This is a genomic window from Salinilacihabitans rarus (genome assembly GCF_024296665.1).
In the GTDB taxonomy this organism is placed as follows: Archaea; Halobacteriota; Halobacteria; order Halobacteriales; family Natrialbaceae; genus Salinilacihabitans; species Salinilacihabitans rarus.
Window position 1 is genome coordinate 53,752 of the sequence record NZ_CP100762.1, and the last position, 221,256, is coordinate 275,007.

General features: G+C 69.7%; 230 protein-coding genes, 1 tRNA gene and 1 pseudogene (2 of these 232 cut by a window edge). 115 read left to right on the forward strand and 117 right to left on the reverse strand.

Annotated features, from left to right (window positions below; translation table 11 throughout):
- Positions 1-472, forward strand: the 3' portion of a protein-coding gene (locus tag NKG98_RS00310) for a DUF8054 domain-containing protein (RefSeq protein WP_254767746.1). The gene continues 413 nt to the left of window position 1, outside the view; only the last 472 of its 885 coding nucleotides appear in the window; its start codon lies beyond the left edge, outside the window; the stop codon is at positions 470-472.
- 22 nt (positions 473-494) lie between these two features.
- Here NKG98_RS00310 and NKG98_RS00315 read toward each other — a convergent pair whose 3' ends face one another.
- From NKG98_RS00315 to coaBC, 9 genes are all read right to left on the reverse strand, one after another.
- Complete coding sequence (locus NKG98_RS00315) at positions 495-1,046, reverse strand: DUF7974 family protein (protein ID WP_254767747.1); 552 nt, start codon at positions 1,044-1,046, stop codon at positions 495-497.
- 44 nt (positions 1,047-1,090) lie between these two features.
- On the reverse strand, positions 1,091-2,440 hold the full coding sequence (locus NKG98_RS00320) for an ABC transporter ATP-binding protein (protein ID WP_254767748.1): 1,350 nt from the start codon (positions 2,438-2,440) through the stop codon (positions 1,091-1,093).
- Entirely contained in the window at positions 2,433-3,512 is a 1,080-nt protein-coding gene (locus NKG98_RS00325; protein ID WP_254767749.1) for an ABC transporter ATP-binding protein, read from the reverse strand. Before NKG98_RS00325 ends, NKG98_RS00320 begins: the two co-directional genes overlap by 8 nt.
- On the reverse strand, positions 3,512-4,549 hold the full coding sequence (locus tag NKG98_RS00330) for an ABC transporter permease (RefSeq protein ID WP_254767750.1): 1,038 nt from the start codon (positions 4,547-4,549) through the stop codon (positions 3,512-3,514). Before NKG98_RS00330 ends, NKG98_RS00325 begins: the two co-directional genes overlap by 1 nt.
- Before the next feature lie 10 nt (positions 4,550-4,559).
- Entirely contained in the window at positions 4,560-5,513 is a 954-nt protein-coding gene (locus tag NKG98_RS00335; RefSeq protein WP_254767751.1) for an ABC transporter permease, read from the reverse strand.
- A 38-nt stretch (positions 5,514-5,551) separates the two neighbouring features.
- Positions 5,552-7,522, reverse strand: coding sequence for an ABC transporter substrate-binding protein (locus NKG98_RS00340; protein ID WP_254767752.1), 1,971 nt, complete (start codon positions 7,520-7,522; stop codon positions 5,552-5,554).
- Positions 7,523-7,743: 221 nt separating this feature from the next.
- Complete coding sequence (gene hpt / locus NKG98_RS00345) at positions 7,744-8,313, reverse strand: hypoxanthine/guanine phosphoribosyltransferase (protein WP_254767753.1); 570 nt, start codon at positions 8,311-8,313, stop codon at positions 7,744-7,746.
- Between the two features lie 73 nt (positions 8,314-8,386).
- Entirely contained in the window at positions 8,387-8,959 is a 573-nt protein-coding gene (locus NKG98_RS00350; RefSeq protein ID WP_254767754.1) for a DUF7344 domain-containing protein, read from the reverse strand.
- Positions 8,960-9,057: 98 nt separating this feature from the next.
- On the reverse strand, positions 9,058-10,230 hold the full coding sequence (gene coaBC, locus NKG98_RS00355; protein ID WP_254767755.1) for a bifunctional phosphopantothenoylcysteine decarboxylase/phosphopantothenate--cysteine ligase CoaBC: 1,173 nt from the start codon (positions 10,228-10,230) through the stop codon (positions 9,058-9,060).
- A gap of 93 nt (positions 10,231-10,323) precedes the next feature.
- Between coaBC and NKG98_RS00360 the strand changes: the two genes are divergently transcribed.
- Positions 10,324-11,508, forward strand: a complete 1,185-nt coding sequence (locus NKG98_RS00360) for an AGE family epimerase/isomerase (RefSeq protein WP_254767756.1) — start codon at positions 10,324-10,326, stop codon at positions 11,506-11,508.
- A gap of 6 nt (positions 11,509-11,514) precedes the next feature.
- On the opposite strand, the gene NKG98_RS00365 is transcribed toward NKG98_RS00360, so the two are convergent.
- Positions 11,515-12,252, reverse strand: a complete 738-nt coding sequence (locus tag NKG98_RS00365; RefSeq protein ID WP_254767757.1) for an FAD-dependent oxidoreductase — start codon at positions 12,250-12,252, stop codon at positions 11,515-11,517.
- A 94-nt stretch (positions 12,253-12,346) separates the two neighbouring features.
- Here NKG98_RS00365 and NKG98_RS00370 point away from each other — a divergent pair, with 94 nt between their 5' ends.
- Complete coding sequence (locus NKG98_RS00370; protein WP_254767758.1) at positions 12,347-12,868, forward strand: SRPBCC family protein; 522 nt, start codon at positions 12,347-12,349, stop codon at positions 12,866-12,868.
- 96 nt (positions 12,869-12,964) lie between these two features.
- Positions 12,965-14,302: a Trk system potassium transporter TrkA gene (gene trkA, locus NKG98_RS00375; RefSeq protein WP_254767759.1), complete on the forward strand. Its 1,338-nt coding sequence runs from the start codon at positions 12,965-12,967 to the stop codon at positions 14,300-14,302.
- 6 nt (positions 14,303-14,308) lie between these two features.
- Here the strand turns inward: trkA and NKG98_RS00380 are convergent, their stop codons facing one another.
- A complete protein-coding gene (locus NKG98_RS00380) occupies positions 14,309-14,899 on the reverse strand; it encodes a plastocyanin/azurin family copper-binding protein (RefSeq protein ID WP_254767760.1) in 591 nt (196 codons plus the stop codon).
- A gap of 106 nt (positions 14,900-15,005) precedes the next feature.
- Positions 15,006-16,073 (reverse strand): M42 family metallopeptidase, encoded by a 1,068-nt coding sequence (locus NKG98_RS00385; RefSeq protein WP_254767761.1) that lies wholly within the window; start codon positions 16,071-16,073, stop codon positions 15,006-15,008.
- 130 nt (positions 16,074-16,203) lie between these two features.
- On the opposite strand from NKG98_RS00385, the gene NKG98_RS00390 reads away from it, so the two are divergent.
- Both NKG98_RS00390 and NKG98_RS00395 read left to right on the forward strand, forming a co-directional pair.
- Positions 16,204-17,367 (forward strand): thiolase domain-containing protein, encoded by a 1,164-nt coding sequence (locus NKG98_RS00390; protein ID WP_254767762.1) that lies wholly within the window; start codon positions 16,204-16,206, stop codon positions 17,365-17,367.
- Complete coding sequence (locus tag NKG98_RS00395; RefSeq protein ID WP_254767763.1) at positions 17,364-17,762, forward strand: Zn-ribbon domain-containing OB-fold protein; 399 nt, start codon at positions 17,364-17,366, stop codon at positions 17,760-17,762. The genes NKG98_RS00390 and NKG98_RS00395 overlap by 4 nt, the downstream gene beginning before the upstream one ends.
- A gap of 1 nt (position 17,763) precedes the next feature.
- On the opposite strand, the gene NKG98_RS00400 is transcribed toward NKG98_RS00395, so the two are convergent.
- The 4 genes from NKG98_RS00400 to NKG98_RS00415 form a co-directional block, all read right to left on the reverse strand.
- Positions 17,764-18,699 (reverse strand): alpha/beta fold hydrolase, encoded by a 936-nt coding sequence (locus NKG98_RS00400; protein ID WP_254767764.1) that lies wholly within the window; start codon positions 18,697-18,699, stop codon positions 17,764-17,766.
- Positions 18,700-18,769: 70 nt separating this feature from the next.
- Complete coding sequence (meaB, locus tag NKG98_RS00405) at positions 18,770-19,861, reverse strand: methylmalonyl Co-A mutase-associated GTPase MeaB (RefSeq protein WP_254767765.1); 1,092 nt, start codon at positions 19,859-19,861, stop codon at positions 18,770-18,772.
- Positions 19,858-20,274 carry a cobalamin B12-binding domain-containing protein gene (locus tag NKG98_RS00410; protein ID WP_254767766.1) on the reverse strand — a complete coding sequence of 139 codons (417 nt, stop codon included), beginning with the start codon at positions 20,272-20,274 and terminating at the stop codon, positions 19,858-19,860. Before NKG98_RS00410 ends, meaB begins: the two co-directional genes overlap by 4 nt.
- 87 nt (positions 20,275-20,361) lie before the next feature.
- Positions 20,362-22,782 carry a methyl-accepting chemotaxis protein gene (locus tag NKG98_RS00415; RefSeq protein WP_254767767.1) on the reverse strand — a complete coding sequence of 807 codons (2,421 nt, stop codon included), beginning with the start codon at positions 22,780-22,782 and terminating at the stop codon, positions 20,362-20,364.
- 247 nt (positions 22,783-23,029) lie between these two features.
- Here NKG98_RS00415 and NKG98_RS00420 point away from each other — a divergent pair, with 247 nt between their 5' ends.
- Positions 23,030-24,196 (forward strand): hypothetical protein, encoded by a 1,167-nt coding sequence (locus tag NKG98_RS00420; RefSeq protein WP_254767768.1) that lies wholly within the window; start codon positions 23,030-23,032, stop codon positions 24,194-24,196.
- A gap of 3 nt (positions 24,197-24,199) precedes the next feature.
- Here the strand turns inward: NKG98_RS00420 and NKG98_RS00425 are convergent, their stop codons facing one another.
- Genes NKG98_RS00425 through NKG98_RS00455 form a run of 7 tightly spaced genes read right to left on the reverse strand, consistent with a single transcriptional unit; the run spans position 24,200 to position 32,705 of the window.
- A complete protein-coding gene (locus NKG98_RS00425; protein WP_254767769.1) occupies positions 24,200-24,964 on the reverse strand; it encodes a DUF7289 family protein in 765 nt (254 codons plus the stop codon).
- Complete coding sequence (locus NKG98_RS00430) at positions 24,961-25,440, reverse strand: DUF7266 family protein (RefSeq protein ID WP_254767770.1); 480 nt, start codon at positions 25,438-25,440, stop codon at positions 24,961-24,963. The genes NKG98_RS00425 and NKG98_RS00430 overlap by 4 nt, the downstream gene beginning before the upstream one ends.
- The gene (locus NKG98_RS00435) at positions 25,437-26,228 is read right to left on the reverse strand and encodes a DUF7261 family protein (protein ID WP_254767771.1); all 792 of its coding nucleotides are present in this window, start codon (positions 26,226-26,228) and stop codon (positions 25,437-25,439) included. Before NKG98_RS00435 ends, NKG98_RS00430 begins: the two co-directional genes overlap by 4 nt.
- Positions 26,222-26,821, reverse strand: a complete 600-nt coding sequence (locus NKG98_RS00440; RefSeq protein WP_254767772.1) for a DUF7288 family protein — start codon at positions 26,819-26,821, stop codon at positions 26,222-26,224. Before NKG98_RS00440 ends, NKG98_RS00435 begins: the two co-directional genes overlap by 7 nt.
- A gap of 4 nt (positions 26,822-26,825) precedes the next feature.
- Positions 26,826-27,359 carry a DUF7287 family protein gene (locus NKG98_RS00445; protein WP_254767773.1) on the reverse strand — a complete coding sequence of 178 codons (534 nt, stop codon included), beginning with the start codon at positions 27,357-27,359 and terminating at the stop codon, positions 26,826-26,828.
- 1 nt (position 27,360) lies between these two features.
- Positions 27,361-29,433: a type II secretion system F family protein gene (locus NKG98_RS00450; RefSeq protein WP_254767774.1), complete on the reverse strand. Its 2,073-nt coding sequence runs from the start codon at positions 29,431-29,433 to the stop codon at positions 27,361-27,363.
- The gene (locus tag NKG98_RS00455; RefSeq protein WP_254767775.1) at positions 29,430-32,705 is read right to left on the reverse strand and encodes an ATPase, T2SS/T4P/T4SS family; all 3,276 of its coding nucleotides are present in this window, start codon (positions 32,703-32,705) and stop codon (positions 29,430-29,432) included. The genes NKG98_RS00450 and NKG98_RS00455 overlap by 4 nt, the downstream gene beginning before the upstream one ends.
- Before the next feature lie 644 nt (positions 32,706-33,349).
- Between NKG98_RS00455 and NKG98_RS00460 the strand changes: the two genes are divergently transcribed.
- From NKG98_RS00460 to NKG98_RS00480, 5 genes are all read left to right on the forward strand, one after another.
- Positions 33,350-34,372, forward strand: a complete 1,023-nt coding sequence (locus NKG98_RS00460; RefSeq protein ID WP_254767776.1) for a tyrosine-type recombinase/integrase — start codon at positions 33,350-33,352, stop codon at positions 34,370-34,372.
- Positions 34,373-34,714: 342 nt separating this feature from the next.
- Positions 34,715-34,918 (forward strand): hypothetical protein, encoded by a 204-nt coding sequence (locus NKG98_RS00465; RefSeq protein WP_254767777.1) that lies wholly within the window; start codon positions 34,715-34,717, stop codon positions 34,916-34,918.
- Positions 34,915-37,914, forward strand: a complete 3,000-nt coding sequence (locus NKG98_RS00470) for a toprim domain-containing protein (protein ID WP_254767778.1) — start codon at positions 34,915-34,917, stop codon at positions 37,912-37,914. The genes NKG98_RS00465 and NKG98_RS00470 overlap by 4 nt, the downstream gene beginning before the upstream one ends.
- A gap of 2,006 nt (positions 37,915-39,920) precedes the next feature.
- A complete protein-coding gene (locus NKG98_RS00475; RefSeq protein WP_254767779.1) occupies positions 39,921-43,409 on the forward strand; it encodes a PAS domain S-box protein in 3,489 nt (1,162 codons plus the stop codon).
- Positions 43,410-44,296: 887 nt separating this feature from the next.
- Positions 44,297-45,283, forward strand: a complete 987-nt coding sequence (locus NKG98_RS00480; RefSeq protein WP_254767780.1) for a hypothetical protein — start codon at positions 44,297-44,299, stop codon at positions 45,281-45,283.
- Positions 45,284-45,306: 23 nt separating this feature from the next.
- Here NKG98_RS00480 and NKG98_RS00485 read toward each other — a convergent pair whose 3' ends face one another.
- Both NKG98_RS00485 and NKG98_RS00490 read right to left on the reverse strand, forming a co-directional pair.
- Positions 45,307-46,089, reverse strand: coding sequence for a hypothetical protein (locus tag NKG98_RS00485; RefSeq protein ID WP_254767781.1), 783 nt, complete (start codon positions 46,087-46,089; stop codon positions 45,307-45,309).
- Between the two features lie 128 nt (positions 46,090-46,217).
- Positions 46,218-47,210, reverse strand: a complete 993-nt coding sequence (locus NKG98_RS00490) for a DNA-methyltransferase (protein ID WP_254767782.1) — start codon at positions 47,208-47,210, stop codon at positions 46,218-46,220.
- Between the two features lie 99 nt (positions 47,211-47,309).
- Here NKG98_RS00490 and NKG98_RS00495 point away from each other — a divergent pair, with 99 nt between their 5' ends.
- Positions 47,310-48,002 carry a M48 family metallopeptidase gene (locus NKG98_RS00495; protein WP_256558490.1) on the forward strand — a complete coding sequence of 231 codons (693 nt, stop codon included), beginning with the start codon at positions 47,310-47,312 and terminating at the stop codon, positions 48,000-48,002.
- 325 nt (positions 48,003-48,327) lie between these two features.
- Here NKG98_RS00495 and NKG98_RS00500 read toward each other — a convergent pair.
- The 3 genes from NKG98_RS00500 to NKG98_RS00510 all read right to left on the reverse strand — a co-directional run bounded on the left by NKG98_RS00500 (position 48,328) and on the right by NKG98_RS00510 (position 49,129).
- Positions 48,328-48,400 (reverse strand) — tRNA-Arg (locus NKG98_RS00500).
- A 14-nt stretch (positions 48,401-48,414) separates the two neighbouring features.
- Positions 48,415-48,696 (reverse strand): twin-arginine translocase TatA/TatE family subunit, encoded by a 282-nt coding sequence (gene tatA, locus NKG98_RS00505; RefSeq protein WP_254767784.1) that lies wholly within the window; start codon positions 48,694-48,696, stop codon positions 48,415-48,417.
- A gap of 220 nt (positions 48,697-48,916) precedes the next feature.
- Positions 48,917-49,129 carry a hypothetical protein gene (locus tag NKG98_RS00510; RefSeq protein ID WP_254767785.1) on the reverse strand — a complete coding sequence of 71 codons (213 nt, stop codon included), beginning with the start codon at positions 49,127-49,129 and terminating at the stop codon, positions 48,917-48,919.
- Positions 49,130-49,243: 114 nt separating this feature from the next.
- Between NKG98_RS00510 and NKG98_RS00515 the strand changes: the two genes are divergently transcribed.
- Positions 49,244-49,723 carry a redoxin domain-containing protein gene (locus NKG98_RS00515; RefSeq protein ID WP_254767786.1) on the forward strand — a complete coding sequence of 160 codons (480 nt, stop codon included), beginning with the start codon at positions 49,244-49,246 and terminating at the stop codon, positions 49,721-49,723.
- Between the two features lie 57 nt (positions 49,724-49,780).
- Complete coding sequence (locus NKG98_RS00520) at positions 49,781-50,593, forward strand: HD domain-containing protein (RefSeq protein WP_254767787.1); 813 nt, start codon at positions 49,781-49,783, stop codon at positions 50,591-50,593.
- A gap of 103 nt (positions 50,594-50,696) precedes the next feature.
- Here the strand turns inward: NKG98_RS00520 and NKG98_RS00525 are convergent, their stop codons facing one another.
- A complete protein-coding gene (locus NKG98_RS00525; RefSeq protein ID WP_254767788.1) occupies positions 50,697-50,921 on the reverse strand; it encodes a helix-turn-helix domain-containing protein in 225 nt (74 codons plus the stop codon).
- A 235-nt stretch (positions 50,922-51,156) separates the two neighbouring features.
- Between NKG98_RS00525 and NKG98_RS00530 the strand changes: the two genes are divergently transcribed.
- Positions 51,157-51,351 (forward strand): XapX domain-containing protein, encoded by a 195-nt coding sequence (locus tag NKG98_RS00530; protein WP_254767789.1) that lies wholly within the window; start codon positions 51,157-51,159, stop codon positions 51,349-51,351.
- A gap of 4 nt (positions 51,352-51,355) precedes the next feature.
- On the opposite strand, the gene NKG98_RS00535 is transcribed toward NKG98_RS00530, so the two are convergent.
- The 6 genes from NKG98_RS00535 to NKG98_RS00560 form a co-directional block, all read right to left on the reverse strand.
- Positions 51,356-51,952 (reverse strand): class I SAM-dependent methyltransferase, encoded by a 597-nt coding sequence (locus NKG98_RS00535; RefSeq protein WP_254767790.1) that lies wholly within the window; start codon positions 51,950-51,952, stop codon positions 51,356-51,358.
- Between the two features lie 76 nt (positions 51,953-52,028).
- Positions 52,029-53,873: an FAD-binding protein gene (locus NKG98_RS00540; protein WP_254767791.1), complete on the reverse strand. Its 1,845-nt coding sequence runs from the start codon at positions 53,871-53,873 to the stop codon at positions 52,029-52,031.
- Between the two features lie 3 nt (positions 53,874-53,876).
- Positions 53,877-54,758, reverse strand: coding sequence for a succinate dehydrogenase/fumarate reductase iron-sulfur subunit (locus NKG98_RS00545; RefSeq protein ID WP_254767792.1), 882 nt, complete (start codon positions 54,756-54,758; stop codon positions 53,877-53,879).
- A 1-nt stretch (position 54,759) separates the two neighbouring features.
- Positions 54,760-55,125, reverse strand: coding sequence for a succinate dehydrogenase/fumarate reductase transmembrane subunit (locus NKG98_RS00550; protein WP_254767793.1), 366 nt, complete (start codon positions 55,123-55,125; stop codon positions 54,760-54,762).
- Entirely contained in the window at positions 55,125-55,520 is a 396-nt protein-coding gene (gene sdhC / locus NKG98_RS00555) for a succinate dehydrogenase, cytochrome b556 subunit (protein ID WP_254767794.1), read from the reverse strand. The genes NKG98_RS00550 and sdhC overlap by 1 nt, the downstream gene beginning before the upstream one ends.
- 115 nt (positions 55,521-55,635) lie before the next feature.
- Positions 55,636-56,724: a succinylglutamate desuccinylase/aspartoacylase family protein gene (locus NKG98_RS00560; protein WP_254767795.1), complete on the reverse strand. Its 1,089-nt coding sequence runs from the start codon at positions 56,722-56,724 to the stop codon at positions 55,636-55,638.
- A 106-nt stretch (positions 56,725-56,830) separates the two neighbouring features.
- On the opposite strand from NKG98_RS00560, the gene NKG98_RS00565 reads away from it, so the two are divergent.
- The 4 genes from NKG98_RS00565 to NKG98_RS00580 all read left to right on the forward strand — a co-directional run bounded on the left by NKG98_RS00565 (position 56,831) and on the right by NKG98_RS00580 (position 62,093).
- A complete protein-coding gene (locus NKG98_RS00565) occupies positions 56,831-57,604 on the forward strand; it encodes a GNAT family N-acetyltransferase (RefSeq protein WP_254767796.1) in 774 nt (257 codons plus the stop codon).
- Positions 57,605-57,699: 95 nt separating this feature from the next.
- Positions 57,700-59,043, forward strand: coding sequence for a RimK family alpha-L-glutamate ligase (locus tag NKG98_RS00570; RefSeq protein ID WP_254767797.1), 1,344 nt, complete (start codon positions 57,700-57,702; stop codon positions 59,041-59,043).
- A gap of 249 nt (positions 59,044-59,292) precedes the next feature.
- Entirely contained in the window at positions 59,293-61,434 is a 2,142-nt protein-coding gene (gene katG, locus NKG98_RS00575) for a catalase/peroxidase HPI (RefSeq protein WP_254767798.1), read from the forward strand.
- Between the two features lie 65 nt (positions 61,435-61,499).
- Positions 61,500-62,093, forward strand: coding sequence for a DNA-3-methyladenine glycosylase family protein (locus NKG98_RS00580; RefSeq protein WP_254767799.1), 594 nt, complete (start codon positions 61,500-61,502; stop codon positions 62,091-62,093).
- 13 nt (positions 62,094-62,106) lie between these two features.
- Here the strand turns inward: NKG98_RS00580 and NKG98_RS00585 are convergent, their stop codons facing one another.
- Positions 62,107-62,583, reverse strand: coding sequence for a hypothetical protein (locus tag NKG98_RS00585; protein WP_254767800.1), 477 nt, complete (start codon positions 62,581-62,583; stop codon positions 62,107-62,109).
- 101 nt (positions 62,584-62,684) lie between these two features.
- Between NKG98_RS00585 and NKG98_RS00590 the strand changes: the two genes are divergently transcribed.
- Positions 62,685-63,221 (forward strand): metal-dependent hydrolase, encoded by a 537-nt coding sequence (locus NKG98_RS00590; protein WP_254767801.1) that lies wholly within the window; start codon positions 62,685-62,687, stop codon positions 63,219-63,221.
- Position 63,222: 1 nt separating this feature from the next.
- On the opposite strand, the gene NKG98_RS00595 is transcribed toward NKG98_RS00590, so the two are convergent.
- Both NKG98_RS00595 and NKG98_RS00600 read right to left on the reverse strand, forming a co-directional pair.
- A complete protein-coding gene (locus NKG98_RS00595; RefSeq protein WP_254767802.1) occupies positions 63,223-65,733 on the reverse strand; it encodes a heavy metal translocating P-type ATPase in 2,511 nt (836 codons plus the stop codon).
- Positions 65,734-65,804: 71 nt separating this feature from the next.
- Entirely contained in the window at positions 65,805-66,551 is a 747-nt protein-coding gene (locus NKG98_RS00600) for a helix-turn-helix domain-containing protein (RefSeq protein ID WP_254767803.1), read from the reverse strand.
- A 58-nt stretch (positions 66,552-66,609) separates the two neighbouring features.
- On the opposite strand from NKG98_RS00600, the gene NKG98_RS00605 reads away from it, so the two are divergent.
- Entirely contained in the window at positions 66,610-67,062 is a 453-nt protein-coding gene (locus NKG98_RS00605) for a hypothetical protein (protein WP_254767804.1), read from the forward strand.
- A gap of 355 nt (positions 67,063-67,417) precedes the next feature.
- Positions 67,418-67,555, forward strand: a complete 138-nt coding sequence (locus NKG98_RS00610; RefSeq protein ID WP_254767805.1) for a hypothetical protein — start codon at positions 67,418-67,420, stop codon at positions 67,553-67,555.
- A gap of 271 nt (positions 67,556-67,826) precedes the next feature.
- On the opposite strand, the gene NKG98_RS00615 is transcribed toward NKG98_RS00610, so the two are convergent.
- Positions 67,827-68,978, reverse strand: a complete 1,152-nt coding sequence (locus tag NKG98_RS00615) for an acyl-CoA dehydrogenase family protein (protein ID WP_254767806.1) — start codon at positions 68,976-68,978, stop codon at positions 67,827-67,829.
- 115 nt (positions 68,979-69,093) lie between these two features.
- Between NKG98_RS00615 and NKG98_RS00620 the strand changes: the two genes are divergently transcribed.
- Entirely contained in the window at positions 69,094-71,067 is a 1,974-nt protein-coding gene (locus NKG98_RS00620) for a 3-hydroxyacyl-CoA dehydrogenase/enoyl-CoA hydratase family protein (protein ID WP_254767807.1), read from the forward strand.
- A 21-nt stretch (positions 71,068-71,088) separates the two neighbouring features.
- Here NKG98_RS00620 and NKG98_RS00625 read toward each other — a convergent pair whose 3' ends face one another.
- Positions 71,089-71,493 (reverse strand): NUDIX domain-containing protein, encoded by a 405-nt coding sequence (locus tag NKG98_RS00625; protein ID WP_254767808.1) that lies wholly within the window; start codon positions 71,491-71,493, stop codon positions 71,089-71,091.
- A 91-nt stretch (positions 71,494-71,584) separates the two neighbouring features.
- On the opposite strand from NKG98_RS00625, the gene NKG98_RS00630 reads away from it, so the two are divergent.
- Positions 71,585-71,956: a sugar phosphate isomerase/epimerase gene (locus NKG98_RS00630; RefSeq protein WP_254767809.1), complete on the forward strand. Its 372-nt coding sequence runs from the start codon at positions 71,585-71,587 to the stop codon at positions 71,954-71,956.
- Here NKG98_RS00630 and NKG98_RS00635 read toward each other — a convergent pair.
- From NKG98_RS00635 to nikR, 4 genes are all read right to left on the reverse strand, one after another.
- Positions 71,913-73,112: an acyl-CoA dehydrogenase family protein gene (locus NKG98_RS00635; protein ID WP_254767810.1), complete on the reverse strand. Its 1,200-nt coding sequence runs from the start codon at positions 73,110-73,112 to the stop codon at positions 71,913-71,915. The two genes, NKG98_RS00630 and NKG98_RS00635, sit on opposite strands and share 44 nt — an antisense overlap.
- A 46-nt stretch (positions 73,113-73,158) precedes the next feature.
- Entirely contained in the window at positions 73,159-73,533 is a 375-nt protein-coding gene (locus tag NKG98_RS00640; RefSeq protein WP_254767811.1) for a hypothetical protein, read from the reverse strand.
- A gap of 164 nt (positions 73,534-73,697) precedes the next feature.
- Positions 73,698-74,072 carry a cupin domain-containing protein gene (locus NKG98_RS00645; RefSeq protein ID WP_254767812.1) on the reverse strand — a complete coding sequence of 125 codons (375 nt, stop codon included), beginning with the start codon at positions 74,070-74,072 and terminating at the stop codon, positions 73,698-73,700.
- Positions 74,073-74,126: 54 nt separating this feature from the next.
- The gene (gene nikR, locus NKG98_RS00650; RefSeq protein ID WP_254767813.1) at positions 74,127-74,555 is read right to left on the reverse strand and encodes a nickel-responsive transcriptional regulator NikR; all 429 of its coding nucleotides are present in this window, start codon (positions 74,553-74,555) and stop codon (positions 74,127-74,129) included.
- A gap of 128 nt (positions 74,556-74,683) precedes the next feature.
- Here nikR and NKG98_RS00655 point away from each other — a divergent pair, with 128 nt between their 5' ends.
- Both NKG98_RS00655 and NKG98_RS00660 read left to right on the forward strand, forming a co-directional pair.
- On the forward strand, positions 74,684-75,478 hold the full coding sequence (locus NKG98_RS00655) for a creatininase family protein (protein ID WP_254767814.1): 795 nt from the start codon (positions 74,684-74,686) through the stop codon (positions 75,476-75,478).
- A 689-nt stretch (positions 75,479-76,167) separates the two neighbouring features.
- Complete coding sequence (locus tag NKG98_RS00660) at positions 76,168-76,926, forward strand: mechanosensitive ion channel family protein (RefSeq protein WP_254767815.1); 759 nt, start codon at positions 76,168-76,170, stop codon at positions 76,924-76,926.
- 1 nt (position 76,927) lies between these two features.
- Here the strand turns inward: NKG98_RS00660 and NKG98_RS00665 are convergent, their stop codons facing one another.
- Positions 76,928-77,347, reverse strand: coding sequence for a hypothetical protein (locus NKG98_RS00665; protein ID WP_254767816.1), 420 nt, complete (start codon positions 77,345-77,347; stop codon positions 76,928-76,930).
- Positions 77,348-77,630: 283 nt separating this feature from the next.
- Here NKG98_RS00665 and NKG98_RS00670 point away from each other — a divergent pair, with 283 nt between their 5' ends.
- The gene (locus NKG98_RS00670) at positions 77,631-78,068 is read left to right on the forward strand and encodes a hypothetical protein (protein ID WP_343230413.1); all 438 of its coding nucleotides are present in this window, start codon (positions 77,631-77,633) and stop codon (positions 78,066-78,068) included.
- A gap of 7 nt (positions 78,069-78,075) precedes the next feature.
- Here NKG98_RS00670 and NKG98_RS00675 read toward each other — a convergent pair whose 3' ends face one another.
- The 3 genes from NKG98_RS00675 to NKG98_RS00685 all read right to left on the reverse strand — a co-directional run bounded on the left by NKG98_RS00675 (position 78,076) and on the right by NKG98_RS00685 (position 81,205).
- The gene (locus NKG98_RS00675) at positions 78,076-78,744 is read right to left on the reverse strand and encodes an O-methyltransferase (protein WP_254767818.1); all 669 of its coding nucleotides are present in this window, start codon (positions 78,742-78,744) and stop codon (positions 78,076-78,078) included.
- Positions 78,745-78,848: 104 nt separating this feature from the next.
- Positions 78,849-79,886: an NAD(P)-dependent alcohol dehydrogenase gene (locus NKG98_RS00680; RefSeq protein WP_254767819.1), complete on the reverse strand. Its 1,038-nt coding sequence runs from the start codon at positions 79,884-79,886 to the stop codon at positions 78,849-78,851.
- 68 nt (positions 79,887-79,954) lie between these two features.
- A complete protein-coding gene (locus NKG98_RS00685; protein ID WP_425504420.1) occupies positions 79,955-81,205 on the reverse strand; it encodes a M20 family metallo-hydrolase in 1,251 nt (416 codons plus the stop codon).
- Between the two features lie 82 nt (positions 81,206-81,287).
- Between NKG98_RS00685 and NKG98_RS00690 the strand changes: the two genes are divergently transcribed.
- Together NKG98_RS00690 and NKG98_RS00695 are read left to right on the forward strand one after the other, a co-directional pair.
- Positions 81,288-81,731 carry a dCTP deaminase/dUTPase family protein gene (locus NKG98_RS00690; protein WP_254767821.1) on the forward strand — a complete coding sequence of 148 codons (444 nt, stop codon included), beginning with the start codon at positions 81,288-81,290 and terminating at the stop codon, positions 81,729-81,731.
- Between the two features lie 299 nt (positions 81,732-82,030).
- Complete coding sequence (locus NKG98_RS00695; RefSeq protein ID WP_254767822.1) at positions 82,031-83,119, forward strand: NADH:flavin oxidoreductase/NADH oxidase; 1,089 nt, start codon at positions 82,031-82,033, stop codon at positions 83,117-83,119.
- Positions 83,120-83,185: 66 nt separating this feature from the next.
- Here NKG98_RS00695 and NKG98_RS00700 read toward each other — a convergent pair whose 3' ends face one another.
- Positions 83,186-83,749, reverse strand: a complete 564-nt coding sequence (locus NKG98_RS00700; protein ID WP_254767823.1) for a thioredoxin family protein — start codon at positions 83,747-83,749, stop codon at positions 83,186-83,188.
- A gap of 123 nt (positions 83,750-83,872) precedes the next feature.
- On the opposite strand from NKG98_RS00700, the gene NKG98_RS00705 reads away from it, so the two are divergent.
- From NKG98_RS00705 to NKG98_RS00725, 5 genes are all read left to right on the forward strand, one after another.
- Entirely contained in the window at positions 83,873-84,538 is a 666-nt protein-coding gene (locus NKG98_RS00705; RefSeq protein ID WP_254767824.1) for a hypothetical protein, read from the forward strand.
- 75 nt (positions 84,539-84,613) lie between these two features.
- The gene (locus NKG98_RS00710) at positions 84,614-85,363 is read left to right on the forward strand and encodes an SAM-dependent methyltransferase (RefSeq protein WP_254767825.1); all 750 of its coding nucleotides are present in this window, start codon (positions 84,614-84,616) and stop codon (positions 85,361-85,363) included.
- Positions 85,364-85,436: 73 nt separating this feature from the next.
- A complete protein-coding gene (locus NKG98_RS00715; RefSeq protein ID WP_254767826.1) occupies positions 85,437-85,922 on the forward strand; it encodes an Lrp/AsnC family transcriptional regulator in 486 nt (161 codons plus the stop codon).
- Positions 85,919-87,076, forward strand: a complete 1,158-nt coding sequence (locus NKG98_RS00720) for an aminotransferase class I/II-fold pyridoxal phosphate-dependent enzyme (protein WP_254767827.1) — start codon at positions 85,919-85,921, stop codon at positions 87,074-87,076. The genes NKG98_RS00715 and NKG98_RS00720 overlap by 4 nt, the downstream gene beginning before the upstream one ends.
- An 83-nt stretch (positions 87,077-87,159) precedes the next feature.
- Positions 87,160-88,374: a GNAT family N-acetyltransferase gene (locus NKG98_RS00725; RefSeq protein WP_254767828.1), complete on the forward strand. Its 1,215-nt coding sequence runs from the start codon at positions 87,160-87,162 to the stop codon at positions 88,372-88,374.
- Here the strand turns inward: NKG98_RS00725 and NKG98_RS00730 are convergent.
- Together NKG98_RS00730 and NKG98_RS00735 are read right to left on the reverse strand one after the other, a co-directional pair.
- Complete coding sequence (locus NKG98_RS00730) at positions 88,371-89,522, reverse strand: NAD(P)/FAD-dependent oxidoreductase (RefSeq protein WP_254767829.1); 1,152 nt, start codon at positions 89,520-89,522, stop codon at positions 88,371-88,373. The two genes, NKG98_RS00725 and NKG98_RS00730, sit on opposite strands and share 4 nt — an antisense overlap.
- Before the next feature lie 50 nt (positions 89,523-89,572).
- Positions 89,573-90,682 (reverse strand): NAD(P)/FAD-dependent oxidoreductase, encoded by a 1,110-nt coding sequence (locus NKG98_RS00735; RefSeq protein WP_254767830.1) that lies wholly within the window; start codon positions 90,680-90,682, stop codon positions 89,573-89,575.
- 235 nt (positions 90,683-90,917) lie between these two features.
- Here NKG98_RS00735 and NKG98_RS00740 point away from each other — a divergent pair, with 235 nt between their 5' ends.
- A complete protein-coding gene (locus NKG98_RS00740; RefSeq protein ID WP_254767831.1) occupies positions 90,918-92,789 on the forward strand; it encodes a sensor histidine kinase in 1,872 nt (623 codons plus the stop codon).
- A gap of 3 nt (positions 92,790-92,792) precedes the next feature.
- Here the strand turns inward: NKG98_RS00740 and purL are convergent, their stop codons facing one another.
- On the reverse strand, positions 92,793-95,012 hold the full coding sequence (gene purL, locus NKG98_RS00745) for a phosphoribosylformylglycinamidine synthase subunit PurL (RefSeq protein WP_254767832.1): 2,220 nt from the start codon (positions 95,010-95,012) through the stop codon (positions 92,793-92,795).
- A gap of 152 nt (positions 95,013-95,164) precedes the next feature.
- On the reverse strand, positions 95,165-96,097 hold the full coding sequence (locus tag NKG98_RS00750) for a hypothetical protein (RefSeq protein ID WP_254767833.1): 933 nt from the start codon (positions 96,095-96,097) through the stop codon (positions 95,165-95,167).
- Between the two features lie 324 nt (positions 96,098-96,421).
- Between NKG98_RS00750 and NKG98_RS00755 the strand changes: the two genes are divergently transcribed.
- Together NKG98_RS00755 and NKG98_RS00760 are read left to right on the forward strand one after the other, a co-directional pair.
- The gene (locus NKG98_RS00755; protein ID WP_254767834.1) at positions 96,422-97,108 is read left to right on the forward strand and encodes a PHP domain-containing protein; all 687 of its coding nucleotides are present in this window, start codon (positions 96,422-96,424) and stop codon (positions 97,106-97,108) included.
- On the forward strand, positions 97,105-98,208 hold the full coding sequence (locus NKG98_RS00760) for an asparagine synthase C-terminal domain-containing protein (protein ID WP_254767835.1): 1,104 nt from the start codon (positions 97,105-97,107) through the stop codon (positions 98,206-98,208). Before NKG98_RS00755 ends, NKG98_RS00760 begins: the two co-directional genes overlap by 4 nt.
- A gap of 3 nt (positions 98,209-98,211) precedes the next feature.
- On the opposite strand, the gene NKG98_RS00765 is transcribed toward NKG98_RS00760, so the two are convergent.
- The 6 genes from NKG98_RS00765 to NKG98_RS00790 all read right to left on the reverse strand — a co-directional run bounded on the left by NKG98_RS00765 (position 98,212) and on the right by NKG98_RS00790 (position 104,294).
- Positions 98,212-99,321, reverse strand: a complete 1,110-nt coding sequence (locus NKG98_RS00765; RefSeq protein ID WP_254767836.1) for an Mrp/NBP35 family ATP-binding protein — start codon at positions 99,319-99,321, stop codon at positions 98,212-98,214.
- Between the two features lie 95 nt (positions 99,322-99,416).
- On the reverse strand, positions 99,417-99,731 hold the full coding sequence (locus NKG98_RS00770) for a hypothetical protein (RefSeq protein WP_254767837.1): 315 nt from the start codon (positions 99,729-99,731) through the stop codon (positions 99,417-99,419).
- Entirely contained in the window at positions 99,728-101,086 is a 1,359-nt protein-coding gene (gene nrfD, locus NKG98_RS00775) for an NrfD/PsrC family molybdoenzyme membrane anchor subunit (protein WP_254767838.1), read from the reverse strand. The genes NKG98_RS00770 and nrfD overlap by 4 nt, the downstream gene beginning before the upstream one ends.
- Complete coding sequence (locus NKG98_RS00780; RefSeq protein ID WP_254767839.1) at positions 101,083-102,753, reverse strand: 4Fe-4S ferredoxin N-terminal domain-containing protein; 1,671 nt, start codon at positions 102,751-102,753, stop codon at positions 101,083-101,085. Before NKG98_RS00780 ends, nrfD begins: the two co-directional genes overlap by 4 nt.
- A gap of 69 nt (positions 102,754-102,822) precedes the next feature.
- Complete coding sequence (locus NKG98_RS00785; RefSeq protein ID WP_254767840.1) at positions 102,823-103,314, reverse strand: halocyanin domain-containing protein; 492 nt, start codon at positions 103,312-103,314, stop codon at positions 102,823-102,825.
- 290 nt (positions 103,315-103,604) lie between these two features.
- Positions 103,605-104,294 carry a helix-turn-helix domain-containing protein gene (locus NKG98_RS00790; protein ID WP_254767841.1) on the reverse strand — a complete coding sequence of 230 codons (690 nt, stop codon included), beginning with the start codon at positions 104,292-104,294 and terminating at the stop codon, positions 103,605-103,607.
- A gap of 135 nt (positions 104,295-104,429) precedes the next feature.
- Here NKG98_RS00790 and NKG98_RS00795 point away from each other — a divergent pair, with 135 nt between their 5' ends.
- From NKG98_RS00795 to NKG98_RS00850, 12 genes are all read left to right on the forward strand, one after another.
- On the forward strand, positions 104,430-104,657 hold the full coding sequence (locus tag NKG98_RS00795; protein WP_254767842.1) for a DUF2249 domain-containing protein: 228 nt from the start codon (positions 104,430-104,432) through the stop codon (positions 104,655-104,657).
- Positions 104,658-104,714: 57 nt separating this feature from the next.
- Positions 104,715-104,948 carry a DUF2249 domain-containing protein gene (locus NKG98_RS00800; protein WP_254767843.1) on the forward strand — a complete coding sequence of 78 codons (234 nt, stop codon included), beginning with the start codon at positions 104,715-104,717 and terminating at the stop codon, positions 104,946-104,948.
- Positions 104,949-105,026: 78 nt separating this feature from the next.
- Positions 105,027-105,287: a DUF2249 domain-containing protein gene (locus tag NKG98_RS00805; protein ID WP_254767844.1), complete on the forward strand. Its 261-nt coding sequence runs from the start codon at positions 105,027-105,029 to the stop codon at positions 105,285-105,287.
- A gap of 103 nt (positions 105,288-105,390) precedes the next feature.
- Positions 105,391-106,824 carry a heme o synthase gene (cyoE, locus tag NKG98_RS00810; RefSeq protein ID WP_254767845.1) on the forward strand — a complete coding sequence of 478 codons (1,434 nt, stop codon included), beginning with the start codon at positions 105,391-105,393 and terminating at the stop codon, positions 106,822-106,824.
- Between the two features lie 190 nt (positions 106,825-107,014).
- The gene (gene nirK, locus NKG98_RS00815; protein WP_254767846.1) at positions 107,015-108,106 is read left to right on the forward strand and encodes a copper-containing nitrite reductase; all 1,092 of its coding nucleotides are present in this window, start codon (positions 107,015-107,017) and stop codon (positions 108,104-108,106) included.
- A 61-nt stretch (positions 108,107-108,167) separates the two neighbouring features.
- Complete coding sequence (locus NKG98_RS00820) at positions 108,168-108,743, forward strand: cupredoxin domain-containing protein (protein WP_254767847.1); 576 nt, start codon at positions 108,168-108,170, stop codon at positions 108,741-108,743.
- 186 nt (positions 108,744-108,929) lie between these two features.
- Positions 108,930-109,682, forward strand: coding sequence for an SCO family protein (locus NKG98_RS00825; protein ID WP_254767848.1), 753 nt, complete (start codon positions 108,930-108,932; stop codon positions 109,680-109,682).
- 3 nt (positions 109,683-109,685) lie between these two features.
- Positions 109,686-110,216: a TlpA family protein disulfide reductase gene (locus NKG98_RS00830; RefSeq protein WP_254767849.1), complete on the forward strand. Its 531-nt coding sequence runs from the start codon at positions 109,686-109,688 to the stop codon at positions 110,214-110,216.
- Complete coding sequence (locus NKG98_RS00835; protein WP_254767850.1) at positions 110,216-110,875, forward strand: cytochrome c biogenesis CcdA family protein; 660 nt, start codon at positions 110,216-110,218, stop codon at positions 110,873-110,875. The genes NKG98_RS00830 and NKG98_RS00835 overlap by 1 nt, the downstream gene beginning before the upstream one ends.
- Before the next feature lie 303 nt (positions 110,876-111,178).
- A complete protein-coding gene (locus NKG98_RS00840) occupies positions 111,179-111,721 on the forward strand; it encodes a cupredoxin domain-containing protein (RefSeq protein WP_254767851.1) in 543 nt (180 codons plus the stop codon).
- A gap of 2 nt (positions 111,722-111,723) precedes the next feature.
- Positions 111,724-113,469 (forward strand): cytochrome c oxidase subunit I, encoded by a 1,746-nt coding sequence (locus tag NKG98_RS00845; protein ID WP_254767852.1) that lies wholly within the window; start codon positions 111,724-111,726, stop codon positions 113,467-113,469.
- Positions 113,470-113,591: 122 nt separating this feature from the next.
- Positions 113,592-114,317 carry a hypothetical protein gene (locus NKG98_RS00850; protein WP_254767853.1) on the forward strand — a complete coding sequence of 242 codons (726 nt, stop codon included), beginning with the start codon at positions 113,592-113,594 and terminating at the stop codon, positions 114,315-114,317.
- Positions 114,318-114,385: 68 nt separating this feature from the next.
- Here the strand turns inward: NKG98_RS00850 and NKG98_RS00855 are convergent, their stop codons facing one another.
- From NKG98_RS00855 to NKG98_RS00865, 4 genes are all read right to left on the reverse strand, one after another.
- Complete coding sequence (locus tag NKG98_RS00855) at positions 114,386-116,809, reverse strand: heavy metal translocating P-type ATPase (protein WP_254767854.1); 2,424 nt, start codon at positions 116,807-116,809, stop codon at positions 114,386-114,388.
- A gap of 85 nt (positions 116,810-116,894) precedes the next feature.
- Entirely contained in the window at positions 116,895-117,335 is a 441-nt protein-coding gene (locus tag NKG98_RS00860) for a DUF3054 domain-containing protein (RefSeq protein WP_254767855.1), read from the reverse strand.
- Positions 117,336-117,401: 66 nt separating this feature from the next.
- A complete protein-coding gene (locus NKG98_RS18965; protein ID WP_256558447.1) occupies positions 117,402-117,530 on the reverse strand; it encodes a DUF7576 family protein in 129 nt (42 codons plus the stop codon).
- Positions 117,531-117,618: 88 nt separating this feature from the next.
- Positions 117,619-118,608 (reverse strand): transcription initiation factor IIB, encoded by a 990-nt coding sequence (locus NKG98_RS00865; RefSeq protein WP_254767856.1) that lies wholly within the window; start codon positions 118,606-118,608, stop codon positions 117,619-117,621.
- Positions 118,609-118,790: 182 nt separating this feature from the next.
- Between NKG98_RS00865 and gatC the strand changes: the two genes are divergently transcribed.
- Entirely contained in the window at positions 118,791-119,069 is a 279-nt protein-coding gene (gene gatC / locus NKG98_RS00870) for an Asp-tRNA(Asn)/Glu-tRNA(Gln) amidotransferase subunit GatC (RefSeq protein ID WP_254767857.1), read from the forward strand.
- Between the two features lie 2 nt (positions 119,070-119,071).
- Positions 119,072-120,340, forward strand: coding sequence for an Asp-tRNA(Asn)/Glu-tRNA(Gln) amidotransferase subunit GatA (gene gatA / locus NKG98_RS00875; protein ID WP_254767858.1), 1,269 nt, complete (start codon positions 119,072-119,074; stop codon positions 120,338-120,340).
- 4 nt (positions 120,341-120,344) lie between these two features.
- On the opposite strand, the gene NKG98_RS00880 is transcribed toward gatA, so the two are convergent.
- The 3 genes from NKG98_RS00880 to NKG98_RS00890 form a co-directional block, all read right to left on the reverse strand.
- Positions 120,345-120,518 (reverse strand): hypothetical protein, encoded by a 174-nt coding sequence (locus tag NKG98_RS00880; protein WP_254767859.1) that lies wholly within the window; start codon positions 120,516-120,518, stop codon positions 120,345-120,347.
- 259 nt (positions 120,519-120,777) lie between these two features.
- Entirely contained in the window at positions 120,778-121,128 is a 351-nt protein-coding gene (locus tag NKG98_RS00885) for a helix-turn-helix transcriptional regulator (RefSeq protein ID WP_254767860.1), read from the reverse strand.
- Between the two features lie 75 nt (positions 121,129-121,203).
- A complete protein-coding gene (locus NKG98_RS00890; protein WP_254767861.1) occupies positions 121,204-121,959 on the reverse strand; it encodes an NRDE family protein in 756 nt (251 codons plus the stop codon).
- A 109-nt stretch (positions 121,960-122,068) separates the two neighbouring features.
- On the opposite strand from NKG98_RS00890, the gene NKG98_RS00895 reads away from it, so the two are divergent.
- Positions 122,069-122,251, forward strand: a complete 183-nt coding sequence (locus NKG98_RS00895) for a hypothetical protein (RefSeq protein WP_254767862.1) — start codon at positions 122,069-122,071, stop codon at positions 122,249-122,251.
- A gap of 1 nt (position 122,252) precedes the next feature.
- On the opposite strand, the gene NKG98_RS00900 is transcribed toward NKG98_RS00895, so the two are convergent.
- The 7 genes from NKG98_RS00900 to NKG98_RS00930 all read right to left on the reverse strand — a co-directional run bounded on the left by NKG98_RS00900 (position 122,253) and on the right by NKG98_RS00930 (position 128,581).
- On the reverse strand, positions 122,253-123,776 hold the full coding sequence (locus NKG98_RS00900; protein WP_254767863.1) for a class I adenylate-forming enzyme family protein: 1,524 nt from the start codon (positions 123,774-123,776) through the stop codon (positions 122,253-122,255).
- The gene (gene menC, locus NKG98_RS00905) at positions 123,773-124,810 is read right to left on the reverse strand and encodes an o-succinylbenzoate synthase (protein ID WP_254767864.1); all 1,038 of its coding nucleotides are present in this window, start codon (positions 124,808-124,810) and stop codon (positions 123,773-123,775) included. The genes NKG98_RS00900 and menC overlap by 4 nt, the downstream gene beginning before the upstream one ends.
- Positions 124,810-125,745 carry a 1,4-dihydroxy-2-naphthoate polyprenyltransferase gene (locus NKG98_RS00910; protein WP_254767865.1) on the reverse strand — a complete coding sequence of 312 codons (936 nt, stop codon included), beginning with the start codon at positions 125,743-125,745 and terminating at the stop codon, positions 124,810-124,812. The genes menC and NKG98_RS00910 overlap by 1 nt, the downstream gene beginning before the upstream one ends.
- A gap of 95 nt (positions 125,746-125,840) precedes the next feature.
- Entirely contained in the window at positions 125,841-126,485 is a 645-nt protein-coding gene (gene thiE, locus NKG98_RS00915; RefSeq protein ID WP_254767866.1) for a thiamine phosphate synthase, read from the reverse strand.
- 47 nt (positions 126,486-126,532) lie between these two features.
- Positions 126,533-127,537 carry an ornithine cyclodeaminase family protein gene (locus tag NKG98_RS00920; protein ID WP_254767867.1) on the reverse strand — a complete coding sequence of 335 codons (1,005 nt, stop codon included), beginning with the start codon at positions 127,535-127,537 and terminating at the stop codon, positions 126,533-126,535.
- Between the two features lie 70 nt (positions 127,538-127,607).
- Positions 127,608-127,823: a DUF8015 family protein gene (locus NKG98_RS00925; protein WP_254767868.1), complete on the reverse strand. Its 216-nt coding sequence runs from the start codon at positions 127,821-127,823 to the stop codon at positions 127,608-127,610.
- 335 nt (positions 127,824-128,158) lie between these two features.
- On the reverse strand, positions 128,159-128,581 hold the full coding sequence (locus tag NKG98_RS00930) for a DUF3054 domain-containing protein (RefSeq protein WP_254767869.1): 423 nt from the start codon (positions 128,579-128,581) through the stop codon (positions 128,159-128,161).
- Positions 128,582-128,931: 350 nt separating this feature from the next.
- Here NKG98_RS00930 and NKG98_RS00935 point away from each other — a divergent pair, with 350 nt between their 5' ends.
- A complete protein-coding gene (locus tag NKG98_RS00935) occupies positions 128,932-129,582 on the forward strand; it encodes a J domain-containing protein (RefSeq protein ID WP_254767870.1) in 651 nt (216 codons plus the stop codon).
- On the opposite strand, the gene NKG98_RS00940 is transcribed toward NKG98_RS00935, so the two are convergent.
- From NKG98_RS00940 to ligA, 9 genes are all read right to left on the reverse strand, one after another.
- Positions 129,579-130,181, reverse strand: a complete 603-nt coding sequence (locus tag NKG98_RS00940; protein ID WP_254767871.1) for a toll/interleukin-1 receptor domain-containing protein — start codon at positions 130,179-130,181, stop codon at positions 129,579-129,581. The two genes, NKG98_RS00935 and NKG98_RS00940, sit on opposite strands and share 4 nt — an antisense overlap.
- 37 nt (positions 130,182-130,218) lie before the next feature.
- A complete protein-coding gene (locus tag NKG98_RS00945) occupies positions 130,219-130,593 on the reverse strand; it encodes a DUF8159 domain-containing protein (RefSeq protein WP_254767872.1) in 375 nt (124 codons plus the stop codon).
- 48 nt (positions 130,594-130,641) lie between these two features.
- Positions 130,642-131,286, reverse strand: coding sequence for a triose-phosphate isomerase (gene tpiA, locus NKG98_RS00950; protein ID WP_254767873.1), 645 nt, complete (start codon positions 131,284-131,286; stop codon positions 130,642-130,644).
- 45 nt (positions 131,287-131,331) lie between these two features.
- A complete protein-coding gene (locus NKG98_RS00955) occupies positions 131,332-131,895 on the reverse strand; it encodes a multiprotein bridging factor aMBF1 (RefSeq protein WP_254767874.1) in 564 nt (187 codons plus the stop codon).
- 61 nt (positions 131,896-131,956) lie between these two features.
- Complete coding sequence (locus NKG98_RS00960; protein WP_254767875.1) at positions 131,957-132,568, reverse strand: CDP-alcohol phosphatidyltransferase family protein; 612 nt, start codon at positions 132,566-132,568, stop codon at positions 131,957-131,959.
- Positions 132,565-133,083 carry an adenylate kinase family protein gene (locus tag NKG98_RS00965; RefSeq protein WP_254767876.1) on the reverse strand — a complete coding sequence of 173 codons (519 nt, stop codon included), beginning with the start codon at positions 133,081-133,083 and terminating at the stop codon, positions 132,565-132,567. The genes NKG98_RS00960 and NKG98_RS00965 overlap by 4 nt, the downstream gene beginning before the upstream one ends.
- The gene (hisC, locus tag NKG98_RS00970; RefSeq protein WP_254767877.1) at positions 133,080-134,210 is read right to left on the reverse strand and encodes a histidinol-phosphate transaminase; all 1,131 of its coding nucleotides are present in this window, start codon (positions 134,208-134,210) and stop codon (positions 133,080-133,082) included. Before hisC ends, NKG98_RS00965 begins: the two co-directional genes overlap by 4 nt.
- 54 nt (positions 134,211-134,264) lie before the next feature.
- Complete coding sequence (locus tag NKG98_RS00975; RefSeq protein ID WP_254767878.1) at positions 134,265-134,933, reverse strand: helix-turn-helix domain-containing protein; 669 nt, start codon at positions 134,931-134,933, stop codon at positions 134,265-134,267.
- 61 nt (positions 134,934-134,994) lie between these two features.
- Entirely contained in the window at positions 134,995-136,779 is a 1,785-nt protein-coding gene (ligA, locus tag NKG98_RS00980) for an ATP-dependent DNA ligase LigA (RefSeq protein WP_254767879.1), read from the reverse strand.
- Positions 136,780-136,922: 143 nt separating this feature from the next.
- Between ligA and NKG98_RS00985 the strand changes: the two genes are divergently transcribed.
- From NKG98_RS00985 to NKG98_RS01040, 12 genes are all read left to right on the forward strand, one after another.
- Positions 136,923-138,080 carry a permease gene (locus NKG98_RS00985; RefSeq protein WP_254767880.1) on the forward strand — a complete coding sequence of 386 codons (1,158 nt, stop codon included), beginning with the start codon at positions 136,923-136,925 and terminating at the stop codon, positions 138,078-138,080.
- Positions 138,081-138,097: 17 nt separating this feature from the next.
- Positions 138,098-138,340: a thioredoxin family protein gene (locus NKG98_RS00990; RefSeq protein WP_254767881.1), complete on the forward strand. Its 243-nt coding sequence runs from the start codon at positions 138,098-138,100 to the stop codon at positions 138,338-138,340.
- A 94-nt stretch (positions 138,341-138,434) separates the two neighbouring features.
- The gene (locus NKG98_RS00995; protein ID WP_254767882.1) at positions 138,435-138,770 is read left to right on the forward strand and encodes an ArsR/SmtB family transcription factor; all 336 of its coding nucleotides are present in this window, start codon (positions 138,435-138,437) and stop codon (positions 138,768-138,770) included.
- Positions 138,771-138,846: 76 nt separating this feature from the next.
- Positions 138,847-139,449 (forward strand): superoxide dismutase, encoded by a 603-nt coding sequence (gene sod / locus NKG98_RS01000; RefSeq protein WP_254767883.1) that lies wholly within the window; start codon positions 138,847-138,849, stop codon positions 139,447-139,449.
- A 104-nt stretch (positions 139,450-139,553) separates the two neighbouring features.
- Positions 139,554-141,101 carry a glutamate-cysteine ligase family protein gene (locus NKG98_RS01005; protein WP_254767884.1) on the forward strand — a complete coding sequence of 516 codons (1,548 nt, stop codon included), beginning with the start codon at positions 139,554-139,556 and terminating at the stop codon, positions 141,099-141,101.
- Positions 141,102-141,157: 56 nt separating this feature from the next.
- Positions 141,158-142,150, forward strand: a complete 993-nt coding sequence (cofD, locus tag NKG98_RS01010; RefSeq protein ID WP_254767885.1) for a 2-phospho-L-lactate transferase — start codon at positions 141,158-141,160, stop codon at positions 142,148-142,150.
- Between the two features lie 2 nt (positions 142,151-142,152).
- Positions 142,153-142,896: a tRNA-dihydrouridine synthase gene (locus tag NKG98_RS01015; protein ID WP_254767886.1), complete on the forward strand. Its 744-nt coding sequence runs from the start codon at positions 142,153-142,155 to the stop codon at positions 142,894-142,896.
- Between the two features lie 193 nt (positions 142,897-143,089).
- Positions 143,090-143,599, forward strand: a complete 510-nt coding sequence (cysE, locus tag NKG98_RS01020) for a serine O-acetyltransferase (protein WP_254767887.1) — start codon at positions 143,090-143,092, stop codon at positions 143,597-143,599.
- 83 nt (positions 143,600-143,682) lie between these two features.
- The gene (locus NKG98_RS01025; protein ID WP_254767888.1) at positions 143,683-144,450 is read left to right on the forward strand and encodes a hypothetical protein; all 768 of its coding nucleotides are present in this window, start codon (positions 143,683-143,685) and stop codon (positions 144,448-144,450) included.
- Positions 144,451-144,509: 59 nt separating this feature from the next.
- Positions 144,510-145,352: a triphosphoribosyl-dephospho-CoA synthase gene (locus tag NKG98_RS01030; RefSeq protein ID WP_254767889.1), complete on the forward strand. Its 843-nt coding sequence runs from the start codon at positions 144,510-144,512 to the stop codon at positions 145,350-145,352.
- Positions 145,349-145,936 (forward strand): DUF447 domain-containing protein, encoded by a 588-nt coding sequence (locus tag NKG98_RS01035; RefSeq protein WP_254767890.1) that lies wholly within the window; start codon positions 145,349-145,351, stop codon positions 145,934-145,936. Before NKG98_RS01030 ends, NKG98_RS01035 begins: the two co-directional genes overlap by 4 nt.
- 69 nt (positions 145,937-146,005) lie before the next feature.
- On the forward strand, positions 146,006-146,914 hold the full coding sequence (locus NKG98_RS01040) for an alpha/beta hydrolase (RefSeq protein WP_254767891.1): 909 nt from the start codon (positions 146,006-146,008) through the stop codon (positions 146,912-146,914).
- 21 nt (positions 146,915-146,935) lie between these two features.
- On the opposite strand, the gene NKG98_RS01045 is transcribed toward NKG98_RS01040, so the two are convergent.
- Positions 146,936-147,679 carry an MBL fold metallo-hydrolase gene (locus NKG98_RS01045; protein ID WP_254767892.1) on the reverse strand — a complete coding sequence of 248 codons (744 nt, stop codon included), beginning with the start codon at positions 147,677-147,679 and terminating at the stop codon, positions 146,936-146,938.
- Positions 147,680-147,775: 96 nt separating this feature from the next.
- Here NKG98_RS01045 and NKG98_RS01050 point away from each other — a divergent pair, with 96 nt between their 5' ends.
- Together NKG98_RS01050 and NKG98_RS01055 are read left to right on the forward strand one after the other, a co-directional pair.
- On the forward strand, positions 147,776-148,405 hold the full coding sequence (locus NKG98_RS01050) for a TetR/AcrR family transcriptional regulator (RefSeq protein WP_254767893.1): 630 nt from the start codon (positions 147,776-147,778) through the stop codon (positions 148,403-148,405).
- Positions 148,406-148,515: 110 nt separating this feature from the next.
- Positions 148,516-148,707, forward strand: a complete 192-nt coding sequence (locus tag NKG98_RS01055; protein WP_254767894.1) for a 30S ribosomal protein S17e — start codon at positions 148,516-148,518, stop codon at positions 148,705-148,707.
- Between the two features lie 90 nt (positions 148,708-148,797).
- Here NKG98_RS01055 and NKG98_RS01060 read toward each other — a convergent pair whose 3' ends face one another.
- On the reverse strand, positions 148,798-149,112 hold the full coding sequence (locus NKG98_RS01060) for a hypothetical protein (RefSeq protein ID WP_254767895.1): 315 nt from the start codon (positions 149,110-149,112) through the stop codon (positions 148,798-148,800).
- Between the two features lie 226 nt (positions 149,113-149,338).
- Here NKG98_RS01060 and NKG98_RS01065 point away from each other — a divergent pair, with 226 nt between their 5' ends.
- Positions 149,339-150,328: an aldo/keto reductase gene (locus NKG98_RS01065; RefSeq protein WP_254767896.1), complete on the forward strand. Its 990-nt coding sequence runs from the start codon at positions 149,339-149,341 to the stop codon at positions 150,326-150,328.
- 71 nt (positions 150,329-150,399) lie between these two features.
- Positions 150,400-151,434: an aspartate-semialdehyde dehydrogenase gene (asd, locus tag NKG98_RS01070; protein ID WP_254767897.1), complete on the forward strand. Its 1,035-nt coding sequence runs from the start codon at positions 150,400-150,402 to the stop codon at positions 151,432-151,434.
- Positions 151,435-151,442: 8 nt separating this feature from the next.
- Here the strand turns inward: asd and NKG98_RS01075 are convergent, their stop codons facing one another.
- From NKG98_RS01075 to NKG98_RS01085, 3 genes and pseudogenes are all read right to left on the reverse strand, one after another.
- Positions 151,443-151,889: a universal stress protein gene (locus tag NKG98_RS01075; protein ID WP_254767898.1), complete on the reverse strand. Its 447-nt coding sequence runs from the start codon at positions 151,887-151,889 to the stop codon at positions 151,443-151,445.
- Positions 151,890-152,016: 127 nt separating this feature from the next.
- Positions 152,017-152,988 (reverse strand): D-2-hydroxyacid dehydrogenase, encoded by a 972-nt coding sequence (locus NKG98_RS01080; RefSeq protein WP_254767899.1) that lies wholly within the window; start codon positions 152,986-152,988, stop codon positions 152,017-152,019.
- A gap of 49 nt (positions 152,989-153,037) precedes the next feature.
- Positions 153,038-153,304, reverse strand: a pseudogene (locus NKG98_RS01085) (enoyl-CoA hydratase/isomerase family protein); the annotation flags it as partial.
- Between the two features lie 78 nt (positions 153,305-153,382).
- On the opposite strand from NKG98_RS01085, the gene NKG98_RS01090 reads away from it, so the two are divergent.
- From NKG98_RS01090 to NKG98_RS01120, 7 genes are all read left to right on the forward strand, one after another.
- A complete protein-coding gene (locus tag NKG98_RS01090) occupies positions 153,383-154,759 on the forward strand; it encodes an NAD(P)/FAD-dependent oxidoreductase (RefSeq protein ID WP_254767901.1) in 1,377 nt (458 codons plus the stop codon).
- A gap of 72 nt (positions 154,760-154,831) precedes the next feature.
- Positions 154,832-155,503 carry a helix-turn-helix domain-containing protein gene (locus tag NKG98_RS01095; protein WP_254767902.1) on the forward strand — a complete coding sequence of 224 codons (672 nt, stop codon included), beginning with the start codon at positions 154,832-154,834 and terminating at the stop codon, positions 155,501-155,503.
- Positions 155,504-155,617: 114 nt separating this feature from the next.
- Entirely contained in the window at positions 155,618-156,079 is a 462-nt protein-coding gene (locus NKG98_RS01100) for a hypothetical protein (RefSeq protein WP_254767903.1), read from the forward strand.
- 245 nt (positions 156,080-156,324) lie between these two features.
- The gene (locus tag NKG98_RS01105) at positions 156,325-156,858 is read left to right on the forward strand and encodes a DoxX family protein (RefSeq protein WP_254767904.1); all 534 of its coding nucleotides are present in this window, start codon (positions 156,325-156,327) and stop codon (positions 156,856-156,858) included.
- Positions 156,859-156,871: 13 nt separating this feature from the next.
- On the forward strand, positions 156,872-157,165 hold the full coding sequence (locus NKG98_RS01110; RefSeq protein WP_254767905.1) for a hypothetical protein: 294 nt from the start codon (positions 156,872-156,874) through the stop codon (positions 157,163-157,165).
- Between the two features lie 122 nt (positions 157,166-157,287).
- On the forward strand, positions 157,288-158,178 hold the full coding sequence (locus NKG98_RS01115) for a cytochrome c oxidase subunit 3 (RefSeq protein WP_254767906.1): 891 nt from the start codon (positions 157,288-157,290) through the stop codon (positions 158,176-158,178).
- Positions 158,179-158,230: 52 nt separating this feature from the next.
- On the forward strand, positions 158,231-158,593 hold the full coding sequence (locus tag NKG98_RS01120) for a hypothetical protein (protein WP_254767907.1): 363 nt from the start codon (positions 158,231-158,233) through the stop codon (positions 158,591-158,593).
- A gap of 3 nt (positions 158,594-158,596) precedes the next feature.
- On the opposite strand, the gene NKG98_RS01125 is transcribed toward NKG98_RS01120, so the two are convergent.
- On the reverse strand, positions 158,597-159,136 hold the full coding sequence (locus tag NKG98_RS01125) for a DUF7979 domain-containing protein (RefSeq protein WP_254767908.1): 540 nt from the start codon (positions 159,134-159,136) through the stop codon (positions 158,597-158,599).
- The gene (locus NKG98_RS01130; protein ID WP_254767909.1) at positions 159,126-161,411 is read right to left on the reverse strand and encodes a DUF6789 family protein; all 2,286 of its coding nucleotides are present in this window, start codon (positions 161,409-161,411) and stop codon (positions 159,126-159,128) included. The genes NKG98_RS01125 and NKG98_RS01130 overlap by 11 nt, the downstream gene beginning before the upstream one ends.
- 189 nt (positions 161,412-161,600) lie before the next feature.
- On the opposite strand from NKG98_RS01130, the gene coxB reads away from it, so the two are divergent.
- Positions 161,601-162,365, forward strand: a complete 765-nt coding sequence (gene coxB / locus NKG98_RS01135; protein ID WP_254767910.1) for a cytochrome c oxidase subunit II — start codon at positions 161,601-161,603, stop codon at positions 162,363-162,365.
- A gap of 443 nt (positions 162,366-162,808) precedes the next feature.
- On the opposite strand, the gene NKG98_RS01140 is transcribed toward coxB, so the two are convergent.
- Positions 162,809-163,384 carry a TlpA family protein disulfide reductase gene (locus tag NKG98_RS01140; RefSeq protein WP_254767911.1) on the reverse strand — a complete coding sequence of 192 codons (576 nt, stop codon included), beginning with the start codon at positions 163,382-163,384 and terminating at the stop codon, positions 162,809-162,811.
- Positions 163,385-163,528: 144 nt separating this feature from the next.
- Positions 163,529-164,764, reverse strand: coding sequence for an MFS transporter (locus NKG98_RS01145; RefSeq protein ID WP_254767912.1), 1,236 nt, complete (start codon positions 164,762-164,764; stop codon positions 163,529-163,531).
- Positions 164,765-164,909: 145 nt separating this feature from the next.
- On the opposite strand from NKG98_RS01145, the gene NKG98_RS01150 reads away from it, so the two are divergent.
- Both NKG98_RS01150 and NKG98_RS01155 read left to right on the forward strand, forming a co-directional pair.
- A complete protein-coding gene (locus NKG98_RS01150; protein WP_254767913.1) occupies positions 164,910-165,764 on the forward strand; it encodes a helix-turn-helix transcriptional regulator in 855 nt (284 codons plus the stop codon).
- Positions 165,765-165,860: 96 nt separating this feature from the next.
- The gene (locus NKG98_RS01155; protein WP_254767914.1) at positions 165,861-166,682 is read left to right on the forward strand and encodes a helix-turn-helix transcriptional regulator; all 822 of its coding nucleotides are present in this window, start codon (positions 165,861-165,863) and stop codon (positions 166,680-166,682) included.
- Here the strand turns inward: NKG98_RS01155 and NKG98_RS01160 are convergent.
- Genes NKG98_RS01160 through NKG98_RS01170 form a run of 3 tightly spaced genes read right to left on the reverse strand, consistent with a single transcriptional unit; the run spans position 166,640 to position 169,021 of the window.
- Positions 166,640-167,485, reverse strand: coding sequence for a hypothetical protein (locus NKG98_RS01160; protein ID WP_254767915.1), 846 nt, complete (start codon positions 167,483-167,485; stop codon positions 166,640-166,642). The genes NKG98_RS01155 and NKG98_RS01160 overlap by 43 nt on opposite strands.
- The gene (locus NKG98_RS01165; protein ID WP_254767916.1) at positions 167,482-167,655 is read right to left on the reverse strand and encodes a hypothetical protein; all 174 of its coding nucleotides are present in this window, start codon (positions 167,653-167,655) and stop codon (positions 167,482-167,484) included. Before NKG98_RS01165 ends, NKG98_RS01160 begins: the two co-directional genes overlap by 4 nt.
- Positions 167,642-169,021: a selenium-binding protein SBP56-related protein gene (locus tag NKG98_RS01170; protein WP_254767917.1), complete on the reverse strand. Its 1,380-nt coding sequence runs from the start codon at positions 169,019-169,021 to the stop codon at positions 167,642-167,644. The genes NKG98_RS01165 and NKG98_RS01170 overlap by 14 nt, the downstream gene beginning before the upstream one ends.
- Before the next feature lie 181 nt (positions 169,022-169,202).
- On the opposite strand from NKG98_RS01170, the gene NKG98_RS01175 reads away from it, so the two are divergent.
- A complete protein-coding gene (locus NKG98_RS01175) occupies positions 169,203-169,424 on the forward strand; it encodes a hypothetical protein (RefSeq protein WP_254767918.1) in 222 nt (73 codons plus the stop codon).
- A gap of 1 nt (position 169,425) precedes the next feature.
- On the opposite strand, the gene NKG98_RS01180 is transcribed toward NKG98_RS01175, so the two are convergent.
- Positions 169,426-169,779, reverse strand: coding sequence for a helix-turn-helix domain-containing protein (locus NKG98_RS01180; RefSeq protein WP_254767919.1), 354 nt, complete (start codon positions 169,777-169,779; stop codon positions 169,426-169,428).
- A 122-nt stretch (positions 169,780-169,901) separates the two neighbouring features.
- Between NKG98_RS01180 and NKG98_RS01185 the strand changes: the two genes are divergently transcribed.
- Positions 169,902-170,561 carry a helix-turn-helix domain-containing protein gene (locus NKG98_RS01185; protein ID WP_254767920.1) on the forward strand — a complete coding sequence of 220 codons (660 nt, stop codon included), beginning with the start codon at positions 169,902-169,904 and terminating at the stop codon, positions 170,559-170,561.
- Positions 170,562-170,682: 121 nt separating this feature from the next.
- Entirely contained in the window at positions 170,683-170,817 is a 135-nt protein-coding gene (locus NKG98_RS01190) for a zinc ribbon domain-containing protein (RefSeq protein WP_254767921.1), read from the forward strand.
- 1 nt (position 170,818) lies between these two features.
- On the opposite strand, the gene NKG98_RS01195 is transcribed toward NKG98_RS01190, so the two are convergent.
- Positions 170,819-171,268 (reverse strand): pyridoxamine 5'-phosphate oxidase family protein, encoded by a 450-nt coding sequence (locus tag NKG98_RS01195; RefSeq protein WP_254767922.1) that lies wholly within the window; start codon positions 171,266-171,268, stop codon positions 170,819-170,821.
- A 126-nt stretch (positions 171,269-171,394) separates the two neighbouring features.
- Here NKG98_RS01195 and hisD point away from each other — a divergent pair, with 126 nt between their 5' ends.
- Entirely contained in the window at positions 171,395-172,681 is a 1,287-nt protein-coding gene (gene hisD, locus NKG98_RS01200) for a histidinol dehydrogenase (protein ID WP_254767923.1), read from the forward strand.
- A gap of 70 nt (positions 172,682-172,751) precedes the next feature.
- Positions 172,752-173,120 (forward strand): HesB/IscA family protein, encoded by a 369-nt coding sequence (locus tag NKG98_RS01205; protein WP_254767924.1) that lies wholly within the window; start codon positions 172,752-172,754, stop codon positions 173,118-173,120.
- Positions 173,121-173,155: 35 nt separating this feature from the next.
- Here the strand turns inward: NKG98_RS01205 and NKG98_RS01210 are convergent, their stop codons facing one another.
- Positions 173,156-173,554 (reverse strand): winged helix-turn-helix transcriptional regulator, encoded by a 399-nt coding sequence (locus tag NKG98_RS01210; protein WP_254767925.1) that lies wholly within the window; start codon positions 173,552-173,554, stop codon positions 173,156-173,158.
- Positions 173,555-173,630: 76 nt separating this feature from the next.
- On the opposite strand from NKG98_RS01210, the gene merB reads away from it, so the two are divergent.
- Complete coding sequence (merB, locus tag NKG98_RS01215) at positions 173,631-174,281, forward strand: organomercurial lyase (RefSeq protein WP_254767926.1); 651 nt, start codon at positions 173,631-173,633, stop codon at positions 174,279-174,281.
- Between the two features lie 79 nt (positions 174,282-174,360).
- On the opposite strand, the gene NKG98_RS01220 is transcribed toward merB, so the two are convergent.
- Positions 174,361-174,561, reverse strand: a complete 201-nt coding sequence (locus NKG98_RS01220) for a dodecin (protein ID WP_254767927.1) — start codon at positions 174,559-174,561, stop codon at positions 174,361-174,363.
- Positions 174,562-174,676: 115 nt separating this feature from the next.
- Here NKG98_RS01220 and NKG98_RS01225 point away from each other — a divergent pair, with 115 nt between their 5' ends.
- Positions 174,677-175,870, forward strand: a complete 1,194-nt coding sequence (locus NKG98_RS01225; protein ID WP_254767928.1) for a pyridoxal-phosphate-dependent aminotransferase family protein — start codon at positions 174,677-174,679, stop codon at positions 175,868-175,870.
- On the opposite strand, the gene NKG98_RS01230 is transcribed toward NKG98_RS01225, so the two are convergent.
- Both NKG98_RS01230 and NKG98_RS01235 read right to left on the reverse strand, forming a co-directional pair.
- Positions 175,867-176,172, reverse strand: a complete 306-nt coding sequence (locus NKG98_RS01230; RefSeq protein ID WP_254769506.1) for a DUF7116 family protein — start codon at positions 176,170-176,172, stop codon at positions 175,867-175,869. The two genes, NKG98_RS01225 and NKG98_RS01230, sit on opposite strands and share 4 nt — an antisense overlap.
- Before the next feature lie 129 nt (positions 176,173-176,301).
- Positions 176,302-176,541 (reverse strand): DUF5816 domain-containing protein, encoded by a 240-nt coding sequence (locus NKG98_RS01235; RefSeq protein WP_254767929.1) that lies wholly within the window; start codon positions 176,539-176,541, stop codon positions 176,302-176,304.
- 91 nt (positions 176,542-176,632) lie between these two features.
- Here NKG98_RS01235 and NKG98_RS01240 point away from each other — a divergent pair, with 91 nt between their 5' ends.
- Positions 176,633-177,994, forward strand: coding sequence for a bifunctional metallophosphatase/5'-nucleotidase (locus NKG98_RS01240; protein ID WP_254767930.1), 1,362 nt, complete (start codon positions 176,633-176,635; stop codon positions 177,992-177,994).
- A 35-nt stretch (positions 177,995-178,029) separates the two neighbouring features.
- Positions 178,030-178,461, forward strand: coding sequence for a universal stress protein (locus NKG98_RS01245; protein WP_254767931.1), 432 nt, complete (start codon positions 178,030-178,032; stop codon positions 178,459-178,461).
- Here the strand turns inward: NKG98_RS01245 and NKG98_RS01250 are convergent.
- Positions 178,446-179,435: a mechanosensitive ion channel family protein gene (locus tag NKG98_RS01250; protein ID WP_254767932.1), complete on the reverse strand. Its 990-nt coding sequence runs from the start codon at positions 179,433-179,435 to the stop codon at positions 178,446-178,448. The two genes, NKG98_RS01245 and NKG98_RS01250, sit on opposite strands and share 16 nt — an antisense overlap.
- 139 nt (positions 179,436-179,574) lie before the next feature.
- Here NKG98_RS01250 and trmB point away from each other — a divergent pair, with 139 nt between their 5' ends.
- The 14 genes from trmB to NKG98_RS01320 all read left to right on the forward strand — a co-directional run bounded on the left by trmB (position 179,575) and on the right by NKG98_RS01320 (position 195,606).
- The gene (gene trmB / locus NKG98_RS01255) at positions 179,575-180,636 is read left to right on the forward strand and encodes an HTH-type sugar sensing transcriptional regulator TrmB (RefSeq protein ID WP_254767933.1); all 1,062 of its coding nucleotides are present in this window, start codon (positions 179,575-179,577) and stop codon (positions 180,634-180,636) included.
- 116 nt (positions 180,637-180,752) lie between these two features.
- Positions 180,753-182,234 carry an extracellular solute-binding protein gene (locus tag NKG98_RS01260; RefSeq protein ID WP_254767934.1) on the forward strand — a complete coding sequence of 494 codons (1,482 nt, stop codon included), beginning with the start codon at positions 180,753-180,755 and terminating at the stop codon, positions 182,232-182,234.
- Positions 182,224-183,249 (forward strand): carbohydrate ABC transporter permease, encoded by a 1,026-nt coding sequence (locus NKG98_RS01265; protein ID WP_254767935.1) that lies wholly within the window; start codon positions 182,224-182,226, stop codon positions 183,247-183,249. The genes NKG98_RS01260 and NKG98_RS01265 overlap by 11 nt, the downstream gene beginning before the upstream one ends.
- Positions 183,249-184,223 (forward strand): carbohydrate ABC transporter permease, encoded by a 975-nt coding sequence (locus tag NKG98_RS01270; RefSeq protein WP_254767936.1) that lies wholly within the window; start codon positions 183,249-183,251, stop codon positions 184,221-184,223. The genes NKG98_RS01265 and NKG98_RS01270 overlap by 1 nt, the downstream gene beginning before the upstream one ends.
- An 8-nt stretch (positions 184,224-184,231) precedes the next feature.
- Complete coding sequence (locus tag NKG98_RS01275; protein ID WP_254767937.1) at positions 184,232-185,434, forward strand: ABC transporter ATP-binding protein; 1,203 nt, start codon at positions 184,232-184,234, stop codon at positions 185,432-185,434.
- A 66-nt stretch (positions 185,435-185,500) separates the two neighbouring features.
- The gene (locus NKG98_RS01280; RefSeq protein ID WP_254769507.1) at positions 185,501-186,475 is read left to right on the forward strand and encodes an aldo/keto reductase; all 975 of its coding nucleotides are present in this window, start codon (positions 185,501-185,503) and stop codon (positions 186,473-186,475) included.
- A gap of 1 nt (position 186,476) precedes the next feature.
- Positions 186,477-187,562, forward strand: coding sequence for a TrmB family transcriptional regulator (locus NKG98_RS01285; RefSeq protein WP_254767938.1), 1,086 nt, complete (start codon positions 186,477-186,479; stop codon positions 187,560-187,562).
- On the forward strand, positions 187,559-188,437 hold the full coding sequence (locus tag NKG98_RS01290; RefSeq protein WP_254767939.1) for a DUF8054 domain-containing protein: 879 nt from the start codon (positions 187,559-187,561) through the stop codon (positions 188,435-188,437). Before NKG98_RS01285 ends, NKG98_RS01290 begins: the two co-directional genes overlap by 4 nt.
- 171 nt (positions 188,438-188,608) lie before the next feature.
- Positions 188,609-190,117, forward strand: a complete 1,509-nt coding sequence (locus NKG98_RS01295) for an extracellular solute-binding protein (RefSeq protein WP_254767940.1) — start codon at positions 188,609-188,611, stop codon at positions 190,115-190,117.
- Positions 190,118-190,146: 29 nt separating this feature from the next.
- Positions 190,147-191,166 (forward strand): carbohydrate ABC transporter permease, encoded by a 1,020-nt coding sequence (locus NKG98_RS01300; protein ID WP_254767941.1) that lies wholly within the window; start codon positions 190,147-190,149, stop codon positions 191,164-191,166.
- Positions 191,163-192,149 (forward strand): carbohydrate ABC transporter permease, encoded by a 987-nt coding sequence (locus NKG98_RS01305; protein ID WP_254767942.1) that lies wholly within the window; start codon positions 191,163-191,165, stop codon positions 192,147-192,149. Before NKG98_RS01300 ends, NKG98_RS01305 begins: the two co-directional genes overlap by 4 nt.
- Before the next feature lie 6 nt (positions 192,150-192,155).
- Positions 192,156-193,343 carry an ABC transporter ATP-binding protein gene (locus tag NKG98_RS01310; protein ID WP_254767943.1) on the forward strand — a complete coding sequence of 396 codons (1,188 nt, stop codon included), beginning with the start codon at positions 192,156-192,158 and terminating at the stop codon, positions 193,341-193,343.
- A gap of 186 nt (positions 193,344-193,529) precedes the next feature.
- Complete coding sequence (locus NKG98_RS01315) at positions 193,530-194,594, forward strand: Gfo/Idh/MocA family protein (protein ID WP_254767944.1); 1,065 nt, start codon at positions 193,530-193,532, stop codon at positions 194,592-194,594.
- Between the two features lie 43 nt (positions 194,595-194,637).
- On the forward strand, positions 194,638-195,606 hold the full coding sequence (locus NKG98_RS01320) for a sugar phosphate isomerase/epimerase family protein (RefSeq protein ID WP_254767945.1): 969 nt from the start codon (positions 194,638-194,640) through the stop codon (positions 195,604-195,606).
- Here the strand turns inward: NKG98_RS01320 and NKG98_RS01325 are convergent.
- From NKG98_RS01325 to NKG98_RS01340, 4 genes are all read right to left on the reverse strand, one after another.
- Entirely contained in the window at positions 195,591-195,902 is a 312-nt protein-coding gene (locus tag NKG98_RS01325) for a HalOD1 output domain-containing protein (protein ID WP_254767946.1), read from the reverse strand. The genes NKG98_RS01320 and NKG98_RS01325 overlap by 16 nt on opposite strands.
- A 52-nt stretch (positions 195,903-195,954) precedes the next feature.
- Positions 195,955-197,358: a cryptochrome/photolyase family protein gene (locus tag NKG98_RS01330; protein WP_254767947.1), complete on the reverse strand. Its 1,404-nt coding sequence runs from the start codon at positions 197,356-197,358 to the stop codon at positions 195,955-195,957.
- A 61-nt stretch (positions 197,359-197,419) separates the two neighbouring features.
- Positions 197,420-198,292, reverse strand: coding sequence for a phosphatase PAP2 family protein (locus NKG98_RS01335; protein ID WP_254767948.1), 873 nt, complete (start codon positions 198,290-198,292; stop codon positions 197,420-197,422).
- Positions 198,293-198,350: 58 nt separating this feature from the next.
- The gene (locus NKG98_RS01340) at positions 198,351-200,084 is read right to left on the reverse strand and encodes an ABC transporter substrate-binding protein (protein WP_254767949.1); all 1,734 of its coding nucleotides are present in this window, start codon (positions 200,082-200,084) and stop codon (positions 198,351-198,353) included.
- Positions 200,085-200,348: 264 nt separating this feature from the next.
- Here NKG98_RS01340 and NKG98_RS01345 point away from each other — a divergent pair, with 264 nt between their 5' ends.
- The 3 genes from NKG98_RS01345 to NKG98_RS01355 all read left to right on the forward strand — a co-directional run bounded on the left by NKG98_RS01345 (position 200,349) and on the right by NKG98_RS01355 (position 203,410).
- Positions 200,349-201,509: a tubulin/FtsZ family protein gene (locus NKG98_RS01345; protein ID WP_254767950.1), complete on the forward strand. Its 1,161-nt coding sequence runs from the start codon at positions 200,349-200,351 to the stop codon at positions 201,507-201,509.
- Positions 201,510-201,632: 123 nt separating this feature from the next.
- The gene (locus NKG98_RS01350; protein ID WP_254767951.1) at positions 201,633-202,409 is read left to right on the forward strand and encodes an SDR family NAD(P)-dependent oxidoreductase; all 777 of its coding nucleotides are present in this window, start codon (positions 201,633-201,635) and stop codon (positions 202,407-202,409) included.
- On the forward strand, positions 202,406-203,410 hold the full coding sequence (locus NKG98_RS01355; protein ID WP_254767952.1) for a TIGR04024 family LLM class F420-dependent oxidoreductase: 1,005 nt from the start codon (positions 202,406-202,408) through the stop codon (positions 203,408-203,410). Before NKG98_RS01350 ends, NKG98_RS01355 begins: the two co-directional genes overlap by 4 nt.
- Positions 203,411-203,441: 31 nt before the next feature.
- On the opposite strand, the gene NKG98_RS01360 is transcribed toward NKG98_RS01355, so the two are convergent.
- The 3 genes from NKG98_RS01360 to folP all read right to left on the reverse strand — a co-directional run bounded on the left by NKG98_RS01360 (position 203,442) and on the right by folP (position 205,675).
- Positions 203,442-203,582 (reverse strand): hypothetical protein, encoded by a 141-nt coding sequence (locus tag NKG98_RS01360; RefSeq protein ID WP_254767953.1) that lies wholly within the window; start codon positions 203,580-203,582, stop codon positions 203,442-203,444.
- A gap of 55 nt (positions 203,583-203,637) precedes the next feature.
- On the reverse strand, positions 203,638-204,321 hold the full coding sequence (locus tag NKG98_RS01365; protein WP_254767954.1) for a 6-hydroxymethylpterin diphosphokinase MptE-like protein: 684 nt from the start codon (positions 204,319-204,321) through the stop codon (positions 203,638-203,640).
- A gap of 166 nt (positions 204,322-204,487) precedes the next feature.
- Positions 204,488-205,675, reverse strand: a complete 1,188-nt coding sequence (folP, locus tag NKG98_RS01370; RefSeq protein WP_254767955.1) for a dihydropteroate synthase — start codon at positions 205,673-205,675, stop codon at positions 204,488-204,490.
- Between the two features lie 99 nt (positions 205,676-205,774).
- Here folP and NKG98_RS01375 point away from each other — a divergent pair, with 99 nt between their 5' ends.
- From NKG98_RS01375 to NKG98_RS01385, 3 genes are read left to right on the forward strand one after another with little or no spacing between them, the layout of a single operon-like run.
- Complete coding sequence (locus NKG98_RS01375; protein ID WP_254767956.1) at positions 205,775-206,332, forward strand: DUF8114 family protein; 558 nt, start codon at positions 205,775-205,777, stop codon at positions 206,330-206,332.
- A complete protein-coding gene (locus tag NKG98_RS01380; RefSeq protein ID WP_254767957.1) occupies positions 206,329-207,081 on the forward strand; it encodes an RNA methyltransferase in 753 nt (250 codons plus the stop codon). The genes NKG98_RS01375 and NKG98_RS01380 overlap by 4 nt, the downstream gene beginning before the upstream one ends.
- Positions 207,082-207,136: 55 nt before the next feature.
- On the forward strand, positions 207,137-208,171 hold the full coding sequence (locus NKG98_RS01385; RefSeq protein ID WP_254767958.1) for a hypothetical protein: 1,035 nt from the start codon (positions 207,137-207,139) through the stop codon (positions 208,169-208,171).
- A 47-nt stretch (positions 208,172-208,218) separates the two neighbouring features.
- Here NKG98_RS01385 and gatE read toward each other — a convergent pair whose 3' ends face one another.
- The 4 genes from gatE to btuC form a co-directional block, all read right to left on the reverse strand.
- Positions 208,219-210,087 (reverse strand): Glu-tRNA(Gln) amidotransferase subunit GatE, encoded by a 1,869-nt coding sequence (gatE, locus tag NKG98_RS01390; protein WP_254767959.1) that lies wholly within the window; start codon positions 210,085-210,087, stop codon positions 208,219-208,221.
- Positions 210,088-210,195: 108 nt separating this feature from the next.
- Positions 210,196-210,735 (reverse strand): cupredoxin domain-containing protein, encoded by a 540-nt coding sequence (locus NKG98_RS01395; protein WP_254767960.1) that lies wholly within the window; start codon positions 210,733-210,735, stop codon positions 210,196-210,198.
- A 179-nt stretch (positions 210,736-210,914) separates the two neighbouring features.
- The gene (locus tag NKG98_RS01400; protein WP_254767961.1) at positions 210,915-212,234 is read right to left on the reverse strand and encodes a heme ABC transporter ATP-binding protein; all 1,320 of its coding nucleotides are present in this window, start codon (positions 212,232-212,234) and stop codon (positions 210,915-210,917) included.
- A complete protein-coding gene (btuC, locus tag NKG98_RS01405) occupies positions 212,231-213,322 on the reverse strand; it encodes a vitamin B12 ABC transporter permease BtuC (protein WP_254767962.1) in 1,092 nt (363 codons plus the stop codon). The genes NKG98_RS01400 and btuC overlap by 4 nt, the downstream gene beginning before the upstream one ends.
- Positions 213,323-213,382: 60 nt before the next feature.
- On the opposite strand from btuC, the gene NKG98_RS01410 reads away from it, so the two are divergent.
- From NKG98_RS01410 to NKG98_RS01425, 4 genes are read left to right on the forward strand one after another with little or no spacing between them, the layout of a single operon-like run.
- The gene (locus NKG98_RS01410; protein ID WP_254767963.1) at positions 213,383-214,543 is read left to right on the forward strand and encodes a PGF-CTERM-anchored ABC transporter substrate-binding protein; all 1,161 of its coding nucleotides are present in this window, start codon (positions 213,383-213,385) and stop codon (positions 214,541-214,543) included.
- 48 nt (positions 214,544-214,591) lie between these two features.
- Positions 214,592-214,873: a signal recognition particle subunit SRP19 gene (gene srp19, locus NKG98_RS01415; RefSeq protein ID WP_254767964.1), complete on the forward strand. Its 282-nt coding sequence runs from the start codon at positions 214,592-214,594 to the stop codon at positions 214,871-214,873.
- A 2-nt stretch (positions 214,874-214,875) separates the two neighbouring features.
- Positions 214,876-215,103 carry an H/ACA ribonucleoprotein complex subunit GAR1 gene (locus NKG98_RS01420; RefSeq protein WP_254769508.1) on the forward strand — a complete coding sequence of 76 codons (228 nt, stop codon included), beginning with the start codon at positions 214,876-214,878 and terminating at the stop codon, positions 215,101-215,103.
- Between the two features lie 40 nt (positions 215,104-215,143).
- Positions 215,144-216,112, forward strand: coding sequence for a presenilin family intramembrane aspartyl protease PSH (locus tag NKG98_RS01425; RefSeq protein ID WP_254767965.1), 969 nt, complete (start codon positions 215,144-215,146; stop codon positions 216,110-216,112).
- Here NKG98_RS01425 and NKG98_RS01430 read toward each other — a convergent pair.
- The 3 genes from NKG98_RS01430 to NKG98_RS01440 all read right to left on the reverse strand — a co-directional run bounded on the left by NKG98_RS01430 (position 216,109) and on the right by NKG98_RS01440 (position 218,916).
- Complete coding sequence (locus tag NKG98_RS01430; RefSeq protein ID WP_254767966.1) at positions 216,109-216,759, reverse strand: DUF6517 family protein; 651 nt, start codon at positions 216,757-216,759, stop codon at positions 216,109-216,111. The two genes, NKG98_RS01425 and NKG98_RS01430, sit on opposite strands and share 4 nt — an antisense overlap.
- 131 nt (positions 216,760-216,890) lie before the next feature.
- The gene (gene cysS / locus NKG98_RS01435) at positions 216,891-218,378 is read right to left on the reverse strand and encodes a cysteine--tRNA ligase (RefSeq protein ID WP_254767967.1); all 1,488 of its coding nucleotides are present in this window, start codon (positions 218,376-218,378) and stop codon (positions 216,891-216,893) included.
- A gap of 46 nt (positions 218,379-218,424) precedes the next feature.
- A complete protein-coding gene (locus NKG98_RS01440) occupies positions 218,425-218,916 on the reverse strand; it encodes a DUF7523 family protein (protein WP_254767968.1) in 492 nt (163 codons plus the stop codon).
- Between the two features lie 90 nt (positions 218,917-219,006).
- On the opposite strand from NKG98_RS01440, the gene NKG98_RS01445 reads away from it, so the two are divergent.
- Positions 219,007-219,261 (forward strand): BolA family protein, encoded by a 255-nt coding sequence (locus tag NKG98_RS01445; RefSeq protein ID WP_254767969.1) that lies wholly within the window; start codon positions 219,007-219,009, stop codon positions 219,259-219,261.
- Between the two features lie 16 nt (positions 219,262-219,277).
- The gene (locus tag NKG98_RS01450; RefSeq protein WP_254767970.1) at positions 219,278-219,967 is read left to right on the forward strand and encodes a hypothetical protein; all 690 of its coding nucleotides are present in this window, start codon (positions 219,278-219,280) and stop codon (positions 219,965-219,967) included.
- A gap of 24 nt (positions 219,968-219,991) precedes the next feature.
- On the opposite strand, the gene NKG98_RS01455 is transcribed toward NKG98_RS01450, so the two are convergent.
- On the reverse strand, positions 219,992-221,152 hold the full coding sequence (locus tag NKG98_RS01455; protein WP_254767971.1) for an ABC transporter ATP-binding protein: 1,161 nt from the start codon (positions 221,150-221,152) through the stop codon (positions 219,992-219,994).
- 37 nt (positions 221,153-221,189) lie between these two features.
- Positions 221,190-221,256, reverse strand: partial view of a carbohydrate ABC transporter permease gene (locus NKG98_RS01460; RefSeq protein WP_254767972.1) — the 3' end only. It continues 848 nt past the right edge of the window; only the last 67 of its 915 coding nucleotides appear in the window; its start codon lies beyond the right edge, outside the window — the gene reads right to left on this strand; its stop codon occupies positions 221,190-221,192.

Here is a 221,256-nt window from a genome sequence, read left to right on the forward strand (position 1 = left end):
CCGTCTGGCGGACGACTTCGCGGCCCTCGTCGAGCGCCGGGCCGAGCCCTACCGCGACGGGAGCGTCCCCCGCGAGGCCATCGCGGCCGTCTTCGGCGTCGCCCCCGGGGAGGTGACGGACGAGGACCGCGACTACCCCGCGGTCGAGATCGGTCGACGGATCCGAAAGTGGCCGAGCGACGCGGCGCTCGTCGCCGACGTCGCCGCCCACGAGGCCCTGCGCGAGCGGACCGATCGCTGGGCGGCCGTCCCCACGGAGCAGCGCGTCGAGATGCTCACGTCGCTGCGCTCCTACCGGGAGCGGTGTCCGCTGTGTGCCGGCGAACTGGCGTTCAGCGAGGACACGGTCGCGTCGTGCTGTCGGACCTACGAGGTCGTCTCCTACGGCTGTCCCGACTGCGACGCACCGATGCGCGAACTCGATCCGGCGACGGCCGGCCTCGGCGAGCCCCGGCGGGGCGTCCACGCCTGATCGCCGGCCGGTTCCGACGCCGCTAGTTCTCGTCGGCCGTCTCGGCGACGAGGCGAACCGTCGTCTCGTCGTACAGGCCCGCCTCGCGCGCGTCCTCGACGTTGAGTCCCGCGCCGATCACGTACTCCCCGGGCGCTGCCCGCTCCCACTCGGCGTCGTCGACGCGGAACACTCCCTGCCACCGCCGCGTGAACTGCTTGCGCTCGCCGCGGTCGAACACGAACTCCCCGGGTTCGTCCGGCGGGTCACGAAGCGGCACGTGTGACGCCTCGGGCACCCCGTCGACGTGCCACGTCCAGCCCACGGGCGAGGTCGTCCGGATCGCGACCGGAAACGGCAACGCGTTTTTCATCGTGACCGAGAACGGCACCGGGGTGTCGACCGGGTACTCCGCACGCGGCGTCGAGACCGCGACCGAGACGGCGCGACGCCGGAGCCGATCCGGCACCAGCAGCCGACTCAGCGCGGTCGCGTTCAGCGAGCGCATCGCCTGTGGGCGGTCGTCTCCGTCGTTCGGCGAGAAGGGATCGTCGTCGTCGCGGTGGAGGGCTCGCGACTCGTAGATCCGACGCATTGGTGCCCGCAGGCACCGCGGCGTCTAAAACGTTGGGATGGCGGTCAGTCGTCCGCGACGGCGTCGCCTCGCCCGCCGACGCTCGACCGGGGCCGCTTGCCGGCGTACCGGTCGTCGTAGAGGAGACAGGAGATCCGGTGGGTCTTCCCCGTCGGCACCGGATCCGGGTGGTGGCGCTCACACGGCGACTCGAACGCCTCCTCGAGGAGGTCGTACGCGGCCGTCAGGTTGTCGGCCTGGAGTTGATCGACCGCCTGCGCGAGCACCTGCTCGGCCCGCGAGTCGGAGACGCGGTCGGGCAGGCCGAACTCCTCCCGGACGAGGGCGTCGAGCGTCTCGCGGGCGGCCTCGGTCGGATCGGCCCGTCCGTCGCCCCCGGCGCCGTCGATGGCGGTGACCGACTCGACCGAGTCGGCGTCGCGGACCCGCAACTTGAAGTCCACGATCGACCGCCACTCCTCGCGGCGCAGGTTCAGCCCGTCGGGCTGGATGATCCGCGGGCACCGCGTGTGGAACCGACAGCCGGAGGGCGGGTCGATCGGCGACGGGACGTTCCCGGAGAGGAAGATGCGCTCGCCCTCCCAGAGGGGGTCTGGCTCCGGGATCGCCGAGAGCAGCGCCTCGGCGTACGGGTGGTGGGGCGGCGAGAACACCTCCTCGGTGGCTCCGACCTCCGCGATTTCGCCGAGGTACATCACCGCCACCCGGTCGGCGATGTGCTCGACGACGCTCAGGTCGTGGGCGATGAAGATGTACGACAGGCCGAACTCGTCCTGGAGGTCCTCCAGCAGGTTGAGGATCTGCGCCTGCACCGAGACGTCGAGCGCCGAGACCGGTTCGTCACAGACGATGACCTCGGGGTCGACCGCGAGCGCCCGCGCGATGCCGATGCGCTGGCGCTGGCCCCCGGAGAACTCGTGGGGGTAGCGGTGGGCGTGGCTCGGGTTCAGCCCGACGATCTCGAGGAGTTCGTAGATCCGTTCGGTCCGCTCCTCGCCCTCGGCGATGCCGTGGATGTCGAGCGGTTCGCCGATGATGTCGCCGACGGTCAGCCGCGGGTTCAGGCTCGAGAACGGGTCCTGGAAGATGTACTGGAGGTCCTTCCGGAGCTCCCGGAGGCGCCCGGTGGAGGCCTCGGTCAGGTCCTCCCCGCGGTAGTAGACCGAGCCGTCGGTCGGCTCGATCAGTTGCAGCAGCGCCCGGCCGAGGGTGGTCTTCCCACAGCCGCTCTCGCCGACGACGCCGAGGGTCTCGCCGTCGTGCAGTTCGAAGTCGACGCCGTCGACCGCCTTCACCCACTGCGACCGTCCGAGGAGGGTGTCGATGAACCCCTCGCTGGAATCGTAGTACTTCGTCAGGTTCTCCGCCTGGAGGATCGGCTCGCCGCTAGACATTGCGATCACCCTCCGCGCGGGGGGCGCCGGCACCGCGTGTCGACCCGCGGACGTCGACCTGGTAGTCGAGTCCGTCTCTCAACTGCCCGGTGTACTCGAGACACGCGGCCGCGCGGCCGGCCGACGCGTCGCCGACCTCCCGACCGGTATCGGGGTCGAGCAGCGGCGGCTCGTTCAGGGTACACGCCTCCTCGGCGAACGGACACCGGGGGTGGAAGCTACACCCCGGCGGGAGTTCGACGAGGTCGGGCATCGTGCCGGGGATCGTCTGTAGCCGGTCGCGGTCGTCGCCGACCCGCGGGATCGAACTCATCAGCCCGACGGTGTAGGGGTGTTTCGGGTCGTAGTAGAGGTCCTCGACGGACGCCTTCTCGACCGGCTTGCCGGCGTACATCACCATCACGCGCTCGCAGACCTCCGCGACGACGCCGAGGTCGTGGGTAATCAGCTGGATCGCGGTGTCGAACTCGTCGGCGAGCGCCTCCAGTTCCTCGAGGATCTGCGCCTCGATGGTCACGTCCAGTGCGGTCGTCGGCTCGTCGCAGATGAGCAGGTCCGGGTCACACGAGAGCGCCATCGCGATCACCGCCCGCTGTTGCATCCCGCCGGAGAACTGGTGGGGATAGTCGGAGTAGCGGCTCTCGGCTTCCGGAATGCCGACCTTGTCGAGCAGGCGGATCGTTCGGTCGCGGGCCTCGTCGGCGTCGTAGTCGAGGTGGTGTCTGATCGCCTCCGAGATCTGCTCGCCGACGGTGTAGACCGGGTTGAGCGCGGTCTGGGCGTCCTGGAAGATCATGGCGATCTCGTTGCCCCGGAGGTTCCGCACCTCCCTGTCGCTCATCTCCAGGACGTTCTCGCCTTTGAACAGGATCTCGCCGCTCTCGATCCGGCCGGGGGAGTCGATGAGGCGCATCAGCGAGAGGGCGGCCACGCTCTTGCCGGCGCCGCTCTCGCCGACGACGCCGAACTTCTCGCCGCGGTCGACGCGGTAAGAGAGGTCGTCGACCGCGTTGACCACGCCGTCCTGCGTGTAGAACTTCACCGTCAGGTCGTTGACCTCGAGCAGGGCCATCAGGCACCACCCCGCTCGCGGACGTTCGTCTCCTGGGCGTCGAGGGCGTCGTTGACGCCGTCGCCGATCATGTTCATCGCCATCACGAACGTGAAGATGGCGCCGCCGGGGAAGACCGTCGCCCACCAGGGGATGGAGGCGCCGGGCCCTTGGATGATCGTCTCCCGGGTCTGGTCGAGCATCGTCCCCCACTCGGGGGTGCCCGGCTCGAAGCCGACGCCGAGGAAGCCAAGCGCCGCGACGCCGATGACGACGGTCCCGATCGAGAGCGTCGCCTGCACGATCAGCGGCGCGATCGCGTTCGGGACGACGTGTCTGAAGATCACCGACCGGTCGCGTGCCCCCAGCGCCTTCGCGGCGAGTACGTACTCGTTTTGCTTGACCTTCAGTATCTCCCCGCGGATGATGCGGGCGTATGCCACCCAGCCGGGGATCACGAACGCGGCCACGAGTTGCCAGTAGCCGCCGCCGAGCATCGCGACGATGATCAACGCGAGCACGAGCCCCGGGAACGCGAACACCGTGTCGACGATCCGCATCATGATCTCGTCGACGAGGCCGCCGTAGTAGCCGGAGATGCTGCCGTAGATCAACCCGACGGTGGCGGTGATCCCCACCACGACGAACCCGATCGAGATGCTGTACCGCCCCCCGACGAGGACGCGCGAGAACATGTCGCGTCCCGACGCGTCGGTCCCCATCGGGTGGGCAAGCGACGGCGGATCGTACCGGCCGACGTTCGAACCCGGCTCCAGATACAGGATCGCCGTCGGGTCGTGCGGTGCGATCGAGAACGGCTGGACCGGGATCCCGGAGACCGTTATCGGCCGGGCGAAGATCGTGATCAGCGCCATCAGGGTGACCACCCAGACGCCGAGCACGGCCACCCGGTTGCGCCTGAATCGTCTCCACGCGCGCACCCAGCGACTCTCGGTTTCGGTGCCGGCGTCTTCGTTCCAGTCCGACAGTCGTTCTCGGTTCTCGACGCGTTCGGCGTCGAATCCCGTGATTCGTATTCGTCCTCGTTCGGTAGACATGGTAGTTCTCTCAGTCATATCTGATGCGCGGATCGAGTACCGCGTAGACGATGTCCGCGAGCAGGTTCGCCAGCACGATCGCGACCCCCGTGAACAGGGTGATCGCCATGATCAGGTCTATCTCGCGACCGATGATCGCGTCGACGAACTCCTTGCCGAGGCCGGGCCAGTTGAACACGACCTCGACGACGACCGATCCGGCGACGATGCCGGCGGTCAGGAAGGCGGCGACCGTGGTGACGGAGATCAGCGAGTTGCGCAGGACGTGCTTGAGGATGACCGTCCGCTCGGGCAGCCCCTTCGCCCTCGCGGCGGTCACGTACTCCTTGTTCATCTGTTCGGCCATCGACGAGCGCATGATCCGCATCAGCGTCGCCGCCGAGGCCGTCCCGATGGTGATCCCGGGCAGTATCAGGAACCACAGCATCCGCGGGTGGTAAAGCGGGTCCCGCGGGGGGAGGACGGGCCACAGCCCCAGCACGAGCGCGCCGATCAGGATCAGCATCAGCCCCAGCCAGAAGTTCGGGATCGAGATGCCCGAGAGGGCGACGAACCGGCTGACGTGGTCGCCGAGTTGGTCTTTCTTCACCGCCGCGTAGATCCCGGTCGGGATCGCGATGAGCAGCGCGAACGCCCAGCCGAAGAGGCCGAGTGCGATCGTCGCCGGCAGGCGGGCGGCGATGACGTTGCCGACGTCCCGGTCGGTCGCGACGACCGTCCCGAAGTCGCCGCGCAGCACGTCGCTTATCCACCGCAGGTACTGTTCCCACACCGGTTTATCGAAACCGTACTGGATGCGCAGCCGCTGGCGTTCCGCCGGCGAGATGTCGGGGTTCATCGCGACCATCAGCTCGACGGGGTCGCCGGGCGTGAGGTGGACGAGAGCGAACGTGATCACCGAGACGCCGAACAGGATCGGCACGACGGCTACCAGCCGCCTCAGTACGAAACGTCGTAGACTCATGATGTGTTATATGGGAGAGCTCGATAGGCGATACTTGCTCAGTCCCGGTCGAGGTAGGTGATCTGTTCGTCCATCGGAGTGTACAGCCCGTACCCCACCAGGTCCTGCGTGCTCGGGTACGAGTTGAACCCGACCACGTCGTCGTTGGTCACCGAGACGGTCATGCTGTGGGTCGAATAGGAGTTGGCGTTGAGTTCGAGGATCAGTTTCCAGACCTCGTCGTAGCGCTGACGCCGGAGGTCGGGGTCCTCGACGACGTCGACGCCGTAGCGGGCCTCGCGCATCGCCTCGTTGAGCTCCTCGATGTCGATGTTCTGGAAGTTACAGCACCCCATGAAGTTGTCGGGGTGGTGGATCGACTTCGCGTAGCCGTGGGGGCCGAAGCCGCCCGACAGCCCGATGTACGCCAGCCGCGGCTCGTTCTGGTACTCGCCGCTCATCAGCTGGGTGACGAACGTGATGAAGTCGATCGTCTCGACGTCGGCCTCGAAGTACTCCGACTGGCTCATCGACTCGGCGATCAGTTCGACGATCCTGACGCGGTCGTCGTTGTCGGAGTTGGTCTCGATGGTGATCTCGATGGGCGTCTCGATGCCCTTCTCCTCTATGACCTCCTCCATCAGCTCGCTGGCGCGCTCGGACGAGTACTCGTTGTACTCCCGGAGGTCCTCGACGAGCTGGTCGTAGTCGGCCGTGCCGTCAGTGGCGGCCAGCGGCGGCAGCGGGACCCACGCGGGCTTCTCCCAGCCCATGAAGATGTTCTCCGAGATCTGCTCGCGCGGGATGAGGTGGTTGACCGCGCGGCGCACCCGCGGGTCGTCCCACGGCTCGGAGTTGACCGGGAACTGGATGAATTTGTAGCCGGCACCCTGGGTCGCGGAGGTCTGGTACCCCTCGGAGGACTGGTAGTCGTCGAGGGTGCTGGACGTGAGACCGTAGGTCATGTCGATCTCGTCGTTCTGGAGCGCGGCCGACCGGTTCGAGTCGTCCTGGACGAACTGGATGTCGACCTCCTCGACGGCGGGACCGTTCGGGAAGTCCGCGTTGCCGTCGAACCAGTCTTTCAGTTCGGTGTCGAACCAGTAGTCGTCGTTTCTGGTGAAGACGACGTACTCCTCGTCCTGGTACTCGTCGAACTCGAAGGGGCCGGTCCCCAGCGGCGTGTTCCCCTCGCGCGGGTCCATCGCCTGCGGCGGGAGGTCCGTACTCTCGGTCGGGTAGACCGGGAGGCCGGTGATCTCGCGGACGAACGCCGCGTCGGGGATCTGCGCGTAGATGTGCACCGTGTAGTCGCCCTCGGCCTCGATGTGCAACAGCGAGTCGAAAATCTGACCCGCGAGGGGCGACCCTTCGACGCGCCGGAACGACGCGACGACGTTGTCGGCGGTGAGTTCCTCGCCGTTGTGGAACTCGATCCCCTCGTGGAGGTCGAACCGGTAGTGCATCCCGTAGGTGCCGTCGGCGACCGCGTCGGCGGCCCCGGACGAGGTGAGGATCAGCGCCTCGCCCTCGGACGGATCGTTGTCCGGATGGCTGACGACGATCTGGTCCTCGGTGTCGATGTACGTGTTACCCTCGTCGTCCTCCGCGTAGGGGACCGAGGTCATGTACTCCTCGTAGTCGGTCGGTCCGGCCTCCGTGACGTCGAGGCGCTCGTAGGACTCGGCGAGCCACGGGTAGATCTCCCCGCTGGCGTTCGTCGTGATCATCCCCTCGTACATGAGGTTCATCATGAGGGTCGTGTGCGCCGAGCTACTGTACGGGTAGTCGAACGAGTCGGGAGCCTCGCCGATCGCGACGCGGAAGGTCCCGCCGTCTTTGATCTCGTCGGGGTTGACCGTTTCGCGGTCCTGGACGGGGTCGAGCGACTCGCCGTCGCCGCCGTCGCCGCCGTCGCCGGTGAAGTCGCTGAGACAACCGGCGAGGCCGCCGATGCCGGCCGCGGACAGTCCTTTCAGGACGTGACGTCTGTCGAAGATTGAATTGGGCTGAGTATCTTCAGATCCCATGAAATATGCGTGTGGACCACACTCATATATAATTATTGCTCGCGTTTCGAAGACCTGTACCCATGGTGACGTACGTCGAATCCGGTCGACGCGGCGGGTGAGTGGCTCAGAGCAGGCAGAACGGTCGAATCGAGCCGAGAGTCGGGGGTCCGAGGGCGTCGGAAGAGCGTCCGCTGCGATCGGTCGTCCCGTGCCGGCCGGTCGCCGCCGGCGCGCGACGCTCAGTCGTCGCCGTCCTCGTCGACGATGACGACCTCGCCCTCGACGACGTCGACGTTGATGAGGGTCTTGACGTGGTAGCCCGCGTCCTCGACCTTGTTCTCGCCGCCGACCTTCTTGATGACGGCGACGGTGTCGATCACCTCGGCGCCGATCTCGTCGAGCGCGTCGAGGACGGCCGCGAGGGTGCCGCCGGTCGAGAGGACGTCGTCGAGCACGAGCACGCGCTCGCCCTCGCGGACGTCGTTGATGTACATCTCGTTCTCGGAGTAGCCGGTCCGCTGGGAGATGGCGACCTCGTCTTCGAGGCCGTACTCGCGCTTTCGGATCACCGTCAGGGGGATGTCGGTCATCAGCGAGACGGCCGTCGAGATGTGGATGCCCATCGCCGCGGGCGTGACGATGCGGTCGACCTCTTCGAGTTCGGCCTTGCGGATGATGCGGATGACGATCTCGCGCAGGAGCGTCGGGTCGAGTTTCGGCACGCCGTCGCTGATCGGGTGGACGAAGTAGTGGTACCCGTTCTTCTCGATGATGGGCGCCTCGAGCAGGGACTGCTTCAACTGATCCATGTCGTGGGTCGTGCCGTAGGAGAGTAAAAGTTGACGATACGCGCGGGAACGGTGTCGAGCGTTCGCGTACCGCTCAGTCGTCGGCGCCGTAACTGAGTTCGGGCGGCTTCTCGCCGTACCCCAGCCGCATGTTGCGCTCGTGGTAGATGTGAGCGGTGGCGGCCGCGGTGAACGTCGTCGAGATGAACCCCGCCCACGCCAGATCCGACAGCAGCGTCAGCGGGTAGATGCCGAGCCAGAGCGCGGCGACCAGCGCGCAACTGACCGCCCCCAGCGAGAGGTAGAGTTCGCGCCAGGCGAACTCGTGGCCCGGAACAATCTCGAGGTAGACGCTGACGTCGCGGGTCAGGTCCGTCGCCTCGATCACTCCCTCGTCGGCGTCGAACGAGAGGATCCCCGCCTCGTCCATCTTCGGGAGATGCGTCTGCTGGAGCGTGGTGTAGACGCGCTTTCGTTGCTCCGGCGTGACGCCGTCGAGCGTGGTCTCGTACTCCCACGCGGCGACCTGCTGGGCGAGGTCGCCGAGTTCGACCGGCCGGCCGTCCTGCTTGAGAAACTGGACCACGTACCGCCGGCGCTGGTTGCGCAGCACCTCGAATATCTCACCTTTCGTGAGCGTATCCCCTCCCGAGACGTCGCCTATCACGTCACGACACCCCCACCCCGGTCGAAACCGGATTACAACCCATTAATTCGTGGCAGGAACGCCACCTATATAATTCTCTTGACGGTCGCGAATTCCGATCAGTTCGGTGTCGTGTCGGCGTCGAGAACGACCGACAGCGAGGCGGCGATCTCGTCGGCCAGCCCGTCTTTCGAGCCCTCGAACCGGGCGGCGTCCGTGGCGTGGACGAGCAGCGCACGCGTCCGGTCCGACCCCATCACGCCCGCGTCGTTGGCGACGACGAACGCCGCGTCGATCCGCTCTAGGGTCTCGCGGGCGGCCTCGATCATCGCCTCGTCCTCGTCGGCGGTCTCGGTCTTGAACGCCACGATCGGCAGGTCCGGGCGGCGCTCGCGCACCTCGTCGACGAGTTTCGGCGTCGGCTCCAGTTCGAGCGTGAGCTCCTGTCCCGACCGGATCTTCTCGGGTCGGGCCTCGACGGTGTAGTCGCCGATCGCGGCCGCCGAGACCAGCGCGTCGGCGCCCTCGCTGGCCGCGAGCGTCGCATCGAGCATCTCCGCGGCGGTCTCGACCCGCCGGACGTCCGCGTACGGGACGTCGGGGCCGTCGTGGACGAGCGTCACGTCCGCCCCGCGGACGTAACAGGCCCGCGCGACCGCCCGCCCCATCTTCCCCGACGAGCGGTTCGTCAGCACGCGCACCGGGTCGATCGGCTCGCTGGTCGCCCCGCTCGTGACCACGACGCGCTCGCCGTCGAGCGGCCGGTCGCCGGCCGCGCGCGCGGCGTCGCAGACGATCGCCTCCTCGCTCGCGACCTTGGCTTTCCCCTCCTCGACCCGCGGGTCGACGAACGAGACGCCCCACGACTCGACGCGCTCGATCGCCTCGATCACGCCCGGGTGGTCGTACATCGGCTCGTGCATCGCGGGCGCGATCACCACCGGCGTCCCCGACCCAAGCGCGGTCGTCGCACAGGTGGTGACCGGCGTGTCGTCGATCGCCGCGGCGATCTTCCCGACCGTGTTGGCCGTCGCCGGCGCGATCAGGAACACGTCGGCCCAGCCGTCGTCGCCGAAGAGGTCGACGTGCTCGACCGCGCCGGTGATCTCCGTGACCACCTCGCGGCCGGTGGCGAACTCGACCGACCACGGGTGAACGATCCCGCGTGCGCTGTCGCTCATCACACCCCGTACGTTCGCCCCCCGCCGTCGAAGCTCGTGGGCGAGTTCGACCGTCTTGACCGCCGCGATCGACCCCGTCACCCCGAGTACGACGTTGACTCCGTCCAGCATTCGTGTGAGATTGCCGGCGAGCCCCCATTAACTCTAGCGCTCGCGCTCGCACCTGAACGGCTATGGTGCTGGCGACGGTCACCTGAGACAGCCGTGACCGTCTACCGAACCGAACGGGGACTCCGCCACGCGTTCAGGGACGTCCTCAACTTCTACTACCCGGACTGCATCGACGCGACCTACGGCGGCTACGTCGCGCAACTCGACGAGCGCGACGGCCACGTCTACGACGCCCGGTCGAGACACCTCGTGGCGACCGCCCGCGGGGTACACAACTTCGCCCTCGGCGTCCTCGAAGACGGGCCGACGTGGTGTCGCGCCGCGGCCGAACACGGCCTCACGTTCCTCCGGACGGCCCACTGGGACGCCGACCGCGGGGGGTACGACTGGCTGCTCGAGGGCCGCGAGACCGTCGACGCGACGCGACACGCCTACGGCCACGCGTTCGTCGTGCTGGCCTGCGCCCGCGCCCACGAGGCGGGGATCTCCGGCGCGCTGGCCGAACTCGAACGCGCCGCCGGCGTCCTCGAAGACCGGTTCTGGGAACCCGCGTACGACCGCTTCGCCGACCGGGCCGACCCCGCGTGGGACGCCCTCGTCCCCTACCGCGGGCAGAACGCCAACATGCACGCCTGCGAGGCGTACCTCGCGGCCCACGAGGCGACCGGCGAGGAGGCCCACCTCGAGCGCGCGCTCGCCGTCGCCGACACGATCACCCGCGAGGCCGCCGCAGAGACCGACGGCCGCCTCTGGGAGCACTTCACCGAGGGGTGGGAGCCGAACCTCGATCACAACCGCGACGATCCCGAACACCGGTTCCGCCCGTGGGGCTACCAGCCGGGCCACCACCTCGAGTGGGCGAAACTGCTCCTCGCGCTCGACGAGCACGCGTCGGAGCCGTGGCTCGAACCGCGCGCCCGCGAACTGTTCGACGTCGCCGTCGAGATCGGCTGGGACGACGAGCACGGCGGCTTCTACTACACCGCCGACGCCGACGGCGACCCCGTCGTCGCGGACAAGTACGGCTGGGTCCACGCGGAGGGGATCGGCGCGAGCGCGCTGCTCGCCGCCCGCGACGACGACTACCGCGAGTGGTACGACCGGCTGTGGGAGTACGCGACGACCCACCTCATCAACCCGCGCTACGGCAACTGGTACGAACGTCTCGCACGCGATCACGCGCGCGACGGGCCGAACCGCGGGGTCGAGGTCGAACCCGGCTACCACCCGCTGTCGAACTACCGGGTCGCGACGGGCGTCGTCGACGACCTCGCGTGATCGGGCTCAGCGACCCTCGACGTCGGGGTGCATCGTCGGCCCCTCGTCGAGCGGTTCCGCGAAGGCGTCGAGCATCGTCCGGCGGGCGCGCGCGTCGCGCCGCCGTCGCTCCTCCTCGTCGATCTCCTCGCAGGCCGGGGGCACCTCGCGACCGCGGCCGGTGAAGTAGCCCTCGGGGGCGACCCAGTCGTTGTAGAAGGGGACTCCGGCGTCGTGGATGGCCGCGAGGGCGACCTTCGCGCCGTGGCCCGCGGCGACGATCGCCTGGTGGGGTTCGCCCGCGAGTCGGCCGGCGGCGTAGACGCCGTCGACGGCGGTGCGACCGGCCTCGTCGACCGCGACGAAGTACTTGTGTCCGCGCTGGCTGCGCCCGACGTCGAGGGGGACGAGGTACTCGCTGTCGGGCCACGAGGCGGCGATCACGCGCCGGGCCTCGATTCGCTCGCCCGACGCCGTGACGAGTTCGAAGCCCGCTTCGAGGTCGGCCGCGTCCCGCCGCGTCGCCTCGACGACCCGACCGGATTCGAACGCGGCGCCGGCTTCGACGGCCCCGTCGCGAGCCAGTTGCAGGTAGCGCCGGGCGTCGATCCCGTGGGGGAACCCGGGGTAGTTCTCGAGGCTGGCGTTGCGCGCGAGGATCGACTCGTCGCCCGCGACGACGAGCGTGTCCAGTTCGGCGCGGGCGGCGTAGGTGGCCGCGGCGAGTCCGGCGACGCCGCCGCCGACGATGCAGACGTCTCGCATGGAGGGTCGTTGCTCGCGGACGGGCTATAACCCGTCGGCTCCGGCCGGTCGGCGAAACGGTAATCCTTACGTCGGGACCCGACATATCCGCGGTGTGGACAGAATCCTCGTCAGTACGGTCGTCTACCGTCCGCCCGAGGAGGTCTTCCCGTACGTCCGGTCGTTCACCGACTATCCGCGGTACACCGAGTACCTGAAGGAGGTGACCAGACACGGCGACGGGGGACCGGGGACGCTGTACGACCTCCGGTTCGCGTGGTGGAAACTCGGCTACACGGTCCGGTCGGAAGTGATCGACGTCACCCCGCCGGAGTCCATCGAGTGGCGACTCGCCAGGGACGTCGACGCCGAGGGCGAGTGGCGGGTCGTCCCCGAACCCGAGTCGGCGCCGGCCGACGAGGAGACCGCAAGCAGGCTCTACTTCGAGGCCGTCTACGACCCGCACTCGGCCGACGAGGACACCATCTCGCTGCCGCGGTTCGTCTCGCTGGGGTGGGTGATCGACAAGGTCAGGCCGCGAGTGCTCGAAGAGGCCCAGCGGGTCCTCTCGCGGCTTGTCGCCGACGTCGAGGGCGAACCGCGCGAGGTCGAACTCACCCTCCACGACCGGCCCTGACCGCGGTGCCGGACGCCGGATAGTAACCCACTTAGCTCTCCGCAAAAAGAAAGGGGGTATGAGACCGGCCGTGGACCGTCGTCCGGTGATCGCACCGTGCGCGTGATCGTCGTGGGCGCAGGCGAGGTCGGGACGAACATCGCCGCCAGCCTCGCCGACGAGCACGACGTCGTCGTGGTCGACCGAGACCCCGAGCGCATCGACGCGATCACCTACTCGCTGGACGTGCTGGCGATCGAAGGCGACGGCACGTCGCTCGAAGTTCTGGAGGAGGCCGGCATCGACAGCGCGGAGATGGTCATCGCGAGCACCGACGTCGACGAGACGAACATCGTCGTCTGCGGCGCGGCCAAGACGGTCGACGACCCGTTCACGATCGCCCGGGTGAAGAAGACGGACCTGCTGCGGACGTGGGAGCGCTCGGAGGGCGCCTTCGGCGTCGACTTCATGGTCGCGACCGACCTGCTCACCGCCCAGGCGATCGTCCGCATCGCCGGCCTGCCGGGGGCCCACGACGTCGACACGTTCGCGAACGGCCTCGTCCACATGGCGGAGTTCGAGGTCCGCGAGGAGAGCCCGATCGCCGGCCAGACTGTCTCGGAGGCCGACCGGTTCGAGTCGCTGACGTTCGCGGCGATCATCAGCGACGAGGAGGTGGCGATCCCGTCGGGCGACACCGCCATCCGCGACGGCGACAACGTCGTCGTCATCGGCTCGCCCGAGAGCGTCCGCGACTTCGCCAGCGACCTCACTCCCGCGCCGACGCTCGAAGACGCCGACGAGATAGTCATCGTCGGCGGGAGCGAGATCGGCTACCAGACCGCGCGGCTGTTCGAGGAAGAGGGACTCTCGCCGCGGTTGATCGAGCGCGACCACGCCCGCGCGCGGGAACTCTCCGAACGGCTCCCGAACACGCTCGTCCTCGAGAGCGACGCGACCGACATCGACTTCCTCGTCCGCGAGCACGTCGGCGAGTCCGACATCGTCGTCGGGTGCCTCGACAGCGACGAGAAGAACCTGCTGGTCTCGCTGCTGGCCAAGCGGGTCGGCGTCGACCGGACCGTCGGCGTCGTCGAGTCCGGCGAGTACGTCGACCTCTTCGAGGCCGTCGGCGTCGACGTCGCGATCAACCCCCGGATCGTCACCGCCGAGGAGATCACCCGCTTCACTCGCGAGGAGTCGACCGAGAACGTCGCCATCCTCGAATCCGACCGCGCGGAGGTCCTCGAGTTCGAGATCGACCGCGACAGCCTGCTGTTCGGCAACCGCATCGGCGAGGCGATGGGCAACCTCCCCGACGGCGTCGTCCTCGGGGCCATCTCCCGCAACGGCGACCTCATCACCCCGCGCGGGGAGACGGTCGTCGAACTCGGGGACCACGTCGTCGTCTTCGTCGACACGCGGGTCCTCGACGAAGTGACGTCGGCGCTGTGAGCCGGTCTAGGCCGCCGGCTCGCCGCCGTAACGCATGAAGAAGTAGACGAGCGCCAGCGTCGAGACCATCCCGGCGACGGTGGCGATGAGCAGCGTGTACGCGGCGTCCGGGATGGCGGAGACGGGACCGGCGGCCGCCTCGCCGCCGCCACCCTCGGCGACCTCGATCGTCCCTTCCATCCCGAGGCTGAGGTGGGGGTCGCAGTGGAACGCGTAGGTCCCCTCGACCTCGAACGTGTGCTCGACCTCGAATCCCGAGTTCTCGATCGGCATGTGCCCCTCCCAGTCGGAGTCGTCGGGTTGCTCGGTGACGTTGATGTTGTGGTTGTCGGTCTCCCAGACGAACAGCACCGTCGTTCCGGGCGCGATCGAGAGCGGACTCTCGGTGCCCGGTTCGTAGGCGTAATCGACCAGTTCGACCGTCTCGGCACCGCCACCGCCGGCGTCGCCTTCTTGGCCGCCGCCGCCGTCCTGCCCGCCGCCGTCGCCGTCTTCCTGTGCGGCGCCGGTCGCGCTCGCGGCGGCGGCCGCGGCCGCGCCGGCCGACCCGACGAGGAACCCCCGTCGGGAGAGCGCGTCGTCCTCGCGTGGGTCCATGTCCGCCCTAGCACCGTCGGAACGGAAACCTCTGTTCCCACGTTCAGGCCGCGCTACCGGTCGGATTCGGAGACAGTCGCGGTCGAGTGACGGAGTCGCCCGCCGCTCAGAGCGCGTAGTCGTGCTCGCCGTCCTCGCTCTCGAGGAACGCCGTCAGGAGGTCGATCGTCGCCGCGACGTCGTCGACGTGGGCCGTCTCGGTGACGGTGTGGAGGTACCGCGTCGGGACGGAGATGGCGCCGACCGGCTTCGCCCCCGCGGTGTGCTGGAAGCCCGCGGTGTCGGTGCCGCCGGCGGGCAGCACCTCGAACTGGTGGTCGATCCCCTCGGCCTCGGCGACCGAGCGCAGCCGTCGGTGGACCTTCGGGCTGGTGATGACGCTCGAGTCTTTGAGTTTGATCGCCGTCCCCGCGCCGAGGCTGGTGACGTACTCGCCCTCGTCGAACTCGGGGACGTCGTTGGCGACGGTCACGTCCAGCGCGACCGCGAGGTCGGGGTCGACGTCGACGCCGAGCGCCCGCGCCCCGCGCAGGCCGACCTCCTCCTGGACGGTCGCACAGAAGTGGATCGTCACGTCGGGGTCTTCGATCCGGCGGGCGGCTTCGAGCATCGCGAACAGGCAGACCCGGTCGTCGAGGGCCTTCCCCGTGACCGTCTCGCCGACGAGTTCGGTCGTCCCGGCCATCGTCACGAGGTCACCCGGCGAGACGCGCTCGCGGACCTCCTCGACGGGGAGGCCGACGTCGACGAAGACGTCCTCGACTTCGGGCGGCGTCTCGCGCTCTTCTTCGTCCAGGGTGTGCGGCGGCGGGGAGCCGATCACGCCGGGGAGGTCGCCGTCCTCGGTGTGGACCGTCACGCGCTGGGCCTTGAGGACGCGGGCGTCCCACCCGCCCAGCGCGTCGAGTTCGAGGAAGCCGAACTCGCCTTCCTTGCCGCGGACGTGCCGGACCATGAAGCCGATTTCGTCCATGTGTGCGGCGACCGCGACCGAGTACTCCGAGTCGCCGTCGAGCGTCCCGACGACGTTCCCCATCGCGTCGGTGCGGACGCGGTCGACGCTCGCCTCGAACTCCCGGCGCACGAGGTCGCGAACCCGGTCCTCGTAGCCGGGGACGCCACGTTCTTCGGTCAGTTCGGTGAGTAACTCGAGGTCGAACGGAGCGGTCGTCATGCTCTCCCGTGGGAAATCGGCGGGCATAAACCCCCTGAAACCCCGCACTCGGTGCCGGAACCCCGGCGTCGTCGTGTCGGTTTCCATACCAACCGCGGAGTATTAACGGATCGACGGGGTACGGTGTAGTATGAGCGACGTACGAGTCGCCGGCGTCGGGCTGACGCCGTTCGGGTCCACTCCCGAACGGACGGGACGGGACCTCTTCGCGGAGGCGAGCATCGAGGCGTTCGAGGACGCCGGCGTCCCCCGCGAGGACGTCGAGGCCGTTCTCTACGGCAACTTCATGGGCGAACTCGCCGAACATCAGGGTCACCAGGGCCCGCTGATGGCCGAGGCCGCCGGCGTTCAGGCGGGCGCGACCCGCTACGAGGCCGCCTGCGCCTCCAGCGCGGCCGCCGTCCGCGACGCGACGATCCGAATCCGCAGCGGCGAGGCCGACGTGTTGCTCGTCGGCGGCACCGAGCGGATGACGAACCTCGGCACCGCGGGCGCGACCGAGGCGCTCGCCATCGCCGCCGACGACCTCTGGGAGGTGCGCGCGGGGATGACCTTCCCCGGCGCCTACGGGCTGATGGCCCGGGCGTACTTCCGGGAGTTCGGGGGCGACCGCGAGGACCTCGCACACGTCGCGGTGAAAAACCACGAGCACGCGATCCCCAACGACAAGGCCCAGTACCAGCGGGCGATCACCGTCGAGGACGTCCTGGAGGCGCCGATGGTCGCCTCGCCGCTCGGACTGTACGACTCCTGTCCCATCTCCGACGGGGCGAGCGCCGCGGTGCTCGTCAGCGAGTCGTACGCCGAGGAGCACGACCTCGACGCGCCGGTCGCGATCACGGGGTCGGGCCAGGGCGGCGACCGCATGGCGCTGCACGACCGCGACCACCTCGCCCGGACGCCGGCGGCCGATCAGGCCACCGCGGCGGCCTACGACGACGCCGGCGTCGGCCCGGCGGACGTCGACGTCGTCGAGGTCCACGACTGTTTCACCATCGCGGAGGTCCTCGCCATCGAGTCGCTCGGCCTCGCCGACGTCGGCGAGGGGATCACGGCGGCCCGGGACGGCTACACGACCGCCGACGGCGAGGTGCCGGTGAACCTCTCCGGCGGGCTGAAAGCGAAAGGCCACCCCGTCGGCGCCACCGGCACCTCACAGATCGTCGAACTCACGAAGCTCCTGCGCGGCGACCACCCCCACAGCGGGGCCGTCGACGGCTCGGTCGCGGTCGCACACAACGCGGGCGGGACGGTCGCCTCCTGCATGGTGCACGTACTGGAGGTGGGACGATGAGCGACGACGAGCGCGTCCGCGACGCCGACTACGACGACTGGCTCGACGCCGTCGAAACCGACGAGGCCTTCTACATCGAGTGCCCCGAGGGCCACGGGCTGCTCCCGCCGCGGCGGATCTGTCCGGACTGTGCCTCGACGGAACTGGTCGAGCGGCCCTTGCCCGAGACCGGCGTGATCGAGACGTTCACGGTCGTCCACGTCCCGACGCCCTCCTTCGCGGACGACGCCCCGTACGCGACGGCCGTCGCGGACTTCGGGCCCGTCCGGCTGACCGGACAGGTGACGGGGGTCGATCCCGACGACGTCGAGGAGGGCCTCGCGGTCGGCCTGACCGTCGGCATCTCCGAGACGAGCGGCGACCGGCTGTTGACGTTCCCGGTCCGAGAGGAGTAGGCTACTCGCCTTCCGCCCGCGGCAACTCGGCGCGGAGGTACTCGACGAATATCTCGGGGTGTTCGGCGTGGGGCAGTTGCGTCGCGTAGTCGATCACGACGAGGTCGAGGTCGGCGGCCTCCGCGAGTTCCCGCCCCTCGTGCAGCGGGACGAGTTCGGCGTCGCGGCCCCAGACGAGCGTCGTCGGCGTCTCGAGGGCCGCGAGTTCGGTCGTGAGGTCGAACTCGGGGTCGAGCGTTCCCGAGGCGAACGAGGCCGGCGCGTAGCGCGCGCCGGGCTGGTGGGCGCTGCGCCACGCGTAGTCGATCTCCGCGGGGTCGACGCTCTCGTCGTCGTAGTAGCCCTCCCGTTCGAGGAAGTACTGGATCGACGGCTTGCTCGCGAGCAGGTCGAACAGCGCCGTGCCGACGACCGGGGCGCGAAGCAGCGTCCGCACCCACGGACGTTCGGTTCCGGTGTCGCCGGTCGGACAGATCAACACGAGGCGCTCGAAGTCGGCCTCGGCGGCGGCGTCGGCGGCGAACGCGCCGGTCAGCGAGGAGGCGACGACGATCGGTCGGTCGGCCACGTCGGTCGCGAAGTCGCGGACGAACTCCGCGTAGAGGCCGGACGAGTAGACCAGCGGCGGCCGATCCGACCGGCCGAAGCCGGGCAGGTCGACCGCGAACACGCGGTAGTGGTCGGCCAGCAGGTCGAAGATCGGCTCGAACTCGTAGCTGCTCGCTGCGGCGTTGATGCCGTGACAGAGGACGATCTCCGGGTCGTCCGGTTCGCCGGCGACCGTGTACCTGACGTCCATCCCGCGCCAGCGGTAGGTCCGCTCGATGCCCGGGAGGGGGTCGTCGAGGTCGCCCGCGCGGGCCCGGAGCAGTCGGTCGCCGACGACCGCGACGCCCGCGGCGCCGGCGACGGCACCGAGCGCTGATCGGAGCTTCATGCGCGAGACTTCGACCGCGACGACCTTATGCGTGCGGTCGCGCCGCAGCGCGTGGCGACGCCCGTCGTCGTCAGCGCGACGGCGATTCGAGCCGGTCGAACTCGACTTCGAGGTCGCCGAGACACTCCTCGACGGGCGCGAGGACGTCGTCGGCGATCGTGTACGGGTCGGTCTCGCCGCGGCGGACGGCCTCGGCGAGGCCCTCGACGCCGCCGGCGCGGGCGAGTTCGTCTTCGAGCAGCCCGTGGACGTCCTCGCGAAGCAGCGTGCGAATCTCCTCGGCGTGGCGCCGGCGGGCCCGCTCGTCGCGCTCGCCCGACGCGTCGAGGTAGCGCCCGTGGTCGGCGAGCGCGTCGGCGAACGCCTCGACGCCCTCGCCTTTCGTGGCGACGGTCTCGACGATCGGCGGCGTCCAGTCGCCGTCATCGTCGTCCGGCGTCTCCTCGTGGCCGTGGCCGGCCACTGCGTCCGCGCCGTGGTGGCCCGCTCCTGTACCGCCGCCGCCGAAGCCGTCGCGCTCGCCGAGTTCGACCATCTCCGAGAGCTCCTGGACCGTCCGGTCGGCGCCGGGGCGGTCGGCCTTGTTGACGACGAAGACGTCGGCGATTTCGAGGATACCGGCCTTGAGCGTCTGGACGGTGTCGCCCGACCCCGGGGGGACGAGGACGGCGACGGTGTCGGCGGTGCGGACGATGTCGATCTCGTTCTGGCCGGCGCCGACGGTCTCGATGATGACCCTGTCCTTCCCGAAGGCGTCCATCGCGCGGACGGCGTCGGCGGTCGCCGTCGAGAGGCCACCGAGGGTGCCGCGGGCGCTCATCGACCGGACGAAGACGTCCATGTCGCCGACCGTCGAGGCCATCCGGATGCGGTCGCCCAGCACCGCCCCGCCGGTAAAGGGCGAGGAGGGGTCGATGGCGACGATGCCGACCGTCTCGCCGCGCGCGCGGTAGGTCTCGGCCAGTTTGTCGACCAGCGTCGACTTCCCCGCGCCCGGAGAGCCGGTGACCCCGATCACGTCCGCGTCGCCGGTGTGGGCGTACAGTTCCGAGACGAGGTCGCGATAGCCCGACGAGCGGTTCTCGATCTTCGAGATCACCCGCGCCAGCGCGCGGTGCTCGCCGGCGAGTAAGTCCTCGAGCAGCGCGTCGTCGGCGCTCATCGTCGGGGCGCGTTCTCGCGGACGAACTCGATCGTCTCGTCGATCGGCGTCCCCGGGCCGAAGATGGCGGCGACGCCCTCGTCTTTCAGCTCCTCGCGGTCCTCCTCCGGGATGACGCCGCCGACGATGACGAGCGTGTCCTCCTTGGCGCCGTACTCCTCGAGGCCGTCCATCACCTTCGGGACGAGCGTGTTGTGCGCCCCCGAGAGGATCGAGATGCCGAGGACGTCGACGTCCTCCTGGACCGTCGCCTGCACGATCTCCTCGGGCGCCCGGTGGAGGCCGGAGTAGATCACCTCGAAGCCCGCGTCGCGGAACGCCCGCGCGACGACGTGCGCGCCGCGGTCGTGGCCGTCGAGGCCGACCTTCGCGACGAGACACCGGATCGACCGCTGCTCCTGTTCGCTCTCCATGCCCCGAGATTCCCCGGCCGGCTGTTTGACTTTAACGGAAGTTGTTGAGGGTCGATCGCCGGCGAAAACCCGATCGGCGGGACGCTCCTAGCGGTCCTCGCCGAAGGTGAACACGTCCTCGGCTTCCTCCGCGTCTTCGTCGTCGTCGGCCGCGTCGTCCCCCTCGAAGCTACCCTCGCGGTCGACCGGTTCGGCCTCGACGGCCTCCGCGGAGTCGACCAGTTCGTCGAGCGGGTCCTCCTCCGCCGGGTCGGACTCGACCGGTTCGGCCACGATGGGTTCGTCGGCGTCGTCCTCCTCGAACGGGTCGCGGTCGCCCGCGTCGGCGTCGGTCTCGAAGCGGTCGAGGGTCTCGGAGAGGCGGGCGGCGCGCATCGAGAGGTCGCTGGCACTGTGGGAGACCTCGGTGAGCGCGGTCGTCTGCTCCTCGGCGGCGGCCGCGACGCGCTCGCTCTCCACGGAGGTCTGCTCGCTGATGGTGGCGACCTCGTCGACCATGGCGACGACTTCCTGGGTGGAGGCGGCCTGCTGCTGGCTGGCCGCCGAAATCTCCTGAACGCCCGTGTTCGTCTCCTCGGCGTAGTCGGCGATCTCGTCCAGCGCCTCCACCGCCTCCTCGACCGAGTCGGCGTGCTCGGAGACCCGTTCGCTCGTCTTCTGGACCTCCGCCGCGGTCCGTCCGCTCTGCTCTTTGATGCGTTCGAGTCGCTCCTCGATGTCCTCGGCGGCTTCCTTGACCTCCTCGGCGAGTTCCTTGACCTCGCCCGCGACGACCGAGAACCCTTCCCCGGAGTCGCCGGAGCGTGCGGCCTCGATGTTGGCGTTCAGCGCCAGCATGTTCGTCTGCTCGGCGACCTCGGAGATGAACTCGATCAACTCGTCGATCTGCTCCATCTCGGCTTCGAGGCGCTCGATCTCCTCGACGGCGCCCTCGGACTCGACCTCGATCTCGTTCATGCCCTCGATCGCCTTCTGGGCCGCCTCGCGACCGCGTTCGCCCGTGTTCGCCGTCCGCTCGGCGATGTCGGCGACCTGGTTCGAGGAGGCGGCGATCTGTTCGATCGTCGTCGACAGGTCGTTCATCTCGTGGGTGACCGACTGGAGACTGTCGTTCTGGCGCTCGGCGCCGTCTGAGATCTCCTGGATCGACTCGGTCACCTGCTCGGAGGCCGACCTGACCTCCTCGCTGGAGGCGGTCACCTGCTCGGAGGCCGTCGCCACCTCGGTGGCGAACGCCTTGAGGTGGGACGTGGTCTCCTCGATCTCGGCGATCATCTCGTTGAACTCGAGTGCGATCGACTCCATCGCCTCGTTGTGGCTCTCCGCCTCCATCCGGGCGGTGAAGTCGCCGTCGGCACACTCCTGCATCACGGCGGCGTACTCGTCGGCTTTCGCCTCGAGGTGGTCGTTGATCCGTTCGGTCTCGGCGCGCGCCTGCTCGGCCTCCTCGCGGGCGCGCTGGGCGCTCTGGATCTGCGCTTTCAGCGAGTCGCGCATGCTGGCGAAGCCGTCGTAGAGGCGCCCGATGCTGTCGACCCGCTCGGTCTCGAACTCGACGTCGAGGTCTCCCTCCTCCATTCGCGCGGCCTTGCGGGTCAGCCGGTCGATCGACTGCGACGTGTTCCGGCCGATGACGCCGCCGATCAGGACGACCAGCAGGATGCCGGCGGCGGAGGCGTAGATCCCGTACTCGCCGACGGTGTTGACGAAGCCGTAGGCCTCGCTCTCCGGCGTGTGGATGGCGACGAGGAACTCGCTGTCCTCGTTGACTCGGGCCGCGGAGACGATGTACTCCTCGTCGTGGAACCGGTCGTCGACGGACCCCCGCAACGCGAGGCCGGGCGTGCCGACCTCGTGGATGGTCGCGTTCGTGCCGACCGTCGAGAGGTCGAACGACCGCTCGTTGCCGTAGTCGACGAAGAACGACTCGCCGGTGGGATCCATCACGACCTGCCCACTCCTCTCGTTGACGATGTACGAGAGCCGACCGTCCTCCTCGGCGCTGATCATCTCGTGGGTGAACTCGCTGATCTCCATCGAGAGCACGAGGTACTCGTTCAGTTCCCCGTCGACCCGCATGACGTAGCTCAGCACCGCGGTCCCGTCGTCGGACTCGTGGGGGACGATCGCGGGTTCGCTCGCTAGGTCGATCGGTTCGTAGCCGAAGACCGTCTCGCGCTGTTGTCCGTGAGCGCGGAACTCCTTCGCCCAGGCCTGCTCGGAACTGTCGAGGCTCGAATCGTTGAGGCTCGTATCCGTGCTGTGGAGGATCCGGTTTTCCTTGGCGTCGACGTGGTGGATGTGGTAGACGCCGTCGACGGCGATCCGCTCGCCGAGCAAGTAGCCCAGTTCCTTGTCCGCGGTCGTGATCTGATCCGACATCCGATCGACGTGGATGACGTTCAACTGGTTCCACTTCTCGACGTTCCGTGCCTCCTGTTCGGCCAACTGCTTCGAGTCGTCCTGTACCTGCTGTTCGACCTCGTCGGCGATCTGGTTGGTCCCCAAAAACCCGACTGCCCCCACCGACAGACCAATCACGAGCAAGACGATCGCGAACTTTAGCGCGTAACTCTCCCTAATATATGTTGGTGTGACTCTCCGAACCGGGTCTAACATCGGGACGAAAAGAATTCCGGCAAACGATAAATCCTCCCCTCCAATTATCACGATTGAGAACACTTTTGTCAGGAGTGGGTGATTATTTAAACGGGGGGACGCCGATACATGATCGAACGCCGGAGGACGACTGTCGATGAGTGAAGATGCGCTTCGGAGCGTTCTCGCCCGGATCCGGGCGTCGACCGACGCCGCCCCGCCCTCGTCGCGTGCCGACACGCGGCTGTTGATCGTCGAGCCGCTGCTCGCGGCTCTGGGCTGGGACGTCCGCTCGGACGCGACCGACCGCGACGTCGTCGTCGACGGCACGCGCCTCGAGTACGTCTGTTCGGTCGACGCGACGCCGGGGTTGTTCGTCGCGGTCGAACCCTACGGCGAGTCGCTCGATCGCGACCGCGCGTCCGCCCTCGAAGGGCTCATGCGCCGGACCCGCGTCGACCGCGTGATCTACACGAACGGCCGGAAACTGGCGCTCCTCGCCGGGACCGACGCCGTCGAGCGGACGGCGCTCGACCTCTCGGCGCCGCTCGACCGGTGGGCCGCGGTCGACGACTTCTCCCGGCCCGCGGTCGCGCGCCGCCTCGACGATCACGCGTACGAGCGTGCCGCGCGCAGGCTCGCGCTCGCCCGCTCCGACCTCGCCGCGGCCGTCACGGAGGAACTCGCGTCCGCCGCCGGAGCCGTCCACGAGGACGAACTGGCGACGATGACCGACCGCTTTCTCGACCGCGTCGTCGAGTCGTTCACCCTCGCGGCCGCCGCTCGGTCGGCCGACGCGTCGGCCGAGACGCCGACCGCCGACGCGGACGACGGCCCCGCCACCGCCGACGCCGACGACGCGTCGGGAACCGACGACGCCGGCGACGCCGCCGACGCCGCCGACACCGCGGACGACGCCGACGCCACCACCGCCGGCGACCCGGAGACGGCCACCCCGGACGCCGCCTCCCGATCGGACGCCGGGTACGTCGTCCGGTTCTTCGCCGAGCAGGGGTCGGTCGGTGCGATCGGCCACGCCACCTCGGACGACGCGCTCGTACACGCCGCGGAGTTCTGTCTCGACCACGGGCTCTCGCGGGTCGAGATTCCGTGGACACCCCGCGACGGCGACCGCGTCGTCCTCAACGACGAACCCGTCGGCGCCGACGGGACGCCCATGGCCGAACCGCGACAGCTGTCGAACGGGCTCTACATCGAGACGGCCGGGACGGTCGAGGAGCGAGCGACCCGGGTGGAACGAATCGTCTCCCGCGCGGGGTTGCGGGCGATGTTGACGGGCGGGTGGTCCGGCGGGGTTCGCTGAGGATCAGTAGTCGACGTCGACGACGACGATTTCGATGTGAGCGCGGTCTACGTCGCAGGTGTAGGTTCCGCCGCCGCCGTCCGACCAGCCGTTTCGCTCTGCCGTCGATTCCCAGCTGTTCTGGTGGTTCGAACTGTCGATTTCGATTTCGACCACGTCGGCGTTTTCGTACGTCTCGCTGACGCTCCGACCGTCCGCTCGGTTTTCGGTGACCGTGATCTCGGTACCGCTGCTGGTCTGGATCGTCCCCGGCCCGTCCGCGACCGCGACGAGCGTGACGATCGCGGCATCGTCGGCACACCGCATCTGCGGGTACGAGACGGCGACGTCACCGTCGGTCTGGTTCCGGAAGACGCCGCCGCCCTCGTAACTGATCGTCGTCCCCTCGTACTCGTAGACGAGCGCGCCGACGTTGCTTCCGTCGTTGCCGAGGGGGGAGTCGGTAGTTCCGGAATCATTCGTCACCGTGATCGTGACGTTCGACCCGTCCGTCGTCCTCAGGCGGCCGTCCCGCAACGCGATTTCGCCCGACCGCTGGCGGATCGCGTCGTAGCGAACGACGTCGTTGAAGTTGTCCGCCAGCGCCTCCATCCCGCGTTCGGCGTTCCGGAGCTGTTCGGTCTCCTGATAGGCGTCCATCGTCTGGAAGCCGACCGCGTACAGCAGGCCGACCGAACCGATGATGATCCCGAAGACGAGCACGAAGCCGACGACTTCGGAGACCGCACGATCCGTTTCGCCGTCTCGATTCCGTCCACCGGTTCTCATGGTTCCTCCAGAAGTTCGACGTCGTCGCCGTCGCTCCGGACGATTACCGTCCCGCCCTGTACCTTTTCGCTGTCGCTGCCCACGTCGACCGAGACGGGAACGTACGTCTCCGTCTCGTTGTCGATCGTCGCCAGCCGGAGGCAGTTCTGACCGTCCGCCACCAGCGGCGCGTCGCAATCGCTGCTGTCGCGCAACTCGACGGTGTACTGTGCGTTGCCGGCCCGTCGGGGGTGATCCGCGGTGATGGTCACCTGGTCACCGCTCTCCGCGAGGCGATCGGCGTGGGAGAGTTCGCCCGCCAGCCGCTCGCCGACGATTTCGAGCGACCGCTCGGTACTGCGTTCGCGCTCGGAGTCGAGCATGGTCCCCGCGCCGACCAGCAGGCCGGCGACGAGGATCGTCGTGATACCGATCGTCAGGACGTGCGTGACGGTGATCGACACCGCGCGCTCGTCCGCGTCGAGTCGCCGGATCACGTTCGATCACCGTAGACGTCGACTTCGATGGTTCGTTCGATGGAGACGTCGGCCGAGTCGTACGTGTACTCGACTTCAGCTGTCCAAGTACGTGATCCAGAATTTTTTGTGATTAGCTCGTATTCTCCATCAATATCTGTACTGCTGGTAACCGTAATCGTAGTAGTAGTATCCGTAGAATCAATTAGATCGAACTCACAACTACCCTGTGTCTTCGCACCGACAGCTCCCGAGGTAAAGTCAACCCACACGTCATCTTGGCCCGATGTATCAATTGTACAACTAACGTCCCCGGTTACCGCGAGCTCGGTTCCAGTGTACTCTATGTCAACCGTATCACTGTCTATCTCCAATCCTAACCTGTCGCCAGGATCGGAGTTGTCGAGGTTCATCTTGACTCTGAACTGGCCAACCTGTTCACTATTCGCTACATCTCCCGGTGAAATAGATCCACTCTCAAATGCCGCTTCTTGCACCCCATCTACCCTCTCGATGGCCACAATCGCTGGTTTTTCATCGTTAATGGAACTCCGGTAGGTCGATTCGAACTCGTCGGAATCCGGGGGGTCTCCGGCAAGATTCTGCTGTTGAACCAATCCTCGAACCCCCTGTTCGATCTCGTACTCGACCGTCTCCGCGTCCGTGACGCTCCCGCTCGTACCGCTCGAAGAGACCGTCTCCGTGTAGAGGACGCCGTTGAAGACGACGACGAGGCCGAGGATGATGAACGCGATCGAGATGGCGGCGACGAGGATCAACTGTCCCCGGTCGCGCGTCTCGCTTACCATACGATCACCCGCACCTCCACGACGTTGTACACGTGATCACTGCCTTCATTTGGGATCGGATAGCTGTCCTCGGCGTCTTCCAGCCGCTGGTGTTCGTATCCGGGCGCGGTCAGGTGCTGGTCGTCGTACAGCGTGACCGCGTAGCTCGCCGTGAACGCGGTCGAACTCTCCCGCCCTTGGTAGACCAGCCGTACCGGGTCGTCCATCCCCGGCGCGTGGAGTTCGACGTTGTAGTTCTGCCCGCGCTCTCGGAACCGTTTCTCGAGGATCGCCCCGAGGCGCGTCTCGTTGAACCCCTCGGCCGTGTAGTAGCTGGTTTCGACGTCGGTGTCGCTGCCGTAGAACTCCTCGCTGCTGTTGTTCCAGTACCGCACCGTCTCCGAGAGGTCCCCGTCGCTCGCGGCGACGACCAGCGCGTCGTTTGCCTCCTGCTGGAACTGCGCCTGTACCGTCCGGTCGATCGGCCCGCCGGTCGTCGGCGTGATGACGACCGACTGGAGCGCGAACAGCACCGCCATCAGGACCACCATCGCGCCGACGAACCCCTCGAGGGTGTACGCCTGCCCGCGGTCGGTCCGCTTCGTCCCTCTCATGCGATCACCACACCCTCACGACGAGTCGACAGGCCGAGTCCTCACACTCCGAGACCGGATCGCCGTCGTCGACGACCGTGACGAGCCGCGAGACGACGGCCGCCGACTGGTCGTCGTACGCGGGGCCCTCCCGAAGCGGTTCGTCGGTTCCGTCGCCGTCGATGTCCACCATGATCGGTTCCTGATCCGCGTCGCTGAGTTCGACGACCGTGACGTTCACGTGATCTATCGGGCCGCTCGCGGTCGACCGGAGGCCCAGTTCGTCCGCGTCGCTCGCGTCGAGGCCGTCGAACGCCGTCGCGTCGATCTGGTTCGGCGTCGATCCCGTAGCCGTCTCGTCGAGCACGTCCGCCGCGATCCGTTCCGCCTGCGGGGCGTCCCCGCCGGGCGCGCCGGAGAACGGCGTGATGACCGTCGGGACGAACGCGAAGACGAACGCGATCGCCAGCAGGAAGACGCCGATTCCGATGGCGAAGTCCTGCGTGGTCTGTCCGCGCTCGCGGGGCGAACTCGACGCGTGTCGCTGTCGGCCGGTCATGTCAGGCCACCATCACCCACGCCACGAGTGCGACGGTCGAGAGGACGAGGACGAACTTCAGCCCGCTCAGGAGGTCGGCGTCGCGGATGTAGCCTGCGATGAACCCCGAGAGGATCCCCTGGAGCGTCACCGCGTGGAAGAACAGCAGCGAGAGCTGATTCGTGTCGACGTTCTGGCTGAAGTCCGCGTTGCCGATGCCGGCCCCGGCGGCGCTCGATCCGGTGTCGGCGCCGCTGGTGTCGAGCCCCGCCATCGTGTCGATGAACTGCGTCTTGAGGATCGCGATCACCGCGAGCAGGGTCATGAACGTCATGATGATGATCACGACCTGCATCAGCGTCCGGGACTTGCGCTCGCGGACGATGTCGTCCTGGTTCTCGCTGGCCTGGGCGGCGGTTCGCAGCACGTCGGAGATCTGGTTCGACGCCTCCTGGGACTTCGCGATGAGTTTGACGGTCCGGGCCAGCCGCGGGATGTGGTACTTGTTGTTGAACTCGACGAGCGCCTCCTGGAGGCTCATCCCGTAGTTGACCTTCGTGTGCATGACCTCGAACTCGCGGGCGAGTTTCCCGCTGGTCGTGTCGGAGACGGCCTTCAGCGACTCGAGCAACGTCATTCCGGTGTCGTTCGCGCTCGAGAGCTTCCGGAGGTCCTCCGAGAGCGTCCTGACGACCGCGTTCCGCGAGCGGACGTTCCACTCCCGGAAGACCGTCAGCGGGACCATCGTCAGGTACAGCGGGACGTAGACGTAGAGGAACGTCCCCCACACCGGCCGCTCGATCATTCCGGACCACGACACCGGGGCGGAGCCGCTGACCATCGCCGTCACGACGATCACCAGCGCCGCGGGGCCGGTCAGCGCGAGCGTGTACAGCGGGTTGTCCCGGAAGAACAGGTGAGGCTTCTGGAGCACCTGAAGGGTCTCGTAGGTCCCCTCGCGGTTCTTGATGCGGTTGAAGACGTTGTACTCGCCGGTGAACTGCTCGACCAGCCCGAGGTTGAGCAGCCCCTGCTCCTCGGCGGCCTGGACTCGTCGGTCGTCGTGGGCGTGTCTGAGGTAGCCGTCGCCCGGTTCGTCGTGTTTGACCGTCGAGACGAGGACGATGAAGCCGACGCCGGTCAGCGGGATCAGTCCGTAGATGGTCAGGTAGATCATCCCGTCGGAGACGCTCGCGCTCGGGATCATCTGCATGATGACCAGAATGATGATCAAAAGCAGCGGGAACAGCGAGAGCGTCATGTACATCTCGCCGAACAACTCGAGCGTCTCGAGGGTCGTCTCCTGTTCCTGCTTTGCGGTCCGCATGTGCTTTTCCTTCTTGTCCGACAGGAAACTCTCCATGTCGCCGCCGCTGTTGATGATCGAGAGCATGTCGGTCAGGAACTGCGAGAGCTCGTCGCTCGGCGTCTCGATCGCCTGCTTGCGGATCGCCGTCCGGTAGTCGACGTCGAAGTACTCGGTCTCCTGGACGATGCTCTGGAACTCCTTGGCGACCTCGCCGTAGGTGTCGTCGGCCTGTGCCATCGCCTCGAGGATCTCGAGCTGGTTGAGGCCGCCGACCGCCAGCGCGTACATGTACGAGACCGAGTCCGTGAGCAGCATGTTGATCTCGCGTTGGCGCGCCGAGGCCCGCGAGTAGGGGATCGCGACCAGCGAGCCGAAGCCGAGCGCGAAGCCGATCGTCCCGAGGACCATCCCCGTCAGCAGGATCGCCAGCGGTAGCTTCGCCTGGTTGAGGACGGCGATCACCGCCTCGTTGCCGACCGGGAGCCCGAGACTGAGCGACTCCGCGCTGACGACGCCGGTCGCGAAGATCGCGTAGCCGAGCACCAGGCCGACGAACCAGAGCATCCCGCCCGTCAGCAGGCCGATCCCGAGCGCCCGCGAGAGGAAGAGCTCGACGGTGTCGGTCATCCGCGACTGGGCGAGTTTCAGCTCCACGTCGGAGACGAACTGGCTGTCCTCGTCGAACAGCCGCTCGTACAGCGGGTAGAACGTGTCGCCGAGCGCGTCCGAACTCCCGGCGAGCGATTCGGCGTCGGTTCCGCTACCGCTACCGGTTTCCAGACTCATCGTTCGTCCTCCTCACCGTCGAAGATCGACGTCGACTCCTCGTCGAACGGGGAGCCGTCCGGGTGCCCGAAGATCGAATCCTCGCCAGTCGACGGGTCCGTCGCCTCGTCTCTGGGCATCGCGTCGGCCGACTCCGAATCCTCGCTGAAGAGGGAGTCGGCGCCGGTCCCGAAGATCGAGTCGTCCGTCTCGGCGGCCTCCGTCGACGTGCCGGCGTCCCCGCCGGCTTCGGCCTCGGCCTCTTCGAGTTCTTCGAGTTCCTCGAAGGTTCGGTCGACGTCCTCGAACAGTTCCTCGAAGTCGTCCGTCCCGGAGGACTCGCCCGTCGACGTACCGCCGTCGACCGCCCATCCGCCGTCGTCGACCTGTCCGGTGACGTCTCCCGCCGGGGTGCTGGCGGCCTCCGCGGTCGCGCCGGCGTTCGAGGCGTCGGCGCCGACGTCGATCGTCGGTTCCTCGTCCGGGGCCGCCTCGAGCGCCGGCCGTTCGGCCGTCTCGGACTCGTCGCCCGACGCCTGCGCGTCCGGGAGTGCTTTCTCCGCTTCCGCCGACTCCGACTCCTCGTCGAGCCACGACGGGGTGTCCGCGACGGCGCCGTCTCCGCCGGAGCCGAGCGCGTTGTCGTCGGCGTCCCAGTCCCCGGCGTCGAACGCGGCGTCGCCGGCCGCGTCGGCCTCGACGGGGTTCGCCTCGTCGACGCCGCCGAGCGCGCCCGCGAGGCCGCTCGGGACCTTCCCGCGGTACTCCTCGAACAGCGACTCCTCGGCGCGTTCCAGGACGTCCATCGAGAGGTTGTACGTCTCGTTGGTCGGGTCCGGCCGCGGGACGAGTTCCTCCTTCTCGGGATCGACGTCGATCAGGACGCTCTCCATCTCCCGGAGGTCCTCGAGGCTCCCTTCGAGTTGGCCGTTCGCGATCAGCGTCAGGATCGTGTCCGGATCGTTGATGAACGCCTGGATCGTCGCCGCGACCTCCGCGTACGTGTTGAGTTCGTTCTTGATCAGGTACGCGAGGATCACCTTGCGCTTGAACAGTTCGTTCTGCAGCTTCTCGCGGTTCCAGCCGCGGTCGAACATGATCTCGTCTAAGGTGTTCGAGTCCCCCATCTTGAGGTACTCGTCCGTCTCGGCCTGCCACTGGTAGACGTCCTGGACGTTGATCTCGTCGTTTTCGGCCTCGTAGTGGTTGATCTCGGTCAGCGACTTGTTCCGGCGGACCTTCCGGCCCTGGACCCGCGTCTGGGTCTGGATCGAGACCAGGTCCAGCGCCGTGAACATCGTCTTCGAGACGTTGATCGGGTCGGTCGTGAACCGCTTGAGGACCTCGTCGACGGAGTCGGCGTGGAACGTGGTGTAGGTGGTGTGGCCGGTCGACATGACCTGGAACAGCGTCCGGCCCTCCTCGCCGCGGATCTCACCCATCACGATGTAGTCGGGCCGTTGCCGGAGTGCGGCCTCCAGCAGGTCGAACTCGTCGACGTCGCCCTGGGCGTCGTCGGAGAACGACGGCCGGGTGACGGAGGCGATCCAGTTGCGCTGTGGGAGTTCGACCTCGCGGGTGTCCTCGATCGAGACGATCTTGGTGTTCGACGGGATGAAAAGCGACACCGCGTTCAGCGAGGTCGTCTTCCCGGACGCGGTCCCACCCGCGAAGATCAGGCTCTTGTGGTTCTCGATGGCGAGCCAGAGGAACGCCATCTCGTCGAGGCTGAAGGTGTTCCAGTTGATGAGGTCGATCGGCGTGAACGGGACGTCCTTGAACTGTCGGATCGTGTAGTTGGTCCCGTGATCCGAGACCTCGTTGCCGAGGGTCAACTGGGCGCGCGAGCCGTCCGGCAGGGTCGCGTCGACCTGCGGCAGCCGCTTGCTGATCCCCTTGCCCGATCGCTGGGCGAGTTTCACGACGAAGTCGTCGAGTTCGTCCTCGCCGTGGTGGATGTTCGTGATGATCTGCTCGTACTCGGAGTGGTAGACGAAGACGGGCGAGTTGTACCCGTCACAGGAGATGTCCTCGACGTTGATGTCGTGTTTGATGCCGTCGATGCGCTCGTAGCCGATGAAGTTCCGCTTGAGCAGGTACAGGAGCTTCTCGACCTGGTACTCGTTGAGCGTGTCCGAGTCCTCCTCGAGGAGGAGCGGTTCGGGACGGACCTTGATGCCTTCGAGTTGCCGGTCGCGCTCGCCGATATCGAGGTCCACGCCCTCCTCGTCTTCCTCCTCGTCGTCCAGCATGGATCTGACGGCGTCGAAGAAGCTCTCGTCGTCGCCGCCGATCCGCTCGAAGAGGTCGTAGCGTTTCAGCAGCCGTCGAGTCTCCTCTTCGATGACCTCGCGTCGGCCGTCTTCGCTCTCGGTCTGTTTGATCCCATCGTCGGAGTACTTGATCGCCGTCCTGAGCTTCCCGGAGAGGAACTCCTGAAGTTCCTCTTCGATCTCGTTCAGGTACGGCTCGATCATGTAGTACTTCCTCTCGTTTTCCTTCTGGGAGTGGAAGATGACGACGAACGCGTAGGGTTTGTTCACCCAGTAGCGCTCCTCCTCGCGGAAGTGGCCTTTCTTCTCCGGCGGGACGGCCTTCTCGAGGTCGTACCGGTTCACGACGGTCGTGTTCCCCTCGGCCGTCGAGAAGAACTCGTCCTCGTCGAGTTCCTCCCGGACTTTCACCGTCCGCGCGTCGACGACGTCGTCGAGTTCCATCGCGACGTTGCCGGCCTCGTGGAGCTTTTGCTCGATGTCGTCCGGGTCGAACCCGAGCGTTTCCTCGCAGTCGAACGGTTCGATCTCGCCGTTTCGCTTTCGGGGGCGATTCCCCTCGTCGTCGTAGTAGTACTCCCACTTGTAGTGTTCCAGCGAGTAGACGTCCTTGACGACCGGCGTCGTCTCGGGGTCGAGGTACTCGAGGAAAGCGTTCCGGAAGTACTTCGCGTTCGGGGCGAACGTCTCCGTGATCAGGTCCGACAACTCGTCGGGGTGGTAGCCGAGGTGCGCCTCGGGATCGAACTCGACGCTGTCCCAGTCGTCGCCGCTCGGAACCGCACTCGACGTCCCGAGACCGAGTTGATCGCCGGACGACCCGGTCCCGTGGGGATACACCGCCGACACCTCGTCGCCGTACCCGTACTCCTCCATGAAGTCGGCCCAGGTGTACTCGCCGACGCGAACGTCCGAGTTTCGCGTCGGGCCGTCGAACGTCCGCTCGTCCGACGCAGGCGTCGACGCCTCCGCGTCAGAAAACTCCCCGGCGTCGGACTGGTCGGCCTCGTCAATAGCCATTGACTTCCCTCAAACCCTCTCCCTTCAAAAAATTCATCCACGGATTACCACATCTGATAATTATACGTGTCATGCGATCTGTCAGTGGGGACAAAACCCGCGACGGTTCGGCGTTCGTCTCAATCATTTGACCACCCTTCACGAGGTTCGACCCATCGTTTTTGGCCACAGGCTTTTTATTTTACGGAATAATATATCCATAGCGACATTATTGGCTCGAAGACGTATCCCCGGTCACGACGCCGGTTCGAACCGGCGACTCGCGGGCGGTCGGCGCCCGGGCGGGACGTGCGGCTGACGGGATTCGAACCGCGGCCACGGCGGCGCTCCCTTTCGAACCTCGCACGATCCGTCGTCGGCTTCGCTGTCGCGCGCGCGAGAACGGGCGTGGCGGGATTCGAACCACCGGAAGAGAATCTGCAACAAAGTTGCAGAACCTCTTCCGTACCTCGCGCTCGCGTCGCTCGCGCTCACCCGCGATCAGACCCAGTTCCGGGCTGCTCGGCGCGGCGCGCCTGCGCTGCCGGGCTCCTGCCGCGGTGGGAACCTCCGGCGACCACCGCCACGTGGACACGCCGGCCCGGCCACTGTACCGCCGCCTGTGCGGACGTGGCCCGCGTGCGTCTCCCTCGAGACCAGAGCCTATGCCACCGAACCCAGACCTTGACCCGATCGATCCCAACTCGGCCGTCGACATGTATCTCGCCGATCGCGAACCGACCGTCGCCCAAAGCACCCTCTATGCCCATCGCTCCCGGCTCGGCCACTTCCTGCGGTGGTGCGAGGCCGAGGCGATCGAGACGATCGCCGACCTCACCGGGCGCGAGCTCCACGCCTATCGGCTGTGGCGCCGCGAGGACGGCGACCTGAATCGCGTCTCCGAGAAGACGCAGATGGACACGCTGCGCGTGTTCATCCGCTGGTGCGAGCAACTCGGGTTCGCCAGTCCTGACCTCCACCTCGCCGTCCAGAGCCCGACGCTCGACCCCGGCGATAACACACGCGAGGTGCTGCTCGACGCTGAGCGCGCGACGGCGATCCTCGACTATCTCGCGACGTACCACTACGCCTCGCTCGACCACGTCGTCCTCGTGCTGTTCTGGCGGTGCGGCCTCCGGCTTGGCGCGCTCCACGCGCTCGACGTCGACGACTACGACCCGATCGAGCAGTCGCTCGCAGTCGTGCATCGGCCGGAGACGGCGACGCCGCTGAAAAACAAGCACGAAGGCGAGCGGTACGTCGCGTTGAGCGACGCCACACGCCGCGTTCTCGACGACTGGGTCGGCGACCGCCGGCCGGACGTGACCGACGAGCACGGCCGGGAGCCGCTGTGTGCGACGACTCGTGGCCGCGCCTACAAGTCGTACCTCCGCAAGTTCGTCTATCGCTGGACGCGCCCCTGCGTCGTCACCGGCGAGTGTCCCCACGGGCGGACGATCGACGACTGCGACGCCGTCAGTGACGAGGCGGCGTTCCGCTGTCCGTCGTCGGTCTCACCGCACGCGATCCGCCGCGGGGCGATCACGCACTGGCTCAAAGCCGACTGGCCGACGCGAGCGGTCGGTGACCGGGCGAACGTCTCGCCGGACGTCCTCGAGGCGCACTACGACCAGCGCTCGGCGCAGGAGAAGATGGAGCAACGCCGCCGGTACCTCGATAACATCTAAGTGGCATACCCGGAACTTTCCAAATGAATGTACAATATAGAGGGCGAAAAAGTCGCGTAACACGAGCAATCCTAACAGTTATAGTGGCCAATCTGCTTTCCTGAGGCAATCATGTAGGAAACGAGTAGACAGCCCGCCCACCGGGCTGCCAACAACACTGAGTAGTGGTACAGTGCAGGAACTCGTGACGGAGTTCCGCTTCGAGATTGGAGGTCGAGCCTCTTTAGCATTGAGGAAATCGAACTCCATCTCGGGCGGACTCGAACGTCGGGTTCCTCGGACGGCACCGCCGTGCCGGAGCAACGGCTACTGATTCCACCGAATCATCAACAGACCAATACAATGACGAACAACGAGATAGATCTACAAAAGTACCAGCCAACCGACGCCCGATGTCGGACCGTCACACTCACCCGTGTGGCACAGTCCAGAGGAGAGAGCAACGACCGCGCCAAGGACGGCGTGGCGGACACGCCGCCCGCTTTCAAGGAGGCGCCAGCTACCGAGCGCCCACCCATCGGCCAGCGGCCGGGCGATAAGAAATGAGCGGTCAGGACGACGACGCGGCATCACCCCCTTCGATCGACGAGCTCGTCGAAGCGCTTCCGGATCTGCAGGCGTATATCGAGAATCCTGCTCACGGCCAGCACACGACCGATCTCGTCGCCGTCGGGGACGAGTATCGCGGCGCCCATCCCGTCCACGGCTCGACGAACGCCGACGAGAGCGGGCCGGCGGCGGGCAACTTCGCGGTTAACCCGGCCAAAGGCGTCTGGTACTGTCACCGCTGTGGTGCCGGTGGCGACCTCCTCAACTACATCGCAGTCGACGAGGGGCTCGTCGACTGCGCGCATGCCGACGACCTCGCCGACGTCTTCCCGCTCGTGCTCGATCTCGCCACCGAAGCAGCGGGAATCGCGGATCGGATGTCGGGCGCGGATCGGCGCGAACTGGCCGCCAGACGCCACGAACGAGCGGCGATCACCGAGGTGCACACGGCGGCCTGTACGTTCTACCGTCAGCACCTCGATGAGCCCCGCCCGGACGAGCCCACCGAGACGTGGGCGGCGTACGTCCGCAACCGGTGGGGACTCAGCGCGGCGATCCTCGACGAGGCGGGCATCGGCTACGCCCCCCGCGAGCCGCGCGCACTGGTCGACTACCTCCGCGCGGAGGGCTTCGAGGACCACCTGCTCCGTCAGTCGGGGCTGGTCAGCGAGAACGACGAGGGCGAGCTCGTCGACTACTTCGACGGGCGGCTCATCTTCCCCTACCGGGTGCGCGGCGCACCGCGCTACTTCATCGGGCGGCGGACCCCACAGACGCCCGGCCGGACCCCCTCGAAGTATCGAAAGCTCCGGAATCCGGACCCGGACGGCACCGGGCCGACCGCGTGCGTCACCGAACCGGTCTTCGGCCTCGATACCGCACGGTCCGCGGAGCACGTCGTCGTCACCGAAGGCGTCACAGACGCCCTCGCGCTCCACGACGCCGGTTTCGCCGCGATCGCGCCTGTTGGGACGGCCTTCGGCGAGGACCGCCTCAAGACGGCCGCACGGGCGCTCAGCGGCAAACGGGTGACGGTCGTCATGGACGAAGACGAAGTGTCCGGGGCCGGCCTCCGCGCCGCACTGACGACCGCCACGGACCTCGCCGAGACGGGCCACCCGCGCGAGGTGCGGGTCGGCCGACTCACGGCCGCCGACGGGGTGACCCAGCAGACGATCGACGTGGCCGAGTTCTACCGCGACTACGATGCAGCCGCGTTCGCGCAGGTGCTCGACGCCGCCCTGCCTGTCAACCACGCCCGCTACTGCTGGGGCGAGACCGCGGGCGATCCGAGCTACCTGTTCGCGGCCGCCGTCGAGGCCGCCGATCACGACCCGACGGCGGTCGCGAGCCGGACGGACGACGAGGGGACGGAGAGCCTACTCGGGGTCGATGACATCATCGACGGCGACGAACTCCCGACGGCCCAGCGTGAGTTCCATCGCCGAAGCGACCTCTCGGGAAAGGACGTGCGCGACATCTTCGAGCACGCGATCCGGATCGACCTCGAGGCGAACGGGTCGTTCATCCGGTCGGACGACGGCCGACTCTGGTACTTCTTCGATCCGGAACACCGGCTCTATCCGATCGACGCGTCGGGCCAGCAGGAGATCCACGACGAGTTCCACGGGCTGATCAAAGCGCGGTTCGGCCTCTCGATGGACCAGTGGTCGCGGGGGCTCTTCAAGGACATCCGGATTCACGGCCGCCGGATCGCCGCGCGCCGCGCCGTCCACCAGTTCGCCTGCTACAACGCAGAGGCGGGCGAACTGTACGTCAGCGACTTCGACGACGGCTACTACGTGGTCGACGGGAGCGACGAGGCGCCCGAGCATCGGCCGAACGGGACGGACGTCCTCTTCCGCGACGAGCGCGGGGAGCCGTGGACGTACGTCCCACCCGCGGCGCGCCCGGAGCCCGACGGGGACATTCCGGGCGAGCGCTCGCCGTGGGCGGGCGAGGGCGATCTCCTCCACCGCTACGTGACGAACCGCGTGAACTTCGGCGACGCCGTCCTGACGCCGGCCCAGCAACGGCTACAGCTCTACCTGCACCTGCACATCATCCCGCTGACGTCGCTCCTCTCGGCGCGGCCGATCCTCGCGTGGGTCGGCCCGAAGGGCAGCGGCAAGACGGTCACCCAGCGGATGATCGGCCGGCTGTTCTACGGGCCGTCGTTCAAAGAGACGGTGATGCCCGACGAGAAGAAGGACTTCTACGCCGTCCTCGCGAACCGGCCGCTGACGTTCATCGACAACTACGACGACGGCCGTCGGTGGGCGAACGACGTGCTGGCCGCGGTGGCGACCGGCGCGAAGCTGGAACTGCGCAAGCTCTACTCGACGGTCGACCTCGCCTCGTACGATCCGCAGTGCTGGCTGTCGCTCACCTCGCGCGACCCGCCGTTCCGGCGCGACGACGTCGCCGAGCGGATGCTCGTGTTCAACCTCGAGCGGATCGCGACCGGCACGGCCGACTTCGTCGGTACGACGCCGTTCCTCGAGGTGGTCGACGAGGCCCGCGAGCCACTGCTCTCCGCGCTCCTCGACAACGTCAACGCCGTCCTCCGGGTCTACCACGACACGGAGCGCGCGGCGTTACGGTCGCAGCACCGGATGGCCGACTGGGCGGCCTGCGCACACCTCTGTGCGGAGGCACTCGACCTCGACGGCGTCGACGCCCTCCTCGAGGCGATGGGGGGCGAGCGCGCGGCGTTCGTCCTCGAAGACGATCCGCTCCGGCCTGCACTCGACCACTACCTCGAGACGCAGCCCAAGTGCGCCACTCGCTTCCACTCGACGACTAAGCTGTACGATGTGCTAGCAGAAGCGGCGGCCAGCACGGACCATACGTTCGACTACGCGGACGCGCGCCATCTCGGGCGGCGACTCAAAAAGATCCGCGAGGAGTTACACCAACTCTACGGCATGGAGGTCGACACCTCGGGGCGCGCACCCCAGTATCGCTTCCCGACGGCACGCGACGACGAGTAACCCGTCCCGTCGACGCCGGCTGCTCGCTTTCGTAATGGTGAGGCCGTGTCGGAGTGGCGAGGCCGTGTCGTCGTTAGCCGCACACCACCTCGACGCAAAAAGTGGCAGCCGGGACCGAGGGACACGAACCGGGGCATCAATACTGGTTCTCCCGAGCGCACGCACGCGCACGCGGGGAATCGGCCACCACCCCGTGAGAGCATGTTGCTCGTCCACGGCTGTCGATTTTTGGGTCGACCGACCTCATTGAGTTCGTCGAATGAGCGCCGTCCGAGACGCATCGGACTCGCACCCGGGCTAACACACCATCGGGCGCCACCAGCAAGAGCGCAGCAGCCCTTCGCCGAGATGAAGGGTCCGTCGAGCGAGATCGGGAGCTGCGGACAGAGACCCCGTTCGTCCGCGAGTCGCACCGGGAGAAGCTCTCACAACCGACCCCACTCTCGGAGCACGCTCCAGAGGTGAGTCGGCGCCAGTCGAGTCGTCGACCTGTCGAAGTGGGTCGGAAGTTGCTTGTACTATTATCCAATCGCCTTGATCAGCGCCCATACGACGAGCGGACGCACGCGTTTGGGACCTCGTCCACCCCGAAACTCCAGTTGCTGGCCCGGACACGATACGGGCTGACCCCATCCGGCCGTGGCACTACGATGCGGGAGCGCGATCGGCGCGCGTGGGCGGCTGCGACGACCCTCTCCGATCACGCCGTCGTCGCCTCCTTTTATCCCTTGGAGCCGCGACTCGAAGCGCGGCTGCCCATACAGGCTCGTTCACGCCCTCACAGCGGTCACGGCCGCACGCCGGGCCGGCGACCCACCGACGGCTGGGGCTGACGCCGATGCGGATGGCCCGCCCGCGACGCGACGCCGCCCACGACGCGATACCGCTCGTGAACCGGCGGCACGCCGCTCTCTACTGGGCGACTGCCCCGTCGGTACGGTCACCCCGGCGGTGATGCCGCCCGCTACCACCCCGGACCGCGCCTGCGCGGCTGCTAACTGGCTTGCTACGCCCTGCACCACGCCCCGTTGCTGCCCCGCCGCGGTGGCAGTCCGTCGGACCCGGCCGCGACGACGAGTGGTCGGGGGACACCCTCGCGGTGCGGAATAACGTCGGCGAACCGATAGCCATGCCCGCAACATCGGCGAGCCGCCAGCGACGATCACCGCGACGACCCCCGAGGCGTGCCGCCCAGCGGCGCTCACCCCCGCCCGCGGCTGCTTCCGACGCCGAGTGCGGCCCGACGCGTTCAACGCCCTCTCGGCCGTGGCTGCGCCGGTGGTGGTCCCACACCGACGACCACCCTCCGGCGCCCGCTCGACGCCGCGAGAAGAGTAGTCAGGCCGGCGACCCGCATCCGGTGTAGCGACGCGCGTCCGCCGAGTCGGTCGCTCTCCCCGTACCGGCACGTGGCGCTGTCCGTCCGTCTCCGCCGCTGTGCGGCCCGTGATGCGGTCGGGCCCGCCGCGAGGGTAGTGTGACGGCGCGCCGCCCGACCCGCGTGCGACATGGATGACGGCCCGCATAGCGGGGCCGCGAGCGGAGGTGAGGTCGACGGCACAGCGCCTCGGCGATCGCCGCCGCCCTCGACAGCGCGGACAGCACCGCGTACGAGTACACCGAGCAGGAGATCCACGACGAGTTCCACGGCTACAGTCGCGTGCCCACCGACCACGGCGGGTGGCGGGCGAAAGCGTACCGCTATCTTGCCCAGAAACGGACGCTCGAACGGCAGTGGGCCGAGCGTGACGGGGCCGTGGAGGCCACCACACCGGCGTAGCGCCGCCTCACCGAGTTGTAGCCGGCGGTCGCAGATGCGACTGGAAGCCGGTGACGCCCGCCCTGTTGGCCCGAGAGCCGCGTCAGTGTTGCCACGACCATCCAGTCGGGTTCGGCCGGTGGGCCACGGTCGCAGGTCGCCATCGATCGAAGGGTGGTCGCCCATCGACGGCCGGCCACACCGATAGGCGTGGGATTTATCCGGCTAAACGGCCACTACGCGGTAAATGAGTGAGCGACCAGCGCCGCCCGGCGCAACCTTCTGGGCGGAGACGAGCGACGACGTCGCGCGCCAGCGGTACGAGACGCTCGTGAACGTGGTCGACGACGGCATCTACCAGCTCGACGCCGCCGGCCGGTTCGAAGCCGTCAACGACGTCATCCTCGAGCAGACGGGCTACGACCGCGAGGCCCTCCTCGGCGAACACGTCTCGCTCGTCCTCGCCGCCGCCGACATCGAGCAGATCCAGCGCGAGATCCGCCGGCGACTCACGACCGGCGAGCGGCAGGTCGAGACGTTCGAGTTTCCCGTACGGACGGCCGAAGGGGCGACGATCGACTGCGAGTTGCGCTTCAGCCTGCTCGTCGAAGCCGGCACGTTCCGGGGGACCGTCGGCATCGCCCGCGATATCACCGACCGCAAGCGTACCGAGCGGACGCTCGCCGCGCGCGAGCAACAACTCCAACGCGAACGCGACCTGACCGAGCGCATTCTCGACACCGCGCCGATCGGCATCCAAGTACTTGATGCCGACGGCGAGATCACGCGGCTGAACGAGCGCGCGCGGGAGCTCCTCGACATCGCAGAGCCGCAAGCGTACGCCCCGTCCGATCGGACCGTCTACGACGAGGACGGCCGCGAACTCGCGGTCGACGAGCACCCGTTCGCGCAGGTGCTCGCGACGGGCGAGCCAGTGGCCGACCGGATACTCGAGATCGACCGCCCGGACGGTGACTCGCGGTGGCTGTCGGTCAACGCCGCGCCCATCCTGACCGCCGATGGCGCGGTCGACCGCGTGGTCACCACCGGCGAGGACGTCACCGCCCTCAAAGAGCACGCGCGCGACCTCGAGCGCCGAACGGACGCGTTGGCGGCGGAACTCGCGGAGGTCTACGGCCGGATCACCGACGGCGTCATCGCCGTCAACGAGGCGTGGGAGTTCACCTACGCCAACGAGCGCGCCGCGACGGCTCTTGGCCTCGACACCGCGGAGTTCCTCGGCGAGACGCTCTGGGAGGCCGTTCCCGACGTGGTCGACACGGTGTTCGAAGAGCGCTTCCGCGAGGCGATGGCCACCCAAGAGCCGGTCGGCGTCGACGCGTACTACGCGCCGGCCGACAAATGGTTCGACGCGCAAGCGTACCCGTCGGCGACGGGGCTGTCGATCTACGTCCGCGACGTCACCGAGCGCGCGGCGGCCAAACGCGAGATCGAGGCAACCAACCGCACGCTCCAGCAGTTGTACGCGATCAGCGCCGACCGCGAGCAGTCGTTCGACGAGAAGGTCACCCGGATGCTCGCCCTCGGCCGGGAGCGCCTCGGCGTCGAAACCGGCTATCTGGCGACCGTCGACGAAGCCGAGGATTCTTTCGAGGTCACCCACGCCAGCAGCGACGACCCGCGCGTCCAGCCCGGCTTGGTCGCGCCGCTGTCGGAGACCTACTGCCGGACGACCGTCGAGACCGAGGGGTTGCTCGCGTTCACCGACGCCCCGACTGACGCGGGGATCGACGACGAGAGCTACGAGACCTTGGGCCTCGAGTGTTATATCGGCGGGTCGGTGATCGTCGACGGCGAGCTATACGGCACGCTCTGTTTCGAAGACGCGTCCCCGCGGGCAGCGTCGTTCACGCCGGCCGAGCGGACGTTCGTCGAACTCGTCACGCAGTGGGTCAGCTACGAACTCGAGCGGACCCAGCGCCGGCGCACCCTCGAACAGTACACCGAGTACACTGACGCGATTCTGGACGCCGTCGACGACCTCTTCTACGTCCTCGATACGGACGGACGGCTCCGGCGGTGGAACGAGAGTCTCGCCGCGGTGACGGGCTACACACACGCTGCCATCGAGTCGATGCACGCGCTCGACTTCTTCGACGAGTCCGCACACGAGGCGATCACGACCGCGATCGCCGACGGGCTCGAGACCGGTCGGACGCGCGTCGAAGCCGCGTTGCAGACCGCGGACGGCGCCACGATCCCCTACGAGTTCGTCGCGACCACGCTCACCGCTCCCGACGGCGAGCCCCGGCTGGCCGGGATCGGCCGCGACATCACCGAGCGCAAGCGCCGCGACCGCGAACTGGCGAAGTACGAAGCGATCGTCGAAACGAGTAACGACGGCATCTACGTCGCGGACGATGCGCTGGAGTACACGATGGTCAACGACGCCTACGCCGCGTTGACCGGCTACGACCGCGACGAGTTGCTGGGCACGCACGCCTCGCGCGTCGTCGCGGACGAGACGCTCGAGCGCGCGGCCGAGTTGCGGGAGGCGATGGCCACCGAGGCGGTGGCGAAGCCGACCATCGAGGGGACGATCGAGACGGCCGACGGCGAGCGCGTCCCCGTCGAGGTGACGTTCTCGACCGTTTCGAGCGACGGCACCGCCGAACGCGTCGGTATCGTTCGCGACATCACCGTGCGCAAAGAACAACGCCGACAGCTCGAGGCGAGCGAGCGCCGGTACCGGACGCTCGTCGAGCACTTCCCGAACGGCGCGGTCGCCCTCTTCGACGACGACTTCCGCTATACGGCCGTCGGCGGGCAACTACTGGACGCCATGGGCGTCGCCCCTGACGACCGCGTCGGCACCAGCGTCTACGACATCTACCCGGACGACATTGTCGACGAGGTCGAACCGTACTTCACCGCCGCCCTCGCGGGCGAGGCCACCTCGTTCGACGTCGAGTATCGCGACCGCCACCTCTTGGCGTACACGCTCCCCATCCGCGACGCCGGCGACGAAATCTACGCCGGGATGCTCGTCGTCCAGAACATCACCGACCTCAAGGAGACCCAGCGCCGCCTCGAGGAATCCAACGAACGACTGCAGCAGTTCGCCTACGCGGCCAGCCACGACCTGCAGGAGCCGCTGCGGATGGTCTCGAGCTACCTCCAGTTGATCGAGCAACGGTATGGCGACGCCCTCGACGCGGATGGCCACGAATTCCTCGCGTTCGCCGTCGACGGCGCCGAGCGGATGCGCGCGATGATCGACGGCCTGCTCGAGTACTCCCGGGTCGAAACGCAGGGCGAGCCGTTCGAACCGGTCGCTCTCGAGGATGTCGTCGAGGAGGCCCGCGCGAATCTCCACGTGCGGATCGCCGAGACCGACGCTCGGATCGAGGTGGCGGACCTGCCCGTCGTCGAGGGTGACCCGCGGCAACTTCGCCAACTGTTCCAAAACTTGTTGAGTAACGCGATCGAGTACAGCGGCGACGAGCCCCCACAGGTACACGTCGCGGCCGAGCGCGACGGTGACGAGTGGACCGTCTCGGTGCGCGACGAGGGGATCGGGATCGATCCGGACGAGCACGACCGCATCTTCGAGGTCTTCCAGCGGTTGCACAGTCGCGACGAGCATCCGGGGACGGGCATCGGGCTCGCGCTCTGCCAACGAATTGTCGAGCGCCACGGGGGCGAGATCCGCGTCGACTCCGAGCCCGGCGAGGGCACCACGTTCGCGGTGACGCTCCCGGCAGCGAGCGAGTAGCGGGGGAGACTCGCTGGCGCAGGACGCTGCCCAGACGCGGTTTCGTGAGCGAGCGCGGTCGCCGGCGAAAACTACCCCCTCCGCGAACTCGGGGGTGGGTCGCGCTGAGCACTATTGGGGCCCCGCGCCCTCGACTTTCCCCGAATTTTTCGCGCTCGGCTGGCTGCCTACTGGACAGCCGTCTGATACTTTGTGAGTGTGGATGGGCGACGGGTAAGAGTTTTAGCAAGCGCGGCGGTCACACCCGCAACTCGGCCGGGTTCCACAACCGACGATGGTGGGTCGACGCAATTCCCGGTACGAGCGGCGAGTAGTGTCGCGACGGCGGCGAACGGCGTGTGCGACCGGCCGATAGTACCCGTTGTAGTGGGGGCTATCCGCCGATTCTACGCGAGATAGCCGCTCTACCGGTCATCGCTGCCCCGCCCGTCGAGCCGGCGTGAGTGCGCGAGCGGCCGCCCGAGTGCCGCCGGGCGACCGGCCACTCGCCTCGGTCACCGGCCACATACCCCCGGACGCGCCCGACTCCGAACCGCGCGCAGCGAGTCGCCCAGAGGGCCGTGCATTCGCCCGGCCCCTGACCGGCCCTCGAACCGGTCTCGCGTCGAACCGATCCGACCGGAGCGTGGCCACGACTACCCAGTGGCCGATGGGGAACCGTCGCGCAGTCGCCCGTGCGAGTCGTCGGGGACTGCCATCGACGCCAAGACGCCCACCGTCGCCGAGACGACGCCGATGCCTCGCGTACGAGACCGCTCTGCCCCGGTCCGCACGGTTGTGGCGATGTGGCGCCGTCATATTCCGTCGGCTGAGACTCATTCGTGCCAGCTATATTTTGGACCGAATTATCCAGTAATATATTGTGGCATGGTAGCATCGGACAGCGTATGCAGCGCCGTCACTATCTCCGGAGGGTTGGCGCGAGCGTCGGGGGTGGCGTCGCGGTCGGCGGGGTAGAACGGGTCGCAGCCCAGTCGGCCGGGTTCGTCGTCGCGATCGAGGAGGTGTTCGATCCCGTCCGCGCTGGCGACGTCCTCGTAGTGCGCACCGGCGTCGAGAACACCGCTATGGGGATGGACGAGCAGGTGATCCGCCTCGTCGTGAGCGACGAAGTCGTCGACACCGAGTCGGTGCCGGTCCCGGGAGGCGAACCCTATCCCGTCCCGGTCGAACTCGCGTACGAGACGTATCCGGTCGAGGAGGACGTCGAGTTCCCCGTGCGCGTCGAGTGCGACGACGACGCGGACGAGCAGCGCGTCGCGGTCGTCACCGAAGCCGACGGCGAGCTCGTCCCCGTGATCGATCAGACGAACGCGCCGGTCAAGGCTGGCGACGTCCTGCGTATGCGGGGCCACATCGGGAATACCGGCCGGGTCACGCAGACGCAGGACGTACGCCTCGTCGTCGGCGACGAGACGGTCGACAGCGAGCCGATGACCGTCCCACGACCGCACGAATACGGCGTCACTCTCTCGTACGAGACGTATCCGGTCGAGCAGGACGTCGAGTTTCCCGTTCGGGTGGAGACCGAGGACGACGCCGCCCAGACCGCCGTGCGGGTGTTGGCCGACGTCGATCTCACGTTCGACGTGCGGATCGACCGCACGAACGCACCGGTAAACGCGGGCGACGTCCTCGAGGTGGAGGCGACCGTCACCAACACGGGCGGCGTCGCGGGGGCGCAGGAGGTCCGCCTCGTCGTCGGTGGCGAGACCGTCGACCGCGAGACCGTCGAGATCCCTGCGGGGTTCAGCAACGTCGTCTGGCTCGGCTACGAGACGTACCCGGTCGAGCAGACCGTCGAGTTCCCCGTCCGCGTGGAGACGGCCGGCGGGGCCGACGAGCGCGTCGTCACCGTCTACGGCGTCGGTTGACGGGGCTGACCAACTCGTCTGGGCTACAGCAAGAACCGCGTCTCGAAGTGGTCAGCCATCTCTTGGACGAACGTCCGATAGTGGACGCGTTCGCCGGGCTGGGGTGCGGGCTCGCGAGTGACCAGCTCGGTCTCGCCAATGTCCTCGGGCAGGTTCGTGTGGTCGACGACGATAAGGCCAGCACCGTCGAGATTGGCCGAGATTTCGCCCTCGCTTCTGTCGATGGAGTCGAACAAGTCGACGATCTCCTCGATGATACGCTCGATGTTAGCGTGTTCGGTAATATCGTCTGGATCTCGCGTCGGCGAGTCGAACCGTTCGGCGATGTTCAATAATAGAATGCCGCAGGTGAGTGCCTGCTCGTGATGAGTATGCATGATATCGGCGAAGCTGTTGATGTCGCGCTGGCGGTTCCGCCGGGCTTTCTGGTGTTCTGTGACGATGCTTTTGGCATCGCAGGCGAGCCAGACCTCGCCCGGGGTATCCTTCGCCATTCCGCCGCCCAAGGGCGGCTGTACGTCGCCCGCAGGCGGGCCGAGCACGAGGTCGACGTTCCACCCTAACCCTCTCGGGTCACCGACGTCGTAGTCCTCGGCGTAGACGATCTCGCCGTTTTGCGCCGCCGCCTCGATGGCCTTGCTCTCGTGGATGAGGTCATCGACGAAGTATCGGCACTGCGCGCCGCCATGCTTGTCCGATCGGGGATGATACGGGGCGTCCTTCGGGTAGTTCCACTCACGCGGCTGGTTCAGCCACTCGACAATCCGTTCATCGCCAAATGTATGACCAGTCTCGGCTTTCGACATATACCGCGAGTTCCTCGCGGGTGAATCTTAATACTACGCGAATAAGCAATCTACAGTAGATTCCAAAACAATTATGAATCTCCGTTGACGGTCGATGGCACCTACAGCGCCCGGTCTGCGCGACCAGCCTACCGCTCAACCGACACCGACAAGTTCTGGATGTTCGTCAGCGTCCCACGTTCGTTCTGAATCCGCGCCTCTGCGATGTCTACGTATTCGGGTTCAAGTTCGACCCCTACGCTGTTACGTCCGCAGCGACTGGCGGCGACCGCCGTCGAGCCCGTCCCCGCGAACGGGTCGAGGATAGTGTCGCCGACGAAACTGAACATCCGAATGAGCCGCTCGGCGAGGTCCGCCGGGTACGGCGCAGGGTGGTCGCGCTGACGTTCGCCCGTAATATCGTCCCAGAGCTGCCGAAACATCCGCTGGTGTTCGTCCGCCTCGATGGTCGACAAAATGCGTTCGGCCGTGTTCGGCGAGCGGTAGCCGCCGTTCTGCTTGCGGAACAGGAGAATATACTCGATATCGTTTTTGACGACCGCCCCGGGCTCGTAGGGCTTACCGAGGAACCGAGCGTTTCCGCCGGCCTCGAGGGACGCATTTCCGATCTTGTACCAGATGATCGGCGCGAGGTTGTCGAAACCGAGGTTGGTCGCGTGCTCTTGAATCGTGGCGTGAAGGGGGATGACGCGGTGACGGCCGTGTTCGCTCCGCGAGCGGAGGACGTCGCCGACGACGACGCACAGTCGGCCCCCCGGCCGGAGAACCCGTTCACACTCCGCCCACACCTCGTCGAGGAGCGTAATGAATCGCTCGTAGTCGTCGATGTCGCCGAGCTGGCCGTCCTCGGGCGTCTCGTAGTCTTTGAGGTTGAAGTAGGGAGGAGAAGTAACGGCGAGGTCGACGGACTCGTCGTCGAGCCGTGTGAGGACGTCCCGACTGTCACCCTCGTACAGGTCATGATGGCTGGGAAGTTGCTGGACGGCCTGTTCGACGTCGCCCATCCGCCCCTCGTCTCGGGCGAGTGCCGGGATTTCGGACTTCAGTTCGTTGTCGCTCATCTCCAGTAGGTCTCGGCAAGACTCGGGGACGTATGCTTCGAGATCCACGTGGTCAGGCATTGGTCTGACGATGACACCGTCGACTTATAGACCTTCAGTATTGGTTGTACTACACTACGATGGCGGTTACACGTCGGCCAGACGGTCATCCCCTACGAGATCGACTGGGTCGAGGACCGCGAGACGATCGGCCTCGCGCTGGATCAGTCGCTCGAGCTGACGGTCCGCGCGCCCATGTCGGCTACGCTCGCCGACGTCGAGGACGTTCTCGAGAGCCGGCGTGAGTGGCTCCTCGAGAAGCTCTACGGACTCGCCGAGCAAGCGGAGCCGCCGTACCCGAAAGAGTTCTTGAGCGGCGAGAAACTCCCGTATCGTGGCCGTGAGTACCACCTCGACGTCGTTGAGGCCGACGTCCCGGAGCCCCACCTATCGTTCGACGGCACCGAGTTCACGCTATGCGTCCACGGGCGCGACGCGGCCGCCGATCACGTGAGCGTCCGTCGGAAGCGGCAGGCGGTCGTCGACTGGTACGTCCGCCGCGCCGCCGCCGAACTCCCCGCCCGCAGTCCGCGGTTCGAATCGCAGTTGGGCCTCGCGGACGTGTCGATCGAGATTGAGGTCGGCACGCTCGACGGCCGCTGGGGCGAGTACGACGACGGCATCGTCCGCCTCCATTGGCGGCTGCTACTCGCGCCGGTCCGAATACACGCCTACGTGCTCGTCCACGAGCTGGCCCACGCCGTCCACGACGACCACTCCGACGCCTTCTGGAACACGGTGGGGACGGTGATCCCCGACTATGAGGATAGTCGCGAGTGGCTGCGACTGAACGGGAATACGCTGAGGATTTAGCCTTCGACATCGTGTCTACCCGCCGCCATCGGTCCGAACGGACGGTCGCGCTGCTACCCCGCTTCGAAGCCGCCGCCTGTCGGCGCGAGCGATGAGCGGGTGCGGCCTCGTCGACGTGGTGCGTCGCGGGTACTCGGGGGGCGACGATAGGTTGCTGTGCGTGAGAAGCAGTTATGACGGTGCTCGTGGTCGTTGACTCTCGAGGGATTCGCACGACGGGCCCGACCCGCGGTCGGCCGCGGGTCGAACTGTTGGCGCCCGCGGTGGCGGACTGGTAAAAGGGACGCGGCGCCGCCCCTTGGATTCCAACCGCTCGAAGAACGAACGGGCGTGGCGGGATTCGAACCCGCGATCAGAAGGTTAGGAACCTCCTGCCCTATCCGCTAGGCCACACGCCCACGGCCCGAAAAAATCAGTTCGATTCGGTTTCGGTGTCCTCTTCCGAGGTGACCGGTTCGGTGTCGACGAACTCCTCGTCCTCGTCCTCGTCGTAGTCGCCGGTCTGACGCATCTCCTCGAGTTCGGTTTCGACCTTCTCGCGGCCCTTCTGGAACTCCCCCATCGCCTCGCCCGTCGAGCGCGCCAACTTCGGGATCTTGTTCGCCCCGAACAGCAAGATGGCGATGAAGAGGATGATCAGGAGTTCCGGACCCCCGGGCATGGGGGCGAACAGCGGTGCGATTTCGAGTACCATCTCTATGCGTGGCTTACCCGCTGGCAATTATAACCTTTTTGCCTCGAACAGCCACACAGGAATGTCCGAATATCGGCATCGAGGGCAGGTGTGGCGGACGAATCGACGGGCGAATTCGTCGAGGCGAGGCCGAACCGACGAAAATGGGGGCACGAGCGCCCACATCGGCGAATTCCGTCCGTTCCGCGGGGGCCTCCTCGGCGGGCGTCGTCGAGGGCGGTCACTCGGCGGCCCCCTCGCGGCCGGCGGCGTCCCGCAGCGCGTCGCGTTCCCGGCGCGTCTGGCGCAGGAAGTAGACGCAGGCGAACAGGGCCGCGGAGACGAGCGTGAGGGGAATGTCGCCGTCGGCCCCGCCGAACATGAGCCCACCCACCGCGACGAAGCCGAGGGCCGCTTCGATCACTTCCGGAGACTGTCGCCAGCGTTCGTTCATGCGCGAGTGGTCGCACCGCCGGCCCATCAACCTTCGGCACGCCGTGCGTTCGCCCTCCGGCGATCCTGTTCGAGAACGAAACAGTCTTTCCCTCGTGAACGAAAGGGCGGGCCGATGCCATCCGCTGGTGACACCGCGCCCGACTTCACCGTACCGCTCGCGAACGGCGACGTCGACTCCTTTACGCTCTCGGAGCGACTCGCCGACGAAGCGCCGATCGTCCTCGCCTTTTTCCCCGGCGCGTTCACGAGCGTCTGCACGGCCGAGATGTGCACCTTCGAGGACCGCCTGTCGGCGTTCGAGGACGTCGACGCCACCGTCTACGGCGTCAGCGTCGACTCCCCGTTCGCGCTCAACGAGTTCCGCGAGCAAAACGGCCTCTCCTTTGGCCTGCTCAGCGACTTCGAGAAGGAGGTCGTCGACGCGTACGACGTCCGCATGGACTTCGCCGACCTCGGCGTCCACGACGTCGCCAAGCGCTCGGTGTTCGTGATCGACGCCGACGGCGAGGTCACCTACGCGTGGGTCAGCGACGACCCCGGCGTCGAACCCGAGTACGCCGAAGTCGAGGACGCCGTCGCCGACATCGCCTGATCCGTCGCCGACCTGCCCCCGGAGGGCTTTTTTAGCCTCGAATCGACCATCGAGTGTATGAGCGATTCTGCCGGCGACCAGAGCGGTCGCGTCTACGCCCCCGAGGACGAACACCACTTCCCCGACGGGAAACTGAACGACGTCCTCGAGTTCGTCGAGGCCGACGACGAGATCGCCGCCTACCTCGAAGCCCAGAACGTCAACGCCGTCGATCGCAAGCGGTACAACGACCACGGCACCAAACACATCTCCATCGTGCGCAACCGCGCGCTCTGTCTCTACGACCTCCTGAAAGCCGGCGACGTCGACTTCAACGGCGCCCGCCAGCAGGGCCTCGAAGAGGCGGACGAGTCGGTGATCATCGCGCTGGCGGCGACGCTGCACGACGTCGGTCACATCGTCCACCGCGACCGCCACGCCTACTACTCCATCCCGCTCGCGGCGGACGTCCTCGATCGCGTGCTGCCGGAGTTCTACGACGCGGTCGAGGCCGTCCGGATGAAAGGCGAGATCCTCCACGCGATCCTCTGTCACCACACCGCCGAGACGCCGCTGACGACCGAGGCAGGCGTCATCCGCGTCGCCGACGCGCTCGACATGGAGCGGGGCCGCTCGCGCATTCCCTACGAGCAGGGCGGCCGCGGCATCAACACCCTCTCCAGTCAGGCGATCAGCCGCGTCTCGCTGCACGCGGGCGACTCCCGGCCCGTGATGGTCGAGATCGCGATGACCAACGCCGCCGGCGTCTACCAGGTCGACAACCTCCTCAAGTCCAAGCTCCGCGGCTCCGGCCTCGAGGACCTCATCCGCATCGTCGCGGTCAACACCAACGAGAACCGCGACCAGCTCGTCGAGCGGATCGAACTCTAGTACCCGCCGTCTGCCCTGCGCCGTTCTCGCACCGACGCCGGAAACGCTGGCGGAGAGCGCCGCCGCTGTGGGAGCGTTCGTCGCGGACCGATCGGTCGAGAAATCAGTCGAGTTCGTACCGGCCGTTCGCCCGCCGGACGTGGCCGCGCTCGCGGAGGGTGCCGGTGATCGAGAGGACCGAACTCTTGTCGACGTCGAGCGTGTCACAGAGTTCGTCCGCCGTGGCGGTCCCCCGGACGGCGAGGCAGAAGTACACGAGTTTCGCTCGCGCGGATCGGATGTCTTCCGGCATCGACACGTCGATGTGGTCCGTCGCTGTCGCGCTCATACTCGCACTCTCTGTGTTTCGACGATAATAAAATTGAGCTACGACGATCGTCGAAAATCGGGCGCCCGACGACGCCGTCGAGCGCCGTACATCGACGGGAACCGCCGTCTCGCGGCCGTTCGCGCCCGTCGCCGTCGTCCGGCGGTGAGACGATCGTCGTGTGTGACGAACGATCGTGTGGGTTCGACGCGCGTGACGCATCGTTTTAGTACTTCGACCGGCCAACTGGTAGCTCATGAATACCCAGCTCACCGTCCTCGCGCTCGCGACCGGGCTGCTCACCGGGGCCCTCTTCAGGTTCCTCAACGTCCCGATCCCGGCTCCGCCGGAGCTTCCGGGCGTGATGGGGATCGTCGGCATCTACGTCGGCTACAAGCTGATCGACCACTTCGACGTCGGCGTCGACGTCCTCGAAGCCCTCGGGAGCTGAGCGCTCACGCCACCCGTTCTACCGTCGCCAGTATCCCCGGCATCGGACCGTTCGTCGTCTCGAACGGCGCGTCCGTCGTCGTCAGCACCCGCCACCCGTCGTCGAACGCGGCCGCGACGTCGTCGGGACCGATCCGTTCCGGGGGGTACGCCGCCGGCGCGTCCGCGCCGAACGCGAGGACGGCCGCGCGGCCGCCGGGTTCGAGGACCGCGCGCAGACGGTCCGCGTACCGCGCCCGCGCGTCGGCCTCGAACGCGTGGAACGTCCCGCAGTCGAGCGCGGCGTCGAACGGGCCCAGAGCCGGGTCGAGGGCGAGCGCGTCGCCGACGCGGTAGGCGACCGGCAGGTCGTCGTCGGTCGCCGCCCGCGCCCGCTCGATCGCGACTGCGGAGACGTCGAGCCCCGTCACCCGGCGCCCGCGAGCGGCGAGGTACCGCGCGTGGGTGCCGGTCCCGCAGCCGACGTCGAGGACGCAGCCGGCGAGGGCACCGCTCTCGACGAGGTCGACGACCGCCGACTGGGGCTCGCCGACGTCCCACGGGGTGTCGCCGGCCGCGTACGCCTCGTCCCACCAGTTTTCCGTCTCGTCGGCGTCGGGCACGGCTCCCCACTGCGCGCCGTCGCGACAAAAGACCGTCGACTGCCGCCGAAAACGAGAGACGGAACTCGGACCGCGATCAGTAACTGCGGACCTTCGGCTCGTACGTCTCGCCCTCGCCCTCGAGGATCACGGGCCGGTACCAGACCGAGGGCTTGCCGCCGTTCCAGGAGATCATGGTGTGTTTGAGCCACTCGTCGTCCTTGCGCTCCTGGTGTTCCTTGCGCCAGTGGGCGCCGCGGAACTCCTCGCGGACGAGCGCGCCGAGCGCGATCGTCTCGGCGACGTCGATCAGGTTGCGCGTCTCGACGGTCATCTGCAGGTCGGTGTTGAACGTCCGCGAGGGGTCGTCGACGTAGACGTCCTGGTACTCCTCGCGGCACTCGCGGATGACCTTCAGCGCGCGCTTGATGCCCTCCTCGGTGCGGAAGACGTTGACGTCGCGGGTCATCGCCTTCTGGAGCTTCGAGCGGATCTCGGCGTGCTGGACGCCGTCGTCTTTGTCCATCAGGTAGTCGACGCGCTCGCGTTCGGCCTCGACGGCGCGCTCCAAGACGGCGTCGGCGTCGGTGACCTGCCCGGCGCCGTCGGCGACGGGTTCGCCGACCGCGGGTTCGATGCCGGCCTCGCCCGGTTCGACCGGGAAGTCGACGTCCGTCTCCTCTTCGACGTCGGGACTGTAGCCCGTCTCGATCCTGGCCTCGCCGAGGTCCTCGCCGGCGGCGTGGCGGCCGGCGCGCTTGCCGAAGACGATCAGTTCGGGCAGGGCGTTCCCGCCGAGTCGGTTGCCGCCGTGGACGGAGACGCAGGCGCACTCGCCGGCCGCGTAGAGGCCGTCGATGTTGGTCTGGCCGTTCTCGTCGGTCTCGATGCCGCCCATCGCGTAGTGCTGGCCGGGCTTGACCGGCATCGGCTCGACGAGGCCGTCGACGCCCTCGAAGTCCTCCGCGAGGTGGAGGATGTTTTCGAGGCGGTCCATGATGCGCTCCTCGCCGAGGTGGCGCATGTCGAGGTGGACGTACTCGTCGTTGACGCCGCGGCCCTCGTTGACCTCCGTCAACTCGGCCCGGGAGACGACGTCGCGGGAGGCGAGTTCGCCGTCGTTGTTCGCGTAGCCGTACTCGAACATGAACCGCTCGCCCTCGTTGTTGTAGAGGATGCCGCCCTCGCCGCGGACGCCCTCGGAGATGAGCACGCCCGTCGACGGCAGCGACGTCGGGTGGAACTGGATGAACTCCATGTCCTCGAGCGGGACGCCGGCGCGGTAGGCCATCGCCTGGCCGTCGCCGGTACAGGAGACGGCGTTGGTGGTGTGGTCGAACGCCTGCCCGAGGGGGCCGGTCGCCAGAACGACGCCGTCACGGGCCTTGAACCCCTCGATCTTGCCGGTCTGGACGTCGTAGCCGACGACGCCGTGACAGCTCCGGTCGTTCGGATCCGGCTCGTCGGTGACGGCGAGGTTCATCACGAACCACTCGTCGTACACCTGGATGCCGCGCTTGACGGCCTGCTCGTACATCGTGTGCAGCAGGTGGTGACCGGTCTCCGCGCCCGCGTAGGTCGTCCGCGGGAACGAGAGGCCGCCGAACGGCCGCTGGGAGACGCGGCCGTCGTCCTCGCGGGAGAACGGCATCCCCCAGTGTTCGAGGGTGATCACGTCCTCGGGGGCGTCCTGCGCGAGGGTCTCGATCGCGGGGGCGTCGCCGAGGTAGTCCGACCCCTTCATGGTGTCGTAGGCGTGCAGTTCCCAGTCGTCGCCCTCGCGCAGCGCGGCGTTGATGCCGCCCTCCGCCGCGCCCGTGTGGCTCCGCACGGGGTGGAGTTTGGTGACGATCGCCGTGTCAGCTCCCGCTTCGTGCGCTCCGATCGCAGCCCGGAGGCCGGCGCCGCCGCCGCCGACCACGATGACGTCGTGTTCGTACATTGTTTACCAGAATTTCAGGTTCTTCTTCACGGCCTCACGCTTGAGCTCCTGAATGTGCTCGGTGAGGGGGATGTCTTTCGGACACACCTCCGTACAGGAGAACTGCGTCTGGCACCGCCAGACGCCGTGTTCCTGCTCGACGATGCGGAGTCGATGCTCCTTGATCTCCTCTTCCTCGCGCTCGTCCATCGCGAACCGGTAGGCCTTGTTGATCGCCGCCGGGCCCAGATACTGGTTGTCGCCGGCCGCGATGTTACAGGAGGACATACACGCGCCACACCAGATGCAGCGCGTGCTCATCTTCACCTTCTCGCGGTTCTCCCGCGACTGGCGTTGCTCTTCGCCCTCCGGGAGGTCCTCGCTCTGGAAGTACGGCTCGACCGCGTGCATCTGGTCGTAGAAGTGGTCCATGTCCACGACGAGGTCCTTGACGACCTCCTGGTGGGGGAGCGGTTCGACGCGCACCGGCTGGTCGAGTTCGGAGATCTGGGTCTTACAGCCCAGCCGTTGCCGGCCGTTGACGAAGAACGCGTCCGAGCCGCAGATGGCCTGCCGGCAGGAGTGCCGGAAGGTGAGCGAGGAGTCGAACTCGTCGCGCGCGTAGATGAGCGCGTCGAGGACGGTCATCCCGCGCTCGAACGGGACGTGGAAGTCGTCGAAGCGCGGTTCCTGCTTGTCCGCGACCTCGGGGTCGTAGCGGAACACCTTCAGGTGGACCGCGTCCCCGTCGAGGTCGCCCTCGTCGGCGGCCCGCTCGCGCTGGGCCTTGCTCTCCTGCTTGCGCTGGAGGCGCTCCTGCTGGGGCGAGGCCAGGCCGCTCATCTCCTGGTCTTCCGGCACCTCCTGGGTCTCGGGTTCTTCGGGTTCTTGCTGTTGTGCGCTCATGTTAGATCCACCCCGCCATGACGAGGGCCACCCACGTGCCCTGGGCGACCAGCGCGACGCTCGCGACCACGAGCACCGCCAGCACGACCTTCTTCTGGGTACCCTCGAGTCCCTGGTTGATCAACGCGTTGTAGACGCCGTTGACGCCGTGGAACGCCGCCGCGATTAGAAATAGCACCATCGTCAGGAAGTACCCAACGTTTTCCATGCGCGCCTGCGTCCCGGCGAAGTCGACCTCCGCCGCGTGGGTGACGAAGTGCAACTGGAAGAAGTGGAACGCGAGCACGACGATCAGGAACGCGGCGGTGATCCGCTGGAGCAGCCACGTCGTCCCGCCCGGCGCGAACGAGGAGTAGCGCTCGGCCATCAGAGGCCCACCCCCTGGAGGAACGTCGGGACGCTCGCGACGGTGATGAGTCCCGTCAGCACGAGCGACGCGTAGAAGCTCTTGTCCTGGGCTTCGAGGCCGACGCCGAGGTCGACGAGCAGCAGCCGAACCCCGTTGAGGATGTGAAAGACCGCCACCGCGAGCAGTCCGACCTCGAGCACCCGGATGATAAACAGGCCCTCTAGCCCCTGGATCGTCCCCGTGTACGCTTCGGGCCCGGACAGCGCGCTGCTCAGCACGGCGATGTGGGTGAACAGGTAGCCGATCAGCATCCACCCGGTGAACTTGTGGAAGATCCACGCCCACATCCCGGCCGAGAACTCGCGCCACCGGCCGAAGTCCTCGACGAGACCGCGATTGTAAGACTGACTCATGCGCTCTAGTCGGAGGGTTAGAGCGCGGGCGTATAGAAGTTACTTTTGTTCCGTGAAGGATTCCGTTCGACCGGTCGACGGCGGCCGAATCGCCGACCGAGCCGAAGTCCTCGGCTCACTCCAACGTGTCGAGGAACGGGTCCTGCGTGGTAAGTTCTCGTTCGAGCGCCGAGAGCGTCGTGTCGCTCAGCCCCACGAGGTGACACAGCGGGTTGCCCGGGTAGACGACCGGGTTCTCGAGGACGCCGACGAGCAGGCCGGTAAACGGCGCCTCGACGACCTCGACCTCGTCGTCCTCCTTGAACGGGTTGGTGATCGAGCAGATCACCTCGCCCTCGCGGACGAGGTCGCCGCTACCGTGTTTCATGTCGACGATGCCGCCCGCGTCGGCTCTGAGCCACGTCTTCTCGTCGGCGTCGTCGATGACGACGCGCCACCCGGGCCAGAGTACCGAGGACTCGGGGTGGAGGCCGAACTCCGCGAGGACGCTCGCGACGCCGGTCAGCGAGCGCTCGATGAGCCGTCGCTGGAAGCGGTGGGCCTCGCCCATCTCGACGGTGATCGTCGGGATGCCCGCCTCGGTCGCCTCGTGCCTGAGCGTCCCCGACGGCCCCTCGCCGGCGATGATGACGTTCGAACTGAACGCCTTCGCGAGGCGCGCGACCTCGGGCCGTTCCATGTTCGCACGGACGTGGAGCATGTTCGTCCGCCCGCGCGTCGACGTGTGGAAGTCGATGCCGACGTCACAGGGTTCGATGAAGTTCGTGAAGATGCGGTGGGCCATCCGCCGCGCGCTCGTCGACCCCTCGCTGCCGGGGAACGAGCGGTTCAGGTCGCGGTCGTAGATCGGGAGGTACCGCTCCTGGGCGAGGAAGCCGGGGACGTTCATCACGGGCAGGCAGACCAGCGTCCCGTGGAGGTTGGCGTGGTCCCAGTCGTGGGCCACTTCGCGGACCACCTCGATGCCGTTGAGTTCGTCGCCGTGGGCGGCCGCAGAGAGGAAGACCGTCGGGCCGGGGTGGTCGCCGTTGATGACGGTGACGGGGATGCGGACCGGGTCGCCGAGGTAGGTCTCGCTGATGCCGTAACGGATGTTCGCGGACTCGCCGGGGTCGACGCGCCCGCCGTTGTAGGTGAACACGTCCTGTTCGGCGAGTGTCGCCGAGTCGCCGGACGGTCCCGCGTCCGACGCGTCGTCGCTCATACGTCCCCTCCGGCGGCGACGGTATAAAAGCGTGCGGCACGGGCGGCTTTCGCACCGTCCGTCGATCGGGGCATAGCCTTTGTAGGCGGCCGTCGTACCGCCGTCCATGGACATCCGCGAGGCGACCACGGCCGACGCCGACCGCATCCGGTCGATCGCGCGCGACTCGCTGTCGGCCTCGTACACGGAGTTCCTCGACGCGGAGCGGATCGAGACGGCCGTCGAGCAGTGGTACGGCGAGGACCTGACCGAGGACCTCGAACGGGAGACCTCGCTCTACCTCGTCGCCGAGACCGACGACGGCGACCTCGCGGGTTTCTCCCACAGCGAACTGCTCGGCGAGGGCCCCGAGACGGGGCGGATCCACTGGATCCACGTCGACCCCGACCACCGCGGCCGCGGCACCGGCGTCCGCCTGCTCGTGCGGACCCGGGAGGAACTGCTCGACGTCGGCGCCGACCGCATCGTGAGCGTCGTCCTCGAGGACAACGAGGTCGGAAACGAGTTCTACGAGGCCCAGGGGTTCGAGCGGGTCGGCGAGCGCGAGATCGGGATCGGCGACGCGACCTACACCGAGAACGTCTACCTCGAACGCGAGTTCGAGGCCGCCACCGACGACGGGTCGCTCGACGACTGGCGCGCCATGGAGGCGGTCTCGATCGACGACGAGACGCTGTACGTCAGCTACGGCGAACCCGTCCGCGGCTCGGAGGCCCCGTTCTACACCGCCTACCGGGATTCGGAGGGCGGCAAGCGCTACGGCTGGTTCTGTGGCAACTGCGACACGGTCGACAACGCGATGGACTCGATGGGCCGGATCGAGTGCAACGTCTGTGGCAACCGCCGGAAGGCGACCCGGTGGGACGCCTCGTACCTCTGAACGGGTCGCCCGCTCGCGCGAAACCGGAGACGCGTCGACGCCCGCGCCCGAATCGACCGACAATGCTTTTCCGGGGGGCAGGAGTGTACCGATACATGAGCGCCGAGGAGCCCGTGACGGTCGGGGTACTGAGTTTGCACACGAGCAAGGAGACGAAGGCGATTCTCAACGCGGTCGAGGACCTCGGCCACGAGGGCGAGTGGCTCCGCGAGGAGACGACGAGCGTCAGCGTCCGCGACGGGAGCGTCGCCCTCGAACCCGAGGTGGACGTGATCGCGAACCGGATGCTGCTGTCGAACACCGAACAGCCCTGCGAGGAACTCGGGCTGGCGAACACCTTCTCGCAACTCGTCCCCACGCTGAACGAGCCGAAGGCGGTGCTCACGGCGATCCACAAGCTCTCGACGGCGACGACGCTCGCGGCACACGACGTCCGCGTCCCCGACGTGTTGCTCGCGCTCAGCAGCGACCGGCTCAACGCCGCCCGCGGCGAGTTCGGCGAGGAGGCGGTGTACAAGACGGCGATCGGCACCCACGGCGGCGGCACCTGGAAGGTCGGCCCCGAGGATCCGGTCAACGCGCAGGTCGGCAACCGGTACGCGTTCCTGCAGGAACTCATCGAGCGCGACGACGCCCGCCACCACGACGTCCGCGTCTACGTCGTCGACGGCGAAATCGTCGGCGCGATGTACCGCTACGCCCCGGACAACGACTGGCGGACGAACGTCGCCCTCGGCGGCTCCGTCGAGGACGCCACCGACGACCTCCCCGAGGAGGCCCGCGAGATGGCGACGCGCGCGGCCGACGTCGTCGGCCTCGACTACGCCGGCGTCGACCTCGTCGAGGGCGACGAGGGCTGGTTCGTCCTCGAAGTCAACCCCACCGCGGGCTTCAAGGGGCTGTACGAGGCGACCCGCGTCAGCCCTGCCCCTCACATCGCCGCGCTCGCGATCGAGCGCGCCGGCGGCGAGGTCGACCGCGAGCGCGTCCGGGAACTCGCCGCGACGCTCGACGACTCCACGCCGGCGGCCCAGCCGCGCGAACTGACCGCGACGGACGGCGAACCCGCGATCATCGGCTACACCGAGGAGGTCGTCCTCTCGGGGACCAGCGGCTCGACGACCGTCTACGCGAAGTCAGACACCGGCGCGAACCGGACGAGCATCGACACCCAACTGGCCGCCGAGATCGGCGCGGGGCCGATCAAGTCGATCACGCGCGTCAAGTCCGGCAGCAGCAAGACCACCCGGCGCCGCCCCGTCGTCGACGTCGTCGTCGGCGTCGGCGGCAAACAACACACCGTCACCGCCAGCATCGAGGACCGCAGCCACATGGACTACCCCGTCATCCTCGGACGGGACATCCTGGAGAACTATCAGGTCGACGTCGGCCGGCGCGTCGACCGCGACGCCCCCGAGAGCCCCGAGGAAGAGGAGTGACCGGGTGGAGCGACGGCCGAGGGGAGAGCAGACCGTTCGAGTCGGCCGCTCGCCACCGGATACGGACGACCGACACGATACGTTCGTGAACCGATCCGTTTCGAACGGGGAACGGAATCCCGCATCGCTGCGCCCGATATCCTCTCTCATCGACAGAAATTAGTAATTCCGAAAGATATTTTTGATTGCGAGTAAATAGACGTTGCTGATTTAGAAAATCTTAATAGGCAAAAACACGATCGTCCGATAATGTTAGGCACCGATCAAGACTGGTGGCCGAACCAGCTGGATCTGGAGATTCTCGATCAGAACGCCGAGCGGGTCGATCCGAGAGGCGAGGCGTTCGACTACGCCGAGGAGTTCGAGCAACTCGACCTCGACGAAGTGAAGGCGGACGTCGAAGAGGTGCTGACGACGTCCCAGGAGTGGTGGCCGGCGGACTACGGCCACTACGGCCCGCTGATGATCCGGATGGCCTGGCACAGCGCCGGCACGTACCGGACCAGCGACGGCCGCGGGGGCGCCGACGGCGGTCGACAGCGCCTCCCGCCGCTCAACAGCTGGCCCGACAACGCGAACCTCGACAAGGCGCGTCGGCTGCTCTGGCCCGTCAAGCAGAAGTACGGCCGCAAACTCTCGTGGGCCGACCTGATGATCCTTGCCGGGAACGTCGCGCTGGAGTCGATGGGCTTCGAGACGTTCGGCTTCGGCGGCGGACGCGAGGACGACTTCAAGCCCGACAAGTCGGTTTACTGGGGGCCCGAGAACGAGATGGAGGAATCCGATCGGTTCGGCGACGACGGGGAACTCGAGGAGCCGCTGGGCGCCACCGTGATGGGGCTCATCTACGTCAACCCCGAGGGCCCGGACGGCCAGCCGGACCCTGAGGCGGCCGCGGAACGAATTCGAGAGTCGTTCGGTCGCATGGCGATGAACGACGAGGAGACGGTCGCGCTGATCGCCGGCGGGCACACGTTCGGGAAGGTCCACGGCGCAGACGACCCCGACGAACACGTCGGTGCCGAGCCCGAAGCGGCCCCCATCGAGCAGCAGGGCCTGGGCTGGGAGAACGAGTACGGCTCCGGCAACGGTCCCGACACGATCACTAGCGGAATCGAAGGGCCGTGGACCGCCGCGCCGACCCGGTGGGACACCGGCTTCGTCGACAACCTGCTGAACTACAAGTGGTGGCCCGAGAAGGGACCCGGCGGCGCGTGGCAGTGGACCACGCAGGACGGTGAACTCGACGAGGCCGCACCGGGCGTCGCGGATCCCGCGGAGACCGAGGACGTGATGATGCTGACGACGGACGTCGCCCTGAAGCGGGATCCGGACTACCGGGAGATCCTAGAGCGCTTCCAGGAGAACCCCGACGAGTTCCAGGACGCCTTCGCGAAGGCGTGGTACAAGCTGGTCCACCGCGACATGGGCCCGCCGGAACGGCTCCTCGGTCCGGAAGTGCCCGACGAGGAGATGCTCTGGCAGGACCCGGTGCCCGACGCCGACTACGACCTCATCGGGGACGAGGAGGTCGCCGAACTCAAAGAGGAGATCCTCGCGTCGGAGCTCTCGGTCTCCCAGCTAGTCAAGACCGCCTGGGCGGCGGCGTCGACCTACCGCGACAGCGACAAGCGCGGCGGCGCCAACGGCGCCCGCATCCGCCTCGAACCCCAGAAGAGCTGGGAGGTCAACGAGCCGGACCAGTTGAAGGCGGTGCTCTCGACCTACGAAGCGATTCGGGCGGAGTTCAACGGCTCGCGATCGGACGACGTGCGGGTCTCGCTGGCCGACCTGATCGTGCTGGGTGGCAACGCCGCCGTCGAGCAGGCCGCGGCTGACGCCGGCTACGACGTCGAGGTGCCGTTCGAACCGGGCCGGACCGACGCCACGCAGGAACAGACCGACGTCGAGTCCTTCGAGGCGCTCGAACCCGACGCGGACGGGTTCCGTAACTACCTCCCGGACGACCACGACCGTCCGGCCGAGGAGTCGCTGGTGAACAGGGCCGACCTCCTCGATCTGACGGCCGACGAGATGACGGTGCTGGTCGGCGGCATGCGCACGCTGGGCGCGACCTATCAGGACACGGATCTGGGCGTTTTCACCCACGAGCCGGAGACGCTGACCAACGACTTCTTCGTGACCGTCCTCGACATGGGCTACGAGTGGGAACGGGTTTCCGAGGACGAAGCGGTCTACGCGCTGTACGACCGCGAAACGGGCGACGTCGAGTGGGAAGCGACCCGCGTCGACCTCGTCTTCGGGTCGCACTCCCGGCTCCGCGCCATCGCGGAGGTCTACGCGGCCGACGACGGCGAGGAGCAGTTCGTGCGTGACTTCGTGGAGACGTGGCACAAGGTGATGGGACTCGATCGCTTCGACCTCGAGTAATCCGCCCCCGCCCGCTCCCACGGGGCAACGCGCTTTTGTCCGCACGGTCCCTGCTTTCGCCGACGATGGCCGACCCCGAATCCGTCCTGCGGGAGGATCCCGTTCTCGCGCCCGTGATCGACCGGCGCGATCCGCACCCGCTCGACCCCGTCGAGAACGAGTTCGAGCGCCTCTGCGTGTCGATCGTCAACCAGCAACTGTCGACGGCGAGCGCGGCCGCGGTCCGCGAGCGGGTGTTCGACGTCCTCGGCGGTACCGTCACCCCCGACGCCGTCCTCGACGCGCCGCGGGACCCCCTCCTCGAGGCGGGCCTCTCGCGGACGAAAGTCGACTACGTGAAAAACGCCGCGCGGGCCTTCCGGGAGCGGGACCTCACCCGGGAGGGCCTCGCCGGGCGGACGAACGAGGAGGTGATCGCGGAGTTGACCCGCATCACGGGCGTCGGGGAGTGGACCGCGAACATGTACCTCATCTTCGTCCTCCAGCGGCCCGACGTCCTCCCGCTGGGTGACCTGGGGATTCGGCGGGGGATCGAGCAGCTATACAACGACGGCGAGGAACTGTCGCGGGCGGAGATGCGCGAGGTCGCCGCCCCCTGGCGCCCGTTCCGGAGCACCGCGACGCGGTACATCTGGGCGGAGTACGAGGCGGAGGGCTGAGCGACCCCCGAGGTCAGTCCTCGGTGACCGTCGTCCGCCCGGCCGCGGGCCGGTCGATCCGGAAGACGTGGCCCGCGCCGACGCCGGCCAGCCCCGCGACCGCGATCCGGAGGCCGGTGGCGACCGCGCGTTCGAGGTACGCGAGGGCGGACTGTCCGACGGACGCGCTCTGTATCTCCAGGAGACGGCCGAACGCGAACTGCCCGGCGACGGCGCCGGCCGCCGCGCCGAGGAAGAACGCCGCGGCGACGACGGCGTAGGCCCGCGGCGCGTCGACCGCGCGGGCGAGGCGGTAGCCGACGGCGAAGACCGCGACGGGTTCGACGAGCAGCAAGCCGAGGGTGGCCGCCAGTGCGAAGGTCGTGACGGTTTCCGCGCCGAGGTCGAGAAACTGGATGCCGACGACCCCCGCGTACTGTGAGCCGACGTGGACCGGTGCGGCGACGACGGCGACCGCGGCGGCGACGAGCGAGGCCGTTCGGAGGGACATGCCACCGAATCGACTCGTCAGTCACTAAAACGTATCGGGACGCGAACCAGCGGAACGAGCCGAGTCGGAACTTTTGGGGTCGGCGCCGTACTGCCGGACGAATGCAGCCACCCGTCCACCTCGCCGTCGGCTACCTCTGTTACGCCGCCTACGCGCGGTGGCGGTGGGATCGGCCGCCCGTGAGCGGGCCCGCCGTCGCCGCCGTCGTCGGCGCGGCCCTCCCCGATCTGGTGGACAAGCCCCTCTGGCTGCTCGGCGCGGCGCCGGTCGGCCGGACCGTCGCCCACTCGCTGCCGGTCGCCGTCCCGCTGGCCGCGGCGGGGTGGCTGCTCGCGCGCCGCGCCGGGCGCCCCGCGGTCGGCGTCGCGTTCGCCGTCGGCGTGCTCTCGCACCTCGCGGCGGACGTCCCGTGGCACCTCCTCGCCGGTGCGTCCGCCGAACTCGGCTTCCTGCTGTGGCCCGTCACCTCGACGCCCGCGTACACCGGCACGAAACCCCTCGGGAGCGTCGCCAGCGTCGCGGTGACGACGCTGTGGCTCGAAGCCGTGATCCTCGTCGCCGGCCTCGCCGTCTGGTGGCGCGACGGGGCGCCGGGGCTCCGAGGCGGGGCGTCGGAATCGGAAGAACGAGTCCGGTGACCTACTCCGGATCCTCGGGCGTCTCCGGTTCGACCCGCGAGAGGCGCATCGCGTTGCCCGTGACGCCGAGGCTCATCCCCATGTCGCCGATGACGACCGCGTGGATCACCGTCACGAGGCCGATCGGCGCGCCCGCGGCGAGTACGGCCTTCACGGCGAGGCTCGACCAGATGTTCTGGCGGATGACGCCGTTGGCCCGCCGCGAGAGGTCGTAGAGGTACGGCAGCCGCGTGAGGTCGTCGCTCATCAGCGCGACGTCGGCGGTTTCGAGGGCCGTGTCGGTCCCCGCCGCGCCCATCGCGACGCCGACGGTGGCGGTCGCGAGCGCGGGCGCGTCGTTGATGCCGTCGCCGACCATCGTGACGCCGCCGTCCTCTTCGTCGGCTTCGAGCCGGCTGATCCACTCGAGTTTCTCCTCGGGGAGCAGTTCGGCGTGGTACTCCTCGATCCCGACGCGCTCGGCGATGGCGCGGGCGGTCCCCTCGTTGTCGCCGGTGAGCATCACGACGCGGACGCCCGCCTCGTGGAGCCGCGAGACGGCCCACTCGGCCTCCGGGCGGACCCGGTCGGCCACGCCGACGACGCCGATGGGGCCGTCCTCGGTGCCGACGACCACGACGGTCTTCCCCTCGGCTTCGAGGTCGGGGACGACCTCGGAGAGGACGTCCACACAGCCCTCGCGGTCGCACTGCGAGCGCGTGCCGTACCCCATCTCCTCGAGGGCCACGCCGCCGTCGGTCGTCGCGTGGACGTGTTCGAGGTCCGCAAGCCCCTCGAACAGGTCCGGCTTCCCGACGTAGTGGGCGAGGCCGTCGACGTCGGCGCGCACGCCCTCGCCGGTCAGCGCCTCGAACTCCGCCACCTCGCGGGCGTCGACGTCGATCCCGCGCTCCTCGGCGTGGCCGACGATCGACCGGGCGACGGGGTGCTCGCTCCGCCGTTCGACGGCCGCGGCCCGCCGGAGGACGGTCTCCTCGTCGGCCCCCTCGAGCGGGATGACGTCGGTCACCGAGAGGTCGCCCTCGGTGAGCGTCCCGGTCTTGTCGACGGCGAGCACGTCGCTCTCGCCGACCGCTTCGAGGTGCCGGCCGCCCTTGATCAACACGCCGTTGCGCGCGGCGCTCGTGACCCCCGAGACGACGCTGACGGGCGTGCTGATGACGAACGCGCAGGGGCAGGCGATCACCAGCAGGGTCAGCCCGCGGAGGAACCACGTGTTCCACGACGCGCCGACGACAAGCGGCGGCCCGACGGCGACCGCGACTGCCAGCACGACGACGATGGGCGTGTAGACGTCGGCGAACCGGTCGACGAACTGCTCGCGCTTGGTCCGCTCGCGTTCCGCGTCCTCGACCAGTCGGACGATGCGAGCGATCGTCGACTCCCCGGCCTCGCTGGTCGCCTCGACCTCGAGGTAGCCCGACTCTGCGATCGTGCCGGCGTAGACCTCGTCGCCGGTCGAGCGGTCGACCGGGACGCTCTCGCCGGTGATCGGCGCCTGATTGACGGCGCTCTCGCCGGCGCGGACCACGCCGTCGGTCGGGATCCGCTCGCCGGGCCGGACGATCACCACGTCGCCGACCTCGACCGCCTCCGCCGGCACCGTCTCCTCGGTGCCGTCCTCGCGACGGATCGTCGCCGTCTCCGGCGAGAGGTCCATCAACTCGCGCAGCGAGTCCCGCGCGCGGTCCATCGAGAACTGTTCGAGCAACTCGGCGACGCTGTAGAGCACCGCGAGCGTCGCCCCCTCGAAGGGGTGGCCCGCGGCCACGCTCGCGAGGATACCGACGCTCATCAGGAAGTCGATGTCGAGGCTGCGGTTGCGCGCCGAGTAGTAGCCGTTGCGCAGGATCGCCGTGCCCGCGACCGCGGCGGCCGCGACGAACAGCAGATCGGAGAGCGCGACCGCGCGCCCGGGTAGGTCGAACGCCGTCGCGTTCGCCTCGGGCAGCAGCGACGCCAGCGCGCCGCCGAGCGCGAGCAGGACCGCGCCGACTCCAGTCGTCGCCGCGCGGCGACTGCGCCAGACGGCCATCGGCGCGCCGACGCCGTCGCTTCCCGCCTCGATCCGCTCGGCGCCGTAGCCCGCGGACTCGATCGCTCCGGCGACCGCGTCCGGGTCGGTCCCGTCTTCGACCGTCGCGACCACCCGTCCCGAGGTGGGGCGGGTCTCGGCCGCGAGGACGCCGTCGACGTCGTCGAGCGCCTTCTCGACCTTCGAGGCACAGGAGGGGCAGTCCATCTCCGGGACCGCGAACGACTGTTCCCGGCCCGCGGACTCGATGGCGTAGCCGGCGGCCTCGACGCGCTCGCGGACGGCCTCGTCGCTCGTCGCGTCCGGGTCGTAGGTCACGAGCAGGCGACCGCTCGTCACGTGCGCGTCGACGTCCTCGATGCCGTCGAGGCGGTCGACGCTCGATCGTACTTTCCCGGCACAGGAGGGACAGTCCATCTCCGGCACCCGGAGTTCGAGGGTCCGTCTCGACTCCGGGGACTCGGCGGCATCACTCATCGTTCCTTCGTACGGACTCCGGACTGATACGGCTTATTCGTCGTGTGCCAACTTCGGCTCCGCCCGCGCGGTCAGCCCCCGGGTGCGACCCGGTCGAGCGGATCGTCGCCGCGGACGAACGCCCGCGCGAGTTCGGCCTCGGCCCGCCGAAGCCGGTAGGAGAGCGTCGACCGCGGCACTTCCAGTTCCTCGGCGAGTTCCGAGAGGTGGATCCGTCGCGGCGTCTCGTAGTAGCCGCGCTCGACCGCGGCCCGGAGCGCGGCCCGCTGCTCGCCCGGGAGCGGGTCGTCGGCGGCGGTCGCCTCGCGGTCCGGGTCGAGGTCGGTCAACCGCAGTATCTCCATCCCCGCGCACTCGCCGACCTCCTCGCCGAGGGCGTCGAAGAACGCGTGGACCGGCGCGTCGTCGGCGAGGACGATCCGCCAGCGGTAGCGTCGCCCCTCGCGGTAGGTCTCGAACAGCAACCCCTCGCCGAGGTGCTCCAGCGCGAGGTGGGGGACCGACGTGCAGACGTCCGTGCGCGCCCAGTAGGTGTAGACGACGAGTTCCTCGCCGGAGCGGTCGAGCACCTGCGCCTCGCAGTCGGCGCCGCAGTCGTCGCGGACGAGACAGTCCGCGCAGTAGGTCGCGTCGCGGTACGCCTCTTCGAGGGCTTCGAGGGCCGCCCGCGACCCGGTCGCGTGGTCGACCCGCCAGAGGCTCTCGGGCGTGACGTGACACGACAGCGAGCGCACCGTCGTGTCGGGGTGGGCCTCGAGCACGTCCGCGACCGGGTTCGTCCCGGGGTCGTACTCCAGGGCGAAGACGAACTCCCTCATACACGAGGGGACGTGCCCGCACGAAAAAGGGTTCCCGGTCGCGCCCGTACCGGGTCGCGTGACCGCGGGAGCGATCGAGTGGTGTCGCGGCTGCTGGCGGTACTACCTCGCGTACACGCACACGAGTGCTCACGCGGCGGCAGCGGCGGCGCTGGCGATCTTCGGCATCCTCGCGGCCGTCGACGCCCGGTTCGCGGCGCTGGCGATCGCCGCGTACGTGCTCCCCCCGGTGGTGCTGTACGCGCTCACGGACGAACCGCCGGACGACGAGCGGCCGCGGCCCGCCGGGACGCGCGACCGGCCGACTCGATCCGGGGCGGGCAACGCGGGCCCGGACGGGGCCGGGAGCGGCGACGGGGACGGCGATACGGACACGGACTCCGACGACGGCGACACCGACTCGGACCGGGACGACGGCGACACCGACTCGGACCGGGACGACGGCGACACCGACTCGGACCGGGACGACGGCGACACCGACTCGGACCGCTCGGCCGACGCCGCGCAGTGAGCGCCCGCCGGGAGGCGCGACGGCCGGATTCCCGCGGTCCCGCGTCGGGGGACTGGGGAAACACGTGGTTTCTCGGCGTCTGACGCGGATGTCACTCGGTTAGAAACCCGACCGACAGCGTGTAAGGATTGGTAATACGGCGGCGGGACGGGCGGCGGCCGCCGGCGCGGACGCGGGCGCGACGCCCGGCGCGCCGCGGAATCTAGTGATCCTAAAACGGACGCTCTCGTCATTAAATTAGTATTGTGCGAAAAGTACGATGGTGTGTGATTAGTTATGGTCGCCGGCCGGCTAGCTAGGCCAGCGCCTGAGAGACGTGGGCGCGAGTCGGGGCCGACCCGGCGAGAGGAAAGGTATGATATCGGTACAGGTTCCGCCCGACGACGGGCTCTCGGTCACTGCCGTCCTCTGTGGCACCGTGCTCGCCCTCAGCGGCGCGCCGCTGCTCGCCGCCGCCGTGTTCGTCATGGCGGTCTGGTTCAGCACCCTCTGAGGGCGTGGAACCGTCGTCACGATTTTTTAAGAAAGGGATGATACCGGTAGGCGTCGCCCGAGTCAGGGTCGACACGCCGTCCACGGCGGTGGACGTGCGGCGCTCCGTGGCGTTTCGGGTCCCTGACCGTCGGGACGCCACGTCGGCCTACGACGGAGGGGGCATTAACTATTTCCGACGCTATCTCGCAGAGTGAACGTCGGCGAGACGCGCCGAGTCGGGACGAGGGGTGGGCGAAAACGGGGCGAAAACGGGTCGCGGGCGCGGGCGGTTAGAAGCCCTTGCCGAGCAGTTCGCGGGCGATGACGTTCTTCTGGATCTCGCTGGTACCCTCGTAGATCTGGGTGATCTTGGCGTCGCGGTAGAGCCGCTCGACGGGGAAGTCGTTGACGTAGCCGGAGCCGCCGTGGATCTGGACGGCTTCGTTGGCGACGTCGACGGCGACCCGGGAGGCGTACTCCTTGGCCATCGAGGCGAGTTTGGTGATGTCGTTGCCCTGATCGACGTTCCAGGCGGCCTTGTAGGTCAGGTTACGCGCGGCCTCGGTCCTCGTCGCCATGTCGGCGAGTTTGTGCTGGATGGCCTGGAACTCCGAGATCGGCTTGCCGAACTGCTCGCGCTCCTGGGCGTAGTCGAGGGCGGCCTCGGTCGCGCCCTTCGCGATGCCGACGCCCTGGGCGGCGACTGCGGTACGGGTCTCGTCGAAGAACTGCATCTGCTGCATGAACGCGGCGTCCCGCGTGCCGATGAGGTTCTCCTCGGGGACCCGCACGTCGTCGAAGATGACCTCGGCGGTGTCGGACGCGCGGATGCCGAGTTTGCCTGTGATCTTGTCGGTCTTGACGCCGTCGCGGTCGGTCTCGACGACGATCTGGCTGAAGCCGTTGTACCGGCCCTCGGCGTCGGGGTTGGTCTTCGCGAGGACGACGAGGAAGTCGGCGACGGTGCCGTTGGTGATCCACATCTTGTTGCCGTTGATCACCCACTCGTCGCCGTCCTTCTCCGCGCGCGTCGAGACCGACGAGACGTCCGACCCCGTGTCTGGCTCGGAGATGGCGGCCCCGGAGATGGCCTCGCCCAGCGCGATCGGTTCGAGGTACCGCTCTTTCTGTTCGTCGGTGCCGAAGTTCATGATCGCCTCGCAGCCGAACGACGTCGAGACGATCGAGAGGGCGATGCCGGGGTCGACGGCGAACAGTTCCTCGGTGATGATCGCGGTGTCGAGGATCGAGTAGCCCGCGCCGCCGTACTCGATCGGGATGTAGGCGCCGGTCAGCCCCATCTCGGCTGCCTTCTCGATGATCTCGTGGGGGTACTTCTCTCCGGTGTCGTACTCCTCGGCGACGGGCCGAATCTCGTTCTCCGCGAACCGGCGAACCTCCTCGCGAATCTGCTCCTGTTCGTCGGTCAGTCCGAATTCCATAGTCGGGTGTTCCTGCCTTAACGATAAAGAACTTTGTAACCCGAAGTAAACCCGAAAAGAGTTTTCTTCACCGGGGAGGGAAACGTTGAAAGCGGTGCCGGTTGCATATTCGTCCATGGAGCTGGAGGATATCAACACCGTCGCAGTTCTCGGCGCGGGGAATATGGGCCACGGAATCGCGGAAGTCGCGGCCATGGCAGGCTACGACGTGGCGATGCGGGACATCAAAGAGGAGTTCGTCCAGAACGGCTACGAGCAGATCGAGTGGTCGCTTGACAAGCTCGCCGAGAAGGACCAGCTCACCGAGGAGGAGGCCGACGCCGCCCTCGAACGCGTCACGCCGCTGGTCGACATGGAGGAGGCGGTCGCCGACGCCGACGTCGTCATCGAGGCGGTGCCGGAGAAGATGGACATCAAGAAGGACGTCTACGAGGAAGTCGAGGAGTTCGCCCCCGAGGAAGCGATCTTCGCGACGAACACCTCCTCGCTGTCGATCACCGAGCTCTCGGAGGTGACCGAGCGTCCCGAGCGCTTCTGCGGGATGCACTTCTTCAACCCGCCCGTGCGTATGCAACTCGTCGAGGTCATCTCCGGCGAGCACACCGCCGACGAGACCCTCGACGCGATCGAGGACCTCGCGGCGGACTTCGGGAAGACGCCCGTCCGGGTCCACAAGGACAGCCCCGGCTTCATCGTGAACCGCGTTCTCGTTCCCCTGATGAACGAGGCGGCGTGGATGGTACACGAGGACGAGGCCACCGTCGCCGAGGTCGACTCGACGGCGAAGTTCGACATGGGGCTCCCGATGGGCCTGTTCGAACTCACCGATCAGGTCGGGCTCGACGTCGGCCTGCACGTCCAGGAGTATATGCACGAGACCCTCGGCGAGGCCTACGCGCCGTGCCCGATGACCGAGGAGAAAGTCGAGGCGGGCGAACTCGGGAAGAAGGCCGGCAAGGGCGTCTACGACTACGAGGACGGCGAGGGCGTACAGATCCCGACCGACGAGGGCCAGGAGTGGATCGCCGACCGCCTGCTCGCCGTGATGGCCGACGAGGTCGCCCAGCTGATCGCGAACGACGTGGCCGATTCCGACGCCATCGACGAGGCGATGATGCTCGGCGCGGGCTTCCCCGACGGCCCCGCGAAGCTGGCCGACGAGCGCGGCCTCCCGGAGCTGCTCGAGGCGCTCGAGGAGACCTACGAGGAGACCGAGGCGGCGCGCCACGAGCCCTCGGACGCGTTCCGCGAGTTCGCCGACGAGGACGGCTTCTACGACCACGACGAGGACGAGGGGGGCGTCGAGTTCGACACCATCCGCGTCGAGTATCCCGGCGACATGGTCGGACACGTCGTCATCGACCGGCCCCACCGGATGAACACCATCAGCTCGGAGCTGCTCGGCGAGCTCTCGACCGCGATCGACCTGCTCGAAGACGACGACGAGGTGCGCGCGATCCTCATCACCGGCGAGGGCGAGAAAGCGTTCTCCGCGGGCGCGGACGTCCAGAGCATGGCCGCCGGCGGCGCCGACTCGCTGGGCGCGGTCGAACTCTCGAAGAAGGGTCAGGGGACGTTCGGCAAGCTCGAATCCTGTGACATGCCCGTCGTGGCCGGCATCGACGGCTACTGTCTCGGCGGCGGGATGGAACTCGCGACCTGCGCAGACATCCGCATCGCCTCCGAGCGCTCCGAACTCGGCCAGCCCGAACTCGACCTCGGGCTGATCCCCGGCTGGGGCGGCACCCAGCGGCTCAAGCACATCGTCGGCGAGGGCCGCGCCAAGGAGATCATCCTCACCGCCGACCGCTACGACGCCGAGACGATGGAGTCGTACGGCTTCGTCAACGAGGTCGTCGGCAACGACGAACTCGAGGAGCGCGCGTTCGAACTCGCGACACAGCTCGCCGGCGGCCCGCCGATCGCCCAGAAGTTCACCAAGCGCGCGATGCTCGCCGGCCGCGACGACACCGAGGCCGGCCTCGAGTACGAGGCCTCGTCGTTCGGCCACCTGATGGCCACCGACGACCTGATGACGGGCATCACCGCGTTCATGAGCGGCGACGACCCCGAGTTCGAAGGGAAGTAGAGCCGCCCGACGCTCGTTTTTTCAGCGCCGCCGGAGCAGCGCCCGCAGTCGCTCGTTCATCGGCAGTTCCGCGGCCGCGGCCGGTTCGACCCACGCGTAGTCGTCGATCGGTTCCTCGGGGTGGGGGTTCGACTCGACGTCGACCGTCCCGCCGAGCAGGTCGCAGTCGAAGACGACGGAGACGGTCCCCTCCTCGCCGCCGGCCCACGTGACCGGGTACGCTTCGAGCGGGTCGCCGACGGCGACTTCGAGGCTCGTCTCCTCGCGCACCTCGCGGGCGACCGCGTCGCGGGGCCGCTCGCCGACCTCGGCGCGGCCGCCGGGGGCGCCCCAGATCGGCCCCGATGGCATGTCGTGTCGCAGGAGGAGGTACGCGCCGTCGTCTTCGATCAGCCCGCGAACGGAGGCGTGTGCGAACTCGGACATGGGGGAACCGTCGACGCACGGACGAAAGCGGTTACGGTTTACGGGTTCGCGACCGTCCGACCGGAACGACTTTGGGTCGGGGGCTCGCGACGTGGCGTCCACGAACGACAGCGATTCCGGGGCGGAGGCGGGGATCGATCTCGACCTCGACCTCGGGGTCACCGTCGGTCCGGGGATGTCGTTCGACGAGGCCGTCGGGTGGGCCGCGGACGAGGCGTTCGCGTTCGTCGAACTCCTGCTCGACGGCCCCTACGCACGCGAGCGGATCGCCGACCGGCGCGATTCGATGCGGGCGACCCTCGCCGACGCCGGGGTCGGGATCGTCGTTCACCTGCCGTTCGCCGCCGACCCCGGATCGCCGTTCGTGCCCGTCAGGGAGGGCGTCGTCGGCGCCGCGCCGGGACCGCCGGACGGGAGCCTCAGCGCGCCTGCCGGTAGATCAGGTTGCGCTGGACCTCGTTGACCCCCTCGTAGATGACCGGAACGCGGGCGTCCCGGTAGACGCGGGCGATCCGGCGGTCGTCGAGGACCGACCGGCCGCCGTGGAGGCTCATCGCCCGCTCGGCGACGTCGACGGCCGTCTCGGTCGCCTTCGTCTTCGCCAGCGCGGCCCAGTACCCCGCGTTCTCGCGGCGCTGGACCTTCTCGCAGGCCCGCCACGTGAGCGCCCGCGCGCTCTCGAACGCGGCGAGCATGTCGGCCAGGTCGTGCTGGACCGACTGGAACTCGTTTACCGTCCGGCCGAACTCCTCGCGGTCGTGGACGAACGCCCACGCCTCCTCGATGGCCGCCGCCGCGAGCCCGAGGCCGTGGCCGGCGACGACGACGCGGCCGTGATTGAAGAAGTCCGCGAGCAGCATGAAGCCGGCCCCCTCGCTCCCGATCAGGTTCTCCTCGGGGATCCGGCAGCCGTCGAAGGTGATGTGGGCCTGTTTCGAGGCGCGCATCGCCATCTTCTCCGGGATGTGCTCGGCCTCGTAGCCGTCGGCGTCGGTGGGGACGATGAACGTCGAGTGGTTGCCGTATCGATCGTCCTCGTCGTCGCCCGTGCGGGCGTAGACGGTCACCCAGTCGGCCTCGACGCCGTTGCCGATCCAGTACTTCTCGCCGTCGATGACCCACTCGTCGCCGTCTTTCTCCGCGGTCGCGCCGCTCCGTTCCGAGGCGTCTCGCGCCTCGCTCTTCTCGGCGCGGGTCTCCATCCCCGCGAGGTCGCTGCCCGTCTCGGGTTCCGAGACCGCGAGCCCCGAAATCGCCTCGCCCTCGGCGACCGGCCGGACGTACTCCTCGCACTGCTCGTCGGTGCCGTACTCGTAGGTGATCTCGCAGCCGAAACTCGCGAGTTGCAGGGTGAGGGCGATACCGGCGTCGGCGCGGTAGAACTCCTCGGCGAGCGCCAGCGTCTCGGCGAGGTCGAGACCGCGCCCGCCCCACTCCTCCGGGATATCCTGGGCGACGAGGCCGGCCTCCTGGCCCGCTTCCAGCACCTCCCACGGGTACTCCCCCGACCGGAAGTGGTCGGCGGCGTTGGGTGCGACGTGCTCGCGGGCGAACTCGCGGGCCTCGGCTTTCACGCCGCGGGCGCGCTCCGGGACGATGTCGTCGTCCAGTAGATCCATGTCCCGGTAGTCGGGAGCCGGCGGCAAATAACGACGGCCTGACGGCTCACCTGATCTCCCGCAGGCGCTCCTCGGCCGGCAGTTCGGCCCCGCGGTCGAACTGCCGGATGTCCCAGCCGACGTCGGTCAGCACGTGGACGTACAGGACGGCCCCGGTCACGACCGCGAGCGGGACGCTCGCGAGCGCGAGCGCCGGGACCGCGACGCCGCCCACGAGGAGGTGGCTGAGCAGTCGCGGGAGCACCCCCACCTCACCGCGGTCGAAGATCCGCCCCTGATCGGCGACGGCCGCCGCGGGGTTGTGCAGACAGAAGCGAACCGCGTCCCACCGGCCGGTCTTGAGCCGCGCGATGACGAAGTGATCGAGGTCGATCAGCACGCCGACGGCGGTCGCGTACGCGACGACGACCGCCGCGGGCACCGCGACGTCGAGGAGGACGACCGGCCCGACGGCGTAGACCGCGAGCGCGCCGACGACCAGCGAGACGGCGGCGTGGTGTTTCGAGTAGATCCGTGCTCACCCGTCCCGGAGGTCGACGCGGACCCACTAAACCGTCCCGGCGTCGTGCGGCGTTCGCGGCGCTGTCAGCCGGCGAAACCGGTGACGAGCCACTCGCCGTCCTCGTCGTCGTCGCCCAGCCCCGGCGCGCTGACGAGGACGAACGCGCTCTCCTCGTCCCCGTTGCGGATCTGGCGGGTCGACTCCGGCGGGATCCAGAGGGCGTCCCCGGCCTCCATCTCGACGGGGTCGTCGTCGACGACGACGGTCGCCGATCCCTCGATGAGGACGTACACCTCCTCGTGATCGTTGTCCGCGTGGTCGTGCGGTCGGCTCTTCCAGCCCGGGTCACAGCGGGCGACGGTGACGCCGACCTGCTCGGTCTCGAGCGGTTCGCTGAGAAAGTGCATCGCGCTGGAGACCTGCTCTACGTCCTCGTAGTTGACCTTCCTGTACGCCATGACCGATCGTTCGACGCGGCCGTAGTAAAACTCCCCGCTCGGCGTACGACGCGGTCACTCGCCCCGCGAGAGCGGGTCGAAGTCGTCGACCGGGTTCACCGAGTAGTCGACCGACAGCACGTCCCTGGTCGCGCGAATCTTCCCGACGAACGTCGAGATGTCCGCCAGTTCCCCCTCGAGGACGAACAGTTCCATACAGTAGTGGTCGCCGACGTGGCTGTGGAAGTTCGAGGCGACGAGGTCCTCGTGTTCGTGGCGCAGGTGCATCATCCGCTCTTCGACGCTCGTGGTCTCGTAGTCGAACAGCACCGTGACGATCCCCATGAGTTCGCGCTCCTCGAGGCGGGTGTCCTCGAACTCCCCGAGGAGGTTGCGCGAGGCCTCGCGGACGACCTCGCTGCGCCCGGTGTAGCCGTTCTCGTCGGCGAACTGGTCGAGGCGCTCGAGGAGTTCGTCCGGCATCGAGACGCTGACGACTGCCATGTATTAATCCGGCCCCGATCGACTATTAAGCCTTATCATTCGGGGGCCACGGCCGGACGTCGGCGGTCGCGATCGCGGGCGGCGAATCGCGGACACAACGTTATGGGGGTTCGGACGGACCTGCGGGTATGTACCTGCCCCACGAGACGTGGCCGGACCTCGACGAGTACGTCGCAAACGAGTCGCTCGCGGTCGTCCCGCTGGGGTCGACCGAACAGCACGGCCCCCACCTGCCCGAGGGGACCGACTACCTGATCGCCCGGGCGCTCGCGCGGGCCGCGACCGACCGGACGGGCCACCTCTGTACGCCGCCGGTGACGGTCGGCGTCAGCCCCCATCACCGCCAGTTTCACGGGACGACGTGGGTCGACCCGCCGGTCTTTCGCGACTACGTCGAGAACCTCTCGCGGAACCTCACCTACCACGGGATCGACCGCATCGTCTACGTCAACGCCCACGGCGGCAACGTCGTCCACCTCAGGGAGGTGGGCCGGCGGCTTCGCGACGACGGGACCGCGTTCGCCGTCGAGTGGATGTGGGACGAGTCCATCCCCGACCTGATCGACGAGCACTTCGAGCGGCCCGGTCCCCACGGCGGCCCCAAGGAGACGGCGATGATCATGCACGTCGCCCGCGACCTCGTCCGCGAGGGCCGCCTCGACGCCGCGCGCGACGGCGGCCGGCCCGAGTTCGAGTACGGCGAGATGGACGTCCACGGCGCCCGCGTCGTCTACGACGCGATCGAGAACAGCGACAACGGCGTCTTCGGCGACCAGACCGACGCGACGCCCGCGGTCGGCGAGCGACTGTTCGAGGCCGCGACCGACCAGCTGGTCGCGCTGCTGGAGTGGCTCGACGACCAGCCGTTCGACGCGCTGCTCCCGGAGCCACACGTCGACCCCCAGCCCGGTAGCGGCCGGTAGCGCCGCGCTCCGTGCCGGGTGCGCTCCCGGCGGCTAAACGCCCTCGCCGGCAGTCGCAGGTCGGTCCGGAGGCCGGTTCGACCCCCGTCGCTCAATCACTGATTACTTCGGCCGGAGGGTTCGGCGGCGTATCCGCCGGTACCGGCCGCCTCGGGCGCTCTCGACTCGATATAACGTCGGTTCGGATCCCCCGAACGAATCGCCGATCGAAATCCGGAGATCGCCTGATTCGGGCCCTAAGGAACCCGATATCGGCAACTTCCCCGCCCCTCCGACGCCGCGAGTCGATCGGACCGCGAACCTGGCCCGCCGCGCGCGACCGGCGCGTCGAACCCGCTCTCGGACGCGACCTGTCCCGATTCGGAGAGTGCCCGAAACTCGAAAGGTTCGGCGCCGCGGCGTCGCGCCGCGTCGACGCCGCCCGCTCGCCCGTCGACGACCGGGTCGAGCGGCGTCTCGCCAATTCCCGTTTATCCGCACCCGGCGGCGCTCTCGGTCGGTCGCTCGCGAGCGAGTCGCTCGACGCGGCACCTCGCGTCCGGCGTCGATCCGTCACGGTCCGTTCGTCCCGCAATTCGCCGTAACGGACAGTTCAGTCGACCGGTCAGCCGGGGCCAACAATAGAAAAGTTTCTGATATATTAATAGCCACTGAATTACAAAGGCCGGTCCGGCGCGACGGTCGGTCGCATGGTACGATTGCAACTCGCTCAACAGGTACAGGTACCAGACTGGCTGCAGGACCCAATCGCGAATTTGATCACGTTCGCACCGCGACTGATCGGCGCGCTGGTGATCCTCCTCGTCGGCTGGGTCGTCGGCCGAGTCGCCGGCGGCGTCGTCCGGCGGATCGCCGACGGCGTCGAACTCGACCGACTGGTGCTCGAGACGCCGCTCGGGCGGATACTCGGCGGGACGGAACGCGCGGCGTCGAGCGCGTTCGGCAAACTGGCGAAGTGGTTCGTCTACGCCCTCGCCATCCTCGCGGCGGCGAACGCGCTCGCGATTCCGACGCTGTCGGAGTGGATCTCGACGGCGGTCTCGTACCTGCCGGCGTTCATCGCCGGCCTGCTCGTGATCGTCCTCGGGTTCATCGTCGCCGACTTCATCGGTGACATCATCGAGCGCACGCGAGCGGCGACCGAGACGGTGTACACGAGCTGGTTCGCCAACGGCGCGCGGGTCTTCCTCTACTTCACCGCGCTCGTCATCGGCCTCGACACGATGGGGATCGACGTCGGCATCCTCTACGTCTTCGCGCGGGCTCTCTCGTGGGGCATCGCCGCCGCCATCGCCATCGGTGCCGGCCTCTCCATCGGCCTCGGCGCCCGCGACTACGTCTCGGAGAACATCGGCCGGTGGGCCGGCCGCGCGGGAACCGTCTCGCCGTCCGGCCAGACCGGCTCGGAGCCCGGCGGCGGGCCGAGCCCCGGCGACGACGACGACTGACTCACTTCGGCTCCGAGACCGGCGCCGCCCGCGTCCGTTTTTCGTCCGTCGACGGGAACAGCGGCCGCACCGGGACGACCACGGTCGAGCGCACGAGGCCGTCGTCGCCGTGGCGCCACGCGTGGTGGCGCGCGACCTCGTGGCTCCCCGCGTACCACGCTTCGAGGCGGCCGAGGAAGGCGTCGAACGCCGCCGCGTCGAACGTCTCGGCGGGGACGTCGTCGGTGACGGCGATCATCGCGTCGGCCGTGGCCCGGACGTCGAGGCGCCCCTCGAAGACGCGTTCGAGGTCGTCGATCAGGTCGCGGGCCTCGCCGACGTCGACCGCGGCCGCCGCCGTCACCGGGAGGTTGACGTACGCCCGGTAGCGGTCCGGGTCGCGCGCGACGCGGCGCTGCCAGAGGCGGCGGAGTAATCCCACGTTGTCACCCCCCTCCGCCGTCGATCCGGGAGGCGTCTGCGACTCGGAGCGGGCGGGCGGCGGGGGTCCGAACGGGACGCATCGGTTGGGTTCCAGTCGGTGCCGGACGGTAATACGTGCTTCGTACTCGTTCGCGCGGATCAAACGGCTGTTACTGGCGGGCCGACGGCCCGCGTCGGGCGGCGTGTGGCCGGTTATCGTACGATAGCACCGTCCGGGGGTCTCCGGAGCCAGTATGTATTTACGTGCCAGCGCTCTGGACCCACCAACAGCGGTGCACGACGTGATTCCGACACTGGGCCGATCGGATCGACTGGCGCTCTCCGTATCGCTCGCTTCCTTCGCCGTCGCCGGCGTGGCGAACACGTCCGTCGAGCCGACGGGCCGGGGGCTGCTCGCCGTCGCGCTCGCCGTCGCCGGCGTCTACGCGCTCGCGCGGTGTGCCCGGGGCGTCGACCGTCGGACGCTCGCGACGCTCTCGCTGGGGCTCTGGCTGGCGTTTCTCGCCGTCGCCGCCGTCCACGCGGTCGGCCTCGGGGCCGCCGCCGCGGCCGTCCCGGCGCCGACGGCGGCGGCCGTCCTCGCGCTCCACGGGGCCACCTGGGCGACCCTGCTCGGCGCGGCCGTCTCGAGTTCGTTCCTCGCCTTCCGCGAGTACGGCGCCCGCTCGGGCGTCGACGACCCGGAAGACCGGATCCTCGAAGGCGGCTTCGACCTCTGAACCGTTCTCACTCGACCCGGTAGCTCACCGCGATGCCCTCCCCGAGGGGCAACACGACCGTCTCGAACGCCGGGTCTGTCCGCACGGCGTCGAGGTAGTCGGCGATCCCGCGGGTGTGCTCGTTTACCGCGTCCGGGTCGCCGCCCTCGGCGATCGCCAGCAGTTTCTCGAACTCGATGATCCCGGCTTTCATCGCGTTGTCGGCGACGAGCGCGCCGCCGACCGGCACCTTCGGCCGGACGGCCTCGAACGCCTCCCGGTAGCGGTGTTTCTGGTGGTCGATCAGGACGACGTCGAACGGGCCGTCGTAACGCTCGACGGTTTCGAGGGCGTCGCCGAGTTCGTAGCGGGCGCGGTCGTCGTACCCGCCCTCGCGCAGGTACTCGCGGGCCAGTTCGAGTTCGTCCGCGTCGACCTCCGTGAGGACGATCTCGCCGTCGTCGGGCAGAGCCTCGGCGAACCAGTACGCGGAGTAGCCGTAGCCGGAGCCGAACTCGAAGATCCGCTCGGCGTCGACCATCCGGGCGACGAGCCGACAGACGGAGCCGACCGCCGGCCCCACGTGCGGGAACCCCTCGGCGGCGGCGTACTCGTCCATCTCGACCAGCGTCTCGTCCGGCTCCGGCGCGGTCGCCGCCACGAATCTGGCGACCTCGTCGGTCAGTACGCTCGACATCGCGCGTACCCACCCGCCGCGAGCACAAAAAGCTCCGTCACGCGGGCGCGGTCGACGCCGCCCTCGGCGGCACCCGGTCCGTCGAGCGGGCGTGAACGCGGCCGTCAGGGCGTGATGACCGCCCGTCCCTCGATCTCGCCGTGTTCGAGTTTCGTCGCCACCTCGTTGATCTCGTCGAGCGCGTACTTCGAGGTGTGCAGGTCGACGTAGCCGCCGTCGACGAGCGAGACGAGTTCCTGCAGTTCGGGGTAGGTGCCGACGAGCGTCCCGCGGAAGCTCATCTCGCCGTTTACGAGCGTCTGGGACGGTTCGTGGACGTGGCCGCCGTAGCCGATCACGTGGTGGTCGCCGCCCTGGGCGACGACGTCGGGGCCGAGGGCGGTCGTCTCGTCGCGGCCGACGAAGTCGAGCACCTGGGTCGCCCCGTCGCCGTCGGTGAGGTCGTCGACGACCGACGCCACGTCCTCCTCGCTGGAGTCGATCGTGTGGTCGGCGCCACACTCCTCCGCGAGGTCGAGGGCCTCCCGCTTGACGTCGACGGCGATCAGGTCGGCCGCGGAGGTCGCGTCGAGCACCTGCAGGCCGATGTGGCCGAGGCCGCCGATGCCGACGACGAGGCAGGCGTCCCCCGGGACGAGGTCGTCGGTGGCCTTCTTCGCGGCGTGGTAGGCCGTGATCCCGGCGTCGGCGTGGGGTGCGATCTCGACGGGATCGAGGTCTTCGAGCGGGATCACCGACCGCTCGCTGGTCAGGAGGTACTCCGCGAAACCGCCGTCGGTCGTCAGCCCCGGGAACGTGAGGTTCTCGCAGTACATGTCCTCGCCGAGCCGACAGGGCCGACAGACCCCGCAGGTGGTCACGGGGTGGCAGATGACGCTGTCGCCCGCCTCGACGGTCCGGACCTCGTCGCCGACGTCGACGACGGTGCCGGCGTTCTCGTGGCCCAGCGTCATCGGCAGTTCCTGATCGACGTAGTCGGTCCACATCCCCTCGATGACGTGGTTGTCGGTCTGGCACCAGCCCGCGCCCTCGACCTCGATCACGACGTCCATCGGCCCGTCGGCGCTCGGGCGGTCGATCTCGTCGATCTCGAGGGCGGTCTCCATCTCGTCCGTGTACTCGTGGAGGCGTGCGGCTTCCATGACGAGCGCTCTACCACGAATCCGGTCAAATAGCTTGTCCCCGGGCGAGACGCCTCGACGACCGCGGGCTACCGACCCGCCAGCCGCGCCAGCGCCTCGGCGAGCGTCCGCGTCGCCGTCGCGCAGTCGTCCCAGTCGGTCCACTCGCGAGGGGTGTGCGAGACGCCGTCCCGCGAGGGCGCAAAGAGCATCCCGGCGTCGGTCACCCGCGAGACGTGCATCGCGTCGTGGGCCGCCCCCGAGTGCAACGCGAGCGACTCGACGCCCGCGGTCTCCGCGCCGGCCGCGAGCGCCTCCCGGCAGCGCCCGCTCATCGGCGCCGGTTCGACGTCCAGGTCCCGGGCGAACGACGTCTCGACGCCGCGCTCGTCGGCGAGTCGGTCGAGCGACCGCTCGGCGCGGTCGAGCAGCGCCTCCATCGTCGCGTACTCGACGTCGCGAACGTCGACGCCGAGTTCGACCGCTCCGGGGACGACGTTCGTCGCGTTCGGCCGGACGTCACAGCCCCCGACGGTCGCCACGGCGGTGTTCTCGCCCGCAAGCGCGCGCTCGCGGCCCGCCCGCTCGACGTCGAGGACGAACTCGCTCGCCGCCGCCAGCGCGTCCGTCCGCTCGTCCATCGGCGTCGCGCCCGCGTGGTCGGCCTCGCCGTCGATCCGGGCCGTCGCCTGCGCGATCCCGGTGATCGTCGTCACGATCCCGACGGGGACGCCCGCCGCCTCCAGTCGCGTGTCCTGCTCGACGTGCAGTTCGAGGAAGGCGTCCCACGCGCTCGCGTCGAGACGCCCCGACCCGCGGTAGCCGATCGAGTCGAGGGCGTCCCCGAGGCGGACGCCGTCGCCGTCGGTCAGGGCGAGCGCCTCCTCGACGGACGTCCGGCCGGTCGCCACCGACGAGCCGAGCATCCCGCCGCCGAAGCGCGCGCCCTCCTCCTCGGTGAAACAGACGACGGCGATCGGTCGGGTCGGCTCGAACCCGTCCGCACGGAGCGCGCGGACGGCCTCCAGCGCGCCGTAGACGCCCAGCGGCCCGTCGAAGATGCCCCCCTCCGGAACGGAGTCGAGGTGGCTCCCCGCGGCGACCGGCGCCGCGTCGGGGTCGGCGCTCGCCGGCGCCCACGTCCCCGCGACGTTCCCGACCGCGTCCACGGAGACGTCGAGGCCGGCGTCCGCGAACCGCTCGACGAGGCGGTCCCGCGCCCGCCCGTTCGCCTCGGTCCCCGCGAGGACGGTTCGGCCGCGTCCCTCGGGGGCGTCGATCTCGCCGAAGGCGGCGTTCGCCTCGACGTCCGCGCGCAACCGGTCCCGGTCGACGTGCATGGGACGACCGTCGGCGTTGCGTCCCATGGTCGTTTCGGGGTCGGGTGGATTTTTGGCCGTTCGGACCGTCGTCGAAACCGAGATGTCCGCCGAGACAGAGCCCGACCTCACCGACGTCGTCGACAACCTGGTGTACGAACCCGTACAGGTACACGACCGCGGGGTCGACCTCACGGTGGGTGCGATCTACGAGGTCGCCGCCCCCGGCCGGATCGACTTCGGCGGCGACGAACTCGAGGACGCCGACCTCGAACCGATCCCGACCGAGCCCCGGAACCCGGACGACGAGTACGAGTGGTGGAACCTCGACGGCGGCCGCTACGTGTTCCAGCACAACGAGTTCCTGACGGAGCCTGACGAGCCGCTGGTGCTCCAGCCGTCGAACGAACTGCTCGCCCGCGGCGGCTCGCACCCGACGGTGCGCGTGGGCTCGCACCTGCCGCTGCTGGCGCTGTCGGTCGCCGACGGCGGCCTCCGGATCAAGGAGAACGCGCGCATCTCGACGCTGCTGCCGGCCGACCGCTGATCAGCCCTCGCCGGCCGCGGCTTCGAGGTCGAGCAACCGTCGCTTGAACCCGAGCGGGTCGTCGCCGCCCGCGGAGAAGCCGCCGAGGGAGTCGCGAGCCACGACGCGAGACGCGCTTCGTCCACGTCCACGCGCGTCCCCAGCAGGTCGATTCGCATCGTCCGCGACGACGGCCCCCGAGGACGTATACCTGCCCCGCGGGGCGAAACTGGACGCGACGGGCGACGACGCCCCTCCGTCCGCGGCAAACCCGTCGCCCATCGGGGCGGTTTTCACGCCGGCGCGGAAACACTCGGACGATGACCGACCTGTTCTCCTCGCTGCGACTGCGCGACTGCGAGGTCCCCAACCGGATCGCCGTCTCGCCGATGTGCCAGTACTCCTGTGACGACCGCGACGGGATGCCCACGGAGTGGCACCGCGTCCACCTCGGCAGCCGCGCCGTCGGCGGCGCCGGCCTCGTCCTGACCGAGGCGACGGCCGTCGAGCCCCGCGGGCGCATCTCGACGCACGACCTCGGCATCTGGAGCGACGAGCACGCCGCCGCGCTCGAACCGACCGTCGCGTTCCTCCGCGAGCAGGGCGCCGTGCCGGGGGTCCAGCTCGCCCACGCGGGCCACAAGGCGAGCAAGAACCGCCCGTGGGACGGCAACGAGCCGCTCTCGCCGGACGAGGGCGGCTGGGAGGCCCTCTCGCCCTCCCCCGGGGCCTACCCGTTCGACGCCGCGCCGGCGATGCGGAAGGCCGACCTCGAAGACGTCCAGACCGTGATCGAGGCGTTCCGCGACGCCGCGCGGCGGTCGCTCGACGCCGGCTTCGAGGTCGCCGAGGTCCACGCCGCCCACGGCTACCTCCTCCACGAGTTCCTCTCGCCGGCCACGAACCGCCGCGAGGACGAGTACGGCGGCAGCTTCGAGAACCGCACCCGGCTGGTCCGCGAGGTGACCGCGGCCGTCCGCGAGGTCTGGCCCGACGACAAACCGGTGTTCGTCCGCATCTCGGGGACCGACTGGCTCCCCGACCGCGAGTCGTGGGACATAGAGCAGTCGATCCGGCTCGCGGGCGACCTCGCCGACCTCGGCGTCGACCTGATCGACGTCAGTTCCGGCGGGATCCACCCCGACCAGCGGGCGCCGACCGGGCCGAACTACCAGGTGCCGCTGGCGGAGGCGGTCCGCGAGCGCGTCGGCGACGAGGTCGCCGTCGGCGCGGTCGGCGGCGTCACCGAGCCCGAGCAGGCCGACGCGCTCGTGCGCAACGGCCGGGCCGACCTCGTCCTCGTGGGCCGGGAGTTCCTCCGGGACCCGTACTTCCCGCTGCGGGCGGCAGACCGACTCGATTCCGAGGACCCCGAGTGGCCGGTCCAGTACCGGCGGGCCGTCCGCTGACGCGACCGCCCGTCGCCGGGGTCGGCTCGACGGCCGCTTCGTCGTCGCCGTCGTCGTCGGCGCGGGTCAGTCCTCCCGCCACTTGATCGAACAGCCCTGCGAGGGCTTCCACTCGAGGTCGACCGCCTCGCCCGCGAGGACGGCCTCGATGGCCTCCCGGACGTGGAACCGCGTCGGCTCGTCGTCGGGGTTGAGCGCGTCGTCCAGCCGCCCCTGATAGACCAGCCGGAACTCGCCGTCCTCCGCCGCGAAGAGGAACGGATCCGGCGTACAGACGGCGCCGTAGGCCGCCGCCACCTCCTGAGAATCGTCGCGGAGGTAGGCGTCGTAGGCGACCGTGCCGTCGGCGACGAGTTCGCGCATCCGTTCGAGGGAGTCCTCGGGGTACTCCTCGGCGTCGTTCGGGTTGATCCCGACCACGGCGACGTCGTCGTACTCGGCCGCCAGTTCGTTCAGGAGGTCGACTTTCGCCTTCGCGTACGGGCAGTGGTTGCAGGTGAACACGACCAGCAGCGCCTCGTGGTCGGCGAACGAGTCGAGACCGTACGTCTCGCCGTCGGCTCCTTCGAGTTCGAAGTCGGGCGCGGGGTCGCCCGCATCGAGCGCGGATTCGGATTCTTTCAACACCATAGGCGACGGTTCCGTCCGTCCCCGTATAAACGTCGTGCTCGCAGATCCGGCCGCCACGGTCCGTCGCGCGGCCGACCGGTCGGCCGTCGAACTATTATATGTTCGCCCGCACATCGGTGAGGTATGCAGACGCTCGAAGTCACGGACGACCAGTACGCGTTCATCCAGCAACTTCGCGAGGAGATTTCCGAGCGGGTCGTCGGCAGGTACGGCTACGTCCGCGAGCGGGACGCCGTCCAGTTCCTCATCGACAACCTCGACGGCGACCTGGACGTCGAGGTCGATCTCGACGTCGACCCGACGGCCGTCGAGGAGGTCGCCGCGTCGGCGGCCGAGGCCCGCGGCGACGCCGTGAGCTTCGAGGAGGAGGAGGCCGACGCCGTCGTCGAGGGAGAGTCGTCGGCGGACGCGGGCACGGCCGTCGAGGACGTGGCCGAGGGAGACGGCGAAGGCGACGCCGAACCCGAACCCGAACCCGGGCCCGAACCCGGACCCGGGCCCGGACCGGACGGACCGGACGCCGCCGGCGCGAGCGTGGACCGGGTCGAGAGCGCTGGCGACGGCGACGACGGCGACGACGGCGACGACGGCGGCGACGGCGGCGACGGCGGCGACGCGGACGACGACGACATGCTCGACCGGATGATGAACCTCCTCGAAACCCACGAGGACAAGTGGGAGGAGTCGCCGTCGGCGGACCACCGCTACCGGGTCACCCTCCCCGACGGGACGACCGAGGACGTCCAGACGAAAGACGACGTGCGCGCGCTGCTGTTCAAGAACTATTGATCCGGATTCCCGGCGCCCGGGGCCCGCCGAAACGCGGAAACGGGGGGTCGCCGTTCGATCCGTACGGACACCGAAATGAGTTTGCGACTGTTCGAAATCGCCGAAGCCGACCGCCGGATCCAGAACCCGTTCACCGAGGAGAAACTGCTGCTTCTGGGGGAGATCTGTGACGCCTCCGCGGACACCGAGGTACTCGACCTCGCCTGTGGCAAGGGGGAACTGCTCTGTCGGTGGGCCGTACGGTACGGCGCCGCCGGGACCGGCGTGGACCTCCACGACGCGTTCGTGGCGGACGCGCGGGCGCGGGCCGCGGAACTCGACGTCGCCGACCGGGTCGCGTTCGTGCAGGGGGACGCGAGCGAGTACGACGTCGCGGCCCACGACGTCGACGTGGCGAGTTGCATCGGCGCGAGCTGGATCGGGGGCGGGCTCGTCGGCACGCTGCGACTCCTCGAAGCGGCCGCCGCGGACGACGAGAGCCTCCTCCTCGTCGGGGAGCCGTACTGGACCGAGGAGCCGCCGTCGGAGGCCGTCGAGGCGCTCGCGGACGGCGACCGGGACCGGTACGGAACCCTGATCGAGACCCTCGACCGGGCCGAGGCGGGCGGCTACGAACTCGTCGAGATGGTCATCGCGGACCGGGACGCGTGGGACCGGTACGAGGCGACCCAGTGGAAGACCGTCGACGACTGGCTCCGGGCACACCCCGACGACCCCGACGCCGACGCCCTCCGGCGACACCGCGACGAGAACCGCCGGACGTACCTGCGCTACGGCCGGCGGTACTTCGGCTGGGGCGTCTTCGTCTTCCGCAGCGCGCGGTGACGCCCTCGCCGCTCGCGCCGGAACGTTTGCATCGAAGTAAACGTTTTTACACGCCGTCGCGCTTTCGGGAGGTATGAGCCAGCGCGAGGTGCTCGAGTTGCTCCGGGAGAACGCGCGATACGCCGCGGCGGACGTCGCGCGAATGACCGATCTCGACGAGTCCGAGGTCGAAGCAGCGATCGAGGACCTCGAAGCCGCGGGGGTCGTCCGGGGTTATCAGGCGGTCGTCGACTGGGACCGCCTCCCCGACGAGCGCGTGCGCGCGGAGGTCGAACTCAACGTTACCCTCGACCGCGAGACGAGCTACGACGACATCGCCGAGCGCCTCGCGCGGTTCCCGCAGGTGAAGGCGTTGCGGCTGGTCAGCGGCGACTACGACTTCGACATGGAGGTCGAGGGCGACTCGATCCGCGAGGTGTCGCGGTTCATCAGCGAGAAGGTCGCGCCCGTCCCCGAGATCACCCAGACGGTCACCCACTACGTGATGACCTCCTACAAGGAGAACGGGATCGAACTCGGCGACGGCGACGACGACGACCGGCTCTCGTACACGCCATGACGCTCGAACCGTCCGAACGGGTCCGGGCGGTGCCGCCGTCGGGCATCCGCCGGTTCTTCGAGATCGCCGAGGAGCGCGACGACGTGATCTCGCTGGGCGTCGGCGAACCCGACTTCTCGACGCCGTGGGCCGCCCGCGACGCCGCGATCCACTCGCTTGAGCGCGGGCGGACCTCCTACACCGCCAACCGCGGGATGGCCGACCTCCGCGAGTCGATCGCGGCCTACGTCGACGACCGCTTCGACCTCGCGTACGATCCCGGCGAGGAGATCATCGTCACCGCGGGCGCGAGCGAGGCCGTCGACCTCGCGTTCCGGGCGTTCGTCGATCCCGGCGACGTCGTGGCGATTTCCCAGCCGTCGTACATCTCCTACGAGCCGGGGGTCACCTTCGCGGGCGGCGAGGTCCTGCCCGTGCCCACCCGCGAGGAAGACGAGTTCCGGCTAACCGTCGACGCGCTGGAGGCCGCGGGCGCGGCCGACGCCGACGCCCTCGTGCTCTGTTACCCGAACAACCCGACCGGCGCGGTGATGGACCGCGGGGACCTCGCCTCGGTCGCCGAGTTCGCCCGCGAGCACGACCTCGCGGTGTTCTCCGACGAGATCTACGCCGAACTCACCTACGAGGGCGAGCACGCCTCGATCGCGACGTTCGAGGGGCTACGCGAGCGGACGGTCGTCTTCAACGGCTTCTCGAAGGCGTACGCGATGACGGGCCTGCGGCTTGGCTACGCCCTCGCGCCCGCCGAGGCGGTGACGGCGATGAACCGCGTCCACCAGTACGGGATGCTCTCGGCGCCGACGACCGCCCAGCACGCGGCCCTGGAGGCGCTCGACTCCTGCGACGGCGACGTCCGGGAGATGGTCGACGCCTACGACCGGCGCCGGCGGTTCGTCATCTCGCGGTTCCGCGAGATCGGCATGCCCTGTTTCGAGGCCCGCGGCGCCTTCTACGTCTTCCCCGAGGTGCCCGACGGCTGGACCGCCGAGGCGTTCGCCGAGGAACTGCTGCGCGAGGAGGGCGTCGCCGTCGTGCCGGGCGACGTCTTCGGCACCGGCGGCGAGGGCCACCTCCGGGTCTCGTACGCGACCGGCCTCGAAGAGTTGCGCGAGGCGCTCGCCCGGATCGAGTCGTTCCTCGACGAGCGCGTCTGAGGCGGGGCGGACAGCGGCCCGTCGGGTGTGGTCTGTGAACGTCCGTCAGGAATCTACTTGTCCCTCGGCGCTCCCCTCCCCCCATGGTCGAGTACCGTCCCGTTCCCGAGGCGGAGCGGGAGACCTTCCACGAGTACGCGAGCTACGCGTTCAGCCCGGAGGACGGCCCGCCGGAGTACGACCCCGAGGAGCTACCGGAACTGGCGAAACTCGGCGCCATGCGGGGGCTGTACGAGGACGGCGCGCCGGACGACGACCCGCTGTGTGTCTGCAAACACTACTGGTTCGACGCCCGCGTCCGCGGCGACGTCCACCCGTCGCCCGGGCTCTCGGCGGTCGCCTCCCCGCCGGAGAACCGCCGCGACGGCCACGTCCGGCGGATGCTCGCCGCCTCGCTGGAGGAGTACCGCGAGCGCGGCGCCCGCTTTTCGGTCCTCTGGCCGTTTCGCTACCGCTTCTACCGGCGGCTGGGCTGGGACACCTGCAACAAGCGCACGACCTACGAGTGCGAACCGGAGGCACTGTCGTTCGCCGCCGACGAGGCCGGCGACGCCGGCCGGTACCTGAAAGTCGGGGCCGACGACTACGAGCGACTCGTCCCCGCCTACGAGGCCCACGCGGCCGACTACGAACTCTCGCTCGTCCGCGACGACGAGTGGTGGCGCCACCGCGTCTTCACCGGCTGGGAGAAAGACCCGTTCGTCTACGCCTGGGAGCGCGACGGCGAGGTCCGTGGCTACCTCGTCTACACCATCGACGGCGACTGGGGCGACCGGACGATGCGCGTGCGCGAACTCGGGTTCGTCGACCGCGAGGCGTACCTCGCGCTGCTCGCGTTCTGTCACGACCACGACTCGCAGGTGTCGACGGTCAAACTCGGCGCGCCGGCGGAGTCGACCCTGCTCGACCTCGCGCCCGACCCCGAGGAGATCGACTGCGAGGTCGAGACCGGGCCGATGGCCCGACTCGTCGACGTCGCCGAGACGCTGGCGGCGCTCTCGTACCCCGCGGTCGACGCGCGCGTCACGCTCGCCGTCGAGGACCCGCTGGTCGACTGGAACGACGGCGCCTTCGCGCTCGCGGTGACCGACGGCGCGGCGACCTGCCGCCGGGCGGACGACGCCGATCCGGACCCGGACGCGCGGGTCGACGTCGGCGCGCTCTCGCAACTCGCCGTCGGCTACCGCTCCGCCCGCGCTCTCGAACGGAGCGGTCGACTCGACGCCGACGCGGAGACGACGGCGACGCTCGACCGACTGCTCCCCGGGCGGCCGGTCTACCTCCGGGAGGGCTTCTAGACGACGTTCCGCTCGGTTCGCTTCTCGCCGGCCTCGAACCGGGCACTCGAGAGCCGCGAGGCGTCGACGAGCGACGCCTCGCCGTCGAGGGCGAGTTCCGCGACGAGTTTCCCGGTCGCGGGGGCGTGCTGGAAGCCGTGGCCCGAGAAGCCCGCGGCGGTGACGAGGCCCGGAACGGTCTCCTCGAGGATCGCGTGGTGGTCGGGCGTGACGGCGTACAGCCCCGCCCAGCCGCGCTTGATCCGCGCGTCCGGCCCGAAGTAGGTCGTCCAGTCGGCCGCCGCCTCGACGGCGTCGGCGGCCCAGTCGAAGTCGATCGATCCGTCGTAGGCGTCGGGGTCGCGGTCCGGGTCCGCGTCCGCGAAGTGCCCGCCGACCAGCGCCTCGCCCCCGCGCTCGGGCCGGAAGTACGACCCCGTGTCGAGGTCGATCGCCAGCGGGTCCGTCTCCGGCACCGGCTCCTCGGGGTCGACGACGGCGATCTGGCGCCGTTTGGGCGCGATCGGGAGCGAGACGCCCGCCAGTTCGCCCACCCGACGGGCCCACGGCCCCGCGGCGTTCACGACGTAGTCGGCGTCGATCCGGCCGTCGTCGGTCTCGACGCCGACGACGCGGCCCGTCGAGTCGGTCGGGACGTCCGTCACGGCGGTCTTCGTCCGGATCTCGGCGCCCTCCGCCGTGGCGGCCCGGGCGTACGCCTGCAGCGCCGAGTGGGGGTCGGCGAAGCCGTCGAGGGGGCAGTACGTCGCCGCGACGAACCGGTCGGCCCGGAGGCCGGGACAGCGCTCGCGCGCCGCCTCCGGGTCGAGCAGTTCGCTCGGCGCGCCCCGCTCGTTCTGCATCGCCACGTTCGCCTCGAACGCGGCCGCGGTCTCCGCCTCGCGGGCGAGAAAGAGGTAGCCGTTGGGCCGGTAGTCGATCTCGGCGCCGAAGCGCTCCTCGAAGGACTCCCAGACGCGCACGCTCGCGAGCGAGAGGTCGACGTTGACCGGCGTCGAGAACTGCGCGCGGATGCCGCCCGCGGCGCGCTCGGTGCTGCCGCCGCCGATCGATCCCTTCTCGCAGACGACGACGTCCGCGCCGCGGCGCGCCAGTTCGTAGGCGCTCGCACAGCCGACGATGCCGCCGCCGACGATCGCCACGTCCATGCGGGTGACGAACACGTGACACGGGTTAAGCGTTCGCCGCCGGCCCCTGCTCAGAACCGGTCGGGCGCGAGTCGCCGTCCCGCCTCGGCGACGATTTCCGGGGGCTCCCTCGCTTCGATCGTCGCCGCGACGACGTCCGCGAGCACCGGCGCGAGCGTGATCCCGAGTCCGGTCGGTCCGCAGGCGACGAGGTAGCCGGGGGTCGCCGTCTCGCCGACGATGGGCCAGCCGTCCGGCGTCACCGTCCGGAGGCCGGCCCACTCGTCGACCGGCGTGGCGCCCGCGAGCGCCGGCACGATTCCGTCCACCTCGTCGACCGCCTGCCGGAACGCCGGCGGGAGTCGGAGGTCCGGCGGGTCGTACCGCTGGCCCTCGACGTACTCGGTCAGGAACTCCCCGACGTAGGCGCCCCGCTCGCCGACCGGGCGGACGTACCGCCGGGACTCGAGGATCGTGAACGGCGCCTCGACCGGCCGGTCGGCCTCGAGTTCGACCATCGGGCCGAGGGTGTGACACAGCGGCAGCGAGACGCCGACGCGCTCGTTCAGGTCGGGCGCCCACGGTCCGGCGGCGTTCACGACGTAGTCGGCGTCGATCCGGCCGTCGTCGGTCTCGACGCCGACGACGCGCCCGTCGCGAACGCGGACGTCGGTCACCTCGACGCCGGTCCGCAGGTCGGCGCCCCGGGCCCGCGCGCGGGCCGCGAGGACGTCGACGATTTCGGTCGGCTCGAACGCGAGGTCGTCGGGCACGTACAGGCCGCCGCGGCCGACGCCGGCCGCGACCCCGAGGTCGGTCAGCCCGTCGGCCGAGCGGTACGACGCCCGCACCCCGCGCTCGCGCAGCGACGCGGCGGCGGCTTCGAGTTTCTCGGCGTAGGCGTCGCCCTCGGCGACGTACAGCGCCCCGACCGGGTCGGCGTCGAGGTCGCCCGCCTCGCGGAGCGCGTCGTAACGCTTCCGGGCGTGCCCGCGGAGGCCGGCGTCGAGCGGCGTCGGGTCCGTCGAGGCCCGCAGGACCATCCCCGCGGAGGCGGCGGTCGTCTCCGCGCCGAGTGCCGAGCGTTCGAGCAGGGTGACCGCGTGGTCGCGGCCCTCCCCGGCGAGTCGCGCCGCGACGGCCGTCCCGACGATTCCCCCGCCCACGATGACGACGTGCATACCCCGGGATCGGACTCGAACACGATAAAGCGTCCCACGCCTCGCGCCCGGCGCGAGGCGCTTGCGATCCGGACCCGGACCCGGACCCGGACCCGGGACCGGGGCGGGGTCGATCGGACCGCGGGACTGAAATACCGGGTTTCCGAACTAGGCGTCCAGCGACTCGCCCGATGACGACGACGACGACGCCGCGGCGGGGGGACGGGCGAACAGCCGCGCGCGGGGGTGTGCGGCGGTGATCCGCCGCTCGATCCCGGTCGTCGACCGGGTGGGCGACCCCTTCTTCGCGCTCGACACCGACTTCCGGTTCACCTACCTCAACGGCCGCGCGGAGGCACTGCTCGACCGCCCCCGGGGGGAACTGATCGGCCGCGTCATGTGGGACGAGTTCCCCGAGACGGTCGAGACGCAGTTCCCCGACGGCTTCTACCGCGCAATGGACGAACAGGTTCCCGTCTCCTTCGAGGTGTACCACACACCTCTGGAGACGTGGTTCGAGGCCCGCGCGTTCCCCGCCGAGAACGGCCTCTCGGTCTACATGCGCGACGTCACCGAGCGCAAGCAGCGCCGGATCGAACTCGCCCGCCACGCCGCGGTCGTCGAGGCGGTCAACGACGGCGTCGTCACGCTCGACCGCAACAGCCGCATCGTCTCGCTCAACGACGCCATCCGGAGCGTCCTCGAACTCGACGGCGAGGACGTCGTCGGCGAACACGTCGAGACGCTCATCGACCGGGCGTCGATCGGCGCCGCCGACGCCGTCGAGATCGGCCGGGCGATCAACGAGGTCGAGATCGGCAACGCCACCTACCGCAAACTCGAGATCCCGTTCGTCGACGCCGAGGGAACCGAACGCGTCGGCGAACTCCGGGTCGTCCCGATCGACTACGGGAAGGCGACCGTCGCCGGCGTCGCCCGCGACGTCACCGAACGCCACGAGTACGAGCGCGTGGTCACCTCCCTGCACGAGATCACCCGCTGGCTGCTCGGCTCGGACGACCCCGAGGAGATCTGCGCCATCGCCGTCCACGCGGGCAGCGACCTCCTCGGATTGCCGATCAGCGGCGTCTGGCTGCTCGACGACGAGCGCGGCGCGCTCGAACCCGTCGCCGGCACCGCCGGCGCCTACGAGGAGTTCGGCGGCCTCCCCCGCTTTACCTCCGGCGACAGCCTCGTCTGGAACGTCTTCGAGGCCGGCGAGATCGAGCGCTACGACGACCTCCACGCCGTCGACGGCGCCTACAACCCCGGGACGCCGATCCGCTCGGAGATCATCGCCCCGATCGGCACCCACGGCGTGCTCATGACGGGGTCGCTCGAACCCCACGAGTTCGACGAGACCGACGTCGACCTCGTCTCGACGCTCGTCGAGAACACGCGCGCGGCCCTCGACCGCGCCGCCCGCGAGCGGGTCCTCCGGGAGCGCACGCGCGAACTCGAGCGCCAGACCGACCGCCTCGAGGTCGTCGCGGAGATCCTCTCGACGGACCTCGCCGAGCAACTCGACGCCGTCGCCGCCGCGCTGGAGGACGACGGCTCCGACGACGAGTGGGAGTTCCCGTTCGCCGAGGACGACGTCGAGTCGACGCTCGACCGCACCGAGCGCCTCCTCGACGACGTCCGCGAGTTCGCCCGGAACGCGACCGCCGTCGGCCTCCGGTCCCGGATCGACCTCGAGTCGGCGATCGAGGAGGCCGTCGCGGCCTCCCGGCTCGAGAACCCCCGGATCGTCGTCGAGGAGTCCGCGACCCTCCGGGCCGACCCCGACCGGTTCGCCCGCCTGCTGGAGTCGATCCTCGACGACGCGGCGGCCCGCGCCGACGGGACGGTCACGATTCAGGTCGGCCTCCTCGGCTTCGAGGAACCCGTCGACGGCTCGCGCGGCTTCTTCCTGCTCGACGACGCCGCCGAGATTCCCCCCACCGACCGCGAACGCGTCCTCGACCCCGCGGCCGCGACCGACGACGCCGCCGACGGCTTCGGGCTCGGACTCGGCCTCGCGCGGGCCATCGCCGACGCTCACGACTGGACGCTCTCGGTGGCCGGCGGCGACCGCGGCGGGACGAGAATAGAGATCAGGGACGTGACGACGCTCGAACGCCGCTGACGCTTACGAGTCGAGTTCGCGCTCCAGCACCGACCGCAGGTCCCGGATCGTCGCCGCGTCCGCCTCGACCGTCTCCTCGCCGGCCGCGATCGAGAGCATCCCGTCCTCGGTCGCCGTCCCCAGCGTCCGGACCGGCGCGACGCCGTCGAACGCCCCGCGCACTTCCCCGGGGTCGGTCGTCTGGATCAGCACCCGGCCGGGCGCCTCGTGGAACAGCGCGCCCGCGGGGTCGTCGGCGGGCAGCGAGACGGACAGCCCCGCCTCGGGGGTGACCATCTCGGCCAGCGCGACGGCCAGGCCGCCGTGGCTGACGTCGTGGGTCGCGAGCGTCCCATCTGCGTCTGCGACCGCGGCGACCGCCTCGACGAACGCTTTCGGCTCGGCGGGCGGCCGCGGGAACCGGTCGCTCCCGCCGACCCGCGCGAGGTACTCGGAACCGCCGAGGCGGAACGCGCCGTCGGCGAGCGCGCGGTCCCCGACCAGCAGGAGGTCGGCCTCGGGTTCGGGCGCGGCCGCCAGCGGCGGCGCGTCGTACCCGGCTTTCGTGCCGACCATCGCGACCGTCGGCGTCGGCGGGATCGGCCCCGCCGCGGAGTCGTTGTACAGCGAGACGTTGCCGCCGACGACCGGCACCGACAGCGCGGCACAGGCCTCGGCGAGACCGTCGACGATCGCCTCGAACCCCCCGTACACGTCGGGTTTCTCGGGGTTGCCGCCGTTGAGGCAGTCGACCGCGGCCAGCGGCGTCGCCCCCTTCGCCGCGAGGTTCGTCGCGTTCTCGACCACGACCGCCTTCGCGCCCGCGTAGGGGGCCGCGTCGGTCCAGTTCGGCGCGGCGCCGGCGGAGATGGCGAGTCCCCGTTCGGCCTCCCGGATCGCCACCAGCGCCGCGTCGTCGCCCGGCCGCACGCTCGTGCGGACGCCCACCTCGTGGTCGTACTGGCGGTAGACCCACTCCTTCGAGGCGGTGTTCGGGCTCGAAACCACGGTCTCGAAGGCGGCCGCGAGGGCGGGGGCCGGATCGGGGCGGTCGACGTCCGGTTCGGCGGGTTCCGCGGCCGGGAGGTCGTTCATCGGCGCGCCCTCGCCGAGGAACTCGGCGTCGACGTCGACGACGACCTCGGGCTCTCGCGGCTCGCTCCGCTCGCCGCTCGCGTCGTCCGAGGTGCGCTGTGTCTCGCCTCCCTCGAAAGTACAGACGTAGTTGCCCTCCGTGACCTCGCCGATGACCGAACAGCCGAGGTCGAACGTCTCGGCGATCTCGCGGACGCGCTCGACGTTCTCCGGGCGGACCTCGTAACACATCCGCTCCTGGGACTCCGCGAGCAGGATCTCCAGCGCGCTCATGTTCGGCTCGCGCTGGTGGACCCGGTCGAGTTCGATGCGCGCGCCGAGGCCCCCCTTCGCGACCAGTTCGCTCGACGCGCCGCCGAGACCGGCGGCGCCGAGGTCGCGCGCGGACTCGACGAGCCCCTCGTCGAGCAGCGCCTCGTTGGCCTCGATCAGCAGTTTCTCGGCGTACGGGTCGCCGACCTGCACCGCGGGCCGGTCTTCGGTCTCGGCGTCCTCCGCTAGGTCCTCGCTGGCGAAACTCGCACCGCCGAGGCCGTCCCGGCCCGTCGCGTTCCCGACGAGGACGAGTTTGTTCCCCGGCTCCTGGGCCTCCGCCGTCACGAGACGCTCCTCGGTCGTCAGGCCGACGCAGGCGACGTTCACGAGCGGGTTCCCCTCGTAGCCGGGGTGGAAGTCGACGCTGCCGGCGACCGTCGGGACGCCGATGCAGTTACCGTAGTGGCTGATCCCCTCGACGACGCCCTCAAGCAGGTACCGCGAGTGCTCGCGGTCGAACGGGCCGAAGTGGAGGCTGTCGGCCAGCGCGATGGGGTAGGCGCCCATCGAGAGCGTGTCGCGGACGATGCCGCCGACGCCCGTCGCCGCGCCGTCGAACGGGTCGACGTATGAGGGGTGGTTGTGGCTCTCGATGCCGAGGGTGACGTAGACGGCCTCGTCCCCGTCGGTCGGCAGCGCCACCACGGCGGCGTCGTCGCCCGGCCCGACGACGACCTGCTCGCCCTCGCTCTCGAACGCCGAGAGCAGGGGTCTGGAGGAGCGGTACGCGCAGTGCTCGCTCCAGAGGTTCTCGAACAGCGCCGCCTCCGCCGGGGTAGGCTCGCGTCCGAGTTCGTCAGTGACGAGTTCGCGGTCCGATTCGGCGAGGCTCATTGTCTTTCGCTTGCCACACGTCGGGTAAAGGGTTTCCATCGGCCCCGCGCCGGGACGTGCGGCGGGTTGGCGAACGATCCGACGCTCGGGCCGGGACGCGGGACGGAACGGCTGGCGCGGCGGTCACGCTCGGCCATCGCCCGCGAGCGCGCTCACGGGAACTTTGTGTCGAGGATCTCGTCTTGGGTAATCACGAGGTCGTTACCGTCCGGGTTGGTGTTGATGATCGCTTCATCAACGTCGATATAGGGACTGAACGTCAGGCTCCACCCACCCGTACTCCAATTCGGCGTAACGCTAAGCCTGATGTCTGACCAGGAGTGGGTGTAGCTCCCCCAGACCCTGCGGTCGGAGTAGCTATGATCGCCCGTCGGCGTCAACATGACGCCGACGGTGCCGGCTCGCACGTACTCTTCCTCAGTGATAGAGTCAAGGTACCCGCAGTCGGGGAGAGTATCTTTCCATTCATCGTAGACGCCACTGTCGTCGAACTTGAAGCCAGTCCGGCCGATGCCCGGCTCGTGGACGTCCTCGTCCCAAGAAGAGTGTGTGGAAGAGAACGTGGCGCTCTCTCCGCCGCCGTCGGCGAGTCTCCAGTACTCGGCCCACGGTGGATTCCACCGGAGCGCAGCGGCGTCTTTCGGGGGCGACCCGTGGGACTTATTGAAGTAGCCGACGTTTGTGTACGTACACGTGGCCTTGAACCAGTAATCAGTGGACAGGGACGCCGAATAGTAGTTCTCGTACGTGTCGTAGTAGCCGCCCATCGTCGCCTTGATGCCGCCGTCCTGCGGATCCTGAATTTTCTCAACGTCAACCGTGTCCTCGTCGTCCTCCCCGCCGAGCACGAGGGGAACCTCAATCGTTCTGCTGGCGTGTTTGTAGCCCCGCTCGTCGAGGAACCGGGCCTTCGCCTTCTCGCCGCTCTGCCACCCGATTCGCTCGGCCACTAGAATATCGCGCTTCATCTGTTCGAATCTGTCCGGGCCCGATGCGAGCGTCGTTCCAGACAGCCCCGCGATCGCCGCGCCGCCTGCGAGGGTTCGTTTCAGGATGGTTCGCCTGTCACACGAATTGTCAGGCATACACATTGTGTTCATAACCAACTATTTATCCGTTTCTATTTTGCCTAGATGTCGTTCATTGCTCGGACGCGTGCGCGTTCCATCCGTCGTCCCGGCGTCCGTTCGGGGTCGATCGAAGTGCGTTCTGGGAGACAAACACCGACGAATCGATCGTATAGCCCCCAGATCGAGACGTCGCGGGTGTCGTCACCGACTTACTTCGACCGTGATTGCGACGCCGTGGCTACCGGTCCGGACGACGCCGGACGTGTCGGGAGAACGTGACAACCTTGCGAGCGCAACGGTATCGAGATACTTTTGACGACCCTCCCGACACGTACGCCCGTGCTGTCGGTCGAACTCCACGTCCACTCGTCGCTGTCGTACGACGGTCGCGACCCCGTCGACCTCATCCTCGAACAGGCCGCCGCCGTCGGCCTCGACGCCGTCGCGATCACCGATCACGACGAGATCGACGCCAGCCTCGAGGCCGTCGACCGCGCTCCGGAGTACGACCTCGTCGCCATCCCGGGGATGGAGATTTCGAGCAAGGCGGGCCACGTCCTCGGACTGGGCGTCGAGGAGGCGGTGCCGCCGGGGTTGTCCTACCGCGAGACGCTCGATCGGATCCGCGAGCAGGGCGGGCTGGCGGTCGTCCCGCACCCGTTCCAGGAGTCGCGCCACGGCGTGATGGCCCGCGTGACGCGCGAGGACCTCGCGGCGGCCGACGCGATCGAGGTCTACAACTCGCGGCTGCTCACCGGCCGGGCGAACCGGCAGGCCGAGCGGTTCGCCCGCGCGCGGAACCTGCCGATGACGGCGGGCAGCGACGCTCACATCAGCGAGATGGTCGGGCAGGCCGTGACCCGCGTCGGCGCGAGCGACCCCGACGTCGACGCCATCCTCGACGCGATCGCCGCCGGCGAGACCACCGTCGAGGGCAAGCGGACGCCGTGGCACATCAGCTTCCGGCAGGCCGCCGGCGGCGCGAAACGCCGCGTGAAGAGCCGCGTCGCGGAGCTGTTCGAATGACCGTCCGCGGCGCCGACCCCGCGACGGTCCGCGCGGCCCTCGACGCCGGCGACCCCCTCCCGGGGACCGCGGGCTTCGCGGGCGACCTCGACGGCCGCCTCGTCCGGGACGTCCTCGGGCGCGTCCCGCTGTACGTCGAGCGCGGGGCCGCCGACCCGGCCAGCGAGGGGGCGTGGGCGTTCCGGCCGACCGACCTCGACGATCCCGCGCTCGTGCCGGGCGGCTCGGTCGTCGACGCCGCGGGGACGCACTCGGTCTGGGAACTCCCCGACCCCGACCCGGACGGCGACCGGGAGCGGGCGCTCGGTCGGGTCGAACGCGCGATCCTCGGGGCCGTCGAACGGGAACGCGAGCGCGCCGACGACCGCGACGTCGCGGTCGCGTTCTCCGGCGGCGTCGACTCGGCGCTGCTCGCCGCCCTGCTGGACGCGCCGGCGTACGTCGTCGGCTTTCCCGACAGCGGGGACGTCGAGGCCGCCCGGGAGAGCGCCGCGGCGATGGGGATCGACCTCTCGGTCGTCGAACTCGACCACGACGACGTCGAGCGCGCCGTCCCGACGGTCGCGCGGGCGATCGGACGGACGAACGCCATGGACGTGGGGATTGCGCTCCCGCTGTACCTCGTCGCAGAGCGGGTCGCCGCCGACGGCTTCGACGCGCTGGCGGTCGGCCAGGGCGCCGACGAACTGTTCGGCGGCTACGAGAAGGTCGTCCACCTCGACCACCGGGTCGAGGCGGAGACGGTCCGCGGCGCCGTCAGGGAGACGATCCTGACGCTCCCCGACCAGCTTCCCCGGGACGTCCTCGCGGTCGAGGCCGCGGGCGTCGACCCGGTCGCGCCCCTCGTCGACGACGGCGTCGTCGACGCGGCGCTGCGCCTGCCGGCGAGTCTGCTGGCCGACGAGTCGGAGCGAAAGAAGGCGCTGCGCGCTGTCGCGTCCGACTACCTGCCGTCGTCGGTCGCGCGACGGCCGAAGAAGGCGGTCCAGTACGGCAGCCTCGTCGCGCGGGAACTCGACCGGCTCGCACGCCGGGCGGGGTACAAGCGCCGGATGGACGACCACGTCACCCGGTACGTCGAGTCGCTGCTAGAGGGCTGAGCCTCAGTCCTCGGTCTCGGTCGGGATGCTCTCGTCGACCTCCTCTTCCTCGTCGTCGGGGACTTCCACGTTCTCGGAGACGATCCGGTGGTTGACCGCGGCGATGCGGTCGGCGGTTTCCTCGACGAGGTCCGTCATGGCCTCCCGAACCGGGCTCTCGTCGTCCTTGACGACCACGCCGTCGCTGCCGTCGGCGCCGAAGTCCGGGTGGACCGGGATCCGCCGCAGCAGCGAGACGTCGTAGTTGTCGACGATGGTGTCCGCCCCCTCGCGGCCGAACACGTCGTGTTCGTCGCCGCAGCTGGGGCAGACGAACGAACTCATGTTCTCGACGATGCCGAGGACGGGCGTGTCGTGCTTCTGGAACATCCGCAGCCCCTTGCGGGTGTCGTCGAGCGCCATGTCCTGGGGCGTCGTGACGATCACCGCGCCGGTGACCGGCATCGACTGCAGGAGGTTCAGCGTCGCGTCGCCGGTCCCCGGCGGCAGGTCGACGATGAGGTAGTCGAGCCGCCCCCACTCGACGCCCTCCAGGAACTTCATCATGAACTTGTTGACCATGGGCCCGCGAAGGATGGCGGGGTCGTCCTCGTTCTCCAGCATGAACCCCATGCTCATGACGCGGACGCCGTCCGAGCGCGGCGGGACGATTTCCTCGTTGGGCGTCACGCCCGGTTCGCCCTCGACCGGCAGCAGCCGCGGGACGTTCGGGCCGTGGATGTCGGCGTCGAGGATGCCGACCATGGCACCCCGGGCCTCGAGGCCGGCCGCGAGGTTGGCCGCGACGGTGGTCTTGCCGACGCCGCCCTTGCCGGAGGCGACGGCGATCACGTTGCGCACCCGCGGGAGGACGTCGACGTCGATGCCGTGTTCCTCGCCGATCTGTGCGCGCAGGTCCGGCTCGAAGCCGGCCTCCGAGACGGCGTCGCGGATCCGGTTGCCGAGTTCCATCTCTGCCGGGGCGTACGGCGCGTTGAACGCCAGCGAGATGGTCGCGGTGTCGCCGTCTACCGAGACGTCGTTGACGAGGCCCAGCGAGACGATGTCCTCGCCGAGCAGCGGGTCCTCGATCTCTGCGAGCGTCTGCCGGAGTTCGCGTTCAGTGGTACTCATAGGCGGTCTTCTAGCTGAAGAAGGGAGCCGACTCTGATACGTGTGATGGTTCGGGCTCGCGCCCGTCGGACGGCTGAGGAAGGTGATCGCGGTCGTTACGGGCCGGGTGCGCCGATCGGTTCGGGCAACCCGCCGTAGAAGACGACCCCGATGATCATCGTCAGGATCAGCATCCCGACCCACATCGACGTCGTCAGCCCGACGAGGTAGGTGACCCCGAGCAGTCCGGACTTCGTGTCGCGGGGTTTGCCGGTGAACCACGCGATCAACATGATGTAGATCGGCACCAGGACGACCGCGAAGATGATCCAGGTACCCTCGTTGGCGAAGCCCGTGAAGCCGTCGGTGCCGTCGTAGCCGTGGTAGAGCAGCTTCGACGGCGCGGTCGCGAGCAGTCCGGTCAGGCTCATGCTTTCACCTCCGTCTCGGCGGGTTCACCGCCGTGTTCGTGCTCGCCGCGCATGTGTTCGACCGCGTGGAGTTCGACGACCGGAACCATCTTCGACAGGCTGAGGAACAGCAACACCACCATGCCGATCGTTCCGGCCAGCGACAGCCACTCGATCGCACTCGGGAAGTACGCCCCGGGCGTGGCCGCGTAGATGTCGAAGTGCGGGTCCATGAACCCTTCCACGACGAACAGCAGCTTCTCGAGGAAGGTCGCGGTGAGGACGACGACGCCGGCGAGGATGGCGCGGGCCCGGCTGAACAGCGCGGGACGGATGCCCTGCAGGAAGATGAACGTGAGCGTCCCGAGCACCATCAGCATCGAGAGGATGTAGATCGGGTGTCCGAGCTTGTGCTCGGTGGCCCGGGCCGAATCGAGCGGCCCGAGGAACGAGCCGTTGATGAGCTGCTGGAGCTGGAACCACAGGAACAGCAGGCAGAAGAACCCGAGCCACAGGAGCAGCCCGCGGAAGATGTCGTCGGTGAAGATGTGATCCCAGTCGTACGCGCGCCGGAAGGCGGCCGCGATGAGGATCACGCCGCTGATCGCCGACGTCAGCGCGATCGAGAGGAACTGCGGCCCCTGAATCGCGCCGGTCCAGGCGGGCATCGCCGGCAGCAGCGCGAACAGCCACGGGATCACGCCGCCGTGGAGCAGCAGCGGGGCCATGATGATGACCGCCGCGGCGAGCCACCAGACCATGCGCTCGACGACCTCGTCTTCCTCCTCGGTGTAGCCGATCGTCAGCAGCTTGTAGATCGGTTCGAACCGGTCGGGGAGGTCGTCGCGCAGGCGGCTGACGTCGTAGCGCAGCGTCAGACCGAGGTACGTCGCGGTCATCACGAAGTAGGCCGTGATGACGGTCACGTCCCACACCAGCGGCGAGTTGTTGACCGTGATGTGGTAGTGGCCGATGACGCTCGTGACCATCCGGTCGGGCCGACCCATGTGGACGAGGATGTAGAACCCGGCCGCGGAGAGGCCGGCGATGGTCAGCATCTCGGCGAGCCGGGCGACCGGCATGTACCGGTCCATGCCCAGCAGGCGGACCGCGGCGGAGAGGATGATCCCGCCGTGGGCGATGCCGACCCACCAGATGAACGCGCCGATGTACAGCCCCCAGGTCGAGCCGCCGCCGGAGCCCCAGTCGCCGAGACCGGTGACGATCAGCCCCTGCTGGAGCTGGTAGGCCCAGGCGACGAGGAAGGCGACGAGGGCAAGCGTCGAGATCCCGTAGAGGGCGACGTACGTCTTCGTGAAGGTGTTGATCGGCCGGAGGATGTCCTCCTCCGTCGGCAGCCTGGTCTCGGTGCTCATAGCGAGACCCCCGCGTCACCGACGGTTCCGTTGTCGAGGACCTCCTCCTTGCGGTTGTCCCCGAGGCCGATGCGCTCGTACTGGGTGGGCCCTTCGACCTGCTCGGCCTCCGGCCCGGGCTCCTGTCCGAGGTACGTGACGTTCGGGTGGGTGCCGACGTCCTCGAGCAGCTTGAACTTCGAGCTGGGGTTGCCGGCGAACTGGCGCAGACGGGCGTTGGCGTCGTCCTCGCTACCGTCGCCGAGCCCCAGTTCGAGGAGGGCGTCCTCGCTTTCGAGGTCGACGTACTGTTCGAGCGCGTCGACGGAGGCGAGGACCGTCTGCTCTTTCTCGAGGACGCTGTTGTTCTCCCCCTCGCCGGGTTCGAGGCGCTCGCTGACGATCCCGACCGCCTTCATGACGCCGACGAGTTCGCGGTCGAGCCCGTCGATCGCCTCGATCGCGGCGTCGAGGTCGTCGCCCTGGCCGAGGTTCTCGTCGATCGTCTCCGGCGAGGGCACGTCGTTGTGGATGTCGATGACCGTCCGGCTCTTGGTCGGGTGCTCGCGGTGCTGGTAGGGGTCGCTCCGCTCGTCTTTGACGTTGCCGAACTGGATCGCGTTGGGCGGGCAGGCCGTCTCGCAGGCGGTCGTCCCGACCATCTCCTCGCCGCGGGAGCCGTCCTGGTGGGACGGGCACATCGTACACTTGCTCATCACGCCGCGGGGCGCGCGGCTGTCGACCCAGCGCTCCTCGCCGTGTTCGTACTCGGAGTGGGTGACGTCCCGCGGCTCCTCGGCGTTCTGCTGCCCCTCGTGGAGCTGTTCGTACGGCGTGTCGGGCTCGTCCCACTGGAAGTAGTTGACGCCGTACGGACAGGCCACCTGACAGTACCGGCAGCCGATGCAGACGTCGTAGTCGGTCAGGACGAGGCCGTCCGAGTCCCGCGTGTGGCGGGCGGTCGTCGGGCAGACCTTCTCACAGGGGGCGTCCGTGCAGTGCTGGCACGGGCGGACGAGCATGTTGTAGTCGCTCGTCCCGCCGATCACGTCGGGTGCCGGGGACGGCGAGGAGGTGAGCTCGTCCTCGAAGGCCATCACGTACATCCAGTTGACGCCCTGATCGAGCTGGTTCTCCTGGCTACAGGCGACCATACAGGAGAGACAGCCGTCACAGCGCTCGAGGTCGATCGTCATCCCCCACTGGACGTCGGAGTCCATCTGGGCCTCCGTATTCGACTCCGACTCGGCCGCGGCGAGGGCTCCCTCGGGCTTACCGTCGTCGACGGTGCCCCACGCACCGAGGCCGACCGCGGCGGCGCCGACGCCCATCTTCTTCATCACTTCGCGGCGGCTCTCGTCGTCCTCGCCGTCGAGCCTCGCGAGGGCGTCCGTGAGCCGGTCGCGGCCCTCGTCGACGCGCTCTTCGAGTTCCTCGAAGGCCTCGGCGGTCGGTCGGTCGTCGACGCCGAACTCGTCGAGGACCGACTCGTGGTACTTCGCGTGGAACTCCGCCTCGGAGAGCTCGCCTTTGGTGACCCGCATGGCGTCGCGGGCCATGTCGATCCCGAGATCCGTGTCGTACTCGGTGTCGTCGAGCATCTCCTCGAGTTCCGACTCCCACTCGGCGCCGAGGGGGTGGAACGATTCGTCTTCGTCGTCCGGGAATGTCGTATCGTCAGCACTCATTGAGTGTGATCACCTCCGGAACGGTGGTGACCGGGTCGGTCCGCGAGCGGAGCCCGGCGTCGGTCGTCCTCATTCGACGACCACGGCGCCTTTCATCCCCACGCTCTGGTGGGGCTCGCACACGTAGAGGAACTCGCCGGCCTCCTCGAACGTGTGTTCGAACGTGAACCCTTCCTCGGCGGTCTGCTCGGACTCGAACGCGCCGTCCTGGTCGACGACGTTGTGCTCGCCGCCCGTGCCGGTCCACTCCCAGACGACGGTCGTGCCGGTGTCGACCCGGATCGCCGGGGGTGCGAACGTCAGGCCGCTGCCGCCGGCACCGACGTCGACGGTGACCTCGCTCTCGCCCGTGTGGTCCTCGACGCCCTCGTAGTTGGGGACGTTGTCGAAGTGGCCGCCGAAGTCTTCGGCGCCGTCGTCGCCGTCCTCACCGTCGCCGCCGTCGCCGCCGTCGCCGCCGTCGCCGCCGTCGTCGCTGCTGCAACCAGCGACGAGGGTCAGTGACAGTGCAGCGCCCGATGCCTTCAGGAACGTCCGTCGATCACGGTTGAATGCCGTCATGGTATGGACTCTACACCCGGCTTTTGAATAGGTTGCGATTGAAGGCTCGTGACGATTCCCAGATGGTGGTAACCTAGCCGAATACGTTCGAACGTATATACGCGATCGAACTCCCGTCGGCGGCTGCGACTGTCGGTTCGGGTTGCAAAACGGGAGTCGACGACGGCCGAGTGGCCCAGTCGCGGCAGTTTGCCGTCAGTTTCGGCCCGTCGGGTGGTGTACGCGCGGTGATACGTCGCCGGCTGGAGCCGTCGACGCGCCGGAAGTTTCGGGGAGCGGACGTCACGGGCTCACTCGCTCGTCGCGGGCTCGTTCGCGAGTCCATCTTCGAGCGCGTCGGGCTCGTCGGCGGTCGGGAGTTCGCGGACGAACCGCTTGATGATGGCTTCCTCGGCGCGGTGGAGCGTCTCGCTGCACGTCGACTTGGCGATGCCGAGGCGGCCGGCCAGTTCGGTCAGCGAGCAACACCGCGGGGTGTCGTAGTACCCCTCCTCGACCGCCGCCATCACGACCTCGCGCTGGCGCTCGGAGAGCAACTGGCTGTCGTGGACCCGCTCGCGGACGTGCTCGATCCGGTACTGGAGGCCGAACCGTTCGAGTTGGCCGGCGAGTTCCGAGAGCCGCTCGCGCGAGCCGGTCACCTCGACGATGGCCTCGCCGTCCTGGATCTCGACGGGGAGTTCGATCGGCATCCCCGAGTCGCGCGAGGAGAACATGAGCAGCGGTGCGGTCGTCTCGAAGTGGATCGTCGCCTCGTTTTCGCTCCACTGCGCGAGGGTGAGTTCGGTGATCTGTGGGTGCTCGTCCATGTCCTCGAGGACGCTTGGCACGTCGGGGCCGGCGATCCGGACGAGCGCGAAGCCCGACTCGGAGCCCGGAACCGCCGCCAGCACCCGGAGCGTCGCCTCCGGGTGTGCCGTCGACACCTGTTGCACCCACACCTCTTCCGGCATCGTCACCGCGAGTGTAGCCTGGGCCATACGAACACGTTCCCGATAAGGGTACATACGCCCACCTCCGAATATGTTCGGGTTCCCGTCCGCGGCCCGCGCGACGACGTCACCCGAACATATTCGTCTTAATAGCCAACCGCGGCCGCGTCGAACGCTCGCACGATGGCAACCGACTCCGCCGAACGACTGCTCGACGTCCGAGAGATAGACGGCCCGCCGTTCGACGACATCGTGGCCGCGCTGGACGACCTCGGCGCCGACGAGCGCCTCCGCCTCGTCGCGCCCTTCGAGCCAGCCCCGCTCTACGAGGTCCTCGAGGAGCGTGGCTTCGACTACGAGAGCGAGCGGCGCTCGGGGGACCTCTGGCACGTCCTCGTCCGGGAGGCCTGAGTTGCCGAACGTGTTCGGACGAACGCCGATGGTCGCGGGGGGTCGACGTTCGTCCGCATGACGCGACTCGACGTCAGGGACGTTCCGCCGGTGAACAGACACCCCCGGATCCACGACGCGTTCGACGAACTCGACCCGGGCGAGACGCTCACCATCGTCAACGACCACGAGCCCAAGCCGCTGTTCTACGAGTTCCAGGCCGAGGTGGAGAGCTTCGACGCCGACGGCTACGAGGTCGAGCGGGTCGCCGACGACGAGTTCGTCGCCCGGTTCCCCAAACGCGAGGACTGACCACGCGCGGCGACGGCCGCGACGATGGCGAACACGTTCGGGAGTACGGATAGGGGGCGGCGGGGACGACCCTCCTCCATGGAACAGGCCGCCGTCGTCGACGCGACAGGGGCACCGTCGGGCCGGCCGCGGGAGTCGATCGACGTCCGCTCTTGCGGGCCGCCGGAGCCGCTCAGGCGGACCCTCGAACTGCTCGCCGACCTCCCGGACGAGACGGTCCTCGTCCAGCGCAACGACCGCGTCCCGCAGTTTCTCTTCCCGAAACTCGACGACCGCGGGTACGCCTACGAGACGGTCGAACGCGACGACGACGTCGTGACCGTCATCTGGCGCGAGTGAGCTCCCGACGCGACGGACCGGCCGACGGACCGACGACGAACCGGTCGCCCGCGGGGCCCTCGCGGGCTCGATTCCCGCGACGAACCACCGACGTTACCGACCGATGATCGACGCACTCGACCGACGGCGGTTCGCCGACCTGCTCGCGGCGACGACGATCGCCGCGTACGTCCTCGTCGCGTTCGGCACCGCCGTCTCGACGACCGACGGCGCGACCGCCTGCACGACCTGGCCGACCTGCTCGACGGCGCCGGCGCTCGGCCCGGCCGCCGGCGACTCGCTCCTCTTCTGGGGCCACCGCGCGGCGGCGCTCGTGGCCGGCCTCCTGCTCGCGGCCGCCGCCCTCGCGGTTCGCCGCGTCGCCGTCGGCCGCCGCGTCGCCGTCCTCGTCGGCTGTGCGGCCGCCCTCTACCCGGTTCAGGTCGTCCTCGGCGCCGCGCTCGTCGTCGGCGGCCCCGGCGCGGCCTCCGGCCTCCACCTCGCGCTCGCGACGGGCATCTTCGCCTGCCTGCTCGCCGCGCTCGTGTGGACCCTCGAGGACGCCGTCGATGCCGACGTCGCGGAACCGGCACGTTCGGCGATCGCCGACCCGGAGGCCGTCGAACCGGCGCCGAGTGCGTCCGCGGTCGGGACCGACCGCCCGGACGGCCGACTCGCCCGCCTGCGCCGACTGGCCGGCGGCTACCTGACGCTCACCAAACCGCGGTTGATGTGGCTGCTCTGTCTCGTCGCGGTCGCGGGGATGGGGCTGGCGACGCTGACCGGCGAACCCCTGGAGGCGTCGACCGCGGTCGCGACGCTCGCCGGCGGCGTCCTCGCGATCGGCGCGAGCGGCACCTTCAACCACGTCTACGAGCGCGACCGCGACCGGCGGATGAACCGCACGGCCGACCGGCCGCTGGTCCACGACCTCGTGCCGGCCCGGAACGCCCTGGCGTTCGGCCTCGCGCTCGCGGCCGCGTCCGCGGTCGTCCTCTGGACGTGGGTGAACGCGCTGGCGGCCGCGCTCACCCTCGTCGCCGTCGCCTACTACGCCGTCGTCTACACGGTGGTGTTGAAGCCGCACACGGCCTGGAACACGGTCCTCGGCGGCGGCGCGGGGGCGCTCCCCGCGATCATCGGCTGGGCGGCCGTCACCGGGGACGTCGGCCTCCCCGCGGTCGCCCTCGCGGCGGTGATCTTCCTGTGGACGCCCGCGCACTTCTACAGCCTCGCGATCGCCTACCGCGAGGACTACGCGCGCGGGGGGTTCCCGATGTTCCCCGTCGTCGAGGGGACCCTCGCCGCGCGGCGCCACGTCGCCTTCTACCTCGGCGCGACCCTCCTGGCCGCGAGCCTGCTGGGCTGGCTGGCCGGCCTCGGCTGGCTGTACGCGACGACGTCGGTCGCCCTCGGCGCCGTCTTCCTCCGGTCGGTGGTCCGCCAGTACCGCGTCCGGACCGACGAGGTCGCGCTGCGCTCGTTCTACGTCTCGAACTACTACCTCGGGGCGATCCTGCTGGCCATCGTCGTCGAAACGCTGGTCGTCGCCGCGTGACGTCCTCGACCCTCCCGATCGAACCGCTCCGCGTCGCGGGGCCGCGGGGAGCGTGACTTAAAAGACCGCCGTATCACGGGGGTCGCTTATGAGTTAAACTATGGTTCGAACACGTACGTAGGGGTTTCCGATCGTCGGGAATCGTCGGTACTGTTGAACGTATGTCCATACCTAGACGGAGGAGAGGACCATGACCCAGTATCGATCCAACCGACGGCGATTCGTGCAAGCGATGGGGGCGGCCGGCGCAGTCGCGGTCGCCGGCTGCCTCGGCGGCGATGAAACGGACGACGCCGACCAGGGCGCCGACGACGAGTCCGAAGACGACGGGCTGCCGGCGGCCGAGGACGTCGATGTCGACCGCATCGCCCGCGACCCGACCGACATCCCCGACCCCGTCGACTGGGACGAGCCCCGCGAACACGACATCACGATCCGGACTCAGGACGTGACCGCCGAGATCGAACCCGGCGTCACGTTCGACTACATGACCTTCGAGGGGCAGGTCCCCGGTCCGATGGTCCGCGTCCGCCAGGGCGACCGGGTCAACCTCCGGTTCGAGGTGCCGGAGGACTCGAACATGAACATCCACAACATGGACTTCCACGCGGTCTACGGTCCGGGCGGCGGCGCCGACGCCACGACCATCGGCCCGGGCGACAACGCCGCGGAGATCGCCTTCACCGCCGAGTACGCGGGGGCGTTCATCTACCACTGCGCGGTCCCGAACATGGACCAGCACATCAGCGCCGGCATGTTCGGTTCGATCCTCGTCGAACCCGAGGACGGCCTCCCCGAGGTCGACCACGAGTACTACCTCGGCCAGCACGAGATCTACACCGACGGGCAGGTCGGTCAGGAGGGTCACCACACCTTCGACTTCGACGCCATGGCGATGGAGCACCCGACCTACGTGGTGTTCAACGGTCAGGCCTACGGGTTCACCGAGGACGGCGTCGGTCCGATGAAAGCCGAGGTCGGCGACACGGCCCGGGTCTACTTCGCCAACGGCGGCCCGAACCTGCTGAGTTCGCTGCACCCGATCGGGAACGTCTGGAGCAACTACTACCGCGACGGCGACCTGCTCACCGAACCCGACCGGAACATCGAGACGGCGCCGGTCGCGCCCGGCACGACCACCGTCGGGGAGATGGAGTTCCCCGTCCCCGGCCCGGTCAAGATCGTCGACCACGCGCTCAGCCGCGTCGTCCGCAAGGGCGCGCTGGCCGTCGTCGACGTCGAGGGCGAGGAGAACCCCGAGGTCTACGAGGAGGACCCCTGATCCGATCGGGCCGCCTCGCCCGCCCGCCTGCCTCGCCCGTCGATCGCACACCCGAACCACCATGACACCCACGTCACGTCGTAGCGTCCTCCGGTCGTCCGGTTGCGCGGCCGTCGTCGCCCTCGCCGGCTGTCTCGGCGACCTCGCCGACCGCGCGAGCGGCGAGGCCGACGGGACCGGCGAGATGGGCTCGCCCACCGAGCGGATCACCGTCACGGCGACCTCGCAGCCGTACCCGGAGTTCGACCCGCAGGTCGTCCACCTCGCCGTCGGCGGGACCGTCGAGTGGCTCGTCGAGACGGGCCGTCACGACGTCACCGCCTACCACGGGGACGTCCACGGCCCCCACCGGTCGCCCGCGGGCGTCGAACCCTGGGGGAGCGGCCGTCTCACGGGCGTCGGCTCGTCCTACGAGCACGCGTTCGACCGGGAGGGCGTCTACGACTACGTCGACACCCAGCAGGTCTGTACCTCCCACGAGATCGCCGGGAACATCGGCCGGATCGTCGTCGGCTGGCCCGACCCCGACGAGGAGCCGGGAATGACCGACCCCCAGCCCGAACTGCCGTCGCAGGCCGCTCGGGCGATCGAGACGTTCAACGAGGAGACCCGCCCCGTCCTCGAAGCGGGGCCGTAGCGGTCGGCCCTCCCGCCATCGATGGAACGGGCATGGGTCGTTTTCGCGTCGGCGGCCGATCCCGTCGACCGGGCCGACTGTCGCTGATTCGAACATCAACGACGACCCGAACGCATTCGGCGCGTTCCCGGTCGTCGGGAATCCTGACGGCGTTTTAGCGGTCGGAATGCCGAGAAAGAGACGACCATGACCCACACACCATCCGGCCCCGACAGGCGAACGGTCCTGCGCGCGGCGGGCGCGGCCGCGATCGGGGCGTCCCTCGCTGGCTGTTCACAGGCCAACGTGTTCGGGTCGGAGGACGACGGCGTCGTCCTGCCGCCGCCGGAGAACTACGAGAAGGTCGCCGACGTGGACCTCCCACACCCCGCCTACGGCGAGTCGCTGCCGGAGGCGACGGTCCCGGCGCCGCTGCACGACCGGACGGTCACGACGACGGAGTTCGTCGGCGAGCGCCACGCGATGTTCACGTTCATCTTCACCAGTTGTACGACCGTCTGCCCGGGGCTGACCGCGACCCTGCGACGCGTCCAGGCCGACGCGACCGAGGAGGGCTACGCCGACGAGGTCGCGTTCCTCCCGGTCACGTTCGACCCCGAGTACGACACGGCCGCGGTCCTCGAGGAGTACGGCGAGGACCACGGCGTCGACTTCGAGGCGGGCAACTGGTACTTCCTGCGCCCGGAGACCCCCGCGGACGCCCGCGACGTCGTCGAGGACACGTTCGGCGTCGCCTTCGAGCGGGCCGACGACGCGGACGACGAGATGGACGACGGCGAGATGGACCACGACGAGATGGGCCACGACCGCCACTTCGTCCACTCGTCGCTGATCCTGCTGGTCAACGAGGACGGCCTCGTCGAGCGGGCCTACACCGGCGGTCCACCGGGCGCGAACACCGTGATCGAGGACGCCCGCGCCGTCGTCGAGGGGTGGTAAACGATGCGCCGTCGCGAGGTCGTCGCGGGCGCCGCCGCCCTCGCGGTCCTCGGCGGCGGCGCGGCCGCGGTCGGCGAGTGGGACCTCCTCGACGGCGACGCGGTCGTCGACCCGGTCGAACTGGAGACGATCGACGCCCCCGGCAGCGAGGCCGGCACCGCGACGGTGCCCGAGCGCGGCCGGGTGACGTTCGTCGAACTGTTCGCCACGTGGTGTTCAGTCTGCGAGGCGATGATGGGCCCCCTCTCCCGGGTCCACGCCGACGTCGGTGACGACGTGCAGTTCGTCTCCGTGACCAACGAACCGATCGGCAACACCGTCACCCGCGCGGACGTCGCCGACTGGTGGCGCGAGCACGGCGGGAACTGGCCCGTCGCGCTCGACGCCGACCTCGAACTGAGCGAGGCACTCGACGCCTCGGGGGTCCCCTACGCGTTCGTCCTCGACGAGTCGAACGCCGTGACGTGGTCCGGACGCGGCGAGAAGTCGGCCGACGAGATCCGCACGGCCCTCGACGCGGCCGGTGGTGGCTGATGGCCGGCGGCGACCTCCTCGGGGCGATGCTGTTCGCCCTCGGCACGGGCGTCGCGACGTTCTTCTCCCCGTGTGCGTACGCGCTGTTGCCCGGCTACGTCGGCTACTACGTCGCCGCGACCGGCGAGGAGACGCCGCCGCTGTCCGGCACGCTGGCGCGCGGCCTCGCGGCGGCGGGCGGCGCGATGGCCGTCCTCGGCGCGCTGTCGCTCGCCTCGATCGTCGCCGGCGAGGCGCTCGGTCGGGCGCTGCCGTACATCGAGTACGGCGTCGGCGTCGCGCTGATCGCCCTCGGGGCGTGGGTGCTGTACGGCGGGAGCGGCGCCGTCCACGTCCTCCTGCCCGAGCGCCGGTCGACCGTCGCCGGCTTCGGCGTCTTCGGCGCGATGTACGCCCTCGCCGCCACGGGCTGTGTCCTCCCGCTGTTTCTGGCGCTGGCGTTCCGGTCGATGACGATGCCGCCGGTCGAGGCGGCGCTCGTCCTCGGCACGTACGCCGTCGGCTTCGGCGCGCTCACCGTCGCGATCACGGTGGCGACGGCGTTCGGCTACGCCCTCGGCGCCGGCCGCGTCGCCGGCTACGTCGACCGGGTGATCCGCATCGCCGGGGCCGTCCTCGTGGCCGCCGGCGTCGGCCAGCTGTACGTCGCCGTCCCCTGACGCGGCTCGTCCCTTCTCCGCCCTGCGGGCCGCTCCCCTCCCCGTCCCGGACCCTCCCGACGCCCCGCGATCCTCCGGCGCGCGCCGGGGGAATATGTGCGGGACAATGAATAGGGGGGTAACGCGACGACTGCCGGCCGAACGGAGTCATGACTACGTCACATTCGAGCGAATCGGCACCGATGATGCAACGGCTGTACGACCGCATCTGGTTGCTCGCGGCGGCAGCGCTGACGTTCTTCCTGCTCTCGTACGTCGTGTGGGGCTGGATGGACGTCTTCTCGATTCCAGCGGGGTGAACGGATGACGTCACCGATCAAACCCCCGAGCGGAAACTGGTGGAACCAGCCGGTCAACCGTCGCGAGTCGATCTGGCTCGGCCTCGGCGTCGGGTGGTCGCTGATCCTCTTTGGCTGGATGAGCGCGTGGACGCGCATCGGCGATCAGAACCCGATCGGCGAGACGTTCCGCGTCGACGCCGACGAGTACCGCGAGAAGATGGACGCCTACAAGGAGGCGGCGACCGAAACCGACGACGGTCTCGTCCCGGACGGGACCGACGTCTACATCGCCGCCATGCGCTTCCAGTGGGACGGCGCGCCGGTCGTCCTCGAAGCCGGAACCGAGTACGACATCCACCTCAGTTCCCTCGACGTCCAGCACGGCTTCTCGGTGCGGCCGGAGGAGACGCTGAGCAAACAGATCAACCTGCAGGTCCTGCCGGGCTACGAGTGGGTCGTCCCGATGACCTTCGACGAACCCGGGACGTACCACATCATCTGTAACGAGTTCTGCGGCGAGGGCCACCGCACGATGCACGGCACGTTCGTCGTGACGGAGGGATGACGATGGCACACAGATTCGACGTTCTCGGCCTGTTCGACAACGAGTACCGCGACGACGGCTACCGGACCTGCTCGGTGACGGGTCTGGAGGTCCACCGCTCCGTCGAGAACCACGTCAAACTGTTCGGCCTCACGGCGGTCGTCGCGTTGCTGTTCGGCGGCGTCTTCGCGCTCACCGTCGCGACGACTCGCTGGGAGCTGATCGGCCTCCTCGAACCCGGCGACTTCTACACGCACCTGAGCATGCACGCCTGGAACCTGCTTATCTTCTGGATGGTGTTCATGGAGGTCGCCATCCTCTACGTCGGCGGGCCGATGGTGCTCGGCCGGCGCCTGCCGCTGACGGCGGTGGCGAAAGCCGGGTGGGTGACGATGGTCGCGGGCGCGGTCTCGATCAACTACGCCATCTGGACGACCTCGGGGGTCAACGAGGCGCCGCTTCTGACCTCGTACGTCCCGTTGCCGTCCGAACCGCTGTTCTACGCGGGCGCGGTCGTCTTCATCCTCGGCACCGTCGTCGCCGCCCTGCCCTTCTTCGTCGCGATGTGGCGCGAGAAACGCGAGAATCCCGGCGAGACGCTCCCGCTCGTCAGCTTCGGCGCCTTCGTCACCTCGATCATCGCCGTCGAGGCGCTGCTGGGCGGTCTCGCCGCGTTCGTCCCGACGCTGCTGTGGCGCATCGAGTACATCGCGTGGTGGGACGCCGCCTGGTACCGCCAGATGTACTGGATCATCGGCCACGGCTCCCAGCAGATCAACCTCGTCGCGATGATCACGGTCTGGTACTTCCTGACCCACGTCGTCGCCGGCGCCGAGGTCGTAAGCGAGAAGGTCTCGCGGACGGCCTTCATCCTCTATCTCTTCTTCATCAACCTCGGGGCGGCCCACCACCTGCTCTCGGACCCGGCCGTCTCGACCGGCTGGCGCATCTGGAACACCTCCTACGCGTTCTACGGCGCGACGTTCGCGAGCCTCATCCACGCGTTCGCCATCCCCGCCGGCCTCGAAGCCGGCCGCCGCAAGCGCGGGAAGGGCCGCGGGCTGTTCGGCTGGCTGACGTCGGCACCGTGGAAGAACCCGGTGTTCTCCGCGACGATCTTCTCGATCATCCTGTTCGGCTTCCTCGGCGGCACCACGGGCGTGATGATGGGCCAGCTCCAGCTCAACATGACCTGGCACAACACGTTCGCGACGGTGGGCCACTTCCACGGGACGGTCGTCCTCGGGACGACGGTCGCGTTCATGGGGCTGGTCTTCTTCGTGATCCGGACGATGTTCATGCGCCAGTACGTCTCCGAGCGGCTGGCGTCGGTCCAGCCGTTCTTCTACTCGGCCGCGATGGGCGTCGCGGTGCTGATGATGATGTACGTCGGCATCCTCTACGGCGTCCCCCGGCGGACGGCCGAGGTCGTCGAGAACATCCCCGGCACCGAGTTCAGCCTCGCGGCCGCCTCGCCGCTGTTCGCCATCTTCGGCGTCTTCGCGCTGCTGGCGATCACCGGCGGGATCCTCTTCGGGGTCGTCGCGGTCGGCTCGCTCCTGTTTGGCGACCGCGTCGAGGGGCGCGAGGACAACGCGGATCTGGTCGCCGACGGCGGGCTGGCGATGGCGGATGACCCCGACGACCCGGTCCACGCCTACGAGATGCGCGGGACGTTCGTCCTCTGTCTGGTCTTCCTCGCCGCGTTCGCGACCACGTACGCGCTGAACTGGTACCTGCTGACCCAGCTCTGGTCGATCGGCGCCTGACCGCCGACTCCCGGCACCGACCGCCCCTGCGGGCGAACCGACGCTTCCCGTCAACGCACGACCGCACGACTCGCGCACGAACGCGAATCCGAATCCGAATACGAATCCGAATACGAATACGAATGGCTTCCCACTCCGACGCAGACGCGACCGCATCGCCCCTCGAGTTCGTCAGGCGGGTCATCGGCCGGGCCTGGCGGGACCTCCTGAGCGTCTTCTACACGAACACGCCGATCTGGCGGCTGCTCAAGAGCGTCGGGTTGCTCTTTTTCGGCTTCTTTTGCTGGTCGGCGAGCAACCTGCTTTTCTCCTACGGCGTCGACTGGACGATCCTCCAGTACGTCCGCGCCTACGGGTTCGTCCTCATCTTCTGGGGGCCGCTGACCCACGCCGTGATCGTCCCGTACGTGATCCGCCTCCGCCGGAACGCCCGGCGACCGCTCGCCCGGACGCTCGCCCGGCAGGGTTCGAAGCTCACCATCGCGGTCTTCCTCGTGCTCGTGCTGGTGCTCGGGACGTATCCGATCGGAGCGATGACCCTCGACTTCGGCTCGTCGCTGCAAGGCGGCGACGGCGGGTCGGACGTCGACCCCGACCTGCTGTGTACGCAGACGGACGGAACCGTCGACTGTCGACTCTCGGAGTCGGACGGGATCGACCACGTCGTCGTGCTCAGCGGCGACCGCGAGGTCGACCGCGCCGACGAACCCCCGTTCGAGGTCGCGTTCCACGAGGACGACCTCGAGGAGGTGGTCGGCCAGAAGGAGTTCGTCGTCGAGTTGCGAGACGAGGACGGCGACACCCTGCGGCGCTACCGTCGGTCGGTGGCGACGATCCCGGAGGGGTAGCCGACCCGTTCAGTTCTCGCCGCCCTCGCCCGTCGAGCGGAGCGACGGGCCCCGAAGTAACACTTCGATCACTCGTCGAGCACCGACCGCGAGGAGTTGGCGACGACGAGCACGCTGCTGGTCGCCATCGCGACCGCGGCGAAAAGCGGGTTGATCGCGCCGGCCGCCGCGAGCGGGATCGCGACGGCGTTGTACAGCAGCGCCCAGCCGACGTTCTCGCGGATGCGACGGCGCGTGGCGGTCGCGAGGTCGAACACCGACCGGACGTCCCGGAGGTCGCTCGACGCGACGACCGCGTCGGCGGCGTCGGTCGCGCGGGCCGTCCCGCTGCCGAGCGCGATTCCCACGTCGGCCGCGGCCAGCGCCGGGGCGTCGTTCGTCCCGTCGCCGACCATCGCCGTCACGCCCTCGCGGGAGAGCCGACGGACGGTCTCGACTTTCCCGTCCGGCGGGACGCCCGCGAACACCCGGTCGACCGCGGGGTGCTCGCGGACGGTCGCCGTCGCGGCCTCGTCGTCGCCGGTCAGCACCACCACCTCGCGGTCGGCGACCGCGTCGAGGACGTCCCGCCACTCCGCCCGCGTCCGGTCGCCGACGACGGCGACGGCCCGCGCCCGCCCGCCGTAGCCGACCACGGCGGGGAGGCGGCCCCGCTCGCGGGCGTCCGCGACGGCCGCCGCGAGGGCTTCGGGCAGCGGGCCGACCAGCCGTTCGACGAGCGCGGGCGTGCCGACGACGACGCGCTCGCCGTCGACCGTCGCGCTCACGCCCTCGCCGGGGTGGCGCTCGAAGTCGGTCGCCTCGGGGCCGGACCCCGTCTCGCCGTCGCCGCCCGCTTCGAGGCGGCCGCCGTCGGCCGCGACGCTCCCGTCGACCCCCTCGCGCTCGCCCGTCGCGGACGCCACGATGGCGTCGGCGACGGGGTGTTCGGAGAGTCGCTCGACGGCCGCGGCGCGCTCGACCGCGCCCTCGTCCCCGCGGACGTCGAGGACGGTCATCTCGCCGGCGGTGAGCGTGCCGGTCTTGTCGAAGACGACCGTCTCGACGGCCGGGGCCGCCTCGAACAGGGTGGCGTTCGCGACGACGATCCCGCGTCGCAGGGCGTCGCGCAGGCCGGAGGCGACCGCCAGCGGCGTCGCAAGCCCCATCGCGCACGGGCAGGAGACGACGAGCACCGTCAGCCCGGTCAGCGCGGCGTCGGCGACCGGGGTCCCCGTCGCCAGCCGCCAGCCGGTGACGGCGACGGCGACCGTCAGCACGAGCGGGACGAAGATCGTCGCCAGCCGGTCCGCGAGGCGCTGGACGCCCGGAGTGGCACTCTGGATCTCCCACATGAGCGAGGCGATCCGGTCGAGCGTGCTCTCGGCGTCCTCGCTCACTTCGACGACGAGCGCGCCGTCGGTCGCGACCGCGCCGCCGACGACCCGGTCGCCCGGCCGCTTCGTCACGGGCAGGGACTCGCCGGTGAGCACCGACTCGTCGACGGCCGCCGTCCCGTCGAGGACCGTGCCGTCGACGGGGACCCGCTCGCCGGGTCTGACGAGCACCTCGTCGCCCGGCGCGAGCCGATCGATCGGGACCGTCTCGGTCCCGTCGGCCGTCCGGCGGGTCGCCTCCCGGACCCGCGCGGCGGTCACGTCCGCGAGCAAATCGGTCGCCCGGCGCTTGATCCGGCGCTCGTAATAGGTGCCGAGGGAGACGACCACGATCACGGCGACGGTGACGTCGTAGTAGAGGTGCGTGCTCCCGGTCGCGAGCGCGACGGTGCTGTAGGCGTACGCCGAGACGGCCGCGATGGCGATCAGCAGGTCCATGTTCGGCTGGCCGACCCGCAGGCTGACGTACGCCCCCCGCAGGACGGGGTAGCCGGTGTAGAGGAGGACGCCGCCGGCCAGCAGGCCGATCATCGCCAGCGGGAGGTAGACGCCGACCGGCGTCGTCGCGTCGACGTCGAGGATGCCCGTCTCGATGCCGACGTAGCTCGGGTAGAGGTAGAACAGGTACCACGGCATGACGAGCATCGCGAGGAAGCCCCCGACGAGCAGCCGCTGGACCAGTTCTTCGTCGGCGCGGGGGTCGCGCCCCTCGCCGTCGCGGAACCGCGCCCCGTAGCCGTAGCCCGACACCGCCTCGGGGAGGTCCGTTTCGTCCAGCCGGTCGGGGTCGTAGACGACGCGGGCGGTGTCGGTGGCGTAGCTCGCTTCGACCGCCAGAACCCCGTCCTCGCGCTCGCCGAGCAGGGAGACGAATCCCTCGCAGGTCGCACAGTGCATCCCGTCGACCGCGAGGAACGCCTCCGCGGCGCCGTCGGGGACCTCCCGCGTGCCCCCCTCGGCCGCCCGTTCGACGACGTCGTCGGCCCGGACGTCGTCGACCGCGTCGAGGGTCGCGCTCACCTCGAGACAGCCCCGACAGCAGAAGGTCCCGTCGACGCCCTCCGCGGTCACCGGCTGCTCGGGCGTCGGGAGGTCACAGAGCGAGCAGGAACTCATCCCACGGCCGAGGTTCGGCCACGGGGCGGGTAGCCGTGGCGCCGAACACCTTCGGGGCGGGCCCGCGGCCGTCGGTGCGGGGCGGTCACCGCCGGCGGCGTCGGCGGAGTCCGACGGTCACGGCCAGCCGCCACGGGAGGACGAACCCGAGGCCGAAGACGGCGTTGACGAGCAGGAACTCGGGGGGTGCCCCGCCGGGGAACAGCGACGAGGCGCGGATGGCCCCGCCGACGACCGAGGCGGCGATCCACGCGAGGCCGACGACGGCGACCGTCCGCCGGGCCGACGCGAACGCCCGGTCGCCGTACGCGCCGACGAGCGGAGCGACGAGCGCCCACGCGATCACGAACGGCGTCGCCGTCCGGAGGGTGTGTGCCGGGAACGCCCACGGCTCGATGGCGTGCGTGTAGAGGCCGTACCCGATAAACGCCGTGACGACGAGCGCGTCGGCGACGAGGAGGGCGAGGACGGACGGTTCGCGGACGACGCGGCCGACCGACTCCGGGCGCGAGCGGGATTCGAACATGGCTCTCGGGGCTCGGGCGAACGCACGCGTGCCGGTCACGCGGCTCCTCTCCCGAACACGTTCGCATCAGGTCCAGACCTGGAGGCAGTCGGCCGAGCAGAAGTGCAGGCTCACGCGCTCGTCGGCCGTATCGCGGACGTAGGTGGTCAGCGTGTACGCGATCTCGGCCTCGGCGCCGCAGTTGTCACAGCGCATACCGCCGTCGGCGACGGAGAGCCCCTTGAGTATGACGTCGTTAGCGTCGCGAGCCGCGACGTGGAGCCGGGTAATACGGGATTGAGTCTCAGGCCGCGGCGCCGCGCTCGGCGTCGAGCAGTTCGTGGTAGCGGTTGCGGATGGTGACTTCGGAGATGTTGGCGACGTCGCTGACGTCGTTCTGGGTGACCTTCTCGTTGGTCAGCAAGGCGGCGGCGTAGACGGCCGCGGCCGCCAGCCCCACCGGCGACTTCCCCGAGTGGACGCCTTTCTCCTTGGCGGTCCGGAGGAGGTCCCGCGCCCGGCGCTCGGTCTCCTCGGAGAGGTCGAGCCCCGAGGCGAAGCGGGGGACGTAGCTCTCGGGGTCGGCGGGCTGGACTTCCAGACCTAGCTCTCGTACCACGTACCGGTAGGTGCGCGCGATTTCGTCCTTCTCGACGCGGCTGACGGCGGCGATTTCGTCGAGGCTGCGGGGGGTGCCGGCCTGGCGGGCGGCGGCGTAGAGCGCGGCCGTGGCGACGCCCTCGATCGACCGGCCGGGCAGGAGGTCCTCGTTGAGCGCCCGGCGGTAGATGACGCTGGCGGTCTCGCGGACGTTCTCGGGGAGGCCGAGCGCGGAGGCCATGCGGTCGATCTCGCCGAGCGCCTGTTTGAGGTTGCGCTCCTTGCTGTCGCGGGTGCGGAAGCGCTCGTTCCAGGTGCGAAGCCGCTGCATCTTCTGGCGCTGGCGCGAGCTGAGCGCCTTCCCGTAGGCGTCTTTGTCCTGCCAGCCGATGTTCGTCGACAGCCCTTGGTCGTGCATCATGTTGGTGGTCGGGGCGCCGACGCGGCTCTTCTCGTCTTTCTCGCTGGCGTCGAACGCGCGCCACTCCGGCCCGCGGTCGATCTCGCCTTCCTCGACGACGAGACCACACTCCTCGCAGACGGTCTCGGCGTGCTCGGCGTCCGACACCAGCCGGCCGCCACACTCCGGACAGCGCTCTCGCTCGCGTTCTTGCTCGTCTCGTTCGCTCGCGGCTTCGTCCGCGTCGGTTCGGCGTCGCTGTTCGCCTCGCGTTCGGATCGGGGAATCTGTCATCGTGCTGTGGGCGGGGATGCGGCTCTGGGAAAACGCTCCGGGCGTGAAAGTACGGACGGGCGAAGTCGTCTTAAAACCTGTGCCTGACCCGTTATAAGACGGTCGTGTTGTCGGCGTCCGGGGGTCGAGCGTGGGTATCGGGTATCGAAACCCTTACTCCCTGCAGGCCGGTCCGTTCGGGTATGAGCGACGACGTCGTCAGTCCCGAGGACGTCCGCCACGTGGCGGCGCTGGCGCGAGTCGATCTCGACGACGAGGAGATCGACCGCTTCACCGGCCAGTTCGCGGACATCCTCGAGTACTTCGAGACGCTCGACGAGGTGCCGGCGGTCGACCGCGAGGCCGACCTCGCGAACGTGATGCGCCCCGACGAGGAGCGGGCGCGTCTCGACGCCGAGGAGGCGCTCCGGAACGCCCCCGAGACCGAGGACGGCTACTTCAAAGGTCCCAACGTCTCCTGACCATGTCGGGGAACGTCTTCATCACCGAGGAGAGGATCGAGGGCGCCGACGACGGCCCCCTCGCCGGGCGGACCGTCGCCGTCAAGGACAACATCTCGACGGCGGGCGTCAGGACGACCTGTGGCTCCGCGATGCTCGAGGAGTACGTGCCGCCGTACGACGCGACGGTCGTCTCCCGGCTGAAGGAGGCCGGCGCGACGATCGTCGGCAAGGCCAACATGGACGAGTTCGGGATGGGGACGACCAACGAGACCTCCCACTTCGGCCCCGTCGACAACCCGGCCGCGCCGGGTCGCGTTCCGGGCGGCTCCTCCGGTGGCTCCGCCGCGGCGGTCGCCGCCGGCGAGGCCGACCTCGCGCTCGGCTCCGATACGGGCGGCTCGATCCGCTGTCCCGCCGCGTTCTGCGGCGTCGTCGGCATCAAACCCACCTACGGGCTGGTCTCCCGGTACGGCCTCGTCGCGTACGCCAACAGCCTCGAACAGATCGGCCCGCTCGCCCCCTCGGTCGAGGAGGCCGCCGAACTGCTCGACGCCATCGCCGGCAGCGACGAGCGAGACGCCACCACGCGCGCGGCGGGCGAGGACTCGAACTACGCCGCCGCGGCCGACGGCGACGTCGACGGCCTGCGGGTCGGCGTCCCCACCGAACTGCTCGACGGCGCCGACGAGGGCGTCGTCGAGACGTTCTGGGACGCCATCGCCGACCTCGAAGACCGGGGTGCCGAGTACCACGAGGTGAGCCTCCCCTCCGTCGAACACGCCGTCGAGGCCTACTACGTGATCGCCATGTCGGAGGCCTCCTCGAACCTCGCGCGGTTCGACGGCGTCCGCTACGGCCGCTCGGGTGGCTACGAGGGCAACTGGAACGAGGCGTTCGCCCGCGCCCGCGAGGAGGGCTTCGGCGACGAGGTCAAGCGGCGCATCCTCCTCGGAACGTACGCCCTCTCGGCGGGCTACCACGACAAGTACTACAAGAAAGCACAGGACGCCCGCGCGTGGGTCAAACAGGACTTCGACGAGGCGCTCGCCGAGGCCGACGTGCTCGCCTCTCCCACGATGCCCGTCCCGCCGTTCGAACTCGGCGAGAGCCTCGACGACCCGCTGCAGATGTACCTCGCCGACGCCAACACCGTGCCGGTGAACCTCGCGGACCTCCCCGCCATCTCCGTACCGGCCGGCGAGACCGACGGTCTCCCGGTCGGCCTGCAACTCGTCGGTCCCGCCTTCGACGAGGAAGAGATTATTCGGGCGGGCAGCGCGCTCGCCTGATCGGTCAGGCCTTCGCGCCCGCGACGCCCCCGCCGACGGCGGCGCCGCACTCGGCGCAGGCGACCACGTAGAACCGCTTCGACGCCGCGAAGAGCCCTCCGGCCGCGGCGTCCATCTCGACGAATTCGACGTCCGATTCGTCCACGAGGTCCGACTCGCACTCGGGGCAGTGAACCATGCCGGGCGATCGGTCCCCCGGCGTATATGTCTTGAGGCCCTGACATCCTCCCCGATCGAAGTTACGAGAGCAAGTACGACGGTTGCCCGGCTCCCGGCCCCGTCTTCGGCCGATGAGCGACACAGCATCGCCGCTCGATGGCGCGACGGCCGCCGCCTTCGCCGCGCCGGCGGGCACGGAGGAGGTCGAGTTCACCGAACCGAGGCGTGCCGTCTCGGAGGCCGGACGTCGAGGTCCTCGGCACCGAAGCGAACGCGGCCTACTCCTGGTAGGCCAGGTTCATGATCCACTGCGAGAAGGCGTCGCTGTTGGGGTCGACCTCCTCCTCGCCGATAAACGGCGAGAGCATGTCGCCGGCCATGAGCAGCGTGAAGTCGAGGTCGCGGGCGGTCGGCGTGATGTAGTAGGTGTTGTGGCCCGCGTAGACCGTCTCCTCGCGGTCGACCAGCCCCTGCTCGACGAGCGACTCGACGATGCGACTCCCCTTGCGCGAGGAGACGTCGAGTTCCTTCCAGAAGTCGCTCTGGTGGATGCCGCCCGTCTCGCGTACGAGTTCGAGGCCGGCGCGCTCGTCCTCCGTGAGGTCCGCCTCGGCCGCGGTCGCGCTCACGAGTACCACCTCGGGGCCGTGCTCGACGCTGCTGAGAGGGGTCCGTCCATGTCACACAGACGGAGCGCGAACCGCTTAAATGTGGCTTTCGAGGTCGACGGGGTCGTACGGCGTGTGACACGGCGGCCCGTCGGCGAAGGCGTACCCGACCTCGTCGCCGAGTTCGATCAGCGACGACGAACGCGTCCCGAAGCCGTCGCCGTGGACGCAGACGCCGTAGTCGTGGTCGCCGAGTGCCTCCCCCGCGCGGTCGAGCCACGCGCTCGCGTCCTCGTCGCGGTCGGGTTCGAGGTCCCGCCGGAGGCAACCGGCGTTCTCCCGCTGGCGCTCGCCGAACGCCTCGCGGGCCGCGGGAACCGCGAAGCGCGACCCGCTCTCGGCGGCGACGCCGACGTTGACGACGACGTGGACGCCGGGGTCGAAGGCGGTCCGTTCGAGGCCGCCGTCCCACGCGAGGTGGACCGCGTCGTCGGCGTCGGCGACGACGAGGTTGAAGCCGTCGTACTCGCGCTCGGCCGTCTCGCGTTCGACGAGCGCGGCGGCCTCGCGCGCCGACTCACACGCGAGGACGTCGGCGACGAGCAGGCCCCGCGAGCGTTCGCCCGCGAGGTCGGCGTCGAGCCAGCGGTTGGTGATCCCGGCGAAGACGCCGTGTTCGTTGACGCCGATCCACGTCCCCCCGACCTCCCCGTCGCGGGGCGCGACCGTCAGCGGCTCCTCGCGGTAGATTCCCGGCGGCTCGGAGGGGCGTCCGAGCGCCTCGTCCCGGTTCGCGGCGACGGCCACCGGCGCCTCCTCGAAGACCCGCCAGGCGAGCGTGAGCGTGCACACGGCTCGACGGAGGGGTGCCAGGGGCTTGGGCGTAACGCCCTCCGCCGCTCGGGCGCGGCCCGCCCGCGACCGGGACAGCGCTTTATCCGGGGGCCGCCTACGAGCGTCGATGACCGACGAGTTGACCTGTCCGGGCTGTGGTAACACCGCGGAGTCGAAAGCGCACCTGGAGGAGGCCCACGAGGTGGCGGAACTGGAATTCGACGGCGAGGAGATCGCCCTCTACGGGAACCGGAACCTGTTCCTCTGCCGAAGCTGCAAGCGGCCGCTGGGGGTCGGCGAACGGAAGTAGGCTATCTGCCGGACGCAACGTCCGTGCCGTCCTCGCGCAGCCGTTCCCGGACCGCCTCGCGGTCGACCGTCCCCGAGGGGGTCCGCGGGAGGGCGTCGGCGAACCCGACGGTCTTCGGCCGTTTGAACCCCGCGAGGCGCTCGTCGCAGTGGGCGAGCAGCGATTCGAGCGACGGTCGCCGCTCGGTCGCCGGCACGACGAGCGCGGCGACCCGCTCGCCCCACTCCTCGTCGGCGAGACCGACGACCGCGGCGCCCTCGACCCCGGGGTGGGTCGCGAGGACGTCGACAACCTCGTCGGGGTCGACGTTCTCGCCGCCGGTGACGATCCGGTCGGCCCGCCGGCCGACCACCCAGAGCCGACCCACCTCGTCGCGGTAGCCGACGTCGCCGGTGTGCAGGCCCCGCTCGCCGAACGCCGCCTCCGTGTGTTCGTCGTCGAGGTAGCCCGGCGTCACCGTCGGCCCCGACACCACGAGTTCGCCGCGCTCGCCCGGGCCGACCGGCTCGCCGGTTCCGTCGACGACCGACACCTCGGTGAACTGGAGCGGGTGGCCGACGGTGCCGCGGTGGGCCAACGCCTCCTCGGGGGTCGCCGTCGCGACCTGCGAGGCCGTCTCGGTCATCCCGTAGGTCGGGTAGACGGGCACCCCCGCGGCCTCACAGCGGTCGAGCAACTCGTCGGAGGCGGGCGCGCCGCCCAGCAGGACGAACCGCAGCGACGCGGGCGGCCGCCAGCCCTCGTCGAGCAGTCGGCCGAGCATCGTCGGGACGAGCGAGACCCCCGTGACGTCGTGCTCGTCGACGACGCGGGCCGTCTCGGCGGGGTCGAACTCGCGCTGGATCACGACGGCCGTCCCGTACAGCGTCGAGCGGATCACGGGCGCCAGCCCGCCCATGTGGTACATCGGGAGACAGCAGAGCCACCGATCGTCGGGGAGAACGCCGAGGCGGAACGCCGAGGCGGTTGCGCTTGCGACGAGGTTGTCGACGGTCAGGCGGACGCCCTTCGGCTCGCCGGCGGTACCCGAGGTGAACATGACCAGCTGGGTCGTCCCCCGTCGAATCCGCTTGGGGAAGATCGTGAACTCGGAGACCGGCTCGAACAGCGGTTCCGCGGCGTCGGTCGTCGGCTCCCCGACCGAGCGGACCGGCGCGTCGACGAGGTCGACGGCCCGGTCTTCCGTCTCCGGCCCGCAGACGAGCGCGTCGACGTCGAGGCGATCGAGCTTCCGATCGAGTTCGGCGTCCGTCTCGCGGACGTTCAGCGGGGCGACGGTCGCGCCGCGGCGCATCGCGCCGAAGAACGCGGTCGCGAACGCCCGCCCGCCGTCCAGCAGGAACGCGACCCGGCCGTGCGAGAACGGGTCGAACCCCAGCGCCGCGTGATCGGCCTGCCGGTGGAACTCGCGGTAGGTCCACGCCTCGCCCGCGTCGGCGTCGATCACCGCGGTCTTCTCGGGCGTCGCCCGGGCCCGGTGGGTCAGCAGGTCGTACCTCGGCGCGTCGACCGGCCCGTCCGTCATCCGTCCCACACCTCCGGGACGCCGAGCCCCTTCGCCTGCGGGACGAGGGCGTTCCCGCGCTCGAACCGCACCGGATCGCGCCCGACGTCCTCGGCGAGCAGATCGGCCGTCGCGAGGCCGCAGGCGGGCACGTCGGGGATCGCGGCCGCGAGGTGGACGGCGGCCGTCCGGGCGACGACCGCGTCGATGGTCGTCGTCACGACCGGGAGGAGGTCGGCCTCCTGTGCCCACGCGGCGACCTTTCGCGCGACGTCGACGCCACCAAGCGCCATCGGCTTGAGGACCACGGCGTCGGCGGCGTCGGCGTCGACGATGGCGTCGACGCCGTGTTCGAGCAACCCCTCGTCGAGTGCGATCGGGACGTCCCGACCCCGCAACGCGGCGTGACCTTCGAGCGCGCCGGCCGGGAGCGGCTGTTCGAGCAGGTCGACGCCGAGGTCGGCGAACGCCTCGACCGCCCGCGTCGCCTCGTCGAACGTCCACGCGCCGTTGGCGTCCGCGCGGAGTTCGACCGACGGGCCGACCGCCTCGCGGACCCGTCGGAGGCGTTCGACGTCCTCGTCGACGGGGCCGACGCCGACCTTGAGCTTGCAACAGGAGAAGCCGCGGTCGACGGCCCGGCGGGCGGCCGCGGCCGCCGCGGCCGGGGAGCCGCCGCCGACGGTGGCGTTGACCGGGACGCGCCCGACCCGCGCTGGCTCGCCGAGGTGGTGGTACAGCGGCGTCGACGCCCGCCGGGCGACGAGGTCCGCGAGGGCGAGCGCGACGCCGTGTCGGGCCGCGGCGGTCCGGTCGACCGCGTCGAGGGCGGCGGGCGTGCCGTCGCCGGCCATCGCCTCGCGGGCCCGTTCGAGGGCGGCCTCGCACTCGTCGAGCGACTCCGTCCAGCCGGGCAGCGGGGTGGCCTCGCCGACGCCGACGTCGTCGCCGTCGATCACCCGGACGAGGAACCCCTCGCGGCGCTCGATCGTCCCCCCGGCCGTTTCGAGCGGTTCGACGAGGTCGAGGGCGAAGGGTCGGTACGACAGCTCCATCAGATCACCAGCCCGGCGGCGAGCAGGACCGCGTACAGCACCAGCAGCTTGCCGGTCCCCTCCAGGGCGGGGTTGAGCGCCTCACCGTCGGTCCGGGTGCAGACCGTCCGCGCGACGGTCGCGGCGTACGGCAGGGACACGAGCGGCAGGAGGACGGTGGGCCCGAATTCCCACGCGAGCCAGAACCACGGCGGGACGACGTACGCCAGCGCGAGGAGGCCGACGTACTCGAAGCGGCTGAAGCGGTAGCCAAGCCGGACCGCGAGCGTCCGCTTGCCCGTCTCGGCGTCGGTTTCGAGGTCGCGGACGTTGTTGACGACGAGGATGGCCGTCGAGACGCCGGCGACGGGGAGGCTCGCGACGACCGACTCGGGGGTGATCGTCCCCGGCGGGATCGACGTCGGGAACGGGTCGACGAGGACCGCGGCCGCCTGCACGTAGAAGGTACCCGTCACGGCGACGAGGCCGAAGAAGACGAACACGAAGAGGTCGCCGAGGCCGTGGTAGCCGAGCGGGTACGGGCCGCCGGTGTAGGCCCACCCACAGAGGACGCTCACGAGGCCGATCACGAGGATGGGGAGCCCGCCCTCGTAGACGAGGTAGGTCCCCGAGAGGATCGCCAGCCCGAAGGTGACGATCGTGGCGAGTTTCACCCGCTCGGGCGGGATGAGCCCGGACTGGGTAACCCGGGTGAACCCCTCGCGGTCGTCGGTGTCGGCGCCCTTGATCGCGTCGTAGTAGTCGTTCGCGAAGTTGGTCCCGATCTGGATCAGCGCCGCGCCCACGAACGCGAAAAGCGCCGGGAGCGGCGCGAACACTCCCTCGTGGACGGCGAGTCCCGTCCCCACGATCACGGGCGCCGCCGCCGCCGGCAGCGTCTGGGGACGGGCCGCCATCAGCCAGGCCCGTGTCCGGGAGACCTCGGACGTACTCATCGATCGAGAGTCCGGTTCGAAGAAGTGTCAACGTTGGCATTGCGGTCGGCCCGTCGCGGTCCGGCGAACGCACCCGGCGACGGCCGCGTTCGTCCTCAATCCTCCGACGCCGCCGCCGCGAGCGCCGCCGTCGCCGCCGTCGGGTCCGCGGCCGCGGTGATCTCGCTGATGACCGCGACGCCCGTCGCGCCCGCCTCGACGACGGCGCCCGCGTTCTCGGCCGTGATGCCGCCGATCCCGACGACGGGGACCGGGACCGCCTCGGCGATCGCCGCGACGCGCTCGGTGCCGATGCCGTCCGTGCCCTCCTCGACGTCCTTCGAGTCGGTGCCGTAGACCGCGCCGACGCCGAGGTAGTCGGCGCCGTCGGCGACCGCCCGCTCGGCCGCCGCGACCGTCGCGGCCGAGCAGCCGACGACGGCGTCGGGGCCGAGCAGGTCGCGGGCGACGTGCACGGGGAGGTCCGACTGGCCGAGGTGGACGCCGTCGGCGTCGACCGCCTCGGCGAGGTCGACCCGGTCGTTGACGATCAGGTCGACGCCCGCCGCCGCGGTGCGCTCGCGGAGTTCGCGGCCGAGTTCGTACCGCCGGCGCGCGTCGGTACCCTTCTCGCGCAACTGGACGACGTCGATCCCGCCCTCGATCGCGGCGCGGACGACCTCCGGCGTCGACCGCCCCGCCGAGAGCGATGCCTGCGTCACGAGGTAGGTTCGCCACGTCGCGGGGTCCGCCGTATTCATGCCCGATACCATCCGGTGGCGGCACAAAGCCGCTTCGGTCCCGCCGGTCAGGGGTCCCGGCCCGTCAGCGCCTCGCTCGCCGGCGCGAACGAGATGTCGGTGCCGCGGCCCGCCTCGCGGGCGCGCTCGTAGAGCATGTAGGCGGCGGCGACGGTCTCGATGCCGGTGCCGCCGCTGTCGAAGACCGTGACCTCGTCGTCGCTCGTCCGCCCCGGTTCGACGCCCGCGACGACCTCGCCGAGTTCGGCGTGGACGTGGTCCTCGTCGACGACGCCGGCGTCGAGGGCCGCGAGGAACGACCCCGCGTCGTAGGTCGCCCGCTCGCGGAGGTCGGGGACGTACGTCGCGCGCTCGATCGTCGTCGCGTCGAGTTCGCGCTTCTCGGGGTGGTACTGGCCCATCGCGGTGACGTGGGCACCGGGGTCGAGCAGGTCGCCGTCGAACACCGGGTCGCTCGCGGTCGTCGCCGTGATCACGACGTCCGCGCCGGCGACGGCGTCCGAACTCGCGTCGACCGCCCGTACGTCGGCCGCGAGCAGGTCGTCGAACTCGGCGGCGAACGCCGCGCGGTGCTCGCGGGTGGGCGAGAAGACCCGGACCTCGTCGAACTCGCGGACGGTCGCCGTCGTCCGCACCTGGCCGCGGGCCTGCGGGCCGGTGCCGATCACCCCGAGGACGCTCGCGTCCTCGCGGGCGAGTTCGTCGACGGCGACCGCGCCGGCGGCGCCGGTCTTGAACGGGTTCATGCTCGCGCCGTCGATCACGGCGAGCGGTTCGCCGCTCCCGGCGTCGAAAAGCGGCGTCATAAACCAGGCGTCGCCGGCGCCGAAGCCGGCGTCGTACGTGTAGCCCCCCATCGCGCCCGTCTCCGGGAGGACCGCGGTGTAGGTCGTCAGCAGGCCGCCGGGATCGGCGTCGAACAGCTTCGTCCGGGGTTTTGCGGGCGCACCCTCGCCGCGCTGGCGGTAGCCCTCGCGGACGGCGTCGACGTAGTCGGCTGGCGAGGCGAGACCGGTGACCTCGTCGCTCGTGAGGAACAGGGCGTCGGTCATGCACGACGCGTTCGAACCGGACGGGGAAAAAGGAGGGAGATCGAAGACGGGCGGGGACCGGTGGCCGGACTCAGTCGGCGTTGATCGGCGGGCGGCTGGTAGCGGACTCCTCGGTTGCATCGATGGGGCCGTTGACGAACATCGCGTGACCGATGAGGCCGGCCGCGAGCAGCGAACCGATCGGTACCGCGGTCGTCAGCGAGACGCCGACGACGGTGAGGGCGGCGGTGACTCCGAGCAACGCGACCGGGATGAGCCCGAGAACAATGTCGTAATATCCAGCCATAATCTATCTCATAGTATGGGATATAGGGATATAAGCGTTTCCCATAATTGGCAGATACCAGATTCGTCCCTGATCCGTATTTTGGAGGAACGATTCTCGTAACTTATGACGCTGTTATTCTTGGGTGTAGAGCAATGTAATATGTGGCAGATTCGATGAAACATTCGCGGTCGAGATTCCCGTGCGAGCGACGCGAATCGAAAACCACCGGACTGCGGCGGGACGAAACTGTCGTACGTAATAACCTAACTATTTGCATACATAACGTTCTATCGTACACTATATTTCGAGGCGGACTGGCTCGTATCCGAACTGTGATAGCTCCGGGAAACCTATCAGGAACCCGTATAGGTGGCGTACCCCACGCGCCACACGACCAGCACGACGAGGCCGGTGCCGGACAGGACGAGGGTGAACGGCCAGGTCACCCCGCCGTCGAACGCGTTCGAGGAGCGAAGGATGAACCCCACGTTCGCCGCCGCCAGCCACGTCACCGCGGTCACCCGCGCCGCGGTCGCCGGCGACCGGACGACGCGCTCGGCGTAGACCCCCGCCAGTCCGGCGGCGATCAGCCAGCCGACCAGAAACGGAATCGCCGTTTCGAGTGCCGCCAGCGGCTGGACGAGCGGATTCGTTCCGTGCGACCCGACGCCGACGGCGATCAGGCCGACGAGCAGTCCCACGTCGGCGGCGCCGACGACTCCGGTCTCCCGGTCGACGACGACTCGATCCCGTCGGTTCCGCGTGACTTCGTCCATACCCCACACTGGGGGGACGGATAACCATCGTTCTCCCGGTTCGTGGGAGGGAGGAGGAACCGCGGCGACTGGCGTCGCCGCGTCGTCCAACGGACGGAGCGTCGTGCGAGGTCGACCCTCGCACGGCAGGCCGTACGGCCACCGGGGACTTTGTTATCGACGTCTTTCGACGGCGCGGGTCGTCGCGGCCGGTCGCCCGCCGCGAAGTAATTCGCTGTTGGTCGCGGCCGCGGCCGCGGTCGCGGCGCGCCTGCCGGGAGCGATCCGCCGGCGTCCCGCGGCGCGGTCGCGCCGGCACCGATCACGAGTACGACAGGACTAATATAGGAAGAAATCCAACTCCTAACCCGATGGCTGTCGCCGACGAACGGCGCGAAGGCTGTGACGGCTGCGGACGCGTCGTCTCCCTCGAGGAGTTGACGACGGTGACGATGCCCGACGGCGACTCGGTCGCCTGCTGTCCGTCCTGCGCCCCACACGCCCGCGAGGCCGCGCGCAAACTCTCCTCGCTCGACCAGCGGCGCGGCGACTGCGACGGCTGCACCCGGACGGTGCCGCGGACCGACCTCGAGGACGTGGTGCTCCCCGACGGCACCGTCGTGACCGTCTGCCCGCGCTGTCTCTCCGAGGTCCCCGGGCGCTCCTCGGAGGCGAAGGCGGGCACGGGCGCCGGGTCGGACTCGCCGGCCGAAGCCGAGGCCCGCTGCAGTCAGTGTCGAGAGCCCGTCGCCGGGGAGCCGTTTCGCGTCCGGACGATCGACGACCGCACCGAGGAACTGTGTCGGTCCTGCAAGGAGGCCGCCGAGGAGCGCGGCGTCGTCGCCGACGTGGCGATGCAGGCGGCCGAGGCCCGCGAGATCCTCGGCGTCGACGCCGACGCCACCGACCGCGAGATCAGGGAGGCGTTCCTCACGCAGATCAAACACGCCCACCCCGACAGGAAAAGCGGGAGCCGGTCGGCGTTCAAACTCGTCAAGGACGCCTACGACCGGCTGTCCTAGCGCTCGCGGCGGACGAACCCGATCGTCGCCGGCTCGAAGTAGTACGTCGCCCGGCAGACGTCGCAACTCGTCTCGAGGAGCTTCCCGTGCTGGTGGAGCCGCCACAGTTTCGGCTGGTCCTGTTCGATGGCCAGCGTCACCGGGTGGCCGCAGTCGGGGACCGTACACGGGAAGCGGACGTACCAGTTCGGCACCGACAGCGCCCCCAGCGGTTCGAGTTCCGCGCGCAGCCGACAGAGCAACTCGAAGATGGTGCGCGTGAGGTCGTTCCGGTCGATCGTCACCCCCTCGACGCCCTCGACGAAACCGGCGGTGAGCCCCGGCCGGTCGTACAGCGGGACGACCGAGATGTCCCGTGCGAGGGCGTAACCGATCTCCTGGTTGATCCACGTGTCGTCGGCCGATCCCTCGGTGAGGACCGCGACGACGACGTCGCTGTTGGCGAGACGCCCCTCGAGTCGCCCCCTCGACCCCGCCGACTCGACGTCCTCCAGTGCGATGTGGACCCCGAACGGGAAGTTCTTCACCGTCGAGAACAGCTCCCCGACCAGCGTCAGGTCCCCCTCCGCGTGCGAGACGAACACCTGCTCTCCGGTCATCTGCAGGTACGCGGGCGGCGAACCGTAATCAATGTGCCTATATCTCGCCGTCAGGAACGCTAATTGTATCGAGAACTCGCTGGGAGAATTCCACCTGCGAGAGGTCGTCGCCGAGACGCCGGAACCACTCGCCCTCGACGCGCCAGGTCCCGCGGCGGTCGCCGTCGGTCGTCGTCGACGTCGCTTCGAGCGTCCCCGGCGACCAGTCGCGCTCCTCGGCGAGCGCGAGCAGGGTCCGGACGACGACGCCGACCTCGCGGCTGGTGATCGTCCGCGCCTCGCTGACGACTTCGTACTCGAGGGTGACGTCCTCGCCGTCGCCGTCGTCCGCCCGCTCGAACTCGGTGAGGTAGATGCCGTCGCCCATGAGTCGGTTCTCGAGTGCGACCGGGAGGGGACGCTCCTCGCTCATACCTTCGCATTCGCTCCCGGGTAGAAAAGCGGTGCGGCGCGCGCCGTCTCAGAGCGGGTCGACCAGGTCCGCGAGCGCGGCCTCGGGGTCGTCGGCCTTCGCGACGCCGCTGGCGAGCAACACGCCCTCGGCGCCGAGGTCGGCCGCCGCGACGACGTCGTCGCCGGTGCTGATGCCCGCGCCACAGAGGACCGAGACGTCCTCGTCGACCGCCCGGGCGGCGGCGACGGCGTCCTCGACGACGTCGGGGTCGGCCTGACTGACCGGCGTGCCGGTGCCGATCAGTTCCGGCGGTTCGACGGCGACGGCGTCGGGGCCGAGCGCCGCGGCCGCACCGATCTGTGCGGGGTTGTTCGCGCAGACGACCGTCTCGAGGCCCGCGCGCTCGGCCGCCCGGAGCGAGCCGTCGACGTCCGCGAGTTTGAGCCGGTTCTCCGAGTGGTTGACCAGCGTCCCGACCGCGCCCGCGTCGGCGGCCGCCTCCGCCAGCGCGTGGCCGGTGTTGCTCCCGTACTCGATGGGATCTACGTGCTGGGCCCAGGTCTCGACGCCCGTCTCGGCGACGCGTTCGAGGTGGGCCGCCTGCGGCGCGACGGCGACGCGGGCGTCGGTGGTCTCGTTTACGTCCCGCGCGGCCTCCGCGACGGCGACGGGGTCACACGGGTACGTCTTCAGGTTGACGAGGACGAACATATCGGAGAAGGGGCCCGCAGGGGGGAAATAGGTTTCGTGTGTCGGTCAGTCCTTGCGCTTGACGACGTCGCCGAGCGTGTAGCTACCCGTCGAGGAGCCGCCCTCCCACTCGGCGTCCTCGGGGGCCTCGGCCTCGCCGGTGAGGCTCACGTCGAGGAAGCGTTCGAGCTTCGACTGGACCTGATCGCTCGGCAGGGTGTCGCCGCGTTCGAGTTTGCGGATGAGGCTTGCCTTCTCGTTGAGTTCGTTCGCGAGGTCGGACTGGCTGAGGCCTTTCCCCTCGCGGGCCCGCCGGATGCGCTCGTCGTAGTCCGTCGCGATGTCGTCCATGTCGTCGAACATGTCCCGGCGCCGGCGCGAGCCGCCGGAACTCGAACTCGACGACGACCCGCTCGCGCCGCCGGACCCGGAGCCGGAGCCGGAGCGGCCGCCCGAGGAGGCGCCGCTCGACCCCGTCGAGTACTTCGTGGAGGTACTGGAACCGGAGTCTTGCGTGCGGACCTCCGTTCCGAAATCGGTGCAGTTCGAACAGACGTCCAACTTCGCACCCTCGACCTTGATGGTCTTCGGGGACGACGTCTCGGCGCCACACATCTCGCACTGGACCATGCAACCGAGTAGATTCCCGCGAGGTATAAAGGATACGCCGGAACCGTGCGGGATTTTTCCGTCACTCCAGCGCGCTCCACGCGTGGACGAACCGCTGGAGCGCGGTGACGTGGCCGACGACCGCGAGGAAGACGAGCAGCCAGCCGACGAGCGTGAGTCCGGCGTACGCCCCCGACAGCGGGTACGCGAGGAAGCCGACGACGCCGATGATCGCCAGACGGTCGGCCCGGCCGACGAGGCCGCCGTAGACCCGGTCGAGGCCGACCGCCTGCGCCTGCGTACCGAGGTAGGAGGTCATCACGACGCCGGTCACCGCGAGAAAGCCCAGCAGGTAGTCCTCGACGCCCGCGGCCAGTCCGCCGACGATCACGATGTCGGCGTACCGGTCGAGGACGTGGTCGAGCAGGTCGCCACCCTCGGAGGCGACCCCCTGCTCGCGCGCGAGCGCCCCGTCGACGATGTCCAGCCAGCCGTTGACGAACACGAGCGCCGCGGCGCCCGCGTACCAGACGGGGTGGGCCCGTCCGCCGAGCAGGAACGCCGCCGCGGCGGCGACCGCCACCCCGAACGCGAGCGCGCTCACGCCGTCCGGCGACATCCCGATGCGGTCGAACCCCTTCACGAACGGGACGAGAAACCGCGACGCGTAGGGGCGGAGTCTGTCGAGGGTCACGCCAGATACCCCACGAAGTCGACCTCGCCCGCGCTCGGTTCGCGCTCGCCGCGGACCACCGCCTCGAGTTCGTCGGCGACCGCCTCGGGGTCGCGGTCGGTGGTGTCGACCTCGTAGACCGAGTCGAGGCCGTGGCGTTCGACCGCCTCGGCGAGGATCACGTCGAGCGCCTCGCTCTCCGAATTTTCGGCGGCTTTCGCCTCGCTCTCGCCGCGCTCGCGCAGGCGCGTTTCGAGGTCGGCGGGCGCACAGCGCAGCACCGCCACCCGGTCGGCGTCGAGGTGGTGGGCGAGGTGGGACTCGATCACGACGTCGTCCCGGTCCTCGAAGCGGGCCGCGAGCGCGTCGAGGTCCGCGACCAGACTGTCGCGCTCCGCGTCGACCTCGGTGTAGAGCCCCTCGCGTTCGAGGACGGCGTTGAGGTGGACCACCTCGAACTCCTCGATGCGGGCGGCGAGCAGGTCGGTCGCGGTCGTCTTCCCCGTACCGGGGGTGCCGGTGACGGCGACCCTCACGCGTCGGTCACCCCCCGGCGGTCGGCCTGGCGGTCGCGGTCGGCGAGCACTTCGTTGAGCGTCTCGACGGCGCGCTCGGTCTCGGCCTCGGTGCCGCAGGTGATCCGGATACAGCCCGGCAGGCCGAAACTCGTGCAGTCGCGGACGATGACGCCACGCTCTTGCATCGCCTCGGCGACGGCCGTCGCCTCGCCGACGTCGACGAGGACGAAGTTACCCTCGCTCGGCCAGACGTCCGCGTCGATCCCCTCGCGCATGTACTCGCGGGCCTCGCGGGCGGTCTCGACGGTCCGCTCGACGTGCTCGTCGTCGCCGAGCGCCGCCAGCCCGGCCCGGCAGGCGATCTCGCTGGCCGCGAACGGGGTGTTCACGCGCGCGTAGGCGTCGGCCCACGCGTCGGGGACGATCGCGTATCCCAGCCGAATCCCCGCCAGCCCGTAGACCTTCGAGAACGTCCGGAGGACGGCCACGTCCTCGCGGGCGTCGAAGCCGTCGCGGCCCTCGATCAGGGCGACGGCGCTCTCGCGGTCGGCGAACTCGCCGTAGGCCTCGTCGACGACGACCAGCGCGTCGTCGCCCGTCCCGTCGGCGACTTCCGCGACGTCCGCGAGGGGGATCGTCGACCCGGAGGGGTTGTGCGGGCTCGTGAGGTAGACGACTCGCTCGCCGTCGTAGGCGTCGAGGACCGTTTCGGCGGTCTGGACGAAGTCGTCCTCGCGGGAGAGGCGGTACTCCTCGACCCCGCCGTGGTGGAAGCGGGCGCTCATCCCGTAGTAGGCAAAGCCCGGCGTGGGGACGAGGACGCCGTCCCCGGGTTCGAGCGTCGCCCGCGAGAGGTAGTCGATGGCGCCGTCGCCGCCGTTGGCGAGCCACACCTGTTCGCTCGCGACGTCCCACCGCTCGGCGACGGCGTCGGTGAGGTCGGCGTGGGCGGCCGTCGGGTAGGAGCTAGCGCCGTCGGCGGCCTCGCGGATCGCCACCGCGGCCGCCGGCGAGGGGCCGTGGGGGTTCTCGTTGGAGGCGAGTTTGACGAACTCGTCGGGGTCGCGCCCGAGTTCGCGGGCGACCTCCTCGATCCCCCGGCCGGCCTCGTAGGCGACGTGCTCCGACAGGTCGCGCGGTTGCATATCAGGACCGTTCGCCTCGCGGCTCTTAAGAATGCTCTCCTGTACCGGCGGCGGTCAGTCGAACTGCGGGACCCGGTCGGTGCGAAGGGACGCCCTGAGCGCGGCGTCGGTGCCGCGTCTGAGCCGTTCGGAGGCCGCCTGCGTCGAGATGCCGAGTTCGGCCGCCAGTTCCGAGAGGGTGATCTCCCGCGGCACGTCGAAGTAGCCGCGCTCGATCGCCAGCGAGAGCGCCTCGTGCTGGGAATCGGTCAGGTCGACGCCGCCGCCCGGGCCGGGCGGGTGCGCGCGGACGCGGGCGAGCGTGAGGTCGACGCCGCAGTCGCGACAGGCGTCGTGGAACGCCGAGAGGTCCGCCCGGGAGGCAAACCGGGCGCGGACGTCCCAGCGGTCGGCGCCGCGGGCTTCGAGGAGCGTGATCCGCGTCCCGGCGAGGGCCGCGAGGCGGCCCTCGGCCTCGTCGGACCACTCCACGCGGAACAGCCGCCAGCCGTCGGCGACGTCGCACAACTCGAGGGCCGCGACGTCGGGGCAGTTCGCCGCCCGGTCAGCGAACCGGCCGGCGTCGGCCCCGCCGACCCAGAGGTACGGCACGACCGCGTCGTCGGCCGGCACCAGTCGCTCGACCGCCACCTCGACGTCCAGCGGGCCGGCGAGCACGTCGCCGAGGACGAACTCCGAGGCGTCGATCTCGAACTCGGAGACGATCGCAGTCCGGTCGCTCACGGTGTCAGTGAGACGGACCGTCAGCACATAAAACCAATCGCCATTGCCGCGCGCGCCCGACTCACGCCTCCGTCAGCGAGCGGACGCGGGCGAGCGAGTCGGCGTCCGCGGGGTCTTTGTCGTCGCGGACACCGAGAAAGCGCGGGAACCGGAGCGCGTAGCCCGAGGAGTACGTCGGCGAGGCCTGGATCTCCTCGTAGCCGACCTCGAAGACGACCGCCGGTTCGACCTCGACGCGCTGGCCTTCGCTGGCCAGCACGTGTGGTTCGAGCAGGTCGGTCAGTTCCGCGAGCGTCTCGTCGTCGATGCCCGTCGCGACCTTGCCGATGGTCTCGAACCCCTCGTCGGCGCGCACCGAGAGTTCGAACGTCCCGAGGAACGTCGCCCGCCTCCCCTCGCCCCACTCCGCGCCCGTGACGACGCAGTCGAGCGTCTCGACGTCCGGCTTGCGCTTCAGCCAGTGCTTACCGCGCCGGCCCGGCGTGTACGCCGAGTCGGGGTTCTTCAGCATGATCCCCTCGTGGCCGCCCGCGAGCGCCTCGGCGTCGATCCCCTCGATCTCCTCGGGGTCGTCGGTGTGCCACACGAGCGACAGCCCCCCGACGTCGCGCTCGTCGACCGCGTCGGCGTCGTCGGCGTCGGCGAGGACGGCCGTCAGGCAGTCGTGACGCGCCGTCAACGGCTCGTCGAGCAGGTCCTCCCCGCCGGCGTGCAGGCAGTCGAAGAAGACGGGCCGGACGGTGACGTCCTCGCGGGCCTTCTCGACGTCGTGCTTGCGGCGGAACCGCCGCAACACTTCCTGAAACGGCAGCGGGTCGCCCGCCTCGTCGATGGCGACCACTTCGCCGTCGAGGATCACGGCCTCGTCGAGGCGCTCGTCGGCGAACTCGACGACCTCCGGGAGCGCCTCCGTGACGTCTTCCATGTTCCGCGAGAAGACGCGCGTCTCCCCGTCGGCGCCGCGGTGTAACTGGACGCGGGCGCCGTCGTACTTCCACTCGACGGCCGCCCCGTCCCACGCGTCGAGGGCTTCGGCCACCGTCCCCGCCTGCGCGAGCATCGCTCCGACGGGTCGGCCGACTTCGAGACCCATCGCGTCGATCCCTGCGGCGCCCGCATCGCGGGCGACGCGGGCGACCTCGCCGTAGTCGTTCGACACCTGGAGGGCGCGCTCGACCGACGCCCCGGGGACCTCGAACGCCGCGGCGATCGCGTCCCGAACCGTCCCCTCGCCGACGCCGATGCGCATCTCCGAGAGGACCAGTCGCGCGAGGTAGCGCGCCTCCTCGCTCGAACAGCGGTTGAAAAGCGAGAACAGCAGGTCCTCCTTGCGGTCCTGACTGCCCGACCCCTCCGCCGCCGCGACCTCGGCGAGGGTGTCGAACACCTCGCGGACGGTGAGGGCGTCCGACCCGTCGTCGGCGCCCGCGCCGAACGCCGCGAGCCCCCGCTGGCCGCCGAAGTCGTAACTGGCGGCCACCTCGCCGATCTCGCCGACCGCCGCCAGCCGTTCCTCGACGTCGGCCGGCCCCACGTTCGTCCCGGCCGCGCGCGCGATCGCCGCGTAGCAGGTGTTCGGACCCACGTCCAGCTTTCGCGGGTCCCACGCCGGGAACACCCGCCCCTGGACGAACCGGGCGACGACTTCGAGGTCGTCGGTCGTCTCGCGCCCGCGGTTCGTCGCGTCGCCTCCCGCCGCTCGCCGCTCCGCGGCGGACGCCGTCTCGTCGGCCTCGCTCGCCGCGCTCGCCTCGCGCAGTAACTCGGTCACGAGGTCGACGATCTCCAGATCGGCTGGCTCGGCTTCGATCGCGGCGGCCCGGTCGGCGAACGTGGCGAACTCCATCGGCGTGGTGTAGGCGACGGACCCCGCTTAAGCGTTGTCGGTGCGTGTTCGTGGGGCCGCGACGCCGCCGACCTTCGCAATTGGTTTCAACATATTTTGAAACCGATGCGCTTATGCCGCCGTCCATTTTAGATTAATTTGGAATGGCGTCGCTACTCGGCGTACTCGAAGCGGTGGTCCGTGCAGGCATCGACGAAACGCTGTCGTACCTGACGCTTCACGTCATCACGTGTCTTGTGCCGGCGTTTTTCATCGCGGGGGGCATCTCCGCGCTGCTGTCCGACCGGTTCGTCACGAAGTACCTCGGCGGGGACGCGCCGAAACTCCACGCGTACAGTATCGCGTCGGTCTCCGGCGTGGCCCTCGCGGTGTGTAGCTGTACGATCCTGCCGATGTTCGCCGGACTGTACCGGAAAGGCGCCGGCATCGGACCGGCGACGGCATTCCTCTTCTCGGGGCCGGCGATCAACGTCCTCGCGATCGTCTTCACCGCCCGCGTGCTCGGACTGCCGCTGGGCGGCGCCCGGGCGGTCTTCGCCGTCGCGATGGCCGGCGCGATCGGCCTCGCGATGGCGTTCGCGTTCCGGGACGCCGAGGAGGGCGAGGGCGCGGTCGTCGCGACCGACGGCGGCTACGAGCAGGTCGTCGGCGGCGAGCGCCCGGCGTGGGTGACCGCCGCCTTCTTCGGCAGCATGGTCGCGATCCTGCTGATCGCGGCGTCCGGTCTGCTCTCGGTCGCGGTGAAGGTGGCCGCGCTCGCGCCGCTGTTCGCCCTGCTGGGCTACCTCCTGTGGGTCGAGTTCGACCGCGGCGAGATCGACGAGTGGCTCCAGGAGACGTGGTTCTTCACGCGGACGATCTTTCCGCTGCTGATCGTCGGGACGTTCGTCATCGGGATCATCGGCGCGGTCGCCGCGCTGGCACAGGGGATGGACCCCCTCGAACCGGTGGCCGTCGGCGAGCAGACCTTCGCGGCCCACCAGGTCGCACCCGGCCTGTTGACCCGCGAGGTCTTCGGCCAGACGACGCTGCTGTCGACGGGGCTGGCGTCGGTCATCGGCGCGGTCCTGTACATGCCGACGCTGCTGGAGGTACCGATCGTCGGTTCCCTGTTCGGCTACACGCAGGGGCTGATGGACGGCGGACCCGCGCTGACGCTGCTGCTGGCCGGACCGTCGCTCTCGCTGCCGAACATGATCGTCATCTGGAAGACGATCGGGACGAAGCGGACGGCGCTGTACCTCGTGCTCGTCGCCGTCGCCGCGACGGCCGCCGGCCTCCTGTGGGGGACGCTGCTGTAACACCACGACTACCAACCATGAAAATCGAAGTGATCGGACCCGGCTGTCCACGGTGCAAGAAGACCGAACGGCGCGTCGAGGACGCGCTCGAAGCGCTCGACGGTCGCGTCGACGCGACCGTCGAGAAAGTCAGCGACCAGATGGAGATCATCGACCGCGGCGTCATGCACACGCCAGCCGTCGCCGTCGACGGCGACGTGAAGACGGAGGGCGATATTCCCGAGGTCGACCGACTGGTGGAGATCTTCCGGGCCGCCTGAGGCCCGCGAGTCTCGGCCCGTCGCGTCTCGGGGCGGCCGAGCGGGTCGATGCATACACTAATTTGTCCTGGCGACCTAGTCCATCTGGAAAGGGATGTCCGCGCAATCCAACGAGTTTCGGGTGTCGGAGGAGGAGATGGACCGCCTCGAGGCCGTCGCCGAGGCGGCCGACGTCGAGCGTGCGCTCGCCATCTTCAAGGCGCTGGCCGACGACCGCCGCCTGCTCATCATGCGACTGCTCGCCGAGTCCGAACTCTGCGTCTGCGACCTCGTCGAGGTGTTCGACATCGAGTACTCGAAGCTCTCCTACCACCTCAAACAGTTGAAGGAGGCCGACCTCGTCACCGCCGACCGCGACGGCAACTACGTGACCTACCGCCCGACCGAGCGCGGCGACGAAGTCGTCGAAATCGTTCGGGACATCTCCTGAGCCGAACCCGATACTCGGTCTACAAAAACGAATTTCAGGAAACCGTTACGGTCGGCCGGTCCCTCCCTCCGGTCGCATGACGAACTACGACCTTCCCGACCTGCCGTACGACTACGACGCCCTGGAACCGCACATCAGCGAGCAGGTGCTGACGTGGCACCACGACACCCACCACCAGGGCTACGTCGACGGCTGGAACGGCGCCGAGGAGACGCTGGCGGAGAACCGCGAGGCCGGCGACTTCGACGCCTCGCCCGCCGCGTTGCGAAGCGTCACCCACAACGGCTCCGGCCACGTCCTCCACGACCTGTTCTGGAAGAACATGAGCCCGGAGGGCGGCGACGAGCCCTCGGGCGACCTCGCCGACCGCATCGAGGCAGACTTCGGCTCCTACGAGGCCTGGAAAGGCGAGTTCGAGGCCGCCGCGGGCGCCGCCGGCGGCTGGGCCCTGCTGGTGTACGACTCGTTCTCGAACCAGCTACGCAACGTGGTCGTCGACAAGCACGACCAGGGCGCGCTGTGGGGTAGCCACCCGATTCTCGCGTGTGACGTCTGGGAGCACTCCTACTACCACGACTACGGCCCCGCCCGCGGCGAGTTCGTCGACGCCTTCTTCGAGGTCGTCGACTGGGAGGAGCCCGAACGCCGCTACGAGGCGGCCGTCGAACGGTTCGAGTAGGCACCGTTCTCTCCTCGCGTTCCCCCTCACCGCCCCGGGCCCGTCTCGCCGACCCACGCCCGGAGTAGCGTGCATTCAAGGGCGTCCGTCGCACACGGGCGAGCATGGCAGGTGAGGACCTCGCGGCGCGGATCGGCGACGTGCTCGCGGTCGACCCCGACGAGTTTCGCGAGGGAGCCGCGGCCGACGCCGAGGTGTTGCTCGAGGAACTCGAGGACGGCGCGTTCGACAACCCGCAGGCGATCGTCGGCTTCGAGTACGAGTTCTACGCGACCGACGCCGAGACGACGGCGCTCCGGCGGGTCCCCCGGCGGCTGCTCGAGTTGATCGGCTTCGAGAAGGAACTCGGGTTGCACAACGCCGAGATGACGACCAGCCCCCAGCCGCTGAACGCCGACGGCCTGCGCGCCCAGGAGGCCGAGGTGAAAGCCCGCCTCCGGACCGCCCTCGACGTGACCGGCAGCGAGCGGATGCGCCTCGTCAGCGACGGCATGTGGACGATTCCGCCGGAGGGCGAGCGCGCCCGCGACTACCTCACCGACAGCGTCGAGCGGACCGTCGAGACCCCCGACGGCGAGCGCCACGTCCGGGTCGCGACGAACATGAGCGACTCGGCGCGCTACCACGCGATGGCCAACACCGATCGCGCGCAGGCGGCCGGGATGCGGATCGACGCCCCCCACGTCACCCTCGAAGCGGACACCGTGATGCCCGAGAGCCTCATCACGTCGATCCAGCCCCACTACCAGGTGCCCCACGCGGCGGACCTGCCGGCGTACTTCACCTACGCCCTGCGGATCGCCGGCCCGCTGCTCGCGCTCGGGGCCAACTCGCCGTTTTTCCCGCCGGACTGTTACGACGAGGCCGCCCCCGAGGCGATCCTGCGGGACGGCTGGATGGAGAACCGGATCAGCGTCTTCGAGACCGTGCTCAACCACCCCGCGGCGGGCGCGGGGAAGGTGCGCTTCCCCCGCGACCTCGAGACGGTCGAGGAGGCCGTCCGCCGGATCGCCGAGGACGACGTCCTCGTCCCGATGCCCGTCGACGGCGGCGAGCGCTTCGACGACCGGTTCCCCCACTTCCGGCGCAAGCACGGCACCTTCTGGCGGTGGGTCCGCCCGGTGTTCGACGGCGCGACCCGCTCGGCGGCCAACGCCCGCATCGAGTTCCGCCCGATCCCGGCCCAGCCGACCGTGCGCGACTCGATCGCCTTTCAGGCGGCCTTCGCCGGCCTGCTGGAGAGCCTCACCCGGCTCGAACACCCCGTCCGCGAACTCGACTGGGAACGCGCCCGCGAGAACTTCTACGCCGCGATGCGCGAGGGCCTCGACGCCGACCTCACCTGGATCACCAACGACGGCGAGGAGACGACCGACCGCGAGCGCATCTACGAGGACCTGCTCGCCCACGCGGAGGGCGGACTGGCAAACCGCGGCCTCTCGGACGAGGAGGTCGCGACCTACCTCTACCCGCTCCGGCGGCGGGCCCGCCGGGGCGTCTCGCCCGCCGCCTGGAAGCGCGCGGCGGTCCGCCGGCGCCTCGACGAGGGCGCCGACTTCGAGGCGGCGATCTACGGCATGCAGCGCCGGTACGTCGAGCGCCAGCGCGAGACGCTGCTCGACGGGAGTTTCGCCGACTGGATCGGGGAGTGAACGCCCCACGAAGGCGGGACGCAAGTGATTAAGGGGCTTCGGGGAAAGTGGCCGACATGGTTACGTTCCTCTCCGGAGGCACCGGAACGCCGAAACTGCTGGACGGAGCCGGGACCGCGTTCTCGCCGGCGGAGACGACGGTGATCGCGAACACCGGTGACGACATCGAACTCGGCGGGCTGTTCGTCTCCCCCGACGTCGACACCCTCCTCTTTCAGGGCGGCGGCGTCCTCGACCGCGAGCACTGGTGGGGGATCGAGGGCGACACCCACCGCACCCACTCCGCGCTCCGGGACATCGCTACCGCGGCGGACCTCCCCGAGGGGCCCCAGTACCTCCCCGACGAGCGCCAGACCGAGGGCCGGGAGATCGCCCGCTGGCGGCGCTTCTCGGGCGTCGGCGAGTTCATGACGATCGGCGACCGCGACCGGGCGGTCCACCTCACCCGGACCAGCCTGCTCGATCAGGGCCACTCGCTGAGCGAGGTCACGGCGCGGCTGGCCGACGCGTTCGGCCTCTCGGCCGACCTCCTGCCGATGAGCGACGACCCCGTCGCCAGCATCGTCCACACCGACGAGGGGCCGATGCACTTCCAGGAGTTCTGGGTCGGCCGCGAGGGCGAACCCGCCGTCGAGAACGTCGAGTTCCGCGGCTCCTCGCGGGCCGAACCGGCGCCGGGCGTGATCGAGGCGCTCGACGACGTCGTCGTGATCGGGCCCTCGAATCCCGTCACGAGCATCGGGCCGATGCTCGCGCTGCCCGGCGTCGGCGACGCGCTCCACGAGACGACCGTCGTCGCCGTCTCGCCGTTCCTCGGCGACGAGGCGTTCTCCGGCCCCGCGGGCGAACTCATGGAGGCCGTCGGCGCGACGGCCAGCACCCGCGGGCTGGCGACGGCGTACCCGTTCGCCGACGCGTTCGTCGTCGACGAGCGCGACGACGTCGCCTTCGACCGGCCGACCGTCCGGACCGACATCGGGATCGACTCGCCCGCGGACGCGAAACGCGTGATCGAGGCGGTCACCGACGCGGTCGATCTGGTCGCCTGACGATGTTCGACCCGCGCCTCGCGCTCGCGAGCCTCAGCGGGCGCTCGGACGCCGCGTGGGCCGCCGCCGGCGCCCCGTACGCGGGCGCGGCCTTCCTCGGCGGCGTCGCCCTCGACGACCCCGCCCGCGAGGCGGCCCGCGAACTCGTCGCCCGCGACCGCGAGGAGTTCCTCCCCCCGGACCCGGTCGCGTTCGTCGACGACCAGCTCGCCGCCCTCGCGGACGTCCCCCTCAGAGCGGGGTTCAACGTCCGCAGCGCGACCCGCGAGCCGATCCGGCGGGTCGCACGCGTCTGTCGCGACCGCGACGCGCTCCTCGAGATCAACGCCCACTGCCGACAGGACGAACTGTGCGCCGTCGGCTGTGGCGAGACGCTCCTGCGCGACGCCGACCGGCTCTGCGAGTACGTCGCGACCGCGGCCGAGGCGGGCGCGACCGTCGGCGTCAAGGTCCGCGCGGAGGTCCCGGCGGTCGACCTCCCGGCGCTCGCCGCCGACCTCGAGGCCGCCGGCGCGTCGTTCGTCCACGTCGACGCGATGGACTCGGAGGCGGTGGTCGCAGACGTCGCCGACGCCTGTGACCTGTTCGTGATCGCCAACAACGGCGTCCGCGACGCGGCGACGGTCCGGGAGTACCTCGACTACGGCGCCGACGCGGTCAGCGTGGGCCGGCCCAGCACCGACCCGGTCGTCCTCGAACGGGTGCGCGCGGCCGTCGACGACCGCGTCGCCGTCGCCGACCGGTAGCGTCGGACGGCCCGGGGCCGAGCTTTCATGTGCGTCTGCCCGATACTACCGCGTATGTTCCGCGCCGACCGCGCCGGAGGGACCGACGACGAACACCGCCGTTCCCCCGCCGGTCGGTGTCGTCCGCCCGACGCGACCCCGTCGAGCCGTGCGAGCGAGCCGCGACCCGGCGACCGCGGGACCCCGAGGGAGGATGTTCGAACGGATTCGTGAGGACGTCCGGGCGATCCTCGAGCGCGACCCCGCGGCGACGAGCGCGCTCGAAGTGTTGCTGTGTTACCCCGGCATGCACGCGCTCTGGGCGCACCGACTCGCCCACCGCCTGTGGAACCGCGACCGGTGGCTCGCCGCGCGCGTCCTCTCGCAAGTCGTTCGCCTCGCCACCGGCGTCGAGATCCACCCGGCCGCCTCGATCGGGCGGCGCGTGACGATCGACCACGGGATGGGCGTCGTCATCGGCGAGACGGCCGTCGTCGGCGACGACGTGCACATGTTCCACGGCGTCACCCTCGGGGGCGCGGCCGCCCGGCGGGTCAAGCGCCACCCGACCGTCGAGAATGGCGTCCGGATCGGCGCGAACGCGACGCTCCTCGGCGACATCACGGTCGGCGAGGGCGCGACCGTCGGCGCCGGGGCGGTCGTCACCGACTCCGTCGACCCGGGCGCGACCGTGATCGGCGTTCCCGCGCGTCCGGTCGACTGACCGGTGGACCCGGGGCGCCCGCGGGACGGGCGACGTGTGAGAAGACCGAAACGTTTTCGTACGGACGCGAGTCACCTCGCGGTATGCCCTCCACCGCCCGCCGCGTCGCGCTCCTCGCAGTCGTCGCGCTCGTCGTCCTCGCCGGCTGTTCGGCCCTCGGCCAGGATCCCACCCGGGAGGACCGCGCCGTCGAGGCGCTCGAACGCTCCCAGGAACGGCTCGACGAGGTCGACTCGTACCGAACCGACGGCGAACTACGCGTCGACGCCGAGAGCGACGGCCGCACCGAGCGGATCCGCGTCGAGGTCGACGGCGCCGTCGACCTCGACGCCGAACGGATGCGGACGAACGCGACCGTCGACGGGGAGACGACGGCGACCTACCTCGTCGGCCGGACGACCTACCGGCAGTGTCCGGACCCCTGGGGTGGCTGGGCCGTCGAGGAGGTCGAGGACGCGGAGGACTGGGCCGACCTGACTCCCGCCGCCGGACCGCTCTCGGTGCTCGAATCCGGCTCGCTGTACTGGAACGGGACCGAGACGGTCGACGGCCGCGAGGCGGTCCTGCTCGTCGGCCACCCGCCGGCGAGCGCGCTCGACGAGACCCAGAGCGGGTTCGGCTCGGCCCTCGGCGGCGGCCCGAACGTCGAGGATCCGACGGTCGAACTGTGGATCGACGCGGAGACCGGCCTGCCGATCGAGTCCCGGATCGAATTCGATGTCTCCGGGCGCGACGGTTCGGCCGACGCCTCGGCGACGATGCGGTACTCGGCGTACGACGAACCGGTCTCGATCGAGGTCCCGGGCGAGGCGTACGACGACCCGTACGAACTGGGCTGTCCCGGCAGTTGAACCGCCGGACGGGCCGGCGGAACCGACGGTATAAGTCCCCGCGGCACGCATCGGCCCGTATGCGAACCGCCGCGGGGAACGCCGAACTCGCCCTCCTGCTGGAGGTCGCGGGCACGCCGAAGCCGGGCAACGTCGACCGCCACCGCGACCTCGACGACCTGCGGTTCGAGCACTTCCTCGCCGGCGCGGTCGGCGCCCGGGACGGCCTCGAGATGGCGGCCGAGGGCGCCGCCGTCGGCCCGGCGTTCGAGCGCGCGGTCGAGGGGATGGCCGCTCAGGGCGGCGGCAACACCCAGTTCGGCGCGCTCCTGTTGCTCGTCCCGCTCGTCCGCGCCGCGCGCGAGGACCTCTCCCAGCCGGTCGCCGAGTCGGTCGTCGAGCGCACGACGGTCGCCGACGCGGCGGCTTTCTACCGCGCGTTCGACCACGTCGACGTCTTCGTCTCCGAGCCGCCGGCCGACCTCGAACCGCTCGACGTCCGCCGCGGGAGCGACGCCGTCCCGGCGCTGGAACAGCGGGGGCTGACGCTGCTCGACGTGATGGACCGGAGCGTCCCCGGCGACGACGTCGCCCGCGAGTGGCTGACCGGCTTCGAGCGGTCGTTCGCCGCCGCCGAGCGGATCGCCGCGGCCGACGGCCCGGTCGCGGATCGGGCGGCGGCGACGTTCCTCTCGCTGCTCGCCGAGCGCCCCGACACGCTCGTCGCGAAGCGCAGCGGCGAGGGCGTCGCCCGCGAGGTGACCGAGCGTGCGGCCGAACTGCGCGAGTCGGCGGCCGACCGCGAGCGGGTCGAGGCGTTCGCCGACGACCTCGTCGCCCGCGGGATCAACCCCGGGACGACGGCGGATCTCACCGCGGCCGGACTGTTCATCGCCCTCGAGCGCGAAGCAGTCGACGTATGACCGGGGACGCGGAGTGGCCCGTCGACCTCGCCGGAGTCACCGAGTCGGTCGTGACGACCCTCGGGCCGAACGGCCTGTGGAACGCCGCGGCGCTCGGGCTGTTCGCCGGCGACGGCGACGACGCGGTCACCGCCCGGACGTGGGGCGACACCCGCACGCGGCGCAACTTCCATCGACAGGGGGAGGGCTACGTCCAGTTCACGCGCGACCCGGTCGACTTCGTCGACGCCGCGCTGTCGATCCACGAACTCGACGCGCCGGTGCTCGACTCCGCCGACGCGTGGGCGCGCGTCGCGGTCGAGCGGGTCGACGAGGGAACGGAGGGCGAGACGCGCTGGGAGGAGTGGCGCCTCGACCCGGTCGAGGCGGCCGCCGAGTGCGAGACGGTGGCGACGATCGACCGCGGCTTCGCGGCCGTGATCGAGGCCACGGTCGCGGCCTCGCGGCTCGGCGTCGCGGGCTACGACGACGACGAACTCCGGTGTCGGCTCGACTACTGTGCCTCGGTCGTCGAGCGCGCGGGCGACGCACGCGAGCGCGAGGCGTTCGCCCGACTGATCCGGCACTCGGACTGGACCCCGTGAGCCGCGGCGAGTCGTCGCGCGGGAATCGGCGGGGGACGTTATATCCTCGCCGACCGAACGGTCGGTCCGATGAGCGACTCCGGCGACTCAAAACCGGTCCGGTTCCGAAGCGACGGCGAGACGTGTCGCGGTGACCTCTTTCTCCCCGACGACGCCGCCGACCCGCCCGTCGTGGTGCTTGCCCACGGGTTCGGCGGCGAGCGGACGTGGCGACTGCCCGCGTACGCGCGCCGGTTCGCCGAGCGGGGGGTGGCCGCGTTCGTCTTCGACTACCGCACCTTCGGCGACAGCGGGGGGCGGCCGCGGAATCTGGTCAGCCCTCGCCGGCAACTCGCGGACTGGCGTGCGGCCGTCGCGCACGTCCGCGGGCGCGACGACGTCGACGGGGACCGACTCGCGCTCTGGGGGACGTCCCTCAGCGGCGGCCACGTGATCACGACCGCCGCACGCGACGGGGACGTCGCGGCGGTCGTCGCGCAGGTGCCGTTCGGCGACGGCCTCGCGACCGTCGCCGGCGCGCTCCGGCGCGGGGGCGCGTCGTACGCGCGCGAGGCCGTCGCGGGGGCGCTCCGGGACCTCCCGCGGGCGCTGCTCGGGCGCGACCCCCACTACGTTCCGATCGTCGACGAGGGGGAGGGCTTCGGGGTGTTGAACGCGCCCGACGCGAGGGCCGCGATAGAGGCGCTCGTCCCGGCGGGCGAGGAGTTCCGGAACGAGGTCCCCGGCCGGGTCGCCGCGACCGTCCCCTTCTACCGACCCGTCTCGGAGGCGGGGGACGTCGACTGCCCGACGTTCGTCGCCGAGGCGGCGCGGGACCGGATCGTTCCGCCGTGGACCGTCCGGCGACTCGTCGCGAGACTCGACGACGTCGAACGCCTCCGGTTACCGGGCGGTCACTTCGACGTCTACACGCCCCCGGCGTTCGACCGCCTCGTCGACCGGCAGGCGGCGTTCCTCTCCCGGCACCTCCGGGGGTGACGGCCCGCCCCGCGCCCGACGTCACTCCCGTTCGAGGGCGAGTTCGACGGCCGTCTCGGTCCGTCCCCGCCACGGGTCGCCGTGGCCGGGCAACAGCGTGACCTCGCCGAGCGGTTCGAGCCGTGCGATCGACTCGCGGGCCCGGTCGTGGTTCCGGTTGATCCACGCCGGCAGCAGTTGGGGGCGGTGGCCGCGGCCGGCGACGAAGTCGACCGTGGCGAGCGCGTCGCCACAGAAGAGCACCTCGCGGTCGGGGACGGAGAGCGCGACGTGGTCCTCGCTGTGGCCCGGGGCGTGGATCGCCCGCGGCCGCCCGGGAACGTCGAGGGTCTCCCCGTCGCCGAACGTCCGGACCGTCCGGACGGGCGGCACCGACGTCCCGCCGGACCGGACGAACTCGACGCCGTACCGGAGCATCTCCGGCCGCCAGAGGTTCTTCACGGTTCCCGCGACCGGAAGCTCCCACTCGCCCCGTGCGGCCTCGACGCCCGCCTCGTGTACCCACACCGGGACGTCGGCCGCCTCGCGGAGTCGGGCGGCGAACCCCGCGTGATCGGGGTGGGCGTGGGTCAGCACGCAGGCGGCGACGTCCGTCAGGTCGGAGCCGAGCGCGTCGAGCAGCGCGGGTAGCTGGGGCCAGTGGCCGGGGAAGCCGGCGTCGACCACCGTGAGTTCGCCGTCCGCCGCGACGACGTACCAGTTGACGCGCTCGCTCCCGCACCGGTAGACGCCGTCCGCGACGGCCGCGGTCCTCGGTTCGGTCATACCGACCGAACGTTCGGTTGGGAGAAAAGCACTTCGGTCCGGACGGGTTCCGGCGGTGTGCCAGTTAAGTGCCCGCCGACCAAACGGTCGGTCGACATGGACCGCCTCGCGGAGCCCTTCGCGAACCCCGAGACGAGTCGCGAGGAGATCTTTCGCGCGACCTACCGCGCGCTCGCCGACCACGGGTACGCCGACCTCTCCATCCAGCACATCGCGGACCGCACGTCGCTGAGCAAGTCGACCATCTACCACCACTTCGACGGCAAGGACGACCTCCTGATGGCGTTCACCGAGCGGATGCTCGAACGGTACGTCGAGGCGTTCCTCGCCGGACCGGAGGGCGATCCGCTCGGGACCCTCGACCGGTCGCTGGACCTCGTCCTCGTCGGCGAGACCGCCGACGGAGTGCCCATCGAGGAGGTACAGACGGCGGAACTGGCGCGCGTCGTCCTCGAACTGCGGGCGCAGGCGGTGCGGGACCCCCGGGTGCAGGACTACTTCGACGCGACCGACCGGATGATCCGCGACCACATCGAGGCGCTGCTCTCGGCCGCCGTCGAAGAGGGGTCGCTCCGTGACGTCGACGCCGAGCGGGTGGCCGCGGTCCTGTACGTGATCCTCGAAGGCGCGCTCGTGCTCCGCACCACCGGACGGGACGCGGAGTGGCTCCGCCACGTCCGGGCGATGGTCGACGACTACCTCGCGGGACTGAAACGCGAGTCGTAGCCCCGACCCGCGGCGAGGACGGCCCTGCGCCGACCGGTCCGCGGCCGTCCTCGGCGTCCACCATCGCCCAAAATGGTGTGTTATAAGAGTCTCAAGACGGAAGCGCCTGTATGGCAATCAAACCGGCCTACGTCAAGAAGACCGGGAACCTGCTCCTCGAGCGGTACCCGGACGCGTTCACGACCGACTTCGAGCAGAACAAAGACAGCGTCGAGAAGCTGACCAACATCGAGTCCAAGGGCGTCCGCAACCGCATCGCGGGCTACGTGACGCGCAAGAAGGGCGCGGAAGTTCCGGCCTAGAGCTGTTCTCTCGTCTCGCACGCGAACCGGCGAGCGACGGCTCTGTCCTCGAAGGGGTCGGAGACGTCGTCGGGTTCGGGATTCTCGTCGTCAGTCCTCGGCGGCCTCGGCGGCGACCGGCTCCTCGGCCCCGTCACCGGCTTCGTGGCCGTGGTCGTCGCCGAAACCGGGCTCCATGTAGAAGGCGATCCACAGCGCGAGGACGCCGACGCCGGCGCCGAACGTGAGCGCGACCGCGCCCTCCAGGATCGTCAGTTCGCGGCCGACGACGAGCAGTTCGCCCCCCTGGTAGCCGGTCCAGCCGGCGACGACGCCGAGCAGAATCGCGAGCGCGCCGACGACGGCCGCCGACAGGTTGAACGTGCTCTCGAACGGGCCGACGCCGCGTTCGGTCGCGGCCGTCATCGGTCCCACCCCGCGGTCGGTCGGGGCGTCGGTTCGCGGGCGCCGGCCGACGCGGCGCCGAGCGGTCCGGAGTCGGGCGAGTGCGGGTGCATCGTTCGATGGGTTCCGCTACGCGTTCTTAATTGCTTCTGTGTTCGGCCGCGATATCGCGGGTCCACGCCGTCGCGCCGAGGCAATCGGCACGGGGTTCCTGAACGTTCAGGTGGGCGGATCCGGAAGACGGGGTATGGACCGACGCGCGCTCGGCACGACCGGCTGGGAGGTCACGGAAGTCGGACTCGGCACCTGGAACGTGGGCTCGGACTGGGGCGACGTCCCCGAGGCGGAGGGTCGCGCGGCCATCGACGCCGCACTGGAAGCCGGCGTCGACTTCGTCGACACGGCCGACGTCTACGGCGACGGTCGCAGCGAGCGGCTGATCGCCGAGACGCTCGCGGCCCGCGAGGACGAGGACGACCCCGTCGTCGCGACGAAGGCGGGCCGCCGACTCGACCCCCACGAGGCCGACGGCTACGACCGCGACCACCTCGAACGGTTCGTCGACCGGAGCCGGGAGAACCTCGACGTCGAGACGGTCGACCTCCTGCAGTTGCACTGCCCGCCGACGGACGTCTACTACCGACCCGAGACGTTCGAGGCCCTCGAAGCGCTCGTCGACGCGGGGAAAATCGCCCACTACGGCGTCAGCGTCGAGCGCGTCGAGGAGGGGCTGAAGGCGATCGAGTACCCGGGCGTCGAGACCGTCCAGATCATCTGCAACCCGTTCCGCCAGCGCCCGGCCGAGCGGTTCCTCCCCGCGGCCGCCGACCGCGACGTGGGCGTGATCGTCCGCGTCCCGCTCGCCTCGGGGCTTCTCACCGGCGCGCTCGACGCCGACACCACCTTCCCGGAGAACGACCACCGCAACTTCAACCGCGACGGCGAGGCGTTCGACGTCGGCGAGACGTTCGCCGGCGTCCCCTTCGAGGTCGGCCTCGACGCCGTCGACGCCCTCCGGCCGGTCGTCCCCGACGGCTGGACGATGGCGCAGTTCGCGCTCCGGTGGATCCTCGACCACGAGGCGGTGACGACGGTGATCCCCGGCTCGACGAACCCGACGCACGTCCGCGAGAACGTCGAGGCGGCCGACCGCCGGTCGCTGACCGACGAGGAGCGCGCGGCGGTCCGCGAAGTGTACGACGAGTACGTCCGCGAGCACGTCCACCACCGGTGGTGAGCCGTTCGAGGCGCCAGCAAACGGTGACTCGATCCAAACGGTTTTGCGCGCCCGGTTCCCAGCCCCCGACAATGGCAGTACGAGTTGGCGTCCTCGGCGCGACGGGCGCCGTCGGACAACGACTGATTCAGCTTCTGGACCCACACCCCGACTTCGCGGTCGCGGCGCTGACCGCCAGCGACGCGAGCGCCGGGAAGACCTACCGCGAGGCCGCCAAGTGGCGCGTCGACACCCCCATCCCCGAGGACGTCGCCGGGATGACCGTCGGCGCGACCGAACCCGACTCGGTCCCGGACGACGTCGACCTGCTGTTCTCCTCGCTGCCGTCGAGCGTCGGCGCCGCCGTCGAACCCGACTTCTGTGAAGCCGGCTACGTCGTCTCCTCGAACTCCTCGAACGCGCGGATGGCCGCGGACGTCCCGCTCGTGATCCCCGAGGTGAACGCCGACCACCTCGACCTGCTCGAAGTCCAGCGCGACGAGCGCGGCTGGGACGGCGCGCTCGTGAAGAACCCGAACTGCTCGACGATCACGTTCGTCCCGACCCTCGCCGCCCTCGCCGAGTTCGGCCTCGAACGGGTCCACGTCGCGACCCTGCAGGCCGTCTCCGGCGCGGGCTACGACGGCGTCACCTCGATGGAGATCATCGACAACGCCGTCCCCCACATCGGGAGCGAGGAGGAGAAACTCGAAACGGAGTCACGCAAGCTACTCGGCGGGTTCGACGGCGCCGAACTCGACCGCCACGACGTCGAGGTCGCCGCCTCCTGCAACCGCATCCCCACGATCGACGGCCACCTCGAGAACGTCTTCGTCGAGACCGACGAGGACCTCTCGCCCGCGGCGGCCGCCGAGGCGATGCGCGAGTACCCCTCGCTCGACCTGCCGTCCTCGCCCGACCCCCTGATCCACGTCTTCGACGAGCCCGACCGCCCCCAGCCCCGGCTGGACCGCACGCTCGGCGACGGCATGGCCATCGCCGCCGGCGGCCTGCGCGAGTCGACGTTCGGCCTGCAGTACAACTGCCTCGCGCACAACACGATCCGCGGCGCCGCCGGCGCCAGCGTCCTCAACGGCGAACTGCTGCTGGAGAACGGCTACCTGTAGGTTCCCTTTCAGTCCTCGTCCTCGCTCGCGTCCGCCCGCGGGAGCGACACGACCGGCACCGACGCCGTCTCGACAAGCCGCCGGGTCACGTCCCCGGTGAGCAGTTTCGTCAGTCGGCCGCCCGTCCGCGGGACGAAGACGACGCCGTCGACCCCGTGGTCGGTCGCGGCGTCGAGGATCGTCTCGACCACGTCCGTCCCGTAGAGAATCTCCGTCTCGACGGTCAGACCGGCCGCTTCGAGCGGCCCGCGCGCCCGCCCGAAGGACTCGGCCGCGTACTCCCGCCGGGCTTCGAGGGGAGCCTTGTCCGGCGCGCCGCCGCCTTTCTCGATGACGTGGACGACGAACGCCGTCACCGGGGGTTCGAGGCGGGCGGCGACGGCCCGAGCAGTCCGCTCGGCGTCGTTCGGGTCGGCGACGGGGACGAGCACCGGTCCGTCGAACGTTATCGCCATCGGGCCACCTCGCGGGGCGTGTACACGGTCATCTCGTCCGGACCTACCGGCTCGGGTGCCATAAATGTAGACGAGAGCCGCCGCCGACGGGGCGGTGTGACCGACCGCGCTCGTCGCCGCGACCGGCCTACGTCCGCGGCAGGACCTGGTTGTCGAGCCCCTCGAACGAGTCGCTCTCCTCGATCCGGCGGACGTTGCCGGCGACGACGTCCGCCAGCCGCTCGTAGTACTCCGGGGTGTGGCCGGCGTTGTGCGGGGTTAGCTGGACGTTCTCGAACGTCCACAGCGGGTGTTCCTCGGGCAGCGGCTCGGGGTCGGTGACGTCCAGCGAGGCGCCGCGGAGGCGGTTCCGGCGCAGCGCGTCGACCAGCGCGTCGGTGTCGACGACCGGCCCGCGGGCGACGTTGACCAGCACCGCCTCCGGCGGCAGGGTCACGAGCGCCTCGGCGTCGACCAGCCCGCGGGTCTCGTCGGTCAGCGGGCAGGTCAACACGAGGTAGTCCGTGCGCGCGAACGCCTCGTGGAGGTCGTCGTCGTAGCCGAACACCTCGTCGGCGGGGCCGCCCTTCTCCGGGGAGTGGCGCACGCCGATCGTCTCGACGCCGAAGGGGTCGAGACGCTCGCAGACCGACCGGCCGATCGCCCCCAGTCCGACGACGGTCACGGTCGAGTCCTGCAACTCGTGGGCCCGATAGTGGCGCCACTCCCGGCGGCGCTGGCGGCGCGCGCCGACGTGGAACCGGCGGGTGAACGCGAGGATGGCACCGAGGACGTGTTCGCCCATGTTCGGGCCGTGGACGCCGGAGGCGTTCGTGACGGTCACGCCCCGCTCGTCGAGGGCGTCCAGCGGCAGGTGGCCCGTGCCCGCGTACGCGCACGCGAACACTTCGAGGTTCTCGGCGACCGCGAGCAGCGACTCGTCGAGGTCCATCCCGGTCACGAACCAGGCCTCGCGGATGGCCTCGCGCTCCTCGGCCGGCGTCCGGGCCAGCCGAACCGGCGTGTCTGGCAGTCGGTCGCGGATGGCGGCCGCGTACTCCTCGACGGGCGTCCCGTGTGTCCCCGTCCGGAGGACGAGTACATCGAGGTCCTCTGGCATACCCCCACGCTCGAACCGGAGGGGCAAAGAACCGTGTGCTCCGGGGGGCCTACCGGCCCTCGAACTCGGGGTCCTCGTCGCCGAGGAAGCCGGCCAGCCCCGCCGCGTAGTCGTCGGTCTCGGCCAGCGCGGCGATCCGGTCTCTCTCGCGGTCGAGGTGCGTCGCGAGGTCGGTTTCGTACGCGCTCCGGAACAGCCCCTTGAGTTCGGCGTAGGCGCGCGTCGGCCCCGCGGCGAGTCGCGCGGTCACCTCCTCGAACCGCGCGTCGAACGCCTCCGCCGGGACCGCCACGGTCGCCAGTCCCGCGTCGACGGCCTCCTCGGGGCGGCTGAACTGTCACGATCGGCGGGAGTTTCAGGCAGTTTAATAGGCAGCCTTGAGTCCCCACCCAGTATGGAACGCGTTGACGTCGCGATCGTCGGCGGCGGGCCCGCGGGGGCCTCGGCGGCCGAACAGGCCGCCGCCCACGGCGCCGAGACGGTCCTCTTCGAGCAGGGCGTACCCCGGGAAGACCGCGAGGACGTCGGTCCCGACTCGACCGACGCCGCCGGGATGCTCGACTACTGGGTCGACATCATGGGGTTCGACTACGAGGAGATCCCCGACGAGATCGTTCTCCGCGAACTCGAGGGGGCGGACTTCGTCGGCCCGACGACGGCGGTCGAGTTGAACACGACGGGCATCGACGCCTCGTACCCGACGTTCGGCTACACCTTCCACCGCGCCCGGATGGACGACTGGCTCCACGAACGCGCCGCCGACGCCGGCGCCGACCTGCGCGTCGGCGTGGGCGTCAAGGACCTCGAAACCGACCTCTCGGGGGCCGCGCCGAGCCACACCGTGACGCTGTCCGACGGCGAGGCGGTCGAAGCCGACTACGTCGTCCTCGCCGACGGCCCCCAGCGGCGGATCACCCTCGGCGCGCTCGACCAGTTCACGCCCGCCGGGCGGAGCATCTCGGAGGTCCTCTCGCCGCCGGAGGCGAACCACATCGCCTACCAGGAGTACCGCCGGTTCCCCGAGGAGGTCTTCGAGGAGGACCGCCTGAAGTTCTGGTGGGGGTACATGCCCGGCGAGACGGCCTACCCGTGGGTGTTCCCCAACGACGACACGGTCGCCCGCGTCGGGTTGACGATGCCGATCGGGATGACCCTCGACGACGTCGCCCACCCCGAGTCGTACAAACTGCTGGCGCCGACCGACGAGCGGATCCCCGCCGGGGCGGAGTACATCCGCCGCCTGCTCGAACTGGAGTACGGCGACGAGTACGACGTCGAGTCGGCGTTCCCGCGCGTCGAGGACCGCGGGAAGTCGAAGGGGACCGAGACCTACCCCATCTCCTCGACGCGGCCGATCGAGTCGCCCGTCGGCGCGAACCTCGCGGTCGCCGGCGGCGCGATGGGCACCACCTCGGCGTTCCACGAGGGCGGCTACCACGTCGCCGTCCGCACCGGCAAGATCGCGGGACGGCTCGCGGCGACCGACGCCCTCGGCGAGTACAACGAGGTCTGGAAGCGGGCCATCGGCGACGAGATCCTGCGCAACGTCTCCTTCGCCGACATCGTCGAGGACTACGAACCCGACGACTGGGACCGGGCGTTCGGGATCGTCTCCGACATGCAGGACGCGAACGGCGACGGCGCGCTGATCGCGAAGAAGTACTCGGCGGGCATCGGCGCGACGAAGATCGTCGCCGCCTACAAGAAGCGCAAGTTCGGGTACCGCGACGGCAAGTACGTCCAGTTCCGCGAGGACGAGTACGTCTACTGACGGCGGTGGATTCCCGGGGAGTGGGAATTAGGAGTCGAAAGTAGGCCGATGACCGTCATACGTCCGGTAGAGATGAGCCGCGACGCGACGACAACGAGCGGATCGAACGCCGGGTCGTCACTGCGGGCGCTCCTGCGGATCGAGCCGGAGTCGTCCGCCGGCTGTTCGGTACTCGCGGCGGGCACCGAGGGCGAGGACGTCCGGCAGAACTTCGTCTACACCGACGGCTCGGCCGCCGAGGGCGGCTGCGAGTGCCGCGCCGAGGTCACCGTGATCGACGGCGACGAGCGCAAGCGCCGCCTCGTCGGAAGCGAGGTCGACGGCGGCTGCGTCTGCATGGCGCTGCGGCGAACCGACTGTGTCACCGAGATCGAGGGGTTCCGCGACGGCGCGTTGCTCGTGTCGGTGACCGTCCCCGGCCGCGACGCGCTCCGGTCGGTCGTACAGGCCGTCCGCGAGACGGGCGCGACCGTCCAGCTTCGCCGGATCCGCGACCTCGGCGAGGCCGACGAGGACGCCGCCGACGAGCGCTTCGTCGAGGTCGACGCCCGCGAGATCACCGACAAGCAACGCGAGGCGATCCGGGCGGCCTACGACGCCGGCTACTTCGAGCGCCCGCGGCGGGCCGACCTCGACGACCTCGCGGAGGAACTCGGGGTCTCGCCCTCGGCGGTCTCCCAGCGCATCTCCGCCGTCGAGTCGCGCCTCGTACTCGAACTGCTGCGCGCCGAGGACGGCTACTGATCTCGCCGACGCGACGCCGACCGACCCGCCGCGAGCCGCGCCGCTCGATCGATTAAAATACCTGTAGTATGAAGCGACGAGTCGACTGGTTGGTATGTCGTACCGTCGACCATGATGGATTCAGACCGAGAGGGCCACGATCCGGACGCCCACGATCTCCACACGGTCGACCGCGACCGCATCCGCTACGAGTTGACGTTCGAACTCGACGATCCGGCCACCGTTCCGATCGAGCGTGAACGGCTCACGGACGCCATCCTCGGCTGTCTGACCGTCGATGGCGTACAGGGGTTCTGGGCAGAACGGCGCGTCGGCGGCCGCCACGGCCGGCTCACGTTCGAGTTCGACGACGAGTCGGCCTGGGAACGGTTTCGCGACAGCGACGGCCACGCCGCGCTCGTGACGACGCTCGAGGACGGCATCGCCGCCGTCGAACGGGAACTGTGGGGTCCGGGTGCGGTCTCGCTGGGCGAGGACGGCCCCCTCGTCGTTCCGCTCGAGAGGGTCCTCCCCGGTTCGCTCGACCCGCCGGCGGACGACGACGCCGAACCGATCCCCACCGGCGACCGCCCCTGACCCCCCTTCTGGAATCCGTTTAACAGGTGCGTTCGGCGAACGGACCACAACGTACATGTCCGATGCGCGAACTCGACTTAAATGGCTGTAGTATCAAGCGGGAATGCCATCGTTTTTGCCTCCTTTCGTTCGCCTGTAGCGGCGAGTGAATAGTACGGTGCGCGGCCGGGAGGTCCCGGCCGCGAAACGCCGGGGCGCCGACGTCACCCGCGTCGACGCCCCTCGAAACGAGACGGGGACGAACAATGAGCTACGACGTACAACGGATCCGGACGGACCTATTCGGACGTGACGTATCGCTCGCGCTGAGCGCGCCGTGGACCAGCTACTGGCTCGTATTCCTGCGCGTGATCACCGGCTGGTGGCTCCTGCACGCCGGCCTCGGGAAGGTACTCGAAAGCGGACTGTTCTACGACACCACCGGCTGGGTGATGGCACAACAGGACGCCATCACCTACCCGCTCATGTCCTGGTTCGCGACGAACGCGGCCTGGCTCCCGAACCTCATGGTGCCGTGGGGCCAGATTGCGATCGGCCTGGGGCTCATCCTCGGCTGCCTGACTCGGCTGGCGGCGGCCAACGGCGCGATCCTGATGTTCTTCTTCTACTTCGGGAACGCCGGCTGGGCCCACGGGTTCGTCAACGGCGACCTGCTCGGGCTGTTGATGTTCCTCACGATCCTCCTGTTCGGCGCCGGACGGGTCTGGGGCGTCGACGCCTACCTCGAGCGCACCGACACGGTACGGAACAACAAGTGGATGCGGCTCCTGCTCGGTTGAGAGGTGACACGACATGACAACTGACACGACCACGACCGCGGATCGGATCGCGATGGCGCTGGGTGGCGGGCTGATCACCCTCGGCGTCGTCGTACTGGGCCTGATCAACACGCTCGCGAACGCGCCGACGGTGCCCGCCGTCGAAGAGGGCGAGATCGTCGCGACGCCGATGATCTCGCCGGAGATACGGGCGTACCTCGTCGCGCTGGGGCTGCTCGTCTGGCTGGTCTACGCGCTGTACAAGCTGACCAGCGTCCCGCCGGGAACGACCGACGAACGCGAGCACCCGGGCGCCGTCGAGGGCTGACTCCCCGTCGACCGCCCCGCGAGTAACCGACCGACCGACCGCTTTTTGCCGACCGCTTCGACGCCGTGAGCCGTGACCGGCGAGCGACGGGCATTTTTGGGCGTCGGCGTGGTATCGCGCCCATGACGTCCGCCGACTCGCCCGCGGACGACGGCGCCGCCGGCACGACGGACGCGACGCACCGGCGGCCGGGAGGCGCCCCGCACGGCCCGACGGCCGCGGGGGACCACGACGAACACGAACACCGGAGCCGGTGGCCGCTCGTGGCGGCCCTCGGCGCCGGCGGCCTCTACGCCGGGGTCGCGATCGCTTTGCTCGCGAACGCGGCCGGGTTCGCCAGCCCCGCCGTCGGGGTCGTCCTCGGTGCCGGGGGCGCGCTCGTCCTCCTCGTCGGCGTCTTCGGCTGGCTCGACGAGGCGTTCTTCGGCCGCCTCGACGCCGCCGGGATCGGCAAGCCCCGCGAGTCCTACGTCGGCACCACGCTGCTGTTCCTCGCGACCGACGTCGCCACGTTCGGCGCGGTGTTCGTCTACTACTTCTTCGTCCGCGTCGGCGCGTGGCCGCCCGGGGAGTTGCCGCCGCTGCTCAGTTCGCTCGTGCTGGCGAACACCGCCGTGCTGGTCGCGAGCAGTTTCACGCTCCACTTCGCCCACGAGGGCCTGCAGGAGGGCCGGCGACGGCGCTCCCTCGCGTTGCTCGCGACGACGCTGGCGCTCGGGGTCGTCTTCCTCGCCGGACAGGCCTACGAGTACTACGAGTTCGTCGTCGCGGAGGGCTTTACGCTCTCGGACGGCGTGTTCGCAAGCGCCTTCTTCGGGCTGACGGGGCTGCACGGCCTGCACGTCACGCTCGGCGTCGGCGGCCTCGCGATCCTCTGCTGGCGGGCGCTGCGCGGCCACTACGGCCCCGACCGGGACACCTCCGTCTCGACGGTCTCGCTGTACTGGCACTTCGTCGACGTCGTCTGGCTCTTCCTCGTGGTCGTCCTCTACGTCGGCGCGGCCGCGACCTGAGCCCGCGGCCGAACGGTCGGGCTTTTGTACGGCCGCGGGCAACCCCCTCGAAATGGACACCGCTCGACGGTTCGTCGCGGACCTCGCGGCGACGACCGACCGCTGGTGGTACCTGCCGGCGGTCGTCGCCGCGACGGCCGTCGTCGTCGAGGCGCTGGTCGTCTCCGAGGCCGCCTCGCCCCGGCTTCTGGAGGCGCTGGTCGCCTTCGTGCTGGTTCCCGGCGGCTTCCTCGCGGCCGGGGCGATGGCCCTCGACCTCGTCGCCAAAGCCGAGGGGCGTCCGCCTCCGGGACTGGTGGGCTACCCCGCCGCGGTGCTCGTCACGCTGGCGCTCGGGACGTTCTGGCTCTACCTCGTCGTCGCCGTCTACCTGCTGGTCTGGGTGCGGCCGGGGTGGGCGCTGTCCGACGCGTGACGATCACTCCTCCGGCCGTCGCCGCATCCGCTCCTCGAAGCCGGCCATCCGCCGGTAGATCGGCGGCGTCAGCACGCCCGCGACCCCCACGAGGATCGCCACGCCCCCGATCGGGAACAGCAGGGGTTCGGCCTCCAGACAGGAGTTCAGCGACGCGATCCGGACGTAGTAGCGCTCGCCGTCGACCGCGACGATCGCACCCTCGCGCAGCACGGCCCCGTTTTCGGCCCCGCCCTCGACGACCGCCTCCTCCAGCGGGCTGTCGATCGCCTCCCTGATCGCCTCGCGCTCGGCCGCCGAGAGGTTCTCGAACGGGACCTCCTCGGCGGTACCCGCCGGCCGCTCGTCGGGTCCGAGCGCCCGGACCTCGACGTCGGGCTCGCCACAGAGGCCCAGCGCGTCCTGCATCACGACGTAGCCGCCGAGGATGGCCGCCGGAATCCCGAGGGCGATCAGGAGGACGCCGACGAACGGGACGACGTAGGTGAGCAGGAACGACTCGCCGGGTGCCCGCGGCGACGACGCGGTGTCGTCAGCGGCCATACTCCTCGGGCGCGGCCGGGCGTCTGCTTCCGAGGTACTCGACCGTGCCGGCGAGGCCGAGGCCGTACAGCCAGTGGCCGACGAGGACGAACGCGAGGTAGCCGACGAGTTCGAGCCCGCTCTGGCCGGTGTAGAAGGCGATGGCGAACCCCGAGGCGATGATCGTCGCGAACCAGAAGCCGGTGACGAGGCTCAACTGGCCGGGCAGGAACTCCCCGAACGTGAGAAACAGCAACACCCAGGTCACCATCCCGCCGACGAGGAAGACGGTGTAGCCGAAGACGGGGGTGGCCGGGAGGCCGACCAGCGTCGCGAGGTCGGCGAACGACGCGACCTCGAAGACACCGATGATGTAGGCGACGGTCAACACGCCGGTCAGCAGCATCGTCCCGACGAAGCCGCCGACCGCGCCCGCGAGCGCGTCGGCGAGGACCCGCTCGGCGATCGGTCGCAGTCGGCCGTACAGCGAGGGTGCCTCGCCTTTCGGCGTCGGCTCGTAGGACTCGCGGACCGCCTCGGGTTCGGCCGGCGGGATCCCCCGCTCGCGTTCGAGTTTCTCCTCGAACCACTGCCACTCGCGGGTGAACTGGTCGGTCTCTTTCAGGTTCCACGGGTCGGCGTCCGCGACGGGGTCGCCCTGGAAGTACGACCACACCATGTTGTACAGCCACAGCAGGACGCTCAACCCGACGACGTACGCGCCGACGGTGGCGACGATCTGCAGCGAGTGGAACTCGGCGGGGTAGGTCGCGTACCGGCGCGGGAGTTCGAGGAAGCCGATCGCCATCAGCGTCCCGAACGTCAGCACGGAGCCGCCGACGAGCAGCACCGACTGGAACAGCGCGAGCCGCCGGTCGTACATCCGGCCCGTCAACAGGGGGTACCAGTAGTAACTCGCCGCGAACATCATCAGCGGGATGATGCCCATGACGATGAAGTGGAAGTGGCCGACGACGTAGTAGGTGTCGTGGTAGACGACGTCGATGGGGATGACCGCGAGGAAGACGCCGGTGATCCCGCCGTAGATGAACGTGCCGATGCTGCCGACACACAGCAGCGTCGGCGCGGCGAGTTTGACGTCGCCGTTCCAGATGGTCGTCATCCAGTTGAACACCTTGATCGCGCTCGGGACGGCGATGGCGACGGAGGTGGCCATGAAACTCGCCCGGATGCGGGGGTCGAGGCCCGCCGCGAACATGTGGTGGGCCCACACCCCGAAGCTGAGGACGCCGATGGCCAGCGTCGAGTAGACGATGAACTTGAAGCCGAACAGCTTCCGGCCGACCATCTTCGGCAGGATGAGGCTCAGCAGCCCCGCCGCCGGGAGGAAGATGATGTACACCTCGGGGTGGCCCCAGAACCAGAACAGGTGTTGCCAGAGGATCGGGCCGCCGCCCTCGGTCGCGAAGAACGTCGTCCCGAAGTTGCGGTCGAACAGCAACATCAGGAGGGCACTACCCAGCAGGGGGAACGCGAAGATGACGATGCCGCTCGTGACGAGGAGGTTCCACGAGAAGATGTCGAGGTTGCCCCAGCCGATCGACTCGTCGCGCTCGTAGACGATCGTCGCGATGAAGTTGATCCCGGCGATGGTCGTCGCGACCCCGCTGAGGTGCAAGCCGAGCAGGAGGAAGTTGATCTGCGGGTCCGGGGTCACGCTCGACAGCGGCGTGTACAGCGTCCAGCCCAGCGCCGGTTCGCGAAGCGCGAACAGGGGGGTGAGCCACTCCTCGGGGACGGCGAGCGCGAGCGTCTTCCCGGAGACCTCCGCGATGATCCCCAACCGCGCGAGCAGTAGCGCGGGCGGCAGCATCCAGAAGCCGACCGCGTTCAGCCGCGGGAACGCCATGTCGTCGGCGCCGATCAAAAGCGGCAGGAAGTAGTTGCCGATGCCGAAGAAGACGGGCGCGACGAAGAAGATGAGCATCGTCACCCCGTGCATCGTGAACAGTTCGTTGTACGTCTGCTCGGTCCAGAGGTCCGCCGCGGGCGTCAGCAGGTGCGTGCGCATCATCATCGCGTCCACGCCGCCCCACAGCGCCGCGACGGTCCCGAGCGCGATGTAGAGCAGGCCGATCTCCCGGTGGTTCGTCGACGTCGTCCAGCGAATCGCCGCCGCCTTCGCCTCCGCGAGCGTCGGCCGGCGCTCGCCGACGGCCGCGTACCCGCCGTCGGGCGACGGGTCGGTCCGCCGCCACCGGGCGAGGCCGGCCACCAGCAGGCAGCCGACGACCACCGCGAGGAAGAGGCCAGCCTGAACGACCGCCCGGCTCATCGTACCACCCCCGGTCGACGACCGGACGCGTGGCGACTGCTGGCGAACATAGCCGCACCGTCACCGTCGTCAGCAATAAAGCTGAACTGACACGTTCGGGAAAGTCGTCGCCGCCGACCCGTCGCGCGCCGTGACTCTCACGCGTCGCGTGAAGGCCGTATTTCCGGGCGGCCGTGGAAGCCGGCACCGATGCCCAGCCGCCGGCTCGTCGCCCTCGCCCTCGCCGGACTCGGACTGCTCGCGTCGACCGGGACGGCGACCGCCCAGTCGGTCAACCGCGACCTCATCGAGGGTCTGGAGTTCCAGTTGCTGTACGTCGCGCTCCCGCTCTCGCTGTTCGTCCTCACCGTCCTCCTCTACGCCACCGTCAGGTTCTACGACAACGACGACCCCCAGCCGACCCCGGAGGACCCCGCCCTCGAGATCACGTGGACGGCCGCGACCGCGATCATCCTCGTGTTCGTCGGCCTCGCCGGCTACTCCGTGCTCGTCAGCCCCTACGTCTCCCCGTCCCAGCCGGCGGACCTCGCCGGCGGCGAGGAGGGCGGCGTCGAGAGCGTCGAGGACCTCCCCGAGACCGACGACGAGGTCGTCCACGTCCGGGGCTACCAGTGGGGGTGGGAGGTGACCTACCCGGACGCGAACGTGACGACGAGCGACGAAATCGTGCTCCCCGCCGACGAGGACGTGACGTTCTGGCTCACCACCGACGACGTCATGCACTCGCTGTTCGTCTCGGACCTCGGGGTCAAGCAGGACGCCTACCCCGGGGAGTACACCCGCGCGCGGACGCACGTCTACGAAACCGGAGCGTACGACGCCCGCTGTACGGAGTTCTGCGGCGCCGGCCACTCCCGGATGGAGGCGACGGTCGTCGTCGTTCCACAGGAGGAGTACGACGCGTGGCTCGAGGAGAACGCGGATTCGGAGAACGCCAGCGCGCCGGGCGTCTGACACCGGAAAGCGTTAAACGACGCGATCACCTATATAAACTGCGTGCCTCTGTCCCCGTCCGAGCAGACCCACACGGGTGCGATGACGGCACGGCGAACCCGGGCGCGCGACACTCACGAGTCGTGATTCCTCGCGAATCACGCGCCGCGAGACGGCGTCAGCCGTCTCGCCAGTCGGTGGTTCCTGTGGAACCACCAGTTCGGCGGCTCGCGCCGCCTCACAAGCCGCGACTCCCCAAGAGTCGCGCAACGCCCGGCACGAGGGTTAGCCAGCCGACGCGGCACGCCGCCACGGGATGAGGCTGGACGTTAGTGTTCCGGGCGACACTTCTTTCGAGACGCGGAGACGGCGAGTGCCCGCTCCGTCCCGGTCACGCGAGCGCGGGACGGTTACGCCTCCGGCCCGTGTCGTCCCCGTGAGCGACGGGGAGGGGTTCGATCCAGTCAGCCCCGGACCGCCGCCTCGATCGCTTCGACGACGACGTGGTCCGCAAGCCGGCCGCTGCGGCGCCAGCGGATCGTCCCCTCGCCGTCGAGCAGCATCGTCGTCGGGAAGCCGCCGACGCCGTAGTGGTCGTTGACGACGCCGCCGTCGTCGACCCCGAGGGGCCAGCCGCCGTCGGTCTCGGTCCACCACTCGGCGAACCGCTCGTCCGAATCGGCGGGGTCCCGGGTCGGGTCGGTGATCGTCAGGAACGCCGCGTCGGCGTCGTCGACCGCCGCCCGCGCCCCGGCGAGCGCCGACAGCGTCGCCCGACTCGTGGGACAGCGCGTCCGCGCGAAGTTGACGAGGCGGAACCGTCCCGGCTCCGGCAGGGAGACCGTGCCGGACTCGCTGCCCGGCGCGTCGATCGTCCGCACCTCGAACGGGGGTCCGGTTCGACGGTCGTCTTCGTTCTCGCCGTCCTCGTCGGCGTCGGCTCCGTCGCCGGCCCCCGGCGGTCCGCGGGTCGCGAGGGCGGCCACACCGACGACAGCGGTGAGGCCGCCGACGCCGACGAGGAGGTCGCGCCGCCTCACGCCCGCCTCCCGTCGGCCGGTCGCGGGCGCTCGCGGGCGCTCGCGGGCGCGGGCCCCGCGCAAGCCGCCGGCGCGTGGTGTGTCATAGCAGCCCCGTCGTATCGCGGGGGCAAAGGCCCGTCGGTCGGGCCGAGGGTCGTGTCCTCACGCCCGCCCGGGGACGGCGGAAGCGCGGGCGAGGCGCTGGCTCCCCGCCGCGACGGCGACGAGCGTCGCGACGGCGGCCACCGCGCTGGCGGCCAGCAGGAGCGGCTCGTAGCCGTAGCCGACCGTGACCGCGAGCCCCGCGAACGCGACCGGGCCGCCGGTGCGCCCGAGGAAAGTGGTGCTGTTGCGCAGGCTCATCGCGCCCGCGAGGTGTTCGACGGGGATGCGGTCGCTCACGGCGGCGTCGACGGCGGGCATCGAGAGCCCGATGCCGACGCCGACGACCACGAGTCCGCCGGTCACCGCGAGCGCGCCGTCGGCGAGCCAGAGGCCGGCGAAGCCGACCGCGTAGCAGGCGAAGCCGGCGGTGATCAGCCGATCGTTCGCGAAGCGGCGGGCCAGCCGACCGCTGGAGGCCGCCGCGGCGGTCGAGGCGCCCTCCGAGAGCAGGATCACGAGGCCGATCGCGACCGGCGCGAGCGTCCCCGCGAGCAGGAAGGGGACGGCGGTGAACACGACGCCGAACAGCAGGAACTCCGTCAGGAACGCGACGCCGAACAGCGCCAGCGTCGGGCCCGTCGCGATCGTCCGCGAGGCGTCGACGAGGTAGGCCGTCCCGCGCGCGCCGCCGGACCGCGACGGCTCGTCGAGGGCGACGTGTGCGAACGCCGCCACCGGCAGCGCCGCGAGGTAGACGACGAACGGCGCGTTCCACGAGATCGCGGCCAGCGCCCCGCCGAGGACGGGAAAGAGCGCGGCGGTCGCCGACAGGACGGCGACGTTGACCCCGAGGACGGCGTTGCGCCGGACGCCGTCGTAGGCGTCGCCGACGATCGTCACCGTCGTGATGAAGATCGCCGCGGCCGCGGCCCCCTGGGCGAGTCGGAGCGCGAGCAGGACCTCGAACGACGGCGCGACGACCATCGCCCCGCCGAGCAAGCCGAACGCGACCAGCCCGCCGACGAGCACGCGTTTGCGGCCGATCCGATCGGCGAGCATCCCGATGAACGGCGAGAGGACGATCCCGACGACGAAGTAGCTGCTCACGAGCAGGCTCGCCTGCACGTCGGTGATCCCGAACGCGTCCCGGAACGTCGGGAGGACGGGGCTGATAAGCGGGACGCCCAGCGGTGCGAGCGCGGTACTCGCGAGCACGACCTGGACGGTCCGCGAGCCCCACGGGACGGCGGCGTCCGAGTCGGCGTTCGACGATGGTTCGACTGCTGGTTCCATACTCGTCCGGAGGCGCCCGCGGGCCCTATAGGCATTCACTGACACTGATATCTTCGGGCGAGTCGGCGTCTCGGGGGGTGAGACACAGCTAAGCGGGTGAGAGGCGTACGCATACCAACGGTCGCGGGAACGACCGGGAGACACCATGACGGGTTCCGTACTCGACGAGGTTCTGGAGGCGACGATCGAGGCCGACACCAGTCGGCTCTCGGCCCACGAGCTGGGGCCACGGCTCGACACCGACGAACTCGTCGACGTCGTCCGCCACCGCGCGCTCCTCGAAGTGCTGTTCGAGGCGCCGCTGGACCGGCGCGACCTCGAAGACCGGCTGGGGGTCTCCCGGGCGACGAGCCACCGGTTCACGCGCTGGCTGGACGAGCGGGACCTCGCCGAGCGCGCCGACGGCCGGTTCGCGCTGACGGGCAAGGGGCAGGCCTACGCCGACGCCATCTTGCACTTCGAGCGCGACCTTCGCGCGGCGACGACGCTGGCGCCGCTGCTCGAGTCGATCTGCGAGGCCCACCGCGAGTTCGTCGTCGCCCCGTTCGCCGACGGGACGGTGACCACGGCGACGCCGGGTGACCCGTACGCGCCGGTCACGCGGTTCGCGGAACTGCTGGAGGGGAGCGACGCGTTCCGCGGGTTCAACACGACGCACGTGATCCCGCCGGCGCTCGACGACGCGTTCGGCCGGCCGTTCGAGGGGGTCGACGCGGAACTCGTCTCGCCGCCGGAGGTCGTCGAGTCTCTGGTCCGGACGGACCCGGAGCGCCTGCGGGGGGAGTCCGGATCGGGCCACCTGACGCTGCGGACCCGCGAGGCGCTACCGTACGGCCTCGCCGTCTTCGACGACCGTGTCGGCGTCGCGGGCTACGACGAGGACACCGGCGCGATGCGCGTCTTCGTCGACTCCGACTCGGCGATCGCTCGCGGGTGGGCCGAGCGCGTCTTCGAGTCCTACCGGGCTCGTTCGGAGCCGGTTCGACCGCCGGAGGACTGATCGTCGTGTGCCGGCGGGCCGTCGGCGCGGTTGACCCGTCCCCCACGGGGTACAGTACTTGACGACCGGCGGCGTAGCTCACCCAAAGGGGAGACAATGACACACACGAACGTCCTGCCGCAGTCCGAGGTGGAGCCCCTGCTAGAGACCGTCGAGTTCCTCTCGCGGTCCGCGAACCGCGTCCGGGTGCTCGACGCCCTGACGGCGGGGCCGGCCGACCGCCGCGGGATCGAGGCCGCGACCGGCGTCTCCCGGGCGACGCTCAGCCGGACGCTGGCGGCGTTCGAGCGACGGGGGTGGGTCGACCGCGACCGCGACCGGTACGAACTGACGGAACTCGGCGCGTTCGTCGCCCGCGAGTTCCGGGGACTGCTCGACCGACTGCGCGTCGTCGACGACCTCCGCGAGGTGGTCCGGTGGTTCCCCGAGGAGGAGTACGGCTTCGACCTCGCCGGGCTGGCGGGGGCCGACGTCGTCCGCTCGCGCAAGGCGGACGCGTTCGCGCCGACGACCCACCTCGTCGAGTCGCTCGAATCCGCCGAACGGGCGCGGATCGCCTCGTACACCCTCCTCCCGGACTGCATCGAGACGTGCCGGCGACGTGTCGCCGCCGGCCGGTTGACGCTAGATCTGATCCTCGGGAACCGCGCGGTCGCCGCCGTCGAGGCTCACCCGACGACGGCCGCCCACATCGACGAACTGGCGGCGTCGCCGGCGGCGCGGCTCTCCCGGTACGACGGGGACCTGCCGTTCGTCGTCGTCGTGGCCGACGACGCGGTGAACCTCTGTCTCTCCGACGAGGACGGCGCGCTCCACGCGACGATCGAGACGACCGATCCGGGGATCCACGCGTGGGCGACGACCCGCCTCGACGTCTACCGGCGCGAGGCGGTCCCGATCGACGCGCCGTCGCCGTGATCGGCGTGCTCGCCCAGCGTCTCGTTCCGCCCCGCGCGGATCGTGCGCAGCGACCGCGCCGTTCCGCCGCCGCCGACGACGAACAGGACGCCGGCGACCAGCGCGAGCGACGGCGCCTGGACGGCCGGCGACGCCGCGGCCCCGGCGAGCACGCCGACGACCGCGCCCGTCGCGTACCCCACCTGGACGACGCCGATCGCTCCCAGCGCCCGCGGCGCAGAGCCCGCGTCCGCGTACAGCCCGCCGACCGCGGCGGTCTCCAGCGTCGCGTGGCCCGCGATGATCGCGGCGCCGAGGAGGGCGAGGCCGCCGCCGGCGGCGTAGAGCGCCCCGATGGCGGCCCCTTCGAGCAGCCGGTGGGCCACGAGGCCGCCGAGCGTCAGGTCGGCGTGGCCCCGGCAGCGACCCGCGCGGGCGCCGGTCCGCCTCCCGACCCACAGCGCGGCCGCGGCGCCGACGGCGCCGGCGGCGACCGCCGGGCCGACCGCCAGCCGCGCGGCCGCGAGCGCGAACGCGAGCCCCAGCGCGAGGAGGAAGCCGCCGAACGCGAGCGTCGAGGTCGACGCCGCGCCCGCGCGGACACGAGCCGACGATCCGAACCGGAGCGCGAGCAGGCCGCCCGCGACGCCGCCGACGATCGGCAGGCCGAGGGCGACGGCGAACGCGACGCCCGCGGCCGGCGCCCCACCGTCGGTGCCGTGGGCGCTCGCGGCGGCGGGAACGAGGGCGAGAGCGAGCGCTACCCACGCGACGAGCGCACTGTGCCTCGACCGCGGCTCGGCCCGACGCAGTCGGGTGGTCACGGCTCCTCCGTCGTCTTCCACGGCGTCGGGGCCGAGGCGGCCCGGACGCCCGCGCCGACCTCGATCCGGCAGTCGGCCCGCGGCCGCGCGACGCAACACACCGTCTCCCGGCGGCCGTCGCGCCACGTCAGGGCGAGGTCGTAGCCCGGGGCGGGGCTACTGCCAGACATCGCTGGTGCAGTCGCCGCCGGGCCAGCGCATCTCGTGGGCCCGCGCCGGCCCCTCGGGCAGGTCGCCGAAGTCGACGAGGAACTCCTCGTCGAGGGTCATCGTCCCCCGCCGCGGGTCGACGTCAGCCTTCAGCATCACGGAGCCTTGCTCGCCCTCGGCGGGGAAAAACTGGTCGTCCCACGTCGAGTACAGCGAGGTGGTCCAGTAGAGCCGTTCGCCGTCGAGGCTCAACTGGAGCATCTGCGGGCCGGCGTTGATCGCCCGCCCCCGGACCTCCCGGACGTCGCCGAAGAGGCCGCCGACGGAGATGGTGTCGGTGGGCCGCGGGTTCGACGGGTCGGAGACGTCGTACATGCGGACCTCGCCGTGGAGCCAGTTCGTGAAGAACAGGTACCGGTCGTCCATCGAGACCAGGAGGTCGGTGATGAGGCCGGGGACCGGCATGTCCCAGTCCTCGTGTTCGCGTGGCTCCACGTCGATGACCTTCGTCGCGCGCCACTCGCCGTCCTCGCTGTGGAGGTGGAACATGTTCGAGGAGAGCGCCGCGCCGACGTAGGCGTGGTCCGACTCGGGCGAGTGGAGGAAGCGGACTTCGAGCGGGACCAGCCCCTCCTCGCCGAGGTCGATGGTCTGTTCGACCGTCCGGTCCGCCCAGTTCCAGACGTTGAGCCGCTGGCCGTACTTGCCCGCCTCGACGTCCGCGAGGTCGAACCCCGGCTGGTAGGTCGACGGGGCGGCCCACTCGGAGGAGACCATCACGTTGCGACGCGGCTGGTACCAGTAGTCGTAGTTCATCCCGATGTCTCCCGGCGTGTCGAAGCGGCCGGCGATCTCGAACTCCTCGTCGAGCAGGAGGAAGCCACCCGGGAGGTCGCCGTCGGCGTTCCCGAGCATGCTGATCATGATCTCCCCGCCCGGGATGCAGTGGACGGTGTGTGGGGCCGAGAGGTCGTGTTCGAAGACCTCCTCGGGTTCGATGACCTTGACGAGTTCGGGGTTCTCGCGGTCCGCGGTGTCGACGACGTGGATGCGCGAGGAGCGGTTCCCCGGCACGACGAGGTACTGGCGTTCGAGCCCCTCGGCGTGACACGACGACGAACAGGCGTTCCAGCCGAAGTGGTGCAGTTCGTCGCCGCGGGTCGGCATCTCGATCCGGTCGATTATCTCGCGGTACGTCGCCGACTCGGGGTCGACGTCGACGACCGCGAGGAAGTCGGGCGCGTCGACGTCGGTGCCGGTGTGAAGCGAGACGACGTACGCGACTTTCTCCCGTTCCGCTTCTTCGATGGCGGCCTGGGGAGTCGTGTACCCCGGCCCGCCGACGTCGTGGTCGTGTTCGTGGTGGTGGGTGTGATCTACTGCCATGGGGGCGTCACGGTACGAGTACGCCGCGAAGTATCGAATAGACGCCCGCTGCACCCGTTCCGCCGGCCGGAACGGTTGCACGCGGCGGAACGGGTACACGGCGTGCAACGGCCGCCGACGGTCCGCGACGGCCCCGGCGGTTTCCGACACGCCTTAGCCGGCCCGTCACGGAGCCGACGACATGGATCAGGGAGGGTTCGTCAGACTCGCCGTCGTCGCGATCGGGATCGTCGTCCTGAGCTTCTTCGTCCTCGGGTTCAGCAGGCTCGTCCTCCCGTACCGGACCGCCCAGACGGTCGCGGCGCCGGTCGGCCTCCTCGGCTTCGCGTTGCTGGTCTATCTCTCGGCGCGGGCGACGCTGTCGGCGGTCGGAATCTGGGAGATCGAGGAGTCGGAGCCCTGAGTCAGGGCTGGGAGAGGGCGACTTGGAGGCCCTCGTCCCCGGAGACGGTGACGGTGACGTCGTCGAAGCCGCGGCGGTACTCGCTCGCGTGCTTGCCCGACGTGCGGATGCGGATCCCCTCTTCGAGCAGCGACGCGTCGGTCAGCAGTTCGAGTTTGCGGTACAGCGTCGACCGCGGAATCTCACACCGGTCGGCGATCTCCGACGCCGTAAGCGCCGTCTCGGCGGTCGCCGCGAGGATCTCGCGGCAGTCGCGGTCCTCCAGAGCGGTCAGGACCGCCTCGGCGTCTAACGCCGGTTCGCTGGCCCACTTGAGTCGTGCATCCCTCGCGTCGCGGTCGATCGTCACGGACATGTTCGAGTCGATTCTTACTTTCTACCGGACGCCAACGTAGCCGCGCCCACAATATACGGGGGCCTTTATAACGGGCGGCGGAATCGGTGGACTTAGGGCCCACACGCCCGAGGTACGACTGAATGAGTTCGGGCATCCGCGCCGAGGTGCGGGTCGAGTCGCCGGCCGACTGCCCGGTCGCGCGCGTCTCCGGCGAGGCGGACGCGGCGAGTTACTCGATCACCAAGAGCGTCGACCCGACCGACCCCGACGTCGTCACCGAGGAGTTCGTCCTCGGCGCGCGGGCCGACCCCGACGACCTCGACGTCGACCCCTCCCTCGACGACGTCTTCTCGTACGGTTCGAAGGCCGTCTACCGCTTCGAGCGCGACCTCGGGCGGGGCTGTGCCTGCGAGTGCATCGAGCGCTTCGACTGCCCGGTGATCGACCTCCACGCCGAGGACGGCGCGTTACACCTCGTCTTCCACGCCCCCGACATGGAGACCCTGCAGGGAGCGATGGGGGCGCTCCGCGAGCGGTACCCCGACCTCGACGTCCAGCGACTGTTGCGCTCGCGCGAGGGTGAGACCGACGAGGAGAAACTCGTCTTCGTCGACCGGAGCCGGCTCACCGACCGCCAGCGGGAGGTCCTGGAGACCGCCCACGGGATGGGCTACTTCGACCACCCCAAGCGGGCCAACGCCGGCGAGGTGGCCGACGAACTCGACATTACGACCTCGACGCTGACCGAACACCTCTCGGCGGCCCAGCGAAAGCTCCTCGGGGCCATCCTCGACGGGTAATCCTCGTACCGACTGCGTCCACGTGGACTGCTACCCACTCCCGTACCCATCAAATAGAGGATGAATAGCTATTACCTTCTCCGGTGACGTTCCGTACACGAACGGTGATCGATCGGACGATATGAGTTACGAGTTCACGTGCTCCGAGTGCGGCCAGGAGATAGAGGTCGACGAGTCGATGCGCGAGGCCACCCTCTCACACGGCTGTCCCGTCTGCGGTGCACCGGTCGCCGCGTCGAACTTCGCCAGCCACTAGCCTACTCGCGGTCGACGACGGTCCGTCGTCCCGTCAGCGTTTCCGGTGAGAGCGTGTAGAGTTCGATGTCGAGGTCGCGTTTCGTCTCCGCCCAGATCTCGAACAGCGGTCGCCTCGCCTCGCCGTACTGGACGATCTGGTCGGCGGTGAGCTCCGCGGGCGGAATCCCTTCGAGGTCGCCGGTGGCGACGACGCTGCGGTAGACCTCCTCGCCGGTCTCGTAGACGACGAGGCGGACGGCCGGCGACGAGGCGAGGAACCGACGCTTCTCGCTCTCCGGCGTCGAGACGAGCCGCATGTAGAACGTCCGGTCGTCCGGATCGTACCCGTACGAGATCGGAATGGCGTACGGTTCGTCGGAGCGTGCGAGCGCGAGTACCCCCGTCTCGTGGCGGCTCAACAGCGCGTCGATCTCCGAGTCGGTCATCTCGGTCTCCTGCTCGATGGACATCGGGTCGTCCGGCAAGAGGCGTGATACCCTCTTTATAGTTCCCATCGATTGCGGTCGCGACCGGCGAAACCGGCCGCGATCGCCCGGAGGGAAACCGTTTTTCGCGGGCCGGCCCAACCGGCCGCCATGACAGTACCCGTGACCGAGGTGGCCGAACTCGGCCCGGACGCTCGCGCCGCGTTCTTCGAGCGGGACGCCGGCGTCGACGAGGTCCGCGCGGACGTCCGAGAGATCGTCTCGCGCGTCCGCGAGGAGGGCGACGTCGCCGTCCGCGAGTTCGCCCGCGAGTTCGACGGCGTCGAGGTCGGCAACCTCGATATCACAGACGAGTGCGAGCGCGCCTACGACGGGATCGACGACGACCTCCGCGAGGCGATCGAGACCGCCGCCGCGAACGTCCGCGAGTTCCACGAGGCCCAACTCCCCGAGGACTGGCGCCGGGAGTTCGACGACGGCCGCGAACTCGGGCGACGGTTCCGGCCGCTCGATCGCGTCGGCGTCTACGTCCCCGGCGGGACCGCCGCCTACCCGTCGAGTGCGATCATGGGCGTCGTTCCGGCGGTCGTCGCCGGCGTCGACCACGTCTCGGTCGTCACCCCGCCGGCCGACGAGCCGAACCCCGCGACGCTGGCGGCGATCCACGCCGCGGGCGCCGACGCGGTCTACGCCGTCGGCGGGGCGCAGGCGGTCGCCGCGCTCGCCTACGGCACAGAGACGGTCACGCGCGTCCGGAAGATCGTCGGCCCCGGCAACCGGTGGGTGACCGCCGCGAAGGCCGAGGTCCGCGGCGACGTCGAGATCGACCTCCTCGCGGGGCCGAGCGAGGTGGTGGTCGTCGCCGACGCGAGTGCGGACCCCGAGTTCGTCGCCGCCGAACTGCTCGCACAGGCCGAACACGACCCGAACGCCTCCGTCGTCGCCGTCACCGACGACGAGGAGACGGCGGCGGCGGTCGCCGGGGCGGTCGACCGCGGCGCGAGCGAACGCGACCGCGAGGACGTGATCCGCGAGGCACTGGCCAACGACGCCAGCGGCGTCCTGCTCGCCCGGTCGCTGAGCGAGGCGATCCTCTTCACCGAGGAGTACGCCCCCGAGCACCTCGCGATCGTCGCCGACGACGAGGAGTCGGTCCTCGACCGGATCGACAGCGCGGGCAGCGTCTTCCTCGGCCCGCACACCCCGGTCGCCGCGGGCGACTACGCCAGCGGGACGAACCACGTGCTGCCGACCAACGGGACCGCCCACGTCACCGGCGGGCTCTCGGTCGACACCTTCCTCCGGGCGACGACCGTCCAGCGGCTCTCCGCGGACGGCCTCGCGGACCTCGCGCCGACGATCACGACCCTCGCCGAGGCCGAGGGTCTGGAGGCCCACGCCGAGAGCGTCCGGGTCCGTCTCGACGACGACTCCTGAACGGCCCGGGCCCGCCATATCGCGGGTGCGTGGCGTCACAGTTAACACCGTCGCGTCGGTAGTAGGGGGTATGAGTACGGACGCCGCGGACGGGGGCGAGACCCGCCCCCGGATCGAAGTCACCGAGGACGCCGCGGAGCAGGCCCTCTCGCTGCTCGACGGCGAGAACATGGATACCGAGGAGGCCGGCCTCCGGCTGTTCGTCCAGCAGGGCGGCTGCGCGGGCCTCTCCTACGGGATGCGCTTCGACACCGAACCCGAGGAGGACGACGAGGTGTACGAGCAACACGGCCTGCGGGTCTTCGTCGACCCCGCGAGCCTGAAGTACATCGAGGGCAGCGTCGTCGACTACGAACACGGCCTCCAGGCGGCCGGCTTCGAGGTCCAGAACCCCAACGTCGTCAGCGAGTGTGGCTGCGGCGAGTCGTTCCGGACCTGAGCGTCGCTCGCGACCGCTTTTCGGACCGACCCGCGTCACTCGCCGGCCGCCGCGTCGCTCGCGACCGGCCGCTCGCGGTTCTCCTCCTCGACGACCCACTCGACGAGCGGTTCCAGTCGTCGGCACAGTTCCTCGCCCGTCGGCGTGAGGTCGTACTCGACCCGCGGCGGAATCTCGGCGTACTGCTCGCGCGCGAGCAGGTCGGCCTCGGCGAGTTCGTCGAGCCGTCTCGAGAGCGTCGAACTGCTCACGGACTCGAATGCCGCCTCGATCTCGCCGTACCTCGCCGGGCCGACGGCGCCGACGACGCAGATCACCTGCACGGCGTACCGCTTGCTCAACAGGTCCATCACGCCGCCGACGGGACAGTAGCAGGTCGCGTCGGTCTCGGGCGAATCCGGAGCGTCGGCCGTCGAATCGGGTGATCCCGTCATAGCTGTCGGTGGGCGAACCCCGTTTCACGCTTCGGAGTTGACAGTATAAACGCTTCGGGATCGAAAGCGTAGTCGCATGGTCGACGAACCCTGCGATTGCTGTGGTATCGATCCCGAATCGGGGCGGAACCGCGGCCCGTCTCCCGGAACGAACGAGGGGCACTGGATCGACGACGCGCCGATCACCGAAGCGACGCTCCCCGCGGACGTTCGGGCGGCGATGGAACGGTTCCTCGACGGTGGCCCGATCGAGACGCTCGGAGACGTCGTCTCGACGATCCGCCGGCGGGCCGGCGGCGGTCCCCTCGACGTGGCCGACCTCTGCCACGCCGACGGGCCGACTGGACACCGCGGGACGGTCGACGGGCGGACGTACCACTTCGAGTGTTTCTTCGACGCGATCGTCCTCGCCGAGCGGGTCGAATCGCCGGTCGACGTCCGGACCGAGAGTCCGGGCGGCGCGGTCGTCGAGGTCCGCGCGACGGGCACGGGCGACCTCGCGGCGACGCCCGCCGACGCGGCGCTGTCGTTCGGGGTCGCCGCCGATCCCGATTCGTTCTCGTCCGGCGACTGGACGTTCGAGGAGGCGTACGCGGCGTTCTGTCCGTACGTCCGGGCGTTCCCCGACCGGGCGGCCTACGAGGCGTGGGCGCCGACGGTTCCGGCGGCGACCGTCGGGGCGCCGCTGTCGGACGCGATTCCCCTCGCCGCGCGCTTCGCGGAGTGACTCGGCCGCCGAAGCGGAGTCGGCGATTCTCGCGGCGGAATCGGACCCGTACCGGCCGCGTCGTCGACCTCTCGGAGCGTCAGTCCTCCAGTTCGAACGCCACCGTCACCTCCGCCTGGTACTCCCGCCCCTCGACGGAGGCGATCTCGACGCCCAGTTCGTCTACCTCGACCCAGTAGACGTTCTGGAGCGTCTCCTCGGCGCGGTCGATGGCGTCGTCGGCGGCGTCGTCGAAGCTCTCCGTGCTCGTGCCGATCAGCGTGATCTTCTTGAAGACCATTGCGCGCCACGCTACCACGGGGGTCGGTATAAAACGTCGCCGCGACGACGGTCAGCGAGACCGAGGGTTCGCCGGCGAGTGAACGTTTTTGGTGGTGCCTGTACCACGTGCGCGCATGGCACCCGACGACGCGCCACAGGTCGACGAGCTAACGCCGCCGAGTCGCACGCTGATGGGGCCCGGCCCGAGCGACGTCCACCCGCGCGTGCTGCGCGCGATGAGCACGCCGCTGGTGGGCCACCTCGACCCCTCGTTCATCGAGATCATGGACGAGGTCCAGGAGCTGTTGCGGTACACGTTCCGGACGGACAACCGGTGGACCATTCCGGTCTCGGGGACGGGGTCGGCCTCGATGGAGGCCGCCATCGGCAACGTCGTCGAACCCGGCGACACGATGCTCGTGCCGACGAACGGCTACTTCGGCGGCCGGATGGCCTCGATGGCTCGCCGCGCCGGCGGCGAGGTCGTCACCGTCGACGCCCCGTGGGGCGAACCCCTCGACCCCGCGGCCGTCTCCGACGCGCTCGCCGAGTACGACCCCGACGTCTTCGGCTTCGTCCACGCCGAGACGAGCACGGGCGTCCTCCAGCCGAACGTGCCCGAACTCACGGCGGCGGCCCACGACCACGACGCGCTCGTGATCGCCGACACCGTGACCTCGCTGGGCGGGGTCGAGTTCCGCGTCGACGAGTGGGACGTCGACGTCGCCTACTCGGGCCCGCAGAAGTGTCTCTCCTGTCCGCCGGGTGCGAGTCCGCTGACCCTCTCCGACGAGGCGATGGAGAAGGTCCTCTCCCGGGAGGAAGACCCCCGGTCGTGGTACCTCGACCTCTCCCTGCTGGAGGGGTACTGGGGCGACGAGCGTTCGTACCACCACACCGCGCCGATCACGAACGTCTACGCCATGCGCGAGGCGCTGCGGCTGGTCGCCGAGGAGGGCATCGAGGAACGCTGGGCCCGCCACCGCCGCCTCGCGGGCGCGCTGAAAGCCGGCGTCGAGGGGATGGGACTGGAGATGAACGCCCCCGAGGAGTACTGGCTGCCCAGCCTCAACGCCGTCCGCGTCCCCGAGGGCGTCGACGACGGCGAGGTCTGCGCCGAGTTGCTCGACCGCTACGACCTCGAGATAGCCGGCGGGCTGGGCGACCTCGCCGGCGAGATATTCCGGATCGGTTGCATGGGCCACTCCGCGCGGCCGGAGAACGTCCTGCTGGTGGTGACGGCGCTCGGCGACGTGCTAGAATCGATGGGCGCCGACGTCGACCCCGACGCGGGGGTCGCGGCGGCGCGGCGAACGTTACGGTCCTAGGCGGACATCGTGGGTCCGGGCGGGACGCGCTCGACCTCGTACTCCTCGCCGTCGACGACCATGATCGCCCACTCGTAGTCGGGGTCGACGCTGCGCAGTCGGCGTTCGAGGTCGTCGGCGTCCCCGGGCTGGGCGACGAAACAGCGGAACTGGCCGGAGCCGTCCGGAATGTCGAGGTGCTCGTATACCGTGTTGACGTGGACGACCTTCCACGCGCGTTCCGCTCTGAACTCCGGGCCGCTGCCCTCGACCGTGTAGCCGAGTTCCGCGAAAATCGACCTGGCCTGTTCGACGAGCCGAATGTTAACAGGACCCATTCAGTCCAAGGATACACCGGCGGTCATCATAAATCTAGGTACGTGACGGATTCGTGGCCGGTTTTTCTGGACGAACGTCTCACGAGATGAGAACGTGGTGCCCGGGCAGGCGCCTCACTCGTGGGCGGCGTCCCACTCCGTCGGCTTGCGGAAGTTGCTACATCGGTTACACTGGATCCGGCCCATCGCGTCCATCGCGTTGTCGAAACTCTCGCAGTTCGCGCAGAACCAGCCGTAGCGGTCCGTGCCGTCGGCGCTCTCGTAGGCGACCAGAAACGGGGCCTTCGACCCCCTGTCGCCGTCCGACGTCGAGACGTAGACCGTCTCCCCGTCTTCGGTCGACATCGCTTCCATGCCCGGCCGTAGGCCACCTCGGCCTAAAGGCGTGTCTCTCCGCGCCGGAAACCGACGGAGCCAAGGGAAGCGCCTCTGAACGCACGACGGAATGTCCCTCCGGCTGATACAGTACTCGGACGTCGAGAACGCCTGCGACGACCCGGACCGGATCGGACGGCTGGCGAGGACGATCCGGCGGTACCGCGACGACGGGACGGTCGTCGTCGGCACCGGGGACAACACCTCGCCGGGCGTGCTCCCGCTGGTCACCGAGGGACGGCAGGCGATCCGGTTCTACGAGGCCGTCGACCCCGACGTCGAGACGTTCGGCAACCACGACTTCGACTACGGCCCCGGGGCGACCCTGAAAGTCGTCCGGGACTCCCCGCAGACGTGGGTCAGCGCGAACGTCCGCCGCGACGGCGACCGGTTCGGGGCCGACGCGGGCGTCGAACCCTGGACGGTCGTCGAGCGCGACGGCGTCCGCGTCGGCTTCACCGGCGTCACGACGCCGCGGACGGCCTCGCTGAACCCGATGGCGACCGACCTCACCTTTGCCGACCCGGTCGCTGCGGCCCGCGAGGCGACCGCGCGGCTTCGCGAGGCCGGCGCCGACCACGTCGTGGTCTGCTCGCACCTCGGGACCGGCGACGACGACCTCGCGCGGGCCGTCGACGCGGACGTCGTCCTCGGGGGGCACGTCCCCAGCCCGCGGGTCGAGCGCGTCGACGGCACGCTCCTGACGAGACCCGGCGACGGCGGCGCGGCGGTCGTCGAGGTGCGCCTCGACGAGGGGCCGACGGCGCGGCTCCGGCCGACCTCCGCGGTCGACCCCGCGACGGACGTCGTCGCCGAGTTCGAGCGCCTCCGGGCCGAGGCCGGCCTCGACGAGGTCGTCGGGCGGGTCGACGACCCCATCGCGCGCACCGAGGAGGCGCTGTTCGGCGGCGAGTGTCGCGCGGGCAACTTCGTCGCCGACGCCTACCGGTGGAAGACCGGCGCCGACCTCGCCTTGCAAAACAGCGGCGGCGTCCGGTCGGGACCGGCGCTGTCGGGCGAGGTGACCGCGGCCGACGTGATCGGGCTGGTGCCGTTCGACGAACCCGTCGCGGTCGCCGAGGTCCCCGGCGAGCGTCTGGCGCGCGTCCTCGCCGGCGGCGCCGGCGTCGACCTCGGCTTCGCCGAACCCGACTGGTGGCACGCCCAGGTCAGCGGCGCGACCGTCGAGTGGGACCCCGACGGCCACGCGGTGCGGCCGCTGACCGTCGGCGGGGAGCCGTTCGACCCCGACGCGACCTACCGCCTCGCGACCTCCGACTACCTGTTTCACACCGACGACGAGTTCCCCGCGTTGCGCCCCGCCGACCGGGTCGATCGGACCGCGGGCACGCAGTACGACGTCCTCCTCGAGTACGCCCGCGAGGTCGGGATCGAGGCGCGCGTCGAGGGGCGCGTCCGGCGCGTCGACTGAAAAGTTTACCACCGGGGGTACCGTTCCCCTCCGTGATGACGCTGGTCGTTGTCCCCGTCCGGTATCCGCTGACGAAGCACTCGCGACGCACCCTCGAGACGGCCGTCGAGGTGGCACGCGAGCGGGACGCGGCGCTCACCGTCTTGCACGTCAATCTCTACCAGAACGGCCGGTCGGTGACGCGGACGGACCTGAAAGCGGCCGTCGAGCGGGAGTTCGGGCGCCTGGGGAACGCCCGCTACGTCGTCCGGACGGGGTTTCTCGTCGAGGAGAGCATCCTCGACGAGGTCGCCGCCGAGGAGGCAGACGTCGTCGTCATCGGCACCGCACAGGCGAGTCGGTGGCGGCGCATCCTCCAGCGGTTCACGGACAACCCGAACATCGACCGGTACCTGCGCACGCACCTCGACTGCGAGGTGATCACCGTCGAGCGCGCGGCCGCCCGCTCCGGTCAGGAGTCGTCCTGATCCGGGGGGGCCGGCCGTCGCGGCGAGTCGGCGAACGCGTCCGGTTCGGCGTCGGCGTCGCCGAGGGCCACGCGTGCGGCACCGCTCGTCTCGTCGAAGACGTGGTGCGTGTGGGGGTAGGCGAACTGGACCCCCTCCTCCAGGAATCGCTCGCGGATGTGCGCCTGGACCGCCGAGCGGGTCACCGTCAGTTTGTACGGGTGTTTGACCCAGAACAGCACCCCGAGGCGGACGCCGCTGTCGGCGTACTCGAGGACGTTGCAGGTCGGCGCCGCGGCGTAGCGGGCGCTCCCGATGCGGATGTCGGGACCGCCGGCGATGACGCCGTCGACGTTGCGCGTCGCGCGCTCGGCGATCCGACGGGCCTCGTCGAGGTCGCTCTCGTAGGTGATCTCGAACTCGACGGAGACGCGCGTGCGCTCGTCCTCGGCGGAGTAGTTGATCACGTCGCGCGTGTGGATCTCCGAGTTCGGGATGACGATGAACGTGTTTTCGAGCGTGAATATCTTGGTGTACCGGATCGTGATGTCCTCGACGAAGCCGCGGTGGCCCGCGTCGGCCACCTCGATCATGTCGCCGATCTCGTACGGACGGTCCGCGAGGACGAAGATGCCGTTGACGAAACTCCCGATCAGCGGCGCGAGGACGACCGCGGTCACGGCCGAGAGGACACCGGCGGTCAGCAGCAGGTCGCCGCCGCCGACGCCGAGGATGGTCGACGCCACGGCCGCGGTGAAAAGCAGGACGGTGAGACGGACGCCGCGCAGGACCGTCCGGGTCACGCTCGGCCGTTCGATCCGGCGGGCGACGGTCCGGCCGGTCAGACGGACGACGATCTTCGAGAGGTACCAGCCGAGCGCGAGCACGAGGATCGCGAGCGCGAGTTCGACCTGCCACTCGTCGACGTCCCAGGGGGCGGCGCTCTTGATGTACTCCGCCGTCCATTCGACGACCAGCGGCGTGACCGCGCGCATAAACGGAGCCTCAGGCGCACAGCGGTTAAGCGTTCTGACTGGAGCGTGCGGGCCCCGAACCGGGAGGACTCCGTTTCGAAAACTCCTCTTACTCGAAACGGAATAAATCATTTACCCGTCGGTCGCGTACGGGGGGCACATGACCTCAGACGAGCTTCGCTCGACCGTCGAGCGGGTCGGAGACCGGTTCAGCCTCGGCGAGTACGAGATCGACGCCTACCTCGCGGTGCTCTCGCACGGCCAGTTGACGGCGAGCGAGATCGCCGACCGCACCGACATCCCACAGCCCCGCGTCTACGACACCGTCCGGAGCCTCAGCGACCGCGGCCTCGTCGAACTCCGGGAGTCGCGTCCGATGAAGATCGTCGCCATCGACCCCGCGGAGGCGTTCGACGACGTCCAGTCGGCGTTCGAGCAGATGATCGACGAACTCGAGGCGCGCTACACCGCCCCCGCGCGGGACACGGAGGCCGTCTCGCTGGTGAAGTCCCGGTCGACGATCCTCCGGTATCTGGAGGAGGTGATCGAGTCCGCCGAGTACGAACTGGCGCTGTCGCTGACCCCCGAACTGCTGACCCGCTTCGAGGACGAACTCCGGGCGGCAGTCGACGCCGACGTCAGCGTCGACCTGATCGTCACGCCGGCGGCCGACGCCCCCGACCCGGACGAGTTCGACTACCTCTCGGTGGCGACGACCGCCCGCGCCCGCCGCGGGATCACGACGCCCGTGATCGCGGTCGCCGACGGCACCTACTCCATCTACGCGACTCAGGACGCTCTCCGGGACGACAAGGACCGCTACGGCGTCATCTTCAACCGCTCGGCGCTTGGCTTTCTGGTCTCGGGCTTTTTCGGTACCGTCCTCTGGACGACCGCCGAGCGCTCGCTGGCCGAGGACGGCGAGGGGCGGCCGTTCCCCCGACGGTACGCCTCGATCCGCCGGTGCGTGAAGGACCTGCTCGACGAGGGCGGCGAGTTCTACGCGGCCATCGAGGGTCGCGACGTCGCCACCGGCGACTCCCGGATCGTCCACGGGCGGGTCGTCGACGTCTCCTTCGAGTTGACCGAGGAGGTCGCCTCGCTCACCCTCGAAACCGACGACGGCGAGGTCTCCGTCGGAGGCCGCGTCGCCGCCCTCGAAGACGTCGAGGCACACACGATCAACATCGACCGCGACCGCCCGCCCGCGATCGACGACTGACCGCCCGCCGACGGGATTCCGTCGTTCACGGTGCGACGAAAGTCACATTATTTTACCTTGATCATGGCCCATAATTAAGGCTCGCGAGGTAGTCCGTCCGCCATCGATGGTGATCGATGGTGCGTGATAGCACGGGACGACGCGACCGCAGCCGCGTCTCCCGGCGGACGTTCGTCGCGGCGGCGTCGGCCGCGGCCGGGGGGACGCTGGCGGCCGCCGGCTGTCTCGGCCGGGCGGCCGACGAGAACACCGTCGTCCTCTCCGGTGACACCGACTTCGAGGATATCATGCACTCGGAGGGCGACGCCCCGTCGGTTCAGCAGGCGCTGTGGAACGCCGGCCTCGACGAGAACATCCGCGTCGAGGTGCGTCCCGGCCCCGACGACACGGTCCAGCGGCGCTCGACCTACGAGATGGCCCTCGAGGCCGACCGGTCGCCGCCGGACGTGTTCATGATGGACAGCGGCTGGACGATTCCGTTTATCCTGCGAGATCACACGCTGAACCTCGAGGAACACCTCTCGGGCGACGCCCTCGGCCGGGTCGAAGAGGAGTACGTCGACATGGCCGTCGAGACCGCACGCCACCCCGGAACCGACGCGTTGCACGCCGTCCCGCTGTTCCCGGACTTCCCGACGATACAGTACCGCAAGGACCTCGTCGAGGACGCGGGCTACGACACCGCCGACTGGGGGACGAACCCGCTCTCGTGGGGGAAGTTCGCCGACGTCGTCGCCGACACCTATTCACAGAGTAACGTCGACTACGGGTTCACGACGCAGGCGGCCGCCTACGAGGGGCTGTCGTGCTGTACGTTCAACGAGACGATGACGAGTTTTGGCGGTGCTTACTTCGGCGGCGCCGACAACCTGTTTACGGCCGGCGACCGGCCGATCACCGTCGACGAGGAACCGGTGCTCGACGCGATCCGGATGATGCGCTCGTTCATCGGCGGCGGCGGCGACTTCCCCTCGATCTGTCCGTCCGCGATCGTCCAGTGGACCGAGGAGGAAGCCCGCGGGCCGTTCACCGGCGGCAACGCGATCGCCCACCGCAACTGGCCGTACTCGATCGCGATCAACGGCGCGGAAGACGAGTTCGGCGAGGACCTCGGCGTGATGCCGGTCCCCTACGGCGTCCCCGAGGGGGAAGCCGAGTACGAGGGTACCGGCGGGACCGCCGCCGCCCTCGGCGGCTGGCACCTCACGGTGAACCCCCACACGGAGAAACTCGACCGGTCGTTGCAGGTCGTCGAGGCGTTCACCCACGACGAGGTGATGCTCACGCTGTTCCAACTGATCGGGTGGCTCCCGCCGAAACTCGGCCTGCTCGACGAGGTCACCCCGGAGGAAGCCGGCCCGGTCGCCCGCTACGTCGAACCGATCCGGGTCGCCGGCGAGAACGCGATCCCCCGGCCGGTCACCGACGTCTGGCCGGAGCAGTCGGCGGTCATCTTTCAGGAGGTCCACTCGGCCTACCGCGGGGTGAAGTCACCGGAGCAAGCCATGTCAGACCTACAGACGCGACTCGAAGAGAGCGAACGGGACGTCCGGGAGGCCGCCGGCGGCGGCGACGGAGGTGATTCCGGTGGGAGCTGAGACGGAGACGCCGACGCGGCGCGAACGCGACCGCGAGCGGACCGGCAACGCCGTCGTCAACCGGATGGAGAACCTGAGCGAGGCGGCCTACGGCTACCTGCTGTTACTGCCGGCGTTTGCCCTGCTGGCGTTCGTCGCCTTCTATCCGCTTATCATGACGTTCGTCATGTCGCTGCGGGCCGACCGCACGCGCGGCGCCGAATCCCTCGGCGGCTTCGTCGGCTTCGAGAACTACGTGAACATCCTGACCGGCGACGCCCGCCTCGCCCGGCAGTTCGTCGACCTCTCGCTGTCGGGGTCGTTCCCGTTCGTCGAGTTCGGCGTCCCGATGCTGCAACAGGCGCTGTTCGTGACCCTCGGGTTCGCCATCCTGAGCGTGGTCTTCGAGACGCTGCTTGGCTTCGGTCAGGCGCTCGTGCTCGATCAGGAGTTCTACGGGCGCCGGTGGGTCCGCGTCGCGATCATCCTCCCGTGGGCGGTGCCCATCGTCATTCAGGGGATGATCTTCTTCCTGCTGTTCCAGCCCACCGTCGGCTTCGCGAGCGACCTCATGCAGTGGGTCGGGTTGTTCGGGGCGAACCCACTGGCCGACAGCCGCGACTCGTTTATCATCGTGCTGGTCGCGGACATCTGGAAGACGTCGGCGTTCATGGCGTTGCTGATCCTCGCGGGCCTGCAGAGCGTCGACCGCAGCCTCTACGACGTCGCGCGCGTCGCGGGTGCCTCCCCGTGGCAGCGGTTCAAGATGATCACGCTGCCGCTGGTGCTGCCGGCGCTGCTCGTCGCGATGCTGTTCCGGACGATGGACGCCATGCGGATCTACGGACTGATCGAGTCGACCGCGGGCTGTACGACGCTGCCGTCGCTGACCTGCATGATGGTCGAGGCGATGTTCGGCGGCACCCGCATCTGGGGGACCGCTGCCGCCGTCGCGTTCACGACCGCGGTCGTGATCGGCCTGTTCATCCTCGTGTACGTGATCAAGTTCCGCGACACGGAGGCGGGGTTCTACTGATGACCCGACCAGACACCACCCGAACGGACGGCGGCACCGAGGCGGTCGGCAGGAGCGACGACACCGAGATCAAACGCGGACCCGTGGAGGCGTGGGCCGCGCGGATGGTCAAGAACCCCAAGCGTGCCTACCGCTCGATGTTCTACGTGGCGACGATCTTCTTCCTCGTCACGACGCTGTTCCCGTTCTACTGGCTACTGATGGTCGCGCTGACGCCACAGGGGCGGCTACAGGACGTCCACCTCACGCCGAACGGGTTCAACCCCGAGGTGTTCGTCGAGGTGTTCACCATCATCCCGTTCCACTGGTACATGTTCAACAGCTTCGTCATCGCGACGGCTTCGACGATCATCGTGCTGGTGGTCGCGAGCCTCGCGGGGTACGTCTTCGGCCGCCTCGAGATCCCGTACAAGGGGCCGCTGATGCTGCTCGTGTTGATCGTGTCGTTCTTCCCGCCGGCGGCCTTCTTCATCCCGCTGAACGACCTGTTCAACACGCAGTTCGCGGTCATGGAGCCGGTGTTGACCAACGGCAGCCTCTACAACACGCCGTACGCGCTCGTCACGCCGCTGTCGGGGATCTTCATGCCGCTGTCGATTTTCATCCTCACGACGTTCTACGGCCAGATTCCGGACGGGCTGGAAGACGCCGCGCGGGTCGAGGGGACGACGCGGCTGGGCGCGCTGTTCCGCGTGATCATCCCGCTGTCGGCCCCCGGCGTCGCGACCGCCGGCGTGTTGACGTTCATCGCGGTCTACAACGAGTTCTTCTTCTCGTTCCTCATGACCGACGGCCAGCCCCAGAACTGGGCGCCGATCGTCGAGGGACTGATGGGCTACCAGGGACAGTACGAGATCCTGTTCAACGTCATGGCGGCGGCGAGCATCGTCGGCGTGTTGCCGGTAGCGATCCTCGTCGTCGTCGCACAGGAACGAATCGTCAGCGGCCTGACCGCCGGTGCACTCAAGGAGTAAGATAGACAATGGCACGAGTTACGCTCGAACACGTCACGAAACGCTACGAAGAGGTCGTCGCGGTCGAAGACATGAACCTGGAGATCGAGGACGGCGAGTTCGTCTGTCTCGTCGGCCCCTCGGGCTGTGGGAAGTCGACCACCATGGAGACGATCGCGGGGCTCACCCCGCCGTCGGAGGGTACCATCTACATCGGCGACCGGGAGGTGACGAACCTGCCGCCGAAAGACAGGGGCGTGGCGATGGTGTTCCAGAACATCGCGCTGTTCCCCCACATGGACGTCTACGACAACATCAGCTTCGGCCTCCGTCTGCGCGACTACGACAAGGAGGAGATCGACCGCCGCGTCGAGGACGCCGCCGACATCGTCCAACTGGAGGGGATGCTCGACCGGATGCCCGACGAGATGTCCGGCGGACAGCGCCAGCGGGTCGCCATCGCCCGCGCGATCGTTCGCAACCCCGACGTCTTCCTGATGGACGAACCGCTGGCGAATCTGGACGCCAAACTCCGCGTCCACATGCGCACCGAACTCCAGCGCCTCCACAGGGAACTCGACACCACCATCGTCTACGTCACCCACGATCAGGCGGAGGCGATGACGATGTCCGACCGCATCGCCGTCCTCGACGGGGGCGAACTCCAGCAGGTCGACCCCCCGCTCGTCTGTTACAACGAGCCGGCGAACCTGTTCGTCGCGGGCTTTATCGGCTCGCCCTCGATGAACTTCGTCGAGGGGGAGATCACGGCCGGCGGCTTCGAGTCCGACTACTTCACCGTCGCGTTCGACCCCGATCGGTTCGCGGGCACCTCGGTCGGCGACCCGGTAATCCTCGGCGTCCGGCCCGAGGACGTCTACCTCGTCGACCGCGCCGAGGACCTCGACAGCCCGACGAACCAGATCCCGACGACGACGGACGTCCAGGAGCCGATGGGCGACGAGATATTCGTCTACCTGCTGCTCGACGAGGAGGAGGGGCGCACGATGGCCGAGGAGGAAGGCGGGCTGGGTTCGAACCAGTTGCTGATGAGCGTCAGCCCCGACACGGACGTCGCCGAGGGGGAGTCGGTCGAGGTCGTCCTCGACCGCTCGCGGCTCAACCTCTTCGACGTCGAGACCGGCGAGGCGATCGCCCACGGCATCGTCGAGGGCGCCCCGGAGGACCTCCAGTACGAGGGGTCCGGCGCCGAGGCCGAGTCGGATACGTGACCGATCGGAGCCGACGAACGTTTTTACCGTGGGGGCGGTAACCGTCGGGCGATGACGCCGGACGCGATGGAGTACACGCGGCTCGGATCGACCGGCCTGGAGGTATCGCGGCTCTGTCTGGGCTGTATGAACTTCGGGAGCGGGCAGTCGTGGATGCTCGACGACGAGGAGGCGAGCGTCGAGATCATCGACCGCGCGCTCGAACTGGGGATCAACTTCCTCGACACGGCGAACGTCTACTCGAACGGCGAGAGCGAGGAGATCGTCGGCCGCGCGATCGCCGAGTACGACCGCGACGAACTGGTGATCGCGACGAAGGTCTTCGGCCGGATGGGCGAGGGGCCGAACAAGCAGGGGCTGTCGCGCAAGCACGTCATCGACCAGTGCGAGGCGAGTCTGGAGCGGCTGGGACTGGACTACCTCGATCTCTACCAGATCCACCGCTTCGACGACGCGACGCCGACCGAGGAGACGCTGTCGGCGCTCGACCACCTCGTCGACGAGGGACTCGTCCGGTACGTCGGCGCGAGCACGATGCCGGCCTGGAAGTTCGCGCAACTGCTCTACACCGCCGACGTGGAGAACTACGAGCGGTTCGTCTCCATGCAGCCGGAGTACAACGCCGTCGACCGCCACGAGGAGGCGAACGTCCTCCCGCTGTGTGCCGACGAGGGGGTCGGCGTGATCCCGTGGTCGCCGCTGGCCGGCGGTTTCCTCACGGGCAAGTACGAGCGCGACGCCGACCCCGAGGAGGGCCGCGCCGCGCTCGACGAGTACACCCGAAAGCGGTTCACCGAGGCGAACTGGGAGGTGCTCGCGGCGATCGAGGCGGTCGCCGAGGAGGTCGACGCGACGCCGGCGCAGGTCAGCCTCGCGTGGCTGTTGCACAAGGACGTCGTCGACGCACCGATCGTCGGCCCGAAGTCGATCGATCACCTGGAGGAGAACGTCGGGGCGATCGACGTGTCACTGACCGACGAGCAGATCGAGCGAATCGAGGCGCCGAAGACCCCGCGGTGGCCCGCGGCGGGCAAGGACTGACATGGACGGCGAGGAACTCGTCACGGTCCTCGAGGAGGCGGGGCTCTCCCCCTATCAGGCCGACGCCTACGTCACGCTGCTGGAACTCGGCTCGGCCTCCGCGACGGACGTCGCCGACGCGAGCGACGTGCCCGACCCGCGGATCTACGACGTGCTGCGGAACCTCGAATCGAAGGGGTTCGTCGAGATCTACGAGCAGGAGCACCTCCACGCCCGGGCGCGCCCGCCGACGGCCGTCACCTCGGACCTGCAGTCGCGGGCGGACCGGTTCGAGCGCGCCGCGAGCGAGATCGAGGAGCGCTGGACCCGGCCGCCGGTCGAGCGCAGCAAGGTGAGCATCGTCTCGCGGCTGGAGACGATCGTCGACGAGGTGGCCGCGGCCGTCCGGACCGCCGAGAACCAGGTCCAACTGTGTACCACGCCGGACCGGTTCCGGACGCTGCGGCCCGCGCTCGCGGCCGCGGTCGACAACGGCGTACACGTGAAGCTGACGCTGTCCGCGCCGGACCGGAACGCGGTCGAGTCCATCGGCCTCGAAGGCGCCTGCACCGAGGCGAGGTACCGCGAACTCCCCGCGCCGTTCGTCGCCATCGCCGACCGCACCCGGGCGTACTTCGTCCCCCACCGGGACTCGATCAACCGGTACGGCGTCCTCGTCGACGACCGCAGCCACGCGTACGTGTTCCACTGGTTCTTCCTCACCACCCTCTGGGACGTCTGGGACGTCCTCTACCGGGACGACGAGGAGTCCCCCCGGGTGTACGTCAACATCCGGTACTGCATCCGCGACATCGCGCCGCACGTCGAGGCCGGCGACCCCGTCGCCGTCCGGGTCATGGGGACCGACACGGAGACCGGCGACCGCCGGACGATCGAGGGGACCGTCGTCGACGTCACCACGACGAACGAACTCGGCTCCGTCAACGACGCGCGGCGGGGGACCCTCTCGGTCGCCGAGTTCGCCGGGGTCGCGTCGATCGCCGTCGACACCGGCGACGACGTGGTGACCGTCGGCGGGTGGGGCGCGACGCTCGAACGGATGGAGGCCGAGCGGATCACCGTCACCGATCCGGGGGGCCAGCCGTGACGTCCGCACGCGGGTCGGACGACGACGCCGCGGACGCCGGGGTCCGCAGTTCCCTCCGCCGGGCGGTCGACGCCGTCCGGCGCCCGGCGTACACGGGCGAGCGCCGGTGCTGGCCCTGCACGGCCCTCAACGTCGCGTTGCTGGCGGTCGCCTGCGCGGCGGTGGCGCCGTGGTCTCCGCCGGCCGCGCTCGCGCTCGCCGTCGTCGGCGCCGCCGGGATCTGGCTCCGGGGGTACCTGGTGCCGTACACGCCGCGGTTCGCACCCCGGATCGCCGCCGCGCTCCCGGGTGACGTCTTCGCGGGCGAGAAGACCCCCGCCGCGACGGGGTCGCTCTCCGGGTCCGGCCCCGACGGCGACGACGAGGACGTCGGCCGGCGGCTGTTCGCCGAACTCCGGCGGGCCGGCGTCCTCGAAGGCGACGACGAGGCCGTCGCCCTGTCCGACGAGTTCCGCCGCCGGTGGGCGGCCGCGACGGCCGACCTCCGGGAAGCGTCGCTCGACGAACTGGAGCGGACGGTCGCCGAGATAGCCGGCACCGACGGCGTCGACGCCTTCGCCGGGGAGACGAGAACGTACGTCGCCGTTCCCACCCCGTCGGGGACGGCGTACCTCTCGCAGCACGTCGCGATCGCCGAGGCGGCGGCGGTGCTCGCGCTGCGGGACGTCGCGCCCGGGATGGACGCGGACCTCCGCGTCGCGGCGGCGGACCCGCTCCGGATGTTCCTCGAACGGTGTCCCGTCTGCGACGCCGCCGTCGTCGAGACCGACCCGAAGGCCTGTTGCGGTTCCGTCCGCGACCCGCGGACGCTCCCCGAGGCGGTGCTCGCCTGTCCGGAGTGTGACGTCCGCCTGTACGCCTTCGACGACGGCTGATCGGCGGACGCCGGCGGCCGGTTTTTTCCTCCTCGTCGCGCCGTCTGGCGCCGCGACGTTACTCGTCAGTGAACCGTCACCAGCTTTTGATAGTTCGCGCGCCTAATTAACAACAGCCGTTGTTAATACGCCGCAACTATTATGTAGGACGGATTCGAGGATCAGAACGGAATGTCTGACAAGCTAACGAATGTGTCACGCGGTCGGCGGAACGTCTCGCGCCGGCGCTTCGTTCAGGCGGCGAGCGCCGCCGGTATCGTCGGCGTTGCAGGGTGTACGGGCGACGAGGGGGACGACGACCAGCTCGTCGACGACCCCGACGCGGAGTTCGAGTTCGACGAGGAGGTCACCGTCGAGCTCTACGCCGACTCCGACATGAAGGAGCTTCAGGACCTCATCAACGACGCGCTCCACGAGGGGGGACTCCACGAGAACGTCTCGATCGAGGTCACCGCCGGTCCCGACAACACGGACGAACGCCGCGACTTCATCGCGAACGCGTTCGAGGCCGAGCGGTCCTCGCCGGACCTGATGCTGACCGACAGCGGCTGGACGATCCCGTTCATCGCGCGCGATCAGGTGCTGAACCTCGAGCAGAACCTCTCGAGCGACGTCCTCGATCACGTCCACGAGGACTACTTCGACATGGTCGTCTCGACGGCGTCGGACATCGACGGCAACCTCCACGCGCTGCCGCTGTTCCCCGACTTCCCGACGATGCAGTACCGCAAGGACCTCGTCGAGGAGACGGGCTACGATCCGGAGGGGGAAAACTGGGCGACGGAGTCGCTGTCGTGGGAAGAGTTCTCGCACATGGTCGAGGACGTGAAAGACGACCACGGCCTCGAGTACGGCTTCACCTTCCAGTCGGCCGCCTACGAGGGGCTTGCGTGCTGTAACTTCAACGAGTGGCTCACCAGCTTCGGCGGGGCGTTCTTCGGCGACCACGACAACCTCTTCGGCCCGATCGGCGATCGGCCGATCACGATCAACGAGGAGCCGGTCCACGACTCGCTGCGGATGATCCGGACGTTCGTCCACGGCCACGACGACGGGGAGGCCCTCGACGACTTCGCCGGCGGGATCTCGCCGGAGGCCGTCCTCCAGTGGGACGAGGAGGACTCCCGCGGGCCGTTCACCGACGGCGACGCCGTCGCCCACCGCAACTGGCCGTACTCGATCGCGATCAACGGTGCGGAGCCCGAAGAGGAGGACGACCCGGGCTTCGGCGAGGACCTCGGCGTGATGCCGATCCCCTACGGCGTCACCGCCGACGAGGCCGAGTACGAGGGCGCCGGCGGCCCCGTCGCCGCCCTCGGCGGCTGGCACATCACGCCGAACCCGAACACCGAGCACATCGAGGCGACCCTCGCGGTCATCGAGGCGTTCACCAGCGAGCCGGTCAAACTCACGCTCTGGGAGGAGCAGGGCTGGGTGCCACCGGAACCCGAGCTGTTCGGCTCGGACGAACTGCGCGACATCGAACCGGTCGGCCGGTACCTCGACGCCCTCGCGGTCGCCGGGGAGAACGCCGTCGCCCGCCCGGTCACCGAGATCTGGCCGACGCAGGCGACCAACGTCTACCAGGAGGCCCACGACGCGCTCAGCCAGACGAAGAGCCCGGAGGAGGCGATGGCCCAACTCGAGAGCGACCTCGAGGAGCAGGAGCAGGCCTACTGACCCGGGCGATTCGAGCACGGTAATTTATCATGGGTACTGAAACTCAACGGACGGCCCCGACCGAACGTAGCGGCGTCGTCTCCAGGGCGTCGACGTGGATGGAGAACCTCTCCGAGCAGGCGTACGCCTACCTGCTGCTGGCGCCGGCGTTCCTCCTGCTCACGCTCATCGCCTTCTGGCCGCTGTTCGAGACGTTCCGGATGTCGCTGTACGCCGACGGCCGCGGCGGCGAGACGCTCGGCGAGTTCGTCGCGATCGACAACTACGTCCAGGTGCTCACCGGGGGCAACCCGTTCCTGCCGCGTGAGGTGATCGACCTCTCGCTTACCTCGTCGTTCCCGTTCGTCGAACTCGGCGAGCCGTTCTTCCGACAGGCGCTGCTGGTCACGCTCTCGTTTGCCATCCTGAGCGTGATCTTCGAGACGCTGCTTGGCTTCGGTCAGGCGTTCGTAATGGCGAAAGACTACCGCGGCCGACGCTGGTTCCGCGTCGCGATCATCCTCCCGTGGGCGATTCCGATCGTCATCCAGGGGATGATCTTCTACCTGATGTTCCAGCCGACGGTCGGCTTCATGACGGAACCGCTTCAGGCGATCGGCGTCTTCGGCGGTTCGCCGCTGTCGACCAGCCGCGACTCGTTTTTCATCATCCTGGTCGCGGACATCTGGAAGACGTCGGCGTTCATGGCGTTGCTGATCCTCGCGGGGATGCAGAGCATCGACCGGAGCCTCTACGACGTCGCGAAGGTCTCCGGCGCCTCACGGTGGCAGCAGTTCCGGATGATCACGCTGCCGCTGGTACTGCCGGCGCTGCTGGTCGCGATGCTGTTCCGGACGCTCGACGCGATGCGCGTCTTCGGCATCATCGAGACCGTCTCCTCGTGTAGCACGGTGCCGTCGATGACCTGTCTGGTCGTCGAGACGATGTTCAGCGCGCGCCTGTACGCCTCCGCGGCGACGGTCGCGTTCATCACGGCCGGACTCATCGGGGTGGTGGTCAGCGTCTACCTGATCAAGTTCCGCGACACGGAGCGGGGTGCGTACGCGTGAGCGTCGAAGACCGCCCCGACCCGACCCCGGCGGACGGGGACGACGAGGCCGCGGGACCGTTCGAGCGGTGGGTCCGGGACACGATCAGGAACCCCGAGAAGGCCTACAAGGCCATGTTCTACACGGCGCTGATCTTCTTCCTGATCACGACGCTGTTCCCCCTCTACTGGCTGTTGATGGTCGCCCTCTCCGGGGAGACCACCCAGGACGTCGGTCTCCTGCCACGCGGGTTCGACCCGGGACTGCTGCTCGAAGGCGACCTGACGATGGGAGCCGAACCCGGCGTGTTCGTCAACGTCTTCACCGTCGTGCCGTTCCACCGGTACATGCTCAACAGCTTCGTCCTCGCGCTCGTGACGACGGCCATCGTGCTGCTGGTCGCGAGCCTCGCGGGGTACGTCTTCGGCCGTCTCCAGTTCAAGGGGAAGACGCCGCTGCTGCTGTTGATCCTCGTCATCTCGTTTTTCCCGCCGGCGGCCTTCTTCATTCCGCTCTACCAGCTTTTCAACCAGAACATCACCCCGTTCGGGCTGACGCCCCCGGAGCTGTTCAACACCCCGGCGGCGATGTTCCTGCCGTTCAGCGCGCTGTTCCTACCGCTGTCGATTTTCATCCTCACGACGTTCTACAGCCAGATTCCGGACGGGCTGGAGGACGCCGCGCGGGTCGAGGGGACGACGCGGCTGGGCGCGCTGTTCCGCGTGATCATCCCGCTGTCGGCCCCCGGCGTCGCGACCGCGGGCATCCTCACGTTCATCGCGGTCTACAACGAGTTCTTCTTCTCGTTCCTCATGACCGACGGCGGCCCCGAGAACTGGGCGCCGCTCGTCGAGGGGCTGATCGCCTACCAGGGACAGTACCGGATCAGATACGACCTCATGGCGGCGGCGAGCATCGTCGGCGTGTTGCCGGTGGCGATCCTCGTCGTCGTCGCACAGGAGAAGATCGTCAGCGGCCTCACCGCTGGCGCACTCAAGGAGTGACCACACATGGGAGACGTCATACTCGACGGAGTCACGAAACGCTACGAAGACGTAACGGCGGTCGACGACATGAGCCTGAAGATCGAGGACGGCGAGTTCGTCTGCTTCGTCGGCCCCTCGGGCTGTGGGAAGTCGACGACGCTCGAAACGGTCGCGGGGCTGACGAAACCCACCGAGGGCGAGGTCCACATCGCCGACCGGGAGGTGACGAACCTGCCGCCGAAAGATCGGGGGGTGGCGATGGTGTTCCAGAACATCGCGCTGTTCCCCCACATGGACGTCTACGACAACATCAGCTTCGGGTTGCGGTTGCGCGACTACGACAAGGAGGAGATCGACCGCCGCGTCGAGGACGCCGCCGACACCGTCCAGCTCGAAGGAATGTTGGATCGGATGCCCGACGAGATGTCCGGCGGACAGCGCCAGCGGGTCGCCATCGCCCGCGCGATCGTTCGCGACCCCGACGTCTTCCTGATGGACGAACCGCTGGCGAATCTGGACGCCAAACTCCGCGTCCACATGCGCACCGAACTCCAGCGCCTCCAGAAGGAACTGGACGTGACGACGATCTACGTCACGCACGATCAGGCGGAGGCGATGACGATGTCCGACCGCATCGCGGTCATCGACGGGGGCGAACTCCAGCAGATCGCGCCGCCCCTGGAGTGTTACAACGAGCCGGCGAACCTGTTCGTCGCGGGCTTTATCGGCTCGCCCTCGATGAACTTCGTCGAGGGCGAACTCGTCGCAAACGGCCTCGAAACGCCGAACTTCCGCGTCGAGTTCGACCCCGACCGGATCGAGGGCGCCTCGGTCGGCGACGAACTCACGCTGGGCATCCGGCCCGAGGACATCTACCTCGCGGACGACGAGCGCGCCGCGTCCGCGTCGACCGACCGGATCCGGACGACGACGGACGTTCTGGAGCCGATGGGCGACGAGATATTCGTCTACCTGTTGTTTGAAGATGGTGGAAACCGTAGCATGGGACAGCAGGACTCGCGCGGAACCCACGAACTGCTGATGAGCGTCGCCCCGGACGCCGACCTCGAGGAGGACGACCCGGTCGAGGTCGTCCTCGACCGCTCGCGGATCCACCTCTTCGACACGCGAACGGGCGACGCGCTCGCCCACGGCATCGACGACCTCGCGGACGCCCGCGCGGACGTCCAGGAAGCCGAGCCCGACAGCTGACCCGACCACCACGCCCACTCACAGATGGTCGAACCGCTCCCGATCGCTGCCGTCGCCGTGCCCGTCCCCGCCGCCTTCTGGGTCCACGGCGCCGTCCCGTTCGTCCTCTCGCCGTGATCCCGACCCCGACGCCGACGGCTGACGACGCCGCCCGTCGCGAACCGCCCTCCCCGACACCGACCCACCATGGCCACAGATCGAACCACCGTCCGAACCGGAATCATCGGCCTCGGTAACATCGGCCAGTTCCACGCCGAGCGCCTCCGCGAGCTGGGCGTCCCGCTCGTCGGCGGCATGGACGTCGCCGCCGAGGCGCGAACCCAGTTCGCCCGCCGGTACGACGTCGACGTCTACGAGGAGTACGAGCGCCTCTACGACGAGGTCGACGCCGTCGTCGTCACGACGCCGAACAAGTTCCACGAGGAGTACGCCGTCGCCGCCCTCGAACGCGACCTGCACGTCCTCATCGAGAAGCCGCTGGCACACACCCTAGAGAGCGCCGAGCGGATCGCCGCGGCCGCCAGCGAGAGCGACGCCGTCTGCGCGGTCGGGTTCAACAACCGGTTTGCCAACACCGTCCGGGTCGTCAAGAACCGGATCGACCGGGGCGACCTCGGCGAGGTCACCCACCTCGAGGCGAACTACGTCCGCCGGCGCGGCGTCCCGGGGCGGGGCTCGTGGTTCACCCGGCGGGCGGTCGCCGGCGGCGGCGCGCTGATCGACCTCGGGGTCCACGCCATCGACCTCGCGCTGTACCTGCTCGACTACCCGACGGTCGCGGAGGTCACCGGCGTCACCCGCACCGAGTTCGGCACGCGCGAGGACTACGCCTACCTCGAGATGTGGGGCGAGGACGCCGGCCCGGGCGGGTTCGACGTCGACGACTCCGCGAGCGCGTTCGTGCGCACGGCCGACGACCGGACGATCACGCTGGAGGTCGCCTGGGCGACCAATCGCCCCGCGAACCACGAGTTCGTCGTCCGGGGCACCGAGGCCGCCGCCCGGTTCGACCTGCTCGAGAACGAACTCTCGTTTCACTCGGCGAGTACGATCGGCCCGGACCACCTCGAAGACACGACGGTCGAGACCCGCCAGAACGACACGCACACGGACGAACAGCGCGCGTTCTTCGACGCCATCGTCACCGACCACGTCGACGACCGGAGCGTCGAGCAGGCGCTGGCCGTCCAGCGGGTCGTCGACGCCATCTACCGGTCGAACGAGGAAGGCAGCACCGTCGCCGTCCGGTAGGAGCCGCCCCCTTTATTTCGCCCGCGTCCGTTGGTCCGCGTGTATGGATATCGGCGTTCACACCCCGCCACTGTACGGTGAATCGCTCGAAGACGCGGTCGCGTACCTCGCCGGTATCGGCGTGAGCGCGATCGAACCCGGCGTCGGCGGCTATCCGGGCGACACCCACCTGCCCCGGGACGAGTACCTCGGCGACGAGGACGCACAGGCCGACCTGCACGACCTGCTCGACGAGCACGGGATGCACATTAGCGCGCTCGCGACGCACAACAATCCGCTACACCCCGACGACGAGCGGGCCGCCGAGGCCGACGAGGAACTGCGCGAGGCGATCGAACTCGCCGACCAGCTCGGCGTCGACGCGGTTACCTGCTTCTCCGGGCTGCCCGGCGGCGGCCCGAACGACGAGGTGCCAAACTGGATCACCGCGCCGTGGCCGACCGAACACGCCGAGGCCCACGAGTACCAGTGGGAGGTCGCCGTCGACTACTGGGCCGACCTCGCGGCGTTCGCGGACGACCACGGCGTCGACGTGGCGATCGAGATGCACCCGAACATGCTGGTCTACGAACCCCACGGCATGGCGCGGCTGCGCGAGGCGACCAACGAGCGCGTCGGCGCGAACTTCGACCCCTCGCACCTCTACTGGCAGGGCATCTCGATCACCGACGCGATCCGCTTCCTCGGCGAGCGCGACGCGATTCACCACTTCCACGCCAAGGACACGAGGGTCTACGAGGAGCAGGCCCGCGAGAAGGGCGTCCTCGACACGACGGCCTACGACGACGAGCCGAACCGCTCGTGGCTCTTTCGGTCCGTGGGCTACGGCCACGGCGAGTCCCACTGGAAGGATGTCGTCTCGACGCTGCGGATGGTCGGCTACGACGGCACGCTGAGCATCGAACACGAGGACTCGCTGACGAGTTCGCGCGAGGGCCTCGAGAAGGCGGTCGAACTCCTCCAGCGGGCGGTCTTCGAGGAACAGCCCGGCGAGGCCTACTGGGCCGAGTGATCGCCCGACGAGCCGTCGAGACGGAACTCGTTTCCGGACCCCGTTTCCGAGAGGTCGACCCGACCGTCGCCGCGGACGACGACCTCGTAGCCCTCGTAGACGAATTCGAGGGTGACGTCGGCGCGGCCCGCGAGCAGGCGGTCGAGCGCCTCCGGGTTCACCACGGCGTACAGCGGGTCGTACGTCGGCGGCTCGACGTCGGTGACGTCGACCCCCTCGCGCTCGGCGACGGCCTCGACGACCGCTCGACTGGGCGACCGTTCGCCGGCCGCCGGCGCGTCTCCGGATACACCCATGCGCGCGGCTACCACAAGTCCGCTCATAAGCGTGGCGACGATCCTCAGCCGCTCAATCGCTCTTTCCGCGTGCGCGCTCGAACGCCTCGATCGCCGCCTCGCGGCGCCGCGCGTGGTCGACGATCGGCGCCGGGTAGTCGGGGGCGACCGCCTCGCGCTCGGCCGGGTCGAGGTCGGCCCAGCCGTGGATCTGCTCGGCGGTCGCGTCGGCCAGTTCCGGCACGTACCGCCTGACGTACGCGGCGTCCGGATCGTAGTCGCGGCCCTGTTTCGTCGGGTTGAACACCCGGAAGTACGGCTGGGCGTCGGTCCCGGTCGAGGCGGCCCACTGCCAGCCGCCGACGTCGCTTGCGGTGTCGTGGTCGGCCAGCTTCCGGCGGTACCAGTCGTAGCCCTCGCGCCAGTCGATCAGCAGGTCCTTCGTGAGGAAGGCGGCGACGATCATCCGCACCCGGTTGTGCACCCACCCCTCCTCGCGGAGCTGTCGCATCCCCGCGTCGACGATGGGCACGCCCGTCTCGCCGGCCTTCCACGCCGCGAGTTCCTCGGGGTCGTTTCGCCACTCGATCTCGTTCTCGTAGCCGCGGAAGTCCTCCCGGACGGTCTCGGGGTTGTACGCGAGGACGTGCGCGTAGAACTCCCGCCAGGCGAGTTGGCGGCGGAACGCCTCGACCGAGGCGCGCGCGTCCTCGCCGTCGGCCCGCTCCAGTGCGTCGGCCGTCGCGGCGTACGTCTCGCGGATCCCGACCGTCCCCCACTTGAGGTGGACCGAGAGCCGCGAGGTGGCGTCGGCCGCCGGGTAGTCGCGCTCGTCGGCGTAGCGGTAGATGTCGTCCGCACAGAACGTCGACAGGCGCTCGCGGGCGGCTTCCCGGGTGACCGCCGGGGGCGTCGCCTCCGGGTCGTCGAAGTCGAGGTCGGCGGGCGACGGGAGTCGATCACCCGAGACGTCGGCCAGCGCATCCGCCGCGGGCGGATCGAGCGGGTCGCGCTTCTCGCGGTCGCGCCACTTCGTCCAGAAGTACGAGAACACTGCGTAGTGTTCGCCCTCGTTCGGCGCGATCGAACCGGGTTCGTGGAGCAGTTCGTCCCGACACTCGCGGGCCGCGACTCCGGCGGCTTCGAGCGCCGCGGACACGGCCCGGTCCCGTTCGGCCGCGAGGCCGCTGTAGTCGGCGTTCCAGCGAACCTCGTCGGCGCCGTACCGCTCGGCGACGTCGACGAGGACGGCCGCCGGGTCGCCACGCTCGACGAGCAGGTCGCTCCCGCGCTCGCGGTACCACGCCCGGAGGTCCGCGAGCGCGTCGCACAGACACGCCACTCGGATCGGCGAGGCGTGGTCGAGGATCGCCGGATCGAGGACGAAGACGGGGACGACGTCGCCGCGCTCGGCCGCGACGGCCAGCGCCACGTTGTCCGCCCCGCGGAGGTCCCGGCGGTGCCAGTGGACGATCACGGTCTCACTCCGGCGTGCAGGACCGAAAACGTCGGGGGGTCCGGCGATCCCGGGCGGCCGGTCAGTCCCGGCCCACGCGCCCGGTCCGGCCGAGGTGGCCGTCGAGGAAGAGTCGAACCGAGCGGATCGTCCCCTCGACGGTGTAGTTGACGCCGGCGTAGACGCTGATCGCCGCCAGAACCACCCCGCCGACGACGTCGCCGAACCAGTGAATGCCGAGGTACATCGTCGAGACGACGACCCCGAGCGCGAGGACGCCGGCGACCGGCGTCCACAGCGGGTACTCCTCGCGAGTGAGCCACGCGAGCAGGAACGACGACGTCGCGAGCGACGTGTGCAGCGACGGGAAGACGTTCTCGGGCACGTTGATCGTGTGGGTCAGGTAGCCCGTCTGCGGGAACGTCTCGTAGAGGATCGGGTCGAACTCCAGCGCGAGGGTGTTCCGGGGACCGTAGGCGATGAACAGGACGTAACAGAGCAGTCCGAGCGCGTAGTTCGCCGTGTACGTGCGGATGAGCGTCGAGAGGTCGTCCATCTCGTCGAGCGCGAAGTAGGCGACGAACGGGAAGATCAGCAGGAACGCGTAGCCATAGAGGTAGACGAAGGCGGACAGCGCCGTCACCGTCGGGCTCCGGTACGACTGCAGGAGGACCACGGGGTGGCCGAACAGCGTCCGGTCGAACGACTCGAGGTAGGGCGTGATGTTGGTCCCGAAGATCGCCCACGAGAGTTCGGGAAGCACGTCGCCGGTGGCCCATCGGGTGAACAGCACCGTCAGCAGGACCGCCGCCGGCAGCGCACAGACCTCGAGGCGCCAGCGGAAGTCCCGGAGGGCGGCGGCGAACCGTCGCGGCCCGACGATGACGAACGTCGCGGACGCGAGCATCGCCGTCACGATGGCCGCGAGTTCGAGTGCGACCCCTACGAGTGCCATGTCTGCTACCTATACTGCGCCGGACGTTAATACGGATCGGTTGCCAGAGTGGGGACGGTCAGACGAGCAGCGAGCCGTCGTCGTCGTACCGGTAGCCGGCCTCCTCGAACAGCGACCGGACCAGATCGACGTCGACGCGCCCGTCAGAGCCGGGAAACGTCGCGACGCCGGCCGACTGGGGAAACTCCCAGGTGTCGGGTTCGACGCCGACGACGGCGCTGTGGGTCGCCGCCGGCCGGGCGTGGCCCAGCGAGAACTCCTCGGCCACGTACTCCCGGTCGACCAGCCGCGAGACGATGCGCCGGAACCGGTGGTTGCTCAGTTCGGGGTGGCGGAGGTTGTAGCCGATGACGTAGAACGTCCGCGTGGGTGCCGAAAGCGGGGTGACGTCGTCGCCGAGGCGCTCGAACTCGCCGGGCGGGAGCGGGCTACCCACGAGGTCGAGGTCGCCGTTTTCGAGGCTCTCGACTGCCGTCCCCGCACTCGGTTCGACGACGAACTCGAGACCGTCGTAGGCCGGAAACTCCGCGAGAAGCTCCGACCGTCCGTCGAGCAGGGCGTGATCGTCGAACGGTTCGAGGGCGATCCCGTCGTCCGTCCGGCTCTCGAACGCGAACAGTCCCGAGCCGACGGGGTTCTCGTTCGCCCGCGCGAGCGCCGCCGTCCGGTAGTCGGCGACGAGTTCCGACTCCGGCTCCCAGACGTGCCGGGGCAAGAGCGGGATCGTCAGCGCGCGCCGGGCGACGGTCGGCGAGGTAGTCTCGAAGCGGTACCGGACCGTCCGGGGGTCCTCGACGGTCACCTCGTCGATCAGCGTCCCGCGGCCGCGAAACCGCGGTGCGGGGACGCCGCCCTCGTGGTTGCCAAGCGACGTGTCCGCGAGAAACCGGACGGTAAACGCGACGTCGTCGGCGTCGATCGGCTCCCCGTCGTGCCAGCGGGCGTCCTCGCGGAGCGTCATCGTCGCCCGCAGGGAACTCTCGCGACGGCTCCAGTCGACCGTCTCCGCGAGCCACGGGACGAGGTCGCCGTCGACGATCCGGGCGAGGGGGTCGTACAGCAACCCGAGGGCGATCCTGACGTCGTTTCGGGTGACGACGATCGGGTTCAGCCGGTCGAACGCCCCGTCGCCGGACACGCCGACGCGGAGGGGCTCGTCGCGGTCCTCGTCCGCCGGCGGGGTCGACAGGAGTTCGATGTACTCGAGGGGCCGTCGCGGGGCGGTCGAAAGCGTGTCGAGGCCGTTTGCCGCACAGAGGTGGTCGGGGAACGTGACGGCGGTGTACGGCGCGGTATCCTGCAGGTGCTCGAAGAGGTCCGAGAAGGCGGCCAGTCGGTCGTAGCCCCGCTCGGTCAACTGCTCTTCGAGGTGCTCGTCGACGGTCGGGTTCGAGAAGCTGAAGGGGTTTTGCCACCCCCGCTCGCTCACGAACTTCGAGTGCAACAGCGGCCGCAGGGCGTCGAACTCGTCGAACCCCGGGTGGCGGGCGACGAAGAGGTCGTACTCGTGGTCGACGAGGACCTCGCGGTAGAGTTCGTCCTCGGCCATCGGCTCGGGGTTCGCCTCGATGCCCGCCGCGCGGAGGTTCTCGATCAACTGGTTCGAGATCTTCGCGGCGACGACGTCCTCGTCGGTGGGGACCGTCTTGATGCTCAGGGAGACGCGCTCGGGCGGCGAGGTCTCCGCTCGCGACCAGAGGCGCTCCGAACAGCCGGCGACGGCCGCCGACGCCGTCGCTCCGAGGCCGGCGAGCAGGCGACGTCGCGTCGTCGGTGGAGGGCCGTCGGCCATGGCGAGGGGATTGGCTATCACTCCGTATAGGAGTTACTTTCCGTTCGATAGCTCCCGCGGCGGCGTCGGTCCGTCGAATCGCCCGCCGGAGTCGGTATAAGCGGACGGTAAAGACGTCGTGACAGTCGTTTTCCCAGTCGTAAGCCGGCCATAACAATACCTCGATTCGGGATGTGACCGGAATGGACCCTCGTCCCCGACGGCGACATCGGCGGGAGAGACGACGGGCGCTCGAAGCGGGGCGGCGGTCCGAGGTGGTAAGACATGAAACTCGCACTCATCGGTTTCGGACAGGCGGGCGGGAAGGTCGTCGACGAGTTCCTGAAGTACGACGCGGAGGTCGACGGCGGCTTCGTCGGCGCCGCCATCGCGGTCAACTCGGCGACGGCGGACCTCCACGGACTCGACCGCGTGCCGGAGGAGAATCGCGTGCTGATCGGCCAGTCGCGAGTGAAAGGACACGGCGTCGGCGCGGACAACGAACTCGGCGCACAGATCGCCGAGGCGGACATCGACGAGATCCAGGCGGCGATCGACCGGGTGCCGGTCCACGACCTCGACGCGTTCCTGATCGTCGCCGGGATGGGCGGCGGCACCGGATCGGGCGGCGCGCCCGTCCTCGCGACGCACCTCAAGCGCATCTACACCGAACCCGTCTACGGGCTCGGGGTGCTTCCGGGGACGGACGAGGGCGGCATCTACACGCTCAACGCCGCGCGGTCGTTCCAGACGTTCGTCCGCGAGGTCGACAACCTGCTCGTCTTCGACAACGACTCGTGGCGGCGGACCGGCGAGTCGGTCGGCAGCGGCTACGACCGCATCAACCGCGAGATCGTCGAGCGGTTCGGCCTGCTGTTCGCCGCCGGCGAGGTCGGCGCGGACGACGAGGTCGCCGAGAGCGTCGTCGACTCCTCGGAGGTGATCAACACGCTCTCCGGCGGCGGCATCTCGACGGTCGGCTACGCGACGGAGACGATCGAGGACGACCGCGGCGGCTTCCTCTCGCGGTTCGCCGAACCGGACGTCGACGACGTCTCCTCGACGAACCGGATGACCAGCCTCATCCGCAAGGCGGCGCTCGGACGGCTCACCCTCCCCTGCGAGGTCGACAGCGCCGACCGCGCGCTGACGGTCGCGACGGGGCCGCCGGCGTACCTCAACCGCAAGGGGATCGAACGCGGGCGCAAGTGGCTCGAAGAGGAGACCGGTTCGATGGAGGTCCGCGGCGGCGACTACCCCCGCCGCCGGCGCGACGACGTCGGCGCGGTCGTCCTCCTCTCGGGGGTCACGGACGTCCCGCGCGTCGAACGCCTCCAGCAGGTCGCTATCGAGGCGAAAGAGACGACCGCGAACGTGCGCGCGGCCAGCGAAGACGAGTTCTCCTCGCTGATGGACACCGGCGGCGAGATCGACGCGCTGTTCTAGGTCGACGCTCACGGTCGATCACCATACAACGTTAAGAGCGTTGACTGTGTTTTTCGGACCGGGAATGGTTCGCACGACCACGAGCGAACGCGGAGCGGATCGAACGCCCCGGAGGTACCGAACGTGACGACGGAACGGTTTCGCGTCGACGGCGAGGTCGCCATCGTCACCGGATCGTCGAGCGGGATCGGCCGGGCCATCGCCGAACGGTTCGCGGCCGACGGCGTCGACGTCGTCGTCTGCTCGCGCGAGCAGGGGAACGTCGACCCGGTCGCCGAGGGAATCGAGGAGAGCGACGCGCCCGGCGACGCCCTGGCCGTCGAGTGTGACGTCACCGACCGCGAGGCGGTCGACGCGCTCGTCGAGGCCACCGTCGAGGAGTTCGGCGGCCTCGACGTGCTCGTCAACAACGCGGGGGCGTCGTTCATGGCGAACTTCGACGACATCAGCCCGAACGGCTGGGAGACCATCGTCGACATCAACCTCACCGGCACCTACCACTGCACCAACGCCGCCGGCGAGCACCTCAAGGAGGGCGGCGGGATCGTCGTCAACCTCTCGAGCGTCGCCGGCGTCCAGGGCGCGCCGTACATGAGCCACTACGCCGCGGCGAAGTCGGGGGTCAACGCCCTCACGTCGTCGCTGGCGTTCGAGTGGGCGCCCGAGGGCGTCCGGGTCAACTGCATCGCGCCCGGTTTCGTCGCCACGGAGGGCGTCGAGGACCAGATGGGCGTCTCCGCCGAGGAGGTCGACCGCGAGACGGTCGACCGCCGGATGGGCACCGTCGAGGAGATCGCCGACCTCGCGCAGTTCCTCGCGAGTCCGGCCTCGTCGTACCTCGTCGGCGAGACGATCGAAGCCGCGGGCAAGCCCGCGATCATGGAGGAGCCGACGGCATGACGGACCGAACGCTTCACCTGCCGGTCGCCGCCCAGCCGTCGGTCGAGTCGCTCGTCGACCTCGCCCGCCTCGGCGAGGACTGTGGCTACGAGCGCGCGTGGCTCCCCGAGACGTGGGGCCGCGACGCCGTCACCGTCCTCACGCGGATCGCCGCCGAGACCGACGAGATCGGGATCGGCCCGAGCATCGCCAACGTCTACTCGCGGTCGCCGGCGCTGCTGGCCCAGACCGCCGTCACCCTCCAGGAGGTGGCCGACGGCCGCCTCCGGATGGGGATCGGCCCCAGCGGCCCCGCGGTGGTCGAGGGCTGGCACGGCATCGATTTCGACCGGCCGCTCCGGCGGACCCGCGAGTACCTCGACGTCATGCGGGCGGCGATGTCGGGCGAGACGCTCAACTACGACGGCCAGATCTTCTCGCTTGCGGGCTTTCGCCTGCGCTGTGACCCGCCCGAGGAACCCGTCCCGATCGACGCCGCGGGGATGGGGCCGAAGTCGGTCGAACTCGCCGGGCGCTTCGCCGACGGCTGGCACGCCACCGTCTTCACCCCCGAGGGACTGGAGGAGCGCCTCGATGACCTGCGCCGCGGGATCGACCTCGGCGACCGCGACCCCGACGAGGTCCGGACGACGCTCTCGCTGACCGCCTGCGCGCTGGAGGACGGCGAGCGCGCCCGCGAACTCTGTCGCCAGCACCTCGCGTTCTACGTCGGCGCGATGGGCACCTACTACCGCGAGTCCCTCGCCAGACAGGGCTACGAGGAGGAAGCCAACGCCATCGCCGCGGCGTGGGCCAGCGGCGACCAGGAGAAGGCACTGGACCTGATCCCGGAGGCGTTGCTCGACGACCTCGGCGCCGCGGGGACGCCCGAGCGCGCCCGCGAGGAACTGCGGAAGTTCGAGGAGATCGACGGCCTCGACGCGATCGCCGTCGGCTTCCCCCGCGGGGCCTCGCCCGCGGAGGTCGAGGAGACGATCGAGGCGCTCGCGCCCGACCGCTGACCGGCCGCTGAACGGCCGGTCGCGGCGACTTCTACAGCCCGAAGAGCCGAAGGAAGAGCCCGAGGACCACGAGACCGATCCCGACCGCCGTCCCGACCAGCGGCGGCAGGACCGGGATCGGGACGACGATCAACAGGGCTCCGAGGCCGACGAGGATCGTGGAGGCTCGCATACGGGTTCCGATCGACGGCCGGGCGGAAAAGACGACGGGGGCGAGCGGCGGGCCGTCACGGCGGTTCGATCCCGTCGCGGCGGCCGTCGAGGACGGCGAACCGCTCGCCGCGGCGGCGTTCGAGCCAGTACAGCAGTCGCTCGGCCCACGCCAGTTTTCGCGCCTTCACCGGGTCGACCGACGGGTCGTCGAGGTCCCAGCCGACGAAGACCAGTTCGGCGGCGCCGAGGTGGTCGGCCAGAAACGCCGCCCGGTCGCCGTCGGTGAACCCGCCGAAGTTGCAGACCGGGCCGCGGGGGGCGGCCTGCGTCGTCGGCAGGAGAGACTGGAGGTCGCAGTCGGGGACGACCTCGCGGACCGCGGGGACGTTGTCGCCGTGGGCGTGGACCGCGACGGGCGTGTTGCGGGCCGTGAACGCCCGGACCGTGTCGGGGTTCTTGTCGAGGTCGGTCACCATGCAGTCGACGCCGACGTCGCGGGCTTCGAGGACGTCGGCCGCCGTCGACGCCGCGAGGACGACGTCCGCCTCGCGGGCGCGAGCGAGCGCGTCCGCGGATTCGAGCGACGGTCCCGCGCCGGCGACCGCGACCGTCGCGTCGCGGACGCCGGCGAGGCGGTCGAGGTCGAACGGCTCCGCGAGGGCGGCGAGGACGTCCCGCGCGCGCTCGTCTGCCCGCCTGTCGAACCCGAAGTCGTCGAGGATGGCCTCGTAGACCGGCTCCCACTCGTCGAACTCCATCGTCGTCACTACGGGACTGACGCCACAATAATTCCGTGTTGTGGGCCGGGGGACGCCTCCGAAGTACCCCTACCCGGGAGGCCGCCCGGCTTCCACCCCCCTGTTTCGAACACTCCGGTATAAGCTTTCTCTTACTGTACAATCCGTTCCGACTGACCGTCGGTTATTACGTAATACGCGCGATCTCGTCGCCGACGACGGCGAGATCGTCGGTCTCGCCCGCCAGTCGGTCGGCCAGTCGGGCGAGCGAGGCGGTCGACCCGATCAGCAGCGCCCGCCCGTCGTCGGCGACGACGGCCGCCCCGCGCTCGGGGGCCAGCCGCGAGAGTTCCGCCCGCGCGTCCGCGCTCAGGCCGTCGATTTCGAGGGCGTGGTGGACCCAGTCGGCCGCGAGGTCGGAGTCGACCCCGCGCTCGCGGAGGTGCGCGCGCAGTTCGCGGCTCGACCCGGCTTCGAGCCGCGAGACGGCGACCCCGTCGCGGCCCCCGGGAGCGCGCTCGGCGAAGGCGGCGCCGATCAGGGCGGCGTCGCGGGTCTCGGCGACGTCGTGGGTCCGGATCACGTGCGCGCCGCGCTCGACGGCCAGCGACGTCGCCGCGAGGCTCACGGGGAGGCGCTCGTCGGTCTCCCGGCCGGCGACCTCGCCGAGGAAGTTCTTCCGGTTGATCGAGACCAGCATCGGCCGGCCGAGCGCGCGGAACTCCCGCAGGCGGCGGAGCGTCTCGCGGTCGTGGTCGAGCGTCTTCGCCTCGCTCCAGCCGCCGAACGCGGGGTCGACGATCGTCTTCTCCGTGAGGCCGTTTTGCTTGAGCGCCTCGTAGACCATGTCGACGTAGTCGGCCCCGGAGGCCCAGTCGGGCGACTTCCGGGCGGCCCAGTCGGTCTCCTCGACGGCGCCCGGTCGCTGCAGGTCCGGCGGACTCGCCATCTTGACGACCGCGGCGTCGTGGTCGGCACAGACGGTCGGCATCTTCGGGTCGGCGAAGCCACAGACGTCGTTGACGATGTCGAACCCCCGCGAGAGCGCCTCGTCGGCGACCGCCGCGTAGCGGGTCTCGATGGAGAAGACGGCGTCGCCGGAGACGCTCTCGATCGTCTCGACGGCGACGTCGAGGCGGTCGAGTTCCTCCTCGGCCGAGAGGACCTCGAAGCGCTTGTTCGCCGACTCGATGCCGACGTCGACGACGTCCGCGCCCTCGCCGATCAGTTCCTCGTCGACGTAGCGGGCCGCCTCGCCCGGGTCGTCGTAGACGCTCGGGTCGTAGGGGGACTCCTCGCTGACGTTCAACACGCCCATGATCCGGGGCGGGTACTCGTCACCGATGCCGAGTCCGGCCGCGTCGACGCTGTCCATACCCCGAGTGGGCACGGGAGACAAAAAGGGGCCGCGGTTGCGGCGAACCGCGTCGGGCCGAGAGCGGGCCTTTTTGTCCGCCGGCGCGAACCCACGGACATGGGAAAGGTGAGCATCGGGATGCTCGGCTGGCGCTTCGACGAGGCGCACGTCCTCGACGAGGACGGCGAGTTCCGCCCGCTGGAGGAGATGCCCCCCGACGTCCGCGAACGGCTGATCCGGCTGGGGGTGCTCTACAACGCACCCTGTAACGCCTGCTGGCTGATCCACGGCGACGCCGGCCTCGACGACTGCAACACCGCCCGGTACGTCTACGGCGAACCGCTCTCGGAGGTCGTCCTCTGTGAGGCCCACGAACCCGACTTCGTCTACTGGTTCCGCGAAGAAGGCGGCGAGGCCCACCGCGGCGACGACGCGTTCGAGGACGCCTTCTACGAGTGGTTCCTCGACGGGAACCGCGCGCCCGAGGGGTACGAGGGCATGGAGTACGTGACGACCGACCCCGACGACCTCCCCGAACCGCCCGACCCCGACCCCGAGGCACACGCCGACCTGATGGGCGACGACGTCGCCGACCGGGTCGGCCTGACCGACGAGGAGATCGCCGAGAGCGGCGTCGACTTCGGCTCCGAGTACCCCGGGTCGGAGGACCGATGAGCGAGGACGCGCCCTCCCGCCGGGCCCCGCCGGCGGTCGCCGTCGTCGACGCGAAGACGCCGGGCAACGTCGGGACCATCGCCCGCGCGATGAAGAACTTCGGCTTCGAGGACCTGCTGCTCGTCGACCCGCCGGAACTCGATCCCGACGGCGAGGCCTACGGCTTCGCCGGCCACGCCCGCGAGGACGTCCTCCCGAACGCGACCGAGGTGACGTTCGACCAGTTGGTCGAGAGCTACCACACGATCGGCTGTACGGCCGTCACGAACGAGGACGACCGCAACCACGTCCGCTTTCCCTACTCGACGCCGGCCGACCTCGCCGAGCGCCTGCCGACCGTCGAGGCGCCCACCGCGCTCGTCTTCGGCCGCGAGCGCGTCGGCCTCACCAACGAGGAACTCGCCCGCATCGACGAGATCTGCTCGATCCCCGCCAGCGCCGAGTACCCCGTGCTCAACCTCGGGCAGGCCGCGACCGTCACCCTCTACGAACTCCGGACGCTCACCCTCGACCCGGACGAGACCCAGTTGCCCGACGTCGAGCGCGTCCGCGCGCCCGAACCGCTCGTCGACCGCCTGTACGAGGAGTGGGAGCGCCTCCTCGACGAACTGAACCATCCCGAGGAGAAACGCGAGAAGACGATGCGGATGATCCGGCGGGTCTACGGCCGGGCGGACCCCACCGAGCGCGAGGTGAACACGTTCCTCGGACTGCTCCGGCGCGCGATCGAGCGACCGGACCGGAAGTGAGTCCTGCGGTGGCGGTCCGGTATCGTAATGTGGGGTGAGTGTCTAGATTTACTGGATGACCGAGATCCATCGACGGGCGGCGCTGGGACTGGTCGGCGCCGGACTGGCGCTCGCCGCCGGCTGTTCGGATACCGTCGGCGACGACGGCAGCGACGGCGGATCGACGGCCGACGAGCCGGCGATCGAGACCGGCGACCTCCCACCGTACGCCGCCGTTCTCCCCGAGACGGACGCCGAGGAGTACGTCTTCGGCGCGATCGACGTGCAGACGCTGACCGAACTGTTCTCCGACAGTCAGACCACGGAGGGTGCCGAACCGACCGACCCCCTCGTGGTGAACCCGGTCGCGACGGCCGCGATCGGCTACTTCGGACTGGTCGCCCTCGGCTTCTCGCCGTCGTTCGACGCCCACGAGGCGAACGACGAGACCGCCGACGGGGAGGGCACCCTGCTCTACGTCGACGGCACGATCGGTCTCTACGGCGCGTACGACGTCGACGGCCTCGCCGCCGACCTCGAAGACGCCGGCTACGACGTCTCGACCGAGGGCGGGTACGTCCTCGCCGTCGACGACGCCTCGGGCGAGGCGGTCGGGGCGAGCGACGACCTCTTCGCGTTCGCGTCCCCGAACGAGGAGGACGACACGTTCGACCCGGCCGAGAGCGTCGAGCGGGTCGTCGCGACCGCGGCGGGCGAACGCGCGCCGAAACACGAGGGCGACGAGGCGTTCGAGTGGCTGCTCCGGGCGGGCGACGGCGACGGCATCGTGTTCTGTCTCCACGCGAGCGACGCGCTCGCGGCCGACGAACTCGAGGCGAAGACGTCGGGGAACGAGACGGACGGCGAGGAGACGACCGAGTACGCCCTCGCCGCGTTCGACGGCGCGCGCGGGGTCCACCAGCACCTCTCGGTCGAGGGCGACGAGGCGTTCGCGAGGGCCGTCGTCTCCTACCCCGACGCCGACGCCGTCGACGCCGACCGTCTGGAGGGAGCGCTCGGGACGGACGCCGACGCCGTCGACGTCGTCGAGGGCGAGACGGCCGTCCGGCTGGATGCGGAGTACGGATCGAACGTCGTCGAGGAGCAGTGAGCGACGCGACGGTGAGAGAGTGAGCGAACGGCCGGCGGGCCGCCGACTCAGGCGCGCTTCTGGATCTCCTCGCGAAGCAACCGGCTCACGAGGTCGCCCTCCGCCTTCCCGCGGAGCGCGCCCATGCACTCGCCCATGAGCCCGGAGAACGCCTGCATCCCTTCGTCTTCGACCTGCGCCTCGTTGCGCTCGACGACCTCGACGACGGTCTCGCGGACCTCGTCCTCGGAGACGCCGCCGAGGTCCTCGCGTTCGACCGCCTCCGCGGGGGCGAGCGCTGGCTCCTCGGCCAGCGCCGAGAGCAGGTCGCCGACGGCCTCCTTCGGAACCTCGCCGTCGTCGACGAGGTGCAGGCTCGCCGCGAGGTGGTCGTCGGTGAGGTTCTCCACCGGGACGTCGTCGCGGCGCAGTTCCGTGAGCGTCGATTCGAGGGTCGTCGCCGCGAGCGTCGGGTCGATCCCGTCGGCGACGACGTCCTCGAAGACCGGCATGTATTCCCCGTAGGCGACCTGCTCGGCCAGCCCCTCGTCGAGGTCGTACTCGGCCGCGTAGCGGTCGACCTTCTCGGTCAGGAGTTCGGGTTCGGGGACGTCGCTCGGGTCGGGTTCGACCGGCGGGACGTCCGTCTCGGGGTACATCCGCGCGGCGCCCGGCAGCGGCCGCAGGTAGCGGGTCGTCCCGTCGTCGTTCGCGCCGCGGGTCTCCTCGGGGACGCCCTCGACGGCGACCGCGGCGCGCTCGGCGACGGCCTCGATAGCGCGTTCGGCGACCTCCGTCCCGGCGGCGACGATGGCGACGGCGTCCTCGGGGCCGGCGTCGACGGCCTCCCGGAGCGCCTCGACTTCCCCCGCGGTGACGCCGTAGGCCGGCAGTTCGTCGGTGTGGAAGATGCCGCCCGCTCCGTGGCGCTTGGCGTGGTCGGAGAGTTCGGTTCCGAGGCGGCGGTCGGGAGCGATCTCGCGGCCGACGAGGCCGTCGAAGCCGGAGAGGAGGACCGCGGTCACGGCCCCGCCCGAGTCCAGCGCGCCGCGGATGACGCCGCTGTCGGTGTCCGCGAAGACCTCGGTGACGTCCCGGGGTTCGCCGACCGACGCCTCGCGGTCGCGCAACTCGCCGGCGATATCGACGAGTTCGACCTGCCGGCCGACCTCGGTGCGGACGATGTCGTCGATGTCGTCGAGTGCCTGGACGCCCTTGATCTCGACGCGGGCGCCGTCGGCGATCGAGACGTTGACGTCCTGGCGGATCGTCCCGAGGCCGCGCCTGACCTTCCCCGTCGAGCGCAGCAGCATCCCGATCCGTTCGGCCGCCTCGCGGGCCTGTTCGGGCGAGCGGATGTCGGGACTGGTACCGATCTCGACCAGCGGGACGCCGAGTCGGTCCAGACCGTACCGCACCCCGTCGTCGGTCTCCTCGACGCGCTTTGCGCTTTCCTCTTCGAGCAGCAGGTCCTCGACGCCGACCTCGCCGTCGCTCGTCTCGATCGCGCCGTCGGTCGCGATCAGCGTCGACCGCTGGAACCCCGAGGTGTTCGAGCCGTCGACGACGATCTTGCGCATGACGTGGGCCTGATCGACGACCGCCATGTCGAGCAACTGGGCGATCTCGAGGGTGGTTTCGATGGCCTCCTCGTCGAGTCGGTGGGGCGGTTCGTCGTCCGCCTCGACGAGACACGTCGTGTCGTACGCGAGGTACTCGAACTCGCGGTCGACCCGGCTCTCCTCCAGGGCGGCCTCGTCGATCTCGCCGAGTTCGCTGCGCGTCGGGTGGAGGTAACGGGTGAACCGACGCGACGCCGCCTCCGGTTCGCGCAACTCGGTCGGACAGCCACAGAACAGCTTCGTCGCCGTGTCGAGTTGCTGGTGGATCTCCAGCCCGGCGACGAGTCCGAGTTCGTCGTAGTCGTACCCGGTCATTGCGGGCCACTCGGTCCCGAGGGGGTAAAAAACCGTCCAGTCCGCCTCGCCGGCCGAGCGGCGGTCGTTTCGGTCCGCCGCGGCGGTCACGGCGTCGCGGTCGGCCGCTCAGTAGTCGATGTCGCCGTCGTCTCCGTCACCACCGTCGCCGCCGTCGCCACCGTCGCCGCCGTCGCCGCCGTCGCCGCCGTCCCGCGAGAGATCGAAGCCGCCGTTCACCTCGACCTCGCCGCGCATCGACTCGGGGTGGAACCCACAGAAGTACTCGACCACGTCGTCCGGCACCTCGACGGTGGTCGACACCGCCTCGCCCGGCGTCTCCGACTCCTCGGTGATCGTGGTTTCCTCGCCGTCTTCGGTCTCGATTACCGCCACGTGCGGGAGTCCGTCGAGGTTGATCCAGACGACGTCGTACTCCTCGCCGGCTTCGAGTTCGAGCGTCGGGTTCTCCTCGCCCTCGATCTCCTCGGGGGCGATGCCGAACCAGTACTCCCGCCTGCCCCCGAGTACGATGGGGAGGCGGTCGTCTTCGTCGTCCGCCTCGTCCTCGTCGTCCTGTGCCGTCGCGACGCCGGAGACGCCCGCGAGGGCGGCCCACGCGCCGAGGAATTCGAGCACGCGCCGCCGGGATCGATCGTCGGTGCGCATGGGCCGAGGGCGGGTCGACAGCGACAAAAATCCGTTACCCCGTTTCCCGCCGCAGGGCGCCGTTGCGGGGGTGCCGGGCCGACCGTAGCGACCGATTGCGGACCCGGCGCGGACGCGGATCGCTCCGATTCCGACGGTTCGACCCGCGTAATTACGTCTTGGGCGGCCGCGACGTCCGGTCAGTCGTCGGTCGACTCGACCGCCGCCGACGACCGACGCGGCCGCGGACGGTTTGCCGCCTCGGCGACCGCGTCGACCACGCGCTCCGGCGACGCCTCGACCGCCCGCCGGCGGCACCGCTCGTACAGGTCCCGCGCGCGCTCGCCCGCGTGATTCCGCTCGGCGAACGGGCGCGTCTCGACGACGACCGGCGACGGCGCGTCGACGAGCGTTTCGAGGACGAGCTGGTTGCCGGCGCCGACCGCGACGTCGGCGAGGACGACGGCGCCGGCCGCCTCGATCCGCCGCGCGACGCGGGCGCGGGCCGCCTCGGACAGCGGGGCGAACGGCTCGACTTCGACGGCGGGGACGCCGAGTTGCCGGGCGGTCTCGGCGGCCGCGTCGTCGCTCGCGACCGGGCCGAGGCTCGTCTCGACCCCCGCGGCGTCGAGGCGCGCGAGCGCGGCCGCGGCGGTCGCGCCGGCGCCGACGACGTGGACCCGGTCGGGGAGCGAGCGCTCCGACGCCCCGCCCGCGAGCGCGGTCACCGTCGGCGTCCCCGTGACGGGGTTCGACGTGACCGCGGCCGTCGCGTCGAACGCCGCGGCGAGGGTCTCGCTCGTCAGTACCGACGCGGGAGCCCCCGCGTCCAGGACCGCACCGTCGGCGAGGGCGACCAGCCGGTCGCAGTAGCGCGCCGCGAGTTCGAGGTCGTGGATGGCGGCGACGACCGTCCGGCCCTCGTCGACGAGGTCGCGGACGAGTTCGAGCGTCTCGACCTGGTGGTTGACGTCCAGACTGGCGGTCGGTTCGTCCAGCAGCATGATCGGCGCGTCCTGAGCGAGCGCGCGGGCGAGGAGGACCCGCTGGCGCTCGCCGCCGCTGACCGCGTCGATCGGCCGGTCGGCGAGGTCGACCGTCCCGGTCCGTTCGAGGGCGCGGTCGACCCGTTCGCGGTCCGTCGGCGTCGGCCCCGAGAACCGCGAGCGGTGGGGGTACCGGCCCATCTCGACGACCGATCGGACGTCGAAGGAAAAGGAGAGCGTGGTGTCCTGCGGGACGACGCTCACGAGCCTGCTCGACGCCCGCGAGGAGCGGTCGTGGAGGTCGACCCCGTCGACGGCGACGCGCCCCGCCGCCGGCGAGACGGCGCCGCTGAGCGTCCGGAGCAGGGTCGTCTTGCCCGCGCCGTTCGGGCCGATCAGGCCGACGAACTCGCCGGGTTCGACCGCCAGCGAGACCCCGTCGAGGACCGGAACGTCGCCGAAGGAGACGACGACGTCCTCGACGTCGATCCGGGCGCCGAGCGCATCGTCACCGGCGTCAGTTTCGCCCGTCACAGCGAGTGCACCTCCCGTCGCGTGAGCAAGAAGAGGAAAAACGGCGCGCCGAGTGCCGCCGTCACGATGCCGACGGGCACCTCGGCGGGGCCGGCCCGGGCGACCGTGTCGGCCGCGACGAGAAACGACGCCCCGGCGAGCGCGCTCGTCGGCAGCAGGATGCGGTGGTCGGGACCGACCAGCAGGCGCATCACGTGCGGGACGACGAGGCCGACGAAGCCGATGACGCCCGCGACGGCGACGCCGGCGGCGGTGACGACGCTCGCGAGCGCGAGCAAGAGGAGTTTGGTCCGCTCGACCTCGACGCCGAGGTGGTGGGCGTCCTCCTCGCCGAGCAGGAGGACGTTCATCTCGCGGACGTGCGCGCCGAGGACCAGCGCGCCGACGAGGGTAAACGGCAGCGCGAAGCCGACGTCGCCCCAGCTCGTGTTGTTCAGCCGGCCCATCGTCCAGAGGACGGCCTCCCGGAGGTTCTCGCCGCTGTGGACGAGCATGTACGAGATCGCCGCCCCGAGAAAGGCCTGAATCGCGACCCCCGCGAGCAACAGCGTCGCGACCGGCGTTCGGCCGCCCTCGGTGGCGATGGCGTAGACGAGGAAGGCGGCGGCGATAGCGCCGACGAACGCCGAGAGGTGGAGGCTCGAAAACGGGACGAGCGCGGGGAAGGCGATGGCGGCGACCGCGCCCGCGGCGGCGCCCGAGGAGACCCCGATGATCGACGGGTCCGCCAGCGGGTTCCGGAAGAACCCCTGCATGACCGTCCCCGCGGTCGCGAGCGCGAACCCGACGGTCGCCGCCAGCGCGATCCGCGGGAGGCGGACCTCGGCGACGATGATCTGGTGGGGCTCGTGGACCGCGAACCCGAAGGGGGAACCGTACTCGAAGCCGGGCACCGGGACCGACGCCGGACCGAGCGACGCCGTCCCCGTCGTGAGCCCCGTCGGGACGACCACCGCGTTGAGGATGGCCTTCGCGACCGCGACCGGGGCGATTCGCACCGGGCCGAGCGCGGCGCTCGCGACCACGACCGCCGCGAGCAGGGCCGCGAGGCCCGCCGACCACGACGCGATTCGAGTCGGTCGCTCCATGGTCGACAACCTCACTTGCTTTAGCTAAATATTTATTGGAGTGTCCCGCATCGTCGATCGATGCGACGTTCACTGATCCTGACGATCACGACGCTCGCGGTCCTGGCGGCGGTCGCACCGGCGCCCGCGGCAGCGAGCGCGGCGACGACGAACGAGAACGGATTCGCGACCGCCGCACAGGCCGACGCCGACTGCGAGTACCCGATCGAACTCACGGACGCCACCGGCGAACGGGTACCGATCGAGGAGCGACCGGAGTCGGTCGTCGCGCTACAACCCAGCAACGCCCAGACGGTCTTCGCCATCGGCGCCGAGGACCGCCTCGACGGCGCACCCCACAACCCCGCGACGGCCGACCTCGACCTCGGCGACCGCGCGGACGTCTCCGACGAGTACGACGTCGTCGCCGAGCGGGTCATCGACCTCGAGCCCGACGTGGTGCTCGCGGCGAACGTCACCCCCGAGGACGACGTCGAGACGCTGCGCGAGGCCGGCCTCACGGTCTACCACTTCCGCGCGGCCGAGTCGCTCGACGACGTGCGCGAGGACGTCCTCGTGACGGGGCGACTCACCGGCACCTGCGACGGCGCCGCGGAGACCGTCGACTGGATGGATCGCCGCCTCGCGGTCGTCGAGACCGCCGTCGAGGGCGAGGAGCGGCCGCTGGCTTACTACGAGATGGGCGAGGGCTACACCGCCGGCGAGGGCACGTTCCAGCACGAGGTGCTGACGACCGCGGGCCTCGAGAACCTGGCCGTCGAGGCCGACATCCGGGGCTGGGGACAGCTCAACGAGGAGACGATCGTCGACGCGAACCCCGAGTGGATCGTCTACCCCGACCGGACCGACGAGCCGGTCGTCGCCGAGGGCGTCCGGGCGACGACGGCCTTCCAGGAGGGCAACGCCGTCGCCGTCGACGACAACAACATGAGCCAGCCGACGCCGAACGTCGTCTACGCCCTCGAAGAGATCGTCGCCGCGGTCCACCCCGAGGCCTACGCGGAAGCCGAGGCCGAACTCGAAGCGCAGGCCGGGAGCGACGTCGAGAACGGCTCGACGGACGAGAGCGACGGCGAATCGGACGACGCGACCGCCGGCGGAGACGACGGCGAAACGGGGACGGAAGCCGCGAGCGAGGACGACACCCTCCCCGGCTTCGGCGCCCCCGTCGCGGTCGCGGCGCTGCTCGCGGTCCTCGGCGCGCTGGCGCGCCGTCGGTAGCGTCGCGTTTTGAAAAGCGTTTACTCGCCGGCCCGCCGACTCCACCGCATGGTCGAGAACGTCATCTGGCCCGCCTACCTCGACGCCGAGCGCTCGCGGGGCGATGGCCGGCGCGTCCCGGAGGAACTGGCGGTCGACGAGCCGACGGTCGACGAGATCGCGAAGGCGGTCCAGCAGATCGGCTACGACGCGATCGTCGAGCGCGACAAGGCCTATCCGCGTGAACCCTGGACCGACCGCGGCCGGGTCGTCGTCCGCGGGGCCGAGGACTCGACGAAAAACGACCTCGTGCAGGCCGTCGCGGCGTACGTCGTCGCGATGCGCGAGTGACGATGCGCCGGGTCGGCCGGGTGGTCCGGACCGCCCAGGGACTCGCCGTCCTGCGTGCGCCCGACGACGACCACGCCGACATCGGGACGATGGTCCTCGACGACTCGCTCGACGAGGTCGGCCGCGTCGTCGACGTCTTCGGTCCCGTCGACCGCCCCTACCTCGCGGTGACGCCGGCCGAGGGGGTCCACCTCCCGTCGCTCGTGGGCTCGCCGCTGTACGCCCGCTGAGAGCGCAACACCGATACGACAGGCCCCCAAATCCGGCCGCATGAACGATCGCGCGCGGATCTTCGGCGCCGTCCTCGCGACGGTGTTGCTCTTTCTCGGCGTCCAACTCGGCGCGCTGGCGCTGGTCGAGCCGTTCACCGAGTCGGGGATGCAGGCCGTCGAGGACCCACAGGACCCGACCAACAGCCTCCTCTACTTCGCCGTCGTCCTCGTGATGACCGGCTTCATGCTCGCGGCGTTCAGGTACGGCGCCCGCCGGCTCGTCCGCGCGGTCGTCGTCGTCGTCAGCGTCATGCTCGCGTGGTTCGTCTTCGCCGAGGTCCTCCCGCCGGTCGTCGTCGTCGGCGCCGTCGGCCTGCTCCCGCTGGCCGCGGCCGCCGCCGTCGGGGTCGGCCTGTTCGTCTACCCCGAGTGGTACGTGATCGACGCCGCCGGGGTGGTGATGGGCGCCGGCGCCGCCGGCCTGTTCGGCATCAGCTTCGGCCTCCTGCCGGCGATCGTGTTGCTTTCGGTGCTCGCGATCTACGACGCGATCAGCGTCTACCGGACCGGACACATGCTCAGCCTCGCCGAGGGCGTGATGGACCTGCGGATCCCCGTCGTCCTCGTGATCCCGACGACGCTCTCGTACTCCTTCCTCGCCGACGAGGGGCCCGAGGCGCTCGGCGGGGACGGTGACGGGGACGCCGCCGACCCCGACCGCGAGGACGCGGCTGGCCGCGAGGCCATCTTCGTCGGCCTCGGCGACGCCGTCATCCCGACGATCCTCGTCGCGAGCGCGGCGTCGTTCCTCGACGCCCCCGCGCTCGGCGTGCCGGGGATCGCGCTCAACGTCCCCGCGCTGGGCGCGCTCTGCGGGACGATCGCCGGCCTGCTCGCGCTCATGTACGCGGTGATGCAGGGGCGGCCCCACGCCGGCCTGCCGCTGCTCAACGGCGGCGCGATCGGCGGCTACCTGCTGGCGGCGGTCGCCAGCGGCCTCCCTGTCGCGACGGCGCTCGGCCTCTAATCCCCGTGTTCGAGCCCCTCGATCAGCGTCGTCACCCGCGCTTGCTCGCCGGGCAGCATCTCGGGGTAGACGCCGCCGACGACGAGGTGGTCGCCGCCGTGTTCGAACCGGGCGACGTCGAGGCGGACGTCCAGCGTCTCCAGGTTCTCGACCGGGGCGTCCTCGTCGAACGTCGCCTCGCCGGCGAACGTCTCGACCTCGACCGACGTCCCGAGGGTCTCGACGGTCCGCCCGCCGATCGAGTCGCCGATCGACAGGTCGGCGTAGCGCTTCCGGACGAAGCCGGTGAGTTCCCGGGTGTCCATCTCGCCGACCGGGTTGAACTCCTCGCCGGCGATCGACACCTGCGGCGAGGCGATCGCGGCGAAGCCGCCGGCGACGACCTCGGTGCCGCCGGCGAGGTCGACGGGGCGGACGTACTCGGCGACGTGGCTGGTCAGTTCGACGGTCTCGCCGCCGACCTCCTCCTCGTCGACCTCCGTTCTCGTCTCGTCGTGGACGTAGCCGGTCTCGGCGGCGGCCGCCGCCGAGACGGTCGCCGGCGTCGCTTCGCGGCTGGTCGCGCCGGCGAGCAAGGGGTCCAGACAGCCGGCCGTCGCGCCGACGCCGGCGGCGACGAGCCCCGCGACGAACCGTCGTCGATCCATACCCGAGACGATTCCGTTCGCGCGTAAAAGCGATGGGACGCGTAGACGTGCGTGAGAACTTCGTGTCACCGGAATCGACTGCCACGAGCCTCGATACGTACGTCGAGCCGGGTCCGAGTCGCCGGTCGCGGCTACGGCAACCGGTAGGTCGGCCCCTCGTCGGTGTCCTGTACTTCGATCCCGAGGGCGGCGAGTTCCTCGCGCAGTTGGTCGGCCCGGTCGTAGTTGCCCGCCGCGCGCTCCTCCTCGCGGATCGAGAGGACGAGGTCGACGACGTCGCCGGCGAGCGAGACGTCGCCGTCTGCCCGTCCGTCGAACGAGAGACCGAGCACCGCGCCGAGGTCCTCGAGGGCCTCGACCCCGCGGCGGAGGCCGCGGTAGTCGTACTCGTCGGTGTCGCTTACGTGACGGTTGCACGCGCTCGCGACTTCGAGCAGCGCCGACTGGGCCTCGCGGGTGTTGAAGTCGTCGTTCATCGCCGCGGCGAACGCCTCGCTGGCGTCCTCGACGGCCGCGCGGAGGGCCGGATCCTCGACTTTCGCGCTCGCGTCCGGCGAGTCGAGCGCCTCGACGGCGGTCTCGTGGGCGCGTTCGAGTCGCTCCCAGCGCTCCTCGGCCTCGGCGATCGCCTCGTCGCCGTAGAGTTGCTTGCTGTTGTACGCCCCCGCGGTGAGGAACGTCCGCAGGACGTTCGTCCCCCAGCGGTCGACGGCGTCGGCGACGGTGACGAAGTTGCCGAGGCTCGACGACATCTTCTCCTCGTCCATCTCGAACAGTTCGCAGTGGAGCCAGTAGCGGGCGAACCGCTGGCCCGTCGCCGCCTCGCTCTGGGCGATCTCGTTCTCGTGGTGGGGGAAGACGAGGTCGCGGCCGCCGACGTGGACGTCGATCGTCTCGTCGAGGTGGGTCATGCTCATCGCCGAGCACTCGACGTGCCAGCCGGGCCGGCCCTCGCTCCACGGCGAGTCCCACGTCCGGGCCGTCTCGCAGGCCGCTTCCGCCGGCGCCGCCCCGTCGTGGCGGTGCTCCTCGATCGCCGACGGGGCGACGCCGTCGGCCTTCCAGAGCGCGAAGTCCGCCGGGTGGCGCTTCTCCGAGCGCTCGTCGGGGTCGCCCTGGGACTCGATCTCGTCGAGTTCCTGGTTCGAGAGCGTACCGTAGTCGTCGAAGGTCGTCACGTCGAAGTAGACCGAGCCGTTGGACTCGTAGGCGTAGCCCTTCTCGACCAGCGTCTCGATCAGGTCGACGATCTCGGGGACGTGTTCGGACACCCGCGGGTAGACCTCCGCGCGCAGGAGGTTCAGCGAGCGCATATCGTCGATCGTCCGCGCGACGTAGCTCTCGGCGACCTCGGCCTCGCTGTCGCCGAGGCCGGCCTCGCCGACGCGCGCGACGATCTTCTCGTTGACGTCGGTGAAGTTCTCGACGTGGCGGACCCCGTAGCCGAGGTGTTCGAGCCAGCGGTGCATCACGTCGACGTGCACCCACGAGCGCGCGTGGCCGAGGTGGGGCGGGTCCGAGACCGTCAGGCCGCAGTAGTAGAGGAGGACGTTCTCGGGGTCCTGCGGCTCGAACGGCTCTTTTTCGCCCGTCAACGTGTTCGTCACGTGCAGGGTCATTACCACTCCGTACCCACGGGCCGAAGTTAAAGCGTTTGACCCTCGGTCAGGCCCTCGGAACGTCCGCCAGCGCGCGTTCGACCGCGCGGACGGCGTCTGCCCCCGCCAGTCGCTCGACGACGACCGCCATCGTCCCGTCGGCGACGCCCGCGGCCGTCACCTCGATCTCCGCCAGCGCGAGCGCGTCGAGCGCCGCGGCCAGCGCCCGCGCGTCGATCTCGCCGGTCGCCAGAACGGCGGTCAGGTCCCCGCCGGTCTCGCCCAGCGCGGTCCCGCCGACGGCGAACAGGACCTCGTCCGCCCCGGCCTCGACGGGGCCGACCCCGCTTCGCATCGTCACGCGCGCGCCGCGCGGATCGGTTTCGTACTCCGGCAGGTCCTCGGCGTACCGCCGGAGGGCGGTCGCGACGGCCTCCGTCTCGCCGTCGACGTCGAGAAACCGGGCCGCGGCGGTGTAGTTGACGACCTCCGCCCGCAGCGCCGCGACGAGAAACGGGTGTTCGTCGACGGTGCGGCGCGTCTCGGCTGCCAGTGACATTATCGGCGTGCGCGCGGCCGCGGGGCATAAAGTCCGCGACGTCCGTGCGCGACCGCGGCGCTTTTGCCCCGACCGCCCCACACCCCGCATATGAATCCCGAAGCGGTCGAGCGACTGATCGAGGCGAACCTCGAGGACGCGGAGGCGACCGTCCGCCGCGCGCGCGGCGACCACGACGACGACCACCTCGCGGCGACCGTCGTCTCGCCGGCGTTCGAGGGGCTCCCGCTGGTCCAGCAGCACCAGCGGGTGTACGACGCCCTCGGCGATCACATGACGACCGACATCCACGCCCTCGAACTGTCGACGTACACCCCCGAGGAGTTCGCGGAGCGGGGCGAGTGAGGGCGACCAGCCCCCGATGATCGCCGACGTCCTCCGGTACCCCGTCGTCGACCCCGGCGGGCGAACGGCGCTGCTGTGGAGCGCGGGCGCCGTCCTCGCGCTCGCGGTCGGCCGTCGCTACGCCGGCGCGCTCGCCCCGGACGCGCTCGCGGTCGTCCCCGCGGCGTTCGCCGTCGTCGCCGTCGTCGCGCTGCTCGGGACGCTGTCGGCCGTGCTCGTCGCCGCCCCGTCGACGCCGCGGTCGTCGGTGCGCGACGGCGCCGCGGCGCTCGCGCTCTCGGTCGCCCTGCTCGCGCCGCCGGCGGCGCTGCTGGCGGTCACGGTCTCGACCGCGGGCGGCGGCGACCCCCGCACGGCGGCGCTCCCGTTTCTCGTCGGCTCCACCGCCGCGACCCTCCTGTTCGGCGCGTGCGCGTACGCCCTGCCGGCGGCGCTCGCCGCGGCCACGCGAGCGGGACGACTCCGCGCCGCCCTCGACGGCGCCGTCGTCGCGACGCTCGCCGACGCGCGGTACTTCCTGCGGTGGGTGGTCGGCTTCGCGCTGGCGGTCGCCGGGGCGGGGCTCGCCGGGGTGACGGCCCGGTCCGGCGACGCGACCGGCCTCCTCGCGGCCGCCGGGGCCGGCTACCTCCTCGTCGCCGGGGCGCGTTCGGCCGGCGTGGGCTACGCGCGGGCGACGGGGACGAAAACGAGCGATCGGCCGTGAACTGACGAAACGGGGAACCGGCGCTCAGAGCGGCACCTGCGACTCGGCGCTCTCGATCCGGCGGGTGTGCAACGTCTCGCCGGTCGCGGCGTCGAAGACGTGAATCGCGTCCTCGGGGAGGTGGGCGACCACGGGTTCGCCGGACTCGACCCGCCGCATCCCGTCGACGGTCGCGACGAACGTCTCGTCGGGGTCCGGGTCGGTGTCGCCGAACGCGAGGTAGACGATGTTCTCGTCGCCGGTCGGTTCGACGACGTCGACCGTCGCGGGGACGTCGTGGTCGCCGGACGGCTCCCCGTCGCGGAGTTCGACGTCCTCCGGGCGGACCCCGAGGACGAGGTCCTCGCTGCCGGCGAGCGCGTCGGCGATGTCGGCGGCGACGGGGTACTCGAAGTGATCGCAGACGAGCACGGCGCCGTCGCCCTCCTCGCGACGCGTGACGTCGAGGAAGTTCATCGCCGGTTCGCCGACGAAGTCCGCGACGAACAGGTTCGCCGGCTCGTGGTAACACTCCAGGGGCGTGCCGACCTGCTGGAGTTCGCCGTCGTCGAGGATGGCGATGCGATCGCCCATCGTCATCGCCTCCGTCTGGTCGTGGGTGACGTACACCGTCGTCGTCCCCAGTTCCTCCTGGAGGCGCTGGAGTTCGGTGCGCATCTCCGCGCGCAACTTCGCGTCGAGGTTCGACAGCGGTTCGTCCATCAGGAACACCGACGGCTCGCGGACGATGGCGCGGCCGAGCGCCACTCGCTGCTGCTGGCCGCCCGACAGCTCACCGGGTTTGCGGTCCAGCAACTCGCCGATGCCCATCATCTCGGCGGTCTCCTCGACGCGGGCCGCGACCTCGTCGTTCGGGAGGTCGGTGGACTCCTCCAGCCCGAAGGCCATGTTCCCCCGGACGGTCATGTGCGGGTACAGCGCGTACGACTGGAACACCATCGCGATGTCGCGGTTCTTCGCGGGCACGTCGTTGATCACCCGCTCGTCGAGGCGGATCTCGCCCGCGGTGACGCTCTCGAGGCCGGCGATCATCCGCAGGGTCGTCGACTTGCCACAGCCGGAGGGGCCGACGAGCACGAGGAACTCGCCGTCCTCGATGTCAATCGACACCTCGTCGACGGCGACGACGACGTCCCCGTCGTCCTCGAAGTGCTTCGATACTCGGTCTAGGGTGAGTTCGGTCATGCGTATTCGATCCGTGATACCGCCGCGTTCGGTCCCGTCACGCGCCACCTCCGGCGACCCCCTCGGCGAACTGCTTGCCGAAGAGGACGTAGACGAGCAGCGTC

Bases quoted from the DNA above. Each gene is read 5' to 3' on its own strand.
- NKG98_RS01455 (WP_254767971.1), bottom strand. From the start codon at position 221,152: ATGACCGAACTCACCCTAGACCGAGTATCGAAGCACTTCGAGGACGAC.
- NKG98_RS01320 (WP_254767945.1), top strand. From the start codon at position 194,638: ATGGATATCGGCGTTCACACCCCGCCACTGTACGGTGAATCGCTCGAA.
- NKG98_RS00895 (WP_254767862.1), top strand. From the start codon at position 122,069: ATGACCGACGAGTTGACCTGTCCGGGCTGTGGTAACACCGCGGAGTCG.
- NKG98_RS00490 (WP_254767782.1), bottom strand. From the start codon at position 47,210: ATGCCTGACCACGTGGATCTCGAAGCATACGTCCCCGAGTCTTGCCGA.
- NKG98_RS01005 (WP_254767884.1), top strand. From the start codon at position 139,554: ATGGCAGGTGAGGACCTCGCGGCGCGGATCGGCGACGTGCTCGCGGTC.
- NKG98_RS00685 (WP_425504420.1), bottom strand. From the start codon at position 81,205: ATGCACGTCGACCGGGACCGGTTGCGCGCGGACGTCGAGGCGAACGCC.
- NKG98_RS00700 (WP_254767823.1), bottom strand. From the start codon at position 83,749: ATGGTGTTGAAAGAATCCGAATCCGCGCTCGATGCGGGCGACCCCGCG.
- NKG98_RS00520 (WP_254767787.1), top strand. From the start codon at position 49,781: ATGAGCGATTCTGCCGGCGACCAGAGCGGTCGCGTCTACGCCCCCGAG.
- NKG98_RS01420 (WP_254769508.1), top strand. From the start codon at position 214,876: ATGCGCCGGGTCGGCCGGGTGGTCCGGACCGCCCAGGGACTCGCCGTC.
- asd (WP_254767897.1), top strand. From the start codon at position 150,400: ATGGCAGTACGAGTTGGCGTCCTCGGCGCGACGGGCGCCGTCGGACAA.
- NKG98_RS00395 (WP_254767763.1), top strand. From the start codon at position 17,364: ATGAGCGACGACGAGCGCGTCCGCGACGCCGACTACGACGACTGGCTC.
- NKG98_RS01095 (WP_254767902.1), top strand. From the start codon at position 154,832: ATGAGCCGCGACGCGACGACAACGAGCGGATCGAACGCCGGGTCGTCA.
- NKG98_RS00580 (WP_254767799.1), top strand. From the start codon at position 61,500: ATGGCCGACCCCGAATCCGTCCTGCGGGAGGATCCCGTTCTCGCGCCC.
- NKG98_RS00420 (WP_254767768.1), top strand. From the start codon at position 23,030: ATGAGTGAAGATGCGCTTCGGAGCGTTCTCGCCCGGATCCGGGCGTCG.
- NKG98_RS01060 (WP_254767895.1), bottom strand. From the start codon at position 149,112: ATGACGGCCGCGACCGAACGCGGCGTCGGCCCGTTCGAGAGCACGTTC.
- NKG98_RS01335 (WP_254767948.1), bottom strand. From the start codon at position 198,292: ATGGCACTCGTAGGGGTCGCACTCGAACTCGCGGCCATCGTGACGGCG.
- NKG98_RS01080 (WP_254767899.1), bottom strand. From the start codon at position 152,988: ATGCCAGAGGACCTCGATGTACTCGTCCTCCGGACGGGGACACACGGG.
- meaB (WP_254767765.1), bottom strand. From the start codon at position 19,861: ATGAGCGCCGACGACGCGCTGCTCGAGGACTTACTCGCCGGCGAGCAC.
- NKG98_RS00590 (WP_254767801.1), top strand. From the start codon at position 62,685: ATGCAGCCACCCGTCCACCTCGCCGTCGGCTACCTCTGTTACGCCGCC.
- NKG98_RS00690 (WP_254767821.1), top strand. From the start codon at position 81,288: ATGTCCGCCGAGACAGAGCCCGACCTCACCGACGTCGTCGACAACCTG.
- NKG98_RS01280 (WP_254769507.1), top strand. From the start codon at position 185,501: ATGGAGTACACGCGGCTCGGATCGACCGGCCTGGAGGTATCGCGGCTC.
- NKG98_RS01410 (WP_254767963.1), top strand. From the start codon at position 213,383: ATGCGACGTTCACTGATCCTGACGATCACGACGCTCGCGGTCCTGGCG.
- NKG98_RS00460 (WP_254767776.1), top strand. From the start codon at position 33,350: ATGCCACCGAACCCAGACCTTGACCCGATCGATCCCAACTCGGCCGTC.
- trmB (WP_254767933.1), top strand. From the start codon at position 179,575: ATGACCTCAGACGAGCTTCGCTCGACCGTCGAGCGGGTCGGAGACCGG.
- NKG98_RS00780 (WP_254767839.1), bottom strand. From the start codon at position 102,753: ATGAGTGCTGACGATACGACATTCCCGGACGACGAAGACGAATCGTTC.
- NKG98_RS01170 (WP_254767917.1), bottom strand. From the start codon at position 169,021: ATGGCAGTAGATCACACCCACCACCACGAACACGACCACGACGTCGGC.
- gatC (WP_254767857.1), top strand. From the start codon at position 118,791: ATGAGCGACGACGTCGTCAGTCCCGAGGACGTCCGCCACGTGGCGGCG.
- NKG98_RS00830 (WP_254767849.1), top strand. From the start codon at position 109,686: ATGCGCCGTCGCGAGGTCGTCGCGGGCGCCGCCGCCCTCGCGGTCCTC.
- NKG98_RS01055 (WP_254767894.1), top strand. From the start codon at position 148,516: ATGGCAATCAAACCGGCCTACGTCAAGAAGACCGGGAACCTGCTCCTC.
- NKG98_RS00625 (WP_254767808.1), bottom strand. From the start codon at position 71,493: ATGTCCGAGTTCGCACACGCCTCCGTTCGCGGGCTGATCGAAGACGAC.
- NKG98_RS00595 (WP_254767802.1), bottom strand. From the start codon at position 65,733: ATGAGTGATGCCGCCGAGTCCCCGGAGTCGAGACGGACCCTCGAACTC.
- NKG98_RS00425 (WP_254767769.1), bottom strand. From the start codon at position 24,964: ATGAGAACCGGTGGACGGAATCGAGACGGCGAAACGGATCGTGCGGTC.
- NKG98_RS01375 (WP_254767956.1), top strand. From the start codon at position 205,775: ATGGGAAAGGTGAGCATCGGGATGCTCGGCTGGCGCTTCGACGAGGCG.
- NKG98_RS00380 (WP_254767760.1), bottom strand. From the start codon at position 14,899: ATGGACCCACGCGAGGACGACGCGCTCTCCCGACGGGGGTTCCTCGTC.
- NKG98_RS01245 (WP_254767931.1), top strand. From the start codon at position 178,030: ATGACGCTGGTCGTTGTCCCCGTCCGGTATCCGCTGACGAAGCACTCG.
- hisD (WP_254767923.1), top strand. From the start codon at position 171,395: ATGACAGTACCCGTGACCGAGGTGGCCGAACTCGGCCCGGACGCTCGC.
- NKG98_RS00655 (WP_254767814.1), top strand. From the start codon at position 74,684: ATGTACCTGCCCCACGAGACGTGGCCGGACCTCGACGAGTACGTCGCA.
- NKG98_RS01190 (WP_254767921.1), top strand. From the start codon at position 170,683: ATGAGTTACGAGTTCACGTGCTCCGAGTGCGGCCAGGAGATAGAGGTC.
- NKG98_RS01150 (WP_254767913.1), top strand. From the start codon at position 164,910: ATGACGGGTTCCGTACTCGACGAGGTTCTGGAGGCGACGATCGAGGCC.
- NKG98_RS01275 (WP_254767937.1), top strand. From the start codon at position 184,232: ATGGCACGAGTTACGCTCGAACACGTCACGAAACGCTACGAAGAGGTC.
- NKG98_RS00465 (WP_254767777.1), top strand. From the start codon at position 34,715: ATGACGAACAACGAGATAGATCTACAAAAGTACCAGCCAACCGACGCC.
- NKG98_RS00615 (WP_254767806.1), bottom strand. From the start codon at position 68,978: ATGGAATTCGGACTGACCGACGAACAGGAGCAGATTCGCGAGGAGGTT.
- NKG98_RS00560 (WP_254767795.1), bottom strand. From the start codon at position 56,724: ATGAGCGACGACGCGTCGGACGCGGGACCGTCCGGCGACTCGGCGACA.
- NKG98_RS00845 (WP_254767852.1), top strand. From the start codon at position 111,724: ATGGCACACAGATTCGACGTTCTCGGCCTGTTCGACAACGAGTACCGC.
- NKG98_RS01040 (WP_254767891.1), top strand. From the start codon at position 146,006: ATGAGCGACTCCGGCGACTCAAAACCGGTCCGGTTCCGAAGCGACGGC.
- NKG98_RS00765 (WP_254767836.1), bottom strand. From the start codon at position 99,321: ATGAGTACCACTGAACGCGAACTCCGGCAGACGCTCGCAGAGATCGAG.
- hpt (WP_254767753.1), bottom strand. From the start codon at position 8,313: ATGGATCAGTTGAAGCAGTCCCTGCTCGAGGCGCCCATCATCGAGAAG.
- NKG98_RS01310 (WP_254767943.1), top strand. From the start codon at position 192,156: ATGGGAGACGTCATACTCGACGGAGTCACGAAACGCTACGAAGACGTA.
- NKG98_RS01145 (WP_254767912.1), bottom strand. From the start codon at position 164,764: ATGGAACCAGCAGTCGAACCATCGTCGAACGCCGACTCGGACGCCGCC.
- NKG98_RS00635 (WP_254767810.1), bottom strand. From the start codon at position 73,112: ATGGATCTACTGGACGACGACATCGTCCCGGAGCGCGCCCGCGGCGTG.
- NKG98_RS01025 (WP_254767888.1), top strand. From the start codon at position 143,683: ATGCCCTCCACCGCCCGCCGCGTCGCGCTCCTCGCAGTCGTCGCGCTC.
- NKG98_RS01030 (WP_254767889.1), top strand. From the start codon at position 144,510: ATGCGAACCGCCGCGGGGAACGCCGAACTCGCCCTCCTGCTGGAGGTC.
- NKG98_RS00570 (WP_254767797.1), top strand. From the start codon at position 57,700: ATGAGCGCCGAGGAGCCCGTGACGGTCGGGGTACTGAGTTTGCACACG.
- NKG98_RS01165 (WP_254767916.1), bottom strand. From the start codon at position 167,655: ATGTCTGGCAGTAGCCCCGCCCCGGGCTACGACCTCGCCCTGACGTGG.
- NKG98_RS01315 (WP_254767944.1), top strand. From the start codon at position 193,530: ATGGCCACAGATCGAACCACCGTCCGAACCGGAATCATCGGCCTCGGT.
- NKG98_RS01345 (WP_254767950.1), top strand. From the start codon at position 200,349: ATGAAACTCGCACTCATCGGTTTCGGACAGGCGGGCGGGAAGGTCGTC.
- NKG98_RS00785 (WP_254767840.1), bottom strand. From the start codon at position 103,314: ATGACGGCATTCAACCGTGATCGACGGACGTTCCTGAAGGCATCGGGC.
- NKG98_RS00450 (WP_254767774.1), bottom strand. From the start codon at position 29,433: ATGAGTCTGGAAACCGGTAGCGGTAGCGGAACCGACGCCGAATCGCTC.
- btuC (WP_254767962.1), bottom strand. From the start codon at position 213,322: ATGGAGCGACCGACTCGAATCGCGTCGTGGTCGGCGGGCCTCGCGGCC.
- NKG98_RS00390 (WP_254767762.1), top strand. From the start codon at position 16,204: ATGAGCGACGTACGAGTCGCCGGCGTCGGGCTGACGCCGTTCGGGTCC.
- NKG98_RS00825 (WP_254767848.1), top strand. From the start codon at position 108,930: ATGACCCACACACCATCCGGCCCCGACAGGCGAACGGTCCTGCGCGCG.
- NKG98_RS01155 (WP_254767914.1), top strand. From the start codon at position 165,861: ATGACACACACGAACGTCCTGCCGCAGTCCGAGGTGGAGCCCCTGCTA.
- NKG98_RS01045 (WP_254767892.1), bottom strand. From the start codon at position 147,679: ATGACCGAACCGAGGACCGCGGCCGTCGCGGACGGCGTCTACCGGTGC.
- sdhC (WP_254767794.1), bottom strand. From the start codon at position 55,520: ATGAGTCAGTCTTACAATCGCGGTCTCGTCGAGGACTTCGGCCGGTGG.
- NKG98_RS01365 (WP_254767954.1), bottom strand. From the start codon at position 204,321: ATGGAGTTCGACGAGTGGGAGCCGGTCTACGAGGCCATCCTCGACGAC.
- NKG98_RS00725 (WP_254767828.1), top strand. From the start codon at position 87,160: ATGGTCGAGTACCGTCCCGTTCCCGAGGCGGAGCGGGAGACCTTCCAC.
- ligA (WP_254767879.1), bottom strand. From the start codon at position 136,779: ATGGAGTTCGCCACGTTCGCCGACCGGGCCGCCGCGATCGAAGCCGAG.
- NKG98_RS01285 (WP_254767938.1), top strand. From the start codon at position 186,477: ATGGACGGCGAGGAACTCGTCACGGTCCTCGAGGAGGCGGGGCTCTCC.
- NKG98_RS00985 (WP_254767880.1), top strand. From the start codon at position 136,923: ATGGCGTCGCTACTCGGCGTACTCGAAGCGGTGGTCCGTGCAGGCATC.
- NKG98_RS01425 (WP_254767965.1), top strand. From the start codon at position 215,144: ATGAACGATCGCGCGCGGATCTTCGGCGCCGTCCTCGCGACGGTGTTG.
- NKG98_RS01240 (WP_254767930.1), top strand. From the start codon at position 176,633: ATGTCCCTCCGGCTGATACAGTACTCGGACGTCGAGAACGCCTGCGAC.
- NKG98_RS00850 (WP_254767853.1), top strand. From the start codon at position 113,592: ATGGCTTCCCACTCCGACGCAGACGCGACCGCATCGCCCCTCGAGTTC.
- NKG98_RS00620 (WP_254767807.1), top strand. From the start codon at position 69,094: ATGGAGCTGGAGGATATCAACACCGTCGCAGTTCTCGGCGCGGGGAAT.
- cysE (WP_254767887.1), top strand. From the start codon at position 143,090: ATGTTCGAACGGATTCGTGAGGACGTCCGGGCGATCCTCGAGCGCGAC.
- NKG98_RS00920 (WP_254767867.1), bottom strand. From the start codon at position 127,537: ATGACCGACGCCCTGTTCCTCACGAGCGACGAGGTCACCGGTCTCGCC.
- NKG98_RS00335 (WP_254767751.1), bottom strand. From the start codon at position 5,513: ATGAGTCTACGACGTTTCGTACTGAGGCGGCTGGTAGCCGTCGTGCCG.
- NKG98_RS00730 (WP_254767829.1), bottom strand. From the start codon at position 89,522: ATGGACGTGGCGATCGTCGGCGGCGGCATCGTCGGCTGTGCGAGCGCC.
- NKG98_RS00510 (WP_254767785.1), bottom strand. From the start codon at position 49,129: ATGAACGAACGCTGGCGACAGTCTCCGGAAGTGATCGAAGCGGCCCTC.
- NKG98_RS01115 (WP_254767906.1), top strand. From the start codon at position 157,288: ATGACGTCCGCCGACTCGCCCGCGGACGACGGCGCCGCCGGCACGACG.
- NKG98_RS00515 (WP_254767786.1), top strand. From the start codon at position 49,244: ATGCCATCCGCTGGTGACACCGCGCCCGACTTCACCGTACCGCTCGCG.
- nrfD (WP_254767838.1), bottom strand. From the start codon at position 101,086: ATGAGCACCGAGACCAGGCTGCCGACGGAGGAGGACATCCTCCGGCCG.
- NKG98_RS01395 (WP_254767960.1), bottom strand. From the start codon at position 210,735: ATGCGCACCGACGATCGATCCCGGCGGCGCGTGCTCGAATTCCTCGGC.
- NKG98_RS01325 (WP_254767946.1), bottom strand. From the start codon at position 195,902: ATGGGTGTATCCGGAGACGCGCCGGCGGCCGGCGAACGGTCGCCCAGT.
- NKG98_RS00550 (WP_254767793.1), bottom strand. From the start codon at position 55,125: ATGGCCGAGCGCTACTCCTCGTTCGCGCCGGGCGGGACGACGTGGCTG.
- NKG98_RS00860 (WP_254767855.1), bottom strand. From the start codon at position 117,335: ATGTTCGAATCCCGCTCGCGCCCGGAGTCGGTCGGCCGCGTCGTCCGC.
- NKG98_RS00935 (WP_254767870.1), top strand. From the start codon at position 128,932: ATGGCTGTCGCCGACGAACGGCGCGAAGGCTGTGACGGCTGCGGACGC.
- NKG98_RS01235 (WP_254767929.1), bottom strand. From the start codon at position 176,541: ATGGAAGCGATGTCGACCGAAGACGGGGAGACGGTCTACGTCTCGACG.
- NKG98_RS01270 (WP_254767936.1), top strand. From the start codon at position 183,249: ATGACCCGACCAGACACCACCCGAACGGACGGCGGCACCGAGGCGGTC.
- NKG98_RS01175 (WP_254767918.1), top strand. From the start codon at position 169,203: ATGGATCAGGGAGGGTTCGTCAGACTCGCCGTCGTCGCGATCGGGATC.
- NKG98_RS00565 (WP_254767796.1), top strand. From the start codon at position 56,831: ATGGACATCCGCGAGGCGACCACGGCCGACGCCGACCGCATCCGGTCG.
- NKG98_RS00910 (WP_254767865.1), bottom strand. From the start codon at position 125,745: ATGAGTACGTCCGAGGTCTCCCGGACACGGGCCTGGCTGATGGCGGCC.
- NKG98_RS01220 (WP_254767927.1), bottom strand. From the start codon at position 174,561: ATGGTCTTCAAGAAGATCACGCTGATCGGCACGAGCACGGAGAGCTTC.
- NKG98_RS01065 (WP_254767896.1), top strand. From the start codon at position 149,339: ATGGACCGACGCGCGCTCGGCACGACCGGCTGGGAGGTCACGGAAGTC.
- NKG98_RS01100 (WP_254767903.1), top strand. From the start codon at position 155,618: ATGGATTCAGACCGAGAGGGCCACGATCCGGACGCCCACGATCTCCAC.
- NKG98_RS00540 (WP_254767791.1), bottom strand. From the start codon at position 53,873: ATGTACGAACACGACGTCATCGTGGTCGGCGGCGGCGGCGCCGGCCTC.
- NKG98_RS00455 (WP_254767775.1), bottom strand. From the start codon at position 32,705: ATGGCTATTGACGAGGCCGACCAGTCCGACGCCGGGGAGTTTTCTGAC.
- NKG98_RS00330 (WP_254767750.1), bottom strand. From the start codon at position 4,549: ATGTCTACCGAACGAGGACGAATACGAATCACGGGATTCGACGCCGAA.
- NKG98_RS01120 (WP_254767907.1), top strand. From the start codon at position 158,231: ATGGACACCGCTCGACGGTTCGTCGCGGACCTCGCGGCGACGACCGAC.
- NKG98_RS01385 (WP_254767958.1), top strand. From the start codon at position 207,137: ATGACCGAGATCCATCGACGGGCGGCGCTGGGACTGGTCGGCGCCGGA.
- NKG98_RS00320 (WP_254767748.1), bottom strand. From the start codon at position 2,440: ATGTCTAGCGGCGAGCCGATCCTCCAGGCGGAGAACCTGACGAAGTAC.
- NKG98_RS00940 (WP_254767871.1), bottom strand. From the start codon at position 130,181: ATGACCGGAGAGCAGGTGTTCGTCTCGCACGCGGAGGGGGACCTGACG.
- NKG98_RS01130 (WP_254767909.1), bottom strand. From the start codon at position 161,411: ATGAGCCGGGCGGTCGTTCAGGCTGGCCTCTTCCTCGCGGTGGTCGTC.
- thiE (WP_254767866.1), bottom strand. From the start codon at position 126,485: ATGAATACGGCGGACCCCGCGACGTGGCGAACCTACCTCGTGACGCAG.
- NKG98_RS01125 (WP_254767908.1), bottom strand. From the start codon at position 159,136: ATGGCCGCTGACGACACCGCGTCGTCGCCGCGGGCACCCGGCGAGTCG.
- cofD (WP_254767885.1), top strand. From the start codon at position 141,158: ATGGTTACGTTCCTCTCCGGAGGCACCGGAACGCCGAAACTGCTGGAC.
- NKG98_RS00530 (WP_254767789.1), top strand. From the start codon at position 51,157: ATGAATACCCAGCTCACCGTCCTCGCGCTCGCGACCGGGCTGCTCACC.
- hisC (WP_254767877.1), bottom strand. From the start codon at position 134,210: ATGCAACCGCGCGACCTGTCGGAGCACGTCGCCTACGAGGCCGGCCGG.
- NKG98_RS00315 (WP_254767747.1), bottom strand. From the start codon at position 1,046: ATGCGTCGGATCTACGAGTCGCGAGCCCTCCACCGCGACGACGACGAT.
- nikR (WP_254767813.1), bottom strand. From the start codon at position 74,555: ATGGCAGTCGTCAGCGTCTCGATGCCGGACGAACTCCTCGAGCGCCTC.
- purL (WP_254767832.1), bottom strand. From the start codon at position 95,012: ATGAGCCTCGCCGAATCGGACCGCGAACTCGTCACTGACGAACTCGGA.
- NKG98_RS00545 (WP_254767792.1), bottom strand. From the start codon at position 54,758: ATGAGCGCACAACAGCAAGAACCCGAAGAACCCGAGACCCAGGAGGTG.
- NKG98_RS00585 (WP_254767800.1), bottom strand. From the start codon at position 62,583: ATGTCCCTCCGAACGGCCTCGCTCGTCGCCGCCGCGGTCGCCGTCGTC.
- NKG98_RS00410 (WP_254767766.1), bottom strand. From the start codon at position 20,274: ATGGAGAGCGAACAGGAGCAGCGGTCGATCCGGTGTCTCGTCGCGAAG.
- NKG98_RS01050 (WP_254767893.1), top strand. From the start codon at position 147,776: ATGGACCGCCTCGCGGAGCCCTTCGCGAACCCCGAGACGAGTCGCGAG.
- NKG98_RS00790 (WP_254767841.1), bottom strand. From the start codon at position 104,294: ATGGCCCAGGCTACACTCGCGGTGACGATGCCGGAAGAGGTGTGGGTG.
- NKG98_RS00995 (WP_254767882.1), top strand. From the start codon at position 138,435: ATGTCCGCGCAATCCAACGAGTTTCGGGTGTCGGAGGAGGAGATGGAC.
- NKG98_RS01440 (WP_254767968.1), bottom strand. From the start codon at position 218,916: ATGTCACTGGCAGCCGAGACGCGCCGCACCGTCGACGAACACCCGTTT.
- cysS (WP_254767967.1), bottom strand. From the start codon at position 218,378: ATGACCCTGCACGTGACGAACACGTTGACGGGCGAAAAAGAGCCGTTC.
- NKG98_RS00930 (WP_254767869.1), bottom strand. From the start codon at position 128,581: ATGGACGAAGTCACGCGGAACCGACGGGATCGAGTCGTCGTCGACCGG.
- NKG98_RS00795 (WP_254767842.1), top strand. From the start codon at position 104,430: ATGGCAACCGACTCCGCCGAACGACTGCTCGACGTCCGAGAGATAGAC.
- NKG98_RS01195 (WP_254767922.1), bottom strand. From the start codon at position 171,268: ATGTCCATCGAGCAGGAGACCGAGATGACCGACTCGGAGATCGACGCG.
- NKG98_RS00715 (WP_254767826.1), top strand. From the start codon at position 85,437: ATGAGCCAGCGCGAGGTGCTCGAGTTGCTCCGGGAGAACGCGCGATAC.
- NKG98_RS01035 (WP_254767890.1), top strand. From the start codon at position 145,349: ATGACCGGGGACGCGGAGTGGCCCGTCGACCTCGCCGGAGTCACCGAG.
- NKG98_RS01015 (WP_254767886.1), top strand. From the start codon at position 142,153: ATGTTCGACCCGCGCCTCGCGCTCGCGAGCCTCAGCGGGCGCTCGGAC.
- NKG98_RS00835 (WP_254767850.1), top strand. From the start codon at position 110,216: ATGGCCGGCGGCGACCTCCTCGGGGCGATGCTGTTCGCCCTCGGCACG.
- srp19 (WP_254767964.1), top strand. From the start codon at position 214,592: ATGGTCGAGAACGTCATCTGGCCCGCCTACCTCGACGCCGAGCGCTCG.
- NKG98_RS00340 (WP_254767752.1), bottom strand. From the start codon at position 7,522: ATGGGATCTGAAGATACTCAGCCCAATTCAATCTTCGACAGACGTCAC.
- folP (WP_254767955.1), bottom strand. From the start codon at position 205,675: ATGGACAGCGTCGACGCGGCCGGACTCGGCATCGGTGACGAGTACCCG.
- NKG98_RS01300 (WP_254767941.1), top strand. From the start codon at position 190,147: ATGGGTACTGAAACTCAACGGACGGCCCCGACCGAACGTAGCGGCGTC.
- merB (WP_254767926.1), top strand. From the start codon at position 173,631: ATGGTCGACGAACCCTGCGATTGCTGTGGTATCGATCCCGAATCGGGG.
- NKG98_RS00855 (WP_254767854.1), bottom strand. From the start codon at position 116,809: ATGAGTTCCTGCTCGCTCTGTGACCTCCCGACGCCCGAGCAGCCGGTG.
- NKG98_RS00325 (WP_254767749.1), bottom strand. From the start codon at position 3,512: ATGGCCCTGCTCGAGGTCAACGACCTGACGGTGAAGTTCTACACGCAG.
- NKG98_RS00675 (WP_254767818.1), bottom strand. From the start codon at position 78,744: ATGTCGAGCGTACTGACCGACGAGGTCGCCAGATTCGTGGCGGCGACC.
- NKG98_RS01180 (WP_254767919.1), bottom strand. From the start codon at position 169,779: ATGTCCGTGACGATCGACCGCGACGCGAGGGATGCACGACTCAAGTGG.
- NKG98_RS00525 (WP_254767788.1), bottom strand. From the start codon at position 50,921: ATGAGCGCGACAGCGACGGACCACATCGACGTGTCGATGCCGGAAGAC.
- NKG98_RS01295 (WP_254767940.1), top strand. From the start codon at position 188,609: ATGTCTGACAAGCTAACGAATGTGTCACGCGGTCGGCGGAACGTCTCG.
- NKG98_RS01075 (WP_254767898.1), bottom strand. From the start codon at position 151,889: ATGGCGATAACGTTCGACGGACCGGTGCTCGTCCCCGTCGCCGACCCG.
- NKG98_RS00760 (WP_254767835.1), top strand. From the start codon at position 97,105: ATGACCGTCCGCGGCGCCGACCCCGCGACGGTCCGCGCGGCCCTCGAC.
- gatA (WP_254767858.1), top strand. From the start codon at position 119,072: ATGTCGGGGAACGTCTTCATCACCGAGGAGAGGATCGAGGGCGCCGAC.
- NKG98_RS01450 (WP_254767970.1), top strand. From the start codon at position 219,278: ATGATCGCCGACGTCCTCCGGTACCCCGTCGTCGACCCCGGCGGGCGA.
- sod (WP_254767883.1), top strand. From the start codon at position 138,847: ATGACGAACTACGACCTTCCCGACCTGCCGTACGACTACGACGCCCTG.
- NKG98_RS01355 (WP_254767952.1), top strand. From the start codon at position 202,406: ATGACGGACCGAACGCTTCACCTGCCGGTCGCCGCCCAGCCGTCGGTC.
- NKG98_RS00840 (WP_254767851.1), top strand. From the start codon at position 111,179: ATGACGTCACCGATCAAACCCCCGAGCGGAAACTGGTGGAACCAGCCG.
- NKG98_RS01250 (WP_254767932.1), bottom strand. From the start codon at position 179,435: ATGCGCGCGGTCACGCCGCTGGTCGTCGAATGGACGGCGGAGTACATC.
- NKG98_RS01210 (WP_254767925.1), bottom strand. From the start codon at position 173,554: ATGACGGGATCACCCGATTCGACGGCCGACGCTCCGGATTCGCCCGAG.
- NKG98_RS01340 (WP_254767949.1), bottom strand. From the start codon at position 200,084: ATGGCCGACGGCCCTCCACCGACGACGCGACGTCGCCTGCTCGCCGGC.
- NKG98_RS01225 (WP_254767928.1), top strand. From the start codon at position 174,677: ATGGCACCCGACGACGCGCCACAGGTCGACGAGCTAACGCCGCCGAGT.
- NKG98_RS00440 (WP_254767772.1), bottom strand. From the start codon at position 26,821: ATGAGAGGGACGAAGCGGACCGACCGCGGGCAGGCGTACACCCTCGAG.
- NKG98_RS00990 (WP_254767881.1), top strand. From the start codon at position 138,098: ATGAAAATCGAAGTGATCGGACCCGGCTGTCCACGGTGCAAGAAGACC.
- coaBC (WP_254767755.1), bottom strand. From the start codon at position 10,230: ATGCTGGACGGAGTCAACGTCGTACTCGGGGTGACGGGGTCGATCGCG.
- tpiA (WP_254767873.1), bottom strand. From the start codon at position 131,286: ATGTTCGTCCTCGTCAACCTGAAGACGTACCCGTGTGACCCCGTCGCC.
- NKG98_RS00710 (WP_254767825.1), top strand. From the start codon at position 84,614: ATGAGTTTGCGACTGTTCGAAATCGCCGAAGCCGACCGCCGGATCCAG.
- NKG98_RS01105 (WP_254767904.1), top strand. From the start codon at position 156,325: ATGAGCTACGACGTACAACGGATCCGGACGGACCTATTCGGACGTGAC.
- nirK (WP_254767846.1), top strand. From the start codon at position 107,015: ATGACCCAGTATCGATCCAACCGACGGCGATTCGTGCAAGCGATGGGG.
- NKG98_RS00705 (WP_254767824.1), top strand. From the start codon at position 83,873: ATGCAGACGCTCGAAGTCACGGACGACCAGTACGCGTTCATCCAGCAA.
- NKG98_RS01380 (WP_254767957.1), top strand. From the start codon at position 206,329: ATGAGCGAGGACGCGCCCTCCCGCCGGGCCCCGCCGGCGGTCGCCGTC.
- NKG98_RS01205 (WP_254767924.1), top strand. From the start codon at position 172,752: ATGAGTACGGACGCCGCGGACGGGGGCGAGACCCGCCCCCGGATCGAA.
- coxB (WP_254767910.1), top strand. From the start codon at position 161,601: ATGCCCAGCCGCCGGCTCGTCGCCCTCGCCCTCGCCGGACTCGGACTG.
- NKG98_RS01360 (WP_254767953.1), bottom strand. From the start codon at position 203,582: ATGCGAGCCTCCACGATCCTCGTCGGCCTCGGAGCCCTGTTGATCGTC.
- NKG98_RS00365 (WP_254767757.1), bottom strand. From the start codon at position 12,252: ATGCGAGACGTCTGCATCGTCGGCGGCGGCGTCGCCGGACTCGCCGCG.
- katG (WP_254767798.1), top strand. From the start codon at position 59,293: ATGTTAGGCACCGATCAAGACTGGTGGCCGAACCAGCTGGATCTGGAG.
- NKG98_RS01430 (WP_254767966.1), bottom strand. From the start codon at position 216,759: ATGGATCGACGACGGTTCGTCGCGGGGCTCGTCGCCGCCGGCGTCGGC.
- NKG98_RS00660 (WP_254767815.1), top strand. From the start codon at position 76,168: ATGGTACGATTGCAACTCGCTCAACAGGTACAGGTACCAGACTGGCTG.
- NKG98_RS00955 (WP_254767874.1), bottom strand. From the start codon at position 131,895: ATGGTCCAGTGCGAGATGTGTGGCGCCGAGACGTCGTCCCCGAAGACC.
- NKG98_RS01260 (WP_254767934.1), top strand. From the start codon at position 180,753: ATGGTGCGTGATAGCACGGGACGACGCGACCGCAGCCGCGTCTCCCGG.
- NKG98_RS01185 (WP_254767920.1), top strand. From the start codon at position 169,902: ATGAGTTCGGGCATCCGCGCCGAGGTGCGGGTCGAGTCGCCGGCCGAC.
- NKG98_RS00485 (WP_254767781.1), bottom strand. From the start codon at position 46,089: ATGTCGAAAGCCGAGACTGGTCATACATTTGGCGATGAACGGATTGTC.
- NKG98_RS00900 (WP_254767863.1), bottom strand. From the start codon at position 123,776: ATGACGGACGGGCCGGTCGACGCGCCGAGGTACGACCTGCTGACCCAC.
- NKG98_RS00480 (WP_254767780.1), top strand. From the start codon at position 44,297: ATGCAGCGCCGTCACTATCTCCGGAGGGTTGGCGCGAGCGTCGGGGGT.
- NKG98_RS00750 (WP_254767833.1), bottom strand. From the start codon at position 96,097: ATGCCTGACAATTCGTGTGACAGGCGAACCATCCTGAAACGAACCCTC.
- NKG98_RS18965 (WP_256558447.1), bottom strand. From the start codon at position 117,530: ATGCGCTGTGACAACTGCGGCGCCGAGGCCGAGATCGCGTACACGCTG.
- NKG98_RS00435 (WP_254767771.1), bottom strand. From the start codon at position 26,228: ATGGTAAGCGAGACGCGCGACCGGGGACAGTTGATCCTCGTCGCCGCC.
- menC (WP_254767864.1), bottom strand. From the start codon at position 124,810: ATGGAGCTGTCGTACCGACCCTTCGCCCTCGACCTCGTCGAACCGCTC.
- NKG98_RS01110 (WP_254767905.1), top strand. From the start codon at position 156,872: ATGACAACTGACACGACCACGACCGCGGATCGGATCGCGATGGCGCTG.
- NKG98_RS00445 (WP_254767773.1), bottom strand. From the start codon at position 27,359: ATGACCGGCCGACAGCGACACGCGTCGAGTTCGCCCCGCGAGCGCGGA.
- NKG98_RS00820 (WP_254767847.1), top strand. From the start codon at position 108,168: ATGACACCCACGTCACGTCGTAGCGTCCTCCGGTCGTCCGGTTGCGCG.
- NKG98_RS00400 (WP_254767764.1), bottom strand. From the start codon at position 18,699: ATGAAGCTCCGATCAGCGCTCGGTGCCGTCGCCGGCGCCGCGGGCGTC.
- NKG98_RS00800 (WP_254767843.1), top strand. From the start codon at position 104,715: ATGACGCGACTCGACGTCAGGGACGTTCCGCCGGTGAACAGACACCCC.
- NKG98_RS00610 (WP_254767805.1), top strand. From the start codon at position 67,418: ATGATATCGGTACAGGTTCCGCCCGACGACGGGCTCTCGGTCACTGCC.
- NKG98_RS00475 (WP_254767779.1), top strand. From the start codon at position 39,921: ATGAGTGAGCGACCAGCGCCGCCCGGCGCAACCTTCTGGGCGGAGACG.
- cyoE (WP_254767845.1), top strand. From the start codon at position 105,391: ATGATCGACGCACTCGACCGACGGCGGTTCGCCGACCTGCTCGCGGCG.
- NKG98_RS00735 (WP_254767830.1), bottom strand. From the start codon at position 90,682: ATGCACGTCGTCATCGTGGGCGGGGGAATCGTCGGGACGGCCGTCGCG.
- tatA (WP_254767784.1), bottom strand. From the start codon at position 48,696: ATGGTACTCGAAATCGCACCGCTGTTCGCCCCCATGCCCGGGGGTCCG.
- NKG98_RS00600 (WP_254767803.1), bottom strand. From the start codon at position 66,551: ATGAGGGAGTTCGTCTTCGCCCTGGAGTACGACCCCGGGACGAACCCG.
- NKG98_RS00720 (WP_254767827.1), top strand. From the start codon at position 85,919: ATGACGCTCGAACCGTCCGAACGGGTCCGGGCGGTGCCGCCGTCGGGC.
- NKG98_RS01090 (WP_254767901.1), top strand. From the start codon at position 153,383: ATGGAACGCGTTGACGTCGCGATCGTCGGCGGCGGGCCCGCGGGGGCC.
- NKG98_RS00880 (WP_254767859.1), bottom strand. From the start codon at position 120,518: ATGGTTCACTGCCCCGAGTGCGAGTCGGACCTCGTGGACGAATCGGAC.
- NKG98_RS00645 (WP_254767812.1), bottom strand. From the start codon at position 74,072: ATGGCGTACAGGAAGGTCAACTACGAGGACGTAGAGCAGGTCTCCAGC.
- NKG98_RS00385 (WP_254767761.1), bottom strand. From the start codon at position 16,073: ATGACGACCGCTCCGTTCGACCTCGAGTTACTCACCGAACTGACCGAA.
- NKG98_RS00680 (WP_254767819.1), bottom strand. From the start codon at position 79,886: ATGGAAGCCGCACGCCTCCACGAGTACACGGACGAGATGGAGACCGCC.
- NKG98_RS01445 (WP_254767969.1), top strand. From the start codon at position 219,007: ATGAATCCCGAAGCGGTCGAGCGACTGATCGAGGCGAACCTCGAGGAC.
- gatE (WP_254767959.1), bottom strand. From the start codon at position 210,087: ATGACCGGGTACGACTACGACGAACTCGGACTCGTCGCCGGGCTGGAG.
- NKG98_RS00805 (WP_254767844.1), top strand. From the start codon at position 105,027: ATGGAACAGGCCGCCGTCGTCGACGCGACAGGGGCACCGTCGGGCCGG.
- NKG98_RS00470 (WP_254767778.1), top strand. From the start codon at position 34,915: ATGAGCGGTCAGGACGACGACGCGGCATCACCCCCTTCGATCGACGAG.
- NKG98_RS00865 (WP_254767856.1), bottom strand. From the start codon at position 118,608: ATGACAGATTCCCCGATCCGAACGCGAGGCGAACAGCGACGCCGAACC.
- NKG98_RS00770 (WP_254767837.1), bottom strand. From the start codon at position 99,731: ATGAGCCTGACCGGACTGCTCGCGACCGCGCCGTCGAAGCTGCTCTAC.
- NKG98_RS00945 (WP_254767872.1), bottom strand. From the start codon at position 130,593: ATGAGCGAGGAGCGTCCCCTCCCGGTCGCACTCGAGAACCGACTCATG.
- NKG98_RS00695 (WP_254767822.1), top strand. From the start codon at position 82,031: ATGACCGACCTGTTCTCCTCGCTGCGACTGCGCGACTGCGAGGTCCCC.
- NKG98_RS00925 (WP_254767868.1), bottom strand. From the start codon at position 127,823: ATGGCTGGATATTACGACATTGTTCTCGGGCTCATCCCGGTCGCGTTG.